Source organism: Thiohalophilus sp. (assembly GCF_034522235.1).
Taxonomy (GTDB): domain Bacteria; phylum Pseudomonadota; class Gammaproteobacteria; order UBA6429; family Thiohalophilaceae; genus Thiohalophilus.
In genome coordinates this window covers 1,479,907-1,710,592 of the sequence record NZ_JAXHLN010000003.1, presented here as the reverse complement: position 1 = coordinate 1,710,592, position 230,686 = coordinate 1,479,907, and the positions used below count along the sequence as shown (strand labels likewise).

The 230,686-nt window shown below is 55.6% G+C and carries 223 protein-coding genes, 6 tRNA genes and 9 pseudogenes (2 of these 238 running past the window's edge); 83 read left to right on the top strand and 155 right to left on the bottom strand.

Annotation, left to right across the window (positions count from 1 at the left end; genetic code table 11):
* The 7 genes and pseudogenes from U5J94_RS11335 to U5J94_RS11305 all read right to left on the bottom strand — a co-directional run.
* Positions 1–144 carry the 5' end (the start) of a hypothetical protein gene (locus U5J94_RS11335; RefSeq protein ID WP_322565741.1) on the bottom strand. The gene continues 576 nt to the left of window position 1, outside the view, so 144 of the gene's 720 nt are visible here — the first part of the coding sequence; the start codon lies at positions 142–144; the stop codon falls past the left edge of the window.
* Complete coding sequence (locus U5J94_RS11330) at positions 128–367, bottom strand: SHOCT domain-containing protein (RefSeq protein ID WP_322565740.1); 240 nt, start codon at positions 365–367, stop codon at positions 128–130. Before U5J94_RS11330 ends, U5J94_RS11335 begins: the two co-directional genes overlap by 17 nt.
* A gap of 15 nt (positions 368–382) precedes the next feature.
* A pseudogene (locus U5J94_RS11325) lies at positions 383–571 on the bottom strand (DsrE family protein); the annotation flags it as partial.
* A gap of 72 nt (positions 572–643) precedes the next feature.
* Complete coding sequence (locus tag U5J94_RS11320) at positions 644–1,804, bottom strand: cysteine desulfurase family protein (RefSeq protein WP_322565739.1); 1,161 nt, start codon at positions 1,802–1,804, stop codon at positions 644–646.
* A 187-nt stretch (positions 1,805–1,991) separates the two neighbouring features.
* Positions 1,992–2,477 (bottom strand): rhodanese-like domain-containing protein, encoded by a 486-nt coding sequence (locus U5J94_RS11315; RefSeq protein ID WP_322565738.1) that lies wholly within the window; start codon positions 2,475–2,477, stop codon positions 1,992–1,994.
* A 58-nt stretch (positions 2,478–2,535) separates the two neighbouring features.
* The gene (locus U5J94_RS11310; protein ID WP_322565737.1) at positions 2,536–3,498 is read right to left on the bottom strand and encodes a VTT domain-containing protein; all 963 of its coding nucleotides are present in this window, start codon (positions 3,496–3,498) and stop codon (positions 2,536–2,538) included.
* Positions 3,488–4,351 carry a sterol desaturase family protein gene (locus U5J94_RS11305; protein WP_322565736.1) on the bottom strand — a complete coding sequence of 288 codons (864 nt, stop codon included), beginning with the start codon at positions 4,349–4,351 and terminating at the stop codon, positions 3,488–3,490. The genes U5J94_RS11310 and U5J94_RS11305 overlap by 11 nt, the downstream gene beginning before the upstream one ends.
* Positions 4,352–4,484: 133 nt before the next feature.
* Here U5J94_RS11305 and U5J94_RS15335 point away from each other — a divergent pair, with 133 nt between their 5' ends.
* Genes U5J94_RS15335 through U5J94_RS11280 form a run of 4 tightly spaced genes read left to right on the top strand, consistent with a single transcriptional unit; the run spans position 4,485 to position 9,114 of the window.
* On the top strand, positions 4,485–5,165 hold the full coding sequence (locus U5J94_RS15335; protein ID WP_416224169.1) for an ArsR/SmtB family transcription factor: 681 nt from the start codon (positions 4,485–4,487) through the stop codon (positions 5,163–5,165).
* 24 nt (positions 5,166–5,189) lie between these two features.
* Positions 5,190–5,780, top strand: a complete 591-nt coding sequence (locus tag U5J94_RS11290; protein WP_322565735.1) for a hypothetical protein — start codon at positions 5,190–5,192, stop codon at positions 5,778–5,780.
* A 6-nt stretch (positions 5,781–5,786) separates the two neighbouring features.
* Entirely contained in the window at positions 5,787–6,305 is a 519-nt protein-coding gene (locus U5J94_RS11285) for a TlpA family protein disulfide reductase (RefSeq protein ID WP_416224223.1), read from the top strand.
* Positions 6,306–6,360: 55 nt separating this feature from the next.
* Entirely contained in the window at positions 6,361–9,114 is a 2,754-nt protein-coding gene (locus U5J94_RS11280) for a cation-transporting P-type ATPase (protein ID WP_322565733.1), read from the top strand.
* 373 nt (positions 9,115–9,487) lie between these two features.
* Here the strand turns inward: U5J94_RS11280 and U5J94_RS11275 are convergent, their stop codons facing one another.
* The 5 genes from U5J94_RS11275 to U5J94_RS11255 form a co-directional block, all read right to left on the bottom strand.
* Positions 9,488–9,769 carry a hypothetical protein gene (locus U5J94_RS11275; RefSeq protein ID WP_322565732.1) on the bottom strand — a complete coding sequence of 94 codons (282 nt, stop codon included), beginning with the start codon at positions 9,767–9,769 and terminating at the stop codon, positions 9,488–9,490.
* 141 nt (positions 9,770–9,910) lie between these two features.
* Complete coding sequence (locus tag U5J94_RS11270) at positions 9,911–11,071, bottom strand: transporter (protein WP_322565731.1); 1,161 nt, start codon at positions 11,069–11,071, stop codon at positions 9,911–9,913.
* A 22-nt stretch (positions 11,072–11,093) separates the two neighbouring features.
* The gene (locus tag U5J94_RS11265; RefSeq protein ID WP_322565730.1) at positions 11,094–11,741 is read right to left on the bottom strand and encodes a C39 family peptidase; all 648 of its coding nucleotides are present in this window, start codon (positions 11,739–11,741) and stop codon (positions 11,094–11,096) included.
* A gap of 595 nt (positions 11,742–12,336) precedes the next feature.
* The gene (locus U5J94_RS11260) at positions 12,337–13,392 is read right to left on the bottom strand and encodes a diguanylate cyclase (protein WP_322565729.1); all 1,056 of its coding nucleotides are present in this window, start codon (positions 13,390–13,392) and stop codon (positions 12,337–12,339) included.
* Positions 13,393–13,488: 96 nt separating this feature from the next.
* Positions 13,489–13,562 (bottom strand) — tRNA-Cys (locus U5J94_RS11255).
* A gap of 506 nt (positions 13,563–14,068) precedes the next feature.
* On the opposite strand from U5J94_RS11255, the gene U5J94_RS11250 reads away from it, so the two are divergent.
* The 6 genes from U5J94_RS11250 to U5J94_RS11225 all read left to right on the top strand — a co-directional run bounded on the left by U5J94_RS11250 (position 14,069) and on the right by U5J94_RS11225 (position 18,082).
* Positions 14,069–14,857, top strand: coding sequence for a hypothetical protein (locus U5J94_RS11250; RefSeq protein ID WP_322565728.1), 789 nt, complete (start codon positions 14,069–14,071; stop codon positions 14,855–14,857).
* A 66-nt stretch (positions 14,858–14,923) separates the two neighbouring features.
* A complete protein-coding gene (locus U5J94_RS11245) occupies positions 14,924–15,226 on the top strand; it encodes a toll/interleukin-1 receptor domain-containing protein (RefSeq protein ID WP_322565727.1) in 303 nt (100 codons plus the stop codon).
* 57 nt (positions 15,227–15,283) lie between these two features.
* Positions 15,284–16,821, top strand: a protein-coding gene (locus tag U5J94_RS11240) for an IS3 family transposase (RefSeq protein WP_322565135.1) whose coding sequence is annotated in 2 segments (ribosomal slippage) — positions 15,284–15,746 and positions 15,746–16,821 — 1,539 coding nt in all. Because the reading frame shifts where the segments join, the coding sequence is not laid out codon by codon here.
* A gap of 157 nt (positions 16,822–16,978) precedes the next feature.
* A complete protein-coding gene (locus U5J94_RS11235; RefSeq protein ID WP_322565726.1) occupies positions 16,979–17,353 on the top strand; it encodes a hypothetical protein in 375 nt (124 codons plus the stop codon).
* Positions 17,354–17,363: 10 nt separating this feature from the next.
* Positions 17,364–17,705 (top strand): hypothetical protein, encoded by a 342-nt coding sequence (locus tag U5J94_RS11230; RefSeq protein ID WP_322565725.1) that lies wholly within the window; start codon positions 17,364–17,366, stop codon positions 17,703–17,705.
* 8 nt (positions 17,706–17,713) lie between these two features.
* A complete protein-coding gene (locus U5J94_RS11225) occupies positions 17,714–18,082 on the top strand; it encodes a hypothetical protein (protein WP_322565724.1) in 369 nt (122 codons plus the stop codon).
* Between the two features lie 189 nt (positions 18,083–18,271).
* Here U5J94_RS11225 and U5J94_RS11220 read toward each other — a convergent pair.
* The 5 genes from U5J94_RS11220 to uvrY all read right to left on the bottom strand — a co-directional run bounded on the left by U5J94_RS11220 (position 18,272) and on the right by uvrY (position 22,509).
* Positions 18,272–18,347, bottom strand: a tRNA-Gly gene (locus U5J94_RS11220).
* 44 nt (positions 18,348–18,391) lie between these two features.
* Positions 18,392–18,961 carry a CDP-diacylglycerol--glycerol-3-phosphate 3-phosphatidyltransferase gene (gene pgsA / locus U5J94_RS11215; RefSeq protein WP_416224222.1) on the bottom strand — a complete coding sequence of 190 codons (570 nt, stop codon included), beginning with the start codon at positions 18,959–18,961 and terminating at the stop codon, positions 18,392–18,394.
* Positions 18,962–18,970: 9 nt separating this feature from the next.
* Positions 18,971–20,824, bottom strand: a complete 1,854-nt coding sequence (uvrC, locus tag U5J94_RS11210) for an excinuclease ABC subunit UvrC (RefSeq protein WP_322565722.1) — start codon at positions 20,822–20,824, stop codon at positions 18,971–18,973.
* Positions 20,825–21,146: 322 nt separating this feature from the next.
* Entirely contained in the window at positions 21,147–21,794 is a 648-nt protein-coding gene (locus U5J94_RS11205) for a uracil-DNA glycosylase (protein WP_322565721.1), read from the bottom strand.
* Between the two features lie 64 nt (positions 21,795–21,858).
* Entirely contained in the window at positions 21,859–22,509 is a 651-nt protein-coding gene (gene uvrY / locus U5J94_RS11200; RefSeq protein WP_322565720.1) for a UvrY/SirA/GacA family response regulator transcription factor, read from the bottom strand.
* A gap of 431 nt (positions 22,510–22,940) precedes the next feature.
* Between uvrY and U5J94_RS11195 the strand changes: the two genes are divergently transcribed.
* Positions 22,941–23,222: a hypothetical protein gene (locus U5J94_RS11195; protein WP_322565719.1), complete on the top strand. Its 282-nt coding sequence runs from the start codon at positions 22,941–22,943 to the stop codon at positions 23,220–23,222.
* Between the two features lie 187 nt (positions 23,223–23,409).
* Here U5J94_RS11195 and U5J94_RS11190 read toward each other — a convergent pair whose 3' ends face one another.
* Positions 23,410–23,619 carry a helix-turn-helix domain-containing protein gene (locus tag U5J94_RS11190; protein WP_322565718.1) on the bottom strand — a complete coding sequence of 70 codons (210 nt, stop codon included), beginning with the start codon at positions 23,617–23,619 and terminating at the stop codon, positions 23,410–23,412.
* 274 nt (positions 23,620–23,893) lie between these two features.
* Positions 23,894–23,981: transfer RNA gene (locus U5J94_RS11185), tRNA-Ser, on the bottom strand.
* Positions 23,982–24,433: 452 nt separating this feature from the next.
* On the opposite strand from U5J94_RS11185, the gene U5J94_RS11180 reads away from it, so the two are divergent.
* Positions 24,434–25,093 carry a Bax inhibitor-1/YccA family protein gene (locus tag U5J94_RS11180; RefSeq protein WP_322565717.1) on the top strand — a complete coding sequence of 220 codons (660 nt, stop codon included), beginning with the start codon at positions 24,434–24,436 and terminating at the stop codon, positions 25,091–25,093.
* 115 nt (positions 25,094–25,208) lie between these two features.
* On the top strand, positions 25,209–25,394 hold the full coding sequence (locus U5J94_RS11175) for a hypothetical protein (RefSeq protein WP_310694132.1): 186 nt from the start codon (positions 25,209–25,211) through the stop codon (positions 25,392–25,394).
* Between the two features lie 8 nt (positions 25,395–25,402).
* On the opposite strand, the gene serS is transcribed toward U5J94_RS11175, so the two are convergent.
* The 7 genes from serS to ald all read right to left on the bottom strand — a co-directional run bounded on the left by serS (position 25,403) and on the right by ald (position 33,032).
* Entirely contained in the window at positions 25,403–26,677 is a 1,275-nt protein-coding gene (serS, locus tag U5J94_RS11170) for a serine--tRNA ligase (protein ID WP_322565716.1), read from the bottom strand.
* Positions 26,678–26,690: 13 nt separating this feature from the next.
* On the bottom strand, positions 26,691–26,999 hold the full coding sequence (locus U5J94_RS11165; RefSeq protein ID WP_322565715.1) for a DUF190 domain-containing protein: 309 nt from the start codon (positions 26,997–26,999) through the stop codon (positions 26,691–26,693).
* Positions 26,996–27,370 carry a fluoride efflux transporter CrcB gene (gene crcB / locus U5J94_RS11160; protein ID WP_322565714.1) on the bottom strand — a complete coding sequence of 125 codons (375 nt, stop codon included), beginning with the start codon at positions 27,368–27,370 and terminating at the stop codon, positions 26,996–26,998. The genes U5J94_RS11165 and crcB overlap by 4 nt, the downstream gene beginning before the upstream one ends.
* Before the next feature lie 63 nt (positions 27,371–27,433).
* Positions 27,434–28,801: a replication-associated recombination protein A gene (locus U5J94_RS11155; RefSeq protein WP_322565713.1), complete on the bottom strand. Its 1,368-nt coding sequence runs from the start codon at positions 28,799–28,801 to the stop codon at positions 27,434–27,436.
* 69 nt (positions 28,802–28,870) lie between these two features.
* Complete coding sequence (gene lolA, locus U5J94_RS11150) at positions 28,871–29,482, bottom strand: outer membrane lipoprotein chaperone LolA (RefSeq protein WP_322565712.1); 612 nt, start codon at positions 29,480–29,482, stop codon at positions 28,871–28,873.
* Between the two features lie 118 nt (positions 29,483–29,600).
* On the bottom strand, positions 29,601–31,910 hold the full coding sequence (locus U5J94_RS11145; protein WP_322565711.1) for a DNA translocase FtsK: 2,310 nt from the start codon (positions 31,908–31,910) through the stop codon (positions 29,601–29,603).
* A 69-nt stretch (positions 31,911–31,979) separates the two neighbouring features.
* A complete protein-coding gene (gene ald, locus U5J94_RS11140; RefSeq protein ID WP_322565710.1) occupies positions 31,980–33,032 on the bottom strand; it encodes an alanine dehydrogenase in 1,053 nt (350 codons plus the stop codon).
* Positions 33,033–33,255: 223 nt separating this feature from the next.
* Between ald and trxB the strand changes: the two genes are divergently transcribed.
* The 6 genes from trxB (at position 33,256) to infA (ending at position 37,904) form a co-directional block, all read left to right on the top strand.
* Positions 33,256–34,215: a thioredoxin-disulfide reductase gene (trxB, locus tag U5J94_RS11135; RefSeq protein ID WP_322565709.1), complete on the top strand. Its 960-nt coding sequence runs from the start codon at positions 33,256–33,258 to the stop codon at positions 34,213–34,215.
* Between the two features lie 209 nt (positions 34,216–34,424).
* Entirely contained in the window at positions 34,425–35,573 is a 1,149-nt protein-coding gene (locus U5J94_RS11130) for a GNAT family N-acetyltransferase (RefSeq protein ID WP_322565708.1), read from the top strand.
* An 8-nt stretch (positions 35,574–35,581) separates the two neighbouring features.
* Entirely contained in the window at positions 35,582–36,328 is a 747-nt protein-coding gene (gene aat / locus U5J94_RS11125; RefSeq protein WP_322565707.1) for a leucyl/phenylalanyl-tRNA--protein transferase, read from the top strand.
* A gap of 15 nt (positions 36,329–36,343) precedes the next feature.
* Positions 36,344–37,081: an arginyltransferase gene (locus U5J94_RS11120; protein WP_322565706.1), complete on the top strand. Its 738-nt coding sequence runs from the start codon at positions 36,344–36,346 to the stop codon at positions 37,079–37,081.
* 232 nt (positions 37,082–37,313) lie between these two features.
* Positions 37,314–37,550 (top strand): hypothetical protein, encoded by a 237-nt coding sequence (locus U5J94_RS11115; RefSeq protein ID WP_322565705.1) that lies wholly within the window; start codon positions 37,314–37,316, stop codon positions 37,548–37,550.
* A 135-nt stretch (positions 37,551–37,685) separates the two neighbouring features.
* Complete coding sequence (gene infA, locus U5J94_RS11110; RefSeq protein ID WP_322565704.1) at positions 37,686–37,904, top strand: translation initiation factor IF-1; 219 nt, start codon at positions 37,686–37,688, stop codon at positions 37,902–37,904.
* Positions 37,905–38,063: 159 nt separating this feature from the next.
* Here infA and clpA read toward each other — a convergent pair whose 3' ends face one another.
* Together clpA and clpS are read right to left on the bottom strand one after the other, a co-directional pair.
* Positions 38,064–40,322, bottom strand: a complete 2,259-nt coding sequence (clpA, locus tag U5J94_RS11105; RefSeq protein WP_322565703.1) for an ATP-dependent Clp protease ATP-binding subunit ClpA — start codon at positions 40,320–40,322, stop codon at positions 38,064–38,066.
* A gap of 14 nt (positions 40,323–40,336) precedes the next feature.
* Positions 40,337–40,675, bottom strand: a complete 339-nt coding sequence (gene clpS, locus U5J94_RS11100; protein ID WP_322565702.1) for an ATP-dependent Clp protease adapter ClpS — start codon at positions 40,673–40,675, stop codon at positions 40,337–40,339.
* 196 nt (positions 40,676–40,871) lie between these two features.
* On the opposite strand from clpS, the gene cspD reads away from it, so the two are divergent.
* On the top strand, positions 40,872–41,090 hold the full coding sequence (gene cspD / locus U5J94_RS11095; RefSeq protein WP_322565701.1) for a cold shock domain-containing protein CspD: 219 nt from the start codon (positions 40,872–40,874) through the stop codon (positions 41,088–41,090).
* An 81-nt stretch (positions 41,091–41,171) separates the two neighbouring features.
* Here cspD and icd read toward each other — a convergent pair whose 3' ends face one another.
* Together icd and U5J94_RS11085 are read right to left on the bottom strand one after the other, a co-directional pair.
* Positions 41,172–42,431 (bottom strand): NADP-dependent isocitrate dehydrogenase, encoded by a 1,260-nt coding sequence (gene icd / locus U5J94_RS11090; RefSeq protein WP_322565700.1) that lies wholly within the window; start codon positions 42,429–42,431, stop codon positions 41,172–41,174.
* 240 nt (positions 42,432–42,671) lie between these two features.
* Complete coding sequence (locus U5J94_RS11085; protein WP_322566489.1) at positions 42,672–43,355, bottom strand: EAL domain-containing protein; 684 nt, start codon at positions 43,353–43,355, stop codon at positions 42,672–42,674.
* A 68-nt stretch (positions 43,356–43,423) separates the two neighbouring features.
* Between U5J94_RS11085 and U5J94_RS11080 the strand changes: the two genes are divergently transcribed.
* The gene (locus tag U5J94_RS11080) at positions 43,424–44,632 is read left to right on the top strand and encodes an IS256 family transposase (protein ID WP_322563898.1); all 1,209 of its coding nucleotides are present in this window, start codon (positions 43,424–43,426) and stop codon (positions 44,630–44,632) included.
* A 176-nt stretch (positions 44,633–44,808) separates the two neighbouring features.
* Here U5J94_RS11080 and U5J94_RS11075 read toward each other — a convergent pair.
* A pseudogene (locus tag U5J94_RS11075) lies at positions 44,809–45,684 on the bottom strand (diguanylate cyclase domain-containing protein); the annotation flags it as partial.
* Positions 45,685–46,999: 1,315 nt separating this feature from the next.
* Between U5J94_RS11075 and U5J94_RS11070 the strand changes: the two are divergent.
* The 19 genes from U5J94_RS11070 to U5J94_RS10980 all read left to right on the top strand — a co-directional run bounded on the left by U5J94_RS11070 (position 47,000) and on the right by U5J94_RS10980 (position 66,417).
* A complete protein-coding gene (locus U5J94_RS11070; protein ID WP_322565699.1) occupies positions 47,000–47,662 on the top strand; it encodes a pseudouridine synthase in 663 nt (220 codons plus the stop codon).
* Positions 47,565–48,011, top strand: a complete 447-nt coding sequence (locus U5J94_RS11065) for an NUDIX hydrolase (protein WP_322565698.1) — start codon at positions 47,565–47,567, stop codon at positions 48,009–48,011. The genes U5J94_RS11070 and U5J94_RS11065 overlap by 98 nt, the downstream gene beginning before the upstream one ends.
* A 220-nt stretch (positions 48,012–48,231) precedes the next feature.
* The gene (gene mnmA, locus U5J94_RS11060) at positions 48,232–49,329 is read left to right on the top strand and encodes a tRNA 2-thiouridine(34) synthase MnmA (protein ID WP_322565697.1); all 1,098 of its coding nucleotides are present in this window, start codon (positions 48,232–48,234) and stop codon (positions 49,327–49,329) included.
* Complete coding sequence (gene hflD / locus U5J94_RS11055) at positions 49,326–49,943, top strand: high frequency lysogenization protein HflD (RefSeq protein WP_322565696.1); 618 nt, start codon at positions 49,326–49,328, stop codon at positions 49,941–49,943. Before mnmA ends, hflD begins: the two co-directional genes overlap by 4 nt.
* A 567-nt stretch (positions 49,944–50,510) precedes the next feature.
* Positions 50,511–53,171 (top strand): aconitate hydratase AcnA, encoded by a 2,661-nt coding sequence (acnA, locus tag U5J94_RS11050; protein ID WP_322565695.1) that lies wholly within the window; start codon positions 50,511–50,513, stop codon positions 53,169–53,171.
* Between the two features lie 122 nt (positions 53,172–53,293).
* Complete coding sequence (locus U5J94_RS11045; RefSeq protein WP_322565694.1) at positions 53,294–53,521, top strand: hypothetical protein; 228 nt, start codon at positions 53,294–53,296, stop codon at positions 53,519–53,521.
* A gap of 274 nt (positions 53,522–53,795) precedes the next feature.
* Positions 53,796–55,163, top strand: coding sequence for an adenylosuccinate lyase (purB, locus tag U5J94_RS11040; protein WP_322565693.1), 1,368 nt, complete (start codon positions 53,796–53,798; stop codon positions 55,161–55,163).
* A 5-nt stretch (positions 55,164–55,168) separates the two neighbouring features.
* The gene (locus U5J94_RS11035) at positions 55,169–56,338 is read left to right on the top strand and encodes a cupin domain-containing protein (RefSeq protein WP_322565692.1); all 1,170 of its coding nucleotides are present in this window, start codon (positions 55,169–55,171) and stop codon (positions 56,336–56,338) included.
* Complete coding sequence (locus U5J94_RS11030) at positions 56,325–56,768, top strand: GNAT family N-acetyltransferase (RefSeq protein WP_322565691.1); 444 nt, start codon at positions 56,325–56,327, stop codon at positions 56,766–56,768. Before U5J94_RS11035 ends, U5J94_RS11030 begins: the two co-directional genes overlap by 14 nt.
* A 10-nt stretch (positions 56,769–56,778) precedes the next feature.
* Positions 56,779–57,309: a hypothetical protein gene (locus U5J94_RS11025; protein WP_322565690.1), complete on the top strand. Its 531-nt coding sequence runs from the start codon at positions 56,779–56,781 to the stop codon at positions 57,307–57,309.
* Between the two features lie 52 nt (positions 57,310–57,361).
* Positions 57,362–58,234 (top strand): secretin N-terminal domain-containing protein, encoded by an 873-nt coding sequence (locus U5J94_RS11020; RefSeq protein ID WP_322565689.1) that lies wholly within the window; start codon positions 57,362–57,364, stop codon positions 58,232–58,234.
* A gap of 16 nt (positions 58,235–58,250) precedes the next feature.
* Positions 58,251–60,113 (top strand): M61 family metallopeptidase, encoded by a 1,863-nt coding sequence (locus U5J94_RS11015; protein WP_322565688.1) that lies wholly within the window; start codon positions 58,251–58,253, stop codon positions 60,111–60,113.
* Positions 60,114–60,196: 83 nt separating this feature from the next.
* Positions 60,197–60,574 carry a hypothetical protein gene (locus tag U5J94_RS11010; protein WP_322565687.1) on the top strand — a complete coding sequence of 126 codons (378 nt, stop codon included), beginning with the start codon at positions 60,197–60,199 and terminating at the stop codon, positions 60,572–60,574.
* 103 nt (positions 60,575–60,677) lie between these two features.
* A complete protein-coding gene (locus U5J94_RS11005) occupies positions 60,678–63,488 on the top strand; it encodes a monovalent cation/H+ antiporter subunit A (protein ID WP_322565686.1) in 2,811 nt (936 codons plus the stop codon).
* A complete protein-coding gene (locus tag U5J94_RS11000; RefSeq protein ID WP_322565685.1) occupies positions 63,488–63,814 on the top strand; it encodes a Na+/H+ antiporter subunit C in 327 nt (108 codons plus the stop codon). The genes U5J94_RS11005 and U5J94_RS11000 overlap by 1 nt, the downstream gene beginning before the upstream one ends.
* A complete protein-coding gene (locus U5J94_RS10995; protein WP_322565684.1) occupies positions 63,811–65,331 on the top strand; it encodes a monovalent cation/H+ antiporter subunit D in 1,521 nt (506 codons plus the stop codon). The genes U5J94_RS11000 and U5J94_RS10995 overlap by 4 nt, the downstream gene beginning before the upstream one ends.
* Positions 65,328–65,819 (top strand): Na+/H+ antiporter subunit E, encoded by a 492-nt coding sequence (locus U5J94_RS10990; RefSeq protein ID WP_322565683.1) that lies wholly within the window; start codon positions 65,328–65,330, stop codon positions 65,817–65,819. The genes U5J94_RS10995 and U5J94_RS10990 overlap by 4 nt, the downstream gene beginning before the upstream one ends.
* On the top strand, positions 65,816–66,085 hold the full coding sequence (locus U5J94_RS10985; protein WP_322565682.1) for a K+/H+ antiporter subunit F: 270 nt from the start codon (positions 65,816–65,818) through the stop codon (positions 66,083–66,085). The genes U5J94_RS10990 and U5J94_RS10985 overlap by 4 nt, the downstream gene beginning before the upstream one ends.
* A 5-nt stretch (positions 66,086–66,090) precedes the next feature.
* On the top strand, positions 66,091–66,417 hold the full coding sequence (locus U5J94_RS10980; protein WP_322565681.1) for a Na+/H+ antiporter subunit G: 327 nt from the start codon (positions 66,091–66,093) through the stop codon (positions 66,415–66,417).
* An 87-nt stretch (positions 66,418–66,504) separates the two neighbouring features.
* On the opposite strand, the gene egtD is transcribed toward U5J94_RS10980, so the two are convergent.
* From egtD to U5J94_RS10935, 9 genes are all read right to left on the bottom strand, one after another.
* A complete protein-coding gene (gene egtD / locus U5J94_RS10975; protein ID WP_322565680.1) occupies positions 66,505–67,476 on the bottom strand; it encodes an L-histidine N(alpha)-methyltransferase in 972 nt (323 codons plus the stop codon).
* Positions 67,476–68,756, bottom strand: coding sequence for an ergothioneine biosynthesis protein EgtB (egtB, locus tag U5J94_RS10970; RefSeq protein WP_322565679.1), 1,281 nt, complete (start codon positions 68,754–68,756; stop codon positions 67,476–67,478). Before egtB ends, egtD begins: the two co-directional genes overlap by 1 nt.
* Positions 68,757–68,843: 87 nt before the next feature.
* Positions 68,844–69,095 carry a glutaredoxin 3 gene (gene grxC, locus U5J94_RS10965; RefSeq protein WP_322565678.1) on the bottom strand — a complete coding sequence of 84 codons (252 nt, stop codon included), beginning with the start codon at positions 69,093–69,095 and terminating at the stop codon, positions 68,844–68,846.
* 11 nt (positions 69,096–69,106) lie between these two features.
* On the bottom strand, positions 69,107–69,709 hold the full coding sequence (locus tag U5J94_RS10960; protein WP_322565677.1) for a hypothetical protein: 603 nt from the start codon (positions 69,707–69,709) through the stop codon (positions 69,107–69,109).
* On the bottom strand, positions 69,675–70,802 hold the full coding sequence (locus tag U5J94_RS10955; RefSeq protein WP_322565676.1) for a hypothetical protein: 1,128 nt from the start codon (positions 70,800–70,802) through the stop codon (positions 69,675–69,677). The genes U5J94_RS10960 and U5J94_RS10955 overlap by 35 nt, the downstream gene beginning before the upstream one ends.
* A gap of 12 nt (positions 70,803–70,814) precedes the next feature.
* A complete protein-coding gene (locus tag U5J94_RS10950; protein WP_322565675.1) occupies positions 70,815–72,170 on the bottom strand; it encodes a DUF2201 family putative metallopeptidase in 1,356 nt (451 codons plus the stop codon).
* 23 nt (positions 72,171–72,193) lie between these two features.
* Positions 72,194–73,237 carry an AAA family ATPase gene (locus U5J94_RS10945; protein ID WP_322565674.1) on the bottom strand — a complete coding sequence of 348 codons (1,044 nt, stop codon included), beginning with the start codon at positions 73,235–73,237 and terminating at the stop codon, positions 72,194–72,196.
* 243 nt (positions 73,238–73,480) lie between these two features.
* Positions 73,481–73,915: a tetratricopeptide repeat protein gene (locus U5J94_RS10940; RefSeq protein WP_322565673.1), complete on the bottom strand. Its 435-nt coding sequence runs from the start codon at positions 73,913–73,915 to the stop codon at positions 73,481–73,483.
* 131 nt (positions 73,916–74,046) lie between these two features.
* Positions 74,047–74,229, bottom strand: a complete 183-nt coding sequence (locus tag U5J94_RS10935; protein WP_322565672.1) for a hypothetical protein — start codon at positions 74,227–74,229, stop codon at positions 74,047–74,049.
* A 107-nt stretch (positions 74,230–74,336) separates the two neighbouring features.
* Between U5J94_RS10935 and U5J94_RS10930 the strand changes: the two genes are divergently transcribed.
* A complete protein-coding gene (locus U5J94_RS10930; RefSeq protein ID WP_134081998.1) occupies positions 74,337–74,531 on the top strand; it encodes an Alvin_2107 family globule sulfur oxidation protein in 195 nt (64 codons plus the stop codon).
* A gap of 226 nt (positions 74,532–74,757) precedes the next feature.
* On the opposite strand, the gene U5J94_RS10925 is transcribed toward U5J94_RS10930, so the two are convergent.
* Positions 74,758–75,309, bottom strand: a complete 552-nt coding sequence (locus U5J94_RS10925) for a hypothetical protein (protein ID WP_322565671.1) — start codon at positions 75,307–75,309, stop codon at positions 74,758–74,760.
* 238 nt (positions 75,310–75,547) lie between these two features.
* On the opposite strand from U5J94_RS10925, the gene U5J94_RS10920 reads away from it, so the two are divergent.
* The 3 genes from U5J94_RS10920 to U5J94_RS10910 all read left to right on the top strand — a co-directional run bounded on the left by U5J94_RS10920 (position 75,548) and on the right by U5J94_RS10910 (position 77,828).
* Positions 75,548–76,579: an Sfum_1244 family protein gene (locus tag U5J94_RS10920; protein ID WP_322565670.1), complete on the top strand. Its 1,032-nt coding sequence runs from the start codon at positions 75,548–75,550 to the stop codon at positions 76,577–76,579.
* 143 nt (positions 76,580–76,722) lie between these two features.
* Positions 76,723–77,331 carry a 2OG-Fe(II) oxygenase gene (locus tag U5J94_RS10915; RefSeq protein WP_322565669.1) on the top strand — a complete coding sequence of 203 codons (609 nt, stop codon included), beginning with the start codon at positions 76,723–76,725 and terminating at the stop codon, positions 77,329–77,331.
* 14 nt (positions 77,332–77,345) lie between these two features.
* Positions 77,346–77,828 carry a GNAT family N-acetyltransferase gene (locus U5J94_RS10910; protein ID WP_322565668.1) on the top strand — a complete coding sequence of 161 codons (483 nt, stop codon included), beginning with the start codon at positions 77,346–77,348 and terminating at the stop codon, positions 77,826–77,828.
* A gap of 97 nt (positions 77,829–77,925) precedes the next feature.
* On the opposite strand, the gene U5J94_RS10905 is transcribed toward U5J94_RS10910, so the two are convergent.
* From U5J94_RS10905 to U5J94_RS10895, 3 genes are all read right to left on the bottom strand, one after another.
* Entirely contained in the window at positions 77,926–79,068 is a 1,143-nt protein-coding gene (locus U5J94_RS10905) for an ABC transporter substrate-binding protein (RefSeq protein ID WP_322565667.1), read from the bottom strand.
* Positions 79,069–79,073: 5 nt separating this feature from the next.
* The gene (locus U5J94_RS10900) at positions 79,074–80,354 is read right to left on the bottom strand and encodes a hypothetical protein (protein WP_322565666.1); all 1,281 of its coding nucleotides are present in this window, start codon (positions 80,352–80,354) and stop codon (positions 79,074–79,076) included.
* A 236-nt stretch (positions 80,355–80,590) separates the two neighbouring features.
* Entirely contained in the window at positions 80,591–80,908 is a 318-nt protein-coding gene (locus U5J94_RS10895; protein ID WP_322565665.1) for a hypothetical protein, read from the bottom strand.
* Between the two features lie 84 nt (positions 80,909–80,992).
* On the opposite strand from U5J94_RS10895, the gene U5J94_RS10890 reads away from it, so the two are divergent.
* Complete coding sequence (locus U5J94_RS10890; RefSeq protein WP_416224168.1) at positions 80,993–81,667, top strand: Fe2+-dependent dioxygenase; 675 nt, start codon at positions 80,993–80,995, stop codon at positions 81,665–81,667.
* Between the two features lie 261 nt (positions 81,668–81,928).
* Here U5J94_RS10890 and U5J94_RS10885 read toward each other — a convergent pair whose 3' ends face one another.
* The 5 genes from U5J94_RS10885 to U5J94_RS10865 form a co-directional block, all read right to left on the bottom strand.
* Positions 81,929–82,138 (bottom strand): hypothetical protein, encoded by a 210-nt coding sequence (locus U5J94_RS10885; RefSeq protein WP_322565663.1) that lies wholly within the window; start codon positions 82,136–82,138, stop codon positions 81,929–81,931.
* A gap of 110 nt (positions 82,139–82,248) precedes the next feature.
* The gene (locus U5J94_RS10880) at positions 82,249–82,590 is read right to left on the bottom strand and encodes a TusE/DsrC/DsvC family sulfur relay protein (protein ID WP_322565662.1); all 342 of its coding nucleotides are present in this window, start codon (positions 82,588–82,590) and stop codon (positions 82,249–82,251) included.
* Between the two features lie 146 nt (positions 82,591–82,736).
* A complete protein-coding gene (gene cas6, locus U5J94_RS10875) occupies positions 82,737–83,414 on the bottom strand; it encodes a type I-MYXAN CRISPR-associated protein Cas6/Cmx6 (RefSeq protein WP_322565661.1) in 678 nt (225 codons plus the stop codon).
* A gap of 22 nt (positions 83,415–83,436) precedes the next feature.
* The gene (locus U5J94_RS10870) at positions 83,437–83,625 is read right to left on the bottom strand and encodes a hypothetical protein (RefSeq protein ID WP_322565660.1); all 189 of its coding nucleotides are present in this window, start codon (positions 83,623–83,625) and stop codon (positions 83,437–83,439) included.
* A 151-nt stretch (positions 83,626–83,776) separates the two neighbouring features.
* Positions 83,777–84,685: a TauD/TfdA family dioxygenase gene (locus U5J94_RS10865; RefSeq protein ID WP_322565659.1), complete on the bottom strand. Its 909-nt coding sequence runs from the start codon at positions 84,683–84,685 to the stop codon at positions 83,777–83,779.
* Between the two features lie 502 nt (positions 84,686–85,187).
* On the opposite strand from U5J94_RS10865, the gene dsrA reads away from it, so the two are divergent.
* The 17 genes from dsrA (at position 85,188) to U5J94_RS10780 (ending at position 101,125) form a co-directional block, all read left to right on the top strand.
* The gene (dsrA, locus tag U5J94_RS10860) at positions 85,188–86,447 is read left to right on the top strand and encodes a dissimilatory-type sulfite reductase subunit alpha (RefSeq protein WP_322565658.1); all 1,260 of its coding nucleotides are present in this window, start codon (positions 85,188–85,190) and stop codon (positions 86,445–86,447) included.
* 50 nt (positions 86,448–86,497) lie between these two features.
* Positions 86,498–87,574, top strand: coding sequence for a dissimilatory-type sulfite reductase subunit beta (gene dsrB / locus U5J94_RS10855; protein ID WP_416224221.1), 1,077 nt, complete (start codon positions 86,498–86,500; stop codon positions 87,572–87,574).
* Positions 87,575–87,594: 20 nt separating this feature from the next.
* Positions 87,595–87,987, top strand: a complete 393-nt coding sequence (gene tusD, locus U5J94_RS10850) for a sulfurtransferase complex subunit TusD (protein WP_322565656.1) — start codon at positions 87,595–87,597, stop codon at positions 87,985–87,987.
* 13 nt (positions 87,988–88,000) lie between these two features.
* Positions 88,001–88,408 (top strand): sulfurtransferase complex subunit TusC, encoded by a 408-nt coding sequence (tusC, locus tag U5J94_RS10845; protein WP_322565655.1) that lies wholly within the window; start codon positions 88,001–88,003, stop codon positions 88,406–88,408.
* 18 nt (positions 88,409–88,426) lie between these two features.
* The gene (gene tusB, locus U5J94_RS10840) at positions 88,427–88,735 is read left to right on the top strand and encodes a sulfurtransferase complex subunit TusB (protein ID WP_322565654.1); all 309 of its coding nucleotides are present in this window, start codon (positions 88,427–88,429) and stop codon (positions 88,733–88,735) included.
* Positions 88,736–88,777: 42 nt separating this feature from the next.
* On the top strand, positions 88,778–89,113 hold the full coding sequence (locus U5J94_RS10835) for a TusE/DsrC/DsvC family sulfur relay protein (RefSeq protein WP_322565653.1): 336 nt from the start codon (positions 88,778–88,780) through the stop codon (positions 89,111–89,113).
* Positions 89,114–89,215: 102 nt separating this feature from the next.
* Positions 89,216–89,944: a respiratory nitrate reductase subunit gamma gene (locus U5J94_RS10830; RefSeq protein ID WP_322565652.1), complete on the top strand. Its 729-nt coding sequence runs from the start codon at positions 89,216–89,218 to the stop codon at positions 89,942–89,944.
* A 32-nt stretch (positions 89,945–89,976) separates the two neighbouring features.
* Complete coding sequence (dsrK, locus tag U5J94_RS10825; RefSeq protein ID WP_322565651.1) at positions 89,977–91,503, top strand: sulfate reduction electron transfer complex DsrMKJOP subunit DsrK; 1,527 nt, start codon at positions 89,977–89,979, stop codon at positions 91,501–91,503.
* A gap of 49 nt (positions 91,504–91,552) precedes the next feature.
* Positions 91,553–93,502, top strand: coding sequence for an NAD(P)-binding protein (locus U5J94_RS10820; protein ID WP_322565650.1), 1,950 nt, complete (start codon positions 91,553–91,555; stop codon positions 93,500–93,502).
* 25 nt (positions 93,503–93,527) lie between these two features.
* Entirely contained in the window at positions 93,528–94,031 is a 504-nt protein-coding gene (locus tag U5J94_RS10815; RefSeq protein ID WP_322565649.1) for a hypothetical protein, read from the top strand.
* Positions 94,031–94,792 carry a sulfate reduction electron transfer complex DsrMKJOP subunit DsrO gene (gene dsrO, locus U5J94_RS10810; protein ID WP_322565648.1) on the top strand — a complete coding sequence of 254 codons (762 nt, stop codon included), beginning with the start codon at positions 94,031–94,033 and terminating at the stop codon, positions 94,790–94,792. Before U5J94_RS10815 ends, dsrO begins: the two co-directional genes overlap by 1 nt.
* A 30-nt stretch (positions 94,793–94,822) precedes the next feature.
* Entirely contained in the window at positions 94,823–96,034 is a 1,212-nt protein-coding gene (gene nrfD, locus U5J94_RS10805; RefSeq protein WP_322565647.1) for an NrfD/PsrC family molybdoenzyme membrane anchor subunit, read from the top strand.
* A 217-nt stretch (positions 96,035–96,251) separates the two neighbouring features.
* A complete protein-coding gene (locus U5J94_RS10800; protein WP_322565646.1) occupies positions 96,252–97,649 on the top strand; it encodes a cobyrinate a,c-diamide synthase in 1,398 nt (465 codons plus the stop codon).
* Positions 97,650–97,722: 73 nt separating this feature from the next.
* Positions 97,723–98,061 carry an iron-sulfur cluster assembly accessory protein gene (locus U5J94_RS10795; protein ID WP_322565645.1) on the top strand — a complete coding sequence of 113 codons (339 nt, stop codon included), beginning with the start codon at positions 97,723–97,725 and terminating at the stop codon, positions 98,059–98,061.
* An 83-nt stretch (positions 98,062–98,144) separates the two neighbouring features.
* Positions 98,145–99,788, top strand: a complete 1,644-nt coding sequence (locus U5J94_RS10790; protein ID WP_322565644.1) for a histidine kinase — start codon at positions 98,145–98,147, stop codon at positions 99,786–99,788.
* A 2-nt stretch (positions 99,789–99,790) separates the two neighbouring features.
* Complete coding sequence (locus U5J94_RS10785; protein ID WP_322565643.1) at positions 99,791–100,456, top strand: response regulator transcription factor; 666 nt, start codon at positions 99,791–99,793, stop codon at positions 100,454–100,456.
* A gap of 204 nt (positions 100,457–100,660) precedes the next feature.
* Positions 100,661–101,125 carry a rhodanese-like domain-containing protein gene (locus tag U5J94_RS10780; protein WP_322565642.1) on the top strand — a complete coding sequence of 155 codons (465 nt, stop codon included), beginning with the start codon at positions 100,661–100,663 and terminating at the stop codon, positions 101,123–101,125.
* A gap of 241 nt (positions 101,126–101,366) precedes the next feature.
* On the opposite strand, the gene U5J94_RS10775 is transcribed toward U5J94_RS10780, so the two are convergent.
* Positions 101,367–101,726 carry a S24 family peptidase gene (locus U5J94_RS10775; protein WP_322565641.1) on the bottom strand — a complete coding sequence of 120 codons (360 nt, stop codon included), beginning with the start codon at positions 101,724–101,726 and terminating at the stop codon, positions 101,367–101,369.
* An 89-nt stretch (positions 101,727–101,815) separates the two neighbouring features.
* A complete protein-coding gene (locus tag U5J94_RS10770; protein ID WP_322565640.1) occupies positions 101,816–103,636 on the bottom strand; it encodes an ABC transporter ATP-binding protein/permease in 1,821 nt (606 codons plus the stop codon).
* A 278-nt stretch (positions 103,637–103,914) separates the two neighbouring features.
* On the opposite strand from U5J94_RS10770, the gene U5J94_RS10765 reads away from it, so the two are divergent.
* Together U5J94_RS10765 and U5J94_RS10760 are read left to right on the top strand one after the other, a co-directional pair.
* Complete coding sequence (locus U5J94_RS10765) at positions 103,915–104,940, top strand: hypothetical protein (protein ID WP_322565639.1); 1,026 nt, start codon at positions 103,915–103,917, stop codon at positions 104,938–104,940.
* Positions 104,937–107,345, top strand: a complete 2,409-nt coding sequence (locus U5J94_RS10760) for an EAL domain-containing protein (protein WP_322565638.1) — start codon at positions 104,937–104,939, stop codon at positions 107,343–107,345. The genes U5J94_RS10765 and U5J94_RS10760 overlap by 4 nt, the downstream gene beginning before the upstream one ends.
* 154 nt (positions 107,346–107,499) lie before the next feature.
* On the opposite strand, the gene cysG is transcribed toward U5J94_RS10760, so the two are convergent.
* Positions 107,500–108,903, bottom strand: coding sequence for a siroheme synthase CysG (cysG, locus tag U5J94_RS10755; RefSeq protein ID WP_322565637.1), 1,404 nt, complete (start codon positions 108,901–108,903; stop codon positions 107,500–107,502).
* A gap of 108 nt (positions 108,904–109,011) precedes the next feature.
* Between cysG and cysC the strand changes: the two genes are divergently transcribed.
* A complete protein-coding gene (cysC, locus tag U5J94_RS10750) occupies positions 109,012–109,614 on the top strand; it encodes an adenylyl-sulfate kinase (RefSeq protein WP_322565636.1) in 603 nt (200 codons plus the stop codon).
* A 598-nt stretch (positions 109,615–110,212) separates the two neighbouring features.
* On the opposite strand, the gene U5J94_RS10745 is transcribed toward cysC, so the two are convergent.
* The 12 genes from U5J94_RS10745 to U5J94_RS10690 all read right to left on the bottom strand — a co-directional run bounded on the left by U5J94_RS10745 (position 110,213) and on the right by U5J94_RS10690 (position 123,662).
* Positions 110,213–110,289 (bottom strand) — tRNA-Pro (locus tag U5J94_RS10745).
* A gap of 493 nt (positions 110,290–110,782) precedes the next feature.
* Positions 110,783–111,148, bottom strand: coding sequence for a MerR family transcriptional regulator (locus tag U5J94_RS10740; RefSeq protein ID WP_322565635.1), 366 nt, complete (start codon positions 111,146–111,148; stop codon positions 110,783–110,785).
* A complete protein-coding gene (gene ihfA, locus U5J94_RS10735) occupies positions 111,126–111,431 on the bottom strand; it encodes an integration host factor subunit alpha (protein WP_322566488.1) in 306 nt (101 codons plus the stop codon). The genes U5J94_RS10740 and ihfA overlap by 23 nt, the downstream gene beginning before the upstream one ends.
* Positions 111,432–111,433: 2 nt before the next feature.
* Positions 111,434–113,857 (bottom strand): phenylalanine--tRNA ligase subunit beta, encoded by a 2,424-nt coding sequence (pheT, locus tag U5J94_RS10730; RefSeq protein WP_322565634.1) that lies wholly within the window; start codon positions 113,855–113,857, stop codon positions 111,434–111,436.
* A gap of 470 nt (positions 113,858–114,327) precedes the next feature.
* Positions 114,328–115,350 carry a phenylalanine--tRNA ligase subunit alpha gene (gene pheS, locus U5J94_RS10725; protein WP_322565633.1) on the bottom strand — a complete coding sequence of 341 codons (1,023 nt, stop codon included), beginning with the start codon at positions 115,348–115,350 and terminating at the stop codon, positions 114,328–114,330.
* 707 nt (positions 115,351–116,057) lie between these two features.
* Positions 116,058–116,417, bottom strand: coding sequence for a 50S ribosomal protein L20 (gene rplT, locus U5J94_RS10720; protein ID WP_322565632.1), 360 nt, complete (start codon positions 116,415–116,417; stop codon positions 116,058–116,060).
* Between the two features lie 15 nt (positions 116,418–116,432).
* Entirely contained in the window at positions 116,433–116,630 is a 198-nt protein-coding gene (gene rpmI, locus U5J94_RS10715; RefSeq protein WP_322565631.1) for a 50S ribosomal protein L35, read from the bottom strand.
* A 54-nt stretch (positions 116,631–116,684) separates the two neighbouring features.
* On the bottom strand, positions 116,685–117,200 hold the full coding sequence (gene infC / locus U5J94_RS10710; protein WP_322566487.1) for a translation initiation factor IF-3: 516 nt from the start codon (positions 117,198–117,200) through the stop codon (positions 116,685–116,687).
* A 203-nt stretch (positions 117,201–117,403) separates the two neighbouring features.
* Complete coding sequence (gene thrS / locus U5J94_RS10705; protein ID WP_322565630.1) at positions 117,404–119,329, bottom strand: threonine--tRNA ligase; 1,926 nt, start codon at positions 119,327–119,329, stop codon at positions 117,404–117,406.
* A gap of 358 nt (positions 119,330–119,687) precedes the next feature.
* Positions 119,688–119,764, bottom strand: a tRNA-Val gene (locus U5J94_RS10700).
* A 133-nt stretch (positions 119,765–119,897) separates the two neighbouring features.
* A complete protein-coding gene (locus tag U5J94_RS10695) occupies positions 119,898–121,127 on the bottom strand; it encodes an IS256 family transposase (RefSeq protein WP_322563789.1) in 1,230 nt (409 codons plus the stop codon).
* Positions 121,128–121,679: 552 nt separating this feature from the next.
* Complete coding sequence (locus U5J94_RS10690) at positions 121,680–123,662, bottom strand: nucleoside-diphosphate sugar epimerase/dehydratase (RefSeq protein WP_322565629.1); 1,983 nt, start codon at positions 123,660–123,662, stop codon at positions 121,680–121,682.
* 613 nt (positions 123,663–124,275) lie between these two features.
* On the opposite strand from U5J94_RS10690, the gene U5J94_RS10685 reads away from it, so the two are divergent.
* Both U5J94_RS10685 and U5J94_RS10680 read left to right on the top strand, forming a co-directional pair.
* The gene (locus tag U5J94_RS10685) at positions 124,276–124,518 is read left to right on the top strand and encodes a type II toxin-antitoxin system Phd/YefM family antitoxin (protein ID WP_416224220.1); all 243 of its coding nucleotides are present in this window, start codon (positions 124,276–124,278) and stop codon (positions 124,516–124,518) included.
* Positions 124,518–124,646 (top strand): annotated as a pseudogene (locus U5J94_RS10680) (VapC toxin family PIN domain ribonuclease); the annotation flags it as partial. The gene U5J94_RS10685 and the pseudogene U5J94_RS10680, both read left to right, overlap by 1 nt.
* A 35-nt stretch (positions 124,647–124,681) precedes the next feature.
* Here U5J94_RS10680 and U5J94_RS10675 read toward each other — a convergent pair.
* A protein-coding gene (locus U5J94_RS10675) for an IS3 family transposase (RefSeq protein WP_322565135.1) occupies positions 124,682–126,219 on the bottom strand; the annotation gives its coding sequence in 2 pieces (ribosomal slippage) (positions 124,682–125,757 and positions 125,757–126,219; 1,539 coding nt in all).
* Between the two features lie 74 nt (positions 126,220–126,293).
* On the opposite strand from U5J94_RS10675, the gene U5J94_RS10670 reads away from it, so the two are divergent.
* A complete protein-coding gene (locus tag U5J94_RS10670; RefSeq protein ID WP_322565626.1) occupies positions 126,294–126,548 on the top strand; it encodes a PIN domain-containing protein in 255 nt (84 codons plus the stop codon).
* A 460-nt stretch (positions 126,549–127,008) separates the two neighbouring features.
* Here the strand turns inward: U5J94_RS10670 and U5J94_RS10665 are convergent, their stop codons facing one another.
* From U5J94_RS10665 to U5J94_RS10630, 8 genes are all read right to left on the bottom strand, one after another.
* The gene (locus tag U5J94_RS10665) at positions 127,009–127,527 is read right to left on the bottom strand and encodes a GNAT family N-acetyltransferase (protein WP_322565625.1); all 519 of its coding nucleotides are present in this window, start codon (positions 127,525–127,527) and stop codon (positions 127,009–127,011) included.
* The gene (locus tag U5J94_RS10660) at positions 127,524–127,802 is read right to left on the bottom strand and encodes a DUF1778 domain-containing protein (RefSeq protein ID WP_322565624.1); all 279 of its coding nucleotides are present in this window, start codon (positions 127,800–127,802) and stop codon (positions 127,524–127,526) included. Before U5J94_RS10660 ends, U5J94_RS10665 begins: the two co-directional genes overlap by 4 nt.
* 665 nt (positions 127,803–128,467) lie before the next feature.
* The gene (locus tag U5J94_RS10655; RefSeq protein ID WP_322565623.1) at positions 128,468–128,902 is read right to left on the bottom strand and encodes a type II toxin-antitoxin system VapC family toxin; all 435 of its coding nucleotides are present in this window, start codon (positions 128,900–128,902) and stop codon (positions 128,468–128,470) included.
* Positions 128,899–129,144: a type II toxin-antitoxin system prevent-host-death family antitoxin gene (locus tag U5J94_RS10650; protein ID WP_322565622.1), complete on the bottom strand. Its 246-nt coding sequence runs from the start codon at positions 129,142–129,144 to the stop codon at positions 128,899–128,901. The genes U5J94_RS10655 and U5J94_RS10650 overlap by 4 nt, the downstream gene beginning before the upstream one ends.
* A gap of 621 nt (positions 129,145–129,765) precedes the next feature.
* Positions 129,766–130,188, bottom strand: a complete 423-nt coding sequence (locus tag U5J94_RS10645) for a type II toxin-antitoxin system VapC family toxin (RefSeq protein ID WP_322565621.1) — start codon at positions 130,186–130,188, stop codon at positions 129,766–129,768.
* Entirely contained in the window at positions 130,188–130,424 is a 237-nt protein-coding gene (locus U5J94_RS10640) for a type II toxin-antitoxin system prevent-host-death family antitoxin (RefSeq protein ID WP_322565620.1), read from the bottom strand. Before U5J94_RS10640 ends, U5J94_RS10645 begins: the two co-directional genes overlap by 1 nt.
* 457 nt (positions 130,425–130,881) lie before the next feature.
* Complete coding sequence (locus tag U5J94_RS10635) at positions 130,882–131,268, bottom strand: type II toxin-antitoxin system VapC family toxin (protein WP_322565619.1); 387 nt, start codon at positions 131,266–131,268, stop codon at positions 130,882–130,884.
* A complete protein-coding gene (locus tag U5J94_RS10630; protein WP_322565618.1) occupies positions 131,268–131,516 on the bottom strand; it encodes a ribbon-helix-helix domain-containing protein in 249 nt (82 codons plus the stop codon). The genes U5J94_RS10635 and U5J94_RS10630 overlap by 1 nt, the downstream gene beginning before the upstream one ends.
* Positions 131,517–131,741: 225 nt before the next feature.
* Here U5J94_RS10630 and U5J94_RS10625 point away from each other — a divergent pair, with 225 nt between their 5' ends.
* The 3 genes from U5J94_RS10625 (at position 131,742) to U5J94_RS10615 (ending at position 133,930) form a co-directional block, all read left to right on the top strand.
* On the top strand, positions 131,742–131,927 hold the full coding sequence (locus U5J94_RS10625; protein ID WP_322565617.1) for a hypothetical protein: 186 nt from the start codon (positions 131,742–131,744) through the stop codon (positions 131,925–131,927).
* Positions 131,928–131,943: 16 nt separating this feature from the next.
* Positions 131,944–132,381, top strand: coding sequence for a winged helix-turn-helix transcriptional regulator (locus U5J94_RS10620; RefSeq protein WP_322565616.1), 438 nt, complete (start codon positions 131,944–131,946; stop codon positions 132,379–132,381).
* Positions 132,382–132,700: 319 nt separating this feature from the next.
* Positions 132,701–133,930 (top strand): IS256 family transposase, encoded by a 1,230-nt coding sequence (locus tag U5J94_RS10615; protein ID WP_322564286.1) that lies wholly within the window; start codon positions 132,701–132,703, stop codon positions 133,928–133,930.
* Between the two features lie 228 nt (positions 133,931–134,158).
* On the opposite strand, the pseudogene U5J94_RS15330 reads toward U5J94_RS10615, so the two are convergent.
* The 58 genes and pseudogenes from U5J94_RS15330 to uvrB form a co-directional block, all read right to left on the bottom strand.
* Positions 134,159–134,245 (bottom strand): annotated as a pseudogene (locus U5J94_RS15330) (type II toxin-antitoxin system RelE/ParE family toxin); the annotation flags it as partial.
* Positions 134,238–134,534: a type II toxin-antitoxin system RelB/DinJ family antitoxin gene (locus U5J94_RS10610; RefSeq protein ID WP_416224084.1), complete on the bottom strand. Its 297-nt coding sequence runs from the start codon at positions 134,532–134,534 to the stop codon at positions 134,238–134,240. The gene U5J94_RS10610 and the pseudogene U5J94_RS15330, both read right to left, overlap by 8 nt.
* A gap of 307 nt (positions 134,535–134,841) precedes the next feature.
* Complete coding sequence (locus tag U5J94_RS10605) at positions 134,842–135,369, bottom strand: DNA-binding protein (protein WP_322565615.1); 528 nt, start codon at positions 135,367–135,369, stop codon at positions 134,842–134,844.
* A gap of 298 nt (positions 135,370–135,667) precedes the next feature.
* Positions 135,668–135,898: pseudogene (locus U5J94_RS15325) on the bottom strand (hypothetical protein); the annotation flags it as partial.
* 580 nt (positions 135,899–136,478) lie between these two features.
* Positions 136,479–136,793, bottom strand: coding sequence for a transcriptional regulator (locus U5J94_RS10600; RefSeq protein ID WP_322565614.1), 315 nt, complete (start codon positions 136,791–136,793; stop codon positions 136,479–136,481).
* On the bottom strand, positions 136,777–137,121 hold the full coding sequence (locus U5J94_RS10595) for a type II toxin-antitoxin system RelE/ParE family toxin (protein ID WP_322565613.1): 345 nt from the start codon (positions 137,119–137,121) through the stop codon (positions 136,777–136,779). The genes U5J94_RS10600 and U5J94_RS10595 overlap by 17 nt, the downstream gene beginning before the upstream one ends.
* A 441-nt stretch (positions 137,122–137,562) precedes the next feature.
* Entirely contained in the window at positions 137,563–137,826 is a 264-nt protein-coding gene (locus tag U5J94_RS10590; RefSeq protein WP_322565612.1) for a Txe/YoeB family addiction module toxin, read from the bottom strand.
* Positions 137,823–138,065, bottom strand: a complete 243-nt coding sequence (locus U5J94_RS10585) for a type II toxin-antitoxin system Phd/YefM family antitoxin (protein WP_322565611.1) — start codon at positions 138,063–138,065, stop codon at positions 137,823–137,825. Before U5J94_RS10585 ends, U5J94_RS10590 begins: the two co-directional genes overlap by 4 nt.
* Positions 138,066–138,727: 662 nt before the next feature.
* Positions 138,728–138,814, bottom strand: a pseudogene (locus U5J94_RS15320) (type II toxin-antitoxin system RelE/ParE family toxin); the annotation flags it as partial.
* A complete protein-coding gene (locus U5J94_RS10580; protein ID WP_416224084.1) occupies positions 138,807–139,103 on the bottom strand; it encodes a type II toxin-antitoxin system RelB/DinJ family antitoxin in 297 nt (98 codons plus the stop codon). The pseudogene U5J94_RS15320 and the gene U5J94_RS10580, both read right to left, overlap by 8 nt.
* 307 nt (positions 139,104–139,410) lie before the next feature.
* Positions 139,411–139,938, bottom strand: coding sequence for a DNA-binding protein (locus tag U5J94_RS10575; RefSeq protein WP_322565609.1), 528 nt, complete (start codon positions 139,936–139,938; stop codon positions 139,411–139,413).
* 298 nt (positions 139,939–140,236) lie between these two features.
* Positions 140,237–140,467, bottom strand: a pseudogene (locus tag U5J94_RS15315) (hypothetical protein); the annotation flags it as partial.
* Positions 140,468–141,081: 614 nt separating this feature from the next.
* Positions 141,082–141,633: a sugar transferase gene (locus tag U5J94_RS10570; RefSeq protein WP_416224219.1), complete on the bottom strand. Its 552-nt coding sequence runs from the start codon at positions 141,631–141,633 to the stop codon at positions 141,082–141,084.
* A 245-nt stretch (positions 141,634–141,878) separates the two neighbouring features.
* Entirely contained in the window at positions 141,879–142,826 is a 948-nt protein-coding gene (locus U5J94_RS10565) for an SDR family oxidoreductase (RefSeq protein ID WP_322565607.1), read from the bottom strand.
* A 6-nt stretch (positions 142,827–142,832) separates the two neighbouring features.
* A complete protein-coding gene (locus U5J94_RS10560) occupies positions 142,833–143,585 on the bottom strand; it encodes a glycosyltransferase family 2 protein (RefSeq protein ID WP_322565606.1) in 753 nt (250 codons plus the stop codon).
* Positions 143,586–143,593: 8 nt separating this feature from the next.
* On the bottom strand, positions 143,594–144,727 hold the full coding sequence (locus U5J94_RS10555) for a glycosyltransferase family 4 protein (protein WP_322565605.1): 1,134 nt from the start codon (positions 144,725–144,727) through the stop codon (positions 143,594–143,596).
* A 2-nt stretch (positions 144,728–144,729) separates the two neighbouring features.
* Positions 144,730–145,323, bottom strand: a complete 594-nt coding sequence (locus U5J94_RS10550) for a sulfotransferase domain-containing protein (RefSeq protein WP_322565604.1) — start codon at positions 145,321–145,323, stop codon at positions 144,730–144,732.
* Positions 145,324–145,592: 269 nt separating this feature from the next.
* Positions 145,593–146,510 (bottom strand): polysaccharide deacetylase family protein, encoded by a 918-nt coding sequence (locus tag U5J94_RS10545; RefSeq protein WP_322565603.1) that lies wholly within the window; start codon positions 146,508–146,510, stop codon positions 145,593–145,595.
* Positions 146,503–147,429 (bottom strand): sulfotransferase, encoded by a 927-nt coding sequence (locus U5J94_RS10540; RefSeq protein ID WP_322565602.1) that lies wholly within the window; start codon positions 147,427–147,429, stop codon positions 146,503–146,505. The genes U5J94_RS10545 and U5J94_RS10540 overlap by 8 nt, the downstream gene beginning before the upstream one ends.
* Positions 147,430–147,461: 32 nt before the next feature.
* Positions 147,462–148,586, bottom strand: coding sequence for a glycosyltransferase family 4 protein (locus tag U5J94_RS10535; protein WP_322565601.1), 1,125 nt, complete (start codon positions 148,584–148,586; stop codon positions 147,462–147,464).
* A 70-nt stretch (positions 148,587–148,656) separates the two neighbouring features.
* Complete coding sequence (locus U5J94_RS10530; protein WP_322565600.1) at positions 148,657–149,901, bottom strand: hypothetical protein; 1,245 nt, start codon at positions 149,899–149,901, stop codon at positions 148,657–148,659.
* Between the two features lie 65 nt (positions 149,902–149,966).
* Positions 149,967–151,096, bottom strand: a protein-coding gene (locus U5J94_RS10525; protein ID WP_322565599.1) for an IS3 family transposase whose coding sequence is annotated in 2 segments (ribosomal slippage) — positions 149,967–150,844 and positions 150,844–151,096 — 1,131 coding nt in all. Because the reading frame shifts where the segments join, the coding sequence is not laid out codon by codon here.
* Positions 151,097–151,239: 143 nt separating this feature from the next.
* Entirely contained in the window at positions 151,240–152,208 is a 969-nt protein-coding gene (locus tag U5J94_RS10520) for a glycosyltransferase family 2 protein (RefSeq protein WP_322565598.1), read from the bottom strand.
* Positions 152,209–152,297: 89 nt separating this feature from the next.
* A complete protein-coding gene (locus tag U5J94_RS10515) occupies positions 152,298–152,924 on the bottom strand; it encodes a methyltransferase domain-containing protein (RefSeq protein ID WP_322566486.1) in 627 nt (208 codons plus the stop codon).
* A 60-nt stretch (positions 152,925–152,984) separates the two neighbouring features.
* Positions 152,985–154,127 (bottom strand): dTDP-4-amino-4,6-dideoxygalactose transaminase, encoded by a 1,143-nt coding sequence (gene rffA / locus U5J94_RS10510; protein ID WP_322565597.1) that lies wholly within the window; start codon positions 154,125–154,127, stop codon positions 152,985–152,987.
* A gap of 2 nt (positions 154,128–154,129) precedes the next feature.
* On the bottom strand, positions 154,130–155,323 hold the full coding sequence (locus tag U5J94_RS10505; RefSeq protein ID WP_322565596.1) for an ATP-grasp domain-containing protein: 1,194 nt from the start codon (positions 155,321–155,323) through the stop codon (positions 154,130–154,132).
* Positions 155,320–156,408, bottom strand: a complete 1,089-nt coding sequence (locus U5J94_RS10500; protein ID WP_322565595.1) for an FkbM family methyltransferase — start codon at positions 156,406–156,408, stop codon at positions 155,320–155,322. The genes U5J94_RS10505 and U5J94_RS10500 overlap by 4 nt, the downstream gene beginning before the upstream one ends.
* Positions 156,409–156,410: 2 nt before the next feature.
* Complete coding sequence (locus U5J94_RS10495; protein WP_322565594.1) at positions 156,411–157,547, bottom strand: Gfo/Idh/MocA family oxidoreductase; 1,137 nt, start codon at positions 157,545–157,547, stop codon at positions 156,411–156,413.
* Positions 157,528–158,628 carry a TDP-N-acetylfucosamine:lipid II N-acetylfucosaminyltransferase gene (locus U5J94_RS10490; protein ID WP_322565593.1) on the bottom strand — a complete coding sequence of 367 codons (1,101 nt, stop codon included), beginning with the start codon at positions 158,626–158,628 and terminating at the stop codon, positions 157,528–157,530. The genes U5J94_RS10495 and U5J94_RS10490 overlap by 20 nt, the downstream gene beginning before the upstream one ends.
* Before the next feature lies 1 nt (position 158,629).
* Entirely contained in the window at positions 158,630–159,502 is an 873-nt protein-coding gene (rfbA, locus tag U5J94_RS10485) for a glucose-1-phosphate thymidylyltransferase RfbA (RefSeq protein WP_322566485.1), read from the bottom strand.
* Positions 159,499–160,596, bottom strand: a complete 1,098-nt coding sequence (rfbB, locus tag U5J94_RS10480) for a dTDP-glucose 4,6-dehydratase (protein ID WP_322565592.1) — start codon at positions 160,594–160,596, stop codon at positions 159,499–159,501. The genes rfbA and rfbB overlap by 4 nt, the downstream gene beginning before the upstream one ends.
* 18 nt (positions 160,597–160,614) lie before the next feature.
* Positions 160,615–162,426 (bottom strand): ABC transporter ATP-binding protein, encoded by a 1,812-nt coding sequence (locus U5J94_RS10475; protein ID WP_416224218.1) that lies wholly within the window; start codon positions 162,424–162,426, stop codon positions 160,615–160,617.
* Complete coding sequence (locus U5J94_RS10470; RefSeq protein ID WP_322565590.1) at positions 162,420–163,547, bottom strand: SDR family NAD(P)-dependent oxidoreductase; 1,128 nt, start codon at positions 163,545–163,547, stop codon at positions 162,420–162,422. Before U5J94_RS10470 ends, U5J94_RS10475 begins: the two co-directional genes overlap by 7 nt.
* Positions 163,548–163,603: 56 nt before the next feature.
* Positions 163,604–164,575: an NAD-dependent epimerase/dehydratase family protein gene (locus tag U5J94_RS10465; protein ID WP_322565589.1), complete on the bottom strand. Its 972-nt coding sequence runs from the start codon at positions 164,573–164,575 to the stop codon at positions 163,604–163,606.
* Entirely contained in the window at positions 164,572–165,762 is a 1,191-nt protein-coding gene (locus U5J94_RS10460) for an NAD-dependent epimerase/dehydratase family protein (RefSeq protein ID WP_322565588.1), read from the bottom strand. The genes U5J94_RS10465 and U5J94_RS10460 overlap by 4 nt, the downstream gene beginning before the upstream one ends.
* Positions 165,763–165,799: 37 nt before the next feature.
* Positions 165,800–166,987, bottom strand: a complete 1,188-nt coding sequence (gene gmd / locus U5J94_RS10455; RefSeq protein ID WP_322565587.1) for a GDP-mannose 4,6-dehydratase — start codon at positions 166,985–166,987, stop codon at positions 165,800–165,802.
* Positions 166,984–167,241 (bottom strand): four helix bundle protein, encoded by a 258-nt coding sequence (locus U5J94_RS10450; protein WP_322566484.1) that lies wholly within the window; start codon positions 167,239–167,241, stop codon positions 166,984–166,986. The genes gmd and U5J94_RS10450 overlap by 4 nt, the downstream gene beginning before the upstream one ends.
* Before the next feature lie 597 nt (positions 167,242–167,838).
* Entirely contained in the window at positions 167,839–168,240 is a 402-nt protein-coding gene (locus U5J94_RS10445; protein ID WP_322565586.1) for a GxxExxY protein, read from the bottom strand.
* Positions 168,237–169,220, bottom strand: coding sequence for a GDP-L-fucose synthase (gene fcl / locus U5J94_RS10440; protein WP_322565585.1), 984 nt, complete (start codon positions 169,218–169,220; stop codon positions 168,237–168,239). The genes U5J94_RS10445 and fcl overlap by 4 nt, the downstream gene beginning before the upstream one ends.
* Positions 169,221–169,233: 13 nt before the next feature.
* Positions 169,234–170,670 (bottom strand): mannose-1-phosphate guanylyltransferase/mannose-6-phosphate isomerase, encoded by a 1,437-nt coding sequence (locus U5J94_RS10435; protein WP_322565584.1) that lies wholly within the window; start codon positions 170,668–170,670, stop codon positions 169,234–169,236.
* Between the two features lie 315 nt (positions 170,671–170,985).
* Entirely contained in the window at positions 170,986–171,951 is a 966-nt protein-coding gene (locus U5J94_RS10430; RefSeq protein ID WP_416224167.1) for a UDP-glucuronic acid decarboxylase family protein, read from the bottom strand.
* An 85-nt stretch (positions 171,952–172,036) separates the two neighbouring features.
* Positions 172,037–172,396, bottom strand: coding sequence for a four helix bundle protein (locus tag U5J94_RS10425; RefSeq protein ID WP_322565582.1), 360 nt, complete (start codon positions 172,394–172,396; stop codon positions 172,037–172,039).
* Between the two features lie 132 nt (positions 172,397–172,528).
* Positions 172,529–172,813 (bottom strand): annotated as a pseudogene (locus tag U5J94_RS15310) (UDP binding domain-containing protein); the annotation flags it as partial.
* Positions 172,814–172,945: 132 nt separating this feature from the next.
* A pseudogene (locus tag U5J94_RS10420) lies at positions 172,946–173,839 on the bottom strand (nucleotide sugar dehydrogenase); the annotation flags it as partial.
* A 47-nt stretch (positions 173,840–173,886) separates the two neighbouring features.
* Positions 173,887–174,234, bottom strand: a complete 348-nt coding sequence (locus U5J94_RS10415) for a four helix bundle protein (protein WP_322565580.1) — start codon at positions 174,232–174,234, stop codon at positions 173,887–173,889.
* Positions 174,235–174,416: 182 nt separating this feature from the next.
* The gene (locus U5J94_RS10410) at positions 174,417–176,636 is read right to left on the bottom strand and encodes a polysaccharide biosynthesis tyrosine autokinase (protein WP_322565579.1); all 2,220 of its coding nucleotides are present in this window, start codon (positions 176,634–176,636) and stop codon (positions 174,417–174,419) included.
* A 20-nt stretch (positions 176,637–176,656) separates the two neighbouring features.
* Positions 176,657–177,751: a polysaccharide export protein gene (locus U5J94_RS10405; protein ID WP_322565578.1), complete on the bottom strand. Its 1,095-nt coding sequence runs from the start codon at positions 177,749–177,751 to the stop codon at positions 176,657–176,659.
* 6 nt (positions 177,752–177,757) lie between these two features.
* Positions 177,758–178,189 (bottom strand): low molecular weight protein-tyrosine-phosphatase, encoded by a 432-nt coding sequence (locus U5J94_RS10400; RefSeq protein WP_322565577.1) that lies wholly within the window; start codon positions 178,187–178,189, stop codon positions 177,758–177,760.
* Between the two features lie 68 nt (positions 178,190–178,257).
* Positions 178,258–179,730: a capsule assembly Wzi family protein gene (locus U5J94_RS10395; protein ID WP_322565576.1), complete on the bottom strand. Its 1,473-nt coding sequence runs from the start codon at positions 179,728–179,730 to the stop codon at positions 178,258–178,260.
* A gap of 168 nt (positions 179,731–179,898) precedes the next feature.
* Positions 179,899–180,570 carry a hypothetical protein gene (locus tag U5J94_RS10390; protein ID WP_322565575.1) on the bottom strand — a complete coding sequence of 224 codons (672 nt, stop codon included), beginning with the start codon at positions 180,568–180,570 and terminating at the stop codon, positions 179,899–179,901.
* A 366-nt stretch (positions 180,571–180,936) separates the two neighbouring features.
* Entirely contained in the window at positions 180,937–181,437 is a 501-nt protein-coding gene (gene rfaH, locus U5J94_RS10385) for a transcription/translation regulatory transformer protein RfaH (RefSeq protein ID WP_322565574.1), read from the bottom strand.
* Between the two features lie 3 nt (positions 181,438–181,440).
* Positions 181,441–181,788 carry a MarR family EPS-associated transcriptional regulator gene (locus U5J94_RS10380; RefSeq protein ID WP_322565573.1) on the bottom strand — a complete coding sequence of 116 codons (348 nt, stop codon included), beginning with the start codon at positions 181,786–181,788 and terminating at the stop codon, positions 181,441–181,443.
* 1,437 nt (positions 181,789–183,225) lie between these two features.
* Positions 183,226–183,492 carry a type II toxin-antitoxin system RelE/ParE family toxin gene (locus U5J94_RS10375; protein WP_322565572.1) on the bottom strand — a complete coding sequence of 89 codons (267 nt, stop codon included), beginning with the start codon at positions 183,490–183,492 and terminating at the stop codon, positions 183,226–183,228.
* On the bottom strand, positions 183,476–183,703 hold the full coding sequence (locus tag U5J94_RS10370; protein WP_322565571.1) for a DUF6290 family protein: 228 nt from the start codon (positions 183,701–183,703) through the stop codon (positions 183,476–183,478). The genes U5J94_RS10375 and U5J94_RS10370 overlap by 17 nt, the downstream gene beginning before the upstream one ends.
* Positions 183,704–183,792: 89 nt before the next feature.
* A complete protein-coding gene (locus U5J94_RS10365; protein ID WP_322565570.1) occupies positions 183,793–184,077 on the bottom strand; it encodes a hypothetical protein in 285 nt (94 codons plus the stop codon).
* A gap of 1,625 nt (positions 184,078–185,702) precedes the next feature.
* On the bottom strand, positions 185,703–186,152 hold the full coding sequence (locus tag U5J94_RS10360; protein ID WP_322565569.1) for a type II toxin-antitoxin system VapC family toxin: 450 nt from the start codon (positions 186,150–186,152) through the stop codon (positions 185,703–185,705).
* Positions 186,149–186,412, bottom strand: a complete 264-nt coding sequence (locus U5J94_RS10355; protein WP_322565568.1) for a type II toxin-antitoxin system prevent-host-death family antitoxin — start codon at positions 186,410–186,412, stop codon at positions 186,149–186,151. Before U5J94_RS10355 ends, U5J94_RS10360 begins: the two co-directional genes overlap by 4 nt.
* 915 nt (positions 186,413–187,327) lie before the next feature.
* A complete protein-coding gene (gene uvrB / locus U5J94_RS10350; RefSeq protein ID WP_416224166.1) occupies positions 187,328–189,409 on the bottom strand; it encodes an excinuclease ABC subunit UvrB in 2,082 nt (693 codons plus the stop codon).
* Between the two features lie 74 nt (positions 189,410–189,483).
* Here uvrB and U5J94_RS10345 point away from each other — a divergent pair, with 74 nt between their 5' ends.
* Both U5J94_RS10345 and U5J94_RS10340 read left to right on the top strand, forming a co-directional pair.
* Positions 189,484–190,668 (top strand): pyridoxal phosphate-dependent aminotransferase, encoded by a 1,185-nt coding sequence (locus tag U5J94_RS10345; RefSeq protein WP_416224217.1) that lies wholly within the window; start codon positions 189,484–189,486, stop codon positions 190,666–190,668.
* A 2,123-nt stretch (positions 190,669–192,791) separates the two neighbouring features.
* Positions 192,792–193,391 carry a GspH/FimT family pseudopilin gene (locus tag U5J94_RS10340; protein ID WP_322565566.1) on the top strand — a complete coding sequence of 200 codons (600 nt, stop codon included), beginning with the start codon at positions 192,792–192,794 and terminating at the stop codon, positions 193,389–193,391.
* Between the two features lie 549 nt (positions 193,392–193,940).
* On the opposite strand, the gene U5J94_RS10335 is transcribed toward U5J94_RS10340, so the two are convergent.
* From U5J94_RS10335 to mtnA, 18 genes are all read right to left on the bottom strand, one after another.
* Positions 193,941–194,016: transfer RNA gene (locus U5J94_RS10335), tRNA-Asn, on the bottom strand.
* Positions 194,017–194,148: 132 nt separating this feature from the next.
* Entirely contained in the window at positions 194,149–194,613 is a 465-nt protein-coding gene (locus U5J94_RS10330; RefSeq protein WP_322565565.1) for an REP-associated tyrosine transposase, read from the bottom strand.
* Positions 194,614–195,064: 451 nt separating this feature from the next.
* Positions 195,065–195,949, bottom strand: coding sequence for a UTP--glucose-1-phosphate uridylyltransferase GalU (gene galU, locus U5J94_RS10325; protein WP_322565564.1), 885 nt, complete (start codon positions 195,947–195,949; stop codon positions 195,065–195,067).
* A gap of 310 nt (positions 195,950–196,259) precedes the next feature.
* Positions 196,260–196,553 (bottom strand): ComEA family DNA-binding protein, encoded by a 294-nt coding sequence (locus tag U5J94_RS10320; RefSeq protein ID WP_322565563.1) that lies wholly within the window; start codon positions 196,551–196,553, stop codon positions 196,260–196,262.
* A gap of 213 nt (positions 196,554–196,766) precedes the next feature.
* The gene (gene pyrF, locus U5J94_RS10315) at positions 196,767–197,486 is read right to left on the bottom strand and encodes an orotidine-5'-phosphate decarboxylase (RefSeq protein ID WP_322565562.1); all 720 of its coding nucleotides are present in this window, start codon (positions 197,484–197,486) and stop codon (positions 196,767–196,769) included.
* Position 197,487: 1 nt separating this feature from the next.
* Positions 197,488–198,657 (bottom strand): lipopolysaccharide assembly protein LapB, encoded by a 1,170-nt coding sequence (gene lapB / locus U5J94_RS10310; RefSeq protein WP_322565561.1) that lies wholly within the window; start codon positions 198,655–198,657, stop codon positions 197,488–197,490.
* The gene (locus tag U5J94_RS10305) at positions 198,657–198,950 is read right to left on the bottom strand and encodes a LapA family protein (protein ID WP_322565560.1); all 294 of its coding nucleotides are present in this window, start codon (positions 198,948–198,950) and stop codon (positions 198,657–198,659) included. The genes lapB and U5J94_RS10305 overlap by 1 nt, the downstream gene beginning before the upstream one ends.
* A gap of 365 nt (positions 198,951–199,315) precedes the next feature.
* A complete protein-coding gene (locus tag U5J94_RS10300) occupies positions 199,316–199,624 on the bottom strand; it encodes an integration host factor subunit beta (RefSeq protein WP_134081809.1) in 309 nt (102 codons plus the stop codon).
* 44 nt (positions 199,625–199,668) lie between these two features.
* The gene (rpsA, locus tag U5J94_RS10295) at positions 199,669–201,342 is read right to left on the bottom strand and encodes a 30S ribosomal protein S1 (protein WP_322565559.1); all 1,674 of its coding nucleotides are present in this window, start codon (positions 201,340–201,342) and stop codon (positions 199,669–199,671) included.
* Positions 201,343–201,445: 103 nt separating this feature from the next.
* The gene (gene cmk / locus U5J94_RS10290) at positions 201,446–202,138 is read right to left on the bottom strand and encodes a (d)CMP kinase (RefSeq protein WP_322565558.1); all 693 of its coding nucleotides are present in this window, start codon (positions 202,136–202,138) and stop codon (positions 201,446–201,448) included.
* Positions 202,135–203,463, bottom strand: a complete 1,329-nt coding sequence (aroA, locus tag U5J94_RS10285; protein WP_322565557.1) for a 3-phosphoshikimate 1-carboxyvinyltransferase — start codon at positions 203,461–203,463, stop codon at positions 202,135–202,137. The genes cmk and aroA overlap by 4 nt, the downstream gene beginning before the upstream one ends.
* Positions 203,464–203,486: 23 nt before the next feature.
* Positions 203,487–204,359, bottom strand: a complete 873-nt coding sequence (locus U5J94_RS10280) for a prephenate dehydrogenase (protein ID WP_322565556.1) — start codon at positions 204,357–204,359, stop codon at positions 203,487–203,489.
* Positions 204,356–205,492, bottom strand: coding sequence for a histidinol-phosphate transaminase (gene hisC / locus U5J94_RS10275; RefSeq protein WP_322565555.1), 1,137 nt, complete (start codon positions 205,490–205,492; stop codon positions 204,356–204,358). The genes U5J94_RS10280 and hisC overlap by 4 nt, the downstream gene beginning before the upstream one ends.
* Before the next feature lie 974 nt (positions 205,493–206,466).
* On the bottom strand, positions 206,467–207,543 hold the full coding sequence (gene pheA / locus U5J94_RS10270; RefSeq protein ID WP_322565554.1) for a prephenate dehydratase: 1,077 nt from the start codon (positions 207,541–207,543) through the stop codon (positions 206,467–206,469).
* A 16-nt stretch (positions 207,544–207,559) separates the two neighbouring features.
* Positions 207,560–208,726: a phosphoglycerate dehydrogenase gene (locus U5J94_RS10265; protein ID WP_322565553.1), complete on the bottom strand. Its 1,167-nt coding sequence runs from the start codon at positions 208,724–208,726 to the stop codon at positions 207,560–207,562.
* Between the two features lie 224 nt (positions 208,727–208,950).
* Complete coding sequence (gene serC, locus U5J94_RS10260) at positions 208,951–210,033, bottom strand: 3-phosphoserine/phosphohydroxythreonine transaminase (RefSeq protein ID WP_322565552.1); 1,083 nt, start codon at positions 210,031–210,033, stop codon at positions 208,951–208,953.
* Positions 210,034–210,200: 167 nt separating this feature from the next.
* A complete protein-coding gene (gene gyrA, locus U5J94_RS10255; RefSeq protein WP_322565551.1) occupies positions 210,201–212,753 on the bottom strand; it encodes a DNA gyrase subunit A in 2,553 nt (850 codons plus the stop codon).
* A gap of 185 nt (positions 212,754–212,938) precedes the next feature.
* On the bottom strand, positions 212,939–213,988 hold the full coding sequence (gene mtnA / locus U5J94_RS10250; RefSeq protein ID WP_322565550.1) for an S-methyl-5-thioribose-1-phosphate isomerase: 1,050 nt from the start codon (positions 213,986–213,988) through the stop codon (positions 212,939–212,941).
* A gap of 303 nt (positions 213,989–214,291) precedes the next feature.
* Between mtnA and U5J94_RS10245 the strand changes: the two genes are divergently transcribed.
* The 5 genes from U5J94_RS10245 to rmuC all read left to right on the top strand — a co-directional run bounded on the left by U5J94_RS10245 (position 214,292) and on the right by rmuC (position 219,297).
* A complete protein-coding gene (locus U5J94_RS10245; RefSeq protein WP_322565549.1) occupies positions 214,292–215,608 on the top strand; it encodes a TRZ/ATZ family hydrolase in 1,317 nt (438 codons plus the stop codon).
* Positions 215,609–215,805: 197 nt separating this feature from the next.
* Positions 215,806–216,522, top strand: a complete 717-nt coding sequence (ubiG, locus tag U5J94_RS10240; RefSeq protein ID WP_322565548.1) for a bifunctional 2-polyprenyl-6-hydroxyphenol methylase/3-demethylubiquinol 3-O-methyltransferase UbiG — start codon at positions 215,806–215,808, stop codon at positions 216,520–216,522.
* 263 nt (positions 216,523–216,785) lie between these two features.
* A complete protein-coding gene (locus U5J94_RS10235) occupies positions 216,786–217,142 on the top strand; it encodes a four helix bundle protein (protein ID WP_322565547.1) in 357 nt (118 codons plus the stop codon).
* Between the two features lie 38 nt (positions 217,143–217,180).
* Positions 217,181–217,942, top strand: coding sequence for an HAD-IA family hydrolase (locus U5J94_RS10230; RefSeq protein ID WP_322565546.1), 762 nt, complete (start codon positions 217,181–217,183; stop codon positions 217,940–217,942).
* 86 nt (positions 217,943–218,028) lie between these two features.
* Entirely contained in the window at positions 218,029–219,297 is a 1,269-nt protein-coding gene (gene rmuC / locus U5J94_RS10225) for a DNA recombination protein RmuC (RefSeq protein ID WP_322565545.1), read from the top strand.
* Here rmuC and U5J94_RS10220 read toward each other — a convergent pair.
* Entirely contained in the window at positions 219,294–219,518 is a 225-nt protein-coding gene (locus U5J94_RS10220) for a hypothetical protein (protein ID WP_322565544.1), read from the bottom strand. The two genes, rmuC and U5J94_RS10220, sit on opposite strands and share 4 nt — an antisense overlap.
* A 49-nt stretch (positions 219,519–219,567) precedes the next feature.
* Here U5J94_RS10220 and hpnC point away from each other — a divergent pair, with 49 nt between their 5' ends.
* The 4 genes from hpnC to U5J94_RS10200 are packed head-to-tail and all read left to right on the top strand — an operon-like array spanning position 219,568 to position 223,459.
* Positions 219,568–220,467: a squalene synthase HpnC gene (gene hpnC, locus U5J94_RS10215; protein ID WP_322565543.1), complete on the top strand. Its 900-nt coding sequence runs from the start codon at positions 219,568–219,570 to the stop codon at positions 220,465–220,467.
* 15 nt (positions 220,468–220,482) lie between these two features.
* Positions 220,483–221,355 (top strand): presqualene diphosphate synthase HpnD, encoded by an 873-nt coding sequence (hpnD, locus tag U5J94_RS10210; RefSeq protein ID WP_322565542.1) that lies wholly within the window; start codon positions 220,483–220,485, stop codon positions 221,353–221,355.
* Positions 221,355–222,695 (top strand): hydroxysqualene dehydroxylase HpnE, encoded by a 1,341-nt coding sequence (hpnE, locus tag U5J94_RS10205; RefSeq protein ID WP_322565541.1) that lies wholly within the window; start codon positions 221,355–221,357, stop codon positions 222,693–222,695. Before hpnD ends, hpnE begins: the two co-directional genes overlap by 1 nt.
* Positions 222,692–223,459 (top strand): YciK family oxidoreductase, encoded by a 768-nt coding sequence (locus tag U5J94_RS10200; RefSeq protein WP_322565540.1) that lies wholly within the window; start codon positions 222,692–222,694, stop codon positions 223,457–223,459. The genes hpnE and U5J94_RS10200 overlap by 4 nt, the downstream gene beginning before the upstream one ends.
* A 129-nt stretch (positions 223,460–223,588) precedes the next feature.
* Here U5J94_RS10200 and U5J94_RS10195 read toward each other — a convergent pair whose 3' ends face one another.
* A complete protein-coding gene (locus U5J94_RS10195) occupies positions 223,589–224,632 on the bottom strand; it encodes a thioredoxin family protein (protein ID WP_322565539.1) in 1,044 nt (347 codons plus the stop codon).
* Between the two features lie 378 nt (positions 224,633–225,010).
* Between U5J94_RS10195 and U5J94_RS10190 the strand changes: the two genes are divergently transcribed.
* The gene (locus tag U5J94_RS10190) at positions 225,011–225,439 is read left to right on the top strand and encodes a hypothetical protein (protein ID WP_322565538.1); all 429 of its coding nucleotides are present in this window, start codon (positions 225,011–225,013) and stop codon (positions 225,437–225,439) included.
* 652 nt (positions 225,440–226,091) lie between these two features.
* Here U5J94_RS10190 and U5J94_RS10185 read toward each other — a convergent pair.
* The 4 genes from U5J94_RS10185 to rluB form a co-directional block, all read right to left on the bottom strand.
* Entirely contained in the window at positions 226,092–226,913 is an 822-nt protein-coding gene (locus U5J94_RS10185; protein WP_322565537.1) for a CsgG/HfaB family protein, read from the bottom strand.
* 573 nt (positions 226,914–227,486) lie between these two features.
* Entirely contained in the window at positions 227,487–229,085 is a 1,599-nt protein-coding gene (locus U5J94_RS10180; protein WP_322565536.1) for a hypothetical protein, read from the bottom strand.
* Positions 229,086–229,568: 483 nt separating this feature from the next.
* Positions 229,569–230,432, bottom strand: a complete 864-nt coding sequence (locus U5J94_RS10175; RefSeq protein WP_322565535.1) for an AraC family transcriptional regulator — start codon at positions 230,430–230,432, stop codon at positions 229,569–229,571.
* Between the two features lie 63 nt (positions 230,433–230,495).
* Positions 230,496–230,686: the 3' end of a 23S rRNA pseudouridine(2605) synthase RluB gene (rluB, locus tag U5J94_RS10170; protein ID WP_322565534.1), read on the bottom strand. 631 nt of this gene lie beyond the right edge of the window; the window shows 191 of its 822 coding nt (coding positions 632–822); the start codon falls outside the window, past its right edge; its stop codon occupies positions 230,496–230,498.

Genomic DNA, 230,686 nt, shown 5'->3' with positions numbered 1-230,686 from the left:
TTCGGCATTGATCTCGCCGCGATAGATCAGGACATCGGTTTCAGCAACGGACAGCGTCGATAACAGCAGCATGGCAATCGGTACCACGCGTATCGCTCCCCTGACGCGCCGTTTCCCGGCACCGGCGTTACGATTCCAGATCATGCTTTTTCTGCTCGAATTCCTCGCGATCAATTTCGCCCCGGGCATAGCGTTCTTCCAGTATCTGCCGGGCGGTTTTCCTCGGCGATGTCGGGTTGCCATTTGAGCCCATCAACCATTTCAAAATGGCGACAATACCCAGAATGACCAGCGCCCAGAACAGGATCATGAACAGCCAGCCAAACCCCGGTCCCCAGCCACCGAAATTTCCCATTTCACCCATCATAATCCTCCCCTCTGATCAGAATGTCATGGCATGATCGCTCTCTTTGACCCACGTGGCCAGGGATTTCATGGAGCCTTTTTCGATCCCGGGCAACAGTTCGCTTTCGGCGATGCCGCAATCGTCGACCGCCATGCCGCAGGCCCGCACCGCCAGGCCGCATTCGATCAGCTCGCCCAGGAGTTCTTCCAGGTTAACCGCGTCGTCGGGGACGCTCTTCCTGTACCCGGATGACGATGTTGTCTTTGAAGCCGAAGGCGTTAAACCGCTTCGGTGAGTTTATCTGGAACCTGTTCTGCCGGCGGACAGGCAAGCTTGCCAGGCGTCGATCAGCGCCGTTGCCGCCGAATCGATCTCGGCGTCAGGGGTGGGCCGGCCGACCGACAGGCGAACCGCCCCCACTGCCCGTTGCACATCGATGCCCATGGCCCCGAGCACCCCGCTGACTTCATCGCTGTCGGCATGGCAGGCCGAGCCGGTCGAGGCGGCGATGCGGTCGGATGCCTTCTCCAATAGTGATTTGCCCTCCACACCCGGAAAGGAGACATTCAGGGTATTGGGCAGGCGTTGGTCAGGATGACCGTTGAGTGTCAGATCGGGGATGGCGTCAAGCAGGGCGTGGTGCAAGCGATTCCGTTTGTTACGAAGTGCCGTGGCATCGTGGTCGAGTTGCGCCCGGGCCAGCTGCGCGGCCACACCCAACCCGGCGATATAGGGCACGTTCTCGGTGCCGGTGCGCTGTCCCCGCTCCTGGGCGGCGCCGAACAGGATCGGATTCGGGTGGATCCCTTCTTTTATATAGAGTGCACCGATGCCCTTGGGGGCATAGAACTTGTGACCCGCCAGGGTCAGCAGATCGGCGCCCAGCGCATTCACCTCGACCGGGATCTTGCCCGCCGACTGGGCGGCGTCCACGTGCAGCGGGATACCATGCTGGCGGGTGATGGCGGCGATGGCTTCGATAGGCTGAATCGTGCCGACTTCATTGTTGGCGTGCATGATGGACACCAGCACGGTATCCGGGCGAATCGCCTGCTCGAGATCGCCCGGATCGACCCGGCCGAATTCATCGACCGGCAGCACGGTCAGTTCCCAGCCCTGTTGTTGCAAATAGTTAAACGGCTGCAACACGGAGGGGTGTTCCACCGCCGAGGTGATCAGATGACGCCCCTGTGCCTGGCGCGCACAGGCCGTGCCCAGGATGGCCAGGTTATTGGCTTCCGAAGCGCTGGCGGTAAAGACGATTTCAGAGGTTTGTGCCTGGATGAGATCGGCGACCTGTTGTCGCCCGCGCTCGATCACCGCCCTGGCCTGTTGACCGTATACATGCGAGGAGGAAGGATTGCCGAAGGTCTCTTGCAGTACTTCGGCAATCGTCGCCTGCACCTGCGGGTCGACCGGGGTGGTGGCGTTGTAATCGAGATAAACAGGTCGGGTCATAGCAGCTGATTACATTGTATAAATAATTGTTCCAAATTCATGCACATTTTAAATACTTGCTAAAATTGTAGGTCACGCTGGCGTTAGCCTGCGTGACACCCTTACCGATATGGAGAATGTCAGGTAGCGCTGCGCGCAACCTGACCGACGCCTCTGCGCACCTTTCAGGAACAGATATTTATAATACTCAGTGCCCCGCCGCTTCCGTGGCTTGCTGATGCGCGTCAAAGCCCCCTTTTGCCTTCCAGCCTTCAAAGCCGTCCTGCAACACCTTGACGTTCTCCATGCCAAGCAGACGCAGGGCAAAAACGGACTGTGCCGAGAGCGAGCCGGAATTGCAGTAGATGAGCACGGTCCTGTCAGCGGGTAATTCCGCGCGGCGCGCGACAATCTCGCGCCATTCGATATTGACGGCCCCGGGAATGTGATCCTGGGCGTATTGTGTGGCATCACGCGCATCGATGACCAGGATGTTTTGCCACTCCTGTTTCGGGATCTGTTCCGGCCAGAGCAGACTGCTGCTATAGGTGGTAAACGCCAGATACTCTTCTATGGCATCGGCGACCGGATCTGACTCTGTTGACATGGCGGTTCGGCTGGTCATCAGCGCCGTCAGCAACAGCAGAATAAACAGTCCCGTTGTCAGGAACGATCTGGCGAGAGTCATTTTCATGTTTTCTCCTGAATTATAGTCAAAGGTTTTAGTCAAACTTCACGATGCCATCGCCGGTTCATGCGACCGGATAGCCTTTCTCATTCCAGTCGGTCATCCCGCCCTTGATAATGTGCACGTCGGCAAAGCCCTGTCGGGCCAGCAGTTGCGCGGCTTTGGCGGAACGTTTATCGGTACGGCAGACGGTGACCACCGACCGCTCCTGATACTCGGCCAGCTCATCCAGCCGATTGGGGAGCTCTTCCAGCGGCACATTGCGCGCGCCGGGGATATGCTGTTGCTCGCCGTTGAAATCTTCTTCGCTGCGCACATCCAGCACCAGTACATCGGCCTGTTGATCGAGTTGTTGCTTGAGCTGATCCACCGTTTGCGAGGGCCCCTGGCGCAGGCGACCGATCCAGCGCGGCAAAAACGCCACCAGCACCAGCAGCCCGATGGCCAGCAGGATCTTCTGAATCAGCCCTTCCCCGCCGGCGATCGCCTCGCGCCCGGCGTAACCCAGGTAGGTGTAGGCCACCGCGCCGGGAAACATGCAGATAAACGAAGCAATGATGTAATGGGCCAGGTTGATGCGCGTGAGACCCAGCGCATAATTGAGCAGGTTGAACGGAAACAACGGCACCAGACGCACGAAGGCGACAAAACGCCAGCCTTCCTTCTCGACCCCTTGCTTGAGCTGTTTCAGGCGCCCGCCGGTTTTACGTTCCACCCAGTCGGCGGCCAGGTAGCGGGCGATCAAAAACGCCAGCGTCGCGCCCAGGGTGGCGCCAATGAGGTTGAACAGGGTGCCCCAGACCGGGCCGAACAGCGCGCCGCCCGCCAGGGTCAGGACCGAGCCGGGTAAAAACAGTACGGCCGCCGCCGCGTAGATCAGGATAAACAGGATCGGGCCGGCCGCGCCGGCGCCGTCGAGCCAGGCCTCCAGCGCCGCGGCGTCGAACTGGTCCCGGTAGCTGATGGCAATGCCGATCGCAATAACGAGGATGGCAAACAGACCCAGACGAATCAGTTTAGTTTTCATTGCCATCACCCCACTGCCGACGGTTGATCGCGTAATCGCTGATCTTGCCCTTGAACGGCAGAATTAACATCCCGTTGAGCCAGCTCACCTGCTGCGGCTCGCGGTATTTGCGAATACCGATGGTCATGCCGTCGTGACCGCCGCGGGGTTGATCGCGATAGGTGCCGAACAGCCGATCCCACCACGGCAGGTTGAAACCGAAGTTGCTGTTGGCCTCGTCATCTTCCACCGAGTGATGGACCCGGTGCATGTCGGGGGTGACCACGAACCAGCGCAGCACCCGATCCAGTTTCAGCGGCAGACGGATATTGCCATGGTTGAACATGGCGGTGGCGTTGAGCAGTACCTCGAAGATGATCACCGCGATCACCGGCGGGCCGAGCACAACGATGGCGGCGAACTTGATCAGCATGGAGAGAATGATCTCCAGCGGATGAAAACGCGCGCCGGTGGTGACATCAAAGTCGAGATCGGCATGGTGCATGCGGTGCAAACGCCAGAACAGCGGTACGGCATGGACCATGACATGCTGCAGCCAGACCACGAAATCGAGCACGATCACCGAGACGACCACCGCCAGCCAGTACGGCACCTCGATATAGTTGAAACCCCCCCAGCCCTGCTCGCCGGCAAAAAATGCCATGCCGACCGCGGCGGCCGGAAACAGCAGGCGCAGGACGATGGTGTTGAGCACCACGATCCCCAGGTTGCTGCCCCAGCGCACCGCCTTGGAAGCGGTCAGGGCGCGACGTGGCGCGAGCAATTCCCACAAACCGATCAGGGCGAGGATGCCGAAAAAGAAACCCAGCCGGATCAGGGGCTCGTTTCCCAGTATGAGTTCGTCGATATTCATGACCGCGATTCTCCATTGCCGTTAACGGCGTTTGATTATTCTGGTTATTGCCTGCCATAAATGGCATGCTATACTGACAAATACAACTTATCAAGTGATTACTTGAATATTAGATTATTCAGCGTGGTGATGCATGTCAAGCGGCAATTTCAAGCACGATCTCTTCGCCCAGTTCGCCCGGGTCGGCAAGGCGCTGGGTAACGGTAATCGCCTGGAAATCCTGGAATATCTGGCCCAGGGCGAGCGCAGCGTCGAGGCCCTGGCCAACGTCGCCGGGCTGACCGTGGCCAACACCTCCCAGCATCTGCAGCACCTGCGCCAGGCGGGTCTGGTGACCACCCGCAAGGAAGGCCTCAAGGTCTATTATCGGCTGAGCAGCAACGATGTACTGGATTTGATCGATGCCCTGCGGCGGGTGGCGGAGCATCACGTGGCCGAAGTGGAACGGCTGATCAACAGTTACCTGACCGTGAAAGACGATCTTGAGCCGATTCCCCGCGACGAGCTGCTGGCCCGGGCCCGTGACGGCCACGTCACGGTCATCGACGTGCGCCCGCCCGAGGAATACGCCGCCGGCCACCTGCCCGGCGCGGTCAACATTCCCCTCGGCGAGCTGGAACAGCGACTGGCCGAACTGGGGGAAAACCGGGATCAGGAGATCGTCGCCTACTGCCGCGGGCCGCATTGCGTGCTCGCCTTCGATGCGGTCGCCCGCCTGCGCGAGAAGGGCCTCAATGCGCGACGTCTCGAAGACGGTTACCCTGAGTGGAAAACCGCCGGCCTGCCGGTGGAAGAACAAAACCAGACAAAATAGACCCGGGAGAGATTCATGTGGTCAATGCAACAACTTACGCCAGTATGCCTGATTGCCTTTTATTTTAGTGTAACGCCACTGCAGGCTGAACTGAGCCGCGGCGAGGATCCCGACACCGGCCTGCGCCACTGGCACTGGCAGGAGGCGGGCATCTCCTTCAAACTGACCCAGCGTCTGCCGGATCAGACCCGCGCCTTTTTTGACGCGCGCGGCTTTGACAAGGAGAGTCGTGAGCGCATTGCGCTGTCCTGTGTGTTTCAAAGTGAATTTCGCAACACGGCAAGCAATGACCAGCCGCCGGTTGAATACGATCTGACCGACTGGCGAATCTATACCGACGAGGGAACCCGATCGTTAATGGTGCGCGAAACCTGGAAAACGATCTGGCAGGAATACGATCTCCCCGAACCGGCAAAAATTGCCTTTGAATGGGCCCTGTTGCCGACCTATCAGGTTTATGAGGCAGATGATTATAACTGGGGCATGACCGCCTACGGGCTGCCGCCCGGCACACAATTCGATCTGGAATTCAGCTGGTCGCGTGGCGACCAACAGTATACCCGACGCATCGAGGGCATCGAATGCGCGCCCGATATCCACCCTGAACCGGAGTGATTGATTATCATGTTGTTAACCCGACCTTTTACCGCCCTGTTTGCGCTGAGCCTGTTGTTCACCACGGCCGTTCAGGCTGCCGAACAACTCCACCTGATAAACGATCCGAAGCCCGCACCGACATTCAGCCTGAAAGACATGGACGGCAACACCCACACGCTCGAGGATTACAAGGGACAGGTTGTCGTAGTGAATTTCTGGGCCACCTGGTGCCCGCCCTGCCGCGAGGAAATGCCCTCGATGGAACGGGCCTGGGAACAACTACAGGAACACGATATCGCCATGCTGGCGATCAACGTCGGCGAGGATGTCGATTCCATCTTTACTTTTACCGCCGATTATCCTGTAAGTTTTCCGTTGTTGATGGATCAGGATTCTGCCGTGATCAATGAGTGGCCGGTACGGGGCCTGCCCACCACTTTTGTGGTCGACAAACAGGGGCGAATTGTGTCCCGCGTCATCGGCGGACGAGAATGGGATGCGCCTGAACTGATCGATATACTGATCGAACTGCAAAACCGCTAAATACACGACAATTATGCAGTATCTCTCTATTCTGTAACAAATCAAGGTAGCGGCGATGGCAAAACACGATACCGACCCGCAACGCCACAACACTGGATCAGCCACGCCGAACTACCACGCCCTGGCCAGTCAGGAAGTCTTTGAACGTCTCGCCAGTACCGAGGAGGGACTGGACGAGGCCGACGCCCAACAACGACGTGAACAGTATGGGCTGAACCAGTTGCAGACCCAGCAGGCCGAACCGGCCTGGCGGCGATTGCTCCGTCAGTTCAATAATGTATTGATCTATGTGCTGCTCGGTGCCGGTGTCATTACCCTGCTGCTGGGGCACTGGATCGATAGCGGCGTCATCTTTGGCGTAGTCGTCATCAACGCCCTGATCGGCTTTGTTCAGGAAGGCAAGGCGCAAAAGGCACTGGCCGCCATCCAGCAGTTATTGACCCGCCAGGCCCGGGTCCGCCGTGAAGGACAGATTAAAACAGTCGATGCAACCCGGCTGGTACCCGGTGATGTGGTCCTGTTGCAGTCGGGAGACAAGGTACCGGCCGATCTGCGGCTGTTCAAATCCCGCCAACTGCGGATCGACGAGTCACTGCTGACCGGTGAATCGATGGCGTCGGAGAAAAGCCGAGAACCTGACGATCCAAAAACTTTGCTGGCCGATCGCGCTGCCATGGCCTATTCCGGCACCCTGGTCACCTACGGCCAGGGCCTGGGTGTGGTGGTGGCGATTGGTAACGAGACCGAGGTGGGCCGAATCAGCGATATGCTGCAGTCGGTGGAAACACTGACCACGCCATTGCTGCAAAAAATTGCCGAGTTCTCCCGCTGGTTGACCGGGGGCATTCTGGTCATCGCCTCCGCCACCTTTGCCTTTGGTGTGTTAATCAAGGATTACACTGCTGGCGAAATGTTCCTTGCCGCGGTCGGACTGGCCGTTGCCGCCATCCCAGAAGGGCTGCCGGCCATTATGAGTATCACCCTGGCCATCGGGGTACAGCGCATGGCACGGCGCAACGCGATCATTCGCCGCCTGCCGGCGGTCGAGACCCTCGGCTCGGTGACCGTGATCTGTTCCGACAAGACCGGCACCCTCACCCAGAATGTCATGATTGCCCGTCACGTGGTGACGGCGGACCGGCAATATGCGATCAGCGGGGACGGCTATGATCCTCACGGCGAATTTTCTCATAATGAAAAATCCATCGAGGTCGACACCGATCCGGTACTGCAGGAACTGAGTCGTGCCGCCCTGCTCTGTAACGATGCCAGAGTTGAAAACGTCGACGAACAGTGGCAGCTCAATGGCGATCCGACCGAGGGGGCCCTGGTAGCGCTGGGCATGAAGGCCGGACTCGAGCCGGTGCATCAGAGCGAAGAATGGCCCCGGGATGATGCCATCCCGTTTGAATCCGAACATCGTTTTATGGCGACGCTGCATCACGATCATACCGGGCACGGCTTTATCTATGTCAAGGGCGCGCCGGAACAGATCCTGTCCATGAGCTCGCATCAACGTACCGATGGCGAGACCACCCCGTTGAATATCCAATACTGGCATGAACAGATGCAGCAACTGGCCGAAGACGGTCAGCGTGTGCTGGCGATCGCCTTTAACACCACCGGCAGTGACCATCGCGAGCTGAACTTCAACGATGTGGAAGCCGGTCTGACCCTGCTGGGCATGGTCGGGATCATGGACCCGCCGCGCGATGAAGCGATCGAATCGATTCGGCAATGTCATGCGGCCGGGATCCGGATCAAGATGATCACCGGCGATCATGCCACAACGGCACTGGCCATCGCCCGTAACATGGGCATTGTCGCCGACGACAGCCAGGCACTGACCGGGGCCGACCTGGATGACAATGATGACGCTGCGCTGCGCCAAATCGTGCGCGACACCGATGTGTTTGCCCGGGTCAACCCGGAACAGAAGTTAAGACTGGTCGAAGCGCTGCAGGCACAGAACAATGTCGTGGCCATGACCGGCGACGGGGTCAATGACGCCCCGGCATTGAAACGGGCCGATGTGGGCGTGGCAATGGGCAAAAAAGGCACCGAAGTGGCCCGTGAAGCAGCGGAGATGGTGCTGGCCGACGATAACTTTGCCTCCATCGCCCGGGCCATCGAGGAAGGCCGGATTGTTTATGACAATCTGAAAAAGTCGATCATGTTCATTCTGCCCACCAACGGCGGCGAGGCGCTGACCCTGGTCGGGGCCATATTGCTGGGGATGATGCTGCCCATCACGCCGGTACAGATCCTCTGGATCAACATGGTCACCGCCGTCACCCTGGCGCTCTCCCTCGCCTTCGAGCCGGCCGAGGGTCAGGTAATGGCCCGATCACCGCGCGATCCCAGGGAACCGGTTTTTACGCCCTTTTTGATCTGGCGAATAGCGTTTGTCTCGTTAATTCTGGCGGCCGGCACGTTCGGCCTGTTCTTCTGGGAGCGCGGCCAGGGTACCGGCATTGACGAGGCACGCACCATGGCGGTGAATGTGCTGGTGCTGTTTGAAATGTTTTATCTGTTGAATTCCCGCTTCTTGATCGAAAACTCGCTGACCTGGCGGGTCTTGATGAACAACCGCTATGTGCTTTACGCCATCGGCTTGCTGATTCTGCTGCAGCTTGCCTTTACGTACTGGGGGCCACTGCAGCTGTTGTTCAACACCACGGCACTGACGCTGGCTGACTGGCTGCGCATCATCCTGATCGCCGCGTCCGTGTTCTTCATCGTGGAACTGGAAAAGTGGGTTATCAGACACTGGCTGGATCGGGCGATTGGCGGCAAGCCGGTACGCTGAATGGAACCTTTTGAAGGAACGAAGTCGGTAATCGCATAATCGTGTTCCTTGCGATCATCTCTCGTTTTGGCATTCGCGGCGCAGCCGCTCCTACAGTGGAAAGAGGTATTGCGATTAATGGTGCCCGGGGCCGGAATCGACAAATCCGTCCGGATGACGTACATGGATGTACTAATGTCGCGGGAGACAGGATGTCGGAAGCGACACGGATTTGGCCGCACTTCAGTGCGCCCGAAGGGGGCGTACCAGGGACGGCACGCCGCAGCCGGCACGGCCCGCGCATGAAACGGCGGGTTGCGAAACGCGATCTGGCGTTTTCAGACGTTTTACAACCGTCAGTGAAAACGGGACAGAACCCTTCAGGAATTTATTTTTAGAACGCTTTTTTCGCCTTAAGAAACGCTTTTTTCGCCTTAAGAATAACCGAGGACACGTTATCGCCCGGCATTACCATCTCGACCCCAGTGACCTGCAAAGGCCCCTTACCCGAGGAGAATGAATCCGGGAAATTGATCGCAATCTGGTCCGGTGCCGTGCCCAGGTCGTTACCCGCAACGATCCTGTCCATCTGGTTGTCATCTAACTGCATGGGTTCTTCTGCCATCGCCGCAGGTACCATAAGCAAGAACGCAAATGCGCCAACTATAGTCTTCATAAATCGTCTCCGTTTTTTGATGGATGGTTCGTAAACCTACATGCATTTTCGCCACGTGTCTAACAATGCCGCTAATATAATAGTTTTATTATATACCAATATTCACCATTTACTAACCGAAACTCCGTTATGCGTTTTCGCTCAAAACGCATCGAACTGGATCGGTACCGAGAAGGTTACGCTGAAATCGTCGCTGTCTTCGGTTAGCCCGATGCCGGTGGATACATTGAACAGCACGCCCGGAGCCAGCAGCGTTGAAGCCCCGAGGTTCAACCGCCCCAACACGCTGTCGCTGCCCTCGCGCTCTTGGCCATCAATCTCGAATTCTTCCTGGTAACCACCGGATACACCAAGGCTCACAGAGGTTTCAGGACTTAGTGCTACCACACCTGACAGGCTGGTCGTGTAGCTGGCCCCGGGCTGAACGTCGTTATTCTCAAAGACGTGCTGGTAGCTAAGCCCGGTAACGAACGCGATAGGGTCCTGACGCTTCACCGCGGTGAGCGAGCCACGAACTTCGTCATACCCGCCGCCGAGCGAAACACCATTCTCGGCGTCATCGCCGCTCGCCGTGTCCCAGGTTATCCGGCCAATGAGGTCCGGCTGCCACAACCCTTCACGCAGGAGTGTCTTGGCGACGCCGATGCGAAAATCCCCGACTGCTGACGCACTGTCGCTGCTTGTAGCAACGGGCGAAAACCCGACCGAAGTGACTTGCTCGACAGATCGCCAACGGTACGGCACACCGAATTCCAATTGGCTGTCGAACGGCAAGCCCAGCCGTATGGCTAGATCGACGGTCAGGCTGTCTGAGTTTCGTTCGAGTCGAACAGCAGCGGTGTTACCCCCGACGGTCGCCAGAGACGGTGTGTTATCGGTATCGCGGGTATAGGTCAGGCTCGGTTCCACTTCCATGCGCCCTGCGCGCAACAGAAGGGCACCCTCACTGGTTAGCGAGCGTTCAAGGGCGCGTTCGGCTTCCCCTTCCTCTACCACCACCTTGCCGGGGGCCGAACTGCTGGTAGTCTGCTCTGCCTCGGTGTCAGGTTTCGGCTGGCTGTTAGCTTCCTGCTGCGACTCTGATGCCTGCTCGGCACGCTTAATGGTTTCGCGCGTACCGTCTACGCCAACCCGGCGTTCCAGCCGCTCTACGCGTTCCAGCAACTCCATGATCACCTTGTCGCGCTGTTCGAGCTTCTGCTGCAACTGCTCTACGGTTGGTTCCTGTTGAGCCTGCGCGGTGTCGGTGCTGAGTGCGAGAACGGCTGCCACCGCTGTGGTGGCGGTCAGAGTGCGCGTCATCCGTAGCCCCCGGTGATGAACGTTAGCGAACGATGGTAAAGTCAGTGGCATAAACAGCCAACCTGTTCGGCGGCGCCGGGTCCCCGTCCTTCGTCACAATGAAACCGACCTGTCCGAGTTCAGGGTAGTCGATCCATGCCTCGATGAACTTCTCCCGGGAGACCGAGAGATTCCCGAAGGCCGGGTCCGCCACGAGAACGGTTTGTTGGGTCGCACCGCGAAACACAACGAAGTGCGGATAGCCCCGCAGGTCAACCGGGACGATGATCGGAGCGCGTTCGAGCAAGTCTGTATACGTTAACTGGCCCAGGCCGATTCCCTGGTAACCCAAGCCGTCGACAAACTGCTTCATATCGAACAACGAGAACCCCTGCCGGAGCCGCACGAGCCGTGGGTTCTCGATGTATTCTTCCCGGTCGATGAGGCCCAGCGCCACGGACCGCTCCGTCACCGGCTCGCTGTGTTGGTAGCGCAGCACCGTGGCCAGCGCCGCAGCACCACAACTCAGGTCCCACTGTTGCAGGATGACGTGTTGCGTCCGTGCCTCGTACAGCGAGCGGACCGGCTCCGTTGCAGCTAGTGGCTTTGTAAGCAACAAAACGGAAGCGACCAGAAAAGCTAAAGTTTTTCTTGAGCCCAGCACGCGCCTGCGGCGACCGGAAAAAGCCATTTCTTTAATGCGTCCCTAAAGTGTTAATCCGTTTCAACAGATTGAGCTATCGTCTAGCGACTTCTATAAATGGTGCCCGGGGCCGGAATCGAACCGGCACGGTCGCAATGACCGAGGGATTTTCATACCACTACAGCTTTAACTGCGGCATTGTTTAAATGCATTCGTGGTCTGGACTTTATCTTTACCCTATTCTACTCGTAGAACGTAGGCAGGAGCCGTCAAGTCTCTACACTTTCCCGAGATAGTGACGAGTGACGAGGTACGAGTGACGAGGGAATTTCCGAACGTTCGGTACTCGTAACTCGATACTGTTTAATCGGGCTTAGCTCGGGATTGCCACCACCTGCACGTGCTGAGGTTCCCCCGAATTTGACTCCATTCACGCCGGCCGTTTCCGAGCCGGATGCTCAATTATTTAAGTCCCTTGCGTCTACCAATTTCGCCACCCGGGCTACGGTGTGACTACAGGTATTTTACACAAATATCAGTCGGTTTGAATATATAATCGATGCCAGGGCAAAACTCTTCCATCCATGCTGAATATATCTTGTTGATTATGAAGAGATTCCCGATCTACGACAGACGCCCGCTTCTATCGGGAGGCGATACGGTTACGTCCGCTCCGCTTGGCGTCATACAGCGCTTCATCGGCGCGATGGAAGAATGAATCTTCAGTGTCATCCTCACGCAGCGTGGTAACGCCCGCGCTGAGCGTGACCCGAATCGGCTGGTCAATATCGACCTCGATCAGCATGTGGGCAACAGTCGAGCGGACGCGCTCCATGATAATCGTTGCACCTGCCAAATCAGTATTGTTCAAAATTATCATGAATTCTTCGCCGCCATAGCGCCCCACTAAATCGTCACCGCGCAGTAGCGCCTGAATTTTTCCAGCTATCTCTTTTAATACCTTGTCACCTACCAGGTGCCCGTAAGTATCATTGATGCTTTTAAAATGATCCAGATCCACCATAGCCAGACCCAATCCGGTCTTTTGCGTCCGGGCTTGCCGCATAGCCCCGGAGAAAATTTCCATTATGTGGTTACGCGTATGGACGCCGGTCAATTCATCTGTGGCGACTTGATCGCGCAGCTGGGCGCCTTCTTTGCGAAGGGTGTTGAGAGAAACCTGCATCTCCTCGATACGCTCGACGTGATAGGCGTGAACAGCAAGCGACATGTCCAATGCGGTTATGCGCCGGGCAAACGACGCAATCTCACGACGGCTTGCGCCGAGATGTTCAGCGGCCGGAATTTTATCGATAATGATCCCAAGTAGTTTGGTATAAGCGCCTTGATATAACGTTGTCGACAGACCAACCTGCTTATGAATAACGCCAACGCGTATCCGGTCTTCAAAGTAACCGGGTGTATCAAAATCAACCCCAAGCGTATCTAGATAACTGCGTTGAGACTCCTTCAGTCGCGCGACCAGGGCGTCATCCTTGAGGTAAGGCCGAAAACTGTCATGCGACAGCATGAAATCGTAAAATTCATCCACAATGCGATCGACATTCGGCTGAATGACATTGCGCTGCAGAATGTCGGCAAGCTTTTTATCTTCAACCGCTAATTCGAATAATTCGAGACAGGACTTGCGCGCATCATAGCTCAGACTGAACGACGAGATATTAATCTGTTTGCTCATATTCAATGAACAGGCCGTTGTGTTAGACGTTGTAAATTTGGCAATGCGCGGGGGATGTGGCCGGGACAATACCGGGAAATTGGCGGGAAATAAAGATGGAGGCCGGGCCCGGAGTCGAACCGAGGTACACGGATTTGCAATCCGCTGCATAGCCACTCTGCCACCCGGCCATATTCGTTATTTTACCGGACTCTGCCCGGGGTTTACACAAAAAAACCTCGGGAGCGGCCGAGGTTTTCAGGGAATCTGGAGCGGGAAACGAGACTCGAACTCGCGACCCCAACCTTGGCAAGAATGACGCCAATGGCCTCCAAACCCCTGATTATAAAGGAAAAGTCCATTTTCCCCTGTGTGCGAAATCAGTCATTAGTGACTTGTTCTGGACACTTCTGTATAAATGCCCGTCTCCAGAAGGCGCGCAATATACCAGAATGATTCAGGGAATGCATATCAGAAATTTGGGTGGTTAATTTTTGTGCGCCAGATTGTTCTTGATTCATTTCTGTCTGTGACTGATCGCCAGGTGCTTTGAGAGACAACTCATATTTACTGGAAACCCTTCCATTTTGAGCTTGATTGATCCAAAGTGTAGTAATACACATCTTGAGTGGGTATTAGGGAAATTCCGTATTATTTTTATGAATTTTACTTCTTGCAGAAACCAAGGATGAAGCAAATGTCATCTGCCCAATCTTCAAATGACGGAACTATTTGGTTTGGCATTTTTATTGGAATAATACTTACTCTTATCACAATAATAATTATAGCTACCATCAGTGCAGAAGATCCGGCTGCTGCTGAATGGTCAGTTGTTAAATGGGTAAATGATAATCATCCAATTTTTCAAACAATAGGCTCACTAGCAATTGCAGGTAGCGCAATAGTTGCATTTTTCTTATATCGCCTCAATCAAGCCAGACATTCACATGAAGATAAATACAAAGCTTCTGAAACCTTTTTAAAAGAATCTATAAGAATTCTTGAAAGATCTTATGAGATTTTCACAGATAATGGAAAGCATATTTTTCCGCCAAGAAATGACAGATTATTATGGCTTACGACAGCCCGGATGATACTCCGATTCGACAGATTAAAATCCAGAATAACTGAGAATGAACACAAAGAGATAATTGACGAACATGAAGAATACTGGAGATTCCAATTTTATAAATTGATGGATTTTAACAATAGCAACTTCACCAAAGCATATTTTTGTCCTAGCGGAAATCAATATGACGCTGACACTATAGCAATAAATTCGATAGCGATTATTTTCAGTTTTGCCAAATGGAAAGAAGGAAACGAAGACCCTCTTCGAGCAGTAGATGATAAAATGCTATTCGCAAAGGGGGCGATTCCAATCGATCAATTCGGCGTATTAGATTTTCTGGAAGGTTACAGTGAGTATTGGGGAGAAGTCCAAGTCATGAAAGAGGAAGTATTAGCTAAACAAGAAGGAAAATAGTCAAATTAAATGCATGATAGTTGATATAAAACACAATCTGTAACGCAAAACCCGAGTTTAATATAAATGGACATATTTATAAGTCACATATCTAGTGAAGCGCCCTTGGCAAAGATTTTGAAAGAATGGATTGAATCTACGTTTAGTGGTGGTGTGCGCGTTTTTGTAAGCAGTGACTCTGATGACATCCCTGCCGGGAGCAAATGGCTGGATAAAATTAGCCAAGCACTTTCAGAGAGTAAAATTCTTATTCTACTCTGTAGCTCCGCATCAGTTATAAAACCATGGATAAATTTTGAAGCAGGTGCAGGATGGGCAAAGAATGTCCCGATCATGCCGGTTTGTCATTCGCCCCCTGTGTCAGGATAGTTGTCGCCTCTTCTGAATCAGAAAGTAACCAAGACAGGGGGTGGAAAGCGACGAGAAATGCCCCGTTATTCAGAAGAACGCAAGGCTGCCGTGATGTGCATGCTGTTGCCCCCGCAAAACCGAAGTGTAGCCGATGTGGCTCGAGAGGAAGGGATCAGCGAAATGACCCTGTATAATTGGCGAAAACAAGCCAGAGAACAGGGGGTCCCGGTGCCGGGAAACGGAAAACAAAGCGACGACTGGTCGGGTGAAGCGAAGCTGGCGGTGGTGGTGGAGACCGCCGGCCTGAGTGAAGCGGAGCTGAGTGAGTATTGCCGTGGTAAGGGGTTATACCCCGAGCAGGTGAAGGCCTGGCGCACGGCCTGTGAGACCGGAGCGGACCAGGCGGCCAGTCGGCGACAGGCTGAGAAGGCCCAGGCCCGCGAGGATAAAAAGCGTATCAAGGAGCTGGAGCGGGAACTGCGGCGCAAGGACAAGGCGCTGGCAGAGACCGCCGCGCTGCTGGCCCTGCGAAAAAAGTTGAACGCCCTCTGGGGGGACGACGAGGAAGGATGACCTCGCTCCCGGAGCGGCGCAAACTGGTGGGTTATATTGAGGAGGCGGTGAGCGCTGGAGCCCGCAAGGCGCGGGCCTGCAAGGAAATCGGCATCACTGTACGCACTCTGCAGCGATGGACCCAGGGTGGGGAAGTTCATGCCGACCGACGGCCTGATGCTATCAGGCCCGAGCCGGCGAACAAGCTCACGCCCGAGGAGCGCGAGCGTATCCTGACCGTGTGCAATGAACCCGAGTTTGCGTCACTGCCGCCGAGCCAGATCGTGCCGAAGCTGGCGGACCGGGGTGAATATATCGCCTGTGAGTCGAGCTTCTACCGGGTACTGCATGCGGCGGGCCAGCGGCATCACCGGGGCCGGGCCCAGGCGCCGAAGAAAACGAAGGCGCCGACCACGCATGTGGCCGACGGGCCGAACCAGGTGTGGTCGTGGGACATCAGCTGGATGCCCAGCCGGGTGCGTGGACTGTTTTGGTACCTGTACCTCATTGAGGACATCTACAGCCGCAAAATCGTCGGCTGGGAAGTCCACGAGCGAGAGGCCGGCGAGTTGGCCGCACCGCTGGTGCAGCGCAGCGTGCTGGCCGAGCGGTGCTTTCGCCAACCGCTGGTCTTGCATGCGGACAACGGCAGCCCGATGAAATCGCAGACGCTGCGGATCAAGCTGGCGGATCTGGGCATATCGCCGTCATACAGTCGGCCGCGAGTGAGCAACGACAATGCGTTTTCCGAGTCGCTGTTTCGGACACTGAAGTATTGTCCGGCCTGGCCATCGCAGGGATTTGCCACGCTGGAAGAGGCTCGTGACTGGATGCTGAAATTTGTCGACTGGTACAACAACCGCCACTGCCACAGTGCGCTGAAATTTGTGACGCCGGCGCAGCGGCATCGAGGCGACGACCGGGATATCCTGAAACAGCGTGATCGGATCTACGAGCAGGCCAAGGTGCGGAACCCGCAGCGATGGTCCGGCAGAACGAGAAACTGGGTAGCGGTAGGACCGACGGCCCTCAACCCTGAGCGGGTGCAGCAAGCGGCTTAAGAACGGAAAAGGCGACAACTATCTTGAAAAACACCGTTCGGGTCAATCAAAAAGTAAACTTCCCCCTCCTCTTTCCTCTCTCCAGGCAATTGATATAAATGATGAAGATTTTGCTGACAAATTTTTTGGCGGATTAGCGAAACATTTGAATATTTCGATGCTGCCCAGAATTGATAAAGCGTCATTTATCGCAGAAGTTAAGTCAGCAACACAAGAGGCTAGCGAGCTTAAAGCTAATGACGCTTCAGTAATCGAAGTTTCTCGTATACCTTCAGAAAGAACTTCGATCAACGACCTTACTGCGGAAGAGAAAGGAATCCTTTCTGTTTTGTCTATAAATATCAACAATATACTTCCTACAAACCGGTTAGCAGATTTAGCAAGGCTTTCTGAAGTAAAAACTGAATATTTCGCACGTTCATTAACAAAAAAAGGATTATTGAATGACTATCTTGTTTCTAGTGGGCCAAGGCGATATGGGTTGTCAGATTTGGGAAAAGATTTCATTGTAGAAAATAACCTAGCTGAATAATGATATCTCCATGTTATTTAAAAAAAATAATTACCTCACAATTAAGCAATATTTAAAAGAAAGATTTGAAGGCCCAAATAGACCTTCATCTCGTTCTGTAAGGCGCTGGATTCAATATGGGTATTTGCCCGGCAAGATAATAAAGGGGCGATACTATGTTGATGTAGAGGCTGAAAAAGAACTGATTATTACTGGAAATCCTGAGATCGATAGTCTGATATGGAAAATGTCAGTTAATCAGGAGTTATTGGGAAAGCATCAGGAATTCACCCAGATGTATCAGAATCGCATACCAATGTATCTGAGAGCACCACCCCTGCTAAAAAATATCCAATTTTATAGTCACCAGTGAGTAATCACATGGCTTCTTATGGAAAGTATAAGAATCAGCTCCAATTGAATCAGTTGATGTCTGTGATGGATTACCGTCACTATCGCTTCAAAGGGCCACACAAGCCCTCTGAGCGTTCTATTCGGCGCTGGATTGAGGCAGGTGCCCTGCCTGGCAAAAAGATCGGAGCCCGCTATTTTGTCGATATCACGGCTGAGGAAGAGATATTTAGTCTGGCTACCACAAAGCTTGACGAAGAGTCCTGGATTAGCGCGGACAGAGATACTTTGATGCAACGATGTTATGATTATGTCGAGAAGTATCTGAATCGCACACCTCGATATATATCGATTCCCCCACTATCAAGTTATAAAAACTGCGCATTAGTTAGTCACTAATGAATTAACAGTAGACCACAACCCGGCGTAGGTTGTTTAGTAAAGTTTGCTGACACGCAGCTTATTGTTTTAAAAGGACAATGCGGACGTTACGGACAAAGTAGCAAAATTCTGGATTAATTTTTCACAAAAAAAAACGGCAGATATTTCTATCTGCCGCTTATAAGTATTTGATTATACTAGAAAATCTGGAGCGGGAAACGAGACTCGAACTCGCGACCCCAACCTTGGCAAGGTTGTGCTCTACCAACTGAGCTATTCCCGCTTGAGAGAGGCGTATTTTAGCGATACGGCGCGTGCTGTCAAGGCTTAGGCCGGTCGATCCCGGTCGCTGGTCAGGCTGGGCCAGGCGGCATGCAAATAGAGGAACATGGACCAGAGGGTCAGCCCCGCCGAGGTGTAGAGCAGCAGGTAGCCGATCAACATGGTCGGGAAACGGCCAATCGGCTCCTCGAACAGCAAAAAACAGACCGCCAGCATCTGCGCGGCCGTCTTGAACTTGCCGATGATGGAGACCGCCACCCTGGTCTGCGCGCCGATGTTGGCCATCCATTCGCGCAGTGCCGAAATGGTGATTTCCCGGCCGATGATCACGGCGGCCGGGATGGCCAGCAGGAAACCGGGATGTTTGCTGACCAGCAGCACCAGGGCGACGCCCACCAGTAGTTTGTCGGCCACGGGATCGAGAAAGGCGCCAAAATGCGACTCCTGATTCCATTTGCGCGCCAGATAGCCGTCGAACCAGTCGGTGATGCTGGCCAGAACGTAGACTGCGGTGAGCAGGTAGTTGCTGATGCCAAACACCGGCACATAGAACAGCACGATAAAGAAAGGAATAATTCCAATCCGCAACAGGGTCAGTTTGGTCGGCAGGTTCATCGGCATGGCTCAGTATCCGTCTTGATGAAATGTATCATAGATCTGTTGCGCCAGTTTGCGGCTGATGCCGTTGACCGCGGCCAGATCCTCGACGCCGGCGCGGGCGATCTCCTGCAGACCACCGAAACGGTGCAGCAGATTTTGCCGGCGCCGGGGCCCGAGACCGGGGATCTGCTCCAGGGTCGACGTGTTGCGGGACTTCTGACGGCGTTGCCGGTGTCCGGTAATGGCAAAACGGTGGGCCTCGTCGCGGATCTGCTGAATCAGGTGCAGGGCCCTGGAATCGGCCGGCAATATAGTTTCTTCCCCGCCGTCTGACAAGTAAAGGGTTTCCAGTCCCGGCTTGCGGCCCGGCCCCTTGGCAATCCCGATCAGCCGCACCCCGGGAACCTGAAGCTCCTCCAGCACGTTGCGAGCCGTCTGGACCTGCCCCTTGCCGCCGTCGATAAACAGAATGTCCGGCAGCTTGCCCTCCCCCTCGCGCAGCCGCTTGTAGCGCCGCGTCAAAGCCTGTTCCATGGCGGCGTAATCGTCGCCCGGGGTAATGCCTTCGATGTTGAAACGCCGATAATCGGATTTGAGCGGCCCGTTGATGTCGAACACCACGCAGGAGGCGACTGTCGCCTCGCCCATGGTATGGCTGATATCAAAACACTCCAGTCGCTGCGGCAGCTCATCCAGTTGCAGCACTTCCTGCAGGGTTTCAAAACGCTGCAGCTGGGTGGCCTGGCTGTTGAGACGCTGACCCAGCGCCTGGCGGGCATTTTGCGCCGCCATATCCCGCCAGCGAGCCCGGGTGCCGCGCAGCTTGTGGCTGATAGCGACCCGCCGACCGGCCGCCTCGCCCAGCGTGGTCTCGATCAGGGTTTGCTCCACCGGGGGATGGCTGACAATGAGCTCGGCCGGGATGTCATCCTGGCGAGAGAGATAATGCTGGGTCAGGAAGTGGCTGATCAGCTCGCTTTGTGGCTGTTCCGAGGCGAGCCCCTCCAGATGTTTGGGGAAGTAGCTGCGATTGCCCAGATTACGCCCCTGGCGAATGGTGAAAATCTGCACACAGCCCAGCCCACCCTCGACGGCGGCGGCGATCACATCCAGGTTGCCGCCGCTGTCGCTGTCCATGTACTGCTTGTCCTGGATATGCCGCAGGCTGGCGATTTGATCCCGATAGCGGGCCGCCGCCTCGTAATCCAGCGCCCCGGCCGCCTCGGCCATGCGCCCGGCCAGGGCGTCGATCACCGCACTGCTCTTGCCCTCCAAAAATAAAATGGCGTGCCGCACATCCTCGGCATAATCGGCCTCGCTGATCAGGCCCACACAGGGCGCGGTACAGCGTTTGATCTGATACTGCAGGCAGGGGCGTGAGCGGTTGTTATAAAAGGAGTCGCGGCACTGGCGCACCGGAAACAGCTTTTGCAACAGACTCAGGGTCTCGCGTACCGACGGCGCGCTGGGATACGGCCCGAAGTAGCGTCCCTTGCCCCGTTTGGCGCCGCGATGAAAGGTCAGCCGTGGATACGGATGCTCGGTGGAGAGATAAATATAGGGATAACTCTTGTCATCCCGAAACAGGACATTGTAGCGCGGGCGCAGTGACTTGATCTGGGTGTTCTCCAGGATCAGCGCTTCGCTCTCGTTATGGGTGACCGTGACTTCGATAGCAGCGATCTGCGCGACCATCACCCGGGTCTTGGGGCTGTCCAGATTAGTGCGAAAATAGCTGGCGACCCGTTTTTTCAGATCCACCGCCTTGCCGACATAGATCACCGTCCCGTTAGCGTCGAGCATGCGATACACGCCCGGCCTGTTGGGCAGGCCCTTGATAAAGGCTTTGGCGTCAAAATCGGGAGTATTACCGCTCATGAAACTATTTTAACCACAGAGGCCTGGAATAAGAACAGATTGCACCACAGAGGTCACGAAGAAATTAATGGGTTATACCCCCGGGACACAGAAATATAGGGTGCGTCCCACGCACCGTTTTCGTTTATGTTCGGGGTAATGGTGCGTAGAACGCACCCTACACGGCTGGGGATAGAACAAAAATAAAATTTTCCTTTGCGTCCTCTGTGACCTCTCGGCAACTGCTCCCTGCGTTGCTCTCGACAATTGCTCCTGCATTGTTCTACCTTCGCCCATCCATGGGTTCGTACCTCCTGCATCCATGCAGTCGTGCGGTGAAAATTCAATCTGTCAGTTTGTCGATTAGCCGAAACACGTCATGGAACATCTTTTCGGTCAGCCGGCCGGTCTGGGTGTTGTAGCGGCTGCAGTGATAGGAGTCGACCAGCCAGCGCCCGTCGGGCAGCTGATAATGAGCCGCATGGCCGAACTTGTACTGGGACTGTTTCAGATCCTGCGCCTTGAGCACGGCCTTGTGAGCGATGCCGCCCAGCGCCAGAATCACACTGTTGCGCGGCAGATTAGCCAGCTCCTGACGCAGATAGCCGTTGCAGGTATTCATCTCTTCGGTGGTCGGCTTGTTCTCCGGCGGCAGACATTTGACCGCGTTGGTGATCCGGCATTGCTTGAGTTTGAAGCCGTCCCCCAGTGCGATCGAATCGGGCCGGTTACTATAACCAAACTGATACAGGGTCTGGTACAGCAGGATACCGGCAAAATCACCGGTAAACGGGCGCCCGGTGGCGTTGGCGCCGTGCAATCCGGGGGCCAGTCCGACGATCAGCAGGCGCGGCCGCTTGCTGCCGAACGGGGCAACCGGACGTGCATGATAGTCGGGATAGTCGCGACGGACCTGTTGCAGAAACCCCTTCAGACGCGGGCACTGACAACAGTCGGGATCGAATTCGGCCGGGGCCTGGTTACTGGACATGCTTTTAATAATACGGACAAAATAGCGGTGAAAAAATGATTATAACGGATTCCGGCAGGACAGGTTACTGGATCTGGCTGTTTTCAATCACGCCGTGCAGCATCGCCAGACGCGCCAGTTCAATATCGCTGTGAACGCCCAGCTTGGTATAAAGACGCTGGCGATAGGTGCTGATGGTTTTGGGACTGAGGCAGAGCTGGTCGGAAATCGCGCTGATCTTCTGCCCCTCCATTAACATCATCAACACCTGCAGCTCCCGCTCTGACAGGCTGTCAAAGGGCGAGACATTCTCATGCTCGGGAAACTGGGACAACGCCAGCTGCTGAGCGATCTCGGGGGTGATATAGCGACGTCCCGCCAGGGTCTCACGAATCGCATGACTGATTTCGTCCACCCTGGCACCCTTGGTCAGATAACCGACCGCCCCGGCCTTGAGCAGACGCTGGGCAAACAAGTCATCCTGATGCATGGTGACAACGATAATGCGCAGCTCGGGATTATCGCCAAGCATCTTGCGTGTCGCTTCAAGACCGCCGATACCGGGCATATTGATATCCATCAGGACCACATCCGGATTGAGTTCCGCAACCATTTTGATCGCTTCTTCCCCGGTCGTGGCTTCACCCAGAATTTCAAAGTCCGCCACATCCTCCAGCAACCGGCGGACACCGGTACGCACCAGATCGTGGTCATCCACCAAGAGGATTTTAGTCATGAAACTCGTCTCCCACCCTGAAAACAGCGGTATTATTATTATGCAAAGAAATGTAACTCAAACATTGTAAGATTTGTAGTTCTTTTGCGGGCGTCATCGGACTCACGCTGAGCCGCTTTAATAGACATATTTATTAAATGGTTAATAAACCCATATACGCTACTGTCTTATCAACAGTGTCACTGACTATCGACTGCGTCTGCAGCTGAAGAAGCCTTTGAATGTGATTCTTCCAGTAGAGAGATACCGCCACCCTCCACTCGAAGTCAGGATTTTTTATAACATAGACAAATTGCCCGGCCTCTGCCATAGCTAATCAGGTCACTCACTAACCTGAAGGGTGATTGGGCAAAATCAATGCCAACAAACAAAGAGAGCGCTATAGTACTAACAAGCTGATACAAGCATGACAACCATCAGGAGTTACAGCCATGAATCAACAAACCGATTTTGACAAAGCACTCAAAGACCCGACGCTGGTCTATCACAGCCCGCGCGAGGTCCTGGTTGATCAGCAGTTGAATGACGAACAGCGTGCGCAGATTCTCAAGCGCTGGGAACAGGATGCCCGCGAACTCGATGTGGCGCAGGAAGAAGGGATGACTGGCGGTGAGAACAGCCTGCTGGATGAAATACTCGATGCGATGGAGATGCTGGGTGTCGATTTAACATCAGCCGAAGCACCGACCAAACAGGGTGGCCCGATCGAATAACCTGCTATTTATCCTCCCCCGTCGTAGCGGATAACCGATTCTTGTGTCTGACCTGACCTGTCACATTACCCATGAATGTTAGAATCCGGACGTAATTGTCGGCACATTCGGCGTGCTAATCGGCTCCCTTGCTCATCGATACATGAATAGCAGGCACTACCTTTTCAGTTTTTACCGAAGGCATAACTTACTTCTGAGCCAGTTTCTCCAGGGCTTCGAGATCACAGGTAAACAGGGATTCGTTATTATTTTTAATCGGATCAAGAACCGATTCGCGTTTAAGTTCGGCGATCACACGACTGACACTTTCGGCTGTAACACCAAGAATATCCGCCATCTCGTCGGTCGTCAGCAACTCGACCACGTCGGGCGCCGTCGCTACCGCTCCGGCGACCAAATTTGCTGTCCTGCAAATTTGTCGAACCGCGGGGTTCTCATCATGGCCTCCCCCACCTCAAATAAAAAAACGGGCCACAAGGGCCCGTTTTTTTATTTGGCGGAGAGGGAGGGATTACTCGGCGCCTCCCTGCGCCTCGCCCCTACGGGGCCAGCGGCGCGATGCGCCGCTGTTCAAATTCGCTCCCGGCGAATTTGTCGAACCGAAGGGTTCTCATCAAAACCTCCCCCGTCCCCAAATAAAAAAACGGGCCACAAGGGCCCGTTTTTTTATTTGGCGGAGAGGGAGGGATTCGAACCCCCGGACCGTCGCCGGTCAACGGTTTTCAAGACCGCCGCTTTCGACCACTCAGCCACCTCTCCAAAACTCAATATTTGATCTATAAAAACGTTTATTACCAGTCCCTTTATCGTGCGGTGGTCTCAAGCGGCGGTTCCCGCCACTCTACTCCGGGCATCCCTGCCCTCCGCCCTTCGGGCCATCGCGCGATGCGCGATGTTCCAATTCGAGTCGCTCCCGGCATCCTGCCTCCCGCGACATTAGTACATCCCTGTACGTCATCCGGGCGAATTGGTCGACCACTCAGCCACCTCTCCAGAAACAGTGACGAGGGACGAGTAACGAGGTACGAGGTTTTTACTCGGCCCTCCGGCCCTCGTCCCTTTATTTGAGGTGGCGAAGAATACCGTATGGCGGGCGAAGTTTCCAGAGGGGTGCGGGCTTGAAATCAAATCGATATGGCTTGATATCGGGAACTAATCAGGTATGCTGTAGTCCATTAGTCAGGTTAAATTTGAATAAGGATGGGATAAACATGTACCAAGAACGCACTGCTACCCGGCCGATTGGGTCGGCGATAGAGACCAACAAGGTATTGCGTAACACCTACGCACTGCTGTCCATGACCTTGATCTTCAGTGCCCTGATGGCTGCTATCAGTGTGGTCTCGCAGGTGTCTTATGGTATGGGGCTGATCGCGACGATTGCCGGGATCGTGATGCTCTGGTTCGTCCTGCCCCGCACCGCCAACTCGGCCACCGGGATTCCGGTGATTTTTGCCATCACGGGGCTGCTGGGCTTCGGTCTGGGACCAATCGTGGGCTATTATCTGGCCGCCAATCCGACGATTGTCATGACCGCGCTGGGCGGTACCGCCGTGATCTTCCTGGGGCTGTCCGCTTACGCCCTGACCACGCGCAAGGATTTCAGCTTCCTGGCGGGCTTCCTGTTCGTGGGCTTTTTCGTGGTACTGGCCGCGGCACTGGCAAATATCTTCCTGGAAATTCCGGCGCTGTTTCTGGCCGTGAACGCCGCTATCGTCCTGATCATGAGCGGTTTCATCCTGTTCCAGACCTCCTCCATCATCCATGGCGGGGAGACCAACTACATCATGGCCACGGCCGGGATTTTCCTGTCCCTGCTGAACATGTTCCAGGCGCTGCTGCATCTGTTGGGTGCGTTCGGCAACGAATAAGCGCCGCGCACGGCGAACGTCAAAAGCCCCGAAATATCGGGGCTTTTTTTGGCCTGAGACAAGCTTCGAGCGGTGGAAAAATGACCGTTCCAGGCGGATCTAAAGGAGGCTTCAAATGGGTTGGGAAAAAATCGCCACGGCGGTGCTGCTCGGCGCCATGCTGATTTTCATCTTTCCGCGCATGCGCCATGCGCTCAACAACGCCCCCAAGGGCTCCGCCGAGGACTGGAAAGGCTTCCTGTTCCCCATCGCCCTGGTCGTGGGCTTCGTGGTGCTGCTGATCCTGCTGGTGAAAGGTTAAATCATCGCCTATCCCAGACGCTGCAGCCCGCCCATGTAGGGCTGCAGTGCCGCGGGGATGGCAACCCGCCCGCCCTCGTCCTGGTAATTTTCCAGAATCGCCACCAGGGTGCGCCCGACTGCCAGGCCGGAGCCGTTGAGCGTGTGCACCAGCTCGGGCTTGTTCGTCCCGGGGTTGCGCCAGCGGGCCTTGAGCCGGCGGGCCTGGAAATCCTCGAAGTTGCTGCAGGAGGAGATCTCCCGGTATTTACCCTGCCCCGGCAGCCAGACCTCCAGATCGTAAGTCCGCGTCGCGGAAAAGCCGATATCCCCGGTACACAGATCAACGACCCGGTATGGCAGTTCCAGCTTTTGCAACACCGCCTCGGCATGGCCGGTGAGCTCTTCATGGGCCGCCAGCGAATCGGCCGGGCGCACGACCTGCACCAGCTCCACCTTCTCGAACTGGTGCTGGCGAATCATGCCCCGGGTGTCCTTGCCGTAGGAGCCGGCCTCGCTGCGAAAACAGGGGGTATGCGCCACGTATTTGCGCGGCATATCTTCGTCCTCGACAATCACATCGCGCACGATGTTGGTCACCGGTACCTCGGCGGTGGGAATCAGGTAAAAATCCTGCTCGTGCTGGAGCTTGAACAGATCTTCCTCGAATTTGGGTAACTGGCCGGTCCCGCGCAAACTCTCCGCGTTGACGATATACGGCACGTAGGTTTCGGTATAGCCGTGTTCGGTGGTATGCAGATCGAGCATGAACTGGATCAACGCCCGGTGCAGCCGGGCGATGCCGCCGCTCATGACGGCAAAGCGGGAACCGGTCAGCCTGGCGGCGGTATCAAAATCGAGGCCGCCAATCTGCTCGCCCAGATCCACGTGGTCCCGAGCTTCAAAATCGAGTTCGCGCGGCTGGCCCCAGCGGCGGATTTCCACGTTGTCGTTCTCATCCCGGCCATCGGGGACATCGGCCTGCGGAATGTTCGGGATGCCGAGCAGGATCGCGTCCAGTTGCTGCTGGACCTCCTGCAGTTGCGTCTCGGCCGCCTTGAGCCTGTCACCCAGATCGGCCACGGCTTCCAGAATCGGGGCGGCGTCCTCGCCTTTGGCCTTGGCCTGGCCGATGGCTTTGGATTGGGTATTGCGTTCGGCCTGCAGCTCCTGAGTCTTTACCTGGAGCTGCTTGCGCTGCTCTTCCAGCGACTCGATGGTGTCGGTCTCCAGTTGATAACCGCGGCGTGCCAGTTGCGCGGCACACCCCTGCAAGTCGTTACGTAACCGTTTGGGGTCCAGCATAAAAACCTTCTGTTTATTGGATATTCACCCGGGCATCCCAGGTGACGATATGGCCGGGTTTGATAAATTCATTCAGGTGCGCCACGATCGCATCGACCTTGTCGGGGGTATCGAAGAACTCCACCACAACGGGCAGGTTAAGCGACAAGTCAAGCAGCCCCGAATGGTGTATTTCGCCCGATTCGCCAAATCCGGAGATCCCGCGAAACACGGTCACGCCGCTGGCCTTTTCCCAGTCGTGCAGGCGCCGCATCAGGGTATCAAGCTGGGCCTCGCCTTCGGTCAGATAGATCCGGACCATGGTCACTTGCCGGTGATTCATAATTGACGTCCTCCCAACATACCCACCCAGGCGGCCAACAGACAGAGCGTAACACTTAACAGAATATTCATCCCCGCCTTAACCAGTGCGCCACTTTCGATCAGGTTCAGTGTTTCCAGGGAAAAAGTCGAAAACGTGGTAAACGCGCCGAGCAAGCCGATCAGCAACAAGGCACGCCATTCCGGCCCCAGACTGGCCCGCTCCAGCAAGACAATATAAAGGAAGCCCATCAACAGGGACCCCAGCACATTGACGCTCAGGGTGCCGTAGGGAAACTCCCGTCCCAACAGCTGATGGACGCTGCCGGAGAGCGTAAACCGCAGCACCGAACCGACGGCACCGCCCACGGCAATGGCCAGAATCTGCAACACCGATGCGTCTCCGGAATCAAAAAGAGCATGATAATCAAAATCCGACGGCCCGGCAAAAAGCGCTCAATCCGAACCACGATTTTTTTTATCCAGCTCGCGCAAATGAGCCAGTTTTTCGGCGATCTTGATCTCCAGTCCGCGATCCACCGGATAATAATAGCGTCGCTCGCCAAAGCTCTCGGGAAAATAGGTCTCGCCGGCGGCATAGGCTTCGGGTTCATCATGGGCGTAACGGTATTCACGGCCGTATCCCAGCTCTTTCATCAGCCGGGTCGGGGCGTTACGCAGATGAATGGGGACTTCATCCGAACCGGCCTGCTGGACATCCGCCCGGGCCTGGTTGAAGGCACTATAGACGGCATTGCTCTTGGGCGCACAGGCCATATAGATTACCGCCTGGGCGATGGTCAGCTCCCCTTCCGGACTGCCGAGCCGCTCCTGAACATCCCAGGCGTGCAGCGCGATCGTCAGCGCCCGCGGATCCGCGTTGCCGATATCCTCGCTCGCCATGCGCACCACCCGCCGGGCGATATACAGCGGATCGCAACCCCCGTCGATCATGCGTACGAACCAGTACAGCGCGGCATCCGGGGAAGAACCGCGCACCGATTTATGCAACGCGGAGATTTGATCGTAAAACGCCTCGCCCTGCTTGTCGAAACGGCGCAGGCCGCTGCCCAGCACTTCAGCCAGGGTCTGCTCCGTAATCCGGGCGCTGCCATCGACTTCCTCGGCCAGCTCGGTCGCTATCTCCAGTAAATTGAGCGCGCGCCGGGCATCGCCATCGGCGGCCTCGGCCAGTCGCTGGAGCAGTTCGGGCGCAATCTCCAGCTGTAACTGCGCCAGCCCGCGTTGCGGATCACCCAGTGCCCGTTGAATCACCTGCAGAATATCTTCACTGTCCAGTGCCTTGAGCACATAGACCCGGGCCCGGGATAACAGGGCATTGTTCAGTTCGAAAGAGGGATTTTCGGTAGTCGCACCGATGAACGTCACCGTGCCGTTTTCCACATAGGGTAAAAACGCATCCTGCTGGGATTTGTTAAACCGGTGCACCTCATCGACAAACAGAACACTGGGCCGGTTCTGTTGTTGCTGTACCTCCTGGGCCCGGGTAATAGCGGCACGAATCTCCTTGACGCCGGAGAGTACGGCCGAGATGCTGAGAAACTCGGCATCGCAATAACGGGCGATCATTCGCGCCAGCGTGGTTTTGCCGGTACCGGGCGGTCCCCAGAAGATCATCGAATGCAGCTTGCCCGATTCGATCGCCTGACGCAGCGGTTTGTTTTGTGCCAGTAAATGGCCCTGCCCGGCGATCTCGTCCAGTGACTGCGGGCGCATGCGATCCGCCAGCGGCCGCCAGGCCAGTTCGGCCTCCGCGTCCGTCGGCTTTGCTTCAGTACCAAACATGTCGGGGGTGTCAGGCATGATGAATCAGGTTCGTTGCCATCTTGATAAGTGGTTAAGCCATTATTACCCTGCAATAGCGCAATAAAACTACTGTTCGATGACATCCACGCCGGGCGGCGGCGTGAAACGGAATGTCTCGGCTGTAAAGGATGGATTGCGGCGGATATCGTCGAATTCCAGCCGGGTGATACGGCCGAAGCCGTCTTTCAGTTCCATGATCCGGATCTGTTCGCTATCAAAACCCAGCTGGACTTCCTCAAACTGGTTCTCGCTGCTTTTCGGTGTCAGACGGAACCAGGTCAGGTTGTCATCACTCTTATATTGCGCCACACGGTACTGGCGTTGCAGGTTCTGCGGGTTGCTTAAAATCATTGCCGGCGTATCGCGCAACAGGTTTTTTTGCTGTTTAACGATAATCTGTTCCAGATCGGTATCATACGACCAGAGCTTTTTTCCGTCGGCAATATAGAGCTGTTCATAGGGCTCACGATATTGCAGATAGAAGCGATCCGGGCGCTGGATTTTAATCACCCCGCTGCTCTCCTCCTCCAGTTCCTGCTCGGCATTGAACAGGCGTTGCACAAAGCGGGCCTCGAAACTGTCGAGGTTACTGAAATAGTCCTCGATGGACGGCGCCGCCTGTGCTGCTGGCAACAACAGCAGGCTTGCAGTCAGCATGATGATAATCCGGTTCAGCATATTTGACTCTCTTGTGGTGTAAGGTGAGATCGCGAGGGCGTCAGGTGGTGAGCTCGCGAACTCTGTTCAATGAATCTTTGGCGCTCTGACGCTCTCGCCCTCTCACGCCCTTTCGCGCTCACTCCTTGGGCGGTGGTGGTGCCAGCACCTCGCGGTTGCCGTTGGATTCCAGCGGCCCGACCACACCGGCCAGTTCCATGGCTTCCACCAGGCGCGCGGCCCGGTTGTAGCCGATACGCAGGCGGCGTTGTACACCGGAGATGGAAGCCCGGCGGGTTTCGGTGACGATCTGGACCGCCTCATCATAGAGCGGGTCGGCTTCGGCATCATCACCGCCGTTGCCGTTGGCACCGCCGCCGGTGTCGGCCGGACCGCTGAGGACTTCCTCAAGATACTGGGGCTGGCCGCTTTTCTTCAGATTGTCGACCACGTTGTGTACTTCGTGATCGTCGACGAAGGCACCGTGAATGCGCACGGGCAAGCCGGCGCCCGGCGGCAGGTACAACATGTCGCCATGACCCAGCAATTGTTCGGCACCCATCTGATCGAGAATGGTGCGTGAATCGATGCGCGAGGAGACCTGAAAGGCAATCCGCGTCGGAATGTTGGATTTGATCAAGCCGGTCAACACATCGACCGAAGGCCGCTGGGTCGCCAGGATCAGGTGAATGCCCGAAGCGCGGGCTTTTTGTGCCAGGCGGGCGATCAGCTCTTCGACTTTCTTGCCGACCACCATCATCATGTCGGCCAGCTCGTCCACCACCACCACGATATACGGCATGGGTTGCAGTTCCTGAGCCGGCAGTTCCGAATCGGCCGGATGCAGCGGATCGAGGAGCGGCTGTTTGGCCTCCTGTGCTTCACGCACCTTGCGATTGAAGCCGGCGATGTTGCGTACCTTGAGCGCGGACATCAAGCGATAACGTTGATCCATTTCCGCCACACACCAGCGCAGCGCGTTGGCGGCATCTTTCATATCGGTGACCACCGGGGCCAGCAGATGGGGAATGCCGTCGTAGACCGATAGCTCCAGCATTTTCGGATCGATCAGAATCAGCCGCACATCCCTGGGGCTGGCGTTGTACAGCAGGCTCAGGATCATGGCGTTCAGGGCCACCGACTTGCCGGCGCCGGTGGTCCCGGCCACCAGCAGATGCGGCATGCGGGCCAGATCCGCGACCGTGGGATTGCCGCTGATATCCTTGCCCAGTGCCAGGGTCAGCGGTGATTTGGCGTCGGCGAATTCGGGGGCCTTGAGGGTGTCACTCAGGCGCACCACTTCGCGCTGCTGGTTGGGGATCTCCAGCCCGACCGTGGTCTTGCCCGGAATCACCTCCACTACCCGCACGCTGACCGCTGACAGGGAGCGGGCCAGGTCCTTGGCCAGATTGGTGATCTGGTTGACCTTGACCCCGGCCGCCGGCTGCAGCTCAAAACGGGTGATCACCGGGCCGGGATGGACTGCCACCACTTCGCCCTCGATGCCGAAATCCTGCAACTTGAGCTCCACCTGGCGGCCCATCGCCTGCAGGGCCTCTTCGGAAATCGCGTTACGATCGCCGGGTTTGACGTCATCCAGCAGCGACAGCGGCGGCAACGCCCCTTCCTGATCGCCGGTAAACAACGGCACCTGGCGCTCGCGCTCCACACGCTTGCTGGGCACGGCGGGTTTCTCCTCCCGCTGGATCACCGGGGGCGTGCGTTTGGCCTCTTTGACTTTCTGTTTTTCGACCTTGGAGACATACTGCTGCGCATGCTGTTTGCGCGCGCGGTATTGCTGGATCCGCGCCAGCAGGCGGGTGACCGCGCCGCGCACACTGTGCAACGCCCGCAGGGTCAGGGCGCCGATGCTGTCCATCAACCACAGCCAGGAGAGATGGGTAAACAGCGTCACTCCGCTCAGAAACAGCGCCAGCAACAGCAGCGTGGCGCCCAGAAAGCTGAAGGCGGCGGCCATATTGACCGCGACATATTCGCCCAGGATGCCGCCACTGTTGGCCGGCAGGGAGGTCAGGCCGCCGACATCATGCAACGCCGCCAGGCCGCAACCGGACAGCAGAGTCAGCAGGAAGCCCCCCACCCGCATACCCAGGCCCCGGATATCGAACGGCTGGAGATTGCGCCGATCCCGGTACAGGCGCCAGCCGGCATAGGCGACCATGAACGGGAACAGATAGGCGAGATAGCCGAACAGGCTTAAAAAGACATCGGCCAGCCAGGCGCCAGCCGGTCCGCCGAGGTTGGCAATACGCGGATGCACGCCACCGCTGTGAGACCAGCCCGGATCGGCGGGGTGGTAACTCGCCAGCGCCAGCAGAAAGTAGAGCGCGGTAAAGCCGAAGACGTACAGCGCGCCCTCTTTCAGCGCGCGCTGCAGATGACCGGCCAGCGGCGGACTCTCGGAGGCTGTTTTCTTGGCCTGGGGCAAAGTTTATCTTCTTTATGAAAAAGGTATTATAAGTTACTAAATTAAAAGGATAAACGCAATACCGGAATGCTATTGCAAGGCAGCCAGAACCACCTTCCCGGCCTGGACATTGAGCCCGGCGGCCAGCGCCGGCTGGGCTTCCCAGCCGGGCTCGGCCAGTCGCAGGATATAGGGAAGCAGCGGCGCAGACAACGCTTGCGCGGCCGTTCTGGGAACGGCGCCCGGCATGTTGGTCACCCCGTAGTGGACGACCTCTTCCCAGAGGAAAGTCGGGGCATCATAGCTGGTGGGCCGGGTCGTCTCGATGCAGCCGCCCTGGTCCACCGAAATGTCGATGATCACGCTGCCTTTGGGCATGCGCCGGACGGTCTCGGCCGACACCAGATGCGGCGCCCTCGCCCCGGGAATCAGCACCGCCCCGATGAGCAGATCCGCGCTCTGCACGGCCGCCTCGATGGCACTGGCAAAGGCGTGGCGCCCGCTGACATTGGGGCCGATGAGCCGGGCCTGCTGCAGCTTGTCCCGATTGCGGTCGAACACGGTGACTTGCGCGCCCATGCCGGCCGCCATGCGCGCCGCACTGGTGCCGGCCACACCGGCGCCCAGAATCACCACATGACCGCGCTCGGTGGTCGGCACGCCGCCCAGCAGCACACCCCGGCCGCCGTGATGCTGATACAGCAAGTTGCTGCCGGTCTGACTGGCAATGCGCCCGGCGATATCGCTCATCGGCGCCAGCAGCGGCAGCGTCGGTCCCTCGCTGACCGTCTCAAAGGCGACCGCAGTCAGGCCGATCTCCTGCAGGCTTCGGGTCAATTCCGGTTCGGCCGCCAGGTGGAGGTAGGAAAACAGCAGATGATCGGGGCGCAACAGCGCCAGTTCCGCCGGCTGGGGCTCCTTGACCTTGACGATCATTTGCGCGGCGGCATACAGCTCACTGGCGGTGTCGATGATTTGGGCGCCGGCCTGCCGGTATTCTTCGTCGGTATAACCGCTGCTGAGGCCCGCATTGTGTTCAATAAAGACGGTATGCCGGTGGCGAACAAGTTCGGCCACAGCGTCCGGTATGAGTGCGACCCGCCCTTCCCGGGCTTTGATTTCACGGGGTATACCGATCTTCATGTTGCGCCTTTACCCTCCTGCTGGCATTCCGTAGACTAAGCGGGGTTCCGAAAAACCGCACATCACATCATCGCGCTCTTCGCGGGGCAGCGTCCATGATGGGCCTTCTGGAACAATGATTCTGTGCTATTGCACCTTTCGACAGGCTGAACCTGTACCGGTTTCGATTGTCTGTTTCAGGAAATCGAACAACAAATCCAATTTTGCCTCCGGAGTCTAACACATGAGTGAAACCAAACACTGTCGCCTGCTTATTCTGGGATCCGGTCCCGCCGGTTATACCGCCGCCGTTTATGCCGCGCGCGCCAATCTCAATCCCGTGCTGATCACCGGCCTGGAACAGGGTGGCCAATTGATGACCACGACCGAAGTGGATAACTGGCCTGGCGACGTCGAAGGTTTGCAGGGCCCCGGGTTAATGGACCGCATGAAGCAGCATGCCGAACGTTTCGACACGGAGATCGTGTTTGATCATATCAATAAAGTTGACCTGAAACAGAAGCCCTATACGCTCACCGGCGACAGCGCTGTTTATACCTGCGACGCACTGATCATCGCCACCGGCGCCTCGGCGATGTATCTGGGTATCCCCTCGGAAGAGACCTTCCGCGGCAAGGGGGTCTCCGCCTGCGCGACCTGCGACGGTTTTTTCTATCGCGGTCAGAAAGTAGCTGTGGTCGGTGGCGGCAACACCGCCGTGGAAGAGGCGCTGTTTTTATCCAACATTGCCGAGCATGTGACCGTGATTCATCGCCGTGACAAATTCCGTTCGGAAAAGATCCTCTCCGACAAGCTGATGGAAAAGGCCAAAAACGGCAACGTCAGTATCGAATGGAACCACGAACTGGACGAAGTGCTGGGCGACAACTCCGGCGTCACCGGCCTGCGACTGAAAAGCGCCGAGGATGGCAACACGAAAGAAATTGACGTCATGGGTGTATTCATTGCCATCGGCCACAAACCCAACACCGACATTTTCGAAGGTCAGCTCGATATGGAAGGCGGTTACATCAGCGTGAAAAGCGGCACCCAAGGCGATGCCACCGCCACCAGCGTCCCGGGTGTGTTCGCCGCCGGCGATGTCAGCGATCATATCTACCGCCAGGCCGTCACCTCCGCCGGCACCGGCTGCATGGCCGCGCTCGACGCCGAACGCCACCTCGACAAAGAGGAAAACGCATAGCGATTTCATAGCAGGTACTCTGGGAATAAACGCGGAGGACGCGGAGTCGCAGAGTCGCAGAGTATTATTAATTTAAACAAATCATCGTTGTCTGTTGACATCGTTGAGCTGCGTATTTTGCAGGATCTGTTTTGAACAGATTTAAACAAAATGTTTCTCTGCGTCTTTGCGCCTCCGCGTCCTCTGCGTTAATTTAATCACCTGGAAAAATGAATGCTATGACAACCCGGATACTGGAAAGTCTTGCCGAGGTTTCCGCCGATCACTGGAACGCCCTCTCTGACGGGCGTTTTCCATTTGTGCGGTATGAATTTCTGCGTGCGCTGGAAAAGCATAATGCCGTTGGTGAGTTGTACGGCTGGTATCCGCAATATGTCCTGATCGAGGAAGACGGTATCCCGGTGGCCGCCGCGCCGATGTACATCAAGGATAATTCCTACGGCGAGTTTGTGTTTGACTGGGCCTGGGCCGATGCCTGGCATCGGGCCGGGCTGCGTTATTACCCCAAGCTGGTGGTCGCGATCCCCTACACCCCGGCGACCGGCCCGCGCCTGCTGGTGCGTGCGGATAGGGACTTTGCAACTTACGCATTGCAGTTAGTCGACGCGGCAACCGCACATGCACAACAGAGCGGCATGTCGTCCCTGCACTGGCTGTTTACCGATGAACGGGATACACGGTTGTTTCAGGCCGACCCGCGCTATTTGATGCGCCTGGGTTGTCAGTTTCACTGGCAGAATGATGGCTATCGGGATTTTGACGATTATCTGTCGCACTTTACCCAGCAAAAGCGCAAGAAAATCCGCCGTGAGCGACGGATGGTCCAGGAACAGGGAGTCGAGATCGAAATCCGTCACGGCGACGAGATGGAGGAACAGCACTGGGACATCTATCACCGCTTTTATCGATCCACGTTCGAACGTAAAAGCGGCATCCCCACCCTCTCCCGCGAATTCTTTATGGAAATCGGTGAAACCATGCCAAACAACATGGTTGTGGTGATGGCCAAACATCAGGGCGAGTATGTGGCGGCGGCGTTTAATATCCGCGGCGACGATACCCTGTATGGCCGACACTGGGGCTGCAACCGGGAATTCCACAGCCTGCATTTCGAAGCCTGTTATTACCAGGGCCTCGACTACTGCATCGACCACGGGCTGCAATGGTTCGAGCCCGGCGCCCAGGGCGAACACAAGATCAGTCGCGGTTTTTTGCCAACCCCGACCTGGTCGGCACACTGGATTGCACACGAGGGGTTCCGCGAAGGGCTGATTCGCTATCTTGATCATGAGCGCGAAGCCGTGGAAGATTATATCGACGAGTTGCAGGATCATTCGCCCTTTAAACAAGCCGGTTAATTGCAACCATGAGCGCTCCCTACTGGTTACCGCCTCACCAGCCTGCCTGGTTTCCCGATGTGGAACTGGCGTTGCGCGATCCGGACGGCCTGCTGGCGATCGGTGGGGATCTTTCCATTACGCGCCTGCTGGCTGCCTACCGTCACGGGATCTTTCCCTGGTACAGTGACGCGCAACCGATCCTCTGGTGGTCGCCCGATCCACGCTCGGTACTGTTTCCCGAACAACTGAAAATCTCCCGCAGTTTGCGCAAGCGACTGAAAAAAGGGGATTATCAGATCACCTTTGATAACGCCTTCGCCGAGGTAATACGACATTGTGCCGAACCGCGTGAGGATGGCTTCGGGACCTGGATCACCGATGAAATGCAGCAGGCTTATCAACGCCTGCATCAAGCCGGTCACGCCCATTCGGTCGAAGCCTGGTATCAGAACAAACTGGTCGGCGGACTGTACGGTGTCGCCCTGGGCAAGGTCTTCTTTGGCGAATCGATGTTTGCCCGCATGACCGATGCATCCAAGGTGGCCTTTGTCACCCTGGCGGCACATCTGCGTCAGTGGGGTTTTCAATTGATCGACTGTCAGGTAGAGACCGCACACCTGAACAGCCTGGGCGCCATAACGATTCCTCGCCAGGAATTCACCCGTTATTTAAACAACTATTGTGAGCTTGTCGTGGCCGAACACTGGACAACCGATTTACAATGGATCAGGCTGTTACAAGAGACAGGTCGTATCGAGTTCCGGAACCGATAAAGCGTGTAAATTCTGATGAATGATCGCCAGACAATCCACCCATTACTGGACAAGCTGCAGTTTTTTGCCAGCCCGGAACATCCCTGCAGTTATCTTGAGAATCGCACGGCCACCTCGATCTTCGTCGACCCCTCCCTGCTGTTGACGCCGCAGCACTATTCGGCACTGGCCACCATCGGCTTTCGCCGCAGCGGCAATTACATCTATCGCCCGCATTGCCGAAATTGCCGGGCCTGTGTTCCGGTACGGATCCCGGTCGAACAATTTCAACCGACGCGCAGCCAACGGCGTACCCGCAGGGCCAACGAGGACTTGCACAGGGTGATACGCCCTGTTGAATTTATCGATGAGCACTACGCGTTGTACCGCCGTTATATGCAGCATCGCCACCCCGGTGGCGGTATGGACGAGGATGATCCCGACACCTATATGCGGGTGCTCGACTCCTACTGGGCCAATACCGAACTGCTGGAACTTCGTCATCAACAACAATTGCTGGCCGTCGCGGTGACCGATCGACTCGCGGACGGCCTGTCAGCGGTGTATACCTTTTTCGATCCCGACGCCGCGCAACGCGGGCTGGGAACGCAGGCCATCCTGCAGCAGATCGAACTGGCTCACGAACGTCAACTGTCCTATCTCTATCTCGGTTACTGGATTCGGGAATCGGAAAAAATGAATTACAAACGCCGTTTTCAGCCCCTGGAGGGGTACGACGGCCGACAATGGGTTCAGCTGGAAAAGGCAGGTTAACGCCGTATTGGGCAACGGCGTCTTTGCAAATAAAAACTCCCTGAACGTTCAGTATAACCGCTCTCACAGCGCCGAATCAGAATTGTGACATTCGTTCACAATTGGTTTTTCATCGAATTAAAGCACTTGGCGTGGCGGGACGATATAATAAACAAGGCCATCCGAACTCCCGTGTCATCGGGTTGTCTTAATAGACAGGCACATTTGGGGTTCCCAACACAGGAGGTGCCTTATGCTGAGCTTCATCTATCGCCTCGCTAACCAGTTCGAGCTTGAGCAGGGCTTTCGGCCCAATGTGTTATCGATGAACCACCAGCACTTTGACCGCTTAAAAGCGGATCTCGCGGCCATTCCCGATCTGGATCGGATTACCCGGCTACTGGGAATGGAGATCGTTCTGGATGACCAACTGGTTCACCCCCACGTCTACTGGAGCACGGTAGACTGGCGATGCGCCGTAGCGGTCTGAGTCGCCCCTCACCACTGTCCCCTCTCCTCGGCCTTGAAACGGCCGGATCCGTCGCTATATACGTATTTACTTTGAAAATTGGCCCCGAATCAGGCATCATTCGCGCTGTTTCGGGAGAGTGAGAATATTTGCTGAATGGCTAAAGAAGAACATATTGAAATGGAAGGCACGGTGGTTGAAACCCTGCCTAACACCACATTTCGGGTTGAACTCGAAAATGGTCATATTGTGACCGCGCATATCTCCGGCAAAATGCGCAAGCACTATATTCGCATCCTGACCGGCGACAAGGTCACCGTCCAGCTGACCCCCTACGATCTCAGCAAGGGCCGCATCACCTTCCGCAATCGCTAGGCCAGGCCTCCGGCCTGGCAGGTTCCAGGGGCTAGTTTCTAGAAAAACAAAACCCTCTGGAATATTGTTCCCCAGGACCTGGCCTCTGGTACGGACGGTGCGTAGAACGCACCCTATCCGGATTGAACAACCTCGTCCCTCGTAACTCGTCCCTCGGCACTAGCTGGTGGCCAGTTCGTCCTTGCCTTCCATCTCGAAGCTCAGTTCGTCGTTGTCGACGCTGATCCGGATATGCCCGCCGTGGGCCAGCTTGCCGAACAGCAGCTCCTCGGCCAGCGGTTTTTTGATATTTTCCTGAATCAGCCGTGCCATCGGCCGGGCACCCATGGTCGGATCGTAGCCGCGCATGGCCAGCCAGGTACGGGCCTCGGCATCCACTTCCAGGCTGACGCCCTTCTCTTCCAGCTGGGCCTCGAATTCGAACATGAACTTGTCGACCACCTGGCTGATGATGTCCGGGCTCAGTTGCTTGAACTGGATGACCGCATCCAGCCGGTTGCGGAATTCCGGCGTGAAGGTCTTCTTGATCGCTTCCATGGCATCGCTGGAGTGATCCTGCCGGGTGAAGCCGATGGAGCTGCGCGACAGGTTCTCGGCGCCGGCATTGGTGGTCATGACAATGATGACGTTGCGAAAATCGGCCTTGCGCCCGTTGTTGTCGGTCAGGGTACCGTGATCCATCACCTGCAACAGCAGGTTGAAGACATCGGGATGGGCCTTTTCGATCTCATCGAGCAGCAATACCGCATGCGGATGCTTGTTGATCTCCTCGGTCAGCAGCCCGCCCTGGTCGTAACCCACATAGCCCGGCGGTGCGCCGATCAGCCGTGAGACGGTGTGCCGTTCCATGTACTCGGACATGTCGAAGCGAATCAGCTCGATCCCCATGATCCGCGCCAGCTGCTTGGTCACCTCGGTCTTGCCGACACCGGTGGGCCCGGCGAACAGGAAGGAGCCGATGGGGCGGCTCTCGTTGCCCAGCCCGGCCCGGGAGAGCTTGATGGCCGCGGAGAGACTGTCGACCGCCTCTTCCTGACCGTAGATGACCAGCTTGAGATCCCGTTCCATGTTGCGCAGGGTCTCCATATCGCTGGAGGAGACGGTCTTGGGGGGGATCCGGGCAATCTTGGCCACGATCGCTTCGATCTCTTTCACACCGATGGTTTTCTTGCGCTTGGACGGGGCCTGCATGCGCTGATTGGCCCCCGCTTCGTCGATCACATCGATCGCCTTGTCCGGCAGGTGCCGATCATTGATATAGCGCTCCGACAGCTCCGCGGCCAGGCGCAGTGCCTGATGGGTATAGCGCACGCTGTGGTGTTCCTCGAAACGGGACTTGAGCCCTTCAAGTATCTGCACGCACTCTTCCACCGTCGGCTCGGGCACATCGATCTTCTGGAAGCGGCGCGAGAGCGCCCGGTCCTTCTCGAAGATGCCACGATATTCCTGGTAAGTGGTGGAGCCGATGCACTTGAGCTCACCGGAGGCCAGCACCGGCTTGATCAGGTTGGAGGCATCCATGGCCCCGCCCGAAGCCGCACCGGCGCCGATGATAGTATGGATCTCATCCACGAACAGCACCGCGCCCTCCTGCTTGTGCAGTTGAGCGAGCACGGCCTTGAGCCGCTTTTCGAAATCGCCGCGGTATTTGGTGCCGGCCAGCAGGGTGCCCAGATCCAGCGAATAGATGACGCTGTCGCGGAGGATTTCCGGGACCTCGCCGTCGACGATCTTCTTGGCCAGTCCCTCGGCCAGGGCGGTCTTGCCCACGCCGGCTTCGCCGACGAACAGCGGGTTGTTCTTGCGCCGGCGGCACAATACCTGGATGGTGCGTTCCAGCTCATTCTTGCGGCCGATCAGCGGATCGATCCGACCCTGTCGGGCCAGCTCGTTGAGATTGGCGGTAAACTGCTTGAGCGGATTGCTGGCGTCTTCGCCACCCTCCTCGTCGCCGAGGTTTTCCGGGTCCACCTGCTCTTCGTCCTGCACCTTGCTGATGCCGTGAGAGAGGTAATTCACCACCTCCAGGCGATTGACGTCCTGCTTTTTCAGAAAGTAGACAGCCTGGGACTCCTGCTCGCTGAAGATGGCCACCAGGACGTTGGCCCCGCTGACCTCCTGCTTGCCGGAAGACTGCACATGAAACACCGCCCGTTGCAGTACGCGCTGAAAGCCGAGGGTTGGCTGGGTCTCGCGGTCGTCATGGGGCGGCAACAGCGGCATGGTCTCGTCGAGGAATTTACTCAGGTCCTTGCGCAAGGCCTCGACATTGGCACCGCAGGCTTTGAGGACCTCGATGGCAGAGGGATTGTCCAGCAGCGCCAGGAGCAGATGCTCCACGGTCATAAATTCGTGGTGCTGCTCCCGCGCCTGTTTGAAAGCTTCATTCAGGGTTTTTTCCAGGTCCTTGTTCAACATGACGACCTCCTCGCCTACTGCTCATCGGCATCCGGCTCCAGGGTACAGAGTAACGGATGTTCATTCTGCCTCGAATACTCGTTGACCTGTGCCACCTTGGTTTCGGCAACATCGCGGGGATAAATGCCGCAGATGCCTTTGCCCTTGGTATGGACGTTCAACATGATATGGGTCGCCTTTTCACGATCCATGCCAAAAAATGCCTGCAATACATGCACGACAAACTCCATAGGAGTGTAATCGTCATTTATCAGCAAAACTTTATACATTGGCGGGCGCTTGACCTTGGGTTTCGCCTCGTCAAGGACCAGCCCCTCATCCTGGTTGTCTCGGGTATGCTCTTGATCACTCATAGGCCGATTTTAGCCGATACGCGAGGAAGATGCCCATCCCCCATTTTTGTGGACTCTGACGGATGAAATTCAACTGAATTTGACTATAGTCAGGGGATAAAGTTGCACCCGGGCCGGCCCCGGGGCACTGCAATTCCATGGCAACAAAAGGGGTAACCGGGTTTGCCCCGTCGATGGACAAGGAGGCTGAAAGATTATGTCGACAGGTACAGTAAAATGGTTCAGTAATGCCAAGGGTTACGGGTTTATCGCCCCGGAAAACGGCGGAGACGATATTTTTGCTCATTTTTCCGCCATCAGCATGGACGGCTACAAGACCCTGAAAAAGGGCCAGCAGGTTGAATTCGAGTATCAGCAGGGCCCCAAAGGGATGCATGCGACCACCATCACCCCCCAGGACACCGGAACCCACTGATCGGTCCGGCGACAAATCCACGCACCAACCAGTAACCGCTCTTAAAGAGCGGTTACTTTTTGTCCAACATCATCCCGGGTATTAATCCATTTGCGCGATCAGCGCATCGCCAAAGGCGGAACAACTGAGCAGGGTTGCGCCCTGCATCAGGCGCTCAAAGTCATAGGTGACGGTTTTGTTGGCAATCGCGCGAGACATCCCCTGCACCACCCGATCGGCCGCCTCTGTCCAGCCCAGATGGCGCAGCATCATCTCCGCGGAGAGAATCAAGGAGCCGGGATTGACCTTGTCCTGGCCGGCGTACTTGGGTGCCGTGCCGTGGGTCGCCTCGAACAGCGCAACCGTATCGGACAGGTTCGCCCCCGGTGCGATGCCGATCCCGCCGACCTGGGCCGCCAGCGCATCGGAGACGTAATCGCCGTTGAGGTTGAGCGTGGCCACCACATCGTAATCTTCCGGGCGCAGCAGGATCTGCTGCAAAAAGGCGTCCGCAATGACATCCTTGATCACGATCTCTGTCCCCGTATTGGGGTTTTTGAAGCTGCACCACGGTCCGCCGTCGATCTCCCCGGCACCGAACTCCCGTTGCGCCAGATCGTAACCCCACTGCTTGAAGGCCCCCTCGGTGAACTTCATGATATTGCCCTTGTGCACCAGGGTCACCGAAGGCCGATCGTTGTCGATGGCGTACTGGATGGCCTTGCGCACCAGTCGTTCGGTGCCTTCGCGGGACACCGGCTTGACCCCGATTCCCGAACTATCGGGGAAGCGGATCTTGTTGACCCCCATCTCCTGCTGCAGAAACTGGATGACTTTTTTCACTTCCGGCGTACCCGCCTGCCATTCGATCCCGGCATAGATATCTTCGGAGTTCTCGCGGAAAATGACCATGTCAGTCTTTTCCGGCTCGCGCAGCGGGCTGGGGGTGCCGTCATAGTAACGGACCGGGCGCAGGCAGACATAGAGATCGAGATCCTGACGCAGCGCCACGTTCAAAGAACGAATGCCGCCGCCGATCGGGGTGGTCAGGGGGCCCTTGATGGCCACACTGAATTCGCGAATCGCCGCCAATGTCTCGTCGGGCAACCAGACATCTTCACCATAAAGGCGGGTGGATTTTTCCCCGGCATAGATTTCCATCCAGTGCAGCCGGCGCTTGCCGCCATAGGCCTTTGCCACCGCGGCGTCGATCACCTTCTTCATTACCGGGCTGATATCAACCCCGATGCCGTCACCCTCGATATAGGGGATAATCGGGTTATCGGGCACGTTGAGTGAGTTATCCGGGTTGACCGCAATTGCCCGGCCGTCCGTGGGGACGACGATCTTGTCGTAAGCCATACCTCTACCCTGTCATCGCAAATGAAAGCCGGATTATATCAGGATCAACAGCCTGGAAAGAATGCCCGTCAACGACAAACTTGCACGGGAAGGTGCTAAACAGAGGTTCCGACCACCCGAACATTGTCAACCTTACGAGGTGTTCTGTGCCTGCCAGGACATACAATGAATATACCCCTGTGGTCGAACGTTCCGGAGGGCGCAGGGTAGCCGCACCTCCTGCTATTCGGATCGTTTGATTCAGGAGGAGGAGACAGTACGCCGCACCAGCTCAATACGGCGAGCTTCGAAAGCGGGGATCGCCGGACGGCCGATATAATAACCCTGCAGGTAATCCACTCCCATCAACTCCAGTACGTGCCTACACGCCTCGTTTTCCACAAATTCGGCCACAGTCAGCTTACCCATGGCCTGGGCCACGTCGTTCATCGACTTGACAATGGCTCGATTCAATTCATTGCTATCGATATCACAAACAAATGAGCCGTCGATTTTCACGTAGTCGACCGGTAGATCTTTAAGATAAGCAAATGAGGAGTAACCGACGCCAAAGTCATCCAGCGCAGTGCGGCAGCCCAGCTTACGCAACTTCGCCATAAACGAGGCGGTCAGCTCCAGGTCCGCCATGGCAACGGTTTCCGTAATTTCGAATATCATACGGGTAGGATCAATCCCGGTCTGAGCGATTTTATCGGTAATACAGTTAATCATCTCCTCATTATCAAACGAGGCTGCAGACAGATTGATCGCCAGCTTCATTTTGTCGCTTTCATCACTGGCGAGAAAATCAATAGCATGGTTAACTACCCAACGGTCGATCTCCGGCATCATGCTGAAGCGCTCTGCCGGCGGAATAAAGCCACTGGGCATAATGAATTTATCATTATCATCCAACATGCGCAGCAATACCTCCCAACGGCTGATCTCATGGGTACTGGTAGTGTTCAGAATTCTGTGTCATTCCATTAAACTGTCTATAAAAGGTATGACACATGAAAAAACAAATCAACTTCGACATGGATGCGGCGCTCAAGGCGTTGCGTGAAGGCCAGGACCTCAGTGGCAAGGACGGGGTCCTCACCCCGCTGATCAAGCAGCTCACCGAAGCGGCCATGCAAGCCGAGCTGGAGACGCATCTGGACGCCCAAGAGACGCCCAATCGCAAAAATGGCAGCACCTCAAAAACCATGAAAAGCGCCGCCGGGCCATTTGAGTTGGACACCCCTCGCGACCGGGCCGGGACCTTTGAGCCGCAGCTGGTCAAAAAGCACCAGACACATCTGACCGATGAGCTCGAACGCAAGGTCATTGCGTTGTTTGCTCTGGGTATGAGCTATCAGGACATCCGCGACCACATTGGTGACATGTACGGCATCGCGCTGTCCAATGGCACCCTCAATGCCGTCACCGACAAGCTCCTGCCCGAGCTGGCCGCCTGGCGGGAACGGGACCTGGAGGCCATCTATCCGATTGTCTGGCTCGACGCCATCCATTACAAAATCAAGGAGAACGGCCGGTATGTTAGCAAGGCCATCTACACCATCCTGGGCCTGAACATCGACGGCAAAAAAGAGCTGCTGGGCCTGTATCTGTCGGACACCGAAGGCGCCCACCACTGGCTGAGCGTGCTCACCGATCTGCATAACCGGGGTGTCAAGGACATTCTGATCGCCTGCGTGGACGGCCTCAAGGGCTTTCCCGAGGCCATCGAAAGCCTCTACCCCGATACCGAGATCCAGCACTGCATCATTCACCAGATCCGAAACTCGCTAAAGTACGTCGGCTCGAAAAATCACAAAGCCTTCATGGCCGATCTCAAAACCGTCTATAAAGCCGCCACCCTCAATGCCGCCGAGACAGCCCTGGATGAACTGGAAGCCAAATGGGGTGACAAGTACCCCATGGTGATCCAGTCCTGGCGCAGTAAATGGCCTACGCTATCGGCCTATTTCAAATATCCGGACTACGTGCGCACCGCCATTTACACCACCAATGCCGTCGAAGCCGTGCATCGTCAGTTCCGCAAGCTGACCAAAACCAAGGGCGGGTTCGCCAATGAAAACAGCTTACTCAAATTACTCTATGCCGGTATACTCAAGGCGTCCGAGCGCTGGACGCACCCGGTGAAAAACTGGAACCTGACCCTCTCGCAACTGGCGATCCATTTTGAGGGCAGGCTGGAAAAACATATTGAGCTATAAGTGCTTCGGTGACACAGAGTTTTGAACACCCTCTGGGTACTGGCATGCATAATAGGCTGCAGAACAAATATAAACCGATTATTACGCACCGCATCCTTGATACGTCTCACCCAGCCCATATCATCTGAGATGTTCTCCAGATTCTGTTTGTCGGTATCACTGTAAAGGTGCACCCTGTTACGCCCCGCCCTTTTGGCGGCATTACAGGAGAGATCAGCCCGAGCCAGAAACTCATCTTTGCTGACACCTTGCTCTACCATTGCTACACCAATGGAACATCCGACATCGGCCATTCTGCCTTCAAAGGAAAAGTGATGATTTTGTAATTTATCGCGGAATGCTTCGGCAGCGTTCAGTACATCTTCATGAGTTACATCATAGAGCAAGACCGCAAATTCATCACCGCCTATACGCGCCACCAGGTCCGTGTCACGACTGCGCCGTTTCAGCATACCGGAGACTTCGATCAACAGTTTGTCACCCGCCATATGCCCCATGGTGTCATTGACATATTTGAAATTATCCATGTCAATGTAAAGCAGTGCTACATCACAATGCTGCCCGCGCGATGCGCGGTGCACCACACGTTCCAGCTCCTGCAGGAAGAAGTAGCGGTTTGCCAACCCGGTCAGCGAATCATGTTCGGCCAGATGGCGCAAATTGCTGATCATGGTCATACGCTCACTAACATCATCGACCAGGGCGGTATAAAGCCGCCGTCCGCCAACGGTCATCTCACTTATTTTGAGCGACATCGGGAAGGCGGAACCATCACGGTGCAACCCGACAGTGTCGATCTCGGTATCGGTCTTTCGAATTTTCCCCTGACACAAGTCAGCAATAAATGAATCCTGACGAGTTTGTATCTCGGCGGGGAACAACTGATTAATATTCCCTCTCAGTATCTCGTCTGCACGGTAACCAAACAGTTCTTCAGCAGCTGTGTTAAACGCTTCGATAGCGCCGTTCTCATCCATACTGATAATGCCCTCGGCGGCACTGCCCAGTATCGATTCCAGCCGGGTCTGTCGAGAGTGCACCTGCTCCTGCATATTATGGAATGCTTCGACCAACAAACGGGTTTCCTTTATGTTGGCATTCATGATGGGATAAAACGATTCGCCATTGGCCTCTGCATTCATCGCGTCCGCCACAACCAGAACAGGGCGGCGTATTAGTCGCTCAAAAGCCATATAACCCAGCACCATCACGCCCAGCAGCACAGCACCGGAAAGCAGGATTAGCACATTAATATCGCCTGCAACATCGCGAGTTTGCGTTATGACATTTGTGGAATGCTGTTTGATAGTCTCGTTGATTTGATTTATGAGGTTGCTCAACACCTGAAATTCAGGCTGCAGATTTTCCTGCAAAAACAAATGATCAATCCGCCATTCGTCCGACATCAGTATTGGTCTTATTTCATCAAATCGTTTTTCATATCGCCTCTGTATTTTTATCATTTGCTCAACCGACAGACTTGTTTCAAACGGCAGAACACCCTGTCTGTCAAGGCGATTTAACCTGGAGAATAAAATGTTGACTTGTTCGACAAACAACTCGCGATCAACAAGCGTCGTTTCCATGGCTGTCCTCGGCGTATCAAACATTCCGCTGCGCGATAGCGCAAACATTCTGAATATGCTTATTTGCTGAATCCAGGCGTAACGCAAATCCGCCAGTATACCGAGAATCGTCTCTTTCTGATTTAATTCCTCCGAATCCTCTATTTCATGTATCGCGTTGTTAAGAGCAGTAATAAAACTGCGATTTAATGGCAGTAATTCGTCATTCAAGGGTCCTGCGGAGGGGAACCGTAAACGCGGATCCTCCAGAACCATATTGTAATAATCAATATAACGCTTGATCTTTTGAAAGTGTTGTTTGGCATCGGCCGCTAAAGCCGCGAATGAATCAGGCTCATCTTTGGATTCCTCCCGCCATGAACTGTATCGGCTTGATGTAGAAAAAAAACTATCAATCTGACTATCAACCACCTCGATCTGCCCGAGCAGTTTCTGTTTAACCTGATTATCTTGACTATAGGATATTACAGTTCTTTGATAGACAAGCTGCTTCAGAGTTTGTAACTGGTTGCGTAATTCGTTGACACGCTGTTCCAGTTCTCGCGTTTCGGCAATCGTCTGTATCGCTTCGTTAGCAGTTTGATCTACAAGGGTATGACTGTAATAAACAACGCCTCCCAGCGCGGCCAGAATAACGAGCGCCATGGCGAAAAATCGTTTTTGCAGGGAGGGTTGCGACATACTGATTCAGGTTACACTTTATCGGGAACGGGTTGCTTGTCGGCATTTATACTTTATTATTGAGCTGTTTTGTTAATACATTTTTTTCATAGGGCTATTCATGCTAATCGTTTTTAACAAACCCTTCAATGTATTGTGCCAGTTCCGGAGCGAACAGGATGTCCCGGGACTGGCCAGGTACATCAGTATTCCGGCGATTTACCCCGCCGGGCGGTTGGACAAGGACAGTGAAGGTCTGTTACTGCTGACCGACGACGGCAAACTGCAGAACCGCATCAGCGCTCCGGCCTTCAAGCTGCCCAAAATCTACTGGGTCCAGGTCGAGGGTAAGCCAGACAGCGCGGCACTGAAAGCACTGCGTCACGGGGTCAGGCTCAAAGAGGGCCCCAGTGCTCCGGCCGAGGTCTCGATCATCCCGGAACCGGCTGTCTGGCCGCGCCAGCCCCCGATCCGTCACCGTCTGAATGTGCCGGACAGCTGGCTCTCCCTGACTCTGCGCGAAGGCCGCAACCGGCAAGTGCGGCGCATGACCGCCGCCGTCGGCTACCCTACCCTGCGCCTGATCCGGTATGCTATCGGCCCCTGGACACTCGCCGGGATCGAACCCGGACAGTGGCAAGAGATAGAACAACCCTGGCCCACCCTGCAACAGTATTGCGAGTCCCATGACATTTCAGCCCCACCTGACCGTCGCCGCGGTGATCGAACAAAACGGCCGCTTTCTCATGGTCGAGGAAGACGTCGAGGGCCGGATCGTCCTTAACCAGCCGGCCGGCCATGTGGAGGCCGGGGAAAGCTTTGTCGATGCCGTCATCCGCGAGACCCTGGAAGAGACGGCGCATTACTTCGCGCCGCAGGCCGTCACCGGGATCTATCGCTGGACGCACCCGGATAACGATATCACCTTTGTGCGCCATGCCTTCTGCGGTAGCGTCGGCGAAGCGGTTACAGACCGGGAACTGGACGATGGTATCCTGCGCGCGCTCTGGCTCAGCCCGGACGAATTGCTGTCGCAAGCGAATAAACTGCGCAGCCCACTGGTGATGCAAAGCATCGAGGATTACCTGCAGGGACAGCGGTTCGCTCTCGAGCTGTATCGTGACATCGAATAGCGGTCCATTTTGTAAACACTCCGGGATATAACGCGGAGATCGCAGAGGCGTTTATGCCCGTCGTTTGGGTGCAGAGGCGCGGAGAAAAATTGATCATCTCAGAATATTCACCTCTACGGTTACCGCTGTCACTGATCAATATCAAGCATTATCTTTCAGTATATTCAGTGACTTCGGCGTTTCGGTGGTTTTATAAAACAACCAGCAAGTCATCAAAATTATGGCAGCAATGAATATCATCGTAGGCATGTCCGGCGGGGTCGACTCGTCGGTGGCGGCGCTGTTGTTAAAACAGCAGGGCCATGCCGTGCGCGGGGTATTCATGAAAAACTGGGAAGGCGACGATGTCGATGATCACTGCGCCGCGGAAGACGATCTCAAGGACGCACAGCAAGTATGCGAGGCACTGGGCATCCCATTGCAGGGCGTCAATTTCGCGGATCAATACTGGGATCGGGTATTCAGTTATTTTCTGCAGGAGTACGGTGCCGGGCGCACCCCCAATCCTGACATTCTCTGCAACCGGGAGATCAAGTTCCGGGCCTTTCTGGATTATGCCCTGGCGCAGGGCGCCGAACGCATTGCCACCGGTCATTACGCCCGGATCCGCGAACAGGATGGCCATTATTACCTGTTGCGCGGCAAGGATCACAACAAGGATCAGAGTTACTTTTTATATACCCTGAATCAGGAGCAGCTCAGCCGAAGCCTGTTTCCCGTGGGCGAACTGGACAAGCCGCAAGTCCGCCGCCTGGCCGAACAGCAAAAGCTGGTCACCTTCGATAAGAAAGACAGCACCGGCATCTGTTTTATCGGCGAACGGAATTTTCGGGCCTTTCTCAAACACTACCTGCCCGCCCAGCCCGGCGAGATCCACACGCCTCCGGGGGAGCGACTCGGCCGCCACGAGGGATTGATGTATTACACCCTGGGCCAGCGCCAGGGGCTGGGCATCGGCGGGGTCAAGGGGTACCCGGATGCCACCTGGTATGTGGCCGACAAGGATCTGAACAATAATGTGTTGATCGTCGTCAACGGCCACGATCATCCCCTGCTCTACAGTCAACAGCTGACCGCCACCGATCTGCACTGGGTCGCCGGCAGTGCACCACCCATACCGCTGCAATGCACCGCCCGGACCCGCTATCGCCAGCAGGACACGGCCTGTACCATTACCCGTTTGCACGACGGCGTCTGTGAAGTCACCTTTGCGGATCCCCAGTGGGCCATCACCCCCGGTCAGTCTGTCGTGTTCTATCAGAACGAGGTCTGCCTCGGTGGCGGCATTATTCAGGATTATCAGCGGAGTCAGGCATGAACCGGACAGAAGAACAAACCCTGGCGTTGGCTGCGGTATTTCAAACGGCCCAGCTGGTGCATAACATCGCCAGCAGCGGCCGCTACGACGACGATGACCTGCAGGTTTGTTTGCAAGGGATCCTCAATACCCATCCCGACTCGGTCACCGATGTCTTTGGTCCACCCGCGGTGCTGCGTACCGGCTTGCAGACCCTGATCAATCAGCTGGGAACCAGCGCGCAAAACCGCAAGGTCGAAATTGCCCGCTATGTCATCGCGCTGCTGCACCTGCAACGTAAACTGGACAAAAACCCCGCCATGCTGGGGCAAATCGCCGAGGGAATCGAACGGGCCCGCGCACAAACCGAGCACTACGCCCTGACCCACACCAACGTCCTGGCCAACCTGTCCGGCATCTACAGCGACACCATCAGTACACTCACGCCGAAGATCATGGTCAACGGCGAACAGCAATACCTCTCCAATCCCGACAATGTCAGCCGTATCCGCGCCCTGCTCCTGGCCGGCCTCCGCGCCGCGGTACTCTGGCGCCAGCTCGGCGGCCGCCGCTGGCAGATCCTGTTCAAACGCAAACGCATCGTCGATACGGCCCAGCAGTTGCTTGCCCAATAGTTAGGCTCTGGAAGTTAACGCGGAGGACGCGGAGTCGCAGAGGCGCGGAGAATAAAAAGCAATTTTGAATGTTGAATATTGAATTCGATACAGAATCTTAATTCAAAATTTAAAATTCAACATTAAAAATTATATCTCCGCGCCTTTGCACCCAAACAACGGGCATAATCGCCTCTGCGAACTCCGCGCTTTGTTTCCCGTCCCCAAAAAGCCTGACAGGAATGTTACGTGAAGATGACAGGTCCTGTTTAAACGTAAACGCCCGATCGATACCGCCCGGCAGCTGCCTTGCCAGTAGATAGTTTCTGAAAATTAACGCAGAGAGCGCGGAGTCGCAGAGGCGCGGAGAATAAAAAGCAATTTTGAATGTTGAATTCGATACAGAATCTTAATTCAACATTCAACATCCAACATTATATCTCTGCGTCTCCGCGTCTCTGCGAACTCCGCGTTTTATTTCCCGGCCCCAAAAAGAGCCGCGTTTGTTTCAGCCCCCGCCGCTTTGGCGTATAATTGCGGGAATAATTCACCGGCAAAATCATCGCTTTCTCCGAAGGAGCCTGTTACATGAGCAACAGTTTCAACGCCCGCGCCACGTTGTCCGTGAATGGCCAGGATCACGAAATCTACCGGCTGGATGCGATCGAGGGTGCCGACCGCCTGCCCTATTCCCTGAAGATTTTGCTGGAAAACCTGTTGCGCCATGAGGACGGCAAGGTGGTCAGCGCCGATGATATCCGGGCGATGGCCAGCTGGGATCCGCAGGCCGAGCCGTGCCAGGAAATCGCCTACACCCCGGCGCGGGTACTGATGCAGGATTTCACCGGCGTACCGGCGGTGGTCGACCTGGCGGCCATGCGCGATGCCATGCAGAAGCTGGGCGGCGATCCCGAGCGCATCAATCCGCTGCAGCCGGCGGAACTGGTCATCGACCACTCGGTGCAGATCGACAGCTTCGGCAACAAGGATTCGCTGCGCCTCAATGCCGAGCTGGAATACAGCCGCAACCAGGAGCGGTACAGCTTTCTCAAGTGGGGTCAGAAGGCTTTCTCCAACTTCAAGGTGGTGCCGCCGGACACCGGCATTGTGCATCAGGTCAACCTCGAATACCTGGCCCGGGGGGTGTTTGCCAAGGAGAACAACGGCGTGCTCCAGGCCTATCCCGATACTCTGGTCGGCACCGACTCGCATACCACCATGATCAATGGCCTGGGCGTGCTGGGCTGGGGCGTGGGCGGCATCGAGGCCGAAGCGGCCATGCTCGGCCAGCCGGTCTCCATGCTGATCCCCCAGGTGGTCGGCTTTCGGCTCACCGGTGCCCTGCCCGAAGGCGCCACCGCCACCGATCTGGTGCTGACCGTGGTCGAGATGCTGCGCCAGCACGGCGTGGTGGGCAAGTTTGTGGAGTTCTTCGGTGACGGGCTGGCGCATCTGTCCCTGGCCGATCGCGCCACCATCGCCAACATGGCGCCCGAGTACGGCGCCACCTGCGGTATTTTCCCCATCGATGCCGAGACTCTGAAGTACCTGCGTCTCACCGGACGCGAACCACAGCAGATCGATCTGGTGGAAACCTATACCCGCGAACAGGGGCTGTTCCACGAACCCGGCCAGCCCGAGGCCGTCTACAGCAGCGTGGTCGAACTCGACATGACCACGGTTGTCCCCAGCCTGGCCGGCCCCAAGCGACCGCAGGATCGGGTGGCGCTCTCTGACAGCAAGCGCGAATTCGCAACTGCCCTCAAGGCGCTCAAGGACGAACGTAAAATCAACAGCAAGCCGGTTACCGCGCACCTCGATGGCGAGGAAGTTACCCTGCAGGATGGCAACGTGGTCATCGCCTCGATCACCTCCTGCACCAATACCTCCAACCCCTCGGTAATGATTGCCGCCGGTCTGGTGGCGCGCAAGGCACATGAACGCGGCCTCAAGGTCAAACCCTGGGTCAAGACCTCCCTGGCGCCCGGTTCGCGGGTGGTCACCGAGTACCTGCAGCAGGCCGCGCTGATGGACGATCTCGAATCGCTCGGCTTTCACGTGGTCGGCTACGGCTGCACCACCTGCATCGGCAACTCGGGCCCCCTGCCCGAGCCGGTCTCCAAAGCCATTGTCGAAGGCGATCTGTCGGTCTGTTCCGTGCTCTCCGGCAACCGCAACTTCGAGGGCCGGGTACACGCCGAGGTGCGCATGAACTATCTGGCCTCCCCGCCGCTGGTCGTGATCTACGCCCTGGCCGGGCGCATGGACATCGACGTGTATCACGAACCGCTGGGCCAGGACGCCGACGGCAATGATGTCTTCCTCAAAGATGTCTGGCCGACCCAGCAGGAGATCCAGGAATTGATCCTCAACAGCGTCAACAGCGAGGAATTCGCCAGCTCCTACAAGGATGTCTACAACGGCGAGGAGGCCTGGCGCGGTCTCAGCTCGCCCGAAGGCCAGCTGTTCGACTGGCAGGCCGATTCCACCTATATCCAGAACCCGCCCTACTTCGAGGGCATGACCCGCGAACTGACACCCGTCAGCGATATCCGCGGCGCACGCCTGCTGGCCCTGCTGGGTGATTCGGTCACCACTGACCACATCTCCCCGGCCGGGGCGATCAAGGCCGACAGCCCCGCCGGTCAGTACCTGCAGGCCCACGGCGTGGCCCCGAAAGACTTCAACTCGCTGGGCTCGCGGCGCGGCAACCACGAGGTGATGATGCGCGGCACCTTCGCCAACCTTCGCCTGCGCAATCTGCTGGCACCCGGTACCGAAGGCGGCGTCACCCGTCATCTGCCCGACGGCGAGACCCTGAGCATCTATGATGCCGCGATGAAGTACCACGACGAGCAGGTGCCGCTGGTTGTCATCGCCGGCAAGGAGTACGGCTCCGGCTCCTCCCGCGACTGGGCCGCCAAGGGGCCGCGCCTGCTCGGGGTGCGCGCGGTCATCGCCGAAAGCTACGAGCGCATCCACCGCTCCAACCTGGTCGGCATGGGGATCCTGCCGCTGCAGTTTAATCCCGGCGATAGCGCCAGCTCCCTTGGCCTAGGCGGTGAGGAGCAGTTCGACATCACCGGCCTGCAGGACGGTACCGCCAAGCAGGTCACTGTGACGGCGACCGCGCCCGACGGCAAGGTCATCACTTTCACCGCCCGGCTACGCATCGACACGCCGCAGGAGATCGAGTACTACCGTCACGGCGGTATCCTGCATTACGTGCTGCGACAGCTTGCTGCCTGACCCCCTGAAGTCCCACTGCGTCACTAATCGCACGATGAAGCGAGCCGCCCGGTTGAAACCGGGCGGCTTCATGACCATGTAGGGACTATAGCAACAGGACATCTTGCCATCAGGGCAAGTGCATGTCGCAAATCGTTAATCAGGAGGTCAGTGTCGTGCAAAAACCGTTATACGGACCGAAAATCGGGAGTCATCTGGGCAAGCCGATCTACCAGTCCATCGAGCACAACGGCTATCGTTACGAATACGATCGCCTCGCGTGGTGTAATGAAGAAGGTTGTCCCCTGGATCAGCTGGCGGCCAATGAAATATTGTTCAAACCGGGCTTGATATACCGCCAGGCGGGTTAAGAGAATTCGCCCCCTCGCCCTGCAGGCACACTATACGACCCTGTAGGAGCCGAGCCCTCTCGGCGATTCAGCCTCGACGATCGCACTACTCTCAACCTATCGGCCAGAGGGCTGGCCTCCTACAGCCTGTCGATTGCATGGCCCAGGCCACCCTCTCGTCCTGCGGTTTCACCTTGTCCCTGCAGTCGTGTGGTGAATGATATTGGACAGCGGACAGTTCCCACTAAATTGTGTAAAATAGCGGGTCTGTTTCAAGAGCCTGACAGGAACCCGAATGGAGCTGACCAGCCTGACCGCCGTTTCCCCGATCGACGGCCGATATTCCAGTAAAACCCGTGATTTACAGCCGATTTTCAGCGAATACGGGCTGATCCGTCAGCGTGTCCTGGTGGAGGTGCGCTGGTTGCAGCAACTGGCCACCAGCGAGTCACTCCCCGAGGTTCCGCCCTTCTCCGGGCATGCCCGCAAGATCCTCGACGCCATCGTTGATGACTTTACGGTGGACGATGCACAACGGGTCAAGAACATCGAAAAAACCACCAATCATGACGTCAAGGCGGTGGAATATTTTCTCAAAGAGAAGATTGCCGGCAATGCCGAGCTGGAAGCGGTCAGCGAGTTCATTCACTTTGCCTGCACCTCGGAAGATATTAACAACCTGTCCTACGCGTTGATGCTGCGCGAAGCACGCAACCAGGTGCTGCTGCCGCAACTGGATGAACTGATCGACACCTGCCGCGAGCTGGCCCACCGCTTTGCCGCTATCCCGATGCTCTCGCATACCCATGGCCAGCCGGCCTCGCCGACCACCGTCGGCAAGGAGCTGGCCAATTTCGTCGCCCGCTTCAAGCGCCAGCGTCAGCAGATCGCCGCGGTGCCGATGCTGGGCAAGATCAACGGCGCGGTGGGCAACTACAATGCCCATCAGGCCGCCTACCCCGAAGTCGACTGGCCGGCCTTCGCCGAGGCGTTTGTCACCTCGCTGGGACTGGCGTGGAATCCCTACACCATCCAGATCGAACCGCACGACTACATCGCCGAGTTTTTCGATGCCGTCGCGCGCTTTAATACCGTGTTACTGGATATGGATCGCGATATCTGGGCGTATATCTCCCTGGGCTTTTTCAAACAGAAGACCGTCGCCGGCGAAGTGGGCTCGTCCACCATGCCCCACAAGGTCAATCCTATCGACTTTGAAAACTCCGAAGGCAATCTGGGCATTGCCAATGCCCTGTTCGATCACCTGGCCGCCAAGTTGCCGGTCTCACGGCTGCAGCGGGATCTGACCGACTCCACTGTACTGCGCAACCTGGGCGTCGGCATCGCACATTCCCTGATTGCCTATCAATCGAGCTTGCGCGGCCTGAGCAAGCTGGAAGTCAACGAGGCCCGCCTGCAACAGGTCCTGGATGACAACTGGGAAGTGCTGGGTGAGGCGATTCAGACTGTGATGCGCCGTTACGGCATCGAAAAGCCCTATGAGAAACTCAAGGAGCTGACCCGCGGCCAGCGCATCACCCCCGAGGGGATGCGCGAGTTCATCCAGCGCCTGGAGATCCCCGAGCATGCCAAACAACCCCTGCTCGAGATGACCCCGGCAAGCTATATTGGCAACGCAACCGAACAGGCCCGCGGCGTCTGATCCCGATGGCCGCACGCACTCCGCCAGGCCAACTCTCCACTGCCGATTTTTTACAGAACTACTGGCAACAACGCCCCTTGCTGATTCGCCAGGCTTTTCCGAACTTTGTCCCGCCCCTGAGCGCCGACGAACTGGCCGGACTGGCCTGTGAAACCGACATTGAATCGCGACTGGTGCTGGAAAAAGGCGGCCCCACCCCCTGGCATCTGGAAAACGGGCCGTTCAGCCCGCAACGTTTTACCGAGCTTTCCAAAAGCCACTGGACCCTGCTGGTGCAGGACGTCGACAAGTACATTCCCGGCGTGGCCGAATTGATGCAGCAGTTCCGGTTTATTCCCGACTGGCGCATGGATGACATCATGATCAGTTATGCCGCCGATCAGGGGTCGGTGGGGCCACATGTCGACAATTACGATGTCTTTTTGCTGCAGGCCAGCGGTACCCGGCGCTGGCGGATCAACACACAGCCGATCGGAGCAGACAATTTCATTCCCGACACCGCGTTGCATATCCTGAAACAGTTCGAGACGGAACAGGAGTGGTTGCTCGAGCCCGGTGACATGTTGTATCTGCCGCCCGGCGTGGCGCATCATGGTATTGCCGAGGGTGAGTGCATGACCCTGTCGGTCGGCTTTCGCGCCCCTTCTTATACCCAGTTGCTCGGCAGCTTTGCCGATGACTATGTCGAACATCAGCAAAGCCAACAGTTTTATACCGATCCCGGTCGTGCCCTGCCCGATCACCCCGCGCACCTGGATGGCGAATCATTGCGCGAATTGCGCGATATCCTGCGTCTGCGGTTTTTATCCGATGCTCAACTCAATGAGTGGCTGGGCCGCCTGCTCACCGAGGCCAAACAGGCCGATGCCGTTTTGCCGCTGGAAACACCCCTTGGCCGGGAATCGGTTGAACATACGCTGGCGCAACAGTCGGTACTGGTACGCAATCCCTGGGCCCGGCTGATCTACACTGACCACGGACAACAACTCACCCTGTTTGCCGCCGGTCACAGTCTGACTGTCGCGCGGGAATTATTTGAACCACTGCGCTGGCTATGTGACTTTGACATTTACGATCTGTCGACGGTATCTCAATGGCGAAAAGATGCCGCATTTATTGACTTGCTAACCAAACTGATCAATCTCGGCGTGGTGCTGATCGATGAGCCGGACTGATTTTACGCTGAAGCAGGTCACCTTCCGCGAGGCACGCCCGGCCATCGAATCGATCCGCCGCCAGGTCTTTATCCAGGAACAGCAGGTTCCCGAAGCGCTGGAATGGGACGGGCTGGATGACAGCGCCATACATCTGCTGGTCAACGATAGCGACGGCACCCCGCTGGCCACGGCCCGCCTGCTGCCAAACGGCCACATCGGCCGCATGGCGGTGCTGTCACAGTCGCGGGGTCAGGGCGTGGGTGCAGCAATGCTCAGGCGTCTGCTGGAGATGGCCCGGGCACAGCAACTGTCCCGGGTGTTTCTGAATGCCCAGGTCAGTGCCGTGGGGTTTTATGCCAAGGCCGGTTTTCAGGTTGAAGGTGAAACCTTCATGGACGCGGGGATCCCGCACAAAAGAATGGTTCTGGAATTGGCCCGGATCGGCTAGAATTTTCAGCATGGCGCACATTGACGACACTCCCGCACTGACCCGTGCCGACATCGGCGAACAGACTGGCGAGCTGATCGTCAACGACAGTCAGGATAATTATCAGACCCTGCTCAACATGCTCGACAAGGGACGGCGCAGCCTGGCTGTGTACAGCCGTTATCTTGACGGTAAACTCTACGATCAGCAGGAATTCAGTATTGCGCTGCGCCGTCTGGCGACCCGCCATCCCCAGTCACAGGTTCGCATTCTGATTCGCGACATCGAACCGCTGGTCAGGCACGGACATCGGCTGATCGAACTGGCCCGACACCTGAGCAGTTCGATGGAAATCCGGCTGATCCACAAGGATTACACGGATAATAACGAGACCTTTTTTATCGTGGATGAGCGGGCTGTACTGCATCGCAAGCAGAGCGATCGTTACGAAGGCATTGCCAACTACAACGATCCCAGGCTGGCCCACTATCTGTTACAGCACTTCAATGAAGTCTGGGAACACAGTCAGGTGCCGACCGATGCCCGGCGGCTCTATTTGTAAAATCATCTCACCGCAGAGGCGCAGAGAACGCAAAGTGAATAATGTTTTATATGTGATAAACAGATTTGCGCTGATTCCAGCGTTGTTGCTGGGCCTGTTTGTCAGTCAACCGGTATTTCCTGACACGATGGAACTTGAAGTGATCGATCTGCGCCATCGCACCGCTGAGGAAGTGGTTCCCATGCTCAAGCCGTTTGTCGCCAAGGGTGGCAGTATTACCGGCACCGACTACAAGCTGATCATCCGCTCTACCCCGCAAAACCTTGAAGAAATTCGTCAACTGCTGGGCAAGGTGGACACCGCGCTGCGGGAATTGACCGTGTACGTCTCCACCGATTATGAGGCCATCGAGGCCGAGCAGTCGATCGCGGCCCGGGGCCGGATCGGTAACGATGCTATCGGGGTGCGCAGTGAAGTGCCGCATCAGGGTGAAGAGACAATCGTCATCGAAGGCGGCCGGCAAATAGAGGGCGGTGCCCGCGGAGGCGTGGGGATGTCCAGCACCCGAACCCGCTCGGAGGAGCCGTCCGCGCAGACCATCCGGGTTCAGGAGGGGCAATGGGCCACTATCCGTACCGGTCAGGCCATGCCGATCCGCGAACAGATCACTAACCCCGATGGCACCGTCACCCACACGACCCGTTATCAAAACGTCACCAGCGGTTTCCAGATCCGACCCCAACTCAACGGCGAGCAGGTGCAATTGTTTATTCGACCGCAGCGGGCCTCCGTGAACAACGCCGGCGAGGGACGAATCAATGTCAGCGGACTGGAGACGACCGTGAATACCCGTCTCGGCGAATGGGTGGAACTGGGCGGCACAGTCGAAAGCAGGCAAAGCCGCCAGCGCGGTCTAACCCACTCCACCCGGCGTGAAAGCGAACAGCACCATCGCATTTTTGTTAAAATCGAACACCAGCCGTAATAATCCCGAGGATATTGTGAGTCAGAATTACCCTGTCGCGTATTCCATTTTTCCGGTCTCACCGGAAGCCCATCTGTTTCGCGTTCGCTGCTGTATCGAACAACCGGATCCGGACGGCCAGCGCCTGAGTATGCCGAACTGGATTCCCGGCAGTTACATGATCCGTGACTTTGCCAAAAACATTATCTGGCTCAACGCGACCGATCGAGAACATAATCCGGTGACGGTGGAAAAGCGGGACAAGGCAAGCTGGCAGGTATTGCCTTGTGATGGGCCCTTATATATAGAATACGAGGTCTATGCCTGGGATCTGTCGGTGCGCGGCGCGCATCTGGATACCGGCCACGGCTATTTCAATGGCACCAGTGTGTTTGTCTCCGTCGACGGCCAGAGCGATCAACCCTGCCGGGTCGATATTGCCCCGCCGGCCGGCGCCGCCTATGAAAACTGGCGGGTCGCCACCACGCTGCCGCGCCTGGATGCCGGGCTGTACCGCTTCGGCAGCTATCTGGCCCGGGACTATGAAGAATTGATCGATCACCCGGTGGAGATGGGCGAGTTCGATCTGGCCTCGTTCGAAGTCGCCGATACGCCGCACGACATTGCCATCACCGGCAAACATCGCGCCGATCTGCCGCGTCTGTGCCGGGACCTGGAAAAGATCTGCACCACCCATGTTGCAATGTATGGCGAACTGCCGAAGATGGAGCGTTATCTGTTTCTGGTGATGGTGGTCGGCGAGGGCTACGGCGGGCTGGAGCATCGCAGTTCCACCAGTCTGCTGTGCAGTCGCAACGATCTGCCGCTGCCGGATCAGGAAGCGATCAACGACAACTATCGCAATTTCCTCGGCCTGTGCAGTCACGAATATTTTCATTTGTGGAACATCAAGCGCATCAAGCCGGCGGCCTTCATGCCCTACGATCTGAGCCGCGAAACCCCGACCCGGCAGTTATGGGCCTTCGAAGGCATCACTTCCTATTACGATGATCTGGCACTGGTGCGCAGCGGTCTGATCGAACCGCAAAGTTATCTCCAGCTGCTGGGCCAGACCGCCACCCGCGTGTGGCGCGGCGCGGGACGTTTCAAGCAGAGTGTCGCCGACAGCAGTTTCGATGCCTGGAGCAAGTTTTACAAACAGGATGAAAGCGCCCCGAATAATATCGTCAGTTATTACGCCAAAGGCGCGTTGATTGCCCTGGCACTGGATCTGACCCTGCGCCGGGTAACGGATCAACAGCAGTCACTGGATGATCTGATGCGTCGACTCTGGCAGGCGTACGGCAAAGCAGGGATCGGCGTGCCCGAAGGCGGGATCGAACAGCTGGCGGCGGATATTGCCGGACGGGATCTGAGCGATTTTTTCACCCGCTATGTCTACGGCACCGAGGATCCGCCGTTGCAAGACCTGTTCGCCGATCCGGGTATCGATTTTCAACTACGCCCCGCCCGCAATGCCGATGACAAGGGCGGTGAGCCGGCGGTTGATGAAATCGCCAACCGACCACAACCCTGGCTTGGCGCACGGGTCGTCGTCGACAACACCGGTGCCCGACTCAGCCATGTGTTTGACAACGGACCGGCGCAAAAAGCCGGTCTCTCCGCCGGCGATGTCATCATTGCCTGGGACGGCATCAAGGTCGACAAAAATAACCTGGAATCCCGGCTGGCGAATTATCCGCTTGATACACCAACCACAATTCACGTTTTTCGGCGGGATGAACTGTTCGAAACCCGTATCCGCCTGGAACCGGCGCCGGCCGATACGGTCTATTTAACCGGGCAGGCGGATGCCACCCCGGCACAATCTTCCGCCCGTGCAAACTGGCTGCAACTTGCGGATGAAGAGGCTTCGGCAAAACAGGCTGTCAATCAATAAAGCACGTAACTCATTGAACAGCTTGTTCGCCATTATTCTGACAACCGGCATAACAACAACTTTATAAAAAACAACTTAAACTTATGGAACCGACCTACGACCCCTATCAGGATCCCCTCGACAATCTGGTCAAACTGACCCACATTGTCTATCTGCTGCAGGCACTGATCTTTGTCACCGGTCCGCTGACTTATGCGATTGCGGTGATCGTCAATTACGTCAAACTGGATGATGTGCGCGGCACCTGGCTCGAATCCCACTTTCGCTGGCAAATCCGCACCTTCTGGTACAGCCTGATCGGCTTCATTATCGGCGCCATCACTTACTTCATTGTGATCGGCTGGCTGATCCTGCTCGCGACTTTTTTCTGGGTGGTCTATCGCATTGTCAAAGGCTGGTTGTATCTGTATGAAAAACGACCAATGAACGCCCCGGCAATACCGCCCCATGCAGGCACCTGAGAGACGCTTGTGGTATTGTGCGTTTCGTTGCGCCACAACAAACCTGACAGTTATGTTCAGCGGGTTAAAAACCCGTTGTCTGTAGAAGGATAAAACGCGACCCATGAGTCTGCTGGGACTGGTATTCACAATCTTTGTCGGCAGCATGCTGGCTGCGCTGGTCTCCCGCTTGGGGCGACTGCATGCGGCGTGGCTCTCCGGCGTGGTAGTCATTGTCGCGCTGATCCAGTTGCTGTTTTTGATGATGCCGGTCCTTGACGGCGAGACCACCATCGAACGCTGGAGCTGGATCCCGACGGCAGGTCTGGACCTGGTCTTTCGACTCGACGGTCTGGGACTGCTGTTTGCCCTGCTGATTCTGGGTATCGGTCTGCTGATCGTCCTCTATGCCCGCTATTACCTCTCCGAGCAGGATTGCATGGGACGCTTTTACGCCTATTTGTTGCTGTTTATGGGCGCCATGCTGGGCATCGTCCTGTCGGAAAACATTATCCAGCTTTTGATCTTCTGGGAAATGACCAGTCTGTCGTCATTTTTATTGATCAGCTACTGGCAGGATCGCAGTGAGGCCCGCAACGGTGCCCGCATGGCCCTGGCCATCACCGGCGCCGGGGGACTGGCGATGTTCGGGGGCTTTGTGCTGCTGGGTGAGATGGTGGGCAGTTATGAGCTGTCTGTGATCCTTAATGCCGGGGAGCTGATTCGCAATCACCCTCAATATCTGACGGTATTGATCCTGATTCTGCTCGGCGCCTTTACCAAGTCCGCCCAGTTCCCGTTTCACTTCTGGTTACCCAATGCGATGGCGGCGCCCACCCCGGTCTCCGCCTATCTGCACTCGGCCACCATGGTCAAGGCCGGGGTCTTTTTGCTGGCGCGGTTTTTTCCTGCCCTGTCGAACACGCCGGAGTGGTCCTGGCTGGTGGGTGGCGCCGGCCTGATTACGCTGCTGGTCGGTGCCATCGTCGCCCTGTTCAAACACGACCTCAAGGGACTGCTGGCCTACTCCACCATCAGCCACCTGGGCCTGATCACGTTATTGTTCGGCATCGGCACCCCGCTGGCGGCGGTGGCCGGGGTATTCCATATCATCAATCACGCCATCTTCAAGGCCTCGTTGTTCATGGCCGCCGGGATCATCGATCACGAAAGTGGCTCGCGCGACATGCGCCAACTCAACGGTCTGTGGAAATACATGCCCCATACCGCGCTGCTGGCGATGGTGGCCGCCGGGGCGATGGCCGGAGTGCCGCTGCTCAACGGTTTTCTCTCCAAGGAGATGTTTTTCGCCGAAGCGGTCAGTGCCACCACCTATCTGCAACTGGGCTGGATATTGCCGGCGCTGGTGACGCTGTCGGGGGTCTTCGCATTCGCCTATTCCATTCGCTTTATTCATGATGTGTTTTTCAACGGCGAGCCGATCGGTTTACCCAAAACACCGCACGAACCGCCGCGCTGGATGAAAGTGCCGGTGGAGATGCTGGTAGCGTTGTGCCTGCTGGTGGGTATCCTGCCGACCCTGACCGTCGAACCCCTGTTGCGCATTGCCGCCGGGGGTGTCCTGCAAGCGCCACTGCCGCACTTTGATCTGGCCATCTGGCACGGTTTCAGTCCGGCACTGTTGATGAGCATCATCGCCCTGCTCGGCGGGCTGCTGGTATACACCCTGCGCTATCCCCTGTTTCGTCTGTATGATCGTTTCGAGCCCTATGTTCAGGCCAGCAAGGTGTTCGACGCCCTGCTGCGCGCCCTCAATGCCCTGGCAGCCGGCATTACCCGGCACACCGACATCGGCTCCCTGCAACGCATGCTGGCCTGGTTTGTGTTCAGCGCCCTGGTCCTGGGGATCAGCGGTTTTCTGGCCGGCGACGGTATCCTGCGCGGCCCGCGCAGTACGCTGCCGCTCGATGGTGTGAGTCTGGTCGCCGCCGTGGGAATCATCGCCGCCGGGCTGGGAACCGTGCTGCTGCATCGTCGACGGCTGTTAAGCCTGATCGTGATGGGTGCGGTGGGGCTGATCGTGGCGCTGATTTTCGTTAAATTCTCCGCGCCGGATCTGGCCCTGACCCAGCTGTCGGTGGAGGTGGTCACCATCGTCCTGCTGCTGCTGGCCCTCTATTACCTGCCCCAGCAGCAGGTGCCGGAATCCGGGCTGTGGCGCCGCGCTCGTGATCTGCTGCTGGCGCTGGCCGCCGGCGGCGGGGCAGGCCTGCTGAGCTGGGCGGTATTGACCCGGCCCTTTAGCAGTATCTCCGATTACTTTCTCGACAACAGCGTCAGCGGTGGCGGCGGCACCAACGTGGTCAACGTCATCCTGGTCGACTTCCGCGGCTTCGATACGCTCGGCGAGATTACCGTGCTGGCGCTGGCGGCACTGGGGATCTACGCCATGCTGGAACACCTGGCGCTGAGCGGCCCCACGGTCGACCGCCGTGGCCGTCCGTGGAATCGCGACATCCATCCCACCATCATGGCCTCCCTGACCCGGATATTGCTGCCCATGGCCTTGCTGGTCTCGCTGTTTATTCTGCTGCGCGGTCACAATCTGCCCGGTGGCGGCTTTATCGCCGGGCTGGTAACCGCCGTGGCGCTGATTACCCAGTATCTGGCCAACGGCGTACGCTGGACCCGGGCACGCCTGCCCGCCAACATGCACCCGGTGATCGGGATTGGCCTGTTACTGGCCACCCTCACCGGGCTGGGCAGCGGGTGGTTCGGTTATCCGTTTTTGACCTCCACCTTCAGTCATGTGCACTGGCCGATCGTCGGTGAGTTTGAACTGGCCACGGCCATGCTGTTCGATCTGGGGGTCTATTTGACCGTGGTGGGTGCCACGCTGCTGATTCTGATCTTTATCGGCATGTTGCACAGCGACGATAGCACGGAACAGAAACCGCCCGGAGAGCTAGCCTGATGGAAGCGCTGTTATCGTTCATCATCGGTGTGTTGACCGCCTGCGGCGTCTATCTGATGTTGCGCGGACGCAGCTTCCCGATGGTCCTGGGACTGACCCTGCTCTCCTATGCGGTCAATGTCTTTCTGTTCGCCATGGGCCGGCTGACCATTGGTCAACCGCCGATCATTCGCGAGGGTATCAGCCAGTATACCGATCCCCTGCCCCAGGCACTGGTGCTCACCGCCATTGTGATCAGTTTCGGCATGACCGCCTTTGCCATCGTGCTGGCCCTCAAGGCGCGCGCGGAACTGGGTAATGACCACGTGGACGGGCGCGACGCATGACGGCCCATCTGGTTATCGCCCCGATCCTGTTGCCGCTGTTAAGCGGCATCCTGTTGCTCCTGCTACGCCGCATGACGGTCCGCTGGCAACGGGGCCTCAGTCTGCTGGCCCTGCTGGCCCAGGTCGTCATTGCCGTTCGCCTGTTACAGCGCGTGCTCGACGGGCCGCTGCAAGTCTATGCACTGGGTAACTGGCAGGCTCCCTTCGGTATCGTCCTGGTCGCCGATCCGCTCGCCGCCTGGATGGTAGTCATTACCACCCTGCTGGCCCTGTTCGCCCTGCTATATGCCTGCCAGGGGGCGGATCGAGCCGGACGGCATTTTCATGTGCTGTTCCAGCTACAGCTGTTCGGTTTGCAGGGCGCCTTTTTGACCGGGGATCTGTTCAACCTGTTCGTCTTTTTCGAGATCCTGCTGCTCGCCTCCTACGGCCTCTTGCTGCACGGCAGCGGCCCCCAACGGACCCGCGCCGGACTCCACTTTGTGGTGATCAATCTGGCCGGCTCCACGCTGTTCCTGTTTGCTGTCGGCACCCTGTATGGCGTCTTCGGTACCCTCAACATGGCCGATCTGGCCGTGCGGATCAGTCAGGTCACGCCCGAACAGATCGGGCTGGTGCGTCTGGCCGGGCTGCTGCTGTTCGGCGTGTTCGCGCTCAAGGCAGCACTGGTGCCGCTGCACCTGTGGTTGCCGGCGGCCTACTCGGCCGCCACCGCGCCGGTGGCGGCCCTGTTTGTGATCATGACCAAGGTCGGCGCCTACGGGATTTTACGCCTGGATACCCTGCTCTACGGCCAGGGGGCCGCGGCAGACCTGCTCGATGCCTGGCTGTTGCCGCTGGCCCTGACGACCCTGGTACTGGGGACCCTGGGGGTGATGGCCAGCACTGCCCTGCGCCGGCAGATCGCCTGGCTGGTGGTCATCTCGGTCGGCTCCCTGCTCACCGCCTTTGCCCTGGGCGGTGTCGACGGGATTGCCGCCGGACTCTATTATCTGCCGCATACCTGCTTTGCCGGTGGCGCCTTCTTCCTGCTGGCCGACAGCATCGCCCGGCGCCGCGTGGACGCCGGGGATCAGTTTGTCCCCAATGTGGTCCTGGCGGATCGCCGGTTGCTTGGCGGGCTGTTTTTTATTCTCGCCCTTCTGGTGGCCGGGCTGCCGCCGCTGTCGGGCTTTGTGGGTAAATTTCTAATCCTGCGCGCGGCGCTGGACAGCCCCGCCATCGCCTGGGTACTGGCAATTGTCCTCGGTGGCGGCCTGCTGACGATCGTCGCTCTGGCGCGCTCGGGCAGCGTGCTCTTCTATCGCTCGGTGGTCAGTGACAAGCCTGCTGACAAGACGCAGCAAATCGCCTGGCGTTTAGGAGCAGAGCTGCTTCCGGTCGGCGGCCTGTTGCTGTTGTGTCTCGCCCTGGTGATCGGCGCCGGGCCGGTGGACAGCATGACCCGCACCATCGCCGAACAACTGCTGCAGCCGGACATCTATATTCGCGCGGTACTGGGAGGAAGCGGCTCATGAGACAACATCTGCTACCCCATCCCGTGCTGACCCTGGCGCTGACAGTGATCTGGCTGTTGCTGGTCAACAGCTTTGCCCCCGGCCAGCTGCTGCTGGGATTGCTGTTCGGCTGGGCGATCCCGCTGTTTACCCGCCACTTCTGGCCGGAGAAGGTGCGCATTGCCCGGCCGCTGGTGCTGCTCAGATTCCTTGTCATCGTCCTGTTCGATATCATCGTGGCCAACCTGATCGTGGCGGCGCTGATTCTCGGCCGGCCGAAGAAACTGCGCCCCGTCTTTATCGAGCTGCCGCTGGATCTGCGCAATGAACTGGCCATCAGCATGCTGGCCAACACCATTACCCTGACACCGGGCACCGTGTCGGCACAACTTGCCGAAGATCACAGCCACCTGCTGGTCCACGCCCTGCATGAAACCGACAGCGAGGCGCTGGTGAAGAAGATCAAACAGCGTTATGAAGCGCCGTTGAAGGAGGTATTCGAACCATGATCGAGATCGTCATCCCCATCGCCTTTACCCTGGTGACGCTGGCCGTGGTACTCAATTTCTGGCGACTGTTGTTCGGGCCGGATGCCCCGGATCGGATTCTGGCGCTGGATACCCTGTATGTGAACACCATTGCCTTGCTGGTGCTGTTCGGTATTTACTCTGCCAGCAACATCTACTTCGAAGCGGCGCTGCTGATCGCCCTGATGGGCTTTGTCGGCACGGTGGCGCTGAGTAAATACCTGTTGCGCGGCGACATTATCGAGTAACCCTTATGGCCGAATACATTATCTCAGGATTGATTCTGATTGGCGCGGTGTTCACCTTCATCGGCTCACTGGGTCTGGTACGCCTGAAAGACTTCTACACCCGCCTGCACGGGCCCACCAAGGCCACCACCCTGGGGGTCGGCAGCCTGTTGTTCGCCTCGTCCATATACTTCAGCCGCGGCGACGAACTCAGCCTGCACGAGATACTGGTCACCCTGTTCCTGTTCATCACCGCCCCGGTCAGCGCCCACCTGCTCGCCAAAGCCGCCCTGCACCTGCAACTGCGCTCCCTCGCCAAACCGCCCGAAGAGGGTAACAAACAGACAAAATAAAAGATTTACCGCAGAGACGCGACAATATAATTTTGAATGTTGAATTTTAAATTTTGAATTACTGATTTGCATTTAATTCAAAATTATTCAGTCTCCAACGTCAAAATAGTGCAGACTGAATAAATTGTCGGGATCGGTCCAGACCTGGCGGCTGGTGAAGCCGGCGCGCCCCGCCAGCTCGACAAACTCTTCGACGGTATATTTGTAGGAGCTTTCGGTGTGAATCGACTCACCCTTGTCGAAGTGGAATCGCTGTTCGCCGATTTTCAGCGTCTGTGCCTGCTGGCTGACCAGATGCATTTCTACTCTGCCCTGATGTTCATTATAAAAAGCATGATGCCTGAACAAAGCCGGATCGAGTTCAGCATCGAGTTCCCGTTGTATGCGGTGCAATAAATTCAGATTAAATGCCGCGGTCACACCATCGCTGTCGTTATAGGCGGCATTGAGGATCGACGGATCTTTTTTCAGATCCACACCAATCAACAAACTCCCTTGATCACCGGCCACGCCATGCAGGTTGCGCAAGAATTCTTCCGCCTGCCCGGGATCGAAGTTGCCGATACTGGAACCCGGAAAGAAAATCAATCGTCGGCGGTTGGCTGGACACCAGGGCAAATTCAATGGCACGGTGAAGTCAACACAGGCGGCATGCACCGCCAGCCAGGGATAGTCATTCGCCACCTGCTCGGCGGCCTGAAAGAGAAAATCCCCGGAAATATCCATCGGTAGATAGGCAGCGGGTTGCAATTTATCCAGCAGTAACCTGACCTTCTCGCTGTTACCGCTGCCCGGTTCAATCAACAGACACTGCTTGCCGATCAGATCGGCAATCTCGGCGGCATGGGTTCGCAGCAACTGTTGTTCGGTGCGGGTCGGATAATACTCTTCGGTTCGGCAAATGGCATCGAACAGTTCCGAGCCCCGTTCGTCATAAAAGAATTTTGGCGGAATTTGTCGTGGTTGATGTTGCAACCCGCTCAGCACTTCACCGAAAAAATCGGCCATAAGCGGATGTTCATCATAAAATTGAATACGCGTTTTCGGCAGGCCCGACATCAGATATCCTCCGCCAGGCGAAATCCGCTGAACTGCCATTGATCGGCGGGATAGAAAAAGTTGCGATAGGTGCGGCGGATATGATCGGCCGGCGTGACGCAGGAGCCGCCTTTGAGCACATACTGGCCACACATAAACTTGCCGTTGTATTCACCCAGCGCGCCCTCGGCTGGTTGGTATTTGGGATAAGGCCCGTAGGCGCTTTGCGTCCATTCCCAGACGTCGCCGTATATCTGGCTCAGGCCTGTTGCGGTCGTGTCCGGGGCGAGCGGTTGCAGATAACCGCTGCTGCGCAGATTGCCTTCAATGGGCCGGTTTTCCGCCGCGGTCTCCCACTCCGCCTCGGTCGGCAGGCGCTTGCCGGCCCAGCCGGCATAGGCGTCGGCTTCAAAGTAATTGACATGCGCCACCGGTGCGTGGGGATCGATCGGCTGCATGCCGCCCAGGGTATAGTGCCACCACACACCGTCGCGGTTCTCCCAGTACAGCGGGGCATGAAATTGTCCGGCCTTGATCGCGGCCCAGCCGTCGGCCAGCCATAGCTCGGGGCGCAGATAACCGCCGTCCTCGATGAAGTCGATGTACTCGCCGTTGGTGATCGGGCGCGAGGCAATCCGAAACGGCGGCTGCCAGATATCGTGCCGGGGCCGCTCGTTATCAAACGCGAAACCGTCCTGTTCGGCACCGAGTTTTTTCAGCCCGCCGGTAAAGCGGATGAACTCGAGCGGTTGTGCCATACCCTGTGGCAGCTCACATTCCCGGTAGGCGGGTCGCAGGGGGTTCATGCCGAGGATATGTTTGATATCGGTCAGCAACAGCTCCTGATGTTGCTGTTCGTGATGCAGACCGGTGACCAGACGTTCCTGGATTTGTGCGTCGGCTTCGGCGCGGCCCGAATCGATCAGCTGCAGCATCGCCGCGTCGACATGCGCGCGATAGGCGTAGATCTCATCGACGGTCGGACGCGATAACAGGCCGCGCTGCGGACGGGGATGATAGACGCTGACCTGTTCGTAATAGGAGTTGAACAGGCGCACGTAATCGGGATGAAACTCCGGGTAATCGTCAACAAACGGCTTGAGCACAAAGGTCTCGAAAAACCAGCTGAGGTGCGCCAGATGCCATTTGGGCGGGCTGACGTCGGGCATGGTCTGCACGCCGTAATCCTCGATCATCAACGGCTCGCAAATCAGCTCACTGGCCTTGCGAACCCGTTGATAAGCCGAGCGCAATTCCTGGCTGTGCGTTTGCGACGCGGCGGATTCCATTGAGGCGGCCATATAAATCCCCTGTTATCACTATCTGTTTATCCATAAAAGGTTCTGGATAAACATTACCATCGAATCATGCCAAACGACAGTTCAGGATCAAACACGAGAACCGGATTGTAACAACTTTAATAATTTACCGTTTTTATCCAGTTTGCGCAGTTCGTCATACCCGCCGATATGGCGATCGCCGATAAATATCTGCGGTACCGTCTCCCGTTTGCTGCGTTTGAGCATCTCGCGTAACTTGCCTTTGGCCAGGTCCACGCGGATCTTCTCAAAACGAATCTTGCGTTTGCGCAACAGTTGTTCGGCGCGCTGACAATAGGGACAGGCTTTAGTGCAGTACATTTGAACCCGAATCATGCGTGCGTATCGTCCCCCTCCGGTGGCAGATAACGAATGTTGGTAATATCGATCGCCTCGAAGTGTTCATGCAGCCAGCGCCAGGTCATGCGCTCGGCCATCTTGATCGCGGTCTCGGGGGTATCCCGATGGCGGATCGACGTGGCGATCAGGGTCAGCTTGACCTGATCCGGGGTGAAATGCTCGCCCAGTCGCAACAGGGCATTGTTCTGACCGGGGCGCACGGTGGGCATGGTATAGGCCAGTGCCTGAATGGACTCAAACCGGATAGTGGAAAACACCGGCCGCAGACGGGTCTTGATCTCTTCGCGCACCAGGCCGGTGACCAGCCAGGTCATGCTCTCCAGTGCATTGAGCAGATCCGGGTCCACACCGCCGTGCTCGAGAAAATAATCCAGTGCCGGGTAATATCCCAGCTTATGCTGCCGGGCGTAGCGCGCCACCTCGCGCGCCAGCTCCTCGCCGACCACCGCCGGGTTGGCGACCATGTGCTGTTCCAGCTCCTCCAGGGGAACCTTGACCACCAGCGAAAGCGCTACGCGGGAGAACGTCAGTCCCATCGGTTCAGGACTGACCCAGAAGACGGCCGGCATGTTCAAAAAATGGGCTGCTGACCGGTTCGATCTTGCGCCGCATGACCGATCCCACCGAATCGGTCACGGCAAAGATGGGGTTAATCACCGGCACCCCCATTTGCGCCAGCACCAGCGCCGACTCGGCCAGATCCCGGCTCCGGGGGAGCTGTTCGATCACCTCACGGGCCGGCGCCGGCAGCTGTTGCGGATCGGCGCAACAGCGACGGGCGGTCTCCAGAATCGTCGCCACCTCGCGACACGGCGCGCAGCCGGGATGCAGTTCGGCAAAGTAATCTTCAATCGCCTCCAGCAGGGCCACCACCACGTCCTGGTTGGCCGGCTTTTTCATCACCTGGGTGGCGGTCTTGAGAAAGGCCTGGCCAGGCGCATCCAGTGTGCGCCGCAGTTGCCGCGCCGCCGGATTGCCCTGCTCGATCAGGGCATCGAGCGCCGGTTGCAGCGTCTCGAATTCTGGATGCGGCGTCGCCGGCTCGGGCAGTGCATCCGGCAGCGTCTTGAGAAACCCGACCAGATAGGCGTTCTTGCGCTGCCCCTTGCTCCACAGATCGGCCCGGGTCGCCTCGTCGATCAGTCCCGGCTGCAGCACCAGGCGCACCGACTCGACGATGTCGCGGGGCTCTTCCTCGAAGGGCAGAAATTCGAGCAGGAAATCGGCCAGCACCGGCCCCATCTCGCCCTGCACCACCGCCTCGCGGCGCAGCATGCAGCGGGCATTTTCCGAACTGGGCATGGCCCACCAGGCGCGCCGGGCCAGATCGTCGGTCAGCCCTTCGGCATGGACCACGGCCACCACCGCCTCAGACTCGCCCAGTTGCAGCAGCTTGGCCAGGCTCTTGTCCTTGGTCTGACCCATCCGGGTCCAGCGGCGCAGGAACACCGGGTAGCCGCCCGGCGACCCCAGCACCTGAGTGGAGATGAGCTCCTTGACCTGCTTGAGATATTGCTCGTCCCGGCAATTGGGATTGAGCGAGACCGTCGCCTCACCCTTGTCCGACAGGCCGTAGACAATCATTTTCGATTCATCGATGCGGATCGCCTGCAGCTCCTGATTCAACAGCACATTCAGGCGCAGCGCGTCTTCGTTGGAGAGTTCCATGAGCCTATTGTATCAGTTCAGCTGGATACGCTGGCCCCAGGGCACCGGCGCCTTGCCCTTGACCAGCCAGAGCACCGGAAAGTCCGGTTCGTATTTGGGAAACGCGCCCTGGGCATCGGTGAAATAGATCAGTAGTTCCGGGTAGCGATCCTGACGCCGGGCCCACTCGAACACCGGCACAAACGAGGTCCCGCCCCCACCGGTGATCGACACCGGTTTGCTGAACTCATCCCACGGCTCATAGACCCAGGGGCCCTCCTCGGCCAGCTCGGAGTCACAGGCCACCAGCGTGATGCGCGCACGCATCTGCCCCTTGATGGCATCGATCTCCGAGATGAACGCCTGTATCTCGCCATCGGAGACAGAGCCGCTGGTGTCGATCGCCACCACGATATCCACCTGCTGACTGCGCAGGCTCGGATACACCGCCGGATCGCCGCGCCGGGGATTGGGGCGGGTATAGCTGTAATCGTCGCGCGCCACCGAGCTCATGTAGCGCGCCAGCAGCGAGCGCCAGGGCAGCTCCGGCTGCAGCAGAAAATCCACCAGCCGCGCCATATCGTCGCCCAGCTTGCCGGCCTGCATGGCCGACTGGGCCGCACCGGCCAGGCGCTGTTTCCATTGCACGTTCAGCGCCTCTTTCTCGCTGTGCGACAGCGGCGGGGGCTGCGGCGCCCCCTGATCCTCGGTTTCCTCGAGCTCGGGGCTCTGGCCTTCGCCCTCGGCGGGATCTTTGTCCTGTGACTGCCCCCCGCCGGACTGTTCATTGTCCGCCGATTGATCGCCGCCACTGCCCCGGTTTTGCGGCGGGTCCTGCTCCGGTTCGTCGTTCTGCCGGTCGCCGGGCGTGTCTTTGGGCGGTGGTGTCTCGGTCGGTGGTTCCCTGTCGCCCTGCGGATTCTCGCCCTCGCTGTCCGATTCGTCGTAGACGTGCTGATCCTGCGGCGTCTCGTTCTCGAAATCGTCCAGCATGGGATAGATCTCTTCGGCGGTCATGCCGTCGAACATCGGCTGGTACAGGGCGTTGGGCGGCGGCGTCAGGCCGTCCTTGATCAGTAACGGGTTAATCGCGAAATCGCAGGCCAGATCCCAGCGATGGCGCACCCGGTGTTGACGGCGGACGAAATGGGACAGGGCACAGTGCAACGCCTCATGGGCGAGCACAAACTGGGTCTGGGCCAGACTCAGATCGTTGATGTATTCGGCGTTGTAGTAGAACTTGCGCGCATCGGTGGCGGTGGTCTTGCACCAGCCCGGGTCGCCCTTGACCATCGGCAGGCGCAACACCAACGCACCCAGAAATGGTTTGTCGATAATCAGTTTGGTGCGCGCGGCGGCCAGCTTGGTTTCCAGATCCTGCTCGCTCATAACCTTCGACGACCCGTCCCGGTTCAGTTGTAGAGCATGACGTCGGCCACGGCATTCGACCATTTGGTAAACTGCGGCACGTTAAAAATAGCCTGTCCAATGGCCCGGTGCATATCGGAGACCAGCATCACGCCCATCTCCTTCTGTGGGAAGGCGTTGGCAAATTCGATGATGTTGCCGTGCACCTGCATGGAATCCTCGCTGTCCCGCGCCTTGATGGCACGACCGACCAGGGACGCCGCCACCGCGTACTGCAGATCGATCTCTTTGGGCGCCGACACCGGCTCGCCACGCACGATGGCATCGATATCCGGCAGTTGATCCAGATTGTTGATAAAGGCATTCAACTCGATACCGGCCGCCGGCCCCACACAGGCCTGCAGAGTACCGAGACGAATATCATGCTGATGTTCAAATTTGTGCAGCGCGCGGCTGGCAAACTCCCAGGAACGCGGCGAGGGAAACGCCATGGGATTGTGCGCCGGATCGAATTCAAACAACAGTTCGGGACGAAACCGCACAAAGGCGATGATGCGCTCGTCGACCCCGTGTTGATAGGCCCAGGCCACCCAGTCGTCCAGGTTGACCTCGAACTCGAAATGCGAGAAGCGGTTGGCCAGCGGTGCCGGCATGGTATAGGTCACACCCCGATCGCCCTGGCGGTTGCCGGCGGCGAAAATGGCCCAGCCGTCGGGAATCTCGTACTCGCCCAGACGCCGATCCAGGATCAGCTGATAGGCCGCCGCCGAGACACTCGGCGTGGCCGAGGTGATCTCATCCAGAAACAGGATGCCTTCGGGGCCGTGGCGTTGCGCATCCGGCAGAATCGCCGGCACCGCCCACTCCACCAGCTCCGCCTTGCGAAACGGAATCCCGCGCAGATCACTGGGCTCCATCTGCGACAGACGAATATCGATCAGCGGCACCTGATGCCGCTCGGCGATATCGCCAATGATCTGCGACTTGCCCACCCCGGGCGGCCCCCAGATCATCACCGGCGTATGCTGGCCCTCGCGGGCACTGAGAAATTCCTTGTCGAGTACGGATACCAAATGGGCTGGACGCATAAACTAAATTTCCACTTTTTCAAATTAACTGTAAATAACGCAAAGGGTCGCTCTCGTCATCCATGACTCCCGCGACAGAGCCTGCCCCATGAGCGTAGCGAGTGTTTTGGGTACTAGTACATCCCTGTACGTCGCGCGGAGGCGCAGAGAACGAAAAAGAATGTTGAATTTTGAATGTTAAATTTTGAATTGATGCTGAATAACCCAATTTAAAATTCAACATTCATCATTCAACATTGATCTTCAAAAGCCGGCCTTGGCATACCATTTCCGGGCTTCTTCGGCGTCCTGCGGGACGCCCTTGCCCTCTTCGTACATCATCGCCAGGGTGGTCATGGAGCCGGCCAGGCCCTGTTCGGCGGCCTTGCGGAACCATTCCACAGCCCGGGTTTCGTCCTTGTCAACGCACTCGCCTTCAAGATACATGAAACCCATGCCGTGCTGGGCCAGGGCGTGGCCCTGGTCGGCGGCGGCGCGCATCCATTTGAGCGCCTGTTCGTCGCTACGCACCACGCCCAGGCCGTTCTGGTACATGATCGCCACCCGGTGCTGGGCTTCCGGATCGCCTTTTTCGGCGAACGGCATCAACATGGGCATGGCGCGCGAAAAATGCTTGGCCTCGAAGGCGGACATGGCGCTGGAAAATTCCACTTCTTCAGTGCTGCTTTGTTCTGACATAATCGGGCTCCCGCTGCGGGTTTATCGCTTGAACGCGCTAGTATATCCTGATTTACTTAACCTAGTCACGGACTCGGTTATTATTCCCTTTGAATACGATGGCCTCCCTCTATCGGGATATACGTGATAATTCAGGGTTTTTGTACACTACTGTCACGCCGGGGTTTGTCCGGGGGCAGCTGCCAGTCCGTGCCGCTGACCGGGCGAGAAACCACGGCGGAAAAACAGGATTTACGCGCCAGACTCTGGTATATTTCGCGGCCATTGTACGGCCCACCCGGCGGGTTGGCGCTGTGCGGCAACAGAAATGCCACTGACTGAATTTCGGTCCGGCCCGACGCTTGATGCGCCGTGGGCGGAAACCTGCTGATACTAATACTAATGACCTTGCGATAATCTGCTGAACATAGAGGAGACTCTCATGAACCAAGACTACTACGACGCTGTGACCAAGATGGAAAAAGAAGGTGTTGATCCTGAATACATCCAGGGTTGGCAAGGTGGCTTTCTGAACAACCCCGGGCGGGAAGAACAGCGTGTCACCGAGGCCTACAGCGCCGGCTACGAAGACGGCAAGGCCAAGAACACCGACAACTTCGCCAAGTGGAAAAAATAAACCACTGACCGCGGCAAGTTGAACAAAAAAGCGGGCTACGGCCCGCTTTTTTGTGCCCGGCTTTTCATAACTATTCAACGCAAAGGGGAAGGTATAATTTTGAATGGTTAATGTTGAATTTTAAATTGCGGAATTCCGGATAATTCAAAATTCAACATTCAGAATTCAACATTGTTAGTTATCTCCTCTGCGGTAAAACGCTTTAAATACAAGCCATAACTACTTGTTATGTAAATAGATTCGGCATCGCCCGGCGCAGCTGTTGGACGATCTCCGGGGCCTCGGCGTCGATGATCTGCTGGCCGATCCACTCCTTGTCCTTGTCATTGAGTACGTCCTTGACGAACTCCCCGAAGATCCGTTTCATCCCGAAACTCGGGCCGTTTTCGGCTGACCAGTCGCATTCGGCATACTCGGCCATGCGGTGGTTGACCAGTTCGATGAACGCCTGGCGGTAATCGCCCCCGCCCATCACATCGCGCATATTGTCCTCATAATGCTTGGCGCACTTGCCCACCAGCTCGGTCATGAAGGCCTGGCGCTCGTTTGCGTCGAACTGCTCGTAGGTCATGCGATCGGCCAGATGAACGCTGAAGGCGAGGTATTCGGCGATGATTTCCATGCGGTGCTTGAGACTGTTGGTCTCGAAATCGGCCTTCTCCAGGTTCAGGACGCCGTTCATAGCGATTTTCCAGAGGTTGTAGGCCAGTGCGCCGGCGATCTGATCAAAACTGTGGCTGACCTCCTTGTTATGCCAGCGGGTCTTTAAACGTACCATTTTAGCCTCACATATCAATTATCAGGGCGCGGCATGCGCGCCAGGGTGCGCGGTCCCGGACAGGAGGCGCGAATACACATTAAAAAACGTTGCTAATATGTTGATTATTAAGGGGTAGAACCTGAATGCTCAACATGCTAACCTGTAATCCAGAGTATTTTACTAAGTTACTTACCGGAAAAACAAGATTATACTCCGGTTTGGGCAGCGAGGAATAATGATACCGATGAGTCGCGAGATGCAAAATCTGCAAGAGACTGTACAGCGCAACTGCCACATCGCCGATGCCAGTCATGCCGGTGATTACACCCTCTGTATCTATCTGATGAAAATGCGCGAATTCTTCCGCTGGGAGGCCGGAGAAGGTTTCTCGGCCTCCCTCGATAACCGCCAGGTCGGGCGCTGGCTGCGCGAGCGCGAGGCGCTCTGGGAGAGCCTGGAGACCGAGGAATTTGCTCCCATGCGCATCGACGACAATGAATACAATCCGTTTGACTCCGGCGCCATCAACACGGCCCTGCGTGACGACGGACTGGTCTACAGCGGTGGCCTGGGCATCAACAACAAGCCCCACTTTTTTCTCGCCCGGCTCAAGCGTCATGATGCGTATAACGGCTATACCCTGTATGTCGCCGACAAGGAGCTGGCCCGGGATCTGACCTCCCCGCCCGCCATGGCCCAGGGCAACAATATCTACATCCGCCGGGAATCCGTCAAACGCATGCTCTGGGAAAAGCTCGAAAGCTGGAACTGGAACCAGCCCGACAACGCCATGGGCAAGGCGCTGGGCTATTACGACTTCAAAGGCAACGTCGACCAGGCGCTGGAGGCGATGACGGATAACGAGCTGGAGACCATCCTGCTGCATGAAATCGGCGAGATCCGCGCCGGCGAACGCCTCGGCAAAAAATGGGAAGAGTTGCTAATCACCCTGCCTTACACCAAAGCCGAGCTGATGCTGCGCGCGGTGCGCGACCACCTGGCCGACGCCATTACCACCCTGCCTGCTCTGCTGGAGAAGGAGAGCGAACCGTCGTTGCATTTTTATTTCGGCAACCTGACCCACATGCGCAAGCACCTGTCGCCATCGCTGATGGACGCCTACCGTCACTGGCAGGAGACCGGCAATCGTGCCCGGCTGGATGAACTGGCCGATCGCAACGAGGCACACTGGTCGCAGCTGACCGAGGAAATCCTCAAAATCGAGCCCGATCCCGAACGCCAGTACGTGGCAGCCATCCAGGATCTGATCGAAAAAAACCGACTCTGAAAAGATAATTTTGAATGTTGAATTTTGAATGTTGAATGGTGGACACGCATTCAATTCAAAATTTAAAATTTAAAATTCAACATTTACATAACATTGCGCCTCTGCGTTATGATCCTGAACCCTAACTTGCCACAGGTTTTAGCATGTCCAGTCAGACCGAGTTCACCCCGCCGCCGCTGAAGACGATTCGCGAGTTGCAGCCCAACAGCTTTATTTTCGAACAGCCCGATGCCCTGTCGGCCGAACTGTGTCGGGATATGATCGAACGCTTCGAACAGCATACCGAGGAGCAATACCCGGGCCGTATTGGCCAGACGGTGGATGAGAACAGCGGGGTAAAAAAAACCACCGATCTGGTGGTCAGCGGCAAGGAACACTGGAAGGATGTGGATCAGGCACTGTTCCAGTCACTCAAGACCGCCCTGCTGGAGTTTCGCGAGACTTTCCCTTATTTCAAGGGGCCGTTCAAGGATATCGGTTACGGCCTGCAACGCTACCAGCCCGGCGAGTATTATCACTGGCACATCGACGGCGGCAGCCACGACTTCGCCATGCGCCAGCTGGTCGCGCTGTGGTACCTGAACGACGTCAGCCACGGCGGCGAAACCGAATTTTTGTATCAGAACATCAAGGTCAAACCGCAGACCGGTAAACTGGTTCTGTTTCCGCCCTTCTGGACTCACGAGCACCGCGCCTGCGTGCTCGAACAGGGCGTCAAGTATATCGCCACCACCTGGGTGGTATTCGCCTGACAGCAACGCCGCCCATGCAGATTGTCACGCCGCAAACCCCGGCGCAGTTCGAGGCCTGTTACGATCTGCGCTGGCGGATCCTGCGTGCTCCCTGGCAACAGCCACATGGCAGTGAACGCGATGCGCTCGAATCTGAGGCGACTCATCGCATGATCGTCAATGACGCGGGACAGGTTATCGCGGTCGGCCGTCTGCATCGGCTCGATAACAACAATGGACAGCTGCGCTATATGGCGGTTGACCCTGACTACCGCGGACAGGGACTGGGCGAACAGATCCTGTTGGCACTGGAAAATGCCGCTATGGAACAGGGACTGAGGCGGTTGCTGCTACACGCACGCGAACCGGTAGTAGGTTTTTATCAACAACACGGTTATCAATTGCTGGGCCGGAGTCATACCCTGTTCGGCGAGATCGTCCATTACGAAATGTCTAAAACTCTCGGGCCGTCGTATAAAGATTCACCACCAAGACACGAAGACACGAAGAGTTCTTGATAAAATTTCAGCTTTTATCCTTCGTGTCCTGGTATCTTCGTGGTTACCGGATTTTGATCTTCCTCGTCCCTCGTTACTCGTCCCTCGGCCCTGTTAGTTAATGTGGGAGCGCCCGCGGTACCCGCACCGGCCGTTCCAGCCACTCTTCGAAGCGGACATTGATTTGATCGAAATGCTCGGCCCACCAGGCCGCGTTGATCTGTAACGCATTGGCAAAGTTTTCCGGTTCGGTCGGCAGATGGGGCCGCAGGGCGCTCTCGACTCGCTCAACTGCGGAGTGGCGTACCGGTCCGTACGGGATATGTCGGGCCTGTTCCGCCAGCTGTTCACTGCTGGTGGCGAAACGGATAAATTTCTCGGCCTGCTCCCGGTTGCGGCTGTGGCGTGGTATCCCCAGCAGGTCATAGCTCCAGATCTGATGGTCCCAGATAATTCGCAGTCCCGGACTGCGCTGGGCCATGGCATCGTAAACCCGTCCGTTATAAGCAGTGGTCATTACCACCCGCCCGGCTTCCAGCAGTCGCGGTGCCTGGGCGCCGCTGTTCCACCAGACAATATTCGGCTTCAATCGATCCAGTACGCTGAACGCCCGTTGCAACCCGTCGTCAGTCTCCAGTACTGAATAGACCTGGTCCGCGGGGACACCGTCGCTGATCAGCGCCCACTCCAGGTTGGCCTTGGGCGTGCGGCGCATGCCGCGGGGGCCGGGAAACCGTACCGTATCAAAGAAATCCTGCAGACTCTCCGGCGCCGCGCCGTCCTTGAACTGCTGCCGGTCATAAGCGATAACGGTCGACCAGACCACCGTACCCACGGCGCATTTTTGAATGGCCTCGGGCAAAAAATCCTCCTGCAGCGATTTACCGTCGGGACTCTTTTTCAACAGTGCCGGATCGAGCGGCTGCAGCAATCCCTCCTCGCAGCCGCGAATGGCGTCGGCCGGTTCCAGATCGATCACATCCCATTTGACATTGAGTGAGCTGACCTGATTACGGATATCATCCAGCCCGCCGTGATAATCGAGCACATTGACCCGCGTATTGAAGCGCCGCTCAAAGGGATAAACGAAAGCCAGCATCTGGCTGCGCGTATACGCCCCGCCCCAGCTGACGAAGGTCAACGGATCCGGGTAGGTCGTACTTTGCGCCTGCAGTGTTCCGCTGCCCGGAATCAGCAGACACAGCAGCGTTACCGTGCGCAGCAGGGAACGGACAAAAGCACTTCTGTGTAATGGAACCATGTGCATTACCAGTAAATACCAAAGTTGATGTTAAAACGGGTTTCCCAATCCTGACTACCGCCGTCGGCCAGCGAACCGTCACCCAGGTAGATCATATTCTTCCCGCGGATAATATCCACATATGTGTAGGTCGGTCCGGCGTTGATGAGACAGCCGGTGGTATTGATATAGGAATTATCAAAGCCGCTAATCTGCTTGTCCAGCATACTGAAATCATTGTAGCAAGTCAGTAGCTGGATGCCCGGCCAGTTGACCGGCAGATTATAGGCAACATTGGCGACATAGAGGTTACCGCGTGAGGCGATCTCGTAACTATCCAAAAACGCGCCGACGGTAACCGTATCATCAGAGATACCGGTGGGATTCTCCGGATTGTAGGCATAACGCGCCAGTTGCAGTTGAAAGTTCCAGCGGCCGCAGTGTGTATCCAGATGACCGGCCGCGGCCCAGTGATCGCCGTCTTCGGCGGTGTCGGCGTTATACAACTGTCCACCCTGGGCGGACAGCCCGACTTCGTGAGCACAGCTACTGTCCCGATTGAAGGTATAGGCCACCCGCGCATTGACGGTGTTGGTTTCCTGATTAGCGGTCGCGCCGGTTGTCACCGGATCATAGGAATAGCGCGCCAGATCGCCGGCATTACCCAGCTCCTCGTTCTTGAAAAAGGCCAGCTGTGTATCCCAGCCGCCCTGGCGGGTTTGATATTTGATACCCGAGTCATAATCATCGGCCAGTCCCAGATAATAGGGTACGCCGAACCAGAAGTTGTGCGCGCCATAGGGCAGCAGACCGAAGGGAACCCGGGTGATGCCGCCCTGTATCTCACTGTTATCACTTAATTGATAGCCGACATAGCCGTGATGAATGGTGTTCATGTAGCGATAAAAGCGATACTCGGCGGACAGAAACAGTTTGCCGAACTGACCGTCCGCGTTGAGGCGGAACAGATCCAGACCGGTGTCCCCATAGCGGTTTTTCAGATCATCACTATGGTCACTGGTAAAATAGTTAAAGCGCAGCGCGCCACCCAGTTTTACCGGCGCCTCATTATCCTTCTCCGCACCGGTCTGGGCCGCCTGCTTATCGGCGATACTCCCCTCTTGCTGCGTTGACAACTGTCGCTCGAGAATCTCGATCCGCTGTTTGAGGGAATTGTCCTGCGCACCGGTCTCGCCCGCAACCGGGCCCGGGCAGATCGATAAACAGACAAGAAGAGCGAACAGCGTGCCTGGAGGCCGATGAATCGCGGTCGGTTGGCGGGAAGCGGAATTCAAAGACTGACTCATGCAGATGATCGTTTATCGTTGTTACCTGGCTGAGTGAGATATCCTGTTGACTATAGGATCACTGCGGCGGGAACGCCAGAAAAATTCAACACTTTCCCCGGCGCATCAAAATACGAATTGTTCAATCGGTATATCATAGAAAAACACTATCAACACAGAGGTTATCCAGGGCGGGCCGATGAGTGAATAGCGTTTGTGCTGCTGCCGCCCGACAGGCGGCGGCCGGCGGCGAGGGATTACATGAAATGGGTTTCGGTCATTTCACCGTTGGTGTCGATCACCACGGTTTCGACCTGCGGCGCCTTGCTGAGAATATAGGCGGCCATCATTTGCGCCATATTGCGATTGTCCGTCTCCAGCGCGGTCAACAGCTTGTCCGCGGCGATCTGACAACGTTGCTCCGGATCCGGATTATCCAGCCAGTCCCGGCCCATCTGCCAGCCGTTATCCATGTCGGCATCCATCTTGTCAAACACCGGCCTGGCTTCGTTGAGCATGTTCTCCGGCACTTCCAGCGGAATACTTTGTCCATCCGCCATGATATTCAGTATCATCACTTAACTCCTTTCGATCAGCCACATGGTCTGACATGAATTTGGTATTATTGTAACGAATCACTGCCACAGAGACACCACGTAATGCTTGTGACAATACCCGATGTACTGGATCAACAGCGGCTCGACTATATCCGTTCGGTACTGGAAAACGCTCGTTTCGTCGATGGTAAACTCTCCGCCGGCATGGCGGCCGAACGGGTTAAACAGAACGAGGAGCTGGCCGCTGACGCCGAACAACTGGAACAGCTGAACAATCTGGTGATGGGCAATCTGGTCAAGCATCCGTTGTACCAGTCCGTCACCCTGCCGGCCAAAATTGCTGCGCCCTATTACGCGCGCTATCAACCGGGTATGGCCTATGGCGATCATGTGGACGATGCCATCATGGGTCCCGCCCAGGGCCGCTATCGTTCGGATGTCTCCAGCACGGTGTTTCTCAACAGCCCGGACGAATACGACGGCGGCGAACTGGTGATCCGCACCAGCTTCGGCAGTCAGTCGATCAAACTCCCGGCCGGGCATGCGGTCATCTATCCCTCTTCGAGCCTGCACCACGTCAGCGAGGTGACCCGTGGCAGCCGCCTGGTGGCCGTCAGCTGGGCCCAGAGCATGATCCGGGACCCCGCACAGCGAGAATTGCTGTTCGGCCTCAACCAGGCCCGCGAGAGCCTGCTGCAGCAACGTCCCGACGACGACGAAACCCGACAGGTGGATATCGCCTATTCAAACCTGTTTCGCATGTGGGCCGAGATCTGAGCAATCGATAGAACAGTGATAAAAACGCGGAGGAAGATAACAATGTTGAGTTCTGAATGCTGAATTTTGAATTATTTGGAATGCCACACCGTAATTCAAAATTCATAATTCAACATTCAAAATTATATCTTTGCGTCTCCGCGCCTCTGCGACCTCCGCGTTAATTATATATTGAGTCCGAAAAGAGGAAATTTGCTATAATTTACATGAAAAACGGGGCGCAAGGCCCCGTTTTTTATTAGCTATTTCGCGTTAAGGCGATTAGCTGAAGGCCTTGGAACCCACGGTCTTGTGGGCCTCTTCCAGCACGTCCATCGCCAGGTCACGGTACTGCTGACGATAGCCTTCCAGCATGTGACCGGACTCCGGTGCGTAGTAGTCCCTGGGATCCACGCCGTGGGTCTGTTCGTATTCGATGAATTGCTTCTGCATTTCGATCAGCTTGGCGATCTTTTCTGCTTTTGAGCTCATAGCGGTTACCTCGCTCTCTATTTATATAAATAGTATCTGAATTCGTGATTGTGGGTCAATTTAGCAGGCCGGGCCCGCCCCGCCTATATCACTTTTGGTCTATGCCGGAATTAATACCCGCCCTTGCGACGGCTTTCCGGCAGCCCGGCGACCTTGCCGCCTTGCTTGGAAGGCATTTTGGGGAACAGGGAGAAGGTGTCCTTCTGACCGATCTTGGTACCCCATTTCTCGCCCATGGCCTTGAGAATGGTGCGCTCATTGGGCTGGGTCCCGGCATTGTTGATGTACTCATCACGCAGGTAGTTAATGATATCCCAATGTTTGTCGGTCAGCTCACCCAGCCCTTCCTCATTGGCGATGACCTGGGCCAGCTCCTCGTTCCACTCGTTGTGGTCCAGCAGGTAGCCGTTTTCGTTGGTCTCAATGGTCTTGCCGTTCAGTTCGTAACCCATTTTTACTTGTCCCCTGTAATATCAAGTCAGTATCAATAAACCGTATCGAAAATTATAATTGCCGAATATTAAAGGGCGCTTATTAAACCAAAAAAAGGCCGCAGGGTGAATACTTTTCGTGAATTTTCGGCCATATTGGCTGCGAATCAGACCGCCTTGATACCCTTCTGCGGCACAAACAGGCCACAACCCAGCTTGCGATGGGACCCCAGCCCGGTTTCCTGCAGACGCACCGAATCTTCCGGCTTGAGATCGGCCAGCATCAGCCCGCGGGTGTGCAGCGGACCGTCGGGCGTGCGGATATCGCGCTCGATACTGGCCATCATTTTCTTGACCTGAACGTCCAGCTCACGCAGCTCCTCGGCGACCCGGGCCAGAAAGGCCTCCTCGCTCAGTCCCGGTTCGGTGGCCACATTGCGGGCAAACAGGGTCGGCAAATCACTTAACGGACGGGTTTTGGCCTCGCCCACCGTCAGGCTGTAGCCATCATCGATCTCCAGTGTACTGCCGGATAACTGCATGGCATCCTCGACCCGCTCGCGCGGCACCCGCAGGGTCATTTTCTGACGCCGGGAAAGATAGATCGGCGCATCGGGATCCGCCGGCCGTTGCCAGCCGTTACCGCTTTCCGCGCCGTAAATCGGGTGGACACCGACCCGCTCCTCTTCATACAGCCAGGGCAGCGCGTCATGCAGGGCCTGCGACAGGGAATAGGCGTGCTCGGCCGGCAGGCAGGGGCAGTCCTGCACAGCAAAGACCACATCCAGCACATTCTCCGGGATGGCAAATTGTTCCTGTTCGTCGTTCTCTTCAGTCCAGAACACGTGACAACACCTCGCGTCTCATTCAGGTTCGGGCGGTAAATACCGCTTCCAGGCGTTCTTCCCAGTTTTCCGGGGTATCGTGGAACGGCGGCTTCACATCCATCCGAAAAAACATTTCCCCTTCCTGGGCCTTTTCCACGATCACTTTTTCCAGTTGTTCAAAATTTTCCAGATCGTGGTTCTGCAGTAACACTTCACTTAACCAGAGCATAATCCAATCCTGTTGTCGCCATTTATTAATATCCGATACATCAGTTAACCACCGAAAAAACCGAAGTCACCGAACTCACTGAATGAGTGAATGCGATAGATCACTTCGGTGATTTCAGTGCATTCAGTGTGCTCAGTGGTTGCCTTGTCATTTACGTCTCACTTATCCGATCATAATACCGGGCCCGGTACAGCAGCCGCGGCTGCGCCGGGTCGTCGTCGAAACCGCTGCGGCTGTGCAGCACGTTGTTACACACGATGCCTTCGCCCGGTGCCAGCCGATGCCGGAAGATGTATTCCGAATCGCTGGCCAGAAACTCACGCAGGCAGGCCACGGCCTCCCGGGTCAGGGTATCGGTTTTCCATTCGATATTGCGCTGACGATGGGTATAGCGCATATGCAGACTCCCAGTGCGGTCATCGACGGAAAAGACCGGCCCGCTGCGGGCGCCGCGAATTTCCACCCCCTGCTCTACATTGGGCGGAATGGTCATCGCATCCGCCGCCATCAGGGCCGAGATATAGGCGGGATCGGTATCTCTCAAGTGGATATAGGCGATTTCATGATCCAGCAGGGCGTTCTCCCCGCCGCTGGCCGCCGGACGCACGCAGTGCAGCAGCATGGTCCGAATCATTTGATCACCCTTATTATAGTATCCGTCCGTGTGCCAGCTCAGCGGCAGATTACTGTAGGGAATATAGCCCTGCTGACGCCCCTCGGGGATCACCTGCAAGGCGGTAATGCTGTCCTCGTCGGCACACAGATTGCCATCCAGGTGCTCGAGCCCCAGCTGCCGGCCCAGACGACGGATCGGTTCGCGCCCCGCCTGCGCCGGATCGATCGCGTAGATCGCCATATTGCAGCGACGAACCCGATCGCGCAGGGCCGCCAGCTCGTCTTCGCTGAGCTGTCGGGGATCGGCTACCGGCACCCGCAGCTGGGCCGCGATGGTCGGATAGCCCGCCAGTCGCCGCTCCCGCCATTGCCGATAGGCTCGCGCATTGTCGAGATCAAAAGCGGCGACACCCGCGTTTTTTATTGGTGCATTAATGATTTGCATTCTGCCTGTTCATCAGTAGAATACGCCCACATTTTACGAGGCGTCCCGACTGTTTTACTCGGGTATGTAAACATATCGCCGGCATGACAACGGCCACCTTAATAATATAGGCCAGGATGAATCCAAAGCGGATTCTGTAAACCGGCGACTCGCCTGACAAGCGGTCGATTACCGGGGCTTGATTAGAGCATACCGCGACCGCTGGACGAATACCCAGCTGGTAATACAGCCCCGGAGTCAATGTCGTCGGCAGCTGGAAACACGAAACAGGGCGACAATTGTACATAGACGGGCTGACAGCCCCTAGATGTAGTATCGGTGGATATACCCCATAAGGGATAACCCGGGGGGGCCAATTCACCCCATCAGTATGATACTCGTCACAAATGTTGCGGCATAGACTTCGCAGTAACTTTAAAAGATGTGTTAATCCCACGGCTTGGTGGGGTTTGAAGGTAAAACGTACAACGGCTTATTTGGGTAACCCCTTAAGGAGAACACCATGGCTGCAAAGAAAATGTATGACACTCCGATGCTGGATGAGCTGGAGAAAGGCCCCTGGCCCAGCTTTATTTCCGGCTTTAAGCGTCTGCGCGACGATCATCCCGACGAACGAATCAATGAAATGGCCAGCTCCCTGCTGGGACAGCTGGAGCACTCTTACGAAACCCGCAAGGGTTACTGGAAAGGCGGTACCGTTTCTGTATTCGGTTATGGCGGCGGCATCATCCCGCGCTTCTCCGAAGTTGGCGACGCATTCCCCGCTTCCCGCGAATTCCATACCCTGCGCGTTCAGCCGCCGGCAGGTAACTACTACACCACAGACATGCTGAACCAGCTCGGCGACAGCTGGGAAAAACACGGTTCAGGCCTGGTCACCTTCCACGGTCAGACCGGCAACATCATGTTCATCGGTACCACCACTAAGGGTACCCAGCACTTCTTCGACGAAATCAACGAATACGGCTGGGACCTCGGCGGTGCCGGTCCGTGCGTACGTACCGCCATGTCCTGTGTCGGTTCAGCCCGTTGCGAACAGTCCTGTGCCAACGAACACGGTATTCAGCGCTGGCTGGTCAACAACTTCACCGACGACGTGCATCGTCCGGCCCTGCCCTACAAGTTCAAGTTCAAGGTCTCGGGCTGCCCGAACGACTGCGTTAACGCCATCGAGCGTGCCGACTTCGCTGTTATCGGTACCTGGCGCGACGACATGAAAGTCGATCAGGAAGAAGTCAAGAACTTCGTCAAAGCTAAAGGCCGTGAATATGTGATCGACAACGTGGTAACCCGTTGCCCGACCCAGGCGCTGAGCCTGAAAGACGACGACACGCTGGAAGTGGACAACCACAACTGCGTACGTTGCATGCACTGCCTGAACGTCATGAACAAGGCACTGTCTCCCGGCGACGACCGCGGTATCACCCTGCTGATCGGCGGTAAGCGTACCCTGAAGATCGGTGACCTGATGGGTACCGTTATCGTTCCGTTCATGAAGATGGAAAGCGAAGAAGACTACGAACGTCTGGTCGAAATCGCCGAGGAAACCATCGACTTCTTTGCCGAGAACGCCCTGGAACATGAGCGTACCGGTGAAATGATCGAGCGTATCGGCCTGGTCAACTTCCTTGAAGGAGTTGGTATCGAGGTCGATCCGCACATGGTCAACAACCCGCGTCAGTCTTCTTATGTTCGTACTGACGGCTGGGACGAAGAAGCCGAGAAATGGTTTGCCCGCAAGACTGAAGAAGCAGCAGGCTAAACCAGTAAGGTTGACAGATTAAGCAAGATTAACTCAATCAGGAGAGAATGATGGCATACGAAGACATGCGTCAACCTATTGAATCTGGTTGCCCCGACGGCTTCCAGTACATGCATCCGGTAATGCGCAAAAACTTCGGCCTGTGGAAGTTCCACGAACACCCGCGCCCGGGTGTTCTGCGCCACGTCGCCCATAGTGGTGATGAAATCTGGACCGTCAAGGCCGGTACCCAGCGTATTCTGGACGTCTACTCACTGCGCAAGCTGACTGAAATCGGCGAAAAGTATGGTGACGGCTACGTGCGTTTCACCATCCGCAGTAACATCGAATACATGGTATCCGATGAATCCAAAGTTGACCCGTTGATCACCGCACTGACCGATGCCGGCTTCATCGTTGGTGGCACCGGTAACTCGGTAGCGATGATGTCGCATACCCAGGGCTGGTTGCACTGCGACATCCCGGGTACCGACGCCTCTGGCGTGGTCAAGGCGATGATGGATGAGCTGGTCGATGAGTTCCAGAACTGCAACATGCCCAACCGGGTGCATATGACTACGTCCTGCTGCCAGATCAACTGTGGCGGTCAAGGTGATATCGCGATCAACGTTCAGCACACCAAGCCGCCGCGCATCAACCACGACCTGGTTGCCAATGTATGCGAACGTCCCTCGGTTGTGGCCCGTTGCCCGGTTGCCGCGATTCGTCCGGCGATGGTTAACGGCAAGGCTTCTCTTGAAGTCGATGAGAAGAAGTGCATCTGCTGTGGTGCCTGCTTCCCGCCCTGCCCGCCGATGCAGATCAATGATCCGGAACACACCAAGCTGGCTATCTGGGTGGGTGGTAACCACTCCAACGCCCGTAGCAAGCCGACCTTCCAGAAACTGGTTGCCTCCGGTATTCCGAACAATCCGCCGCGTTGGCCTGAAGCAACTGCCATCGTCAAGCGCATTCTCAAGGAATACAAGGAAGGCGCGAAAGACTGGGAGCGTGTCAACGACTGGATCGAGCGTATCGGTTGGCCCCGTTTCTTTGAAGTGACCGGTCTGCCGTTCACCAAGTATCACATCGATAACTGGCGTGGTGCCCGCAGCAGTCTGAACGCTTCAACCCACATCCGCTTCTAAACAAAGGGGACGTTAATCAGATGAAGTATGTTATTCAGGTTAACGAAGGCCCTTACAATCATGAAGCTTCCACATCGGCCCTGAACTTTGTCAGGGCCGCGCTGGATGCGGGTCATGAGGTCTTTCGTGTATTTTTCTATCATGATGGCGTAAATAACGGTACACGCTACACCACTCCACCGCAGGATGATCTGAACATCGTGAAGACCTGGTCTGAACTGGCCAGCAAACACGAACTGGATCTGGTGGTTTGTGTCGCAGCCGCTCAACGCCGCGGTATTGTTGATGAAGGCGAACAGAGTCGAAACGGTAAGGACGGCAATAACATTGCTCCCGGTTTTCGTATCTCTGGTCTGGGGCAGCTGATTGAAGGCTGTGTTCAGGCGGATCGTCTCATGGTATTTGGTGACTGATTAGGGGTGCCTTATGTCTGATATTAAGAATTTTTTATATCTGAACCGCCGGGCGCCCTACGGTACGGTCTATGCCTGGGAATCCCTGGAAGTCGTACTGATCGGTGCCGCATTTGAACAGGACGTCTCTCTGGCATTTGTTGATGATGGTGTTTACCAGATCATGAAAGGCCAGGACACATCCGGGCTCGGCATTAAGAACTTCTCGCCGACCTACTCTGCTCTGGGCGACTATGATGTTCAGAAGATTTATGTTGAAAAAGAGTCGCTCGACGCGCGCGGTCTGACCGTCGAGGATCTCCTCGATCTGAAATATGAAGACGAAGATGACGACTGGGCGGAAAAAGATTCCATCAAGGTGGTCTCTGCCGAGGAACTCGCCAAACTGATGGATGAGTCCGACGTCGTATTGAGCTTCTAAGTATAGGGTGAGAAAACAATGCCGATTTTACACACTGTAAATAAATCGCCTTTTGAGCGTAATTCCCTCGATAGCGCCATTAGTCACGCTCTCAAAGGCAGCTCCGTCATGCTGTATGAAGACGGGGTTTATGGTGCGATGAAGGGCGCAGCGTCTGCTGACAAAGTATCAGGTGCCATGAAAGATGTCTCTTTCTATGTTCTGGGTCCTGATCTGAAAGCCCGAGGCATCGACGAAAGCAAGCTGATCGACGGCGTCAAGGTTGTCGACTACAGCGGTTTCGTTCAGCTGACTGTCGATAACGACAAAGTCAGCGCATGGACTTAATGAGTAAATCCACACACAGAGTATCTTAATAGGAGATAAACGATGGGTACTATCAACGTAGGTGGCAAAGAGCTGGAAGTCGACGAAGAAGGTTATTTGTCAAACCTGTCTGACTGGACTCCGGAAGTTGCCGAATATATGGCAAAAGACGAAGGCCAGGATCTGAATGAAAACCATTGGGAAGTCATCAACTTCCTGCGTGAATACTATGAAGAGTATCAGATCGCACCGGCTGTTCGTGTACTGACCAAGGCTATCGGCAAGAAACTGGGCAAGGAAAAAGGTAACAGCAAGTACCTGTACGAACTGTTCCCCTATGGCCCCGGCAAGCAGGCATGTAAATATGCCGGTCTGCCCAAGCCGACAGGTTGCGTCTAGGCTCTGGCGCTACGGAATCCGAGGGGAGCTTTACTCCCCTCTATTCTATATCACTGATGTAAATCGATAATTACAACGAGATAACGTAGAGGGAACAGTAGCATGTCGGCGCTGCCCGTGACTTACGCAATACTATTTTATGCGGCAACCCTGCTGCTGGTTGTTGGTTTGGTGCGCAAGATTGTCTTGTATGCGCGCACACCGGCACCATTAAAGATTCCCACGACACCGGCTCCCGTGAGTCGTTCCGGTGTTGTATTACGAATGGTACACGAAGTTGTACTGTTCACCAGTCTGTTCAAGGCAACCAAGTGGACCTGGCTGTTTGGCTGGTTGTTTCATTTTGGTCTGTTGCTGGTTTTGTTGCGCCATCTGCGTTACTTCCAGGCAGAAACCTGGTTCTGGGTTGATTTGATTCAACCGTTTGGCAAATATGCCTCATACGCCATGGTCATCGGCCTGCTCGGCCTGTTTGCCCGGCGCATTTTCGTGGATCGCGTACGTTACATTTCCGCGCCATCCGACTATCTGATGCTGTTGCTGCTGATTGCAATTGGCGCCAGCGGCATGCTTATGACCTTTGTCACCCATACTGACATTGTCATGGTTAAAGGCTTTTTCCTTGGCCTGCTACGTTTCAGCATTGAACCGCTGCCGAGTGATCTTTTATTGCTCACTCATCTGACACTGGTTGCCCTGCTGATGATCATCTTCCCGATCAGCAAACTGTTGCACGCCCCGGGTGTGTTCTTCAGCCCGAGCCGCAACCAGGTCGACAATCCGCGGGAAAAACGCCATCTCGCGCCGTGGGCTGCTGAACTCGAAAAGTAAATACACAGGAAAGTCGCTAGAGGATTACTGACGTGGCAGACTTCGAAACACCAGAACTGCGTGAATACCCGATTATCCCCAAGCTTAAAGAAGGGGTAATGGCACACAGCAAGCCGTATGTGGCCAAGGTACAGTTCCAGGAAGCCCTGGGCTTTCCCGGCGAGCTGGTGGATAACTGGGAAGAAAAAGCACTGGAAAAGCTTGATGATCTGAGAGGACGTTACCGTTCCCTTCAGGTCTATCTGGACTCCTGCGTCAAATGCGGCGCCTGCACCGACAAGTGCCACTATTATCTGGGCACCAGCGATCCGAAGAACATGCCGGTGGCGCGTCAGGATCTGTTACGCCAGGTCTATCGCCGCTATCGCACCTTTGCCGGAAAGTACTTCCCCAGGCTGGTTGGCGCGAAGGACCTGACCAGGGATGTCCTCGACGACTGGTACAGCTATTTCCATCAATGCTCCCAGTGCCGGCGTTGTTCGGTATTCTGCCCCTACGGCATCGATACCGCCGAAATCTCCATGGCCGCCCGTGAAATCATGGATACCATCGGCGTGGGTCAGAAGTACTGCAACGAAATCATCGGCAAGGCCGCCACCATCGGTAACAACCTGGGTCTGCCCGAACCGGCCCTGGCCGATACCCTGGAAGGCCTCGAAGAAGAAGTCGAGGAAGATACCGGGGTACCGGTCAAGTTCCCGCTGGATCAAAAAGGCTCGGAAATCCTGCTGGTCACTCCCTCCGCCGACTTTTTCGCCGAGCCCCATGTGGACGGTCTGATCGGTTATGCCAAGGTCTTCCATGAAGCCGGTGTGAGCTGGACCATGAGTTCCTACGCTTCCGAGGCCGCCAACTTCGGCATGTTCATCGGCAGCTACGAAAACATGCGCAGTCTGTCCCTGCGCATCCGCAAAGCCGCCGAGGATCTGGGCGTCAAACGCATCGTATTCGGTGAATGCGGCCATGCCTGGCGTGTCGCCTACAGCTTCCTGAATACACTGGCCGGACCCTTCGACTTCCTGGATCCCAACTATCCGGTGCCGCAGCACATCTGCGAATTCACCTACGACCTGATTCAGAAGGACAAGCTGAAATTCGACAAGTCCGAGAACGACCACATGACCCTCACCTTCCACGATTCCTGTAACGTGGCACGCGCTTCACGTATGGGTGACAAAGCCGGGGGTCAGTTCGATATCCCCCGCGCGATCATTCGGGCGGCATGTAACAACTTTGTCGACATGCCCGCCGACGCCATCGGCGAAGCCACGTTTTGCTGTGGTGGTGGCGGCGGCCTGTTGACCGACGATCTTATGGAACTCCGCGTCAAGGGTGCCCAACCGCGTATGGAAGCATACAAACGCGTTGTGGAAGACAATGGCGTAACCAACGTGGCGGCAATCTGCGCGATTTGCAAAAGCCAGTTTACCAAGGTCCTACCCTACTACGGGTTCGGTATGACTGACATTGTCAGTGTTCATCAGCTCGTCAGCGAGGCACTCGTTCTCAGCGATGCGCCGAGTGACGATAATGACAGTGACACTGAAGCAGAAGCTTAAATTTTTTACGATTTGACGGTAATAACCGACATCGCATAGGAGAACAGGCATGGCGACTTCCCAAGACGATATGAACACCAAGCTAACCTTCCGTCTATTCAAGGACGGTGAAACTACTGAGGACTGGGCTTCCTGGTCGGACAAGATCTTCAACGAAGATACTTCAAACAAATGCCCGACTTACGTGCACCGTACCCCGCCCTGCCAGGGTAGCTGTCCCTCAGGTGAGGACATTCGTGGCTGGCTGGATATTGCTCGCGGTATCGAACAACCGCCCGAAGGTATGGACTGGCAGGAATATGCGTTCCGTCGTTTGACTGATGCCAACCCGTTCCCTTCCGTCATGGGCCGTGTTTGTCCCGCCCCGTGCCAGGACGGTTGCAACCGTAACCAGGTTGAAGATTACGTGGGTATCAACTCCGTCGAGCACTTCATTGGCGACACCGGCCTGTCCAACAAATACAAGTTCGAAGTCGGCAAGGACAACGGCAAGAAAGTCGCCATTGTCGGCGGCGGACCCGCCGGCCTGGCCGCGGCTTTCCAGCTGCGCCGCAAGGGCTATGGCGCCACCGTTTTCGAGAACCACGCCACGCTCGGCGGGATGATGAAATACGGTATCCCCGGTTATCGTACGCCGCGTGACGTACTGGACGGTGAAATCGACCGCATCATCGACATGGGTGTCGAAGTCAAACTCAACACCTGGGTTGGCAAGGATGTGACTGTCGAACAGCTGGAAAAAGACTACGACGCCATTCTCTGGGCCGTGGGTACCTGGACCGGCCGCAAGCTGCCGATCCCCGGTGCCGACAGTGCGCAGAATGTGCTGACCGGTGTCGACTTCCTGGAAGCCTTTAACGACGGTCGTCTGCAACTGGTTTCTGAAAAAGTCGTGGTAGTCGGTGGCGGTGATACCTCCATCGACGTGGCCTCCGTTGCCCGTCGTCTGGGTCACATCACTGAAATTAACGAAAATGACCGTCCGGAAAACATTGTTCTGGGCCATACGGCGCACGATGTCGCCTCTTCCGCCACCCGTCAGGGCGCGCAGGTTATGCTGCTGTCCCGTTCACCGGTCAAGGACATGGCTGCCGCCGAGCACGAAGTCAACGATGCCCTGCGTGAAGGTGTCGATATTGTCGACCGTGTTAACCCGATGGAAGTGATTCTCGATGACAAGGGCCGTGCCAAGGCACTGCGGGTACAAAAAATGGAAGATGACGGCAAGACCCCGATCGAAGGCTCCGAGTACGACATCGAACTGGATTTGCTGGTCTCCGCGATCGGCCAGGGCGGCAAGCTGGAAGGCTTTGAAGATCTGGGTAACGATCGTGGCTTCATCGATGCCGATCAGCACTACCAGGTACCAAACAAACCGGGACACTTTGTCGCCGGCGATATCGTGCGTCCGCATCTGCTGACCACCGCCATCGGTCAGGCCTCCATCGCGGTAGAAAGCATTGATCACTATCTGAAAGCGGAAAACCTGGGCAAGCGTCCGAAGGTCGACAAGCACCACTTCAACCTGCTGAGCAAGCTGCGTGAAGCCGGCCTGGAACCCGAAGATTATACTCATGAATCTGAATGGGGCACCGCCGGCGCGGAATGGGCCGTGCATAACTATGAAGATCGTTCGGCGCATGAAATCATTCCGGCGGATGAACTGTTCCTGGGCCACTTTAAATACACGCCGCGCCTCAAGCGTCAGGAAGATGTCCCGTCAGCCGGCGATGTACTGGGCCACTTCCAGGAACGTATGAAAGGTCTCAGTGATGAGCAGGCCCGTGAAGAAGCCGATCGCTGCATGAGCTGTGGCATGTGCTTCGAATGCGATAACTGTGTCATCTACTGCCCGCAGGATGCCGTCTATCGTGTGCCGAAGGACCAACATACCATGGGCCGTTATGTTGCCACCGATTACTCACGTTGTATCGGGTGCCACATCTGCGCCGATGTTTGCCCGACCGGCTACATCGACATGGCAATGGGCAATGGGTGAATAACAACGAGCAGGAGTAGTTACGGTGTCACTACGACAGTTGATACAAACAACAATAATGGCAGGGCTTATTGCCCTGCCCTTTACTGTGCTGGCAGGTGATACACCTTCACCTGAAATTCCCAAAGCCAAAGAGAAGGCGACAGAGGCATATGGTTGCGTTGCGCCGGTCGAGTACATGCGTAAAAACCATATGGATGAACTGATGCACAAGCGCGACGATACCTTGCGTGAAGGCATTCGGACCGACAAGTTCAGCCTGGCGGAATGTATCAACTGCCATGTCACTCCCGAAGAAGACGGCCAATTTGCCAGCTTCGGTGAAGACGAGCATTTTTGCAGCAGTTGCCACAATTATGCCTCGGTCAGTGTCGACTGCTTCAGCTGCCACCGGGATACGCCTGAAGATACCGATTATCGGCATACCTTCAATAGCGGTAATAATCCCCACCACGGCAAGATGGCTCTGAAAGGGAAAAAACTCTCCGTCGAAACCTTGCAGGTATTGACTGAAGGAGACCAACAATAATGACTGACAAGACATACAACGCGGACCTGTCGCGCCGGCACTTTTTCGGTAAAGCCGCCGCTGCAGCCGGTATGGCGGTCGCCCCCGGGGTTTTCCTGCGCCAGGTGCATGCCCGCCCGGCGGATCAGGCCGCTACCAGCGAACAGCGCTGGGGTATCCTGATCGATACCGACAAGTGTGCCAAAGGTTGTGACAGCTGTGTCACCGCCTGCATGGATGAAAACGGCTGGGGTCGGGCTGATGCCAGTGAAGACAAGTCCGGTCCGCACCAGAAAGCCCAGTGGATTCGCAAGGTCACCATCAAGGACAAGCAGACCGGTCACGTCCAGTCTCTGCCTCTGATGTGCCAGCATTGCGAAAACCCGCCCTGTGTCGATGTCTGCCCCACCGGCGCATCGATGAAACGGGCCGACGGCATCGTACTGGTCGACAAGCACATCTGTATCGGCTGCCGCTATTGCATGATGGCCTGCCCCTACAAGGCCCGCTCTTTTGTCCACGAAGATCTGGAAGATCAGAAGGTCGTGGCGCCCCGCGGCAAAGGGACTGTCGAATCCTGCACCATGTGTGTACACCGGGTCGACGAGAACGGCACGCCCGCCTGTGTCGAGGCCTGCAATGCCGACAATCACAACGCCATGTACTTTGGCGATCTGAAGGATCCGAACAGCGAAATCTCCCGTCAGCTCAAGCAATACGGTGGTAAGGAATTACGCGCCGATCTGGGGCTGAACACCGGCGTTCGCTACCGGGGTCTATAACAAAATCTACAAAGCAGGTTGTCAGTCGAAATGAAAAACGTACAGTTCATGGAAATTGAAGGCCGGAGCTTCGGCTATCTTGCCCTCCTCGGCATCCTCGGCGCCATCATTCTGGTCGCACTGGGTGCCTGGTATGTCATGGAACATCATGGCCATTATGTTACCGGGATGAACAACGCCGTTGTCTGGGGCACACCGCATATCTTCGCGATCTTTCTGATCGTCGCCGCCTCCGGCGCGCTCAACGTCGCGTCAATCTCATCCGTATTTAATAAAACGGCTTACAAACCACTGGCCAGACTCTCCGGACTGCTGGCCATTGCCCTGCTCGCCGGCGGCCTGATGATTCTGGTGCTCGATCTGGGTCGCCCCGATCGATTGATCATCGCCATGACCTACTACAATTTCAAATCGATCTTTGCCTGGAATATCATTCTGTATAACGGTTTCTTTGTTATCGTCGCCGTTTACCTGTGGATGATGATGCAGCAGAGCATGAATAAATACAGCAAGCCGGTCGGTGTTGCCGCCTTCCTCTGGCGCCTGATTCTTACCACCGGTACCGGCTCCATCTTCGGCTTCCTGGTTGCCCGCCAGGGCTACGATGCCGCCATCATGGCGCCGCTGTTCATTGCCATGTCCTTCTCTTTTGGTCTGGCGATTTTCCTGCTGGTCCTGATGGCCGCCTATAAATGGACCGGCCGGCCGCTGGGCGATGCCCTCTTCCGGCGTCTGAAAAACCTGCTGGGTGTGTTTGTGGCCGGTGTGCTCTACTTTGTCCTGGCCTACCATCTGACCAATCTGTATGCGACCGAGCATCACGGCATTGAAGCCTTCATTCTGCGCGATGGCGGCATTTACCCCCAGCTGTTCTGGATTGGCCAGATTGTGATCGGCTCCCTGTTGCCGCTGCTCCTGTTCTACCATCCGAGCACAGGCAAAAACCGGACGCTGGTTGGACTGGGCGCCCTGCTGGTCATCATCGGCGGCTTCATCCAGCTGTATGTCCTGATTATCGGCGGTCAGGCCTATCCGCTGGAAATCTTCCCCGGTAAGGAAGTGATCGAAAGCAGCTTCTTTGATGGTCAGGTGGCACACTATGCCCCGAGCATCTGGGAGGTTCTGCTGGGACTGGGCGGTATGGCCGTGGCCCTGATCATGGTCGCCCTGGCGGTCAAGATCCTGCGATTCATGCCCACCAGCCTGGCCGATGAGGATGTCGATCCTCATCATTCTGCCTGATTGATTTTTAACCCAGCATCACCATATAAGGGGGACCCGGTTTCGACTGTGTCCCCTTTTTTAATCGGACGCCAAAAAGCATTTACCGCAGAGAACGAAATGTAATGTTGAACAGTTAATGGTTAATGGTTAATGGTTAATGTTGGATTAAATACGAACCTGTAATTCAAAATTCAACATTCAACATTATTATGTTAATAATTCAGTCTCTCACATCATGAACCGCTTGCTCATTTCCGCTGCCCATAAGTCTTCCGGCAAGACCACCTTGTCGATCGGACTGTGCGCGGCGTTTCGGCAGCGGGGACTCGATGTCCGGCCGTTCAAAAAAGGGCCGGACTATATCGATCCCATGTGGCTGGGTCAGGCGGCCGGGCACCCCTGTCATAATCTCGATTTTTACACCATGTCCCGGGACGAGATTCTGCAGACCCTGCAACAACAGGCCGGAGCGAGCGATCTGGCGCTGATCGAAGCCAACAAGGGTCTGTATGACGGACTGGATATCGAAGGCAGCAACAGTAATGCCGCACTGGCCCGATTGACCGAAACACCTGTCATTCTGGTCATTGACGTGCAGGGGATGACCCGGGGGATCGCCCCGCTGATCCTCGGTTATCAGGCGTTTGATCCCCAGGTCAATATTGCCGGGGTGATTCTCAACCAGATCCGCGGCAGCCGCCACGAAGCCAAACTGCGCGCCGTCATCGAGCACTATACCCATCTGCCCGTGGTCGGTGCCGTCTATCACGATACACGCCTGGCCATTACCGAGCGCCATCTCGGGCTGATCCCCAGCAATGAAAACACCGAGGCCACCGGGAAAATCGAAGCCATCGGCCAGCTGATTGCCCAGCAGGTGGATCTGGACCGGCTCCAGACCCTGGCCCGCCAGGCGCCGGCCCTGCCCGCCAGCGAACTACCGACGGCCCCGGCGCCGGTCCGGCCGCCGGATATCCGTCTCGGTATCGCCCGGGATGAGGCTTTCGGCTTTTACTATCCCGGTGATCTCGAGGCGCTGCAGCAAGCCGGCGCCGAACTGGTCCCCATCGACACCCTGCACGATCGCCAGTTGCCGGCGATCGATGGGCTGTTCATCGGCGGCGGTTTCCCCGAATCCCGTCTGACGGAACTGGCGGCCAATCAGCCCCTGCGTGAGGCCATTCACAGCGCGATTGAAGGCGGCTTGCCTGCTTATGCCGAGTGTGGCGGCCTGATGTATCTGTGTCGTCAGATCCGCTGGCAGGGCGAGACAGCGCCCATGGTCGGCGTCATTCCCGCGGATGTGGTCATGCATAGCCGCCCCCAGGGCCGCGGTTACGTGCGTCTGCGCGAGACCGACGAGAGCCCCTGGGCGACTGCCGCGCCCGCCGATCCGCAGGCGGAATTCCCCGCCCATGAGTTTCACTATTCCGCGCTCGAAAATCTGGCCCAGCCCCAGCGCTTCGCCTACCGGGTGCTGCGCGGCACCGGCATTGATGGCGAGCACGACGGATTGATCCACAAAAACCTGCTGGCCTGCTACGCTCACCAGCGCGATACAGCGCGCCACCACTGGGCCCGACGCTTTATCGACTTTGTCCGGCGCACCCGCGAGAACGGAATTGATGTATAATTGACTAAATGACTGGGATATTAACCATCCAGTCAGCGAACCTCTGTCAGGCAATCGAAACGAAGGAGTCCTTATGATTACGGTGACGCCCAAAGCCGCGGAACAAATCAAGCAATCGGCCAAGCAGAACCAGATGGAAGGCATGCCCATCCGTATCGCCGCCAAACGCGATGACGCCGGATCGATCCAGTACGCCATGGGCTTTGCCGATCAGCAGGATGAGAATGACATCAGCTACACCTCCGAAGGCGTCTCGGTGATGGTGCCGCCGGACAGCGTCGCTCTGTTGCAGGGCGCTACACTGGATTTCGTGGAGCTGGAGTCGGGGGAATTCAATTTTATTTTCCTCAATCCCAACGATCCCGAGTACGTCCCGCCCAAAGCGGACAGTGACAGCTCGCATTACTTTTAATTCAATGAGTCAAGGTGTCTTCCAGATGTGTCCAGTCATCCTGAATATCGCCTTGCCATCGGGGTCTGCCGTATACTATGTCGATGAACAAGCCACACACCGTAGCCAGTCGTTCTGAGCCGGCCGGCGACACGGAGAACGCCGCCACCGACCCGCTGACGCCGTACGAGGGCATCTGGCGAAGCCGCCTGTGTGGCGCCATTTTCGGGATCGGCGCGGTTCTCATCATACTCGGCATCGCCAGCGCCTGGCTGCTGTACGTCAACCATGCCGGCTCAACCCTGGTGGCCATTACCCTGGCCCTGCTCGTCGGCGGTCTGGCGCTTATCGCGCTGCTCATCATTGTAGTGCAGCGCACCCTGCTCAGGCCCCTGACCCAGTTACGCCGCTGGACTGCGGAACTGCGTCAGGGCAATCTGGCCGCCCGTCTGCCGGAAGAAGTTCCCAACGAATTCAAGGGACTGTTCGGTGACTTCAACACGCTGGCCAACGAGCTCGAAGTATTGTCGCTGGATATGCAAAGCCAGGTCCGCAAACAGACCAAGCATATCGAGCGCAAGACCCATTCGCTCGAGATCATCTATGATGTCGCGGCCAGTATTAATATCTCGCGGGATCTCGATGATCTGTTGACCCGTTTTTTGCACACCCTGAAAGATGTGGTCAATGCCCGTGCCGCGGTCGTGCGCCTGGTGGACAACAATAATCAGATGCGCCTGGTCTCCAGCATCGGGCTGGACGAGGATCTGGTCAAACGCGAACAACTGATCCCCTCGGAGCAATGTCTGTGTGGCAGCGCCTTCACCGAGGGCAAGGTCATGTTCCAGAGCGACTTGCAAAAATGCGACAAGATCATCGGCCGCAGTTTTTTTGATAGCGAAGACATCGGCATGATCGTCGTCCCGCTGCAATATCGGGACAAGACCCTCGGCGTCTACAACCTGTTCGTCAGCCAGGAGGATTTCGCCGAACCCGAGGATATCGAGGATCTGCTCACCAGCATCGGCCGGCATCTGGGGATGGCGATCGATAAGGCACGCTCCGAGGACGAGGCGCAACGTCTGTCGATCATGGAAGAGCGCACCCGGCTCGCCCATGAGCTGCACGACTCGCTGGCCCAGACCCTGGCCAGTCTGCGTTTCCAGATCCGCGTCCTGGATGAAACCATCCGCCAGGGTGAAGAACCCTCCATCTGGTACGAGCTGGAGAAAATCGAAAACAATATCGACGAGGCCTATGCCGAATTGCGCGAGCTGATCACCCACTTCCGGGCACCGATCGACAAGCGTGGTCTGGTACCGGCAGTCGAACATCTGGTGGATCGTTTCCGCAACCAGAGCGAGATTTCCATCTACCTGCAAAAGGAATGGAATGTGCTCTATCTGCCGGCCAGTGTCGAAGTTCAGGCATTACGTATTATCCAGGAAGCCCTCAACAATATCCGCAAACACAGCCAGGCGCATGCCGTTCGTGTTATTATGCGCAGCGATGTCAACGGCGACTGCCGTATCCTGATCGAAGATGATGGCGTCGGCATGAATATCCTGCCGTCCTCCGATCGCACCTCCGGCGATCATCTCGGTCTGAGCATTATGGATGAGCGGGCCAAACGCATCGGCGGCACCGTCCGCATCGAAAGCGAACCCAACGAAGGCACCCGGGTTCTGCTGCGCTTCCGTTATCCCGAAGTTCAGACCGTCGAAGTACCGCTACAACTACAGGGTTGATTATGAGTCTGCGCGTTCTGTTAATTGATGATCACACCCTGTTCCGTGTGGGTCTCGAAGGTTTGCTGGCCAGTCGGGGCATCGAAATCGTCGCCTCGGTCGGTTCCGGCCAGGACTGCCTGCGACTGGTCGAGGAACTCAAACCCGATGTGGTCCTGCTGGATATGCGCATGCCGGGCATCGATGGCCTCAGTGTACTGAAATTATTACGCCAGAATGACGAAAATCTGCCGGTTGTTATGCTCACCACCAGCAGCGACGAAGGCGATCTGCTCGAATCCCTGCGTGAAGGCGCGCAGGGTTATCTGCTCAAGGACATGGAACCCGATGATCTGGTTCTGGCCCTGCGCGACATCGTCAACAACGGCAAGACCGTCGTCGCCCCGGACCTCGCCCCGATTCTGGCCAAGGCGGTCCAGGGCAGCCACAGCGACGACGAGAACGCCAACGCCAGTCCGTTTGACGAACTGACCCCGCGGGAGACCGAAATCCTCGGCCTGCTGGCCGAAGGCCAGAGCAACAAAGCCATCGCCCGCAACCTGGGGATCTCCGACGGCACCGTCAAACTCCACGTCAAAGCCATCCTGCGCAAACTGGATGTCCACTCCCGGGTCGAGGCCGCGGTCATGGCCGTCGAATACGGCCTGTCTCGCGCCAGCCCCGAATAACTGTATCGCTCGTCAATAACCGCGTGTTTATTCGGGACCGGCAGATTGACCACCGATGACACCGAAAACACTGAAAATCGAATGTGAGGGACAGGCTGGACTCGATTTTTATGCAGTTTATTACTCAGTGTATTCGGTGTGTTCGGTGATTCCGTTATTCTATCGATAACAAATGACATTTAATTTATTGGGCAGGCTGTAACGATGAGAAAATTTACCGAACTGGTCGCCGAGAGCGCCAAACATGTGGATGAACTCTTCCCCTGGGACCTGGAAGAACAGCTTCAGGAAAACCCCGATATCCTGATCGTGGATGTGCGGGAACCCTACGAATACGACGCCATGCATATCCCGGGCTCGATCAACGTCCCGCGCGGCATTCTGGAGACGGCCTGTGAATACGATTACGAAGATACCGTGCCCGAGCTGGTCGAAGCCCGGGATCGGGAGGTCGTGGTCGTCTGCCGCTCCGGCAACCGCAGCATCTTCGCCGCCGAAGTCATGCAAAAACTCGGCTACAAAAACGTCACCTCTTTAAAAACCGGCCTGCGCGGCTGGAGCGACTACGAACAGCCCTTCTACGACAACAGCGGAAACGAAGTGGACGAAGACACCGTCATCGACTTCTTCACCCCCAAACTCCGCCCGGAACAAATGAGCAAGAAATAACCTCTTTTTAGAATCCGATTAAAAACGCGGAGTTCGCAGAGGCGCGGAGACGCAGAGGAATAAAATTATTGTTATCCGCAAAGTCACAAGATTACGAAGAAGATATTGCTGTATAACTTGTGGTATTGGGACAGATGGGCATTTAACTTTTGGTCACACAAATAACTCAGTGACGAGATAAAATGATTTTCTCCGCGCCTCTGCGTCTCCGCGCCCTCTGCGTTTATTCCCAGTAACCCGGCTAGTCTTCGTAGCGCTTGCGGTCCTTGCGGCGGCCGTGGGGGCCGGACTGCTGGACGACCACGCCCTGGATGGCTCTGAGTTCGATCGGGCGTTTCTCGTGCATATACGCTTCATTGAGCGGCTGCAGATAGTACTGTTCATTTTCCAGAACCAGCTGGCGAAAAATATAGCCGTTTTCGATCAGAGCGATGACGTAGCTGCCATGACGGGCATGGCCGGTTGGATCGACCACGATGATACAACGGCGCCGGAACTCCGGCTCCATGCTGTCATCGATCACCTGCAGGGCAAACGGCTCCGCACCGCCGCAGCTTGACTCGGCGGCGGACTCGATTGCGCTTTTCAACTCTTGTTGCATGGCCTCACCTCATACGTTCTTCGGACAGATTATAGCGCGAATCAGGCCCTGACACAGCCGCTGCAAATCCCCTGTCAGGCTGGCGGTTATCAGACCTTCGGTTCCGACTGGAGCGTCTCGCGATGGTGCTCTTTCTGCTGCAGAGCCCACATGTGGCTGTACAGGCCGTCGCGCGCCAGCAGGCTGGCATGGGTCCCGCGCTCGCGGATTTGCCCCTCCTCCATCACCAGAATCTCATCCGCATCGACGATGGTCGAGAGGCGGTGTGCCACCACCAGTGTCGTGTGCTGCTCGGCGACTTCCCGCAGCGCCTTGAGGATCGCCTGCTCGGACTGGCTGTCCAGGGACGAGGTGGCCTCGTCAAAGACCAGAATCACCGGATTTTTCAGGATCACCCGGGCGATCGCCACCCGCTGCTTCTCACCACCGGAGAGCTTCAACCCGCGCTCGCCCACCACCGTGTCATAACCCTGCGGCAGATTGACGATAAAATCGTGAATATGCGCATGCCGTGCCGCCTGCTCCACCTCGTCGCGGCTGGCACCGGGGCGGGCGTACTGGATATTGTAGAAAATGCTTTCGTTAAACAGCACCGTATCCTGGGGCACGATGCCGATGGCGGCACGCAGGCTCTCCTGGGTCACATGGCGGATATCCTGGTCATCGATCAGGATTCGCCCGTCGGTCACATCGTAAAACCGGAACAGCAGTCGGGCCAGCGTCGACTTGCCGGCCCCGGACGGCCCGACGACCGCGACCTTGCGCCCCGGCTGAATGGCAAACGTAATATCCTTGAGAATCGGACGATCTTCGTTATATGCAAAACTGATATTGTCAAAATCGACCTTGCCCCGGGTGACCTGCAACGGCCGGGCATCCGGCGCGTCCTGAATCTCCTCTTCGCGATGCAGCAGCTTCAGTACCAGATCCATGTCCGCCAGTGTGTATTTGAGCATTCGGTAAATTATCCCCAAAAAACTCAATGGCATGAACATCTGCAACATGAGGGTATTGACCAACACCAGATCGCCCAGCGTCATCTCGCCATTGACCACGCCGTGACCGGCATAAATCATGATCATGGTCAGGCCGGCGGCGATGATCGCGCCCTGACCGAAATTGAGTAACGACATGGAAGTCTGGCTCTTGACCGCCGCATGCTCCCATTCGTCAAGGGTGTCGTGATAACGCTGCAGCTCGAACCGTTCGTTATTAAAGTACTTGACTGTTTCATAGTTCAGCAGGCTGTCGACCGCCTGCCCGTTGGCTTGCGAGTCCATGGCATTCATTCGATGCCGAAAACTCATGCGCCACTCACTGACCAGCAAGGTATAGGCGACATACACCCCGACCGTCAAAAAGGTGACAATCGTAAACTTGATGTCATACTGACCCAGCAGAATGACAGCCACCATCAGAAATTCGGCCAGCGTCGGCAGGATATTGAAGACCATGTAGTTCATGATCGAGCTGACACTCTGGGCGCCCCGCTCAAGGTCGCGGGTAATATTGCCGGTGCGACGCTCCAGATGAAAGCGCAGGGACAACCGGTGCAGGTGCCGCAAGACCTGCAGGGATAACTTGCGCATTGCGCCATAACGCACCCGGGCGAACACGGCATCACGCATTTCATTAAAGAACGAGCTGCCCAGACGTAATGCACCGTAGGCCAGAAGCAGCACAATCGGCACCGCCACGGCCTGCGCCTGCCCTTGTGAGGTATCGAGGGTATCGACAATCTCCTTGAGCAGGACCGGAATTCCCACTGTCGCCACTTTGGCCAGTACCAGGCTGATCAGCGCCGCCAGTACCCGGCCCCGGTAATCCCACAAATACGGCAACATGTGGCGCAGATTGCGCAGATCCTGGCGGTTCTTGTGCGGTGCATCGGTGTACCGGGGAATACTCATAAAATTATTACTGCCAAACCAAAAAATGAAATATTATCATATCTTTAGGGGGGCTTTATAAGAGAAAGACAGGTTTTCCGGCGAATCGATATTATCCGCCTTATATCCTGACAGAAGCTCAGGAATTATATAAAGTAAACCGGAGCCGGCAGCCGGTTCAGTAACCGGGGATAAGCAGTCGATTTTAATAACTAACATGACACTTGCACGCGACACACAGCTCCCTGCTGACTTTTGGCCGCCCGGCCTCCTTGCCCGGATTGCAGGACAATTCCTTAATGTCGCGAAAAAACGAATTGACGGTATTATTGGAACAGATAATGCCTGAGCGCACATCCTTTTATGTAACGAATCTGTTCAGGTCTCGCTGCCTGCAGTGGCCTGGCCGTCTCATAATACTCGCGATACTGTTTCTGTTTACAGCAGGTACCCTTCCCGCACAAAACAACGGCAAGATTGTTTTGTTTTTGAGCGGTGAAAATGATGCCTACAAGATTTTCAGGAAGCGGATCGAACAACTCAGCCTGGCTAACCCGGAATCACGAAACCGCCCGCTATTTTTCAATATCAATCATTTAGACCACGAAAAGCTCCAGCAAATCACTCGCGATGCCAGTCTTGTTGTCACGGCAGGGAAAAAAAGCAGCATAGCGCTTTCCCGCATTAACAGCCCTGTCCCGCATATCGCCACGTTATTGACCCGCGAAGACTACGCATCGAGCCTCAGCTTGCGCGCGGACAAAACAACCGATTATTGCGGAGTCGTCATTGATCAGCCGCTTGATAGAATCATCAGCATCATCAACCGGGAACTACCGGATATCAAGCGGGTCGGTATTATCGAAGCCGCAAACGACAACACCCCGTGGTCAGGCAATACTGACTCATCAAGTTCCGAAATCGAAGTTATCCGTGAAAAACTGGATGGCGACCTACACGCCACGATCAAACTGCTGGCGAAAAAAGAAACAGACGCCATCGTCGCGTTACACAACAAGGCAGTATATAACCGCGGGACGGCAAGAAATATCCTTATATCAAGCTACCATTTCAATATTCCTGTAATCGGATATTCCAGCGCCTTTGTCAAGGCGGGCGCTCTCATCGGCATTTATTCCAAACCGGAGTCGCTTGCCGACGAGACATACAATTACATAAAAGATCCAAAAATGTGCAAAAACGGAAAAGTCATACACCCCGGGACCTACACGATCGAGGTCAACCCCCAGGTAGCCAAATCACTTGGCATAAACATTTTAACGGATGACCTGGAAAAAACAGTCAGTAAAGGGTCAAGACCATGAATAGTCTTAAGTTTAAAATCCTTGCAATTGTAATCTTTCCCCTGTTGATCGTTGCTTTGATACTAACAGCTTCACACATAAGCAATCGTATGAGTGATGCTGAATACAGGCTCACAAGCAAGGTCAAAACCATGACAAGAATTCTTGCCAACTCCCTTGAATATGGCATCATCTCCGGAAATGATGCCTACACAAAATCATTGCTTTCTGACTTTGCAGAAAGCAACGAAATAATCAGGGCCAACCTATACAATAATGAAGGCAAAACCATCGGCTCCATAACAGATGAAAAATATGACGCCACACTCGACAGCGATAAACTCTACATTGAGACCGGAATATTTCGCTCAACAGAGTCAATAGACGATTTTTCTTCTGAAGATATTGATTATAAAAATGAAGTAGGCACTCTTCGTGTAACTGTATCTACGCAGGAACTGGAAAAAGAAAAAAATGCAATAATCTTCGAAGGGATTATTATAACACTCCTTCTCGTCCTGATCACTCTCATCGTCACGCTCGCTTTTATCAAGCGCATAACAAGACCATTCATGAAAATATTAAACGGCATCGATATTATTCGTAAAGGAAACGTTGGATACCAGCTTGAATCCTCGACCATAAAAGAACTTGACTCACTTACCAGAAATATTAACGCCATGTCGACCTCCCTGAAGGCGGCGCAGGATGAGCTTGTCAACAAAAGCGATAACGCACTCTATGTCGAACGAAGCAAGGCACTGGTAACGCTGGAATCGATTGGCGAAGGAGTGATTACCACGGATACCGCATCAAATATCACCTACATGAACCCGGCCGCCGAGATACTGACGGGCACCCGCTTTGAAAATATGCAAAACCAGAGTATCCATAAGGCATTAAGAATACGCTATGCAAACTCCGACGCCATCACTGAATACCCTGTAGAAAAGGTTGTTCAGGACAAAAATAACCTGAGCCACGATCCGCATTTAACCCTCGTCAAAGCGGATAACACTGAGCTGGTAATCAAGGATACAGCAAGCCCGATCATGGACCGAACAGGAAACGTGATCGGGATTGCTCTGATATTTCATGACTTCTCTAACGTCAAGCATATGTCCGATAAACTCGCCTATCAGGCATCTCACGACGATCTGACTGATCTGTACAACAGGCGGGAGTTTGAACGTCAGCTGAAGGATGCGCTCAAGGATGCCTGCGATCGCGATACAGAACATACTCTATGCTATATCGATCTTGATCAATTTAAAATCATAAATGACACATGTGGTCATCTTGCCGGTGACATTCTGCTCAAACAAATCAGCCATCAAATCAAGAACCGGATTCGTCGACATGATCTTCTCGCCCGTCTTGGCGGCGACGAATTTGGCATTATTTTTTACGACACGCCCGTCAGTGAAGCAAAATCCCTGGCCGAGCAAATCAAAGGCGCTGTCGCGGACTTTAAATATATATGGCATGATAGCTCATTCGATATCGGCATAAGTATCGGACTCGCGCCTATCAACGCGAGCATAAACTCGCACTCCGAGCTTCTTATGCTTGCTGATTCCGCATGCTATATAGCCAAAGATAAGGGCAGAAACGCCATTCACGCCTACTCCCCCAGCGACAAAGACTTCATTCCTCGCAACACAGAACTTCAGTGGTACAACAAAATAACTGATGCACTTGACGCTGATGACTTTTTTCTTTTTTGCCAGGAAATACAGCCTTCAAGCCCGCCCGAAGGCGAAAAATCCGGACACTACGAGATCCTTTTGAGATTGCGGTCCGAAGACAAAACAGTCCTCGCCGAGGAATTTATTCCGGCCGCGGAACGCTATCTGTTGATGCCCCGTATCGATCGCTGGGTTGTGGATACTTTCTTATCCTGCTTTGAGGACAAGGCCATCGATAACTTTGGCGGTAACCACTACAACATTAATCTGTCCGGACAGTCTTTGTGTGACGACGAATTCCTTGATTACACCATACAGCGGCTGCAGGGGAGGTACGTCAACCCGGCGGTGCTTACCTTTGAAATCACCGAAACCGCCGCAATCTCCAACCTTGATAAAGCCTTACACTTTATCAATACCCTGAAAAAACTGGGATGCCGATTTGCACTCGATGACTTTGGAACCGGCGTCAGCTCGTTTCAATACCTGCATGATCTTCCCATTGACTATATTAAAATCGACGGAAAGTTTGTCCGCAACGTCGACAACAACGATATCAACCACTCTATCGTCAACGCAATCACGGACATTGGTCATGAGCTGGGGCTTGAAATCATCGCTGAATACGTGGAAGACGAAACAATCCGCGAAAAGCTGAAAAACTGCAATATCGACTATATTCAGGGCTTCGCCGTCGGAAAACCGTTTCCATTAGACAAAGTAGGCAGTAGGCAGTAGGCAGTAGGCAGTAGGCAGAAAAATTCTAAATGCTGAATGTTTAATTTTTAATTACAGGCGTGGCTGCGCCACACTAAAATTCAACATTTAAAATTCAACATTCAAAATTAACCATCCTGCTTTTGATTTCCGACTGTTAACTGACGACTGCCAACTATTTCTTATTTTCATGCCCCGTCGGGTCGAACCACTTCAGCTTGTCGTGTAAAGCAACCACCTCGCCGACGATGATCAGCGTGGGCGGCTTGATGTCGTTGTTTTGCACCAGATCCGGCAGCGTCGCCAGGGTGCCGAGGTGGACCTTCTGTTCCTGGCTGGTGCCCTTCTCTACCAGCGCGGCCGGAGTTCTGTCCGCCAGACCATGCGCGACCAGATTCTCGCAAATCCCCCGGACACCGTGCAGGCCCATGTAAAACACCAGGGTCTGACCCGGCTGCGCCAGGGCGGGCCAGTTCAGATTGATGCTGCCGTCCTTGAGATGGCCGGTGACGAAGGTGCAGGACTGGACATAATCCCGATGCGTTAACGGGATACCGGCATAAGCGGCACAGCCGGCGGCGGCGGTAATACCCGGCACCACCTGGAAGCTGACGCCCTCTTTCATCAGGGTTTCGATCTCCTCACCCCCGCGACCGAAGATAAACGGATCACCGCCTTTGAGGCGCAGGACTTTCTTGCCTTCCTTGGCCAGTCGCGCCAGCAGAGTATTGATATCCTCCTGCTGGATCGTGTGCTTGTTGCGCTCCTTGCCGGCATAGATAAATTCCGCATCGCGGCGCACCATATCCAGAATACCCTGCGACACCAGCCGGTCGTAAACCACCACGTCGGCCTGTTGCATCAACCGCAGCGCCTTGAAGGTCAGCAGATCCGGATCGCCCGGTCCCGCACCGACCAGATAGACTTCACCTTCCAGAGAAGGTGCCTGCCCCGAGACAACCGCCTGTTCAAGCAGGGCTTCGGCTTCGCGCTCCTTACCGGCCAACAGCCGATCGGCGACCGGCCCTTCCAGAATCGCTTCCCAGAAACGGCGAATCTCGGTGATGGAACCGAAGCGTTGTTTGACCTTCTCCCGATAACGTTCCAACAGCGAGGCCAGATGCCCGTAGGCAGGAGGGATGACCGTTTCCAGTCGGGAACGCAGCAAACGGGCCAGTACCGGCGAGGCACCGCCGGTGGAAATGGCAATCTGCACCGGCGAACGATCGATAATCGAGGGCATGGTGAAACTGCACAGTTCCGGGGCATCCACCACGTTGACCGGAATATTCTTTCGTTTGGCCAGTTCCGAAACCCGTCGGTTGACCGCTTCATTATCGGTTGCCGCAATGACAATATAGGGTTGATCGATGTCCGCATCGGCAAAGTCACGGGCAATGTGTTCGAGATCACCGGCCTGCTGGCGTTCCACCAGTTCGTGGCACAATGCGGGCGCGACCACCGTGACCCGCGCACCGGCGCGCAACAGTAAAAAAACCTTGCGTGCGGCAATCCCGCCACCGCCCACCACCAGACAGGGCTTGTCCCTGATATCGAGAAAAATCGGTAAAAATTTCATGCTGGAAAATTCCGGAATAACCCGTTGAAATAGCAGGATATTTTACTATATATTAGTAGTGCGCGCATTATTTTAATTTCATGGCCTCGCCAAACCACGGGAAACCGCATGACTGCACCAAACAACAACGTCGTCTGGCACGCCGCCAGCGTCGATCGCGAACAGCGCGAAAGCCTGCATCACCATAAAAGCGTGGTGCTATGGTTCACCGGACTGTCTGCCTCGGGCAAATCCACCCTCGCCCACGCCGTGGAAAAAGAGCTCTACGCCCGGGGCTGTCACAGCTTCGTGCTCGATGGCGACAACGTCCGCCACGGCCTGTGCAGCGATCTCAGTTTCTCGCTCGAGGATCGGCACGAGAATATCCGCCGCATCGCCAATGTGGCCAAACTGTTCATCGAGGCCGGGGTCATCGTCCTCACCGCCTTCATTTCCCCCCTGCGCCAGGATCGGGAAATCGCCCGCAATCTCATGCCCCACGGCGATTTTCTGGAAATCTATTGCGATGCGCCGGTGGAAGTGTGCGAAAAACGCGATCCCAAAGGACTCTACCAGAAAGCCCGCGAAGGCAAGATCGCCGAATTCACCGGCATCAGCTCACCCTACGAAGCCCCGCTCAAACCCGAACTGCACCTCAACACTGGCGAACAACCCCTGGAGGAATCAGTCAATGCCGTGATCGAGATGCTGCTTGAACGGGGGATCATCTGAAAAGCAATGATGAATGTTGAATTTTGAATGTTGAATTGAAATTCAGCAGCTGTAGGAGCGGCTGCGCCGCGATTTAAAAGATAGTTAGCAGTTGGCAGTTGGCAGAATATAAAAGTGCTGAGTGCTGAGTGCTGAGTTCTTGGAACTTACGAACTTAGAACTTAGAACTATTTGTTGTAGGAGGGGCTTGACGTACATGGATGTACTAATGTCGCGGTAGGCATGGTGCCCCGACCCGGGACGGGTGGGGTACTCATGATGAACGCTGAAAGCGTTCTATGAGACAGGCCGTGAGCGACGCAGCCGCGACCCTTCGAAGCCCAGGCAAGTCGCCGCTACAAGCGTCTCCCACAAGGCCCTTCGGGCAGGGATAAGTGCTGAAGAGAAAGTTGGCAGCCGCGATTTAAAAACAGGGTAGGTGCGTTCTATGCACCTTTTCGACCTCAATTTAAAAGGCTAATGGTGCGTGAGACGCACCCTACCCGACGGTATTCCCCAAAGATTGGTTTCCAGTTCAACGAAGCAATCGGCAGAGAGACCGCACCCTGTCAAAATAAGGGGCCAGGACCTGGTAACTAGGACCTGGTAACTGAGAAGTTGGTCGGGACGGCAGGATTTGAACCTGCGACCCTCTGCACCCCATGCAGATGCGCTACCAGGCTGCGCTACGCCCCGACGGTTTCGAACCGCGTGAATCATACAACACATCAAACCCAGGGCCAAGGGACGAGTGACGAGGGACGAGGAAAAACAATTCCAAATGCCGCTCCCGGCGTCCTCCGGACGCAGTAACGAGTTACGAGGGACGAGGGACGAGGGACGAGGGACGAGGGACGAGGAAAAACACCCTATCCCGTAAGCTGGGATCGCCTTCGGCGCGATGGGTTGTGCGGGTGGAAAGGTCTGTCGCGGTCGCAGCCCGCTCCTACAAGTCAGAAGACCGGGCGATGCGGGCTTTCCTCGTCACTCGTCCCTTGGCCCTGGATGTTCTGTAGGAGCGCCTTCGGCGCGATGGATTGTGCCGGGGGAAAGGTCTGTCGCGGTCGCAGCCCGCTCCTACAATCAGAAGACCAGGACGATGCGGGGCTTCCTCGTCCCTCGTAACTCGTCCCTCGGCCCTCGGCCCTGTATTTTCTGTAGGAGCGCCCCACGGGCGCGATTGGTGGGGCTACGACCGCGTCAGAATCGAGGCGATTTCCTCGAGTTCCATGCGCATCTGGCGCAGGGTTTCCTTGTCGGCCTTGCCGGTTTTTTTCGGCTGGTTGTTGCTTTCGGTCAGTTGCAACCGCGCGCCGCCAATGGTGTAGCCCTGTTCGTACAGGAGGCTGCGGATCTCGCGGATCATAATCACGTCCTGGCGCTGGTAGTAGCGGCGGTTGCCGCGGCGCTTGACCGGTTTGAGCTGGGGGAATTCCTGCTCCCAGTAGCGCAGCACGTGGGGTTTGACGGCGCACAGCTCGCTCACCTCACCGATAGTGAAGTAGCGCTTGCCGGGAATCGGGGGAAGTTCGTTATTGTTGGTGGGTTCCAGCATATGCTTCGACTCTGGCCTTCAGTTTTTGTCCGGGTCGGAAAGTCACGACTCGCCGTGCGGTTATCGGGATCTCTTCCCCGGTCTTGGGGTTGCGTCCGGGCCGCTGTTTCTTGTCACGCAAATCGAAATTGCCGAAGCCGGAGAGCTTGACCTGCTGGCCATTTTCCAGGGCGTTGCGAACCTCCTCGAAAAACATCTCCACAATTTCCTTGGCTTCCCGCTTGTTCAGCCCCAGCTCTTCGAACAAACGCTCGGCCATCACCGCTTTTGTCAGCGCCATAATTGTTATTCTCTAAGTGTAGCCCCAAGTTCGCGATTCAGCGCCGTCAGAATGGTGCTGATCTCGCTCTCGACATCTGTGTCCTTAAGAGTGCGTGAAAGATCCTGCAAGGTCAAGCCCAGGGCCAGACTTTTTCTTCCAGAATCAATACCTTCGCCCACATAGACATCAAACAACTCGATGTTTGTCAGCCGTTTCGAGCCCGCTTTTTCGATGCAATCCTTGACTTTCTGCGCGGATATGACCTCATCCAGCACGATCGCAATATCCCGACGAATAGATGGGTATTTCGACAGCGGCACGAAAGCCGGCAGTCGGCGTTCGACCAGCGCGGCCTGCGTAATCTCGAACAGATAGACCCGTTGCGATAATCCCAGGCTTTGCTGCAGCGCCGGATGCAGGGCCCCCAGACGGCCTACCGGCCTGCCCTCACGCAAAATCACGGCCGCCTGGCCGGGATGCAGGGCCGGGTGGCGCTCGTCGGCGTCAAAGCGGAATTGTTCGGCGTTCCCTGTCTGTGCCAGCAACTGCTCAACGTGTCCCTTGCAATCGTAAAAATCGGCCTGGCGGCTGGTGCTGCCCCACTGCGGCGGCAGCAGCGGCCCGGATACCAAACCTGCGAGTACCGGTTCCTGTTTTAATTCAGTATCTTGGAAAATAAACCTGAGACCCTGCTCGAACAATAATACCCGATCCTGCTGGCGATTCAAGTTATATAACGCGGTTTGCAGCAATCCCGGCCACAGTGAGGTGCGCATCGCCGCCATGTCAGCCGAGATCGGATTGGCCAGCTGCAGGGTCTCGGCCTGCGGATCGAGCTGCTGCTGCAGCTTCGGATCCACAAAACTGTAAGTGATCGCCTCCTGGTAGCCCAGATCCACCAGCAGCCGCTTGTAATGCGCCGCCGGCCGACGGGTTTCCGAACGCGGTCCCATCCGCAGGCTCACCTGCGGCCGACTGGCCGGCAGATTGTCATACCCGTAAATCCGCCCCAACTCCTCGATCAGATCCACTTCGAGGTTGATATCAAACCGGAAGGACGGCGGCGTCACCTCCCACACAAGGTGTTCCTCGTCCCTCGTCCCTCGTCCCTCGTCCCTGTCCGGATTCATTCCAAGCCGTTGCAAAATGTCTTCCACCGAATCCACGGGAATGTCCGCTCCAAGAACACGAGCAATCCGGACACGACGCAACCTCACCGGCGCCCTGACGGGCAATTGATCGGCCTGCTGGGCATGCACCACCGGCCCCGCCTCGCCGCCACAAATGGCCTGCAACAGCGCCGTGGCACGTTCCAGTGCCGGGACCTGCAGTTGGGGATCCACCCCGCGTTCAAAACGATGCGAGGAGTCGGTATGCAGGCCGTAACCCCGGGCCTTGCCGGCAATGGCCTGCGGTGCGAAGTACGCGCTTTCCAGGAAAATATCGATCGTCCCCGCGCCCACGGCGGACTCGGCGCCACCCATGATACCGGCCAGCGCCACCGGCGCCTTGTCATCGGCGATCACCAGCGTCCCGGCATCCAGTTCGAGGGTCTGCTCGTCCAGCAGGGTCAGGGATTCGCCGGCGCTGGCGTAGCGGACCTGGATGCCGCCCTGCAGCCTGCCCAGATCGAAGGCGTGCATCGGCTGGCCCAGCTCCAGCAACACGTAGTTGGTCACATCCACCACCGGGCCCAGGCTGCGCAGGCCACTGCGCCGCAGGCGCTCGGCCAGCCACAGCGGCGTCCTGGCGGCGGGATCAATCCCCCGCAACACCCGCCCGGCGTATTGCGGACAGGCCCCGGGCGCTTCCAGCGCGACGCTGAGCGTGTCCTTGATCTGCACATCAAGGATCTGCGCGTCGCGACCGCCGATATCCGGCCCATGGACCGATAACTTGTTCAGCACGCCCACTTCCCGGGCAATCCCCGCCACGCTCAGGCAGTCGCCCCGGTTGGGGGTCAGCCCCAGCTCGATGGTCACATCATCCAGATCCAGATAATCACGGATCGACTCGCCCACCGGCGCATCGGCGGGCAGTTCCATCAACCCTTCGGCACTGTCCGCCAGCCCCAGCTCCTTCTCGGAACAAAGCATGCCCTGCGACGGCACGCCGCGCAGTTTGGATTTTTTGATCTTCAGATCGCCGGGCAGCGTCGTCCCCACCAGCGCCGTCGGTGCCTTCAGTCCCTCGCGCACATTGGCCGCGCCACAAACGATCTGCAGCGGCGCATCGGCACCCACATTCACCGTCGCCACGCGCAGCTTGTCCGCATCAGGATGCGGTTCCAGCCCGATCACCTCACCGACCACCACCTGGTCGAATTGACCTGCCACCGGCTCGATCGCATCCACCTCCAGCCCGGCCATCGTCAACTGATGCGCCAACGCCCCGGTGTCAATCTCGGGATTAACCCACTCGCGTAACCATTTTTCACTGAATTTCATTTGTCTTTATCCGTAGGGTGCGTCCCACGCACCATTAACCTTCAATCCAGGATCGAAACGGTACGTAGAACGCACCCTGCCTGCTGAATCTCATTTTTCAACATCTGTTATTCAACGCGGAGTTCGCAGAGGCGCAGAGCCGCGGAGGTTTATTTTTACCTACAAAACTATGCGTTAAATTGAAAATCAATTTCGTCGATAAACCCGATCCTGACAATTTATACACAGATGATTTGTTTTCCTCTGCGACTCCGCGCCTCTGCGTCCTCCGCGTTTATTCCCAGAGAACTCGCTATTCACTCACCAGGTCGGTGCGTAGCACGCACCCTACCCTGTTTTAAATCGCGGCGCAGCCGCTCCTACAACTGCCAACTTCGAATCAAAATAAGAGGCGCTACAGCGCCACAACAATTCAAAATTAAAAATTCAACATTCACCATTAATTAAAGACTGCAAACTGCCAACTTTGTTTAATTAAATTGCTTCAAAAACCGCAGGTCGTTTTCGAAGAACAGGCGCAGGTCGTTGACGCCATAGCGCAACATCGCCAGCCGTTCGACGCCCATGCCGAAGGCGAAGCCGGTCCAGGTTTCGTTGTCGATCTCGACATGCTCGAACACGTTGGGATGGACCATGCCGCAACCCAGCACTTCCAGCCAGCCGGTGTGGCTGCAGACCCGGCAGCCTTCGCCACTGCACATCACGCACTCGATATCCGCCTCGGCGGAGGGCTCGGTAAACGGGAAATAGGAGGGGCGAAAGCGCACGGCGAGATCGTCGCGTTCGAAAAAGCGGTGCAGAAAGTCGTTCAGAATCGCCTTGAGATCGGTAAAGGTGACGTTCTCGTCGACCATCAATCCCTCCACCTGGTGGAACATCGGCGTGTGGGTCAGATCCGAATCGCAGCGATAGACCCGCCCCGGCGCGATCACGCGCAACGGCGGTTTGTTCTGTTGCATGACGCGGATCTGCACCGGTGAGGTATGCGTGCGCAACAACCGACCGTCCTCGAAATAAAACGTATCGTGCATGGCCCGCGCCGGATGGGATTCGGGGATGTTCAGCGCCTCGAAGTTATGAAAGTCATCCTCGACCTCCGGCCCCTCGGCCACGTCAAAACCCAGTTGCGCGAACAGCGCCTCGATGCGCTGCAGGGTCAACGTCACCGGATGCAGGCCGCCGGTCTGCTGACCGCGCCCCGGCAGGGTGACATCGATGGTCTCCTTCGCCAGCTTCTCGTTCAGCGCCGCGTTTTGCAATACCTCCCGCCGCGCCTCGATCGCCTGCTGGATCCGCTGCTTGGCCTGATTGATCGCCTGTCCCGCCTTCGGCTTCTCCTCCGGCGACAGCTTGCCCAGCGACTTCATCTGCTCGGTGATCAGCCCCTTCTTGCCCAGATACCGCACCCGCACCTGGTCCAGCGCCTGCAGATCGCCAGCGGTATTAATCCCCTGCTCGGCGTCTTTGATAAGTTGTTCGAGTTGTTCCTGCATCAGCTTTTTTATCTATTATGTAGGGTGCGTCCCACGCACCATTAATCTTTAATCCAAGACCTGTCGCGGTCAAAGCCCGCTCCTACAATCCGCAAACTATGTTGCCTCGTCACTCGTCCCGGCCCGAAGGGCGAGTAGGAGCGCCCCGCGGGCGCGAAGGCGGTGCCAGACCCTGTCGCGGTCAAAGCCCGCTCCTACATCAGCACGCACTCTACCCTGTTTTTAAATCGCGGCGCAGCCGCTCCTACAGCTGCCGACTTTCAATTCAAAATTCAAAATTCAAAATTCAACATTGCAGTGCCAGACCCTGTCGCGGTCAAAGCCCGCTCCTACAATCCGCAAACCGTATTACCTCGTCACTCGGCCCTCGTTCCGGCCCGAAGGGCTGGTAGGAGCGCCCCGCGGGCGCGAAGGCGGTGCCAGACCCTGTCGCGGTCAACGCCCGCTCCTACATCAGCACGCACTCTACCCTGTTTTTAAATCGCGGCGCAGCCGCTCCTACATCTGCTGACTTTCAATTCAACATTCAACATTCAAAATTCAAAATTCAAAATTCAACATTCAACATTGCAGTCCCGCTGCCAACTTTCTTTTCTGAAACAAAAAAGGGAAGACCAGCCAGACCGGGCTTGTCTTCCCTTTTTTGAATTCGGGCTTCGCCGCTCCTGGACATCCCTGTCCTCGCGGCGTTAGCACATCCATGTGCGTCAGTTCGACAAGTTGGCCTTGGCTTGTTCTGCCAGCGCCGCGAAGGCGCTCTTGTCAAACACGGCCAGATCCGCCAGCAGCTTGCGATCGATTTCGATCTCGGCTTTTTTCAGGCCGTTGATGAACCGGCTGTAGGACAGGCCGTGTTCACGGGCACCGGCGTTGATACGCGCGATCCACAGCGCACGGAACTGGCGCTTGCGCTGCTTGCGGCCGATATAGGCATACTGGCCGGCCTTGGTGACGGCCTGTTCGGCGACACGAAAGACGTTTTTACGGCGTCCACGATAGCCCTTGGCCTGGTCGACAACTTTTTTGTGCCGCGCATGGGCGGTCACACCACGTTTTACTCTTGGCATTATCCTTACCTCTCGTTAGCTATAGGGCATCAGGCGACGAATCATCGTCACGTCAGCGTCGGCGATCTGCTCGATCGTGCGCAGATGACGCTTGCGCTTGGTGCTCTTCTTGGTAAGGATATGGTTCTTGTGCGACTGGGCGCGCTTGAACCCGCCTGAGGCAGTACGTTTAAAACGTTTCGCTGCCCCGCGATTGGTTTTCATCTTGGGCATTTTTCAATACTCCGCATTCGATTGTTAAATAACCGACCTGTCCAAATGAACAGATCATTTCTTTTTCGGGGCAATCACCATCACCATCTGCCGGCCTTCCATCCTGGGAAATTGCTCGACAGAGGCTATCTCGGCAAGATCGTTCTCGACACGTTCGAGAAGTTGCCTGCCCAGCTCCTGGTGGGCCATTTCACGACCGCGAAACCGCAGCGTGACCTTGGCCTTATCCCCCTGACTCAGGAAACGTATCAGGTTGCGTAGTTTGACCTGATAATCCCCTTCTTCCGTCCCGGGACGGAATTTCACTTCCTTGATCTGAATCTGTTTCTGTTTCTTCTTGGCCGCATGGCGCTTCTTGTTCTCTTCGAACTTGTACTTGCCGTAATCCATGATGCGACAAACCGGCGGATCGGCGTCGGGCGAGACCTCCACCAGATCCATTTCAAGTTCTTCGGCCTTTTTGAGAGCGTCTTCCAGCGACATCACGCCGGCCTGTTCACCCTCTGAATCAATAACCCGCAACTCGGGCGCGGTAATGTCGTCATTGATTCGTGTTTTTTTCGTTGCGATACTTTATTCCTCCATTAAATCACAGGTACGAGGGACGAGTTACGAGTAACGAGTAACGAGGATATTCTATCACCCCTCCCTGACCCTCCCCTTGAAGGGGAGGGAATGATCTTGGCAAACTTCCAAGATCTGTTCCCCCTCCCTCAGGGAGGGGGTCAGGGGGAGGGAGTATAAAAGCCTCGTCCCTCGTAACTCGTCCCCGGCTACTGTTCTAAAAGAATACGGCCGCGGCTCGCGATTTCCTGCTCGAGGTGCCCGATGAATTCATCGAGGGGCAGACTGCCCAGATCCTCGCCGGTTCGCGTGCGCACGGCCACAGTAGAATTTTCAACTTCCCGATCGCCGATCACCAGCAGATAGGGAATGCGCTGTAGCGTATGTTCCCGGATTTTAAAGCCGATCTTCTCATTTCTCAAGTCAGCTTTTGCCCGCAAGCCCCTTGAACGCAAGGTTTTTTCGATCTTTTTGACTGTTTCGGCCTGTTTGTCGGTAATTCCCATCACCACCACCTGCTCGGGGGCCAGCCAGAGCGGAAACGCGCCGGCGTATTCCTCGATCAGAATCCCGATAAAGCGCTCCAGCGAGCCGAGGATCGCCCGGTGCAGCATCACCGGGGTGTGGCGGTCGCCGTCCTCGCCCACGTACTCGGCACCCAGGCGCCCCGGCATGGAAAAGTCCACCTGGATAGTCCCACACTGCCAGACCCGGCCCAGGCAGTCCTTGAGCGAGAATTCGATCTTGGGCCCGTAGAAGGCCCCCTCGCCCGGCTGCAGATCCCAGTCCAGCCCCTTGTCGTTCAGGGCCCGCTCCAGGGCGTGCTCGGCCTTATCCCACACCGCGTCGGAACCGACGCGCTGCTCGGGCCGGGTAGAGAGCTTGATGATGACCTCTTCAAAACCGAAATCGCGGTACACCTCGAACAGCAGATCGATAAAGCTCGACACTTCGGGCTGGATCTGGTCCTCGGTACAAAAGATATGCGCGTCGTCCTGGGTGAAAGCGCGCACCCGCATCAGTCCGTGCAGCGTGCCGGAAGGCTCATTGCGGTGGCAGGAGCCGAACTCGCCCATACGCAGCGGCAGGTCCCGGTAGCTCTTCAGCCCCTGGTTGAAGATCTGCACATGGCACGGGCAATTCATCGGCTTGACCGCGTAGTGGCGATCTTCCGAGTGGGTGGTGAACATCATGTCGTGGAACTTGTCCCAGTGACCCGACTTCTCCCACAGGGAACGGTCCACCACCTGCGGGGTGCGGACCTCTTCATAATCGTGCTCGCGCAGTTTGGCGCGGATGTACTGCTCGACTTGTTGATAAAGTGTCCAGCCCTTGTCGTGCCAGAACACCATCCCGGGCGCCTCTTCCTGGGTGTGGAACAGGTCCTGCTGGCGGCCCAGCTTGCGGTGGTCGCGCTTTTCGGCCTCTTCCAGGCGGTGCAGATAGCCCTTGAGCTGTTTCTTGTCGGGCCAGGCAGTACCATAGACCCGCTGCAGCATCTCGTTGTTGGAGTCGCCGCGCCAGTAGGCCCCGGCCAGCTTCATCAGCTTGAAGGCCCTGAGTTTACCCGTGGAGGGCACGTGCGGGCCGCGGCACAGGTCGATAAAGTCGCCCTGGCGATAGAGGGAAAGTTCCTCGCCTCTGGGGATGTCCTCGATGATTTTGGCCTTGTATTCCTCGCCCATCCGGCGGAAGAACTCGACCGCCTCCTCACGCTGCATCACCGTGCGCTCGACCGGGAGGTCCTGCTTGGCCAGCTCGGCCATTTTCTGCTCGATCTTTTCCAGATCCGACTCGGAGAAGCCGTTTTCGTAGGCAAAATCGTAATAGAAGCCGTCCTCGATCACCGGCCCGATGGTCACCTGGGCGTCCGGGAACAGCTGTTTCACGGCCTGGGCCAGCAGATGGGCGGTGGAGTGGCGAATGACCTCGAGGCCCTCCGCGTCGCGCTCGGTGACGATGGCCAGCTCGGCATCGTGATCGATCTTGTAGGAGGTGTCCACCAGCTTCCCGTCGACCTTGCCCGCCAGGGCGGCCTTGGCCAGACCGGCGCCGATATCGGCGGCCACGTCGGCAACGGTAACAGGATTGGCATAATCGCGCTGACTGCCGTCAGGCAGGGCAATAGAAGGCATGTCGTGCTCCTCATCTCTTCAGTGGCGACCCGTACCAGGGGCCGCTTGGTGCATGTCACGCCGGCCCCCACAATGGGCCGGCGCCGAATTCCCGCCGCAGCCTCCACGAGGGGCTGACGACAAGAGGATCCAAGTTGGCAGATGGCAGTTCACAGTCGGCAGCAAATTAACTGCCAACTGCGACTGCATACTGCCAACTTTATCGAATTTGGTAGTCGCGAGTGGATTACTCCGGGCATCCCTGCCCTCCGCCCTTCGGGCCAGCGTCGCTACGCTCCGCTGTTCAAATTCGCTCCCGGCGAATTTGTCGAACTCCGTTCTCGTCCACTCGCACATCCAGTTGTACAAGTGCAAAAATTGGTAGTCGCGAGTGGATTCGAACCACCGACCCCCACCATGTCAAGGTGGTGCTCTAACCAACTGAGCTACGCGACTGGAGAGGCGGGAAAGATACAGAAAAGAACAAGTTATGGCAAGTACCAAAGCCGTTCGGACAGGATGTAGGAGCGCCTGCGGCGCGATATTCCGTGCGGACCGAGACTGTAAATAATTCTGTGTAACTGCCCGCTTAGAACTGCTCCGGCATTCTGTCCGGGAATTCAATCATAAAGCGATTGAGCGCGTTCTTCCAATGGTGAATGGGCATGGTCCATTTTTTCGATGCCGCCTGGATGGCCAGGTAGACGACCTTGAGGGCGGATTCATCGTTAGGGAAAACCTTGCGATTTTTGACCGCCTTGCGGATCACGCTGTTCAGTGATTCGATGGCGTTGGTCGTGTAGATCACCCGACGGATGTCATCCGGATAGTCGAACAGGGTAATCAGGTTGGGCCAGTGTCGCCGCCAGCTGGCACTGATCGACGGGAACTGATCATCCCAGCGAGCCGCAAAGGCGTCGAGCTCCTGCTCGGCTTCGGCCACCGTCAGGGAGGTGTAGATCTTTTTCAAATCCGCGGCGACCGCCTTGCGCTGTTTCCAGGCCACGAACTTCAGCGAGTTGCGCACCATGTGGACGATACACAGCTGGATTTTTGTTTTGGGGTAGACGGTATTGATCGCCTCGGGGAAGCCGGTCAGACCGTCCACGGCGGCGATAAAGATATCCCGGACACCCCGCTGCTGGAGTTCGGTCAACACGGACAACCAGAACTTAGCCCCCTCGTTCTCATTGAGCCAGAGCCCCAGCAGTTCTTTCTGGCCGTCCAGGTTGATACCCAGCGCCAGATAGATGGCCTTGTTGCTGACCCGCTTGTCCTGGCGGATCTTGATGTGGATGCAGTCCAGATAGACGATGGGATAGATCTCGTCCAGCGGTCGGCACTGCCACTGCTGCACTTCCTCAATCACCTGCGCGGTGACCTGGGAGATGAGCGTAGGGGAAACCTCGACGCCGTAGAGCTCTAGTAGCATGGCAACGATATCGCGGGTACTCATGCCCCGACTGTAGAGCGCCAGGATTTTATCGTTGAACATCGGCAGACGCGTCTGCCCCTTGGGAATAATGAGCGGCTCAAACTCGCCGTTACGGTCTCGAGGCACATCGAGGGTCAGTGCGCCCTGTTCGCCTTTGAGGGTTTTGGCGCTATACCCGTTACGGCTGTTGCCGGTGTTGTGGCCGGCTGTGGCGTGCTTGGGATAGCCGAGATGGTCAGTCATCTCGCCTTCGAGCATGGCCTCAAAGGCTTTTTGCTGAAGCTGCTGGGTCAATGCGGCAAGCTGTTCTGGCGTTTTGACTGCCTTGACCAGTTCTTCAAGCTGCGGGTCGAGATCGGTTTTGGTTTTTGTTCTTCTGCTCATGTGTCTTCTCCTTTATTATCAAGGGTATGGGACTTTGAGCAGTTACACAATTTAATTTACAGTCTCTGCGGACCGGCAAGACCTGTCGCGGTCAAAGCCCGCTCCTACACAGACCTGCGATCGGAAATGGAAATAAAAAAAGCGCCAAAGGCGCCGCATCAATTCAACATTCAAAATCCAAAATTGTACTGACGACTGCTTGTAGGAGCGCCCTGCGGGCGCGAAGGCGGTGCCAGGTTCCATCGCGGTCAAAGCCCGCTCCCACAAGAGATAGTTCTTAGTTCTTAGTTCTTAGTTCTTAGTTCTTAGTTCTTAGTTCTTAGTTCTTAGTTCTTAGTTCTTAGTTCTTAGTTCTTAGTTCTTAGTTCTTAGTCCTCAGTTATGTTAGTCAAAACCAAAAAAAGCACCAAAGGCGCCTCATCAATTCAACATTCAAAATTCAACATTGACTGCCAACTGCCAACTGCAAACTGCCGACTTTCTCTTCAATAGCGGCGACTTGCCTGGGTTCGAGAGGTCGCGGCTGCAAGCCGCTCCTACAACTGCCAACTTTTACATTGGTAACTTTTTCACATTCTCCGCCGTCATCCCCACGGCGTTCTTGTAGACGATGTCTTCAATCCCGCACTGCGGATTGAAGCCTGCAATGGCTTCCAGTAACACGTCACGAATGGCGTGCTGGTCGTGGCTGTGGGCCGCCCGCTCCAGCCTGGCGAGGTACTGCTCCATGGTGGCCCAGTCGAGGGTGTCTTCTTCGGCACGCATGATGGCCGGGTGACCGGTCTCGCTGACGTTCTCGCCGATCAGCAGTTCTTCATAGAGCTTCTCGCCGGGGCGCAGGCCGGTAATCTGAATTTCGATATCGCCGTCGGGATTGGTCTCATCTTTCACTTCCAGCCCGCTCAGGCGAATCATCTGCCGGGCCAGTTCCAGAATCCTGACCGGCTCGCCCATATCCAGCACAAATACCTCGCCGCCCCGGCCCATCGCCCCGGCCTGGATCACCAGCTCGGCCGCTTCGGGGATGGTCATGAAGTAGCGAATAATCCGCTCGTCGGTCACCGTCACCGGCCCGCCGTTTTGAATCTGACGCCGGAACAGCGGAATCACCGATCCGGAGGAATCGAGCACATTGCCGAAGCGCACCATGCTGAAACAGGTTCTGTTGTCCGCGCGTTTGCTCAGCGCCTGCAGGATCAGCTCGGCAAAGCGCTTGGTGGCGCCCATGGTATTGGTCGGGCGCACGGCCTTGTCGGTGGAGATCAGCACAAAGGATTCCACCCCGGTATTGATCGCCGCCCGCGCCGCCACGAGGGTGCCGAAGATGTTGTTGCGAATCGCCGCGACGGGGTTCATCTCCACCATCGGCACATGCTTGTAGGCCGCCGCGTGATAGATCGTCTGCACCCCGAAAGCCGTGCACAACCGCTCCAGCCGTTCCTGGTCCAGCACCGTGCCCAACATGGGCAACACCTGACGTTGGGGGACGGGCAGATCCGGCGCCCCCTGATAAAACGCTGAATGAATCAACTCATGATCGATGTTGTAGAGGGCATATTCATTATGCTCATACAACAATAACTGACGCGGCCCGTACTTGAGGATCTGCCGGCACAGCTCCGAGCCGATGGAGCCCCCGGCACCGGTGACCATCACCACCTTGTCGCGCACATTGGCCTCAATCAGATCCGGACGCGGCACCACATTATCCCGGCCCAGCAGATCGTCGATCTCCACCTCCTTGATGTCCTCGACCCTGATCCGCCCGTCGGCCAGCTCGGAAAGCCCCGGCAGGGTTTTGACATGGACGGTGTACGGCTCCAGCTGTCGGATAATCGCCTTGCGCCGGCTGCGCGGCGCCGAGGGCATGGCCAGCAGCACTTCGCGCACCCGCCGTTTATTGATCAATTTTGCCAGTTCGGGGAAGTCAAACACCGGCAGGCCGTTGATCTGTTGCCCCTGCAAGGCCGGATTATCGTCAATATAGGCCAGCGGCCGGTACTGCTGGCTGAAGCTCAGTGCGGTGGCCAGCTGAATCCCCGACGCTCCGGCCCCGTAGATCACCACGTTACGCCGATCCGGCTCCGGCTGATCGAACGCGGTCTGCATGCGCAAAAACCACCAGCGGGCCACCATCCGGCTGCCGCCGATCAGCAGAATCGCCACCAGCCAGTTGATCAGCGTGACCGAACGCGGGATCCCCGGCACCCCGCTTAAAAACGCCAGCGCCGCCCAGCACACCGCATACAGCGTCACCGCCTGCACCACCACCCAGATCGCCTTGAGGCCGATATAACGGACAATCGCCCGATACAGACCGAAATAGACAAACGTCGGAATCGCCACCAGCGGTGCCGCCCCGATCAGGATCAGCACCGGCAGCTCGGGCACATACAGCGTCCCCAGGCGCAGCGAAAACGCCGCCCACAACCCCACCACCAGCAGCAGTGCATCCGACGTCACCATCACCGCCTGCTTGTGCAAGCGGGACAACCCGTCCAGCCAACTTGTGATGCCCTTCACGCTTTTTCTCATACTGAGATTATAGCCATTATTCATCCATTAGCCTATCAGGGAAAACCCTCACCTCCATTGAGCAGCCCGGCTACCATCATATTAGCCCAAAGCCTCATCTTAATGTCGGCTCGAAAAACAAAAATTTGACCGGCCACCCTCGTCTACCCTCGTCACTCGTACCTCGCTCCTCGCCCCTGCCCGAAGGGCTTCGCGGGAGCCGACCCGTCGGCGACTTGCCTGAATTCGAGAAGTCGCGGCTGCAAGCCGCTCCTACATAGACCTGCTACCGGAAGCGCAAATAAAAACAGCGCCAAAGCGCCGCATCAATTCAACATTCACCATTCAAAATTCAACATTGCCGCAGGCGCCCCATCAATTCAAAATTCAACATTCAAAATTCAACATTCAAAATTCAAAATTCAAAATTCAAAATTCAACATTACCGCAGGCGCCCCATAAATTCAAAATTCACCATTCAAAATTCAAAATTCAAAATTGCACTGCCAACTGCCAACTGCCAACTGCCAACTGCCGACTGCCAACTTTGTTTTATTGCCAACTTTCTCTTACGCTCTTGACTCCCGGCCAACCAGAGTTACAATAAAAAGTGAAACTTATGAGAGGCTCGCTGATGGAAGCCACCACCCGGGATCTGCGTCTGCATACCGCCGAAGTCCTCGCCGCCATTGAGCGCGGTGAGCAGGTGATCATTACCTACCACGGCAAACGCCGCGCCGTACTCACGCGCTGGCAGGAGGCGGACACCAGGCGGCACAGGCACCAGACCAATCCGGCATTTGGCCTCTGGGCCGATAAAACCGACAGTGTCGACAACGAAATTCGTCAACTCAGACAACGCCGGGATTTGCCGTGATCCTGGTGGACACGGATGTCCTGATCTGGAACCTGCGCGGCAACCGCAAAGCCGCCGATCTGCTCGATACCCACCCCGGCTTTTCCCTGTCCGCCGTCAGCTACATGGAACTGGTCCAGGGCGTGCGCGGTGTTTTTCAAGATAGTTGTCGCCTTTTCCGTTCTTAAGCCGCTTGCTGCACCCGCTCAGGGTTGAGGGCCGTCGGTCCTACCGCTACCCAGTTTCTCGTTCTGCCGGACCATCGCTGCGGGTTCCGCACCTTGGCCTGCTCGTAGATCCGATCACGCTGTTTCAGGATATCCCGGTCGTCGCCTCGATGCCGCTGCGCCGGCGTCACAAATTTCAGCGCACTGTGGCAGTGGCGGTTGTTGTACCAGTCGACAAATTTCAGCATCCAGTCACGAGCCTCTTCCAGCGTGGCAAATCCCTGCGATGGCCAGGCCGGACAATACTTCAGTGTCCGAAACAGCGACTCGGAAAACGCATTGTCGTTGCTCACTCGCGGCCGACTGTATGACGGCGATATGCCCAGATCCGCCAGCTTGATCCGCAGCGTCTGCGATTTCATCGGGCTGCCGTTGTCCGCATGCAAGACCAGCGGTTGGCGAAAGCACCGCTCGGCCAGCACGCTGCGCTGCACCAGCGGTGCGGCCAACTCGCCGGCCTCTCGCTCGTGGACTTCCCAGCCGACGATTTTGCGGCTGTAGATGTCCTCAATGAGGTACAGGTACCAAAACAGTCCACGCACCCGGCTGGGCATCCAGCTGATGTCCCACGACCACACCTGGTTCGGCCCGTCGGCCACATGCGTGGTCGGCGCCTTCGTTTTCTTCGGCGCCTGGGCCCGGCCCCGGTGATGCCGCTGGCCCGCCGCATGCAGTACCCGGTAGAAGCTCGACTCACAGGCGATATATTCACCCCGGTCCGCCAGCTTCGGCACGATCTGGCTCGGCGGCAGTGACGCAAACTCGGGTTCATTGCACACGGTCAGGATACGCTCGCGCTCCTCGGGCGTGAGCTTGTTCGCCGGCTCGGGCCTGATAGCATCAGGCCGTCGGTCGGCATGAACTTCCCCACCCTGGGTCCATCGCTGCAGAGTGCGTACAGTGATGCCGATTTCCTTGCAGGCCCGCGCCTTGCGGGCTCCAGCGCTCACCGCCTCCTCAATATAACCCACCAGTTTGCGCCGCTCCGGGAGCGAGGTCATCCTTCCTCGTCGTCCCCCCAGAGGGCGTTCAACTTTTTTCGCAGGGCCAGCAGCGCGGCGGTCTCTGCCAGCGCCTTGTCCTTGCGCCGCAGTTCCCGCTCCAGCTCCTTGATACGCTTTTTATCCTCGCGGGCCTGGGCCTTCTCAGCCTGTCGCCGACTGGCCGCCTGGTCCGCTCCGGTCTCACAGGCCGTGCGCCAGGCCTTCACCTGCTCGGGGTATAACCCCTTACCACGGCAATACTCACTCAGCTCCGCTTCACTCAGGCCGGCGGTCTCCACCACCACCGCCAGCTTCGCTTCACCCGACCAGTCGTCGCTTTGTTTTCCGTTTCCCGGCACCGGGACCCCCTGTTCTCTGGCTTGTTTTCGCCAATTATACAGGGTCATTTCGCTGATCCCTTCCTCTCGAGCCACATCGGCTACACTTCGGTTTTGCGGGGGCAACAGCATGCACATCACGGCAGCCTTGCGTTCTTCTGAATAACGGGGCATTTCTCGTCGCTTTCCACCCCCTGTCTTGGTTACTTTCTGATTCAGAAGAGGCGACAACTATCCTGACACAGGGGGTGCGCAACAAACAGGAATTGCGCCTCATCAAACAGGCCCTCACATTCTGGGATGCCGGCATCATCCATATCGACGAAGGCATCTCCAACCGCGCCACATTTTTAATCGAACAACACGCCCTGGCCAATTCCATGCAACTCGCCGACGCCCTCATCGCCGCCACCGCGCTTGAACAGGGAATCCCCCTCCTGACCGCCAACGACAAACACTACCGCCCCATCGACAACCTGGAACTCACCATCTTCCGTCACTGACGCCACCCGACAGCTTTTGATTCTGCCTGCTGAGAACTGCATACTGCCAACTTGTTTCCCTCAGCACTCAGCACTCAGCACTCAGCACTCAGCACTCAGCACTCAGTAATTCTGCCAACTGCAATCTGCCGACTGCCAACTTTCTTTCCTACCTGCTACCGCAAGCGCAAATAAAAAAAGCGCCGCAGGCGCCCCATCAATTCAAAATCCACCATTCAAAATTCAACATTGCCGCAGGCGCCGCATCAATTCAACATTCACCATTCAAAATTCAACATTACCGCAGGCGCCCCATCAATTCAAAATCCATCATTCAAAATTCAACATTGCCGCAGGCGCCGCATCAATTCAACATTCACCATTCAAAATTCAACATTACCGCAGGCGCCCCATCAATTCAAAATCCATCATTCAAAATTCAACATTGCCGCAGGCGCCGCATCAATTCAACATTCACCATTCAAAATTCAACATTACCAGGAAGCAGTACCTTGAGATCTTTAATCATAATAAACAAATGATAAGGATCGGTCGGACTGGGTTCGAAGTCCCAGGAAGCGTACCACTGTCGTGCTGCATCATCCTTGGCATGCACCAACAGGCAACGAATGCCGGCGATATCGGCAGCCTGTGCGGTGCGCAACAATGCATCTTTGAGCAGAGCCCTGCCCAACCCCTTGCGCTGATGATCCTGATCCACGGCAAGACGCGCCAGGATCATGACCGGCACGGGGTGTCGTGCCAATCCCTTCGTGACCCGGGCAGGCGCCTCTTGCGGGTCAACGCTCCCCACCGCCAGGCTATAAAAACCCACCACATCACTACCGTGGCAGCAGACATAGGTTCGCGCGCTGTTGGCTTTTTGGTTTAGAAGGGCGTAGCGCTGCAGAAACTGATTAAGCGCCGGCTGTCCACAATCGAACAGCTCGAGCCGGTCCGCCGTCGAGAGTTTGCGGACCGGCTCATAGCCTGTACTCAATCCAGCACTCCGGGCTCATCGAGCAACTTCTTCAAGCGCGGGCGGGCCTGAACGGGGCGATCCAGCGCCTCCTGGAATGCCTGCCAGCGGGCCTCGTCGAGCACAAAATGACGGCGATCCGCCAGCGTCTGGTTGGCCGCCGTCACGCCCGCGTCCAGCAGGAATTCGCTGACACTCTTGTGACTGGCACACGCCGCCTCCTGCAGCAGTTGCTTGACGGAGCTACTGGTCCGGACATCAATGCGGGTGGTTTTTGAACGATTCAAAGTACTCATGGCGACCTCGAGATTCGGCGAATAGCTTCCAGTATAACGTCCGGACATTGTCCTGACAAGGGCGTCTGTGGGAGGCGATTGACGCACATGGATGTGCTAACACCCAAAACACTCGCCTTGCTCGCGGGGTGGGCTCTGTCGCGGAAGGGTGCCCTGACCCATCGGAGATGGGTAGGGTTGCCCTGACGCTGGAAGCGTAGGGTACTCGCAATGAACCCGGAGGGTTCTGCGAGACAACATGATGAAACCTGTAAGGGTTCTATGAGACATGACCTGAGCAACGCGAAGTAATGCTGAATGAAACCCGAAGGGGTTCTACAGCGAGCCGTGAGCGACCCATCGGCGACCCTGCCTGGATTCGAGATATCGCGGCTGCAAGCCGCTCCTACACTGCTATCTGTGAACTGCGACTGCCAGCTTCGAACCTAAAATACCGCCCAAAGGGCACATCAATTCAAAATTCACCATTCAAAATTCAACATTGCCGCAGGCGCCCCATCAATTCAAAATTCAACATTCAAAATTCAACATTGCCGCAGGCGCCCCATCAATTCAAAATCCACCATTCAAAATTCAAAATTAACTGAAGACTGCCAACTTTTTACTCAGCACTCAGAACTTAGAACTTAGAACCATATCAAACAGGCGAAGTACGGCGAGGCTCATCAACAGATTCCGATGACCGGGATTTCGGTGACTTGTCTGAAGTCACGATCATGCACGACCAGAGCCGCAGAATTGGTATAGATTGCGGTTGCAACCTGGATGGCATCGGGGAGTTTAAGACCATAACGGATCCGGATTCGTGCTGCCGTAAAGGCAAGGGAGGCATTCATTTCCTGAACCTGCCAATGGCTGCTCGAACTCAGGCTCTGATAATATCGATCCGCAAGAATTTCATCCCCGTTGCGCAGCGGCCCGGCCAACAACTCCGCCAGCGTCACCACCGAGACAACCCCCCGGAGGCGCCCTGCCTCAATCTCCTCAAACAAGGGCAGATACGTCTCAAGAAAAGTCGTGTTGTCTTCCAGCAAATAAATCAGGGGCGCTGTATCAATGGTGACCCATGACCCCTCTGCCAGATCGGAGAGATCGATCATTCCCACTCGCTTCGATAGGCTTCCACCGTTTTCGTTGCAGACTCGCCCCACAATCCAGCACCAGAACCACGCAAGGCGAACAGACCGCCATGCCCTGACGGCTCAAGGCATTGTTCCAGGGACACCAGGGCTGCATAGGGCACACCTCGCTTGAGGATGATTGTCCCCTCACCGGCACGAGCCTGTTCCAATAACTCAGGCAACCGCCTGCGCGCCGTTTCAGAACCGATCCTGCGCATCATTAGACCCCCAGATATGTACTGTACGTACAGTACATAAAGCCTACCCGAAAGTCAACGCACCATCCCCAAACAATCGGCCAGAGGGCTGGCCTCCTACATCCAACAAACCGGCCCTCATCGTCTTTCCTCGTCACTCGTCCCTCGTCCCGGCCCGAAGGGCTTGTGGGAGGCGACTCCGTCGGCGACTGACCTGTCAGAATCGCACCATCCCCACCAATCAGCCACAGGGCTGGCCACCTAACCCCCAAGCCATCATCGTCTTTCCTCGTCACTCGTCACTCGTCCCTCGTCCCTCGTAACTCGCCCCTGCCCAATGGGCCTGTGGTAGCCGAGCCTCTCGGCGCTCTACCTGGATTCAATAGGTCGCGGCTGCAAGCCGCTCCTACATAGACCTGCTACCAGAAGCCCCAAACAAAAAAAGCGCCAAAGGCGCCCCATCAATTCAAAATTCAACATTGCCGAAGGCGCCCCATCAATTCAAAATTCAAAATTCAAAATTCAAAATTCAACATTGCCGCAGGCGCCCCATCAATTCAAAATTCAAAATTCAACATTGCCGCAGGCGCCGCATCAATTCACCATTCAAAATTCAAAATTATACTGATAACTGCCAACTTTGTTTTAAGGTTGCCGGACATGCAATCCCAAATATTCCGCCGCTCTGAACAGCGCATCATCCAGCGTCACCAGGGTCGCTTCATTGCCCGCGGCACAGGCAAGGTGCAATGCATCCAACGTTCTTAAAGTCGTCTTTCGGGCTAATAACCAGTGATTCGCGCGATCAAACTGCGACACAGTGAGGGCCTTGATCATAAACCGCCCCTCGTCACAATCTTCAAAAAAGGCCGCCTCGATACGATTGGCCTGGGCCTCGCTCAACTCCCTGGTTCGCACCCAGCGGGCCAGCGCCGAAGCGACCTCCAGCTTCGTCAGCCGGCTGATCAGCACCGGCGATTGTTGCGCACTGAACAGGGCCTGCACCTGTTCGCTGGCCGGCTCCTGGCGGTAATAAGGCAACAGCGCGGAGGTATCAATATAGAGCATCAATAGCGTTCCTGATCCCGCAGCTCACGCACCGCCTCAGCCGCTGTCGTCTCCATTGGCGGCAAGGTTTCACGCAACTGTCGCCTGTCGGGGAAGCTGACGCTTTTCGCCACCATACCCACCAGGCGCGCAGCAGGTACCCCCCGGCGCAGGATGATAATCTCCTCGCCGGCCGCCACCTCATCCAGTAGCTGCGCAAACCGCTCCCGCGCATCCCGCACATTCACCGTGGTCATAACCGCCTCCTTTTTATGTACACATAAAGTGTACACAAAGATCTCCGCCATGACCAGCCCACCAGGGCTCCAAAACAAAAAAAGCGCCAAAGGCGCCCCATCAATTCAAAATTCACCATTCAAAATTCACAATTGCACTAACGACTGCCGACTGCCAACTTCGAACCTCAAACAGCGCCCAAAGGGCACATCAATTCAAAATTCACCATTCAAAATTCAACATTGCCGCAGGCGCCCCATAAATTCAAAATCCACCATTCAAAATTCAACATTGCCAAAGACTAACAATCGGCCACAGGGCTAATCTCCTACATCCAACAAACCGACCATCATCGTCTTTCCTCGTCACTCGTCCCTCGTAACTCGCCCCTCGTAACTCGCCCCTGCCCGAAGGGCTTTGTAGGAGCCGAGGCCTCCTCGGCGATTCACCCTCAACGATCGCATCCTCCCCATACTGCTAACCCTTTCGGTAAGGGACCAGGAGATTATCCAGCATCGGAAAATGTTTCTCGTTCAGCGTCACCAGCCGACTCGCCGACGCACTGGCACAGGCCGCAATGAGTGCGTCCATCAATCCCGTGCCATGACTCTTTCCATAGTCACGGCGCCATAGTCCCGCCTGTTTGGCCAGATCACCGGTCACCGGAACCACGTCAAACGTGTCGACAAACCGGTCCAGTACCTTGTGCTCTCTTCCAGCGCGCACCCCTACATATAATTCCGCGACAGTCGCGGACGATATACGTAACTCCGCGGTCGCGGACTGCAAAAAATCAACAGCGTCGACCTGGCCGCGCAGGTAATCGATCAGGACATCCGTATCCAGCAGCCAGCTTTCCGCCATCAGCCTTCACCGGGTTCAATGCGGTCGGCTTCCGCACGCAAGGCCATAAAATCAGGCCTGTTTGCCGCATCAGCCCATAACCCCGCCGCTTCACGAAGCACAGCGCCCCGATCCTCGCTTTGCAACATCTCAATAAAATGATCCACCGCCGCCCGAATCAACTCGCTCTGACTGCGGCCCGTACGCCCCGCCAGTACACGCAGCGCCTTCTGTTCATCATCAGTGAGATACACCTGTGTCCGGTTCATAAGAACCTCCCGATCAATAACATACACCTATAATGTATACATCATCCACATATGTCAACTATACTTTAAAAACCCCGATGATTCTCCTAAAACAGCGCCCAAAGGGCCCCTCAATTCACCATTCAAAATTCAACATTGCACTGCCAACTGCCCACTTTCCCTCGCGCCCGGCTTGCAATTCGTACATATTTGTACGAGACTTACCCCATGAAGGGACACGAGTTTGTGAAACGAGTCAAACGACTCGGCCAGCAAACAGGCAGGGAAGTTCGCTATGAACCCCATTGCAAAGGCAGCCATGGGCGCCTGTACTACGGCGGGCGTTTTACCACCCTCAAGGATCGCAAAAAGGAGATCGGCAAAGGATTGCGCAGAGCAATGTGCGCGCAGCTCGGCATCGATCCCGATTAACTTCAGGAGTTTGACTATGCGCTACGTTTACCCGGTAACCCTGGAACAGGATGAAGATGGACGCTTTGTGGCGACGGCCACCGATGTACCCGAAGCCATCACCGACGGAGCAACAGCCGAAGAAGCGCTGCGTGAAATGAGTGACGCACTCGGCACGGCCCTGGCCGCTTATTCACTGGCAGGTCGAGATATCCCGCGACCATCGGATACGGTCAAAAATGCCTGTTCCGTGCCTGTCGCACCGCTGGTCGCCGCCAAGCTCGCGCTGCGCTCCGCCATGCAGGAACAAGGGATTACGAATGTTGAGCTGGCCAGGCGGCTGGACATCTCCGAGGGGGCGGTCCGCCGCCTGGTTGATCCGGACCATGCCTCGCGCCTCGATGGTGTCGTCGATGCGCTGGCTGTCCTCGGGCATAGCCTGATCGTTGAGGATCAAAAACAAGACGCGGCATAACATTTCGCACTGTGCGAACAACATAAAAATACGTCATCGCCCCTGCCCGAAGGACTTTGTAGGAGGCGATTGACGCACATGGATGTGCTAACACCCAAAACACTCGCCTTGCTCGCGGGGTGGGCTCTGTCGCGGAAGGCATGGATGACCTGAGCAACGCGAAGTAATGCTGAATGAAACCCGAAGGGGTTCTACAGTGAGCCGTGAGCGACCCATCGGCGACCCTGCCTGGATTCGAGAGGTCGCGGCTGCAGAGACTGTAAATTAAATTGTGTAACTGCTCAAAGTCCCATACCCTTGATAATAAAGGAAAAGACACATGAGCAGAAGAACAAAAACCAAAACCGATATCGACCCGCAGCTTGAAGCCCTGGTGAACAGTATCAAAACACCGGAGGAACTCGAGGACCTCACCCGCTTGCTGCGCCAAAAAACCTTTGAAGCTATGCTCGAAGGCGAGATGGATGACCACCTTGGCTATCCCAAGCATGACAAAGCCGGTCAGCATAGCGGCAACAGCCGTAACGGTTACAGCAGTAAAACCTTGAAGGGCGAGCTTGGCGAGCTGCCAATTGCCATTCCCCGGGACCGCAACGGGGAATTTGAGCCGCTCATTATCTCCAAAAACCAGACCCGGCTACCGATTTTCAACGACAAGATCATCATGCTCTACAGCAAGGGCATGAGCACGCGGGACATAGCTTCCACCTTGTTGGAACTGTACGGCGTTGAGGTCTCTCCTACGCTGATTTCACGGGTCACCGAGCAGGTGCTGGAACAGGTCCAGCAATGGCAATCCCGACCCCTGGATGAGGTCTATCCCATCGTCTATCTCGACTGCATCCGGGTGAAGATCCGTCAGGACAAACGCGTCATCAACAAAGCCATTTACCTGGCGCTGGGCATCAACCTGGACGGCCAGAAAGAACTGCTGGGGCTGTGGCTCGCGGAAAACGAGGGTGCCAAGTTCTGGCTGTCCGTGCTCACCGAACTGCAACAACGGGGCCTGAAGGACATTTTCATCGCCTCGGTGGATGGGCTGACAGGCTTCCCGGAAGCCATTAACACCGTTTACCCGAAGACCCAGATCCAGCTATGCATCGTGCATATGGTGCGCAACTCGCTCAAATTCGTCTCCTGGAAAGAACGCAAGACCGTTGCCGCTGACCTGAAAAAGATCTACGCCTCCCTCACTGTCGAGGAGGCCGAGCGAGAGCTGGCCGCCTTTGCCGAGCGCTGGGATGAGAAGTTTCCGTCCATCAGCACGGCCTGGCGCAAACACTGGCCGAATCTCATCACCCTGTTTAACTACCCGGATGATATTCGTAAAGTAATTTACACCACCAACGCTATCGAATCCCTCAATAGCGTTATCCGTAAGGCCGTCAACAACCGTAAGGTCTTTCCGAATGACGACGCGGCACTCAAGGTCGTCTATCTGGCCATGCAGGCGGCCTCCAAGAAATGGACCATGCCCATTCATCATTGGAAGGACGCCTTGAATCGTTTTATGATTGAGTTTCCGGATAGAATGCCGGAGCAGTTCTAACCGGGCAGTTACACAGAATTATTTACAGTCTCCGGCTGCAAGCCCCTCCTACAAATAAAAAAAGCGCCAAAGGCGCCACATCAATTCAAAATCCACCATTCAAAATTCAACATTGACGCAGGCAGCCCCTCCTACACTGCTATCTGTGAACTGCGACTGCCAGCTTCGAACCTAAAATACCGCCCAAAGGGCACATCAATTCAAAATTCACCATTCAAAATTCAACATTGCCGCATCCGGATTATCGTCAGAGATGTAATCTACTATCGACAGAAGGTCTGCGCGAGCCAATTCCAGCCATTCCAATTCAGGCACGGCGCCGTTTCCGGTCAATCAACGCTTGCGCCTCATCCATCACCTGTTTATGCGATACAGCAGGTCGCGTGTCCGCCAGGGCCTCTTTCACCTTGTCGCGGAACCAGGCGTCGTAAGTTTCCGGATCGGCTGTTAGTCCAACGGGCAACCCGCCCTCTTTGCTTATGCGAGTCAGCAGAATGCGGACAGCATCTGATACTGTCAGGCCGAAGCTTGCAAGTTTTTCCGCCGCATCAGCCTTCAGTTCGTCGTCGACCCGAACGTGCAACATTGAAGTGTGAGCCATGATCAGGTTCTCCAGTTGTCATTCACAGCTAATTATGTATCTCAATTGCGATACAGTCAAGGTGTCAGCCTTCATTACAAATGAACCCCCAACAAACCGGCCATCATCGTCTTTCCTCGTCCCTCGTAACTCGCCCCTGCCCGAAGGGCTTTGTAGGAGGCGCCCCGTCGGCGACGACCTGCCTGAATTCGAGATATCGCGGCTGCAAGCCGCTCCTACACTGCCAACTGATGACTGCGACAGCCAACTTTCCCCTCAGCACTTTTATATTCTGCCAACTTTCCCTGCCTGTCCCATTAACAATTCTCTATCACGCAATCAGCGTCAGCAGCTCGTCGTGCACACTCGCATCCACATCATCCAACTCCCTGACGATATTCAATTCCATCGTCACCCTGGCCAGCTCTATCAGCGAATCATCCACAGCATAATGACCGTTCTCCCCCAGCCACTGCAGGATCTTGGCCAAATGCCAAATCGATGGTCGGCCCTCATGCACAGGAGGAGGAAAGGCAGTGCCTGCGCCAAGCATAATCTTGCGCATATTCTGGCGAGAAAAACCGAGAATTTCCGCAACATCGGTCAGCCCGACAAGATCCGGCGCGGCCTCGACAAGCCTGGCTCCGGGGATAACCCGCTTTATATCTTTGATAGCGCTCTGTACTGCCTCCATTGCGGTCACTGCATCGCGCATAAAATTGAGGGCGATACGCCCCTGCTGGCCAATACCGATGAGAGCATCATCGCACCCGTTTGCAATCAACGCTTCCACATAGTCCTCAGGCCTGATACCCACATCAGGGAGGCTGAATTTAAGCGTGAAATCATATTCATTCATTACGTGGCCCCTCACTGTCACTGCGGTATCGCATGCAATTATCGACAACGCGGCGGAGCTGTTTGGCATGCGCGGATGGATTCCTGGGGGTACTAGTGTACTGCTTCACTCTTGGAGGCACTTTCAGCGAACCGCTGGCCGGTTAGCTGCAAGGCGCGTTCTCGCAGGAATGGCAGGGTCCTTTCAAGAGAGCGCAACGCCGCAGATGGCCGGCCAGCGGCTCGCCCGAAGGGAGCCCCCCGAAAGCGCCATGACCGCGTTGCGGCGCTTGACAAGGACCGGGCCATTGCCTGCGCACCGCGCCTTGTCCTGGCACTTTCGGGGGGCTCTGAATGTACCGCCAAGAGTGAAGCAGTACACTAACTATCGAGACGATGCAAAACTCTCCACATCGGCACTCCTGATCGTTGTAAGGGCAATATAACTTTCCCCAGGCATGGCCACCGCCAACCTCGATACGCCACCCGCACGTCTCGGCATACTGAAGCGCCAGCTCCACCTCCTTTTTAGAGTGTCTGATCCTTGCCATAACGATCCTTCACTTTGGCTAACACTAGCCGCCTCGCCAGAGGTTGTCAAGTGACAACTGTGCAAGACTGGAGACTGCCCCCTCCCTCGGCGACACACTTGTCAGGATCGCACCATCGCCAATCCATCAGCCAGAGAGCTGGCCTCCTACATTACAAATGACCCAACAAACCAGCCATCATCGTCTTTCCTCGTAACTCGTAACTCCCCCTGCCCAAAGGGCTTTGTAGGAGGCGATTGACGCACATGGATGTGCTACCCCGGCTCTGTTCCCGACAGAGCCGGGATACACACCATCCCTGGCGATAATGTCGCGGGAGGCAGGACGCCGTGAGCGACCCATCGGCGACCCTGCCTGAATTCGAGATATCGCGGCTGCAAGCCGCTCCTACACTGCCATCTGTGAACTGCGACTGCCAGCTTCGAACCTAAAATACCGCCCAAAGGGCACATCAATTCAAAATTCACCATTCAAAATTCAACATTGCCGCAGGCGCCCCATCAATTCAAAATTAAAAATTCAACATTCACAATTGCACTAACGACTGCCAACTGCAATCTGCCGACTGCCAACTTTCTTTTTATACAGCCCTGACAACAAAAGTCAGCCCCTCATTAGCTTCCAGAACACGAAGTACAGTTGTTAAATTGGAAAGCGTCGGGTTGCCTTTCGCACCAAACATCCGGTGCAGGCTTTTCGCACTGATGCCTGTTTCATCGGCCAGGGTCTCAAAACCAAGCGTCGCATTAATATAATCCCGCAGCAGCGCGCGTGCTGTAGCCGCCTCGCCGGTAACAATCGCCTCTGCAGCTTCCGTCAACATGGCAACCCTGAATTCCACATCCGTTTGCGCACGTTCTCGAACTGTCTCGGAAAATTCACGTGTTAGTGCCATTGGTTGTTCCTCCAATACGACGCTGCCGGTACGCCATCCAGTATCGCTTTGCCTGCTCGATGTCCCGATGCTGGCCCTGCTTCGTACCGCCACCCGGCAAAACAATCAGTCGGTCACCTTCACGGCCAAAGTAAACCCGATATCCCGGACCAAAATGGATCCGCCGCTCAAACACCCCGGCGCCAACGCTTTTCACCTCGGACAAGTTACCCGCCTCGAGTCGAGCCAACACCGTGGTCACTTTTGCCGCCGCCCTGGCATCCAGGCCTTTGAACCAGCGAGCAAAAACCGACCTGCCGGCCTCATCCAGATATTCCCTTATCTCCAACGCGACCTCCTCCCTCGATCACGATAGTAATATATACGTTACCATAAAAAATTTCCACAAAAAAAGCGCCAAAGGCGCCCCATCAATTCAAAATTAAAAATTCAACATTCACAATTGCACTAACAACTGCCGATTTCCTTACGTAGGAGCGGCTCCGCCGCGATATCCCGTGCGGACCGGCAAGACCTGTCGCGCCAGAGGCGCTCCTACACCGGCCCCGCGACCAGAAGCCCCAAACAAAAAAAGCGCCAAAGGCGCCGCATCAATTCAAAATTCAAAATTCAACATTGCCGCAGGCGCCCCATCAATTCAAAATTCACCATTCAAAATTCACAATTGTACTGCCAACTGCCAACTGCCAACTGCCATCTGCAAACTGCCGACTTAGAACTTAGAACTTAGAACTTAGAACTCAGAACTTAGAACTCAGAACTCAGCACTTTATTCATAGTGGCTCCAGAGCCGCAGGACCTTGACCACTCGCTCTTCTTCCAGAACCTGATACACAAGACGGTGTTGGATGTTGATTCGGCGTGAATAGGCGCCGGACAGATCGCCGATCAGCTTTTCATAGGGCGGAGGATTTTGGAAAGGATTGTTCTCCAGAACAGCGAGCAGCGCCTGGGCCTTGTTCTTCAGCCCCGAAGCGGCAAGCTTCCTGGCATCTTTTTGCGCTTGTTGGGTATAGACCAGCGTCCAGCTCACCAATCCAGTTCCCTGGCACATTCATCGACAGGCTCTTCCATGCCTGACTTGATTGACTCGCGCATTCCCGGCACGGCCAACAAATGCAGGGTTTCCGTAATGGCGTTCCAGTCTTCTTCCGAGATCAGGACCGCATTGGCCCGCTTGCCGGTGATCACGGCGGGCTGGTGCGATTCAGCCACCTCATCAATCAGGCTGTAAAGTTTGGCCCGGGCCTCAGTGGCAGTAATATTGCTCATAGCGTATACCTCCACCACAAAACGTACGCTATAACGTTCGTTTTGTCAATACAGCCAACCTGCCTCCCTTGCCCGAGGGGCCTTGTGGGAGGCGACTGACGTACAGGGACGTACTAACACCCAAAACACTCGCGTTGCTCGCGGGGTGGGCTCTGTCGCGGGAGGCATGGTGCCCCGACCCGGGATGGGTGGGGTTGCCCTGACGCTGGAAGCGTAGGGTACTCGCAATGAACCAGGGGGTTCTACGAGACAACATGATAAACGCTGAAAGCGTTCTATGAGACATGACCTGAGCAACGCGAAGTAATGCTGAATGAAACCCGAAGGGGTTCTACAGTGAGCCGTGAGCGACGCGTCGGCGACCTGCCTGAATGATTCGAGAGGTCGCGGCTGCAAGCCGCTCCTACACTGCTATCTGTGAACTGCGACTGTCAGCTTCGAACCTAAAATAGAGCCCAAAGGGCACATCAATTCAAAATTCACCATTCAAAATTCAACATTGCCGCAGGCGCCCCACCAATTCAAAATTGTACTGCCGACTGCCAACTGAAGACTGCCAACTTTGTTTTATTGCCATCTGCAAACTGCGACTGCCAGCTTCGAACCTAAAATACCGCCCAAAGGGCACATCAATTCAAAATCCACCATTCAAAATTCAACATTGCCGCATCCGGATTATCGTCAGAGATGTAATCTACTATCGACAGAAGGTCTGCGCGAGCCAATTCCAGCCATTCCAATTCAGGCACGGCGCCGTTTCCGGTCAATCAACGCTTGCGCCTCATCCATCACCTGTTTATGCGACACAGCAGGTCGCGTGTCCGCCAGGGCCTCTTTCACCTTGTCGCGGAACCAGGCGTCGTAAGTTTCCGGATCGGCTGTCAGTCCAACGGGCAACCCGCCCTCTTTGCTTATGCGAGTCAGCAGAATGCGGACAGCATCTGATACTGTCAGGCCGAAGCTTGCGAGCTTTTCCGCCGCATCAGCCTTCAGTTCGTCGTCGACCCGAACGTGCAACATTGAAGTGTGAGCCATGATCAGGTTCTCCAGTTGTCATTCACAGCTAATTATGTATCTCAATTGCGACACAGTCAAGGTGTCAGCCTTCATTACAAATGAACCCCCAACAAACCGGCCATCATCCTCTTTCCTCGTCCCTCGTAACTCGCCCCTGCCCGAAGGGCTTTGTAGGAGGCGCCCCGTCGGCGACGACCTGCCTGAATTCGAGATATCGCGGCTGCAAGCCGCTCCTACACTGCCAACTGATGACTGCGACAGCCAACTTTCCCCTCAGCACTTTTATATTCTGCCAACTTTCCCTGCCTGTCCCATTAACAATTCTCTATCACGCAATCAGCGTCAGCAGCTCGTCGTGCACACTCGCATCCACATCATCCAACTCCCTGACGATATTCAATTCCATCGCCACCCTGGCCAGCTCTATCAGCGAATCATCCACAGCATAATGACCGTTATCCCCCAGCCACTGCAGGATCTTGGCCAAATGCCAAATCGATGGCCGGCCCTCGTGCACAGGAGGAGGAAAGGCAGTGCCTGCGCCAAGCATAATCTTGCGCATATTCTGGCGAGAAAAACCGAGAATTTCCGCAACATCGGTCAGCCCGACAAGATCCGGCGCGGCCTCGACAAGCCTGGCTCCGGGGATAACCCGCTTTATATCTTTGATAGCGCTCTGTACTGCCTCCATTGCGGTCACTGCATCGCGCATAAAATTGAGGGCGATACGCCCCTGCTGGCCAATACCGATGAGAGCATCATCGCACCCGTTTGCAATCAACGCTTCCACATAGTCCTCAGGCCTGATACCCACATCAGGGAGGCTGAATTTAAGCGTGAAATCATATTCATTCATTACGTGGCCCCTCACTGTCACTGCGGTATCGCATGCAATTATCGACAACGCGGCGGAGCTGTTTGGCATGCGCGGATGGATTCCTGGGGGTACTAGTGTACTGCTTCACTCTTGGAGGCACTTTCAGCGAACCGCTGGCCGGTTAGCTGCAAGGCGCGTTCTCGCAGGAATGGCAGGGTCCTTTCAAGAGAGCGCAACGCCGCAGATGGCCGGCCAGCGGCTCGCCCGAAGGGAGCCCCCCGAAAGCGCCATGACCGCGTTGCGGCGCTTGACAAGGACCGGGCCATTGCCTGCGCACCGCGCCTTGTCCTGGCACTTTCGGGGGGCTCTGAATGTACCGCCAAGAGTGAAGCAGTACACTAACTATCGAGACGATGCAAAACTCTCCACATCGGCACTCCTGATCGTTGTAAGGGCAATATAACTTTCCCCAGGCATGGCCACCGCCAACCTCGATACGCCACCCGCACGTCTCGGCATACTGAAGCGCCAGCTCCACCTCCTTTTTAGAGTGTCTGATCCTTGCCATAACGATCCTTCACTTTGGCTAACACTAGCCGCCTCGCCAGAGGTTGTCAAGTGACAACTGTGCAAGACTGGAGACTGCCCCCTCCCTCGGCGACACACTTGTCAGGATCGCACCATCGCCAATCCATCAGCCAGAGAGCTGGCCTCCTACATTACAAATGACCCAACAAACCAGCCATCATCGTCTTTCCTCGTAACTCGTAACTCCCCCTGCCCAAAGGGCTTTGTAGGAGGCGATTGACGCACATGGATGTGCTACCCCGGCTCTGTTCCCGACAGAGCCGGGATACACACCATCCCTGGCGATAATGTCGCGGGAGGCAGGACGCCGTGAGCGACCCATCGGCGACCCTGCCTGAATTCGAGATATCGCGGCTGCAAGCCGCTCCTACACTGCCATCTGTGAACTGCGACTGCCAGCTTCGAACCTAAAATACCGCCCAAAGGGCACATCAATTCAAAATTCACCATTCAAAATTCAACATTGCCGCAGGCGCCCCATCAATTCAAAATTCACCATTCAAAATTCAACATTGCCGCAGGCGCCCCATCAATTCAAAATTCACCATTCAAAATTCAAAATTGCACTGCCAACTGCCATCTGCAAACTGCCAACTATCCCTTAATCCTATCCCCCGTCCCCTTCCCCGTCACGGTCAAAAAGATATACCAAAAATAATCCCGCACCCCCAACGACGCGATCATTTTCGCATCCGTCTCGGCCAGCAACGCCGGTGTCGACATATCAATATCATTGACCTGCGCCAGCCCGGTAATCCCCGGCCGCACCTTATAGACGCCTCGTTTTTCACGCTCTTCAATCAACTCCGTTTGATTAAACAAACACGGCCGCGGTCCCACCAGGCTCATCTCCCCCTTCAAGACATTCCACAACTGCGGCAACTCATCCAGCTTGGTGCGGCGCAAAAACCGCCCGAACCCCGTCACCGCCGACGCATCCGCCAGGTGAGAGGCCACCGACACCGTCTCCGGCCGCATCGTCCGAAACTTCACCAGCACAAACGGCCTTTTAAACCGCCCCACCCGCTCCTGGCGAAACAACGGCGAACCCGTATCGAACAGGCCAATCACCCACAACACCAGCAACACCGGCATCCCGACGATCAGCCCCAGCAGAGAAAACAACACATCAAAAACCCGAATCAACAATCCAATCTCCAAACCATGTGGGAGGCGACTGACGTACCTGGATGTACTAATGTCGCGGAAGGCATGGATGCCGTAAGCGACCCGTCGGCGACTTTCTGAATCAAGAAGTCGAGGCTGCAAGCAGCTCCTACAACTGCCATCTGCAAACTGCGACTGCCAGCTTCGAACCTAAAATAGCGCCCAAAGGGCTCATCAATTCAAAATTCATCATTCAAAATTCAACATTGCCACAGGCAGTCCTTCTACAACAAAGGCCCAACCGCCCTTTTCAAACCTTCATCGACAGAGATGGGCGGCTCCCACCCCAACACCTCCCTGGCCTTGGAAATATCCACCCGCAGCGACCCAAGAAGCCGGCGGGCCAGATCGCGTTTACCAAGCGCCGCTGCAGAGATCGCCAGCAGGCGGGGCGGGATCGGCACCAGCCGCGCCGGTTTGCCCATCACCACCGCCGTGCGGCGCAGCAATTCGGTAGTCGACAAATCTTCCCCATCACTGACCAGAAACACCTCATTTGCCGCCGCAGGATGATCAATACAGGTCACGATGAAATCCACCAGATTATCCAATCCCACATACGAACGCAGATTGTGGGTAGAACCTAATGGCAACGGTACGCCACGGGCCACCCACTCAAGGAGTTTGCCGAAATTGCCAGGCGCCCCGGGACCGTATACCAGCGGCGGACGGATGATAACAATCTCCATCCCGGTTTTCGTGGAAAGCTGTTGCAATGCCTCTTCGGCTTCAAGCTTGGATTGCGCATAGGGCTCAACGGGACCGGGGCTATCAGCCTCGGTAAAGGGCTTGATGTTTGAGTTTCCGTTAACCCCGATCGAACTGAGAAAAACAAAGCGCTTGACCCCGGCGGCGGCTGCCTGGCGTGCCAGATTCAATGTCCCATCAATGTTAACTCTGCGTAATTCCGACAATGAGTTATTACCATTATCATTAATGACATGTGCACGAGCCGCCAAATGTATAACAATGTCCATACCGCTGAGAGCGGAGGACCAGTCCGATTTCAGTGCTATATCAGCAACGTGCGCCAGTTTGACCGAGGAGGGGAAATCTACCCTATTATTATTGCGAACAACTGCGACAAGAGAATGACTGTTTTGCTCGAGAATTTTTCCGGCAAGAGCTTTTCCAATAAACCCGGTTGCACCTGTTAGTAGAATAGAAGACATGGACTTCTATCTTTTTAAGTAGCTGGCTAATTTAAATGGAATTTTCAGCATCACCAGGAAAATATTGGTATAAATGCCATTCTTCCTGCAAGCCCGGACGATCTCCATATTTTGGTGAATTCGCCACCAGAAGCCGGTACTACTGATACCGCCCTCACTCATTTTAACCATTATTCGTGGATTTCTTGCGTAACTGACGCCACTCATAATTATTCTCGCCATCATCTCAAAATCCGCAGCAACCCTGTAATTGAGCTTATAAAGACCCAGTTTTCTGAATACTTCGGGTCTCACATATAAAGTAGGATGCGGAAAAATAAGACCAAATCGTATCTGCCAGGGCGAAAAGTTTTTAGATGAATAATATCTTGTCACCTGGTTTACATTATTTCTGTCGACGTAAACCAGATCACCAAAGACCGCATCGATATCAGGCCGTGAGGATAAAAAATCGGCCAGTTCAGAAATTGTTTCCTGAGAAAAGAGAATATCGTCGGAATTTAATAGCCCGACAAAGTCACCGGATGCGGCACGGATTCCTTTGTTCATGGCGTCGTAAATACCCTGATCCGGCTCGGAAATCAGCACTGAGACACTGTCATCATATTCCTTTACAATTTCCAGCGTACCATCAGTTGAGCCACCATCAATAATAATGTATTCGATATCCGGATAATTCTGGGAGCGGACTGATTCGATTGTATCGCGGATGGTTGATGCGCTGTTAAAACAGACCGTGATAATACTGACCGTTAACATCAAATAAATTACCGCATCGCCTGATACGCAGCAACATGCCGTTCGGCGCATTGTGCAATATCGAGCTTATGAACAGCAACATCACGCGCACGTTGACCGAATTCACGACACTTCTCCAAGTTCGTGGCAAATTGCGTCAACCTGTCCGCCAGGGCTTGTGAATTCCCGACCTCGATGATAAAACCGTTGTGGTCATCATGGATATACAACGACACATCGCCTACGTCCGTAGAAACGACAGGTTTACCCATAGCCATGGCTTCCCAAACCGCTATTGGTGAGGATTCGGCACGGGAGCTGCACACATAAGCATTAAATCGTTGCAAAAGGGGTCGCACATCCGAACGGCTGCCAACAAACTCGATATTATCCACCGACAACTCTTTGCACAGTCGCTGCAGCGAAGCATAATATCCTTGCTGATTTTTATATACTGGCCCGACAACTACAAAGTGGACCTCGTCGATTTGCTTATTCAGAATGGCAGCAGCATGGATAAAGGTTTCAAGCCCCTTGATAGGGTTAATATTGGCCACGGTTCCGATAATGAATTTCCCGGCCAATTTATCGAGCAGGTCTTCATCGCCGACATAGCTTCCTTTCGGATCGAATCGCGACGTGTCCACCGGTGCTGGAATAACAAACTCGGGCTTATTGGCCTTCATTAGCGGGAGATAATAGGCTCTGGAACGTTCTGAGGCGAAAATGAAGCCGTCAGCCAGAGGGCTGATCAGGGAGAAGAGATGCCGAATGAATCCCGGCATAGCTGTATCATTCAAATGCCATACGACTTTTATACCCGCAAGCCTACCTGCGATAACACCTTTATACTGCCAGCTTCCGCCACTTGCGTGAATCAAATCAAATTTTTCCCGTCGAAAATAAAAGGCAAGACAAACAATCTCGACAAAGGAAAAAATTATATATTGAAAAGCCACTCGCCACTCCTTGGTGATCCGACTAATCAGAAAGGTTTTGTAGGGGACATCATATTCAATGCACCGTTTCCTGAATGCATCCGAGTTTTTAGATGGCATAATCACAGTGGTTTCTACGACTCCTTTTAATGATGCTGCAATCATAGAAATCCTTACCTGCGGCCCACCCAGCTTGCCCTCCTCGATAATGTTAGCAACGCGCATACTTACACAAACCTAAACGGCAGTTTGTTTTTGACCTCACCAACCTTCACCCACGCATCATCATCTTCATACCCAAGACGAATTAATGCATCGCCTGCGTAAGCGTGAAACCGCTCACGAGCTTCGCAAGTAAAATAGTTCTTCCAGTCACCGACAACGCCTTTTCTCATGAAAGAGTGTGAATTCTCTTCTCCAGGTTTGCGCCCAGCTTTTTTTTCGAACGAGTGGCAGCACACGATTTTTTTACACTGATCAGCATCCAAAGAGATACCCGAAAGACTATTAATAATTCTCTGTAACTCACGAGCTGGATGTGAGCGAAGATCTTCATAAAATACGTGCGTGCAGTGTTCGCAACCCACCCATCTGTTTGCAAAATCAACCCATGAGAATCGCGGATGATGTTTTGTTTCATAGATATATTCCATGAATTGAACGAGGTTTGCAGAGATATTTTCATAATCTTGAAACCCAAGATCAGCTCGACAAGAATCCACAAGAACGGAGTTACCTTTTTCATTTTTAAAAAGCGAATGAAAATATTGTGAGATTAATATGTCACGACCATCTCTCCATACAACCAGTACATTATCCATATTCCAAGAATGCATCATATGCCCATGAAGAATACTAGACCGAAGAATTGGTAGCCTGTTCCGTGGAAAAGGAATATTAAGTGCATCGCTGAGCATATCACCTACCCAGCTACCTCCAGACTTTGGATATTCATTTACGATATATAATGGTAAATATGAACTGCATGTATGGGCGAGAAGATAACGTAAAGCTCCATTTGTTTTGTGCCAGAAAACATTATTCCTCTGTTGAAACATACTGTATTTACCCTAGCGATTTGCAGGTTAACTCACGACTTACTCATCGTTGTAATATCTAGAAGCCCACGATCACGTAATGATACGGCTTCTCGTAGAACGACAAGAAGGCCATCCAGCAAGCGAGGTGTTTCAGCAAGATTATAAGGATGCAACCAGAAATGTGTATCTCCATTTCCTAGCGCAGTTCGTAATAATGCCCGTTTTGCCTGCCTTAATATTAATAAACGACGTATACTTGAAGACTTCCCAACTCCCCAGTTAAAGAACAAAGTAGCTGCATGGGAAATGACTCCTGGTACACACTCTTTCTCATAAACAGGCGGAGGTTCTTTAAGAATTTGTTGAGCAAAACGCGTAAATCGGTTTTTAACTGTTGAGTTCGAAGAATCATGAGGTACACGTGCGACTTTAAAGCCTGCACTGGCAGCAGCAGCATAAGAAGGAACAATATTCTGTGGAAAGACAAGCGAAACCGGCCTAACCCCTGAATAACTTTCCAAAATATCAATACTTTTATTAAGATCTTCTGACTGTGATCTCACATCATAACCATGATAGTCGAAACGAGTATGCGAGAAAGTATGTGAGGCTATTTCATGTGCCACACTACTGGATAAGAGCGCATCAAACAAATCACGCCCGTCCTGAGTCTTCGACTCTGATTCAACTAAAAAACGACATATTCTTTCCTGTACACTTTCAGGAAGATGACTGAAATCACCGGGCTCAGGTGAAGATACCATTGCGCCAACTGTTGCCCATACAGCCGGGAACTCTAGAGCATCTAACTCAACGAGAAATTGTTTTAGTATAGGTCGAAGCCTTTTGTATACTCCATTCTTTTCACGAGTCAAATATCGTCCGCTTTCTATACCACCCCAACCACATTCAAAATCTAAGCTGAGAATAACCCGAGAATTGACATTATAGTTAACAGCATCATCCATTCTTAGCCTTCCAATCAGACAAGTATCCATAATATTGCAATTTATCGCGCATAATATCTGTTATTTCGTTTATTTCAGTACTACTTAACCGAGCATAACTTTCAGGGTTCATATTTTTAATTTTGAAAGTATTTGATTCAATTTCAAGCACACCGTCCTTAAAGGACATTTTTGGTCTATTTAACCCTAAAAACGAAAACAATTTTTCTAGTGTTTGTATAGGATACATCACAAGCTCTTCGTATGATATACTGTACACGTTATGCAAATTAACAATTTGCTCATCAATTTTTTCATTAATTGCGACCCATTGTTCTGCTGCGAGTGATACTGGATATTTAGTGGATCCAAGTTCAGTACTAGCTGGTCCAGATGGTGCCGCTTTGCGGCGAATGCCCTCTGAAACGCAGTAACCATTTCGTACAATAGTAATAAAATATGGCGAATCAAACGCCTCTTCGAGCCATTCCAAACGAACAGAGTGCTCAATTGATTTCTCTAAAAATATTTCCCTCCCATTTTTCCACATAGGGGACCAGTCACTAATTATCCTGTTTGTTCGCTTTTGCATGTCTGATCGAGGCATTTTCCAGTCCTTTCTGTTTTTCAACAACATCCTTTGCCACCCACCGGACTGTAGATCAGGGAATTGTTCTGTGAATTTTACACCTTCACGTTCAAGGGTTGCTATTGAAGGGTGACTCCCAAGCATTTCACGCAAAAGGGTAGTTCCTGAATTATAACAACCAACCACAAAAGCCCATCTACGCGGATAACGCACAGGAACAATAAAATGTATAGTTCTACGGAATATGGAAAGCATATAAAGTCGACTGATAAGATCGTGTCTCAGCGCTCGTAATATACGGCCTTCATTTCGATTGCAAAATCGTTCCCATTTTACCAATAATTTTTTCATCTTGATTTTTCACCTTGCCTTTAAGTGAATATTTAATTGATTTTTGATCGATCAGTATTCATTACCTTATCAAACAGTTTTAGATAACTATTTTTTTGCTCTTCCCATTTCATATCATTGGGTAAGACATCTATAACCAAGCGATCAGAAACTATTAATTCAGCGAACTCATTGTCGCTGCAGGCAATATTGGTGACATAGTTTGGTATTTCCCCCACAGGTGAAGCAATGACTGGAATACCAGAAGCTATCGCCTCCAGAATAACATTTGGGAGCGCATCACGACGAGTCGGATGAATTAAAACATCAGCTGCACGGAAGTAATCTATAACCTTATCATGCGAGACATTACCAGGTAATACGATACATGAGTCATTCATTGCTTGGAGGCAATGTAATTTTGGCCCTTCGCCAAGCACACAAAACTGATATACATCACTATTTTTTTCCACCAGCTTAATAATATTGACAAGTCTATCAACCCCCTTCCCCCAAGTTAAACTACCTATAAAGAGAACTGTTTTTTTATATGGATCAAGTTTGAGCCTTTTTCTTGCTGACATCTTCTCGGCATGGTCAACGTAACTAAACGAATGCACATCAAATGGTTGCGGTCTAACATAAATTTTTTTACTAGATATACCTATTTTCTCAATAACATTACTTAGTATGGTCCCAACCGGTACAATCATAGTAGCTTTTGAGTAAATAAGTCTTCCAAAAAGCAATTCATGGACTAATTTCTTTCGAATTCGCAGATATAAACTATTATAAAGCTTCCTCTCCGTAAAAGGGTCTCCGGTCATTCTAAGAAGTACAGGGACGCCCCTAAGACGTCCACAAGCTATAACTGCAACACCAAGTGGAAATGGGTGTGACACATTCATAATAACATCAGGATTTGCCTCACGCAGACCTGTCCTAGCTGCAAAAAAAGCTGACATAATGCCATAAGGATCAAAGATGGGAGTAGCTGAACGATGTACTATGTAATAATCACGAAGGACACCTATGTCTTCTCCATGACCGACAACGAGATGTAACTGGACTTTAGCATGTAGTAATTTCCCAAAATTCAGAAGAACAGTCTTTTGATTATTTTTTAGGGCACGTCCTGCAACCAGGCATATATTTTTTTTTTCAGTTGTTATATTCAAAATTACGGAATCTCAGAGTATTAAATATAATCAGGAAGAATTGGTAGATTAAATCTTTTCGATTCACAGTTTACGGATTGACAAGATTATACTTTTTACCAGTTGCTATTGGTGTTCTCAAATATCGCAGAAGTATCACTATTTGGCTAAGAAAAGCCCAGTAAGTAATAGATTCATAACCGCGAAATAAGTTTAATTCAACTTGGACAGCCAAGAAACCAGAAAAAGCGATTATGGCAATAGTCCGACGCATGGAGGATAATCTTAATATACATTTAACTAGCCAATATGCAATGGATAAATTGAGAAGAATAAATAAAACTAGAGCAGGATAACCTAACTCGACCAATATTGCTATATATGCATTATGAATCACACGTTGTAGTTTGCTGGCATCGGCACCCAACAAATTTAGGTCTTTGATAATACTCAACCCTTCAAGATAGGTCGTCAAACGTATATCAACACTACTCTTTCTTATATTAACTACGGCCTCAATAAGATTACCTATTAACCCACTAAAAATTAATACTATAAATATAGCAAAAGACATGGTAATAGCAATAGCAAAAAGAGGAAATCTCTCTCCAGATAAAACGACATTCCTTGTAAAGATTTTAAAAAAGGAAAAGACCAATATAAATATGATCGCAGCGACCCATGTACTTCGGGAGAACGTGATAACTACGCCATAAATTATAAGAAAAGCTATGGCTATAGTAAGTATCTTTTTTGCTTTAGAGTTAGCTAGAAAAAAAAGCAGAAACGTTGACATCAAACCAGTAATTAGCCAAATACCATAAGCACCTCTAGATGATATTAGCCCTGTAAAACCTTTATAATTCGATTCACGGAAAGTCGCGATCCTCTCGAAATCAAAAAGTGGAATTATATCGAATTGATGACCTACTGCCACAGTTACCATGATGACAACACCCCATAATACTGGCCAAAGAAAAGCATTAAGTGCTAAAGGACGATAAATAATCAGGGCATATAAAAATGAAAACGACCAAAACAAGAATTGAATTATATTCAGAATTTCTTCATGAGCTATTTTTGAAAGAGAATAAAATATTGTAAATAACAAAAAAAGTAGCAGTGTTGTCAAGTGTTTACGCCAGAACGTTACTTCCTGGTAATTGAAAACCAAAAAAATACTAATAATAAATACAAGGAGAGATACGATCTCATAAACTGATACGCCAAATATTAATGTAAAAGACTGCAGTGGCACAGAAAACAATAACAGAGCTATAGACAGTTTTCTAAGATTTTCTTCAGTATTTTTATTATTAATACTTACATTGCTCATATTTTGGTTTTTCATCAAAGAAGTGGTCGCCAAAAACTGGACAGCACGATAAGTGCTGCCTCGGGTTATGCCGCCATCCTGCTGTCGGCGTCCTGGTAATAAACACTGTCCGGCGTTTGCCTGTCAAGCGACTGATGTCGACGCCGGGTATTGTAGAACATGAAGTACTTACCTAACGATTCCCGAGCATCGCCGATGCTGTCATAGGCCCGCAGGTAGACCTCCTCGTACTTGACACTGCGCCATAGCCGCTCCACAAGGACGTTATCGACCCAGCGGCCCTTGCCGTCCATGCTGATTTGTATCTCATGCTGTTTGAGCACACCGGTAAAGTCCTCGCTCGTAAACTGACAGCCCTGATCGGTGTTGAAGATCGCTGGTTTTCCGTGGGTCTCGATCGCGTCGTTCAACGCCTCAACACAGAAGCTGGCATCCAGTGTGTTGGATACCCGCCAGGACAGCACCCGCCGTGAGTACCAGTCCATGATAACCACCAGATACACGAACCCCCGGGCCATCGGAATATAGGTGATATCGGTTGCCCAGACCTGGTTCGGGCGGCCGATCTCCAGACCCCGCAATAGGTACGGATAGACCTTGTGCGCCGGGTTGGCCTGACTCAGATGGCGTTTGGGGTACAGCGCCACCAGGCCCATGGTGCGCATCAGGCGCTGGACCCGCTTGCGATTGACCGAGTAGCCCTCGTCCTCCAGCCAGTCCCGGATGCGCCTGCTGCCATAGTAGGGATGCTCCAGGTGACAGCGGTCAATTAGCCTCATCAGCTCGAGTTCCTCGTCAGTGACTGGCTTCGGTACGTGATAGAACGACGAACGTGGCAGTGCCAGAAGCTCGCATTGACGGCTTACCGGCAACGGATCCGTCCGCTCTACCATTTCTTTCCTTTGGGCCCGTGAATCCGTTCGAGCCCGCGTTCTAAAAAAACGTTCTCCATCGTCAGTTGACCAATCTTGGCGCGCAGCGCCTGGACCGTCTCCTCCGATTCCTCGGCCTTCTTGGCCCCCTTACCGAACACGTCGGGTGCCCCGTTCAGCAAATGCTTCTTCCAGTCGGTGATCTGGTTGGCATGGACATCAAACTTCTTGACCATCTCCGCCATCGTCAGATCCCCCTGGACCGCGGCCAGAGCGACTTTGGATTTAAATTCGGGTGAATGCGTACGTCTTTTTCTCTTCATTGCGTTTCTCCAGAGCCTGTCGCTCATCATGGAGGAAAACACTTATCTCCGTCCAGTCACTATCCAATAGGTGGGGTCCACCTCTGACGAACAGAAGATGCACAGAAAAATTCAGCTGTATAATCGCCCGATAACTTAAAGATCTACACTTTAAATTCCCAGTATTTTATTGCCCTCCAGACACTAAAAACCAGTTTTCGCGGCATAACAATCAATATACTAACAAATAACGAAAATAGTGGATCTCTTTTCCAGTACAAGTTTTTTATAATCATCAAACTAGAGAAATATCTTGTCGGGCTTCTTTTCCATACTTTGAATAACCAGTAGTTAAGATATTTTGCCAAAAGTATTTTTTCTTTACGCTTCAAATCTCTCGAAAATTCATTATAAACATCATGCCCCATAAGACTGATACTGGTTGGCGCGACTTTTACAACCTGACCAGGTATGTCTTTATAGTAATTTTCGCCGAGGTGATTGCTCCATGCCATTTGTTTGTAATGACACATAAGTTTAAGCCACGCATATAAATCACCACCACGTTTTACATTCATATTATCAGGAAATAATCTTGTAACTACAGTTTTATCATTTTTTATACAGGCAGTACCTGTCCTTACAGGCCGTTTATTATCAAGACAGGATGACAAATATTCAGAAAGTGAAATTAGGTGTGGGCCTTTATGCTCGTTACATGCCCAATACGCATTGGGTTGAATATTATGTCCATTTATAACTCTGCTTCCAGCTGCCATAAATCTGGCATCGGGAAACATGCATGATAGTTTGTACATGGATTCAAGGTGATCAGGATCCCATTTGTCATCAGCATCCAGAAATGCAATCCAGATTCCACGCGAATGAGTAATTCCTAGATTACGAGCAGCATATCCACCGGGGCCAGGTGTGTCTCGATTAAAAACTCTTATTCTTGGGTCGTCAAATGAACGTACCACATCCATGCTGTTATCATTGGAGGCATCGTTGACAATAATAATTTCAAAATTATCAAACGTTTGATTAATAACAGATTGTATGCTGCGCGACACATATTTTTCCTTGTTGTAAACTGGTATTACAACGGAGAAAAATGGCGAATTCAGGTTCATGTGTACATGTATCCTATTACTGTGACGAATGACGGACGATTAGCAAACGTAACAATAAGAAACCAAACAAAAGCGTTTAACAGATAAGGTCATGTTGGTTTCTTTGATAAAACGTAATATCCTTGTGATTCTAGACTCCAGTTCCTGTCTATTTTATCAAGTAGTGGAGCAATATATTGGTCAATTTGCCAAAACGGCCACAAAACACCGTACATAACTCGACGTAACCATTTTGGTCCTCGGATAAAACAACGCTTTGTAAAATAGTTAAACTTCATTACAGATGTTGTGAAATACCCGGTTTGAGGATAGATTGCAATATCCGTAAAACCTGATTTTTCTAAAAGATACCGCAGTCCATATGGCGTATAACGAAAGAAATCATATGGCGCTTCATGAATCTGCCACTGCCACGGGACTTGAATAATTATATTTCCGCCAGGCTTAAGGATTCGATAAGCTTCATTAAGCATAGTCTGAGGTTCGCATAGATGCTCGAGTACCGAAAGTGAGACAATAGTATCAGCCACATTTGGTTCAATCGGCAGTGGCTCATTTAAATTGGCTGAGACATCAGTATTAGTATTATGATAACTACTCGACCAATCAACTCCTACATATTTATCTGCGTATTGTAGAAAAAAATCTTTATAAGGAGTTTCGCCACAACCTAAATCATATAGTACGCCACGATAGAGATGAGAATGTTTTTCCAGAAACCGATCACCTATATTATAAACAAGCCAATTATATGCCTACGATTACTGTGATTTTTGCTAATCATATTTACCATCAAAATATTTGAAAATAGTATCACTCACATAAAATACATGAGCGTCTGTCATTCCATACCAAACGGGCAACCGCAAAATACGCTCACTTTCCTTTGTCGTGAATTTGTCTTGACCATGAAATTCACCATATTCCAATCCTGCAGGCGAAGAGTGCAGCGGCACATAATGGAATGTTGAAACAATTTCATGCTTTTTTAGATATTTCATTAGTTCTGTACGTATTTCCAGATTACTTACCTTTATATAAAACATATGGGCATTGTGCTGACAATAACCAGGTACTACAGGCAATTCGATCAAGCCAGAATTCCGATAATTCATAAGTTTTTCATAGTACGCATTCCAAATCGACAGACGATTTTGATTAATTTCATCAGCTTTTTCCAATTGGCCCCAAAGATATGCCGCCTGCAACTCACCAGGAAGATAGCTACTGCCAATATCAACCCAGGTATATTTATCCACCTCACCCCGAAAAAACTGGCTACGGTTCGTGCCTTTCTCGCGGATAATCTCGGCGCGCTCCACAAAACGTTCGTCATTAATGATCAACAACCCACCTTCACCACCACTAGTGTAGTTTTTGGTTTCGTGAAAGCTGTAAGCCGCCAAATGACCAATCGAGCCGAGCGGTTTTCCTTTATAGGTGCTCATCATACCTTGTGCGGCATCTTCTACTACATATAAACCATGTCGACCGGCGATTGCCATAATCACATCCATCTCACAGCCTACACCAGCATAGTGCACCGGAATGATAGCTTTAGTTTTGGGGGTAATAGCAGCCTCAATTAAGGATTCGTCTATATTCATCGTATCAGGACGAATATCGACAAATACAACCTTCGCGCCGCGCAAAACAAAGGGATTGGCGGTACTGACAAAGGTGTAGCTGGGCATAACCACTTCATCGCCCGGCTGGATGTCCAGCAAAATCGCCGCCATCTCCAATGCAGCCGTGCAAGATGGTGTTAATAAGGCTTTTTTACATCCTAATTTTTTTTCAAACCAAGCCTGACACTTTTTCCCAAAATACCCATCGCCAGACATTTTACTGCTTTTCATTGCCTGAACAACATATAGTTCTTCATTCCCAGTCAATTTGGACTTATTAAACTTGATCATATCTATTTTTCAGACATTTTCTTAACACGAACCGCGAGTAGTTTCTGGAGTTGCGGAATCACATGACACATTACAGCTTTTTCTTTGTGTTGAATAAACACAATGCCTGCTTTGTATGTATCGGGATCATGTACCTCATCACCTCGCTTCCCCCATATCAGTCTATCGATAATCTCCGACTCAATTACCGGTTCAAAGTCAAAACCCTCAACTACTCCGTAGTCGTAAGTCATCAAACAGTGGCGAGTTACATTCTTCTTAACAGGAAACTGTCTTACTTCTGGTATACCTAGTCCACAAGATGACCGTACAATCCATTCTGCATACGGTGCACCTGTGGCATAGCGTACAAGCTCAGGATATAGATCTCCAGGGGAGCGACGACATATTTCAATTATAATAGGCTCCCCGGATTCGGTAAGAATAAATTGCACATGAAAAATTCCATCCACCAAACACAGTTCATTGGCAATCTTCTGACTATATTCAACCAGTTCTTGTACAGCGGTCTCGGGGCATGACGTCGGCGCTGATGCTCCGGACACAAGATAAGGGCTCAGATGATAGTGTTCGTTATCGGTAAAATGGAAAACTACTCTTCTATCACGCAACATTGCAGTGAAGCCATGGCGTGTACCAGTAATGAATTCCTCAACCACGATTCGCTTAGCCTTGGAAGCGGCAAGAGCTGCTTCAGCAGCCACTATCACCTCAGAGGTGTTATCAACACGCCGGATACCCTTACCACCGGTCATATCTACGGGCTTAACTATGAGCGGGAAACAAAGGTGCTTAATAGCCAGCTCGACCTCTTTAATGCTACGGCAGCTTATTGCACGGGGACTCGGGATGTTATAACTATCTGCAAAGGCTCTCCACTCATCTTTGTGATGTATTACTCGCGACGTCTCTAAGCTATCATGACCAGGTAGTCCCATCTCGGCAGCGGCGTAAGCACAGGATAGTGCAGAAAAATCGTTGCAGCAGGCACATAGGGCATCTACATCAAGCGTCCGAGCCAAGGCCAACACTGATCCATGATCCGAATAGTCACAAGGCGCGTAGTCATCTGATTCTGTGTGCCCTAAATCTTCCGGGCGATTGCCACTTGTGGTGACATGAAAGCCAAGTTTCTTGGCAGCCCGAATCAAGGGAAGGTCAGCATAACTGCCACCAGCAATAAGTAGCTTTTTCATCGGCGAGGCATAAAGAACATGACTGTTTCCGTAACACCCTCGGTGTAGTGTCGCAGGTATAAATCATAATCATCACGTATCCCGAGCACCAGCTCAGGGATAGTCCAGAGATCATCTGCTTTGTGGTAGACACTTACCGCTAGGCGCGGATGGTATTGATGAATGCTCACAGCTGCCCCTCGTAGTGCCGGTATTTCGCCTCCCTCGATATCCATCTTGAGAAAAGTGAAGGGTTCCTTGATCACGTCATCGATACGCTCCACCTGTATCTCTATATTCCCATTGGTATTCGCTACGGAGGATGACCCATCAGATTGGAAACGTAGTACCGAAGGGGTATCAGACGCACCATAGGGATGATAGACAATGCGTTCATGGGTTTCCAACCGCCGCTTCACCTTAGTCATATTATCGGGTTCCGGTTCAAATACGTGCACGCGATCATAATCAGGGCAATGGCGGATAAATTCAGAGCTGGTGTAGCCGTCATAACATCCTACATCAACAAATGATTCACCGCTCTGTGAGAGCTGGAGGAACTCCTCGAAATATTGCCACTTCTGCCTTTCGGTGAAGCCGACCATATACTCCAGATTGCGAGAAAGGCGAAAGCGAACTAAGGCCTGGAAGGTTTCCCGAGAAGCATCATCACTAAGCCGTTCATAGATACCAGCGTATTTCTCACGATGTCTAGTAATGTCGGCCACCACGCCCCGCATGAATGTCACTTCACTGAGGTCAAGCCTTGAATAGCGCTGGAAGGCGTAGTAATCAATGTTGGCGATCCCTTCTTCATCAAGGCGCTGTTTCACGGTCAGAGGTAGAATACCTACCACACACGAGACCACTAACGCATTACTAGGCAAGTCTGCAAAAGCCACTATCGGTTTACCAAGAAATTCACGCTCATCGGTAAACTCATCAATGAAGCCATCCACTTCCAGTTGACGAGCGGTGTCAACAGCATAAGTGTTGCGCCCGAATAGGTAGCGTGGGCGATTTCCCTGCATAAATTCTTCAGTCATAGTACGACTGATATCATCGGTTGCAACTTGACTTTCCAATATCGCCTCGTCAAGCCACATAATCAGCTCTCCTTCTGTTCGAGTGAGACCCAACGACGCTCATGTGCAGAAATCGCCATGGATTCCAGCATACGGAGGCCCTCAAGGGCATGATGAACGGAATAGACCGAATGTTCACCTTCCAGAGAGATACCAGTCAAGTGTGCAGCGATGTCGGCATAGATATTAGCGAACGCCTCAAGAAACCCGGCCGGGTGACCTGCCTTGAAGCGATTGTAACGAGGCAACTGTGCCTGCTCGACATCAACACAGGCACGATCCACACGAGATGTGTGACCGTAATTATCGTGCATAGTCAGACACTCGGGTTCCATCTGGTACCACTCCGCTGCGCCCTGATCACCGAAGACCCTGATTCGCAAGCCATTGCGGTATCCCAAAGCCGTCTTGCTATACCACATATTGCACTCGATACCGTTTGTATAACGGACCAAGGCACTAATGTTATCAATAACATGATGGTACGATCCAAGATTGGCCTGATTTGCCACAAGCTCCTGAGGGTGTTCCCTAGTAAGAAAATGGACAATATGGTGAAGATGTACTCCCAGGTCGAGTGAAATGGTAGGAATCGAACCGTCCTCGAGGCGCCATTTCTGGGGTATCACCGGTTGTCCGTCACGGTTGAGCCGGGCAAAACCTTCCTGTGGCATCTCAATATGTACCTGCTCGATGCGTCCCAGAACACCCCGAGTTATCATCGAGCGCAACTCACGCAGCATCGGATAACCCGAATAGTTATAAGTCACGTAAAGTCGCCCATTATGTGCCTCAAGTGCACATTTGATCTCTTCCACTTCTTTGCTGGAAGCAGCCAGTGCCTTTTCACTAATCACTGCAAGCCCACTCTCTAAGGCAGCGATCACAACGGAGGTATGAGCAGGAGTAGGAGTCAATACTACAACAGCATCAAGATGTTCGCATTCTGACGCCAGCAATTTCTCCCAGGAGGAATACACTCGATTATCAGAGACATGATGGTGCTCTGCGGTGCGCCGGTTAACATCCGGATCTGTGCTGAAACAGCCAGCAACAACCCGAAAAAAGCCATCCATCTGGGAAGCAATAAAGTGCGCTCCACCTACAGCGGAATTAATTCCTCCCCCAACAAAACCAACTTCAAGAATTTCTTTTTTCATCACAATGGTCCAGGTTCCTAGGAACATGATCAAAAACACGACGAGTGTCATCAACTACACGCTCCAATGAGAATAGACTTTTTATCTTATGGTAGTTATGCAGTGCCACAGCCTCGTGAATAGGCTTCAACGTGAAATTATCAATATCGTACACAACCACATCAATCGAATTAAAATACTCCCATAACGTTGAGCATCTTGAGATATAAACTTTCTTGCCTTTCCCTAGGAGTTGTATCAGATTGCCAAATCCTTGTTGACGATCATGATTAAAAACCACAACATCGATTGAATCGAGTAATCTTGTATACTCGTCATATGGCATAAATTTAAAGATTGGAAAAAAGTCATTCCCGAACAACTCTTTTCCACACTCACAAACTTCATCAGCATACGAGGGATCACCATACGACAAAGGAGCTATTATTTTTATGTTACCTTGCAGGCTATCACTCCCTGCCTCATTAGCTATTCTTTTAAATGCCTGACAATGCCTATTAGATGGCGTGGCAGAATTACCAACCAATATAACTTCGCAGGTACTTGTGGAGCCGCATAAGTCACCTGTAAATACATTACTAGGATAAAAAACCGCATCGAGCACATCGCCTCTAAACCCATACCACAATTTTGCATTACCGGCATCTTTCTCATTCCCTGTTATTATATAGCCCATTTTTTTAATAACAGGTCGCCTGAAGAACTCCTGTTTTTTCAATCTTCGATCATTTTCAATCTTATGATATCTATACAGATCACCACCCCAAATTACCCAATAGCATTTTTTCAGTAACCACGGCATTGTCCATAGTAATTGGATGACACGAATATCAAACAGCCCATGGAGAATAATCTTATCTGCAAAGTGCATTTTTACAACCATAGTCAGATAATGCTGAATAATTTTATGCTTACCCTTCCCCATGGTTTGAATGTTTTCATATGACTGCAGTTGATCATGCGCCATACCACGTCTAAGCATAAAATCATGATCATTGAATTCAAAATGCTCTCGCACCATTTCTATGAATGGCGGAATAAACTTATCTGTACTACCAATATGAAGCACCTTCTTACTCATACTATTCATTCGATAAATCTTTTAAGTATTCGCCATAGCTATTTTTAGCAATCTCCTCTGCAATTTTAAATAGCTGCTCACTACTCATCCAGCCATTACGCCATGCGATCTCTTCCAGACAGGCGATTTTATAACCCTGGCGTTTCTCGATAGTTTCCACAAACTGTGCCGCCTCCAGAAGGCTCTCGTGAGTACCTGTATCGAGCCATGCAAAACCGCGGCCAAGCAGTTCTACACTGAGATCACCACGTTCGAGATAGGCGCGGTTTACACAAGTTATCTCGAGCTCTCCTCTGTCAGAGGGTTTGACCTGTTTGGCAATTTCTACAACATCATTGTCGTAGAAGTAGAGGCCGGTTACTGCGTGGTGTGATTTTGGTTTACTCGGTTTTTCCTCGATGGAAAGAGCGCGCTTGTCAGTATCGAATTCCACTACACCGAAACGCTCTGGATCCTTGACCTGATAGCCGAAGACAGTAGCCCCTTTGGCCCTTGCCGCTGCCTGCTGGAGTTTTGGCGTAAAACCCTGACCGTAGAAGATGTTATCACCCAGCACGAGGCAGACATTACTGTCGCCAATAAACTCTTCACCGATAATGAAAGCCTGAGCCAGTCCATCTGGACTGGGTTGTTCGGCGTAGGTGATACTTATCCCAAACCGACTTCCGTTGCCCAGGACGCGTTGGAAGGCTGCATGATCCTCCGGAGTAGTTATGATAAGAACTTCCTGAATTCCTGCCAGCATCAAAACAGACAGGGGATAATAGATCATAGGCTTGTCGTATATGGGCAACAGTTGCTTGGAGGTTCCCAGGGTAATGGGATGAAGACGTGTGCCACTACCCCCGGCTAGAATAATCCCCTTCCAGCTCATTTTTTCGTTGCCTTTGATTCTGTCGTATTTGTCTCGCGATTTGTATAATTCTGTCTCATCCATTCGCAGTATTCTCCTGATCGTACTCTTTCAACCCAGGCAGGATTATTCAAGTACCACTGCACGGTCTTTTGCAAGCCGCTATCGAAGCTCTCTTTTGGTTGCCAGCCGAGTTCAGTGGCAATACGTGTATCGTCGATAGCATAACGGAGATCGTGGCCGGGGCGGTCGGATATAAACTGAATAAGCCGTTCATAGGGGCCGGCTGAGTCGGGTACAGTGCGATCCAGAATTGCGCAAATAGCGTGGACCACTTCCAGATTCGTATGCTCGCAACGGCCTCCTATGTTGTAGGTCCGGCCCAGCTGCCCAGTAGCCAATACATTTCGCAAGGCGTAGGCATGATCATCGACATATAGCCAGTCGCGGATGTTCTCTCCCTTACCATAAATAGGCAGTGGTTTACCTTCCAGTGCATTCAGAATCATCAACGGAATCAGTTTCTCCGGAAACTGATAAGGCCCGTAGTTGTTGGAGCAATTGGTAATAACCACTGGTAATCCGTAGGTACGATGCCAGGCTCGAACAAGATGATCACTCGCGGCTTTGCTGGCCGAGTAAGGCGAGCTTGGCGCGTATGGGGTCTCTTCAGTGAAAGCTGGATCGTTCGGTCCAAGATCGCCATAGACTTCATCCGTGGAGACATGATGAAAACGAAAGCCTTCCCTGTCCTTACCTTCCAGCTCGCTCCAGTAGCCACGAGCCACCTCAAGGAGGTTATGAGTGCCGGTAATGTTGGTCTCGACAAATGCCGCCGGTCCTTCGATGGAGCGGTCAACATGGGACTCGGCTGCCAGGTGCATGATCGCGTCAGGTCGGTATTCACGGAATAAGTTTTCCACGGCACCACGGTTACGAATATCCACCTGTACGAATTGATGGCGGGGGTGGTAACGTGCTTCGGCCAGAGAATCGAGATTACCGGCATAAGTCAGGGCATCGACATTTACGACTGTGGCCTCTGTCTCTGCGATGTATTGCCGCACTACCGCTGACCCAATAAATCCCGCACCACCTGTTATTAACAACTTCATTTATTTGAAACTTTACTTTTAATTAACATTCTGTCCAGCCATAGATCGAAAGGCAATGTTATTATTAATAAGCTCATCATATTCACCTTTCGCAATAATTATTCCTTTGTCTAACAGAAATATCTGCTCACATTCTCGGACTGTAGTAAGTCGATGAGCGATAATAATAATGGTCTTTTTATGGTGCAGTGCCTCAATAGATTCCATGACAGCTTGCTCAGTCAATGTATCCAGCGCACTTGTCGCCTCATCAAATACCAGAACATGCGGATCATGGTAAAGTGCTCTGGCAATACCAATGCGTTGACGTTGCCCACCTGAAAGACGGACTCCACGCTCACCAACTAAAGTATCGTAGCCATCAGGCATCTCTTGCATGATAAAGTCATGAACTTGCGCCATACGCGCACAGCGCTCAACTTGATCATAATCAATTTGTTGCGTCGGCACACCAAGAGCTATATTTTTGCTAACTGAGTCATCAATTAAAAAAATATCCTGCGGAACATAGCCCAATGTTCGCTGCCATGCTCGCAATTCATCATCTGTTACAGGCTTATTGTCGACAACAATACTGCCTTGAGTGGGGCGAAGCAAACCTAGCAGAACATCCACCAACGTTGTTTTCCCTGCGCCAGTACTACCGACCAGCCCTACAGATGTCCCGACATTAATTTGCAAGTTAATAGACTTCAGTGCTTCTTCCTTTGAACCTGGATAACTATAGTGAATATCCTGCAAGGAAATAGCTCTCTGCGGATTAAACGGTCTGGGGTCATGAACATTGATTTCTGCAAGCGCACTTCGCTGGTATAAATCATTGTAGATATTATTTAGAGAAGCCGAACCAAATCGTAACTTGGCAAATCCGATATAAATCTTTTGGGCGGCAGGTTTCATCCTTAGTCCCGCAAATGCGTAAAGGCCTAACATTGGCAAAATTTCTCCAATTCCATCCCCTGTTACGCCACCGCTACTACTGAGTAACACAAGGGTCAAGATGATTATTCCGCCAAAAGCCACTGCTTCAACCAGAAAATTGGGCACCTGTGAAAGAGTTTGATTGGTAGCCTGGTGTCTGGCAAAACGACTGGAAGGACTGCGAAAACGGGAACTATATGCTTGTTCACGACCAAGGAGTTTAATGTCTTTAATTCCTCCCAATGCTTCACCGGCTGCGGTGAAGCGCTCTTTATTTGCTCGCACGAGATCACTGCCAATATGCCCGAGTATCCCACGCACCCCCGCATATATTATTATATAAAGCCCCCCTATCACAGTAATTACGATAGCAGCAATCTTTGGCTCAACAATTACCAGGAGGGTAATCATAGAACCTAAAATTATAGCATAAGCAAACATGTCCATACTTGGACGGAAAACATTATGGATCAGTTGATCTATTTCAGAAAGGATCGTTTTTGCCATATCGCTACTATGACGATTTAGAAAAAAAGCATAGGGCTGTCTTAAATATGTTTCCAACAACCTGTGGCTGATGCTATGACGGCGCATTTCGATAAATCTGTTCATTGCATAAAGGGTCAATGCTTTAAATATCGCGGACGTTAGTATCAGCCCGAATGCAAATAAACCTAATGCCAGAAGAAAGTCATCAACAGATGTAAAGCCTAATGTATTGTAGGCTGAGGCGAGAATAGCATTACTGTGTACCACTTCCGGATTACCTACAACGCTTAAAAACGGCATCACCGAGGCCACACCGGCCACTTCCAGTGCAGCCATAATTGTCACCATGGCGACAATCAGAATGCCGCGACGCTTTTCCTGGCGATCCAGCAAAGAGAGTATTTTGCGTACCATCATGATTCGGTTTTTGCTTCCTTATCCCCCGGCCAGTACCTCCGGGCTGTATCCTCTTCCGGTTTTTCAAGGAGCCGATTCTCCTCGAGAAATCCGGAGACTTCTTCAGGTGACATACAAGTTTCCACTGCTGAGATATAAGGATTGGTTACGGCTTCGGAAATGATATTTTCATAGTCATAAGCAATATCCTGGTAGATCCCGCGAAACGCGGGCAATACGGCAAAGTAATTTGTCAGTTCGACCGAGCGGCGGGTCTCTTCATCGCTCATCAACTCTTCATAGAGTTTTTCACCGGGCTTGGCACCAATCACCGTGACATCAATGTCCTTGTCTTCGTGACCATAGTGCGGTGCAAGGATCCGGATCATGGCCGTGGCCATGTCCTCGATGCGTACCACCGGCATCTTGGTAATAAAGACTTCACCGCCCCGCGCCAGTTCGGCGGAATCAATCACCAGCCGCACGGCCTCTTCGATACTCATCACGAAGCGGGTCATTTCCCGATCGGTCAGCGTTATGGGTCCACCTTTGGCGATCTGATTATGAAAAATGGGAATGACCGAACCGTTTGAGCCGAGAACATTACCGAACCGGGTCGAGGCGAAGATCGGCCCGTCGCCACGCTTGTGACTGTTGGCCGCGGTCATCAGCCGCTCGCCCATCAGTTTCGAGGTCCCCATGACGTTGGTCGGATTGACCGCCTTGTCGGAGCTGGTGAAGATAACCCGTTCGACCTGATTCTCGGTCGCTGCAGCGATGACATTCTGCACGCCCTGGATATTGGTCTGCACCGCCTGCTCGGGAGAACGCTCACAGAGAATGACATGTTTCAGTGCCGCCGCATGGAACACAATATCGACGCCACGCATACGCCGGCAGAGCTCATCCCGGTCGCGAATATCGGCAACAAAAAATCTGGCCCGGGCATCATCGAGATACTCCTGGTCCAGGAAGAAGAGCTGGCTCTCGTTGTTATCTATCCCGATAACTTCATCCGGCGCATAGTGCTTGTCAGTCAATAGTTGTCGGACCAGTTCGGAACCTACGGTGCCGCAGGCGCCGGTGACGAGGATGCGCTTTCCCTGGAGTAAGGAGTAAGGCGTTTTTAGTGAGGAGTTTGGCATTTTGTTTTAGTCAGTAGTTAGGAGTTAGGAGTGAGTAGTCAGGAGTGGGATGCTGCTTACTCCAGAAAATAATCTACGGTTTTGATCAGGCCGTTTTTTAGTTCGGTGTTTGGTTGCCAGCCGAGTCGGGCTCGGGCTTTGGTGGTGTCGGAGTAATTGCGTTTGACGTCGCCGACGCGGGTTTCGGCGTTGACGACCTTGATGTTTGATACACCCCGTGACTCCATGACGCCGACGAGTTGTTCGGCCATTTCACCCACTGTAGTTTCGCGGCTGGTGGCGATCTGGAAGGTCTCGCCGCCGATATCCTTGACTGTTGCCGCGAGCATGGCTGCCTCGATCAGATCATCAATGTAAATAAAATCGCGGGTCTGGCTGCCGTCACCGAAAATCTCCAGGACTTCCCCGTTCAGCGCTCGACGGATGAACTTGGCGACCACGCTGTTTTTGTGTACCGAGCCGGGACCATAGACATTGCCGAAACGCAGTGCCACCGTGTCGATGCCGAAGCTCTTGCTGTAGGCAGAGCAGTAGCCCTCGCCCGCCAGCTTGCTGGCACCGTAGGGGGAGACCGGATGTGGCGGTAGTTCCTCGTGAATAGGCGGCTCGACCTCGCCCGCCGGGGCGCCGCTGGAGGCAAAGACGAAACGGTCTACCTTGTTCTTTCTGGCGGCCTCCAGGTAGTTAAAGGTGCCGATGACGTTGGCATAGCAGTCAGAGCGCGGGTCTTCCACTGAAGGCCCGACACCGGTATTCGCCGCAAGGTGAACAATCACGTCTGCCCCGCTGGTTACGTCAAGCGCCAGCTCTTCATCGAGAATATCGCCCACCACCAGTTCAACACCCGAAGGGTTGTCACCAAGACGGTCGGCTGCGACCTCGTGAAAGCTGCTAACACCGGCAAGGTCATCCCGCGTGCCGGTAGTCAGATTATCAATCACACGTATGTTGTGACCACCTTCTGCCTGCAAGCGTTTGATCAGACTGGTGCCGATAAAGCCGCACCCTCCGGTTATCAACCAGTTCAACCCCATTTTACCCCCTTGAAAATCACATCTTTTCTTATATTGCCCAGATAAGCTTCTACCACTTCGAACAGCCGATCCATCACCTCTTCAGTCAGGTAATGGGGCTTGACGCCGATATCCTGCAATCCCTGATATGTGGGATTATAGTAATGCTCTTCCGCTTCTTTGCGCGGGTTCGGAATACTTTTTATTTCCACATTGTGCCCGCGCTTGTCCCCGGCCCGCTTGACCATGTCTGCAAGCTGATTGACGCTGAAGGTCTCCATGATCTGGTTGAATATCCGCAGCTCGCCCTTCTGGGCCGGATTTTGTTCCGAGACATGAACGCACTGCAGGGTATCCTTGATATTGAGATAGCCCCGGGTCTGCCCTCCACCGCCATACACTGTCAGCGGGTAACCGACCACGGCCTGGGTGACGAAGCGGTTGACGATGGTGCCGAAAATCTCGTCATAGTTGAAAATGGTCTTGAGTCGATCGTCGATGGCGGATTCTTCGGTCTCAATACCGTACACCGGCCCCTGCATCAGATCGGTCACTTTCAGATCCCACATGCGCACCCCGAACCACATCAGGTCGGTGTCCATTACCTTGGTCGTGTGGTACAGACTGCCGGCCTGGCGGGGGTACAGGAAAGTGTCCTTGCGCCCCTTGTGCTCCACTTCCAGCCAGCCCTCTTCAATATCGATATTGGGCGTGCCATATTCACCCATGGTGCCGAGCTTGATCAGGTGTGTGTCGCGGGCATAATCACGGATGGCCCATAGCAGGTTGTTGGTGACACGCAGGTTGTTGACCAGGGTAATATCGGCATGCTGATAGTCCATCAGCGAATACGGGGCGGAAGGCTGTTCGGCATAGTGGACAACAGTTTCGGGGATGCCGGTAAACTCTTCATTGACCGCCCACTGGTATTTAACCCTTCCGTCGAACAGGCTGCGCATCGCCTCGGGTTGGGCGAGATCGGCAATAACAACCTTGATTTCCCTGCCGGTCTGCTCGTGCCAGATCTTTGCCCGCTCAATCAGGGTCGGCACCGGGTAGAGCATGCCGGTATCGAGTTCGGTACAGGCATTGCGACGGAAATAGTTATCGACTACGGTAACCTGGTAGCCCAGGTTGGAAAAATACATCGCGGTCGGCCACCCCAGGTAACCATCACCGCCGAGAATCAGTACATGTGACATCTTTATCATTTATCCCTTGGCTTATTGGGCTAGGAGATTATTCGTGATAGTTCAATGAGCGATATCCGTGTTTCTCGACCAGCTCGTCCCGCTCGGCACTTTTGAGGTCTTCGCGCACCATTTCAGCGACCAGTTCCTCAAAGGCGATCTTCGGTGTCCAGCCCAGTTTTTCTTTAGCGTTACTCGGATCACCCAGCAGGGTTTCGACTTCGGTGGGGCGGAAGTAACGCGGATCTACGCGCACTATCGTGCGCTCCGCTCCGCGAGTTCTGAGTTCTGAGTTCTGAGTGCTGAGTATTCCTACTTCATCGACGCCCTGCCCTTCCCAGCGGATCTCCATACCAAGTTCCTTCGCGGCAGCGTTGACGAAGTCGCGGACGCTGTATTGACGGCCGGTGGCGATGACGAAATCCTCCGGCTCTTCCTGTTGCAGCATCAGCCATTGCATTTCCACGTAGTCTTTTGCGTGACCCCAGTCGCGTTTGGCGTCGAGGTTGCCCAGGTAGAGGCAGTCCTGCAGGCCGAGTTTGATTCTGGCCAGTGCCCGGGTGATCTTGCGGGTGACGAAGGTTTCTCCACGAATCGGTGATTCATGATTAAACAGAATGCCGTTGCAGGCATACATACCATAGGCCTCGCGATAGTTAACGGTAATCCAGTAGGCATAGAGCTTGGCCACGGCATACGGACTACGCGGGTAGAACGGGGTGGTTTCCTTCTGCGGGATTTCCTGTACCTTGCCGAACAGTTCACTGGTCGAGGCCTGGTAAAATTTTGTTTTCTTTTCCATCCCCAGGATCCGGATGGCCTCCAGAACGCGCAACGTCCCCAGCGCGTCGGAATTGGCGGTGTACTCTGGCTCTTCGAAACTGACCGCCACATGCGATTGAGCGGCCAGATTATAGATTTCATCCGGCTGGGTCTGCTGGATAATCCGTATCAGACTGGAAGAGTCCGTCATATCACCATGATGCAGATAGAACTGCCGGGAGTGGGCAGTGGGGGATTGGGATTGCTCTTTTTCGATTTCGTGATAGTCCCGATAGAGGTGATCGATCCGGTCGGTATTGAACAGACTCGTGCGGCGTTTGATACCGTGGACGATGTAGCCCTTGTCCAGCAGAAACTCCGCCAAGTAGGCGCCGTCCTGGCCGGTTATACCGGTGATCAGCGCAACGCGCCGGGATTCGGAAGTGGTTAATGGGGAATCGGTAGTAGAATTCATGATTTGTTCCATTTTTTATAGAGGCCGGTCAGAAGACGGCCCAGTCGGTTCAGGTTTTTATTAATCTCTTCAGATTCGGTGTAATAACCCAGCATTTTTGCAATCTGGATCTGCGTGTTCAGCTCAGCCAGTGACCCACGTGCGATACTGATAAAATGAGCGTATTCCTTCTGGCCGCTGCGAGCCGCGCCTTCTGATTTTACATTCTCTTTTTGCCACGAAAGGCACGAATATTCACGAAAAAATAGATAAATATGATTTGGTCAGGTTTGTGTGACTATCATCTGCATATGATTCGTGCATGTTCGTGTTATTCGTGGCATTTTCATGAAACAAATCGTTTTATTGTTGCTCTTGGAAAGCTTCCGAAATTTTACATTCTCTTTTTGCCACGAAAGGCACGAATATTCACAAAAAAATAGATAAATATGATTTGGTCAGGTTTGTGTGACTATCATCTGCATATGATTCGTGCATGTTCGTGTTATTCGTGGCATTTTCATGAAACAAATCGTTTTATTGTTGCTCTTGGAAAGCTTCCGAAATTTTACATTCTCTTTTTCCACGAAAGGCACGAATATTCACGAAAAATAGATACATATTATTTAACCAGGTTTGTGTGACTATCATCTGTATGGATTCGTGCATGTTCGTGTTATTCGTGGCATTTTCATGAAACAAATCGTTTTATTGTTGCTCTTGGATAGCTTCCGAAATTTTACATTCTCTTTTTCCACGAAAGGCACGAATATTCACGAAAAATAGATACATATTATTTAACCAGGTTTGTGTGACTATCATCTGTATGGATTCGTGCATGTTCGTGCATGTTCGTGTTATTCGTGGCATTTTTATGAAACAAATCGTTTTATTGTTGCTCTTGGATAGCTTCCGAAATTAACAAGCAATCCAAGATTGAGTCCTGTTGCCTTAAGGTAGTTGAGGATTTGAGCCTGGTGCTCATTGTTGATCTGTCTGACAGATTTGATTTCTACGATAATTTTGTCATAACAAACAAGATCGGGTTTATAGGTCTGATTTAATTTTCTTCCCTTATAGCTAACAGCGAGTTCTTTTTGGGCGGTAAAGGGAATTTTTCTACTACCTAGCTCGTATTCCAGGCACTCCTGGTAAACGGCCTCAAGAAACCCCGGGCCGATTTCATTATATACTTCAAAAATCGCACCCTGTATTTGATACGACTCTTCCTTAAAAAGAATCTTTTCGTGATTTTCGTGCAATTCGTGGCTCAAGCTTGTTGTCTGACATAATCGTCATACGTCTGCATGAGACCCTCTTTCAGCCCGATCGTCGCCTGCCATCCCAGTGCATTGAGTCGGCTGCTGTCGATGAGTTTGCGGGGGGTGCCGTCGGGTTTGTTGGTGTCGAATTCGATTTTACCGGTATAGCCAACCACTTGCGCGATGGTCTCGGCCAGTTCGCGGATGGTGACGTCATCACCCCAGCCGACATTGATGTGGCTCTGCATCGGTTCGGTGTGTTGCTCGTAACTCGCCTTGTCGAGGTTCATAACGTGCACGCAGGCCGCGGCCATGTCATCGACGTGCAGAAACTCGCGCCGGGGGGTGCCGGTCCCCCAGACGGTAACAACCGGATCCTGATTCTCCCTGGCTTCATGGAAGCGCCGGATCAGCGCGGGGATGACGTGGCTGTTTTCGGGATGATAGTTGTCGCCGGGGCCGTAGAGGTTAGTCGGCATCACACTGCGGTAATCGGTGCCATGGCTTTCGCCGTATTGCCGGTTATAGCTCTCGCAGAGCTTGATGCCGGTGATTTTGGCAATGGCATAGGGTTCGTTGGTCGACTCCAGCGGGCCGGTAAGTAACGCGCTCTCCGCCATGGGCTGTTCGACGAGCCTGGGATAGATACAGCTGGAGCCCAGAAAGAGGAGTTTTTTGACGCCGTGACGGAACGCCGCCTCGATCACATTGGCTTCGATCATCAGATTCAGATAGATGAAATCGGCCGGATAGGTGTTGTTGGCATGGATACCGCCAACTTTTGCGGCCGCCAGATAGACCTGGTCCGGTTTTTCGACGGCGAAGAACTCCCTGACTGCCTGCTGGTCGGTCAGGTCCAGCTGGTCGTGCGTCCGGGTGATGATCTCGGGAGTGGGCAGTCGGGAATGGGTATTGGGGGCCAGGAGCCGGCGGATAATCGCCGAACCCACCATCCCCCGGTGCCCGGCGACATAGATTTTTTGAGCTGTCATCGGGTCGGTCATATTAACGATCGTAGTTGTCCTCGAAGCGTTCGATATCGTCTTCGTCCAGGTATTCCCCGACCTGTACTTCGATCAGTTCGAGGGGGATTTTGCCCCGGTTTTCCAGCCGGTGTTTGGTACCGATGGGGATATAGGTGCTTTCGTTTTTGGTGATGGTCAGTAATTCGTCGCCGCGCGTGACCGTGGCGGTGCCCGATACCACCACCCAATGCTCGGAACGATGCTGATGCCGCTGCAGGCTGAGGCTGGCGCCGGGCTCCACGGTGATTCGTTTCATCTTGAAGCCGTCATGATCCTCCAGCACTGTAAAACTGCCCCAGGGACGATGCACGGTACGATGATAAAGATGCTCCTGGGCGTTTTCCTGTTTGAGATCATCCACAATCTCGCGTACCCGCTGACTCTGGCCGCGACGGGTAATCAGGACCGCATCGGCAGTCTCGATGACGCAGAGATCCGCCACACCGATCGCCGCCACCAGCCGCTGGTTACTGTGAATCAGGGAGTTGTTACAATCTTTAGCAATTACACGTCCCTGCAGGGCATTGCCCGAAGCATCCCGGTCGGCGACTTCATGCACGGCATCCCAGCTGCCCACATCGGACCAGCCGAGATTACAGGGGATCAGCGCCACATTGCTGCTCTTCTCCAGCACCCCGTAGTCGATACTGATAGCGGGCATATCAGCAAAATGATTATCAATTACCGCCTGCAGGGTATCTGACTCTTGCCAGTCGTTGCGGATTCTGGTCAAAACAACGTCAACTTCCGGCAGGTGATCGGTGATCTCCTTCAGGATCGTGGAGGTGTTCCAGACGAACATCCCCGAATTCCAATAATAGTTTTCGGCTTGCAGGTAGTCGTTGGCCGTTTCCTGATCCGGCTTTTCGGTAAACTCGACTACATCGAGCGTTGACAATTCGGGGCTGCCAATTGTCTGGTTATTTTCCGGTGCCTTTACCTTTATATAGCCGAAGCCAGTGTCAGCCCGGGTCGGTTCAATACCAAAGGTGACCAGTTTTCCACACTCTGCCGCCTCTATGGCCTGTAGCAAGGCTTGCTGGAACGCCTCGGGCTGCTTGATGATATGGTCGGCCGGTAATACGACCATAACAGGATCATTCTCTTCCGCCTGATCCTGCAACCAGGCCGCCGCCAGCGCAATTGCCGGGGCGGTATTGCGACCGACCGGCTCGAGCAGGGTCTGATAAGGGCGCAGACTGTTATAGGCTTCTCCTTTGGCGTGTTCGGCACCGGTGACAATCACCACGTCTTTGGGCTCGATCAGAGGTGCCAGTCGATCCACCGTCGATTCCAATAGCGTCTTGTCACCCTGAAGACGAAGGAACTGCTTGGGTAATTGCAGGCGAGACAGCGGCCAGAGACGGGTACCGCTGCCGCCGGCGAGGATGATGGCTTTGATTGATCGTTTATTCATAAAATAAAATGTTGTTGGCAGTTGGCAGAACAAAAACAGTTCTTAGTTCTTAGTTCTTAGTGCCAAGCCTGAATTCCGGCCCCAGCTTAGAGCACGCCGGGGCAGGCTTTGGACCGGAATTACGGTTGTTTGTGCCGGATATTAAAAAATAGTTCTAAGTTCTGAGTTCTGAGTTCGAAGAGAAAGTTAGCAGCGGGCAGAACAAAAACAGTTCTTAGTTCTTAGTTCTTAGTTCGAAGTTACAGTTAAAAGTGGGCAGCGTGTGTGAATTATAAATTCTGACCGCATACCTCACTCCTCACCACAGCATCCCGTTTATTGCTTTATGCCGGCTTTCACCAGGTTTTCGAAGTACGGAATGGTTTTTTTCAGGCCTTCTTCCAGTAATGTTTTCGGTTCCCAGTCCAGTGTTTTTTTGGCCAGGCTGATGTCCGGCTGGCGTTGTTTGGGATCGTCGTCCGGCAGCGGGCGTTTTTCGATTTTTGATCTGGAGTGGGTCATCTCGATGACTTGTTCCGCCAGCTCCAGGATGGTGAATTCGTTCGGGTTGCCCAGGTTGATCGGACCGGTGACCTCGGCCGGCGAGGCCATCAGGCGGACGAAGGCCTCGATCAGGTCGTCCACGTAGCAAAAGGAGCGGGATTGCTGGCCGTCGCCGTAGATGGTGATGGGCTGATCGGTCAGGGCCTGCATGATGAAGTTGGAAACCACCCGCCCGTCATTGGGATGCATGTTGGGGCCATAGGTGTTGAAAATCCGCCCCACCTTGATATCGAGGTTGTGCTGACGGTAGTAGTCAAAAAACAGGGTTTCGGCGCAACGCTTGCCCTCGTCGTAGCACGAGCGGCTGCCGATCGGGTTGACATGTCCCCAGTAGGACTCGGTTTGCGGGTGCTGCTCCGGATCGCCGTAGACCTCGCTGGTGGAGGCCTGGAATATCCGGGCCTTGGTGCGCTTTGCCAGCCCCAGCATGTTGATCGCGCCGTGCACGCTGGTCTTGGTGGTCTGCACCGGATCGAACTGGTAGTGGATGGGTGACGCGGGACAGGCCAGGTTATAGATTTCGTCCACTTCCACATAGAGCGGAAAGGTCACGTCATGGCGCATCACCTCGAAGAACGGGTTCTCCATCAGATGCTGGATGTTGTCCTTGGTGCCGGTGTAGAAATTGTCCAGGCAGATGACATCATCGCCCTCTTTTAAAAGGCGTTCGCAGAGATGGGAACCTAAGAACCCCGCACCGCCGGTAACTAGCACCCTTTTTCTATTTCGGATTTTCAACTTACGTCACTCCAGTTTTATAAGAAGTAGTATTGACGTGGAATTTTGAATTTTGAATTTTGAATTTTGAATTGACCAGGCAAAGTTACTTCTCTCGTGTAGTTTTCACTATACTTGTCAGAATTCTTGTCAATTCAAAGACATCACTCAGCAATGAATTTATGTATTTGTCGTTTTTAGCCAAATAGCCTGTAGCTACCAGTAGCTCTATCCAGTATTTGCTTTCTCTGGCCTCTTTACTGGCTATCGTCATTTTACTGATGAAGTCATTTCTGCTCTGACCCGCCTGCGCTTCATTAACATTAGCTCCAATTGAAGTACCACTTCGCAACAATTGTTTAGACAGGACGTACTCTTTTTTCTCTTTCACAAGAAATTGATGCAGTTTGACTATGCGTATTGCAAACTCAAACGACTTATTCAGAACGGCATTTTCCCTTGCCATTACAACCTCCAATGTTTGTTTAATTTTGAGTTTTGAATTTTGAATTGAAGGAATCAAAATACAGCGCGGCGTAGCCGAACTACAATTCAACATTCAAAATTCAAAATTCAAAATTCAACATTGCCTTTTTTTCTAGTCGCTGTTGAACAAATCCCGCGTATACACCTTGTCCTGGACGTCTTTCAGATTATCCGACAGCCGGTTGGCGACGATGACGTCGCTGGTTTGTTTGAATTCGTTCAGGTCGCGGATGACCTTCGAGTTATAAAAAGTGTCTTCTTCCAGTACCGGTTCGTAGACGACGACTTCGATGCCTTTGGCCTTGATGCGCTTCATCACACCCTGGATGGCGGAGGTGCGGAAGTTGTCGGAGCCGTTTTTCATGACCAGGCGGTAGATGCCGACGGTTTTGCGTTTATTGATCCCCTCACCCTGACCCTCTCCCGCAAGCCCTTCGGGCAGGGGCGAGGTACGAGTGGCGAGTGACGAGGGTCTATTACTCCCCTCACCCTGGCCCTCTCCCTGAGGGAGAGGGGATACATTGTTTAATTTTCGAATAATCGCCTCGGCGATGAAGTCCTTGCGGGTGGTGTTGGCGTCGACGATGGCCTGCATGATGTTGCCGGGAACATCCTGGTAGTTGGCCAGCAGCTGTTTGGTGTCCTTGGGCAGGCAGTAGCCGCCGTAGCCGAAGGACGGGTTGTTGTAGTGGTTGCCGATGCGGGGATCGAGGCCCACGCCGTCGATGATGTGGCGCGTGTCCAGGCCGTGGGTTTCGGCGTAGGTGTCCAGTTCGTTGAAAAACGCCACCCGCATGGCCAGGTAGGTATTGGCGAACAGTTTGACCGCCTCGGCCTCGGTGCTGTTCATGAACAGCACGGAGATATCCTCTTTCAGCGCGCCCTGCTTGAGCAGGTTGGCGAAGGTCTCGGCCCGCTCCGACTGCTCGCCGACGATGATGCGCGAGGGATATAAGTTATCGTGTAACGCCTTGCCCTCTCTCAGGAATTCGGGGGAAAATATAATTTTGAATTTTGAATGTTGAATTTTGAATTGTTCTGTGACGCTTCGTGTGTAGCCGACCGGGACGGTGGATTTTATGACCATCGTGGCTTTGGGGTTGATGGCCAGGATGTCTTCTATGACCGATTCGACGGTTTTGGTGTTGAAGTAGTTGGTTACCGGATCGTAGTCGGTCGGGGTGGCGATGATGACGAAGTCGGCGTTTTCGTAGGCGTCATTTTTGTCCAGGGTGGCGCGCAGGTTGAGGTCTTTGTGTTGCAGGTACTCCTCGATCTCGGTGTCGATGATCGGGGAGTGCCGGGCGTTGATCTGTTTGACTTTTTCCGGGTCGATATCCAGGGCGACAACTTCGTTGTGTTGCGCGAGCAGGATGGCGTTGGAGAGCCCGACGTAGCCGGTGCCGGCGATGGCAATCTTCATAAATGATAGTTCTCAGTTGGCAGTTGGCAGTTGGCAGTTGGCAGTCATCAATTAACTGCTTTTATTGATTTGATCAGGCCGACTAGCATGGCGCTTAGTTCTTTTGTTTCTTTAATCCACTTTGTGCCGATATCTTTTGAGATATAGCTGATATCCATGCCGATGTAGATCTGGGTTCGTAGTTCAGCGGCGGAGCCTTTGGCGATGCTTAGAAATCTCATTTTTTCTTTATCGGTTGCGCGTTCTATCCCTTCTGCGATGTTCGATGGTACTGACAAGCTTGAGCGGGTTATCTGATCCTTGAAACTATAATCTTTTAGTTCGCGCATGTTTGTGTAGATATCCGAACTTAGTCTTGCGGCGCGTTTCCAGACGTCCAGGTCTTCGAAAGCCATTTTAACCTCCATGTTTTAGATAAAGTCATCAGTTGGCAGTTTTCAGTTTGCAGCTTCTGGTGTGTGGGACGCCCCTTGTTTAGATAAAGTCATCAGTTGGCAGTTTTCAGTTTGCAGATATTTTCAGTCGCGCCGAAGGCGCTCCGGCAACTGCCGACTGCTAACTGCCGACTGCCAACTTTTTATTTATACTCATACTGATAGTGATAGGCATACTTGCTTGCACTTCCATAGCCGCCGGCACGAACGGGGAGATCATTAAACACAAAGCCCTGTACTTTGATCCCGTTCTGGTGCAGCCGTTTTATCGTCTGTTCAATCTCGCGCAGGGGGTGGACGCCGGACCGCAGGAGTACGAAGTTGATGCCTGCCAGGCGGGCGATGATCGTTGCATCGGTTACTGCAAGTACCGGCGGGGTGTCGATAATGACAAAGTCGTATTCGCTGGACAGGCTTTTGAGTGTTTTACCCAGACGCTCGTTAAGCAACAACTCCGACGGGTTGGGCGGGACGATACCGGCGGGCAGGAAGTCCAGGTTTTCCTGCATCGTCTTGTGAACCGCTTGTTCCAGTGCCACCTCGCCGCTGATCACGCCTGACAGCCCCTCATTACGCTCTATGCCGAAATAGTCATGCAGGTGGCCTTTGCGCAGATCGGCGTCGACCAGCAGGGTCCGTTTGCCTGCCGCGGCCAGCACATACGCCAGATTGGCGCAGATAAACGACTTGCCCAGACCGGGACTCGGGCCGGTCATAGCCATGATATTGTTGCCGGCGTCCATCAGCGCGAACTGGAGGCTGGTGCGCAAGCTGCGCAGGCTTTCGACCACCGGATCGTCGGGCTCGTTGGCCGCCAGCAGCCAGGCGCGGCGTTTGCCCTTTCTGGCCACGCGTTTGGCCTCCCGCGCCTGCTTGACGCTGTGGGGTACCGCGGCGTAGACCGGAATACCCAGTTGCTGTTCGATCAGGTCGGGATCCTCGACCCCGCGGTTGAGAAAGCGGATCACAAAGACGGTGAACATGCCCAGCATGACGCCCAGCACCAGACTCAGTACGACAATCAATGACTTTTTCGGTTTGATCGGTTCGATGGGCACAATGGCCGGATCGATGATGCGTACATTGCCGATGGTGCCGGCTTTGATGACGCGCATCTCCTGGGCCTTGTTAAGCAGTAACAGATAGAGCTCGTTGGCGACCTTCACATCCCGGGTCAGGCGTACCGACTGCTGTACCTCTTCGGGCATCTGCTTGATCTCGCGGTTCAGGGCGTCACGCTCGGCCACCAGCTGCTCGCGCTTTTCCTGCAGGGTGATCAGGGCGGGATGGTTCGCGGTGAACTTCTGCTTGAGCTCGGAGCGTTTGAGCTCCAGCTCCTGCAGGGCTTTTTCCACATTCGCCATACGCTCAAGCACGCCCTGGGTCTCGAGGGTCAGATCGACACTGCCGAGGTTGGAGCGATACTCGTTGAGGCGCGTTTCGGCGGCGTTGAGATCGGCCTTGAGTTGCGGAAGCTGTTCGTTGAGAAACGCCAGGGTCTTTTCCGCCTCGGCGGAGCGGCGCTCGACGTTCTGACGCAGGTACGTACTGGCGACCCCGTCCAGGGTCTCGGCCAGGCGTTGCGGATCCGCGCCTTCCAGGGTCAGGCGCAGGATGCCGGATTTCTGGCCCTGCTCGCTGATGGTCAGATTGCTCTGCAGCCGGCGGATCGCTTGTTGCCGCGGTTGTTTGCTGAGGATGAAGCGGGTGCCCGGGCGGGCCGTCAGCTCGGCGACGAACAACTCGATGCCGTTGCCGGTGGCCCGCTGATCAACCTGCCCGCGCAACAGGGGCTCCTCCTCGGGGCCGAGAAGCCGGTAACGGCCGGCTTCGCCGGCAATCAGCGTCAACGGCCGGCCCTGATAGTCGGCGGAGAGGTCCAGCCGCTGGACCTGGATGGACTCCCCGCCCCAGGCGTAGCCGTCCAGCCCCAGAAACGCCCCGGCCGGTCCCTCACCGCCATAGCGGCGGGCCAGTGTCTCGCCGATGAGCGGGAAATAGTCCGGCCGGGCGTGGATGTCGAGCTTCTGGTTGTCCACGGTCTGCCCCAGGATCTTGCGGGAACGGATGATCTCGATTTCCGCCCCGGCCGGGGTCTCGCCGGCGAACATCCCGGAGAGCTGATCCAGACCGCCGATGCTGCTTTCTTTCTGCTCGATTTGCAGCAGGGCGTCGCTCTGGTAGATCGGCGTTGCCGTCAGGGCATAAATCACGCCGAGGATCACACAGGCCGCCGTGATTGCCGCGATGAGCCACTTTGCATCGACCAGGACGGCGACAAGCTGGCCGAGATCGATCTCGTCATCATTAATATTCGGGCCTTGCGGGAGGCGCAGCTCGTCCTGTTTTAACGGTTCATGCATTATTGTAGTAACGCGGCGCTTTAATCGTTGATCAGTCTGTCGGTTTGCCACAGCGTCTGGACCGTGGGCAGGATCTGGCTCATCAGGCGGTTCCAGCGCGATATCCCGGCGATGGAGACGTAAATTACATCGCGTGGCTGGAGTTCGAACATGGTGGCCAGTAACAGGGCATCGGGTGACTCGGCGTTAAGCTGGTAGACGCGCGGTTTTTCCAGATTGCCGCGGATAACATAAATCCGGCTGGGATCAGCAGAAGACTGGTTCAGGCCCTCGACGCCGCTGATCGCCTCGGCCAAGGTCATCCGGCTGTTGCGCATCAGCTGGGCGGACTGCTTGTTGACCTCACCCAGTACGAAGACCTTGTTGTCAAAGTGATCGGGCACGTAGACCTGATCGCCGTCGCGCAGGTATAGCGGCTGACGTTGATCGCCGCGGTACAGCTCCAGCAGATCGACTCGTTGCGAACGTTCGCCGCGGGACAATACCACGTTGCGCAGATCGGCAATCTCGCTGGCGCCGCCGGAGCGATTAATCGCCTCCAGCAGGGTCAACGGTGTGTCGGTGATGGGCAGCACGGAGGGCTGGTTCACCTCGCCGGTGACAAAAGCCCGTTTGCTGCGAAACGCCGCCACCCGCACGCCCACCTGCGGGTTCTGAATATAGTGGGTCAGCTTCGACTGCAGTAGCGAACGGATCTCGTCCAGTGTCTTGCCCGCCACCGCCAGCTCGCCGGCGTAGGGATAGAAGATCGTGCCTTTTGTACTGACCAGATGCCCGGCCTGTTCCGGATCGCGAAACTCGCCGGCGGGGATGGTCAGCTCCGGATGCTCCCAGACGGTGATGTTCAGCACGTCGCCAGGGCCGACATGATACTCGAACTCACCCTGCTGCTCGACGTTCGCTACTGCGCCCTGCCGGCGCCCGGACTCCGCGCGGGCGCTGGCCTGTTTGCGTACCAGCGTGGGGGTGATCGGGATCAACTCGGGCTCTATGGCCGGTTCAGTGACGGTGTCTTTGCTCTGCAGATCGCTGTCGTCCATGTACATGCCCGGCGCAGCGGCACAGCCACTGAGCAACAGGACAAGGCTGAACAGGACAATGAGTTTCCTAGTCATTATTATTCACAGTCTTGTTGTCCATTCCGTGACGCCCCTGACGATCGCGTCATAAGCCCGTTTAAATTGTTCGTCAGACTGGCGATAAGGATCATCGATTTCAAACTCGCCCCAGCGCCCCAGCAGGTGAATCTTGCCACGGGCCGTCGGATCCAGTCCGGCTACCTCGGTGCGCTGCCAGTCTTCCATGACCAGGACCAGATCAGCCCCACGCACCATGTCCGGCGTTATCTGCCGGGCCCGGTGCCCGGAGGCATCGAGTCCGTGCGCCTCGAGCACCGCCTGGGCCTGGGGTTCGATGCCATGGCCTGCCAGCGCTCCCAGGCCCGCCGATGAGATGCTCACATTGCGCTCCGCCAGCGTCTGTTTTAGCAGGGCCTCGGCCATGGGACTGCGGCAGACGTTGCCGACGCAGACGACCAGAATCCGGTTAAACACGCTGCCGGCTCCGGCGATCCCGGCCTGTCATGAATTGCGGCACAGTGCCCGGCTCTCTGGCATCAGGGTCAAAACCGCCGGTGCCAGTGCATCATCGCCTGGATTTCGTCATTGGCAATACCGGTTTGTCGATCTTTGACGTCGATATAGGCGAGCCCCAGATTCAGATCGCCGCGCCAGAGCGGCTGGCGGCGGCTGACCTGCAGATCCGTGTAATCCATGGCGTTGGCGGAGACGGCGTTTTGCCCCTCGTTATCGCGGTTAATTTTGCCGTTATTGACGACAAATTGCCAGCTTATCGCGTTGTGCCCGTACAGGCTGTAACGGATGCTGGTCATTGCGCTGTCGCTATCGATCGTGTGCCCGAGGGAGCGGCTGTAAAACCGGTAGCCGTCCGCGTAGACGCTGCCGTGATTGTAGGCGACATTCCAGTCGTGATTGCTGCCCCGGTAGGCACTGGTGTCGGAATATTCGACCACCAGGCGATAATCGTAATGCCCGAGACTGCCCCAGGTTTCGGCGCCGAATTGATACATGTTGGCGGTCGGGTAAATGCCGGCCTGATCCTCGCCGATTCGCTGCATGTAGACGACCAGCGGCAGGGTCTTGCCGGGCTTCCAGCGCAGATCCCAGCCCGCTAACTGATTGCCCGGCTGGTTTTCCGGTGTGACGCCATTTTCACCTGCATTATCGTTTCCCAGTAGCATGTCGAGGAAGCTGTCGACATCTTCGGGACGCCCTTCCCCGCCCCATTGCGCGGTGCGAGACAGCCCCACCTCCAGGCTGTCGAAAGGCTTGAAGTTGATTCTCAGCCCCAGCAGTTTGGCCTGCGGGACATGCCGATCGGATTCCAGCTGGCCGGTAAAGAATTTCAGTTGCCACGGTCCCAGCCAGCTGAGCCAGGGGCTCTCGAAGGGCGTGGCACTCATGCGTTGCAGGCTCAGCGCCGGTACCGGCCGGGCGTTGCTGGATAATATAAGGCTGCCTTCATAGCCCGGACCCCACCAGCGGTCCAGGGTGCTGACACTGTATGACCAGCCTCCCAGGACCACTCCGGCATAGGAGCCATCGGCGCGATAGTCTTTGCCATCTTCCGGATCATCGACGTAGGTGGCGTTGAGTTTAAAAGCCGCTGTCTCGCCCATCCACTCAACACCGACGCCGGCTTCGGCCTCCTCGCGAGGCGCGCTGGCGAAGTTTCTCAGCTCGGGGACGGTGTCATCACGGGTCTTTGCGGCGAACCGGCCGGAGAGTTGTAATCTTCCCTGTGTGCTTTGCCGGCGATAGCGCTTTTTTATCCGCAACAACGCATTTTTGACCACCGCGGGCGTATCGGACTTCACGGTGGCGGTGCGGATGTCGTCCGCCACGCTGTTCCAGCTGATTGGCCAGGTGGTAACGGGCGCGCTGATAATCCCGTGGTCGGCCAATACAGTCATATCATGGCGCAAGTGCATGTCACCGACCTCGATAAACGGCGAGGCAACGGCACTGTGGGCGGTTGTATAAATAACCGCCAGCAGGACGCGATAAAGCTGCATGTTGAATTTTGAGTTTTTAATTTTGATTTAAACAATATTTAAAGTTGGCAGATGGCAGTCATCAGTTTGCAGCGCATGCAGTCGCGGCGGAGCCGCTCGACATACTGCCAACTTTTATCTATCGCGCCGGAGGCGCTCCTACAACTGCAAACTGTCAACTTTGTTTTCTTACATCTCTTTGCCCGCAGCCGGGGTTCTTGCCCTGGCGATCAATTTGGCCAGGAAGGCAGCGACCATGCCGAGTATCAGCCCGGACACAATGGACAGGGTGATGATCAGCGCGGATCGGGGTTTGATTGGCGTCTCCGTTGTGGTCGGTTCACCCAGCACCCGGGTCCGGACAGTTTGCGGCTCACCGAGCGCCTGTTCCAGTTCGGCCAGTTTGTCTTCCAGTTCCGGGATCGCGCGGGTCACGTTGCCCTTTTCAATCATCAGGACGGCGGCCTGAACCGGTTGCTCACTCCGCAGCCGACTGACCTGGATATCCAGTTCATTCAGTTGTTGCCGGTAATCGGCCAGACGAATACCGAGTGCATCACGGCGTTGTCGCAGTGGCGTTTGCATCGCATGAAAGCGGCTGCGGTGCTCCTCCAGCAGCTTGTCGACGATGGTATTGATATCTTCCCGGGCGGTTTCCCTGTCATCTGCTGTCACGATCAAGGTGAGCACATTCTGCGCCTCACCGCTGCCGTGTTCAACGGCAGTCAGCGCCGGGTGTTCAGCCGACAGGCGCTGGCCCAATACAGCAACCTCTTCCACCGGCCCGACCGAACCCACCTGCCCGATCTTGACCACCGCCCGGCTTTCGTAGACGGGTTTTGCCAGCAGTACATAAATCACCGCTGCAAGAACCACGAGGGTGAAGACAGCGAGGGCGGATTTTAAAGCGTAGTTAGTATAAAACAAAGTTGGCAGTTAGCAGTTGGCAGTTAGCAGTTGGCAGTTGGCAGTTGGCAGTTGGCAGTTGGCAGTCTTCAGTTTGCAGCAAATTCAGAAGCTAAAAAAATAGTGCTGAGTGCTGAGTTCTGAGTTCTGAGTGAAAGACAACTGGCAGAACATTCGGTTATCGCGGCGGAGCCGCTCCTACAGAACAGGTCCCAGGACCTAGTAGCTGGCCCCTGCCCGAAGGGCCTGTGGGAGGTGGTTCCATCGGCGACGGGAGTACCCCTTCTCCCGAATCGCGGCTGCGAGCCGCTCCTACAACTTTTATATCACCGGGACGACGTCGTGGGTTTCGACGGTGACGCGGTTCTGGCGGCCGAGCATGTCGAGCAGGACGATGACGCGTTCGGTGCCGCAGGCTTTTTCGAAGATGCCGTTGAGGCCGGCGAAGGCGCCTTCGACCACCTGGACCTTGTCGCCCGGTTGCCAGACCGGTTGATCGCCCGGCTCGCCCAGCAGGACCTGTTCCTGCCGGTGGATGGTGTCGATGGCCTGCTGGGGAATGGTCGCCGGCTGGTTGCCGAAGCGCACCATGTTCAGGACCCCCAGGGTGGAGCGGATGGGGCCGAAATCATCGATGCCCATGGCCAGTTGCACGAACAGGTAACGGGGAAACAGCGGCTCGATAATTTTCTGCCAGCGCTGGCGGCGGCGTTTGGCCTGGGCCATTTTGGGACAGTAGGCGGTATACCCCTGGCGCAGCAGATTTTCGATGGCCTGGTTTTCTTTTTTGGGCTTGGTCTGGACCACGTACCAGTGATGCATCGGTTATCCCTCCCCTTCTTCGAGCGGCTTGAGGGCGGCGGCCTCTTCGCGCAGCTCCTCGAGCTCGTCGACCAGTTGTTCGTATTCTTCCTGCTTGCGCTTTAAAAAGCGCAGGGTCACCCGCGCCTTCTCTTCCAGCCCCCTGGGGGTCAAAAGATAAGCATAGTGCATTTTACGCGGGTTCTGGCGGAAATTGCCCGCCTTGACCCAGCCTTTGTCGATCAGCGCCTTGAGGCAGTAATTGGTCTTGCCCAGGCTGATGCCCAGCTCGCTCGCCAGCTCACGCTGATTTATGCCGGGGTTTTGTTCCAGCAGCTTGAGGAGCTTGTAGCGGGTTTCGTCGGTTAACATTAAATCGAAGTTGGCAGTAAAGGGCAATTTTAAGTGATGAATTTTGGATGTTGAATTCTATTCGGCCAGGGAGCGGCTGGCCTCCTATATCCCGTGGTTTCGATCAAAAACAGCGCCCAATGGGCACATCAATTCAAAATTCAGCATTAAAAATTCAACATTACCGTTAGAGTTGTAGGCCGGACAAAGCACCCTTCGGGCATAAACTCCGCGGTGTCCGGCATCTATCCGCCAGATACCGCTTCGCTCTATCAGCCTACCCGGGCATTCGGGCACGCTACCGCCCTGCCGTGCAGGGTACAGCATAAATAAAATCAACAACTTGGCTCAAATTCCGCGATGCGGCAGCGCCTCTAAAGGCTGCATGCCCTGACTCATCGCGGGTCTACTGGCCTTTAGCGGCCAGTATGTTCAAGACTTGAACGCAAGTCTAGGCAAATGTTGCAGGAGTGTAAAGTGTTGTTTTTTATATCTAAGTTGGCAGTCGGCAGCCCTGGCCTTCGGCCGGGACGAGTGACGAGTTACGAGGGAGGAGGAAAATCTACACCGGGTTTGGCCTGGTCGGTAGGAGCGGGCTTTGACCGCGAACACGGCATCGACGCGGCAATCGCGCCCGCGGGGCGCTCCTACACAGGTCCTTCAGGCGCTGGCGCGTCTGAAGGACAGGGACGAGGTACGAGTGACGAGGGACGAGGAAAATCTACACCGGGTTGGCCTGGTCGGTAGGAGCGGGCTTTGACCGCGATGGGCGTGTCTGTTCCCGTGATCTCTCGCGCCGGAGGCGTTCCTACAAGCTCTGAATATCGAGTTATAAGGTCTTTCCTCGTACCTCGTCACTCGTACCTCGACACTGCGTCCGGAGGACGCCGGGAGCGGGCTTTGACCGCGATCCCGGCATCGGCGTGGCAATCGCGCCCGCGGGGCGCTCCTACACAGGTCCTTCAGGCGCTGGCGCGTCTGAAGGACAGGGACGAGGGACGAGTGACGAGGGACGAGGAAAATCTACACCGGGTTGGCCTGGTCGGTAGGAGCGGGCTTTGACCGCGATGGGCGTGTCTGTTCCCGTGATCTCTCGCGCCAGAGGCGTTCCTACAAGCTCTGAATATCGAGTTATAAGGTCTTTCCTCGTACCTCGTCACTCGTACCTCGACACTGCGTCCGGAGGACGCCGGGAGCGGGCTTTGACCGCGATCCCGGCATCGGCCGTGGCAATCGCGCCCGCGGGGCGCTCCTACACAGGTCCTTCAGGCGCTGGTGCGTCTGAAGGACAGGGACGAGGGACGAGGGACGAGGAAGGAACAATCCAGCCCACCCGATTTATAGGAGCGGCTGCGCCGCGATGGGCCTTGCCGGGCGGCACGATCTGTCGCCCCGAAGTCATTCTCACAGGTGTTCTTCTACAACTGCCGACTGCCAGCTGTAAACTGCTGACTTTCTTTACCGGTATATTTCTTTGCGATGTCCGATCCGGACAACCAGAACAACGAGCGAGTTGTCCTGTATTTCACATATAATTCGGTAATCGCCGACCCGGTAACGCCATAACTCACTATGGTGGCCTTTGAGGGGTTTGCCGATCTGGCGCGGATCAGCCAGTTGGGCAATGCGGTTCTCGAGGTAGTCCCGCAGTCGCTGGCGAACCCTGGGATTGAGTTTCTTGACTGATTTTTGAACTGACCGGGCGTACTTAATCCGCCAGGTCACGCCAGAATTCCTCGCCGTCTACAATCTGCTCTTCGCCACGACGCAGCCGTTCCAGCACCTGTTCGGCCTGATAGATATCTTCCAGATCCTCCAGATGCTCCTCGATCGCCTCGCGAATATAATAAGAGACCGGGCGTCCCGTCCGTTTCGCGAGGGCGACCAGACGCTCGTTCAGTTCATCCGGTAACCTGACTGCAGTCTGCTTGCTCATGATAATCCCAGAAATCATGTGGTTGACATGTATACCATACTAGCAGGCAAATCAGGCATCGTAAATCGTAAGAATAGTGCCGAGACGCATCAGTACTGAGTGAAAAATGGTTTGCAGTTGACAGTCGTCAGTTTGCAGCAAATTAAAAAGCTGGTGCCGGGTGAAAACAAAGTTAGCAGTTGCCAAAATTCTAAATCGAGCCCACGCCCCGTCAACCAGCCAATTAATGACTTACGATTAACGACTGCAAACTGCCATCTGATGACTGCCAGCTTTTTTCTCTGCCAAAAAAATGCCCGCCGGGCGTCCTTGCCGGGCGGGACTTTGGGTGTGACATCCCTGTCACGAACAACTTCCTTGTTGGGAATAAACATACCTCAACCCTGCAAGATTGCCTGTAGGCTGTTTCCTGGATTGGTGTGGGATTTGGCTGAAAGATTTGTAGGGCAAGACCTACAAGAGCGAAGTAGGCAGTCGGCAGTTGGCAGTTGGCAGTTGGCAGCCCAGCCGGGACGAGGGACGAGGAGATAACCCCAATCCGCCAGATTTGTAGGAGCGGGCTTTGACCGCGATGGGCCTTACAAGAGCAAAGTTGGCAGTTCGCAGCCGCAGTTGGCAGTATAAAGTGCGGCGAAGCAGGTCCTTCAGGCGCTGACGCGCCTGAAGGACAGGGCCGAGGTACAAGGGCCGAGGAACGAGGAAGGAACAATCCAGCCCACCCGATTTGTAGGAGCGGGCTTTGACCGCGATGGGCGTATCTGTTCCCGTGATCTCTCGCGCCAGAGGCGCTCCTACAATATCTGATATCGAGTTATGAGGTCTTTCCTCGTACCTCGTCACTCGCCCCTCGACACTGCGTCCGGAGGATGCCGGGAGCGGGCTTTGACCGCGATCCCGGCACCGGCCGGCAATCGCGCCCGCGGGGCGCTCCTACAGGTCCTTCAGGCGCTGGCGCGTCTGAAGGACAGGGGACGAGGGACGAGGAAAATCCACGCCGTGTTGGCCTGGTCGGTAGGAGCGGGCTTTGACCGCGATGGGTGGGTCTGTTCCCGTGATCTCTCGCGCCAGAGGCGCTCCTACAATATCTGATATCGAGTTATGAGGTCTTTCCTCGTACCTCGTCACTCGCCCCTCGACACTGCGTCCGGAGGATGCCGGGAGCGGGCTTTGACCGCGATCCCGGCACCGGCCGGCAATCGCGCCCGCGGGGCGCTCCTACAGGTCCTTCAGGCGCTGGCGCGTCTGAAGGACAGGGACGAGGAACGAGTGACGAGGGACGAGGAAAATCTACACCGGGTTGGCCTGGTCGGTAGGAGCGGGCTTTGACCGCGATCCCGGCACCGGCCGGCAATCGCGCCCGCGGGGCGCTCCTACAGGTCCTTCAGGCGCTGGCGCGTCTGAAGGACAGGGGACGAGGGACGAGGAAAATCCACGCCGTGTTGGCCTGGTCGGTAGGAGCGGGCTTTGACCGCGATGGGTGGGTCTGTTCCCGTGATCTCTCGCGCCAGAGGCGCTCCTACAATATCTGATATCGAGTTATGAGGTCTTTCCTCGTACCTCGTCACTCGCCCCTCGACACTGCGTCCGGAGGATGCCGGGAGCGGGCTTTGACCGCGATCCCGGCACCGGCCGGCAATCGCGCCCGCGGGGCGCTCCTACACAGGTCCTTCAGGCGCTGGTGCGTCTGAAGGACAGGGACGAGGAACGAGTTACGAGGAAGGAACAATCCAGCCCACCCGATTTGTAGGAGCGACTACGCCGCGATGGGCCTTGCCGGGCGGCACGATCGGTCGCCGATGGAATCGCCTCCCACAAAGCCAGGACCTGTTTTACTATTGTGGGAGGGGCTTTCAGCCGCGACACTCTAATCGGGCGGCACGGGTCGTCGGTCGCGCCGGAGGCGCTCCTACAATATCTGAATGTCGAGTTATAAGGTGCTTTGCTCGTACCTCGTCACTCGTACCTCGACACTGCGTCCGGAGGACGCCGGGAGGCGCTCCTACAACTGCTCGCTGCCAGCTGCAAACTGCCAACTTTTCATAGCGAGCAGTTTTGCGGCCTGATTCAGTCGCCGATCGAAGCAGGCGAATGTGACCGGTAAATCGGTTTGTGTCATGGCTTCGTGGGCGCTGGCCAACTGGACGGCATCGTAACCCCGAAGGGCAAAAGCCTCGGCATACTCCCCCGCTTTTTCCACCACAGCCTGGGTGACTTCCATGACAAGATAATGGCCCCATTCATCGGCCAGCCGATGCCGCGCCCGATCGAGGGCGGCAGCATCACCGGGCACTTCCCGCGCGCGCCGGGCCAGCGCGGCATGATATTCGGCCCAGGCAATGCGACTGACGGCTACCGCCCTGGCCTGATCAAGTAATGCTTTTAGCGTCTCGCTGTGCGGCTCGACAACATAGAGCTTGACCAGCGCGGAGGTATCGCAATAAAGAATCAACCGCGATCTTCCATGACCATGGATGAAAGGGGTGTGCCGGTATCGGCAAGCCGGATGGCCGAGCCGGCCGGCTTGCGGCCATCCCACCTGGCGGCGCCGGAAGCCAACAGGCGGGGGATACCTTTTGCCTCTTTGTCTGCCGCCGCCATGACCCGGGCGATCACCTTACGGTGGGAGGTGATTTCCAGGGTCTCGCCCGCCCGGACCCTGGCCAGGTAGCGGGAAAGATGAGCTTTGAATTCGCGAATAGAGACGCTCATTGTGGTCACAATTTGTGGCTGTTACGCTTATTGTAGTCATTTTTGTTCAATAAGCAACCCGTGTTCGGGAGCTCAAAACGAAAATAAGTTAGCAGTTAGCAGACTTCAGTTTGCAGTTGGTAGCTCCGGGCCTTCGGCCGGGGAACAAGGCAGGAACAACCCAACCCACCCGATTTGCAGGAGCAGCTGCGCCGCGATGGGCCTTACAAGAGCAAAGTTGGCAGCCCTGGCCTTCGGCCGGGACGAGTGACGAGTTACGAGGGACGAGGAAAATCTACACCGGATTATCCAGGTCGGTAGGAGCGGGCTTTGACCGCGATGGACGTGTCTGTTCCCGTGATCTCTCGCGCCAGAGGCGTTCCTACAAGCTCTGAATATCGAGTTATAAGGTCTTTCCTCGTACCTCGACACTGCGTCCGGAGGACGCCGGGAGCGGGCTTTGACCGCGATCCCGGCACTGGCCGGCAATCGCGCCCGCGGGGCGCTCCTACAGGTCCTTCAGGCGCTGGCGCGTCTGAAGGACAGGGGACGAGGGACGAGGAAAATCCACGCCGTGTTGGCCTGGTCGGTAGGAGCGGGCTTTGACCGCGATGGGTGGGTCTGTTCCCGTGATCTCTCGCGCCAGAGGCGCTCCTACAATATCTGATATCGAGTTATGAGGTCTTTCCTCGTACCTCGTCACTCGCCCCTCGACACTGCGTCCGGAGGATGCCGGGAGCGGGCTTTGACCGCGATCCCGGCACCGGCCGGCAATCGCGCCCGCGGGGCGCTCCTACAACAAACAGTCCTAAGTTCTAAGTCCTAAGAACTAAGAACTAAGAACTAAGAACTAAGAACTAAGAACTAAGAACTAAGAACTAAGAACTAAGAACTAAGAACTAAGAACTAAGAACTAAAGAATTCTGCCAACTTTCTTTATCCCACCGCTTTGGCCTTGCGGCCTTTGCCCTTGCCACCCTGGCGGCGTTCTTTGCGCTGGCCGGAGTCGTCGGGCAGGCCCATCTGGGCGTTCTGGATGTGGTGGATCTGGTCGCGCAGGCGGGCGGCGTCTTCGAATTCGAGGTTCTGGGCGTGCTGGAACATTTGCTGTTCCAGGCGCTGGAGCTCTTTGGCCAGTTCCTTCGGTGACAGGCTGGCGTACTGGATCTCTTCCTCGGCCACCCGGGCGTATTTGCGCGCGGAGGCGGCGGCGGGGCCGTAGGCGCCTTCCATGATGTCGGCGACGGCTTTTTGAATGGTGGTCGGGGTGATGCCGTGTTCTTCGTTGAAGGCGATCTGTTTGTTGCGGCGGCGTTCGGTCTCGTCCATGGCGCGTTGCATGGAGCCGGTGATTTTATCGGCGTAGAGGATCGCCTTGCCGTGGCTGTTACGCGCGGCGCGGCCGATGGTCTGGATCAGGGAGCGCTCGGAGCGCAGGAAGCCTTCCTTGTCGGCATCCAGAATGGCCACCAGTGACACCTCGGGAATGTCCAGTCCCTCGCGCAGCAGGTTGATGCCGACCAGCACGTCGAAGTTGCCCAGGCGCAGATCGCGGATGATCTCGATGCGCTCGACGGTGTCGATGTCCGAGTGCATGTAGCGCACCCGCGTGCCGTGCTCCTGCAGGTAGTCGGTCAGGTCCTCGGCCATGCGTTTGGTCAATGTCGTCACCAGCACCCGCTCGCCAACATCGGCACGCAGCTTGACCTCGGAGAGCAGATCGTCGACCTGGGTCGTGGCCGGGCGGATCTCGATCTCGGGATCGACCAGGCCGGTGGGGCGCACCACCTGCTCCAGCACCGCGCCGGAGTGATCCAGCTCGTACTGCGCCGGGGTGGCGGAGACGTAGATGGTCTGCGGCTGCAGGCGCTCGAACTCTTCGAACTTGAGCGGCCGGTTATCCATCGCCGAGGGCAGACGGAAGCCGTAGTTGACCAGGTTCTCCTTGCGCGAGCGATCGCCCTTGTACATGGCGCCGATCTGGGGAATGGTCACGTGCGACTCGTCCACCACCAGCAGCGCTTCCTCGGGCAGGTAGTCGATGAAGGTCGGCGGCGGCTCGCCGGGGTTGCGGCCCGACAGGTAGCGCGAGTAGTTCTCGATACCGGAGCAGTAGCCCAGCTCCTGCATCATCTCGATGTCGAAGCGGGTGCGCTCTTCCAGGCGCTGGGCCTCGACCAGTTTGTCGTTGCTGCGCAGGTGCTCCAGGCGCTCTTTGAGCTCCTCGCGGATCAGTTCGATGGCCTTGACGATGGTCTCGCGCGGGGTGACGTAGTGGGTCTTGGGGTAAATCGTGGTGCGCGGGACCTTGCGCAGCACCTCGCCGGTGAGCGGATCGAAATAGCTCAGATTTTCGATCTCGTCGTCGAACAGCTCCACCCGCACCGCATCGCGATCCGAGTCGGCCGGAAAGATATCGATCACCTCACCGCGTACCCGGTAGGTACCGCGCTGCAGCTCCACGTCGTTGCGGCTGTACTGCAGCTCGGTCAGGCGCTTGAGGAGATCGCGCTGATCGATCCGATCGCCGCGCACCAGGTGCAGCAGCATTTTCAGGTAGGCGTCGGGATCGCCCAGGCCGTAGATGGCCGAGACGGTGGCGACGATGACCACGTCCTTGCGCTCCAGCAATGCCTTGGTGGCGGAGAGGCGCATCTGCTCGATGTGCTCGTTGATCGAGGCGTCCTTCTCGATAAAGGTGTCCGAGGACGGCACATAGGCCTCTGGCTGGTAATAATCGTAATAGGAGACGAAATACTCCACCGCGTTGTCGGGGAAGAAGTCTTTCATCTCGCCGTAGAGCTGGGCGGCCAGGGTCTTGTTATGCGCCAGAATCAGAGTCGGACGCTGGATGTCCTGGATGACATTAGCGATGGAAAATGTTTTCCCTGATCCGGTGACGCCCAGCAGGGTCATCCCCGCCTCGCCGGCGCGAATGCCGTCGATCAGGCCCCGGATCGCCGCCGGCTGGTCGCCGGCGGGGTCGAACTGGGATTTGAGTTGAAATTTTTTGCTCATGCGATTCAGTCAGGACAACGTTTCCAGTATATTACACGCCTTTGTCAAACAACGCTGTCGATGAGGCCGCTACATTGGATATCAAGCTCTCCGCCCGGGTACAACGCATCAAGCCCTCCCCCACCCTCGCGGTCACCACGCTGGCCAACGAACTGAAGGCCCAGGGCAAGGACATTATCGGGCTGGGTGCCGGGGAGCCCGATTTTGACACGCCCGATCATATCAAGGAGGCGGCGATCCAGGCGATCCGGGACGGTTTTACCAAGTACACCGCGGTCGACGGCACGCCCGGGCTCAAGCAGGCGATCATCACCAAGTTTATCCGCGACAACCGGCTCGATTATGTGCCGGACCAGGTGCTGGTCTCCTGCGGCGGCAAGCAGAGCTTCTACAACCTGGCCCAGGCGCTGCTCGATAGCGGCGACGAGGTGCTGATCCCGGCGCCCTACTGGGTCTCGTATCCCGATATCGTGCTGCTGGCCGACGGCAAGCCGGTGATTATGGACACCACACTCGAACAGGGGTTCAAGATCACCCCCGGGCAGCTGGAGGCGGCCATCAACCACAATACCCGCCTGCTGGTGCTCAACAGCCCCTCCAACCCGACCGGCATGGCCTATACGCAGGCCGAGCTGGAGGCGCTGGGCGCGGTGCTGCGCACCCATCCGCAAGTGCTGATCGCCACCGACGACATGTACGAGCACATCCTCTGGCGCGAGGAGCCGTTCTGCAACATCGTCAACGCCTGTCCGGACCTGTACGAGCGGACCATTGTGCTCAACGGCGTCTCCAAGGCCTATTCGATGACCGGCTGGCGCATCGGTTACGCGGCCGGGCCGGAGCCGATCATCAAGGCGATGAAAAAAATCCAGTCCCAGAGCACCTCCAACCCCACCTCCATCTCCCAGGTCGCCGCCCAGGCCGCGCTGGACGGGGACCAGAGCTGCATCGCCGAGATGTGCCAGGCCTTCAAGACCCGCCACGACTACCTGGTCGACGAACTCAACCAGATCGAAGGCATCAGCTGCCTGCCGGGCCAGGGCACCTTCTACGCCTTCCCCGACATGGCCGGCCTGATCGAGCGGATCGAGGGCATCAACGACGACATCGGCCTGGCCGAATTCCTGCTCGACAAGGCCGGCGTCGCCATGGTCCCCGGCTCCGCCTTCGGCAGCCCCGGCAACATGCGGCTCTCCTTTGCGACCAGCCTGGATAACCTGCAGGAGGCGGTGAAGAGGATAAAACAAGTTAGCAGTTAGCAGATGGCAGTTGTAGGAGCGCCCCGCGGGCGCGATTGCCGTGCCGGTATCGGGGTCGCGGCCAAACCCCGCTCCCGGCGTCCTCCGGACGCAGTGTCGAGGTACGAGTAACGAGTGACGAGGAGCAAAATACCTTATTTCCAAACACTCAGAAATTGCGACCGTGCCGCACGATTTAGAGTGTCGCGGCTGAAAATCCCTCCCACAACGGCAACACAGGCCCCGGGTTTGTGGGAGGCGATTTCATCGGCGACCGATCGTGCCGCCTGGCAAGGCCCATCGCGGCGCAGCCGCTCCTACAAATCGGGTGGGCTGGATTGTTCCTTCCTCGTTCCTCGGCCCTCGTACCTCGGCCCTGTCCTTCAGGCGCGTCAGCGCCTGAAGGACCTGTAGGAGCGCCCCGCGGGCGCGATTGCCGTGCCGGGATCGCGGTCAAAGCCCGCTCCCGGCGTCCTCCGGACGCAGTGTCGAGGTACGAGTGACGAGGTACGAGGAAAGCATCTTATAACCCGGCATTCAGAGCTTGTAGGAGCGCCTCCGGCGCGAGAGATCACGGGAACAGACACGCCCATCGCGGTCAAAGCCCGCTCCTACCGACCAGGTAAACCCGGTGTAGATTTTCCTCGTCCCTCGTAACTCGTCCCTCGTCCCGGCCGAAGGCCATAGCTGCCAACTGCCGACTGCAAACTGCCAACTTCGCTCTTGCAAGGCCCATCGCGGCGCAGCCGCTCCTACAAATCGGGTGGGCTGGATTGTTCCTTCCTCGTTCCTCGGCCCTCGTACCTCGGCCCTGTCCTTCAGGCGCGTCAGCGCCTGAAGGACCTGTAGGAGCGCCCCGCGGGCGCGATTGCCGTGCCGGGATCGCGGTCAAAGCCCGCTCCCGGCGTCCTCCGGACGCAGTGTCGAGGTACGAGTGACGAGGTACGAGGAAAGCATCTTATAACCCGGCATTCAGAGCTTGTAGGAGCGCCTCCGGCGCGAGAGATCACGGGAACAGACACGCCCATCGCGGTCAAAGCCCGCTCCTACCGACCAGGTAAACCCGGTGTAGATTTTCCTCGTCCCTCGTAACTCGTCCCTCGTCCCGGCCGAAGGCCATAGCTGCCAACTGCCGACTGCAAACTGCCAACTTCGCTCTTGCAAGGCCCATCGCGGCGCAGCCGCTCCTACAAATCGGGTGGGCTGGATTGTTCCTTCCTCGTTCCTCGGCCCTCGTACCTCGGCCCTGTCCTTCAGGCGCGTCAGCGCCTGAAGGACCTGTAGGAGCGCCCCGCGGGCGCGATTGCCGTGCCGGGATCGCGGTCAAAGCCCGCTCCCGGCGTCCTCCGGACGCAGTGTCGAGGTACGAGTGACGAGGTACGAGGAAAGCATCTTATAACCCGGCATTCAGAGCTTGTAGGAGCGCCTCCGGCGCGAGAGATCACGGGAACAGACACGCCCATCGCGGTCAAAGCCCGCTCCTACCGACCAGGTAAACCCGGTGTAGATTTTCCTCGTCCCTCGTAACTCGTCCCTCGTCCCTCGTCCCGGCCGAAGGCCATAGCTGCCAACTGCCGACTGCAAACTGCCAACTTCGCTCTTGCAAGGCCCATCGCGGCGTAGTCGCTCCTACAAATCGGGTGGGCTGGATTGTTCCTTCCTCGTTCCTCGTTCCTCGGCCCTGTCCTTCAGGCGCCCAGCGCCTGAAGGACCTGTAGGAGCGCCCCGCGGGCGCGATTGCCGTGCCGGGGTCGCGGTCAAAGCCCGCTCCCGGCGTCCTCCGGACGCAGTGTCGAGGGACGAGTGACGAGGTACGAGGAAAGCATCTTATAACTCGACATTCAGAGATTGTAGGAGCGCCTCCGGCGCGAGAGATCACGGGAACAGACACGCCCATCGCGGTCAAAGCCCGCTCCTACCGACCAGGGCCAACACGGTGTAGATTTTCCTCGTCCCTCGTCCCGGCCGAAGGCCAGGGCTGCCAACTGCGACTGCAAACTACCAACTTCTCTTTTGTAATCCTTGTCCTACAAAAATTTCAGCCAATTCCTACACAAACTGACTGTATTGTCCTACAGGCCCGGCCTTCCCCTTCGCGGGGCAGTGGCGTACCTTGATTGATAACAAGGACGTGGGGGGTTGACATGGATGTCATACACACCAAGTCCCGTTGCCGCACGGATCGCGGTGGCGGGCATTCAAATTCTTTTGTAACGTCTCGTGGGTTCACGCTGCTGGAGCTGATTGTCGTCATTGCGGTGGCGTCAATTTTACTCGGTCTCGGCGTACCATCACTGGGGCCGTTTCTCTCCTCGGAACGCGGGGTGACCCGGATGAACAACCTGGCGGCGAGCCTGGCGCTCACCCGTTCCGAAGCGATCAAACGCAATCAGCATGTTGTACTCTGCAAAAGCCCGGGTGGAGAATACTGCCAGCGCAAGGGGGCCAGCTGGCACGATGGGTGGATTGTTTTCGTCGACCGGGATCACGATCGCCGGCGCGGCGACGATGAGCCGATTATCCAGCACCAGGGCAGTGGTAACGTCGACCAGACGCTCACCTACGCCGCCTTCGGTTCCCGGCATTACATCACCTACCGGCCCAGCGGCATGACCCGCACCAACGGCACCTTCACCCTCTGTGACCCACGTTACCCCGATAATGCCCGCGCCCTGATCCTGATGAAAACCGGTCGCGTGCGCAGCAGTCGGGTCAAGGCCAATGGGGAGCCGCTGGAGTGCTGAAGGGAAAGTTGGCAGACTGAGCGAAGTTGGCAGTTGGCAGTTAGCAGTTAGCAGTTAGCAGTTAGCAGTTAGCAGTTAGCAGTTAGCAGTTAGCAGAGTATAGCCGGCCGTTAGAGTGTCCGCGTCATGCCGGCGCAGAGCCTGCCCCGGCATGCTCTAAGCCCGGACAGGCATCCCAGGTTCCAAACCGGGGCACACCTCTGGATTCCGGCTCAAGGCCGGAATGACGGCGTGATTTTCAGTGCTGCTATGGCAGAAATTTTAATTCAGGGTCTTTTGCTGTCAACTGCCAGCTGATGACCGCCAACTTCGCTTTTCTGCCAACTGAAGGCTGCCTACTTCGCTCTCGTAGAACGGAAATCGTCACATAGGCTTCGCCAATGTGACCTACGGCTACCCTCCCCTCTTAACGACTTACGACTGGCAACTGCTGAAGTCTGCCAACTTTTTCCAGGACCTGGCAGCTAGCACCTGGAACCAGTCAGCGATGCCATTTCAGCTGGATTACAGCAGGACATCAATATCAGGAAAACTGGAAGGGTTAGGAAATGGCTCCCCGGGACGGGCTCGAACCGCCGACCCAGTGATTAACAGTCACTTGCTCTACCAACTGAGCTACCGGGGAACAGGCCGCGTATCTTACTGACCCACCCCCGGTGGGTCAAGTCCGGTTGCCGGGCTAACTGCCTAAATTTCCGGCAATTTCAGGCCCTTCGGGCAGGGTCTGTGGGAGGCGATTCCATCGGCGACAACCCGGTCACAACCAGGCCGCATCCCATAGCGGATAATCGCCGATATCACTCACAAGTCCAGCTCTTAAGGGATTGGCAACAATGTATCTGGCCATTGCCTTCATATCTTCATCCCGCCGCAGGGCCCGATCATGAAACCCGTCCTGCCACAGACGAGCCTGTCGATTCAAATATCGATTCACTCGGCAGGTCGAGTTTCTTTTCACGCCACCGACTACCTGAACAAGGCTGAAACCGGGAAGTAGTCGAAACAGCCAATGGAAATGATCCGGCATTACGACATAACACAACGTTTCCGCGCTGCGCTGATAATCTCGCATGATCTGAACCACCCTTCTGCCAGCCCATATATCCGCAAAAACCGGCATGCGATTCCAGGTTACGGCCGTAATCAGATAAACCTGAAAGGGAGATGAGTAACGTCCTTTCCTGAGGTTCCTCGAATGAGGCGTTTTTTGCTTACCATCCATGGCAATTCCTTGTTTGTGTGTTGAGGTTACAAGCCTTTCCACAAGCCGGGACTGGTGGGAGGCGATTCCATCAGCGACCGGCCGTGCCCTCTCTCCCGGGTCGCGGCTGTAAGCCCTCCTACAATCCCTCTCCTGTGGGAGGCGATTCCATCGGCGACCGGCCGTGCCCCTGCTCCCGAGTCGCGGCTGCAAGCCCCTCCTACAAATTCAGGTGCTAGGTGCTAGGTGCTAGCAACTAGAACCTCGCCCCTTTTTTTGTGGGAGGCGATTCCATCGGCGACCGGTCGTGCCCCTGCTCCCGAGTCGCGGCTGCAAGCCCCTCCTACAAATTCAGGTGCTAGGTGCTAGCAACTAGAACCTCGCCCCTTTTTTTGTGGGAGGCGATTCCATCGGCGACCGGTCGTGCCCTCTCTCCCGGGTCGCGGCTACAAGCCCCTCCTACAAATCAGCTCTATGAGCTGATTTGCGCAACGTAGTCGAGCAGGTAGGCGCGGAAGTCGTCCTTGAGTTCGGGGTGTTTGAGGGCGTATTCGACGGTGGCCTGCAGATAGCCGAGTTTGCTGCCGCAATCGTAACGCTTGCCTTTGAAGGCATAGGCGAGGACCTGTTCGTCCTTTAGCAGCTCGGCGATGGCGTCGGTCAGCTGGATTTCGCCGCCGGCGCCTTTTGGCGTCTTTTCCAGCAGTTCGAAAATGTGCGGGGTCAGGATATAACGCCCGACCACGGCCAGGTTGGAGGGGGCCTTGTCGGGCGCGGGTTTTTCGACAATTTCCTCGACGCGGGAGAAGCGATCTTCCAGCGCGCTGGATTTGATCACGCCGTATTTGAAGGTCTCCTCAACAGGAACCTCTTCCACACCCAGGATGCTGCTGCCGTAACGGCTGTACTGTTCCACCATCTGTTGCAGACAGGTTTTGTCGCCGCCGTCGATGAGATCGTCGGCCAGAATCACGGCGAAGGGATCGTTGCCCACTACCGGCCGGGCACACAATACGGCATGGCCCAGGCCGAGTGCTTCGGCCTGACGCAGGTAAATGCAGCTGACATGGTCCGGGACGATGTTGCGGACGATTTCGAGCAGCTTGGTTTTGCCCTTCTCTTCCAGTTCATTTTCCAGCTCGTAAGCTTTATCAAAATGATCGGGAATCGCCTGTTTGCTGCGCCCGTTGATAAAGATCATCTGCTCACAGCCGGCGGAGATCGCCTCTTCGACCGCGTACTGCACCAGCGGCTTGTCAACCACCGGCAACATCTCCTTGGGACTGGCTTTGGTCGCCGGCAGAAAACGGGTACCGAGACCGGCAACGGGAAAAACGGCTTTTTTGATGGGTTTCATTCGTACTCTATACCTTGGATTTATCCAGTGTGTACGATAGCAAAGACGCCATCACTCGGGCAACTATACAATAAAGCGAAGTTGGCGGCCTTCAGTTGGCAGTTGGCAGTTGGCAGCGGAATTTTGAATTATGAATGTTGAATTCACAGCCCATCATCCGGACCGATGGCAGCAGTGCAGGTCAGGTTGCGCATCGCGCTACCTGACAATCAACTGCCAGCTGCGAACTGCAAACTTTTTTATAATAAAAAAAGCGCAACCGGATGGTTGCGCTTTTGGTGTCAGGAGGACAGGTTATAAACGTCAAGGTTTACTTTTTGTGACCGAGTTTGGCCTGTTTGGAGGCCAGCTTGAGATCGGCTTCGTTCCTGGCGAGGATGCCCGGTCCGATGCCCTGGACCTCCATCAGATCCTCGACCTTTTTGAACGGGCCGTGTTGCTTGCGGTATTCGACGATCGCTGCCGCTTTCTTTTGCCCAACGCCATTGATATTGGCAGCCAATTCAGCGGCGTTGGCCGTATTGATGTTCACCGGCCCGGCAAAGGCGACACCGGCGAACAACATGCTCAGGGTAAAGATCAGGGTTTGGATCAGTTTTTTCATGATGAGACTCCTTTCTCTTGTATTGGATGTCGTCCTGACGGGAATAAGTATTGCCACAACGGCGGCCGGAATCAAGCCGCGGCGTGTCAGAATTTTCGGAAAGATGTGTAGGAAAAAGACTACAAAGCAATTTTGAATGTTGAATTTTAAATGTTTAATTTTGGTGTGGCATAGCCACGCTGGAATTTAACATTCAAAATTAAAAATTCATCATTAATCACTTTTTCTGCCAACTGCCAACTGAAGACTATGTTCTATCTCTTCCAGCGCCTGCATGGGATCGTCGGCCCGGGTGATGGGTCGGCCGATGACGAGGTGGGTGCTGCCGGCGGTCATGGCGTCGGCCGGGGTCATGATACGGGTCTGATCGCCGCTGGCGCTGCCGGCGGGCCGGATGCCGGGGGTGACCAGCTGAAAACCGGCGGGGAGTTGCCGACGCAGGCTGCTGAGTTCCTGCGGGGAGCAGACCACGCCATCCAGGCCGCTTTGTGCGGCCAGCGCGGCCAGTTTTTCGACATTATCGCCGGGCTCGCCGGACAACCCGATTTCATGCAGATCGTCGGCTCCCATGCTGGTCAAAATGGTTACACCGATTAATAAAGGTTTGTTGGCGGAACGGGCAACCGCCTCGCGGGCGGCCTGCATCATTTTCGACCCGCCCAGGGTGTGCACGTTGATCATCCACACGCCCAGTTCTGCCGCGGCGGCGCAGGCCCGGGCGACGGTATTGGGAATATCGTGGAATTTGAGATCCAGAAATACCTCAAAATCGCGCCGGACCAGTTCGCGGACCAGCTGCGGTCCCTCGGCGGTGAACAGTTCCTTGCCGACTTTCAGACGGCAGCGTTCGGGCGAGACCTTGTCGACAAACGCCAGTGCCTCGCGCGCATTGGCGTAATCGAGTGCCACAATCACCGGTGATGTACACGTCACCTTACTCTCCTTCTACCCCGTGAATCGGTCTGATGGTATTCCAGTGTTTGCAACTGGGACATTGCCAGTGCAGGGATTTGCCGCTGAAGCCGCAGTGCTGGCAGATGTACACCGATTTGTTGGTGAGGATCTGATCGGTGACTTCCTTGAGTACATTGAGTTTATCCCGCACGGATTCGCTGGCCTGGCCCATATTGAGTTCAATCAGACGATCCATGCCGCGCACCGACGGGCGCTGTTTGAGAAAGCCGGTAATAAATTCCGTCGCCGCCTGTTCACCGTCACGCTCCTCGATCAAATCCGCCAGCATCAGCATGCAGGAAATCCCCGCATATTTATCCAGCAGGGATTTAAAATAGTCGATGGCCTCATCTTTACGTTGCAGCGCCTTGTAACACTCGAACATCGGCTGGATGACTTCAGGCAGATACTCGGGATCCTGCTGCTCGATACGCTGATAGGCTTTGAGCGCGGCTTTGTAATTCCCGGCGCTGCGTTCGATATCGCCCTCCATGATGCTGGCACGGACACACTGGCGATCCTCGCTCATGGCGCGGCGTAACAGTTTCAGTGCCCGGGAAGGTTCACCCTGGCGCAGGGCCTGCTCGGCCTGTTCGCAGTAGAAGTGGGCCACCATGTACGCCAGATTGAGTCCGGCGGTCTGCTCCAATCGTTGTGCGGCCTTGACTGCATCGCCCCAGTCCTTCTCCTGCTGATAAATTTCCACCAGATGTCGCAGGGCCGCTTCGGAATGGGGGGCGCTGTCGACCAGTTCGCCGAACAGGGATTCGGCGCGATCCAGCAAACCGGCACGCATGTAATCCTGGCCCAGTTCGAACAGTGCCAGGGCGCGCTGGGATTTATTGAGGGTCGGGCGGGCGATCAGGTTTTGATGAATGCGAATGGCACGATCGACTTCACCGCGACGGCGAAACAGGCTGCCCAGGGCCAGATGGGTTTCCACGGTTTCACTGTTGACATCCAGCATCTGGATAAAGAGGTCAATGGCCTTGTCCTGCTGTTCATTGAGGATGTAATTCAGGCCCTTGATATAGTCACTCGGCAGCTCCATGCCACTATCGTCATAGCGCGCGATCCGGCCACGCCGTCCCAGCCACCAGCCGGACAGCGCTGCCACCGGCAGCAATAAAAAGAGGATCTCAATACCCATCAATGATCGTCGCGCAACGGAATCGAACGCAGATTGTTGATTTCTTTTTCGGACATGTCCACCGCCTTGCGCAGACGGGCGATCTCCCGTTTGTGGCGCAGAATTACACCGGCACTGGCCAGCACGCCCAGGATCGCCCCGATAATCATGGCCACCAGCATGGACAACGAGAGGGGAATGGAGAGCGTGTCAAAATAGTAATTGAAAGCCACCGGTTCGGCATTGAGCACGGCAAATACCAGCCCGGTGATTACCAGCAGCACAATGACGGCAATGTAGATTATTTTCAGCATCACGTATCCTCAATCTTCCCGATTCTTTGACAGGCACCAGCCCGTAGCCCAGCATGCAGGCCCGATATAGCGTAGTGGCTGTACCCCTTTTCCCGAATCGCGGCTGCGAGCCGCTCCTACAAATCCAGACCGGGTATGCCCCTTCTCCCGAATCGCGGCTGCAAGCCGCTCCTACAAATCCAGCGGGTAGGCCCGATATAGCGTAGCGGTATCGGGCAACTTCTCCCGAATCGCGGCTGCAAGCCGCTCCTACAAATCCAGCTACTAGATACTAGCAACTAGAAACTAGCGCCTAGATACTAAAAAAGGCGGCAGGAGCCACGCTCATGCCGCCTTTGGTGTTATAGCCAACACGGAATAACAGTTCAACCGGGCTGGATTTCAACCCGTTCCATGCTCTCGTTGACCCGCTCGCGCAGCTCCTTGCCGGGCTTGAAGTGCGGGACATATTTGGCTGCCAGTTCGACCGAATCCCCGGTTTTGGGATTGCGGCCGATACGCGGCGGCCGGTAATGCAACGAGAAGCTGCCAAAGCCACGGATTTCAATCCTTTCGCCATTCGCCAGTGTGGTCCCCATGTGATCCAACATGGTTTTCACGGCCAACTCAACATCCTTATAAGCTAATTGACTTTGTTTCTGCGAGAGAATCTCAATCAACTCTGATTTTGTCATAATCCGTCCTTCAGGCCAGGCTGACAGCCCTCCCGGTTGTGGCGTTATTCGTTATTGTCCATCTTTTCCTTGAGCAGATCACCCAGGGTGGTGGTGGCACCGCTGCTACTGCCGCTGTAATCTTTCATAGCCTCTTTTTCGGCATCTGAATCGATGGCTTTAATCGACAGCGAGATTTGACGGTTCTTGCGATCCACGCCGGTGAACTTGGTTTCCACGGTTTCGCCTTCCTTGAGAACGCTACGGGCGTCTTCAACGCGGTCCTGGGAAATTTCCGAGGCGCGCAGGTAACCTTCGATGCCGTCACCCAGATCGATCACCGCACCCTTGGGATCCACTTCGCCGATGGTGCCCTTGACCACACTGCCCTTGGCATTTTCGGCCAGGAAGTTGGAGAAGGGATCCTTGTCGAGCTGTTTGATACCCAGGGAGATGCGTTCGCGCTCCGGATCCACGGAGAGAACCACCGCTTCGATTTCATCGCCCTTCTTGTAGTTGCGCACGGCATCTTCGCCCGGCACGTTCCAGGAGATGTCGGACAGATGGACCAGACCGTCGATACCGCCGTCCAGGCCGATAAAGATACCGAAATCGGTAATGGACTTGATGGTACCGCTGACCTTGTCGTTCTTGTTGTGCATGGCGGCAAAGGCTTCCCAGGGATTTTCCTGGCACTGTTTCATGCCCAGGGAAATACGCCGGCGCTCTTCGTCGATATCCAGCACCATGACTTCGACTTCGTCACCCAGCTGCACGACCTTGCTCGGGTGGATGTTCTTGTTGGTCCAGTCCATTTCGGAGACATGCACCAGGCCTTCGACGCCCTCTTCGAGTTCAACGAAGCAGCCGTAGTCGGCGATGTTGGTGATCTTGCCGAACAGGCGGGTCCCTTCGGGATAACGGCGTGAAATGTCCACCCACGGATCGTCGCCCATCTGTTTCAGGCCCAGGGAAACGCGCATGCGTTCGCGATCGAACTTGAGAACCTTGACTTCGATCTCATCGCCGACCTGGACGATTTCGCTCGGGTGCTTGACCCGCTTCCAGGCCATGTCGGTGATGTGCAACAGGCCGTCAACACCGCCCAGATCGACGAATGCGCCGTAATCGGTCAGGTTCTTGACCACGCCCTTGACCATGGCGCCTTCCTGCATGTTTTCCAGAATGGCATCGCGTTCGGCGCCGCCTTCTTCCTCGACCACGGCACGACGGGAGACCACCACGTTGTTACGACGCTGATCCAGCTTGATAACCTTGAATTCGAGATCCTTGCCTTCGAGATAGCTGGTGTCGCGCACCGGGCGCACATCGACCAGCGAACCGGGCAGGAAAGCGCGGATGTGATCCAGTTCGACGGTAAACCCGCCTTTGACCTTGTCGGTGATCATACCGGTCACAGTCTCGCCGGCTTCATGAGCGGCTTCGAGTTTCGTCCAGGTTTCGGCGCGTTTGGCTTTCTCGCGCGACAGACGGGTTTCACCAAAACCGTCTTCCACGCTGTCCAGGGCCACTTCGACGTTGTCGCCGATGTTGACCTCGAGTTCACCGTCTTCACCGGCAAACTGGGAAAGGGGGATGACACCTTCGGATTTGAGTCCGGCATTGACCACCACGAAATCGTCACTAATATCGACGACGGTGCCGGTAATGATTGCGCCGGGGCGCATCTGGGTCTTGTTTAGACTTTCTTCAAATAACTCTGCAAAGCTCTCGCTCATGTTGGATTTAACCTCAGGTCACCGCGTGACCTTGTATCGTGCAGTCGAGACTGCGGGGTTGATTAAACACACAGGCGGCACCCGACGGGTCCGCCCACTTTGATTACCGACCGTTGACGCCAAACCGTTCTCGACACCGGTCCAGCACCTGCCCGACCACCTCATCAATGCCCAGTGCGGAGGTGTCCAGCACCAGGGCATCGGCGGCCGGTTTCAGTGGCGAGGACTGGCGTTCGGTATCACGCGCATCACGCTCGGCGATCTCCCGGAGGAGGCCGGCAACACTAGCACTTATTCCCTTTTCTTTCAACTGTTTATAACGCCGTTCGGCGCGCACTTCGGCGCTGGCGGTGAGGTAGATCTTGAGCCCGGCGTCGGGGAACACGGTGGTGCCCATGTCCCGCCCGTCGGCCACCAGGCCGGGAGGCTGGCGAAAGTCGCGCTGGCGCTGCAGCAGGGCCTCGCGCACCGCCCCCAGCGCGGCCACTTTGGAGGCGTCGTTGCCGCACTGTTCGGTGCGGATGGCGTCGCCGACCGCCTCGCCGTCCAGTTTGGCCAGCACCTCGCCGCTGTCCGGCTGCACCTCGAAGGCAACATCCATTTGGGAAGCATAGTCCGCCAGGGCCGCCTCGTCTTCCATGGGAATCCCCCGCCGGGCGGCGCCCAGGGCGACCAGGCGATACAGCGCCCCGCTGTCGAGCAGATGCCAGCCCAGGGTGCGCGCCACCCGGCTGGCGATGGTGCCCTTGCCCGAACCGCTGGGCCCGTCCAGGGTCAGTACCGGTACCTCGCTCATGCCCCGCCCTCCTGGCTGATGGCCAGACCGGCGCCGGCGGCCAGCTCGACAAAGCCGGGGAATGAAGTGGCCACGTTGGCGCAATCGCGAATCGTAATCGGCCCGCCGGCGCGCAGCGCCGCCATGGCAAAGGCCATGGCGATGCGGTGATCGCCGTGACTGTCGACGCTGCCGGTGCCCAGCGTGCCGCCGCAAAGACGCATACCGTCTTCGGTCGGCTCGGCGTCGATCCCCAGCGCCTGCAGGCCGTCGGCCATCACCTGGATGCGATCGCTCTCCTTGACCCGTAATTCGCGGGCCCCGGTCAGCACCGTTTCGCCCTCGGCGCAGGCGGCGGCGATAAACAGGGCCGGAAACTCGTCGATGGCCAGCGGCACCTGCACCTCGGGGATCGGGATCCCTTTTAACGGAGCACTGCGCACCCGGATGTCGGCCACCGGCTCGCCGCCGACGCGCTGTTCATTGTGCAGGCTGATGTCCGCGCCCATCTGCTGCAAAATCGTGATCACCCCGAGCCGGGTGGGGTTGATCCCCACGTGCTCGAGGGTGATATCCGAGTCCGGGGCGATGCTGGCGCCGACCATAAAAAAGGCTGCCGAGGAGATGTCCGCCGGCACGTCGATATCCCGGGCAACCAGATTGCCGCCGCCGGCGAGGCAGGCGGTCGCCCCCGCGTGCCGGACCGGATAGCCGAAGCCTTCCAGCATGCGTTCGGTGTGATCCCGGGTCGGTGCCGGCTCGCTGATGCAGGTTTCGCCGTCGGCGTACAGCCCGGCCAGCAGCAAACAGGATTTGACCTGGGCGCTGGCCACCGGCATGGCGTAGTGAATGCCCCGCAACGGTTGCCCGCCGTGGATTGTCAACGGCGGGGTCCCGGCCTCGCTGGTGTCGATGCGCGCGCCCATCTCCCCCAGCGGATCGGTGACCCGTTTCATCGGCCGTTTGCTCAGCGAGGCATCGCCGCTCAGCGTGCTGTCGAAGGCCTGGGCCGCCAGCAGGCCGGCCAGCAGGCGCATGGAGGTGCCGGAATTGCCCAGATCCAGCGGCGCGGCCGGCGGCTTGAGACCGTGCAGTCCCACGCCCCGAATCACGACCTCTCCGTCATCGGGCCCGTCGATCTCGACCCCCATGGCGCGAAAGGCGTTGAGCGTGGCCAGATTATCGGCCCCCGACAGAAAACCGCTGACCCGGGTGGTGCCGTCCGCCAGGGCGCCGAGCATGATGCTGCGGTGGGAGATCGACTTGTCGCCGGGCACGCGAAATTGGCCGCTCAGTTTGCCGCCCGGCGCGACGGTAAACCGTACCGGTGAATCACTCTGGGTCATGGAAATGAGCTCGCAATCCTGAATTATTTGTTACAAAACGCATCCCGCGCCTGTTTGGCACGTTCAAAAGTCTGTTTAATGGTGTCGCTGTCCGCCTGCTCGATGGCCCGGGTAAGCTGTTCCAGATCGCTGATAAAGCGCTGCAAGGCCTTGACCAGGGGCTCACGGTTGGCCGCGCAGATGTCATGCCACATTTGCGGATCACTGGAGGCGATGCGGGTGAAGTCGCGAAAACCGCCGGCAGCATAATCGAAGATCTCCCGGCTGTCATCCTGACGCGCGAGACTGTCGACCAGCGTGTAGGCCAGCACATGGGGCAGATGGCTGGTCGCCGCCAGCACCGCGTCGTGATGGGCCACGTCCATGGTCATCACCTGTGCGCCACAGGCCTCCCAGAGCTGACCCACGGTGGTCACCGCCGCCGGATCGGTGGCCGGGTCGGGGGTAAGGATCACCCGGCGTTGATCGAACAGCTCGGCGAACGAAGCCTCCACCCCGCTCTGCTCGGTGCCGGCGATGGGATGGCCGGGCACAAAGCGCGCCGGCAGACCGTTGAAAATCTGCCCGGCGTCGGCGATCACGCTGCCCTTGGCGCTGCCGACATCAGTAATAACCGTGTTCGGGGACAGGCTCGGGGCAATCTGTTCGAGCACCGTGCGCATCGCGCCCAGCGGCACGGCCAGCACCACTACGTCCGCCCCGGCACAGGCTCTGGCCAGATCGGTCTCGATGCGATCGACCACCCCCAGCTTGCGTGCAATTTCCAGCTGCTCGGCATTGCGCCCGGCGCCGACGAGGGTGGTCACGGCATTGGCCCGGCGCAGCGCGCGTGCCAATGAGCCGCCGATGAGGCCGACGCCGATGACGGTCAGTTGATTGATCGCGGGTTTGCTCATCCGCCTGCCTGCAGAATCTCGCCCAGGGCCGCGATACAGCGCTGGTTCTCTTTCTCGCTGCCGATCGAAATGCGCAGATGTTCCGGCAGCTCGTAATTGGCGACCGGGCGCACGATGATCCCCCGGCGCAATAACTGTTCGTTGATCTCCGCGGCCGGTCCGACCCGCACGGTGACAAAATTGCCCGCCGAGGGAATGTAATCGAGTCCCAGCCGATCGAAGGCCTGATAGTACTGTTGCAATCCCCGGGCATTGAGCGCGACGCCACGTTGCAGATGGGCGCTATCGGTCAGGGCCGCGCTCGCCGCCGCCAGCGCCAGATGGTTCACATTAAACGGCTGACGCACCCGGTTAAGATAATCGGCCACCTCGGGATGGGAGACAGCATAGCCGATCCTCAGCCCGGCCAGGCCGTAGGCCTTGGAGAAGGTACGGGTCACGATCAGGTTGGAAAACTTCGACAGCCATTGCAGGCCATCGGGATATTGCGCCAGTCCCATCACCGGATCGGAAGCATATTCAAAATAGGCCTCGTCCAGTACCACCAGCACATGCGGCGGAATCTGTTCTAAAAAATCCTGTAATGCCTGTTTCGAAAGCCAGGTGCCGGTCGGGTTATTCGGGTTGGCGATAAAAATCAGTCGCGTGCGCCCGGTAATCGCCTCGCGCATCGCATCGAGATCATGCCCCCGGGCTCTGGCCGGCGTCACCACCGCTCTGGCACCGATAGCGCGGGTTACCAGCGGATAGACGGCAAAGGCGTGTTGCGAAAAAATAACTTCATTGTCCGGCGTCACAAAAGCCCGGGCGATCAGTTCCAGCACATCGTTGGAACCGTTGCCCAGCGTAATCTGCCCCGGTTCGAGATCGAAACGCTTGCACAAGGCCTGCTTGAGAACAAAACCGTTACCGTCCGGATAGCGACTCAGCTCGCCAAGGCGCCCGTAGATCGCTTTTAACACATCCGGCGACGGCCCCAGCGGATTTTCATTGGAGGCCAGCTTGATAACGTCATCCAGACCGTATTCGCGCTCCAGCTCCTCGATCGGCTTGCCCGGCTGATACGGCGTCAGCTGACGGACACCCGGGGCAGCCAGCTCGGAAATATCGACTTTTTCTGCTAATCGTGTCATAGGGTTTTAACTCAAAAAATCTCTGCATTGTTTGGCTGCCCAGGTGCCAGATACTAGGTACTAGGCCCGAAGGGTCTTGTGGGAGGCGATTGAAGCACATGGAAGTGCAAACACCCAAAACACTCGCCTTGCTCGCGGGGTGGGCTCTGTCGCGCTAGGCATGGATGCCGTAAGCGACCCATCGGCGACGGTCGTGCCCCTGCTCCCGAGTCGCGGCTGCAAGCCCCTCCTACAAACCTCGCTCTGGTAGGAGGCGATTCCATCGGCGACGATCGTGCCCCTGCTCCCGAGTCGCGGCTGTAAGCCCCTCCTACAAACCTCGCTCTGGTAGGAGGCGATTCCATCGGCGACGGCCGTGCCCCTGCTCCCCAGTCGCGGCTGCAAGCCCCTCCTACAAACCTCGCTCTGGTAGGAGGCGATTCCATCGGCGACGGTCGTGCCCCTGCTCTCGAGTCGCGGCTGCAAGCCCCTCCTACAAACCTCGCTCTGGTAGGAGGCGATTCCATCGGCGACGGCCGTGCCCCTGCTCCCCAGTCGCGGCTGCAAGCCCCTCCTACAAACCTCGCTCTGGTAGGAGGCGATTCCATCGGCGACGGCCGTGCCCCTGCTCTCGAGTCGCGGCTGCAAGCCCCTCCTACAACCCCCTCTTGTGGGAGGCGATTGAAGCACATGGAAGTGCAAACACCCAAAACACTCGCCTTGCTCGCGGGGTGGGCTCTGTCGCGCTAGGCATGGATGCCGTAAGCGACCCATCGGCGACGGCCGTGCCCCTGCTCCCCAGTCGCGGCTGCAAGCCCCTCCTACAAACCTCGCTCTGGTAGGAGGCGACCCATCGGCGACGGTCGTGCCCCTGCTCTCGAGTCGCGGCTGTAAGCCCCTCCTACAACGAACAGTTCTTAGTTCTTAGTTCTTAGTTCTTAGTTCTTAGCACTAAAAAGTCTGCCAACTGCCAACTGCCAACTGCCAACTTTAATTTATAATACCGCCCGCGGATAGGACCCGAGGATCTTGACCATGCTGGCGGTCTGTTCGAGTTCGTCGATGGCCTGTCGGACGTTGTCGCTGTCGATATGGCCTTCGATATCGATAAAGAAGGCGTAATTCCACATGCCCTGATGCGAAGGTCGTGACTCGATGCGCGACATGGAGATGTTATGTTTGGCAAAGGGCGCAAGCATGGTGTACAGGGCACCCGGCCTGTTGCGGGTGTAGACCAGCATCGAGGTCTTGTCGTTGCCACTGAGCGGTGTCTCGCGTTTGCCGACTACCAGGAAGCGGGTGGTGTTCTCCGGATGGTCCTCGATATTTTTCGCCAGATAGCCGAGCGCATAAATATCCGCGGCACTCTCGCCGGCAATGGCCGCTGACTCCGGATCAGTACTGGCCAGGCGGGCCGCTTCGGCGTTGCTGCTGACATCGATCTGCTGCACTTGCGACAGATGCATATCCAGCCATTTGCGGCATTGGGCCAGCGATTGCCGGTGCGAGTAAACCTTGTGAATGTTGCGGATGTCCGGATTTTTACTCAGCAGATGGTGGTGAATGCGTAACTCTACCTCACCGCAGATCGACAATGACGAGCTCATGAATTCGTCGAGCGTATGATTGATGACACCCTCGGTGGAGTTTTCCACCGGCACCACACCATAGGAGGCGTTGCCCGACTCCACTTCGCGAAACACATCGCCGATGGTGCCCAGCGGCAGGGTCTGCACCGAATGACCGAAATGCTTCAGCGCCGCCGCCTGGGTGAAGGTCCCCTCCGGACCGAGAAAGGCGATGTTCATGATCCGCTCCAGGGCCAGGCAGGCGGACATGATCTCGCGGAACAGCCGCGCCATCTCCTCGTTGCTCAACGGGCCCTGGTTGCGTTGCATGACACCGCGCAGCACCTCGGCCTCGCGCTCGGCGCGATAGAAGACCTCCTCCCCTTCCGCCTGCTTGGTGCGCGCCACCTCCTCGGCGAGGCGGGCCCGCTCGGTGATCAATGCCTGGAGCTGTTCGTCCAGTTCATCGATCCGTTGACGCAGGGATTGAAGGTCGTCGCTCAAGTTCCGCTCCCGGGTGTCAGTCGATCAGACGCACTTTTAACACGCCACCGATACCACATAACTGCTCGTACATTGCTTCATCCACATTACCGTCGATGTCGATCAGATTATAGGCGAGGTTGCCGCGTGATTTGTTGATCATGTCAACGATATTCAGATTCTGCTTGGCCAGCGCGCCCGTAATCTGCCCGACCATGTTCGGTTCGTTGCGGTTGACGATCGCGATGCGCTCACCTTCGGTGCGTTCCATATAGACTTCCGGAAAGTTGACCGAATTGCGGATGTTGCCGTGCTCCAGATAATCGCGCACCTGCTCGGCCACCATGATCGCACAGTTCTCTTCCGCCTCGGCGGTGGAGGCACCCAGATGCGGCAGGGTGATGACCCGTTCGTGGTTTTTTAACAGATTACTCGGGAAGTCACAGACATAAGCGTAAACCTTGCCGGCCTTGATCGCGGCACTGACCGCTTCGTCATCGATAATACCGTTACGCGCAAAGTTAAGAATCACCACGCCATCGCGCATCATCTTGAGCCGGTCGGCATTGATCATATTGCGCGTCGCATCGATCAGCGGCACATGGAAGCTGATGAAATCCACTTTGGAGACCAGCTCATCCATGCTGCCGGCTTTTTCCACTTCCGAGGACAACTGCCAGGCGCCTTCCACGGTAATACCCGGATCGAAGCCGACCACGCGCATGCCCAGTTGCAGCGCCATGTTGGCCACGTTGCGGCCGATGGCGCCCAGCCCAACCACGCCGAGCGTCCGTCCGGGCAACTCGAAACCGCCGAAGTTCTTCTTGCCGGCTTCCACCGCCTTGTTAATCTCGGCATCGGAACCTTCCACCGAGCGGGCAAAATCCCAGGCCGGTCCGATATTGCGACACCCCATCAGCATGCCGGCCAGCACCAGCTCTTTTACCGCGTTGGCGTTGGCACCGGGGGCATTAAACACCGCGATACCCTGATCCGACATCTTGTCGACCGGAATGTTGTTCACTCCGGCGCCGGCGCGACCGATCGCCTTGAGGCTGTCGGGTATCTCCATCTCGTGCATCTTCGCCGAACGCACCAGGACCGCATCGGGATGACCGATCTCAGAGGCAATTTCATACTTGTCCCGCGGCAGTCGTTCCAGACCTGCGAGAGAGATATTATTTAACGTCAGAACCTTGTACATAATTATTCACTTTTCTTGCTATCGTAAATTTATCGCGGAGGACGCAGAGCCGCAGAGGCGCGGAGGAACAAAAATTTTTGAATTATTAATGTCAAATGATGAATGAGATGCGTCTTTTCAATTCAAATTCTAAAATTCAACATTAAAAATTGTATTTTTCCTCTGCGTCTCCGCGCCTCCGCGTTCTCTGCGTTATTAATCAGCCAACCATCTAGTAGTGATTATTAGCCATGTCGTTTTTCGAAGTCGGCCATGAACTCGACCAGGGTATCGACGCCGGCTTCGGGCATGGCGTTGTAGATGCTGGCGCGCATGCCGCCGACGGAGCGGTGGCCTTTCAGGCTGGTCATGCCCTGTTTGGCGACCTCTTCCAGGAACGTCTTATCCAGGTCCGGGTTGGCCAGGGTGAACGGTACGTTCATCCACGAGCGGCAATCGGGTCGAACCGGATTGGTGTAAAATTCGGACGTATCGATCGCCTGATACAGTTTATCCGCCTTGCGCTTGTTGATCTCGGCCATGCCTTGCAGACCGCCCTTCTCCTTGAGCCATTCAAAGACCAGGCCGGCCAGATACCAGCCGTAGGTGGGCGGGGTATTGGCCATGGAGTCGGCTTCGGCGTGGACCTGATAGTCGAACATGGCCGGCGTCTTGTCGAGGGGCTGACCGATCAGATCCTTGCGCACGATGACCACGGTCAATCCGGCCGGACCGATGTTCTTCTGCGCGCCGGCGTAGATCACGCCATACTTCGATACATCAATCGGGCGCGACAGGATGGTGGACGACATGTCCGCCACCAGCGGGACATCGCCGGTATCGGGGATATAGTTGAATTCGACACCGCCGATCGTTTCGTTCGGCGTGTAATGCACATAGGCGGCATCGGCACTGACCTGCCACTCGTCCTGTGCCGGGGCGCTGCTGAAGCCGTCGTCCTCGGTGGTCGCCGCGACGTTCACGTCACAGAATTTTTTCGCTTCACTGATCGCTTTTTTCGACCAGGCACCGGTGTTGATGTAATCGGCTTTGGTTTTGTCGCGCAACAGATTCATCGGCACCATGGCAAACTGACTGCTGGCGCCGCCCTGTAAAAACAGAATCTCGTAATTGTCCGGCACCGCCATCAACTCGCGCAGATCCGCGGTGGCTTTTTCGGCGATGGACATGAATTCCTTGCCGCGATGGCTCATTTCCATCACCGACATACCGCTGCCCTGCCAGTCGAGCATCTCCTCGCGAGCGCGCTCCAGAACTTCCTGGGGCAGCATCGCCGGACCGGCGCTGAAATTAAATACACGTGACATACACAACTCCTGTTTTTACCAATTCTTTAGAAATTTTTCACCGCAGAGGCATAATGAGATAATTTTGAATGGTGAATTTTAAATTTTGAATTGCGGATTTGTTTTTAATTCAACATTCAACATTCAACATTCAACATTGCATTTCCGCGCCTCTGCGTTAAATACACTTACTCTTCTTCAAGGGCATCCTCTTCGTCGCTGATTTTGGCGATGCGTTCGATGCCGGAGAGTTTTTCGCCTTCGCCGAGGCTGATCAGTTTCACGCCCTGGGTATTGCGACCCATGATCGAGACTTCGTCGACTTTGGTGCGTACCAGGGTGCCGCGGCTGGTGATGAGCATGATCTCATCTTCTTCGCCCACCAGTTCGGCGCCAATGACCTCGCCGTTACGCTCCGAGGTCTGGATCGACTTGACGCCCTGGCCGCCGCGACCATGGCGCGGATAGTCATCCACGGGCGTACGCTTGCCATAACCGTTTTCGGTGGCGGTGAGGATATGACCTTCGCTGGCGATGATCAGCGAGATGACGTGCTGATCGGATTGCAGCTTCATGCCGCGCACCCCGACCGAGCTGCGGCCCATGGCACGCACGTCCTGCTCGTTGAAGCAGATCGCCTTGCCGGCGGTGCTGAACAGCAGCACATCCTGATCGCCACGGGTCAGTTCCACGCCGATCAGATGATCGTTATCGCGCAGTTCGATGGCGATGATGCCCGAGGCGCGCGGACGGGAGAAATCGGTCAATGGCGTTTTCTTCACGGTGCCGTTGCTGGTGGCAAAGAAGATGAACTGCCCTTCCAGGTATTCGCGAATCGGCAAAATCGCATTGATCCGCTCGCCCTCTTCCAGCGGCAACAGGTTGACGATGGGACGACCGCGCGCGGTGCGCCCGGCCTGCGGCAGTTCGTAGACCTTGAGCCAGTAGACCTTGCCGCGACTGGAGAAACATAAAATGGTGTCATGGGTGCTGGCCACGAACAGCTTGTCGACAAAGTCCTCATCCTTGACCGAAGTGGCCGCCTTGCCCTTGCCGCCACGACGCTGCGAGGTGTAGGCGGTAATCGGCTGGGCCTTGGCGTAGCCTTCATGCGACAGGGTCACGACCACGTCTTCCTCGGTGATCAGATCCTCGATGGTCAGATCTTCCTGACTGGCGATGATCTCGGTACGCCGTTCATCGCCGTATTGATCGCGCATTTCCACCAGTTCGTCGCGGATCACCTGCATCAGCCGCTCGCTGCTGGCCAGAATCGCCAGCAATTCCTCGATCTGTTTGAGCAACTCTTCATATTCGTTGAGGATCTTGTCCTGCTCCAGACCGGTCAGGCGATGCAGGCGCATATCAAGAATTGCCTGGGCCTGGGCATCGGATAACCGGTAGCGGCCGTCGACCAGCCCGAATTCGGGCGCCAGCCCTTCCGGCCGGGAAGCCGCGGCGCCGGTGCGTTCCAGCATCTGGTTGACCACACCGGGCTCCCAGAGGGTCTGCATCAGCTGTTCCTTGGCCTCGGCCGGATTTTTGGCCGCCTTGATCAGGGCGATGATCTGGTCGATGTTGGCCAGGGCAATGGCCAGACCTTCACGCACATGCGCCTTCTCCCGCGCCTTGCGCAGATCGAACACAGTACGCCGGGTGACAACCTCGCGACGATGACGAATGAAGGAGGCCAGAATCTGGTGCAGATTAAGCAGCTGCGGCTGCCCCTCGACCAGCGCCACCATATTGATGCCGAAGACGGTCTGCATCTGGGTGTGCTGATAGAGATTGTTGAGCATCACTTCGGTGACTTCGCCGCGGCGCAGCTCGATGACCACGCGCATGCCTTCCTTGTCCGATTCATCACGCAGTTCGCTGATGCCCTCGATTTTCCGGTCCTTGACCAGCTCGGCGATGCGCTCCAGCAGGCGCGCCTTGTTGACCTGATAAGGCAACTCGGTCACCACAATCCGCTCGCGGCCGTTGGGCATCTCCTCGATCTTGGTTCGTGCCCGCACATAGATCCGGCCGCGGCCGGTGGCATAGGCCTCGGCGATGCCGCGCGCGCCATTGATAATGCCGGCGGTCGGAAAATCCGGCCCGGGAATATAGCCCATCAACTCCTGGACGGTGATGTCCGGGTTGTCGATCATTGCCAGCGTGGCATTGATTACTTCATTGAGATTATGCGGCGGAATGTTGGTCGCCATGCCCACCGCGATCCCGGCGGAACCGTTGACCAGCAGATTGGGGATACGGGCCGGCAGAATCTCCGGCTCGTATTCAGTTTCGTCATAGTTGAGCGTGTAATCGACGGTCTCTTTTTCGATGTCCGCCAGCAGTTCATGGGCGATTCTGGCCATGCGCACTTCGGTGTAACGCATCGCCGCCGGCGCATCGCCGTCCACCGAGCCGAAGTTGCCCTGGCCGTCGACCAGCATGTAGCGCAGCGAGAACGGCTGGGCCATGCGCACGATGGTGTCGTAGACGGCGCTGTCGCCGTGGGGATGGTATTTACCGATGACGTCACCGACCACGCGGGCCGATTTCTTGTAGGGCTTGTTCCAGTCGTTACCCAGCTCGCGCATGGCATACAGCACGCGGCGGTGGACCGGCTTGAGGCCGTCCCGGACATCGGGCAGGGCGCGCCCGACGATGACACTCATGGCATAGTCCAGATAAGACTGCTTCATCTCCTCCTCGATGTTGATCGGGAGGACTTCCTTGGCAAATTCGCTCATGCGTCGCTTTCGGTCAGGTTAAAAATGGCTCGATTGATTTTTGAAGCGTTTCTGAGCGATTACTATACCATAGCAGGGTCACCCACTGCATCTTTGTAAAAGCGCGTGAGAAACCGGGTGTGGCCGTATCGTGCAAAACAGTCTTTCGAAAAGCCTGTTTTTAAAGCTTGGCCAGCGGGGGGAAATCAGCGATGTTGGCCCATGTGCCGGGCCATTTTCTCGGCATTGGGCTGCTCGATGATACCCCGTTCGGTAACGATGGCGTCCACCAGCTCCGCCGGGGTCACATCGAACACCGGATTCCAGGCCGTGGCACCCTCCGCCGCCACCCGCTGCCCGCCACAGGCGAGCAATTCGGCCGGATCCCGCTGTTCAATGGGAATCGCCCCGCCTTCGCTGACGGCCATGTCGATAGTGGAGGTCGGTGCCGCCACCATGAATTTGACCCCGTGCTGGCGCGCCAGCACCGCCAGCGAATAGGTGCCGATCTTGTTGGCCACATCGCCGTTGGCCACGATCCGATCGGAGCCGACGATTACCCACTGCACCTTGCCCTGCTGCATCAGCCAGGCCGCCGCGCCTTCGGCCACCAGGGTCACCGGAATATGATCCTGCAGCAGCTCCCAGGCGGTCAGGCGGGCGCCCTGCAACCAGGGACGGGTCTCATCGGCGTAGACCGTGTCCAGTTTGCCGTCGGCCCGGGCGCTGCGAATCACCCCCAGCGCCGTGCCGTGACCGCCGGTGGCCAGTGCCCCGGCATTGCAGTGGGTCAACACGCTGCTGCCCGGTTCAATCAACGACGCGCCGAACTCGCCCATTTTCAGATTGGCGGCAATGTCCTGTTCATGAATGGTGCGGGCTTCCTGTAACAATACCTCGAACGGATCACCGTCCAATCCGGCCAGTTTGCCCCGCATGCGCGCGATGGCCCAGTGGAGGTTGATGGCCGTGGGCCGGGCGGCTTCCAGTTGCTGCAAATCCGCTTCGATGTTGTCACGCCAGTTTGCCGCTGACTCGGCATAGCGTTGCCGCGCCGCCAGCGCCACGCCGTAAGCGGCGGTGATGCCGATGGCCGGCGCGCCGCGCACCACCATATCCCGAATCGCCTGCGCCACCTCGGCCACGGCACGGCAGTACATATACTGGTGCTGGTGCGGCAGCAGCCGCTGATCCAGCAGGCAGACCGCCTCGTCCTGCCACAGCACCGGTTTGAACGTGTCGTATTGTTCCAGCATAAAAAATTCGGCGTTGCTACGGGTTAACCATTGTAATCCGTCAGGACCCGCCAGGACACAGTGATTTTATTCAGGGGTTTTATTCCGGATTTCAGGGTTCATGAACCGGGAGATTGCACAGAGGGGTATACGATAACACCGACAACACCGAATCCCCCGAAGACACCGAAAAAATCAATTCAGTGTATTCGGTGTCGTCGGTGTTCCCTTTCCCTGAATTGTGAATTCACAACAACTGCCGGATTTTCAGGACAGCCGCAAAAAACTTGCAGCCACGAATCCAATCCCTGTATCTTTCCCGGCATGAAGATTGACACGCTGTTATATGCACGCTGGATTCTGCCGATCGAACCGCAGGGCGTATTACTGGAAAACCACGCCATTGCCATTGATAACGGACGCATCGAAGCCATCCTGCCTGCCGGGGAAGCCGCGCAATGCTATAGCGCGGACACGATCCGCCATCTGGATCAACATATTCTGTTGCCGGGCCTGATCAATCTGCACGGTCACGCCGCCATGACCCTGATGCGCGGCCTGGCCGATGATCTGCCGCTGATGGAGTGGTTACAACAACATATCTGGCCGGCGGAGCAGCAATGGGTCGGCAAGGAGTTTGTTCACGACGGCAGCCTGCTGGCCTGCGCCGAAATGCTGCGCGGCGGCACTACCTGCTTCAACGATATGTACTTTTTCCCCGAGGAGACCGTGCGTGCGGTGGAACAGGCCGGCATGCGCGCCTGCGTCGGGCTGATCATGATCGACTTTCCGACCCCGTATGCACAAAGTCCCGACGAATACCTGAGCAAGGGCATCGCCCTGCACGATCAGCTGCGCAGCCACAGCCTGATCACCACCGCCTTCGCACCGCACGCGCCCTATACGGTCTCCGATGACCCCCTGCAACGTATTCGCACCTACGCCGAAGAGCTGGACATTCCCATTCACATGCATGTGCATGAGACCGCCCACGAGGTCGCGGAGAGTCAGAACCAGGACGGCAAGCGCCCGCTGCAGCGCCTCGACGAGCTGGGTCTGCTCAATCCGCATCTGCTGGCGGTGCACATGACCCAGATAAATCCGGACGAGATCGCGCGCCTGGCCGAAGCCGGCGTGCATGTGGTGCACTGTCCCGAATCCAACCTGAAACTGGCCAGCGGTTTCTGCCCGGTGCACCAGCTGCAACAGGCCGGAATCAACCTGTGCCTGGGGACCGATGGCGCGGCCAGCAACAACGATCTGGACATGTTCAGCGAGATGCACAGCGCCGCGCTGCTGGCCAAGGCCGTGGCCGGTGACGCCAGCGCCCTGCCCGCTGAGGACGTGCTGCGCATGGCCACCCTCAACGGCGCCCGGGCGCTGGGGCTGGAGCAGGAGATCGGCTCGCTGGAGGTCGGTAAATCGGCCGATGTTATTGCCGTCGACCTGGGCACACTGGAGACCCAGCCGGTCTATCACCCGGTGTCGCAACTGGTCTACACCGCCGGCCGCGAACAGGTCACCGACGTCTGGGTCGCCGGCCGCCAGCTGCTCAACCAGCGCGAACTGACCACCATCGACACGCATACCGTTCTGGAGCGGGTATCAGACTGGCAACGGCGTCTTGCCCACCTGGATTAAAATATCTCACCGCAGAGGCGCAGAGAACGCAAAGAAAATCCAATTTATTTTTTTGCTATTCCACATATTTCTATAACAAGACACTTTAACAACACAAAGCAAGCCCTCAAAACTGCGTCAACAAATATACTCTGTGTCCTTTGCGTCTCTGCGCCTCTGCGGTAGAATGATTATCTACCAACGGGACACCTTATTATATGTCATCCACGCACACCAACGTCGATCACCAGGAAATCGCCAAGTTCGAGGATCTCGCCTCGCGCTGGTGGGATCCGCATGGGGAATTCAAACCGCTGCACGAGATCAATCCGCTGCGGCTGGAATATATCGATCGCCGGGTCAAGCTCGAAGGCAAACAGGTGCTGGATGTGGGCTGCGGCGGCGGGATTCTGTCCGAGTCCATGGCACAACGCGGGGCGACGGTCACCGGGATTGATATGGGGGAAGCCCCTTTGAGTGTGGCCCGGCTGCATCAGCATGAATCGGGCGTGGAGGTCGACTATCAACAGATCACCGCCGAAGCTTTGGCCGCGCAACAGCCGGAACAATACGACGTGGTGACCTGTCTGGAGATGCTGGAACACGTACCCGATCCCGCATCGATCGTTCGCGCCTGCGCGCAACTGGTCAAACCCGATGGCCATATGTTTCTGTCCACCATCAACCGCAATCCCAAGTCCTATCTGTTTGCGATCATCGGCGCCGAGTATGTGCTCAAGCTGTTACCCAAAGGCACGCATGATTACGCCAAGTTCATTCAACCGGCGGAACTGGAAAGCTGGGTGCGTGAAGCCGGGCTGGTGACTCGCGAGTTGACCGGCATGAGTTACAATCCGCTGACCAGGACCTATTCCCTGGGTCATGATGTCAGCGTCAATTACCTGTTACACAGTCAGAGGGCGTTAGGGCGTTAGGGCGTTAGGGCGTTAGGGCGTTAGGGCGTTAGGGCGTTAGGGCGTTAGGGCGTTAGGGCGTTAGGGCGTTAGGGCGTTAGGGCGTTAGGGCGTTAGGGCGTTAGGGCGTTAGGGCGTTAGGGCGTTAGGGCGTTAGGGCGTTAGGCAACGATGGTGAGCCGGCTGGACTTCCTGTCAACTACCGGGTGTTCTCATGATTTCCTCATCTCACGCCCTGTCGCTCTAACGATCTCACGATCTCACTTCACAAGGGAGACGCGGACATGGATAAGCCGCATAAACAATTACACGCATGGACTTTATCAACACAGCTGGTTAGTGAAATTTATAGAATCACACAGCATTTTCCGAACATCGAGAGATTCGGATTGAGTCAGCAATTACGACGAGCTGCAGTAAGCATACCTTCAAATATTGCTGAAGGTGCGGCAAGAAACGGCAATAATGAATTTCGCCATTTTGTTGCAATCGCCAGAGGCTCATTAAGTGAACTGGATACACAGCTCGATATTGCTCGTCTGCTGAATTATTGCACAGAATCACAACGAGAGCAGTTGGACGAAATCCTCCAGAGAATTGATAAAATGCTCTATAAACTGCATCAATCCCTGAAGGCGTGAAATCGCGAGATAGTGAGAGCGGAAGTTCGTTAAATCATATGACTAACAAAAGCAAACCAGCCAGGACTGGCCCACGTTCTCACGAAGTATCGAACTCGCGATCTCGCGATCTATCGACCTCGCCACCTGGCGATCTCGCCAGCTCACGCGCCATCCGGACCGTTCTGTTTGATCTGGACGGCACGCTGGCCGACACCGCGCCGGACCTGGCGCATGCGCTCAATGCGGTGCGCCTGAGCCATGATCTGCCCGCCCTGCCCTTCGAGGTGATCCGGCCGGTGGTTTCCCACGGCGGCAAGGCGCTGATCGAGCTGGGCTTTGGTGAATCCGCGCCGCAAGTCGATTTCGAGGCGCTACGCCGGCAACTGCTGCAGATTTATCGTACCAACCTCGCCACCCACACGGTCCTGTTTCCCGGTATGGCCGAGCTGCTCGACAACCTCGAGACCCGCGGCCATAACTGGGGCGTGGTCACCAATAAACCCGGCTGGCTGACCGAGCCCCTGCTGCAAGCGCTGGGCCTTGGCGAACGCGCGGCCTGTATTGTCAGCGGCGATACCCTGCCACAATGCAAACCCGATCCCGCGCCGCTCATTCACGCCTGTGAACAGTGCGGCAGCGAAGCGAATCAATGCCTGTATGTCGGCGATGCCCCGCGGGACATCGAAGCCGGGCGCCGTGCCGGGATGCAGACACTGGTTGCGCTGTTCGGTTATATTGGCGAGGATGAACAACCGGACACCTGGGGCGCCGACGGGCTGGTGGAATCCCCCGAAGCGATTCTGCAATGGCTAAGTTAAGCAATTTTGAATGTTGAATTTTGAATTCTGAATTAAATGCGCTTTCTTCAATTCAACATTCAAAATTCAAAACTCAAAATTGAAATATGAGCCAGGAACTGATTTACGCCGCGATTGCTGTTGGCGCCCTGCTGGTCGGGGCGCTGGGGGTGTATCTGTGGCTGCAGGGACGGATCAATGCGCTGCAGCGGGAGAACAGTCAGCTGAGTACCACGCTGGAACTGGAACGCCAGCACGCCGACGAGAAGATCAAGGCACTTAAAGAGGCCCGGGAACAGCTCGGCGACACCTTTTCAGCGCTCTCCAGTCAGGCGCTCAAGCATAATAACGAAGAGTTCCTGAAGCTGGCGCAACAAAAGCTGGAGAAGTTTCAAAGCGAGGCCAAAGGCGATCTGGCGCAGAAGGAAAAAGCCATCGAGGAACTGGTCAAGCCGATCCGCGAGTCACTGAACAAAACCGAACTGCAGATTCAGAATATCGAAAAAGAGCGCAAGGAAGCCTACGGCGCCCTGCACAAGCATATCGAGACCATGAATCTCACCCAACAGGCGCTGCGCGATCAGACCCATAACCTGGTCCAGGCATTGCGCCGACCGGAAGTGCGGGGTCAGTGGGGCGAGCTGACCCTCAAGCGGCTGGCGGAACTGGCCGGGATGGTCGAGCATTGCGATTTTTATCAGCAGGAAAACGTCAAAACCGATGAAGGTCGCCAGCGCCCGGATATGATCGTGCGCATGCCCGACGGACGCGAAATCGTGGTGGATGTCAAAACCCCGCTGGACGCCTATCTCAGTGCCATCGAAAGCAGTAATGACGAACAGCGCCAGCAGCACATGCAACGCCATGCCAAAAATGTTCGCCAGCGTATCAATGAACTGCACAGCAAGGCGTACTGGAGTCAGTTCAGTCAGTCGCCCGAGTTTGTAGTGCTGTTTATTCCCGGCGATCAGTTTTTGAGCGCGGCGCTGGAAACCGATTATCAGCTGATGGAAGATGCACTGAGCAAGAATGTCATTCTGGCCACGCCGACCAGTTTTGTCGCCCTGTTGCGCGCGGTGGCCTATGGCTGGCGCCAGGAGCAACTGGCCAAGAATGCCGAACACATCAAGAAGATTGGTGAAGAGCTATACCAGCGACTGGCGACCTTCACCGGTCATTTGCACAAGATGGGGCGCAGCCTGGATACGACGGTCAAGCATTTCAACAGTACGGTGGGATCGTTTGACAGCCGCATCCTGCCCAGTGCACAGAAGTTTCGCGAAATGGGCATCAGCTCCAGCAAGGAGATCGAGGCGCAGGAACAGGTCGAAAGCGGCGTTCGCCAGATCGAAACCAACCCCGACGAAGAAACCTAGTCCTTCTCGAGGTTACCCTTGATACCCGAACCGATCTCTCCCATCTTCTTGCCGGCCCGTTCCACGGCATCGCCGGTTGTATCTTTAACCCGCTGTTTGAGCGTCGGCCCATCCAGGGGGTTACTCAATATCGGGTTCCCCTTGCCAATGTTGACGCCGAACCACAGCCCCACGGCCAGACCGATGATAATGCCGAAAATGATCAATTTAAGCTTTTTCATATCCTGATTCCTTCATTCTTATGCTCCTAAGATATCACAGCCGATTGTCATGACAAGCGATAACCTGGCCGGTGCCTACGCCCACTGCGCGGCAATGGCCCGTAACCATTACGAGAATTTTCCCGTCGCCAGCCGGCTGCTGCCGGCGCGTATCCGCCCGGCGGTGATGGTCATTTACGCCTTTGCCCGCACTGCGGATGATTTTGCCGATGAAGGCGATCTGAGCGCCGAACAGCGTCTGGCGAAACTCGATGACTACCAGGCCCGCCTGCAACAGCTGCAGCAGGGCTCGGTATCCGAGGATCCGGTGTTTATCGCCCTGCAGGATGTTATCCATCGGCATCAACTTCCCGTGCAACCTTTTGAGCGCCTGTTGCAGGCCTTTCGCCAGGATGTGGAAAAAACCCGTTATGCCGATTTCGGGGAGGTGATGGACTATTGCCGCTTGTCGGCCAACCCGGTGGGTGAATTGCTGCTGCAGCTCAATCATACAGCCAGTGAGATCAACCTCGGTTATTCCAATGCCATTTGCACCGCCCTGCAATTGATCAATTTTTTGCAGGACATGCATCAGGACTACACGGAAAACAACCGCATCTATCTGCCCGGGGACGAGATGCAGCGTCACGGCGTGAGCGAAGCCCACCTGGCCAACCGCACCACCGATTTTGCCATGCAGGCGCTGATGCGCCAGCAAATCGACCGGGCCCGCCGCCTGCTCGAATCCGGCGCCCCGCTGGGGCTGCGGCTCCGTGGCCGCTTCGCCTTTGAACTGCGGCTGATCATCGCCGGCGGCGCCCGCATACTCAAACATTTGCATGAGGACCCGAACGATGCCTTTGCCCGGCCACGACTGACATACCGCGACGGGTTGGCCATGCTCGTTCAGGCCGCCTTCCCGCGTCCGGGCCGACGCCGCCGGGCAGGCAAACCCGGCTGCGGAATCTGATAAACTGAGCGCATCATGACGCCCGAACAGTATTGCCAGGACAAGACCGCGGCCAGCGGCTCCAGTTTTTATTACAGCTTCCTGTTTTTGCCCCGCCATCGCCGCCGCGCCATCACCGCGTTGTATGCCTTTTGCCGCGAAGTGGATGATGTGGTGGATGCCGACAGCATGCCCGAGATCCGGCGGGTCAAGTTGCAATGGTGGCGCTCGGAAGTCGAGCGTCTCTACAGCGGGCAAGCGCAACATCCGGTCACCCGGGCGCTGCAACCGGCCATCCGCGATTTTGATCTGGCGCAGGAATATTTTATGGAGATCATCGACGGGATGGAGATGGATCTCGAACAGCAGCGCTATGCCACGTTCAGGGAACTGTCGCTGTACTGTTGCCGGGTCGCCAGCGTGGTCGGCCTGTTATCGGCGGAGATTTTCGGTTATCGCGATCGGCGCACGCTCAAATATGCGCGGGATCTCGGCATGGCCTTCCAGCTGACCAACATCCTGCGGGATGTCGGCGAGGATGCCCGACGCGGCCGCATCTATCTGCCACAGGAAGATTTGCAACAGTTCGGCGTCAGCGAGGCGGATCTGCTGCAAGGCCGGGAGAGCCCCGGCTTTTATCAATTGATGGCGTTCGAGGCCCGTCGGGCCCGTGACTACTACCAACGCGCCCATGATCATTTACCGGCGATCGATCGTCCCGCCCAGCGCGCCGGGCTGATTATGAGCGCCATCTATGCAGGCCTGCTCGATGAGCTGGAAAAAGACGGTTTTCATGTGCTGACCCGGCGCCTGAGTCTGACCGCGTTCGCCAAGTTATGGCTGGCCGGGAAAACCGTCTGGCGGGAAAAACGGCGCAGCCGACATCATCCCGGGACGGACATGGATTAATGAAACAGGAATCGGTGATCATCGTCGGGGCCGGCTGGGCCGGACTGGCGGCGGCGGCCCGGCTGGCCGGTCTCGGCCATCGGCCGCTGTTGCTGGAATCGGCCCGCCAGCCGGGCGGGCGGGCGCGCAAGGTCGCCTTCGCCGGTCACGCGGTGGACAACGGCCAGCATCTGTTCATCGGGGCGTACCGCAGCACGCTGGCGCTGCTGCAACAGATCGGTGTGCCCGCCGAATCGGCTTTCGAGCGCCGGCCCCTGCATCTGCAGATCCACAACAGCCGGGGAACGGGACTTGAACTGTGTGCGCCCCGCTTGCCCGCACCGCTGCATCTGCTCTGGGCCTTGCTCCGGGCGCGCGGCCTCACCTTCGCCAGTCGTCGACAGGCCCTCAAATTCGGCTGGCTGTTATGGCGCAACCGGCTGGGTGGACAAACTGATCAATCCCTGCTCGCCCTGTTGCAACAGACTGGCCAGACGCCCGAGTTGATCCACAAATTCTGGAACCCGCTGTGTCTCGCGGTGATGAACACGCCGCTGGCGGAGAGTTCCGCCGAGCTGTTCGTGAATGTCCTGCGCGATGCCTTTTTGCAGCAGCGCGGAGATTCGGATCTGCTCTATGCCAAACATGATCTCGGCACGCTGTTTAACGAACCGGCCATGCAATATATCGAACAGCAGGGCGGTGAAGTCCGTCTGGGTCAACGTGTGACCCGACTGCTGATCGAAGATCAACAAATCAAGGGCGTGGGCACGGCCGCTGGTGAGCTTCACGCCAATCAGGTGATACTCGCCGTGCCGCCTTATGCGCTCAGCGCCCTGAGCCGAACGCAGCCGGCACTGGCGAGTTTGCGGCAACAGTGTGACGCATTTACCTATGAGCCAATCTGTACCGTCTATTTGCACTACCCGCCCACGGTGAAACTGCCGCAACCCATGCTGGGGCTGCTCGGCGGGCTGGGCCAATGGGTTTTCGATCGCGGCGTTTATGATCAGCCGGGTCTGCTGGCGGTGGTGCTGAGCAGCCGGGGCGATCATCTGCAACTGGAAAATCCGCAGCTGATCGTCCGGCTGGCGCAGGAGCTGGCCACCCTGTTTCCCGACTGGCCCGCCCATGAACAGGCGTATGTGCTGCGTGAAAAACGCGCCACCTTTGCCAGCCGGGTCGGGATCAATGCGCAACGTCCCGACCACCGCACCGCAATCCGCGGTTTATGGCTGGCCGGGGATTACACCCGCACCGGGTATCCCGCCACGCTCGAAGGGGCGGTACGAAGCGGGGTACAATGCGCGACCCTGGCCCATCAGGCCCTCCAGAACCCGGAACAAGACACTTCCCCATGACAACAGCACTTTCAGATTATCAACCCGGCCCGGACCTGCTGCAGGATCGGATCATTCTGGTCACCGGTGCCGGCAGCGGTATCGGCGCCGAACTGGCCGCAACGCTCGCGGCGCACGGCGCCACGGTCATCCTGCTGGGACGCACCATTAAAACGCTGGAACAGGTCTACGACCGCATTGTCGACGCCGGTCACCCGGCGCCGGCGATCGTGCCGCTGGATCTGGAAGGGGCCACGCCCGAGCATTATCAACAGCTGGCCGAGACCCTCGAGCAGGAGTTCGGGCGCCTGGATGGCCTGGTCCATAACGCGGCGCAACTCGGCGCACTCACGCCGGTGGAACACTATGATACGACCTTGTGGGCCCGGGTGCTGCAGGTCAATCTGAACGCACCTTTTTTACTGACCCGGGCCCTGTTGCCGCTGCTGAAAAAATCGTCCGCCGCGTCGCTGATCTTCACCTCCGCCAGCGAAATCCAGGGCGGCCGTGCCTACTGGGGCGCCTACAGCGTGAGCAAGGCCGGCGCCGACAACCTGATGCAGATCCTGGCCAGCGAGCTGGAGACCAACACCCCGATCCGGGTCAACAGCCTGATCCCCGGCCCGGTGCAAAGCCAGACCCGGCGCACCGCCTTCCCCGGCGAGGATCCCAACCAGCACGCCCTCATCGAGCGGATCTTGCCGGCCTATCTCTACCTGCTCGGCCCCGACAGCGAAAACGTCAACGGCCAGATCCTGCAGGCACAGCAAGACACCCTTTCTTGAGATTGCGAAATTAAACGCGGAGGACATGTAAGGCAATGTTGAATTTTGAATGCTGAATTTTGAATATGTATCTGTCCGCTATTCAAAACTTAAAATTCAACATTCAACATTCAACATTGCCTTATGAGATTATTCCCAAAGGTCGACGTGTACGCCCTGTGCTTCGAGTTTGTCGGCGCGGGCGGAGATGAAGCGCTGGAAGTTGGGCTGTTCCTTGTAGGCGCCGGAGGCCACGTAGTCCATGACTGACTGCACATGGAAGGCTTTCAAATAGGCCTCGGCACGGAATACCTCCTTGCCGTCGGTATCAAAGAACACCAGCGTCGGGGCGTATTTGATATCCAGCTTCCCGGCCAGCTCTTTGGCCGTGGTGGTCTTGCCGTCGGGCCCGACGACTTTTTCATCGCTCCACATATCCAGCCGGGCCACGTCGAAACGTGCCAGCTGCTCGCGGGTTGCCTCGCGTGGATAGATATCGCCATGCAACTCGTCGCAGGCTCTGCATGCTTTTTGTTCGAACATCAACAGCAAGGGTTTGTCTTTACTGGAGAGCTTTTGCAGATTATAGGGCGGATCCTGCAGGAATTCGGCCTGGTGTAATTTGCCAGTGGCTTTTTCGCCGCCTTTTTCCTTGTAGTATTCACGAAAGCTCAGCTGGTTTTCTTTTTTCTCGCTGATATATTCCAGCGCGGCCATGAACTTATCGGGCGCGTAATAGCCATTGACGCGCAACGCAACCTTGCCGTTTTCATCCATCATCAGCAGTGTCGGGGTAAACATCACCTTGAGGTTCTCGGCGAACTTTTTCTCGGTGAGCATGTTGCCGTTCAGGTCGGTCACTTCCCGATCGCCCCACATGTTAATGGCGATCACATCGAAGTTTTCCCGGGTCATCTCGGCAATATCCTTCTGACCGAAATTGTCCTGCAGCAGCTTCGCGCAATAGGGACAGCCGTCCTGGTAGAAATAGAGCATCACGCGTTTATTATTCGCGGCGGCTTCTTCGATGTCCTCGCGGATATCCAGAAAGGAGACTTTGAACCAGTCCGGTTTTTCGTGATAGCCCGGATTGTTCATTCCCTCGTCCAGCCCCTCGCCCTCGGCGGCCAACGCCGGCTGTCCCATCGACAACAGCAGTGCCGGCAGTATGATCCACAATTTTCTCAGCAACATGCTTTCCCCCTTCAAGTGTCTGTGTGCTGATATAACCGTTTTTTAGACCGCACTGTTGCCCAGCCGTTCCGCAAAAGCAAGTGCCGGCGCGCCGCAACCGCGCCGGTTATCGACGACGCACCGGAACAACTCTTCAAGTTATTGTTTTAATTGATATTTATGGTTTTTGCCTCAAGTCTGTCTGCCCGGGTTGCCAGGGACGCTGTTTGCGCGGTGCCTGACCGGCCGCGTTGGTACAGCCAAAACCCTTCAGGCCCTCGGTCAGCTCCCCGAAGTGTTAAACCCCCCGGAATTTGAACCCGGTCACACTCCGGACCTATGAAGTCGCAAGAGAAGGATTATACTGGGGTTTAACGCCGATCATTTGGAATCAGCAGAATGAACTACCTGCACCAGCTGGAAAAGATTCTTGAAACCCGCTTCAAACTGGCGACGATGGAAACCTATGACACGGATCGGGTCATCGATCTGTTTACCCAGCTGAGCCGCTTCAGTAACAAGGCGTTCTATATGCATCTGCCCGGGGAAGGCATACACCGACTCGGCGCCGCTCACATCACACTCCCCCATACCCGGACGCCGCTGGAGGTCCTGAAACACATCGATACCACGCCGCATTACGGTATCTACATTCTGCGCGACTTCAACGACTCGCTCGAGGACAAGCAAGTGATCGACAAGCTCAAACAGATCGGCGCCGGCGACAAACGCAAGCTGATCATCATGCTGAGTGAATACCTCGACCTGCCCACGGAGCTCAAACCCTATACCCTGCGCTCCAAACACCGCATCAAACAGGCCAGCTAAATAAGTGTTCCGAATATCAGTCCAGAGAGATTGCTTCGTCACGTTGTTCCTCGCAATGACCTCTCTATTTTCGGTCATTGCGAGCGAAGCGAAGCAATCTTTTGAACAACGTAATCGGGTATTCGGAACACTTATTTAGCACCCCACCCCCCGCCCTTCGGGCGAGTAACGAGGGACGAGGGACGAGGGACGAGGGACGAGGTCACTGTTAAATTATTTACCGTGCCTGCCTAATTTATGGGTCGGCGTAGGTGCCCGAAGAGCCCGCCGCCCAGCCAGCCGTTGTCGCCGCCTCTACCGAATCACCACCGCTGACGCTGCTGTGGGATCCCGCTGGCAGTGTTTTGGGTCCCCCCGCTGACGCTACTCTCTCTCGCTCGCGGTGTTGAGATATCCACCGCTGACGCTGCTGGATTGCCCGCTGGCGCTATTAAAACTTCCTCCGCTGACGCTGCTGAAGCTCCCGATGACACTATTGGACTCCCCACCACTGACGCTGCTGGAGTCCCCACTGGCGTTATTATTGGCGCCACCGCTGACGCTGCTGTTGTTTCCGCTGGCGGTGTGGTAACTCCCTCCGCTGACACTGCTGTACTTTCCGCTGTTTGATTCCGTGTCGATCAGCAGTACGACCCCGGGTACATGGCCAGGATCAATTTTCCTGGAAGTAACGGTTCGGCGTACTTTTTACGACGTACTTGGTCGATTCGTAGATGCACTCGCGGATGACTTTTTCCATCGGCGTATTGGAGTAGGACGACAGGGCGCCGCCGCCGAAGGCGCCGCCACCGATCGCGCCCAGGGCGGCACCGAGATTCACGTCTTTTGCCTCGGCGTCGATATTGGTGGCCGCGACCACTTCACCGGTCTTTGAATCGATCAGGCGGATATCCATCGCCATGGCCGATTTATTCATCGCCCCGGAGAGACCGCCGAACACGGCACCGGCCTTGCCCAGCAGGCCGCCGCCACCGCTGGCGGAACCGCCGCTGGTATTCGGCTCCCAGCCGGTGACCGCGGCGACGATCAGAAGGTCCGCGCCGGCGATCTTTCCCCGTTGTGCGGCAGTTGCCGCATCGACCTGACCGGAGGCTCCCAGCTTTTGCTCGGACTGAACTTCTTCAAGCTGGCTGCGCTCCAGTACCCGAAAGCGCTGGCTCTGGACCAGTGCGGTAGTGAGCATGTCTTCCAGTCCGGTCATCACCCCGTGTTCCTGCTCGCTGATGGTGATGCCACTGCCTGTCCCCGGCAGACCGGAGATCTTCACCGATCGGCCACCCTGGTCGACCTTCCATTTGAAATCGGCGACCGCCACACGGGGACGGGGGCCGTTATAGGGACCGAGCTCATCCTGCAGCGTCGTATCGGCTTCTGCCGAAGCGCCGGACTGGGAGCTCGTCAAACCGCTTACGGCGCCGCATCCGCTCAGAACGAGCGCGGCTGTCAGCGACATCAATGTGACGGGAAGTTTCATTACGCAGGTCCTCCGTTATTCTGTTTTGCAGGGGGGCAACATTTTAATTTTTCAGGCACATGGCCCGGGGCAGGCCTTGATCAACGCACTTTCCCCAATCACTTAAGTACCAGGCCATTGTCGAAGATAGCCTGAGCAGGAATGTGCCGTATTGTAAAAATCGGACAACCCGGAAACCCGGGTCATTTTCAGTATCTCATTGAGCTGCAAGCCAATTGACCCGCACAATCCTCGCCAAATCGTTAGGGAAAACCCTGACCAGCCTCAGGTAATCCCGGTATAACCGTTTGGACTACAGGGTCATTTTTTTGCCAACTGTTCAACGCGCAGACGCCACTCGTGATCTTCAGATCAACATAACCGGCGATGCGCCTCTCGAATGAAGTTGCCCCACATAAACGTGACTCCTGGTTGTTCTGATGGTGGAATCCGCCCCGGCATTGCGTACAGCGCGATACCCGGGGTTGTGAGTTATCCCGCTCACAACCTGAAGCGATCCCGCGCCGCTGTGTCGGATTTGCACAATACGCCCGTTGCATACGCAACGGGCCGGCGCCTCCGTGCCAATCCTGCTCAGGGCGACACGCTGAGTTCGAAGCCGATACCGCCCGGCGACGGCCGGAAAGTATCCCGATTAAATCCGCCCAGCCGGTTCTCCACCTTGAGATAGTAAGTGCCGGCCTCGATGCTCACGTCCATGGACTGGTAACATACGTCCGCCTCCCAGGCTTTTTCGATCTTGGTACTGAAGGCGTCTTCATAGAGATCCAGGCGCAGCTCGCCGTCGCCGCACGGATAGCCGCCGGCGCCGATGGTGTAATCGCCCTGCCCTACTTCGAAGCGGTAGTAGCTCTCATCGGACGTGTTGATGAGCTTGCCGACGACCGCGTCGTAGGTGTCACCCACCGGGATCGCGACGGCGCTGCTCGCCAGCGCCTTGCCCTCGGCAACCCGAATCACCGACAGCTTGAAGCGGGCATCGGGGCCGGTGTCGTCATCCTGGCTGACAAGCGGGCGGATGTAATATTCGCGCCCGCCGCCAAGGCGGAAAGTGGTCACATCCTCCACCCCGCACCAACCGTTGGAGTGGTAACTATCGCCCATCTCGGTGGAACTTGTATCTGCATCCTTGTATACGACCCAGGAGCATTGCCCGACATTGGCATCAGTGGCATTCGGATCGCCAAACAATTCCACCGTATAGTGACCCGCCTCGCGGGGAATGAAGGTTACGAATTCACCGCTGTCGTCACGGTCGTTGCCGTAGAACGCCTCGTCCTCGCACACCACGCGCGGCTCATTGAGTCTGGCCGCGGTGCAGGCGTCGAGCAGCCAGCCCATACCGCTGTTATCCCCCTGGGGCGGCTCGCCGCCGTACATGTCTTGCAGCGCGGTACGTGCGTCATCGAGCAGGTTGGCGTTGTTCTCCGCCGCCTGCTGAATCTGTGCAAAGGCGCTCTGGCCGCTGCCATCCACGGAGCCGTCGACCAGCCCGTTATCGGCAAAATCGGCGGCAATGGCATCGATGTCAGTCTGATCCAGACCCGCTGTGAGCAACGCGGCGGAAAACAGCAGCAGATTGGCGCTGTCTTCTTCCAGCGCGGCCTCGCTTTCCAGCAGATTAAGTTCGCGGGGATCGGCGCCGATGCCGGTCAGGGTTTGCAGTTCGTCGTGAGCCTGGGTGACAGCATCGGCGAAGGTCTCGCCGTCGGCCATCAACTGCCGGATACGGGCCGCGGCGAAGTGGGTAAACAGGTTCACATTGGCTTGCAGATCGTCGCCGGTGATGTTGATGGCCGCATCCAGTTCCCGGGAGACGCTGCTGAAGTTGCCGGCGGTCTCGTCAAAATAGGTGCCGGCGAGTTGCAGCAAGGTGGGGCCGCTCCAGTCAACCGCGGCGCTGTCGATACTGTAAGCGCCGCTGTCACCGATCTCGCCGCTGGCCGAATCACCGCCCGGACTGCCGTCAGCATTCAACACGGTCGCAGTGGCCTCGCCACCCGAGCGGAACGGGCCTTTTTGAGCCGCGCCGGTGAAGCCGCTTTGTGTCACCTCGCCACTGTCGGTATCACCTGAACCACTGCTGCCGCCGCACGCGGTCAACGAGACGGACAAGGCGATCAACCCGGCACGCAGCCAGATACTTGCCAATATACTGGGATTCGACGTCATTTTTATTTCCCCCTGGTCTTTCTGCTTAATCTGTAAAACCCTTTGGCCACGGCCCGGGCTGATTTTCTGGAAGTCACATGTTGGTGTGTTGTTTACGACATACCTGTTTGTTTTTCAGATACCATCGAAAAAGTCTTTTTCATTGGCGCGTTTATGCAGGACGACAACAAAACAGACGTCCTTTGACGCCCCTCGACAAGCTGAATTAAGTGTTCCGAATACCGGGGCACCTGGTTCAAAAGATTGCTTCGCTTCGCTCGCAATGACCGAAAATAGCGAGGTCATTGCGAGGAACAACGTGAGGAAGCAATCTCCCTGGATCGGTATTCGGAACACTTATTTCGCAAGTTCACAAAAGCTGCTATGGGAAACTAGCGTGAATGCAAGCCGGGGTATTGTAAAAAACAGACAACCCCGGCAATGCGCTCAAGGGGATTGAGTGCAAGGGGGACAGGCGCGACTTCTATGACGTTAAATAAGGTGTCAGCTGTCGGGTGATCCCACCCGACCGAGGTAGGTTTTCAAAAACGGGTCCGGATGTTGTAAAAAAGCGAGCGGATTGGTTCCGATCAGGCGCTGAAAATCACGGATAAAGTGCGCCTGGTCGTAGTAGCCGCACTGCAGGGCGAGCTGGTGCAATCCCTCGTAACTGCCGGCATGAATTTGGGCCACGACCCCATTGATCTGCACAATCTTGGCGAAATGCTTGGGGGAAACCCCGACTATCTTCATGAAATACCTGTATAACTGTTTGGGGCTCCAGTGACATTTTTGGGCCAGCTCTTCAACGCGCAGATAGCCCCCCTGATTTTCGATCAAGGCAACCGCCTGATCGATGCCGGGGGTTTGTTCGGCGTTGTCGGCAAAATGGGAGAGAAAGTGTTCGAGGGTTTCGAGCCGACTTGTTGTGTCTGTCTTGAGGGAGAGCGCTTCGTTCAATGCCGCGGCATGCTCGGGAACGACCCGGGCAAAATCGGTCATGCAATCGGTGAAGGCGCTGCAGTCTTGCCGAAAAAGACGATAAAAGCCCGTCGGGTAAAATTCGATACCCAACAGACCCACCTTGCCGTCAATTCGCGCGACGGGGACTTCACTTTTGAGCTGACCGCCGACGAACAACGCGGGACACGGCTGGTCGGCGTTATAGGAATATTGCATCTGCATGGGCGCGCCGTAGACATGCGTAATATAGTGCGCGCCCGTGGGCGGAACGGCGATGGTCGTGGATGTCGCCTCGGCGCTGTAACTGTGCAGGATCCGGCGAACAAACGGTCGAAGCGGTGCCGGGGGCGGATAGTCATGGTGTTGAACGGGGGACGGCTCTGGCGTTCGGCTACTGTCGGGCATGGGAACCTGCTTATTATTTTTTTACATCGAGCATTCCATCTACAGTCACCTGCAAACGCGGAGTTACCGGCCTTGCTGGCGGGCGGTTTTTTTCTTTGCCTGTTTTTTGCGGACTGTCTTTTTTCGGGCGCGCGGCGGTTTGGGCAGGGCTTCGTCCATGCCGACCAGCTTCAGGACATTGTTGATATCTTTTTCGCCCAGTTCCTGCCACTTGCCCTGCGGCACACGACGCGGCAGAAACAGGTTGCCGAAGC

Coding starts and splice junctions, on each gene's coding strand:
- U5J94_RS11330 (WP_322565740.1), bottom strand. CDS start 367: ATGATGGGTGAAATGGGAAATTTCGGTGGCTGGGGACCGGGGTTTGGC.
- U5J94_RS11320 (WP_322565739.1), bottom strand. CDS start 1,804: ATGACCCGACCTGTTTATCTCGATTACAACGCCACCACCCCGGTCGAC.
- U5J94_RS11315 (WP_322565738.1), bottom strand. CDS start 2,477: ATGAAAATGACTCTCGCCAGATCGTTCCTGACAACGGGACTGTTTATT.
- U5J94_RS11310 (WP_322565737.1), bottom strand. CDS start 3,498: ATGAAAACTAAACTGATTCGTCTGGGTCTGTTTGCCATCCTCGTTATT.
- U5J94_RS11305 (WP_322565736.1), bottom strand. CDS start 4,351: ATGAATATCGACGAACTCATACTGGGAAACGAGCCCCTGATCCGGCTG.
- U5J94_RS15335 (WP_416224169.1), top strand. CDS start 4,485: ATGTCAAGCGGCAATTTCAAGCACGATCTCTTCGCCCAGTTCGCCCGG.
- U5J94_RS11290 (WP_322565735.1), top strand. CDS start 5,190: ATGCAACAACTTACGCCAGTATGCCTGATTGCCTTTTATTTTAGTGTA.
- U5J94_RS11280 (WP_322565733.1), top strand. CDS start 6,361: ATGGCAAAACACGATACCGACCCGCAACGCCACAACACTGGATCAGCC.
- U5J94_RS11275 (WP_322565732.1), bottom strand. CDS start 9,769: ATGAAGACTATAGTTGGCGCATTTGCGTTCTTGCTTATGGTACCTGCG.
- U5J94_RS11270 (WP_322565731.1), bottom strand. CDS start 11,071: ATGACGCGCACTCTGACCGCCACCACAGCGGTGGCAGCCGTTCTCGCA.
- U5J94_RS11265 (WP_322565730.1), bottom strand. CDS start 11,741: ATGGCTTTTTCCGGTCGCCGCAGGCGCGTGCTGGGCTCAAGAAAAACT.
- U5J94_RS11260 (WP_322565729.1), bottom strand. CDS start 13,392: ATGAGCAAACAGATTAATATCTCGTCGTTCAGTCTGAGCTATGATGCG.
- U5J94_RS11250 (WP_322565728.1), top strand. CDS start 14,069: ATGTCATCTGCCCAATCTTCAAATGACGGAACTATTTGGTTTGGCATT.
- U5J94_RS11245 (WP_322565727.1), top strand. CDS start 14,924: ATGGACATATTTATAAGTCACATATCTAGTGAAGCGCCCTTGGCAAAG.
- U5J94_RS11235 (WP_322565726.1), top strand. CDS start 16,979: ATGCTGCCCAGAATTGATAAAGCGTCATTTATCGCAGAAGTTAAGTCA.
- U5J94_RS11230 (WP_322565725.1), top strand. CDS start 17,364: ATGTTATTTAAAAAAAATAATTACCTCACAATTAAGCAATATTTAAAA.
- U5J94_RS11225 (WP_322565724.1), top strand. CDS start 17,714: ATGGCTTCTTATGGAAAGTATAAGAATCAGCTCCAATTGAATCAGTTG.
- pgsA (WP_416224222.1), bottom strand. CDS start 18,961: ATGAACCTGCCGACCAAACTGACCCTGTTGCGGATTGGAATTATTCCT.
- uvrC (WP_322565722.1), bottom strand. CDS start 20,824: ATGAGCGGTAATACTCCCGATTTTGACGCCAAAGCCTTTATCAAGGGC.
- U5J94_RS11205 (WP_322565721.1), bottom strand. CDS start 21,794: ATGTCCAGTAACCAGGCCCCGGCCGAATTCGATCCCGACTGTTGTCAG.
- uvrY (WP_322565720.1), bottom strand. CDS start 22,509: ATGACTAAAATCCTCTTGGTGGATGACCACGATCTGGTGCGTACCGGT.
- U5J94_RS11195 (WP_322565719.1), top strand. CDS start 22,941: ATGAATCAACAAACCGATTTTGACAAAGCACTCAAAGACCCGACGCTG.
- U5J94_RS11180 (WP_322565717.1), top strand. CDS start 24,434: ATGTACCAAGAACGCACTGCTACCCGGCCGATTGGGTCGGCGATAGAG.
- U5J94_RS11175 (WP_310694132.1), top strand. CDS start 25,209: ATGGGTTGGGAAAAAATCGCCACGGCGGTGCTGCTCGGCGCCATGCTG.
- serS (WP_322565716.1), bottom strand. CDS start 26,677: ATGCTGGACCCCAAACGGTTACGTAACGACTTGCAGGGGTGTGCCGCG.
- U5J94_RS11165 (WP_322565715.1), bottom strand. CDS start 26,999: ATGAATCACCGGCAAGTGACCATGGTCCGGATCTATCTGACCGAAGGC.
- U5J94_RS11155 (WP_322565713.1), bottom strand. CDS start 28,801: ATGCCTGACACCCCCGACATGTTTGGTACTGAAGCAAAGCCGACGGAC.
- lolA (WP_322565712.1), bottom strand. CDS start 29,482: ATGCTGAACCGGATTATCATCATGCTGACTGCAAGCCTGCTGTTGTTG.
- ald (WP_322565710.1), bottom strand. CDS start 33,032: ATGAAGATCGGTATACCCCGTGAAATCAAAGCCCGGGAAGGGCGGGTC.
- trxB (WP_322565709.1), top strand. CDS start 33,256: ATGAGTGAAACCAAACACTGTCGCCTGCTTATTCTGGGATCCGGTCCC.
- U5J94_RS11130 (WP_322565708.1), top strand. CDS start 34,425: ATGAATGCTATGACAACCCGGATACTGGAAAGTCTTGCCGAGGTTTCC.
- aat (WP_322565707.1), top strand. CDS start 35,582: ATGAGCGCTCCCTACTGGTTACCGCCTCACCAGCCTGCCTGGTTTCCC.
- U5J94_RS11120 (WP_322565706.1), top strand. CDS start 36,344: ATGAATGATCGCCAGACAATCCACCCATTACTGGACAAGCTGCAGTTT.
- U5J94_RS11115 (WP_322565705.1), top strand. CDS start 37,314: ATGCTGAGCTTCATCTATCGCCTCGCTAACCAGTTCGAGCTTGAGCAG.
- infA (WP_322565704.1), top strand. CDS start 37,686: ATGGCTAAAGAAGAACATATTGAAATGGAAGGCACGGTGGTTGAAACC.
- clpA (WP_322565703.1), bottom strand. CDS start 40,322: ATGTTGAACAAGGACCTGGAAAAAACCCTGAATGAAGCTTTCAAACAG.
- clpS (WP_322565702.1), bottom strand. CDS start 40,675: ATGAGTGATCAAGAGCATACCCGAGACAACCAGGATGAGGGGCTGGTC.
- cspD (WP_322565701.1), top strand. CDS start 40,872: ATGTCGACAGGTACAGTAAAATGGTTCAGTAATGCCAAGGGTTACGGG.
- icd (WP_322565700.1), bottom strand. CDS start 42,431: ATGGCTTACGACAAGATCGTCGTCCCCACGGACGGCCGGGCAATTGCG.
- U5J94_RS11080 (WP_322563898.1), top strand. CDS start 43,424: ATGAAAAAACAAATCAACTTCGACATGGATGCGGCGCTCAAGGCGTTG.
- U5J94_RS11070 (WP_322565699.1), top strand. CDS start 47,000: ATGCTAATCGTTTTTAACAAACCCTTCAATGTATTGTGCCAGTTCCGG.
- U5J94_RS11065 (WP_322565698.1), top strand. CDS start 47,565: ATGACATTTCAGCCCCACCTGACCGTCGCCGCGGTGATCGAACAAAAC.
- mnmA (WP_322565697.1), top strand. CDS start 48,232: ATGGCAGCAATGAATATCATCGTAGGCATGTCCGGCGGGGTCGACTCG.
- hflD (WP_322565696.1), top strand. CDS start 49,326: ATGAACCGGACAGAAGAACAAACCCTGGCGTTGGCTGCGGTATTTCAA.
- acnA (WP_322565695.1), top strand. CDS start 50,511: ATGAGCAACAGTTTCAACGCCCGCGCCACGTTGTCCGTGAATGGCCAG.
- U5J94_RS11045 (WP_322565694.1), top strand. CDS start 53,294: ATGTCGCAAATCGTTAATCAGGAGGTCAGTGTCGTGCAAAAACCGTTA.
- purB (WP_322565693.1), top strand. CDS start 53,796: ATGGAGCTGACCAGCCTGACCGCCGTTTCCCCGATCGACGGCCGATAT.
- U5J94_RS11035 (WP_322565692.1), top strand. CDS start 55,169: ATGGCCGCACGCACTCCGCCAGGCCAACTCTCCACTGCCGATTTTTTA.
- U5J94_RS11030 (WP_322565691.1), top strand. CDS start 56,325: ATGAGCCGGACTGATTTTACGCTGAAGCAGGTCACCTTCCGCGAGGCA.
- U5J94_RS11025 (WP_322565690.1), top strand. CDS start 56,779: ATGGCGCACATTGACGACACTCCCGCACTGACCCGTGCCGACATCGGC.
- U5J94_RS11010 (WP_322565687.1), top strand. CDS start 60,197: ATGGAACCGACCTACGACCCCTATCAGGATCCCCTCGACAATCTGGTC.
- U5J94_RS11005 (WP_322565686.1), top strand. CDS start 60,678: ATGAGTCTGCTGGGACTGGTATTCACAATCTTTGTCGGCAGCATGCTG.
- U5J94_RS11000 (WP_322565685.1), top strand. CDS start 63,488: ATGGAAGCGCTGTTATCGTTCATCATCGGTGTGTTGACCGCCTGCGGC.
- U5J94_RS10995 (WP_322565684.1), top strand. CDS start 63,811: ATGACGGCCCATCTGGTTATCGCCCCGATCCTGTTGCCGCTGTTAAGC.
- U5J94_RS10990 (WP_322565683.1), top strand. CDS start 65,328: ATGAGACAACATCTGCTACCCCATCCCGTGCTGACCCTGGCGCTGACA.
- U5J94_RS10985 (WP_322565682.1), top strand. CDS start 65,816: ATGATCGAGATCGTCATCCCCATCGCCTTTACCCTGGTGACGCTGGCC.
- U5J94_RS10980 (WP_322565681.1), top strand. CDS start 66,091: ATGGCCGAATACATTATCTCAGGATTGATTCTGATTGGCGCGGTGTTC.
- egtD (WP_322565680.1), bottom strand. CDS start 67,476: ATGTCGGGCCTGCCGAAAACGCGTATTCAATTTTATGATGAACATCCG.
- egtB (WP_322565679.1), bottom strand. CDS start 68,756: ATGGCCGCCTCAATGGAATCCGCCGCGTCGCAAACGCACAGCCAGGAA.
- grxC (WP_322565678.1), bottom strand. CDS start 69,095: ATGTACTGCACTAAAGCCTGTCCCTATTGTCAGCGCGCCGAACAACTG.
- U5J94_RS10955 (WP_322565676.1), bottom strand. CDS start 70,802: ATGGAACTCTCCAACGAAGACGCGCTGCGCCTGAATGTGCTGTTGAAT.
- U5J94_RS10950 (WP_322565675.1), bottom strand. CDS start 72,170: ATGAGCGAGCAGGATCTGGAAACCAAGCTGGCCGCCGCGCGCACCAAA.
- U5J94_RS10945 (WP_322565674.1), bottom strand. CDS start 73,237: ATGCGTCCAGCCCATTTGGTATCCGTACTCGACAAGGAATTTCTCAGT.
- U5J94_RS10940 (WP_322565673.1), bottom strand. CDS start 73,915: ATGTCAGAACAAAGCAGCACTGAAGAAGTGGAATTTTCCAGCGCCATG.
- U5J94_RS10930 (WP_134081998.1), top strand. CDS start 74,337: ATGAACCAAGACTACTACGACGCTGTGACCAAGATGGAAAAAGAAGGT.
- U5J94_RS10925 (WP_322565671.1), bottom strand. CDS start 75,309: ATGGTACGTTTAAAGACCCGCTGGCATAACAAGGAGGTCAGCCACAGT.
- U5J94_RS10920 (WP_322565670.1), top strand. CDS start 75,548: ATGCAAAATCTGCAAGAGACTGTACAGCGCAACTGCCACATCGCCGAT.
- U5J94_RS10915 (WP_322565669.1), top strand. CDS start 76,723: ATGTCCAGTCAGACCGAGTTCACCCCGCCGCCGCTGAAGACGATTCGC.
- U5J94_RS10910 (WP_322565668.1), top strand. CDS start 77,346: ATGCAGATTGTCACGCCGCAAACCCCGGCGCAGTTCGAGGCCTGTTAC.
- U5J94_RS10905 (WP_322565667.1), bottom strand. CDS start 79,068: ATGGTTCCATTACACAGAAGTGCTTTTGTCCGTTCCCTGCTGCGCACG.
- U5J94_RS10900 (WP_322565666.1), bottom strand. CDS start 80,354: ATGAGTCAGTCTTTGAATTCCGCTTCCCGCCAACCGACCGCGATTCAT.
- U5J94_RS10895 (WP_322565665.1), bottom strand. CDS start 80,908: ATGATACTGAATATCATGGCGGATGGACAAAGTATTCCGCTGGAAGTG.
- U5J94_RS10890 (WP_416224168.1), top strand. CDS start 80,993: ATGCTTGTGACAATACCCGATGTACTGGATCAACAGCGGCTCGACTAT.
- U5J94_RS10885 (WP_322565663.1), bottom strand. CDS start 82,138: ATGAGCTCAAAAGCAGAAAAGATCGCCAAGCTGATCGAAATGCAGAAG.
- U5J94_RS10880 (WP_322565662.1), bottom strand. CDS start 82,590: ATGGGTTACGAACTGAACGGCAAGACCATTGAGACCAACGAAAACGGC.
- U5J94_RS10870 (WP_322565660.1), bottom strand. CDS start 83,625: ATGCTCTGGTTAAGTGAAGTGTTACTGCAGAACCACGATCTGGAAAAT.
- U5J94_RS10865 (WP_322565659.1), bottom strand. CDS start 84,685: ATGCAAATCATTAATGCACCAATAAAAAACGCGGGTGTCGCCGCTTTT.
- dsrA (WP_322565658.1), top strand. CDS start 85,188: ATGGCTGCAAAGAAAATGTATGACACTCCGATGCTGGATGAGCTGGAG.
- dsrB (WP_416224221.1), top strand. CDS start 86,498: ATGGCATACGAAGACATGCGTCAACCTATTGAATCTGGTTGCCCCGAC.
- tusD (WP_322565656.1), top strand. CDS start 87,595: ATGAAGTATGTTATTCAGGTTAACGAAGGCCCTTACAATCATGAAGCT.
- tusC (WP_322565655.1), top strand. CDS start 88,001: ATGTCTGATATTAAGAATTTTTTATATCTGAACCGCCGGGCGCCCTAC.
- tusB (WP_322565654.1), top strand. CDS start 88,427: ATGCCGATTTTACACACTGTAAATAAATCGCCTTTTGAGCGTAATTCC.
- U5J94_RS10835 (WP_322565653.1), top strand. CDS start 88,778: ATGGGTACTATCAACGTAGGTGGCAAAGAGCTGGAAGTCGACGAAGAA.
- U5J94_RS10830 (WP_322565652.1), top strand. CDS start 89,216: ATGTCGGCGCTGCCCGTGACTTACGCAATACTATTTTATGCGGCAACC.
- U5J94_RS10820 (WP_322565650.1), top strand. CDS start 91,553: ATGGCGACTTCCCAAGACGATATGAACACCAAGCTAACCTTCCGTCTA.
- dsrO (WP_322565648.1), top strand. CDS start 94,031: ATGACTGACAAGACATACAACGCGGACCTGTCGCGCCGGCACTTTTTC.
- nrfD (WP_322565647.1), top strand. CDS start 94,823: ATGAAAAACGTACAGTTCATGGAAATTGAAGGCCGGAGCTTCGGCTAT.
- U5J94_RS10800 (WP_322565646.1), top strand. CDS start 96,252: ATGAACCGCTTGCTCATTTCCGCTGCCCATAAGTCTTCCGGCAAGACC.
- U5J94_RS10795 (WP_322565645.1), top strand. CDS start 97,723: ATGATTACGGTGACGCCCAAAGCCGCGGAACAAATCAAGCAATCGGCC.
- U5J94_RS10790 (WP_322565644.1), top strand. CDS start 98,145: ATGAACAAGCCACACACCGTAGCCAGTCGTTCTGAGCCGGCCGGCGAC.
- U5J94_RS10785 (WP_322565643.1), top strand. CDS start 99,791: ATGAGTCTGCGCGTTCTGTTAATTGATGATCACACCCTGTTCCGTGTG.
- U5J94_RS10780 (WP_322565642.1), top strand. CDS start 100,661: ATGAGAAAATTTACCGAACTGGTCGCCGAGAGCGCCAAACATGTGGAT.
- U5J94_RS10775 (WP_322565641.1), bottom strand. CDS start 101,726: ATGCAACAAGAGTTGAAAAGCGCAATCGAGTCCGCCGCCGAGTCAAGC.
- U5J94_RS10770 (WP_322565640.1), bottom strand. CDS start 103,636: ATGAGTATTCCCCGGTACACCGATGCACCGCACAAGAACCGCCAGGAT.
- U5J94_RS10765 (WP_322565639.1), top strand. CDS start 103,915: ATGTCGCGAAAAAACGAATTGACGGTATTATTGGAACAGATAATGCCT.
- U5J94_RS10760 (WP_322565638.1), top strand. CDS start 104,937: ATGAATAGTCTTAAGTTTAAAATCCTTGCAATTGTAATCTTTCCCCTG.
- cysG (WP_322565637.1), bottom strand. CDS start 108,903: ATGAAATTTTTACCGATTTTTCTCGATATCAGGGACAAGCCCTGTCTG.
- cysC (WP_322565636.1), top strand. CDS start 109,012: ATGACTGCACCAAACAACAACGTCGTCTGGCACGCCGCCAGCGTCGAT.
- U5J94_RS10740 (WP_322565635.1), bottom strand. CDS start 111,148: ATGCTGGAACCCACCAACAATAACGAACTTCCCCCGATTCCCGGCAAG.
- pheT (WP_322565634.1), bottom strand. CDS start 113,857: ATGAAATTCAGTGAAAAATGGTTACGCGAGTGGGTTAATCCCGAGATT.
- pheS (WP_322565633.1), bottom strand. CDS start 115,350: ATGCAGGAACAACTCGAACAACTTATCAAAGACGCCGAGCAGGGGATT.
- rplT (WP_322565632.1), bottom strand. CDS start 116,417: ATGCCAAGAGTAAAACGTGGTGTGACCGCCCATGCGCGGCACAAAAAA.
- rpmI (WP_322565631.1), bottom strand. CDS start 116,630: ATGCCCAAGATGAAAACCAATCGCGGGGCAGCGAAACGTTTTAAACGT.
- thrS (WP_322565630.1), bottom strand. CDS start 119,329: ATGCCTTCTATTGCCCTGCCTGACGGCAGTCAGCGCGATTATGCCAAT.
- U5J94_RS10695 (WP_322563789.1), bottom strand. CDS start 121,127: ATGAGCAGAAGAACAAAAACCAAAACCGATCTCGACCCGCAGCTTGAA.
- U5J94_RS10690 (WP_322565629.1), bottom strand. CDS start 123,662: ATGAGAAAAAGCGTGAAGGGCATCACAAGTTGGCTGGACGGGTTGTCC.
- U5J94_RS10685 (WP_416224220.1), top strand. CDS start 124,276: ATGGAAGCCACCACCCGGGATCTGCGTCTGCATACCGCCGAAGTCCTC.
- U5J94_RS10660 (WP_322565624.1), bottom strand. CDS start 127,802: ATGAGTACTTTGAATCGTTCAAAAACCACCCGCATTGATGTCCGGACC.
- U5J94_RS10655 (WP_322565623.1), bottom strand. CDS start 128,902: ATGATCGATCTCTCCGATCTGGCAGAGGGGTCATGGGTCACCATTGAT.
- U5J94_RS10650 (WP_322565622.1), bottom strand. CDS start 129,144: ATGATGCGCAGGATCGGTTCTGAAACGGCGCGCAGGCGGTTGCCTGAG.
- U5J94_RS10645 (WP_322565621.1), bottom strand. CDS start 130,188: ATGCTCTATATTGATACCTCCGCGCTGTTGCCTTATTACCGCCAGGAG.
- U5J94_RS10640 (WP_322565620.1), bottom strand. CDS start 130,424: ATGACCACGGTGAATGTGCGGGATGCGCGGGAGCGGTTTGCGCAGCTA.
- U5J94_RS10635 (WP_322565619.1), bottom strand. CDS start 131,268: ATGGCGGAAAGCTGGCTGCTGGATACGGATGTCCTGATCGATTACCTG.
- U5J94_RS10630 (WP_322565618.1), bottom strand. CDS start 131,516: ATGAACCGGACACAGGTGTATCTCACTGATGATGAACAGAAGGCGCTG.
- U5J94_RS10620 (WP_322565616.1), top strand. CDS start 131,944: ATGCGCTACGTTTACCCGGTAACCCTGGAACAGGATGAAGATGGACGC.
- U5J94_RS10615 (WP_322564286.1), top strand. CDS start 132,701: ATGAGCAGAAGAACAAAAACCAAAACCGATATCGACCCGCAGCTTGAA.
- U5J94_RS10605 (WP_322565615.1), bottom strand. CDS start 135,369: ATGAATGAATATGATTTCACGCTTAAATTCAGCCTCCCTGATGTGGGT.
- U5J94_RS10600 (WP_322565614.1), bottom strand. CDS start 136,793: ATGGCACTAACACGTGAATTTTCCGAGACAGTTCGAGAACGTGCGCAA.
- U5J94_RS10585 (WP_322565611.1), bottom strand. CDS start 138,065: ATGAGCAATATTACTGCCACTGAGGCCCGGGCCAAACTTTACAGCCTG.
- U5J94_RS10575 (WP_322565609.1), bottom strand. CDS start 139,938: ATGAATGAATATGATTTCACGCTTAAATTCAGCCTCCCTGATGTGGGT.
- U5J94_RS10565 (WP_322565607.1), bottom strand. CDS start 142,826: ATGTCTTCTATTCTACTAACAGGTGCAACCGGGTTTATTGGAAAAGCT.
- U5J94_RS10560 (WP_322565606.1), bottom strand. CDS start 143,585: ATGTTAACGGTCAGTATTATCACGGTCTGTTTTAACAGCGCATCAACC.
- U5J94_RS10555 (WP_322565605.1), bottom strand. CDS start 144,727: ATGCGCGTTGCTAACATTATCGAGGAGGGCAAGCTGGGTGGGCCGCAG.
- U5J94_RS10550 (WP_322565604.1), bottom strand. CDS start 145,323: ATGGATAATGTACTGGTTGTATGGAGAGATGGTCGTGACATATTAATC.
- U5J94_RS10545 (WP_322565603.1), bottom strand. CDS start 146,510: ATGGATGATGCTGTTAACTATAATGTCAATTCTCGGGTTATTCTCAGC.
- U5J94_RS10540 (WP_322565602.1), bottom strand. CDS start 147,429: ATGAAAAAATTATTGGTAAAATGGGAACGATTTTGCAATCGAAATGAA.
- U5J94_RS10530 (WP_322565600.1), bottom strand. CDS start 149,901: ATGAGCAATGTAAGTATTAATAATAAAAATACTGAAGAAAATCTTAGA.
- U5J94_RS10520 (WP_322565598.1), bottom strand. CDS start 152,208: ATGAACCTGAATTCGCCATTTTTCTCCGTTGTAATACCAGTTTACAAC.
- rffA (WP_322565597.1), bottom strand. CDS start 154,127: ATGATCAAGTTTAATAAGTCCAAATTGACTGGGAATGAAGAACTATAT.
- U5J94_RS10505 (WP_322565596.1), bottom strand. CDS start 155,323: ATGAAAAAGCTACTTATTGCTGGTGGCAGTTATGCTGACCTTCCCTTG.
- U5J94_RS10500 (WP_322565595.1), bottom strand. CDS start 156,408: ATGTGGCTTGACGAGGCGATATTGGAAAGTCAAGTTGCAACCGATGAT.
- U5J94_RS10495 (WP_322565594.1), bottom strand. CDS start 157,547: ATGAAAAAAGAAATTCTTGAAGTTGGTTTTGTTGGGGGAGGAATTAAT.
- U5J94_RS10490 (WP_322565593.1), bottom strand. CDS start 158,628: ATGAGTAAGAAGGTGCTTCATATTGGTAGTACAGATAAGTTTATTCCG.
- rfbA (WP_322566485.1), bottom strand. CDS start 159,502: ATGAGCTGGAAGGGGATTATTCTAGCCGGGGGTAGTGGCACACGTCTT.
- rfbB (WP_322565592.1), bottom strand. CDS start 160,596: ATGAAGTTGTTAATAACAGGTGGTGCGGGATTTATTGGGTCAGCGGTA.
- U5J94_RS10470 (WP_322565590.1), bottom strand. CDS start 163,547: ATGCCAAACTCCTCACTAAAAACGCCTTACTCCTTACTCCAGGGAAAG.
- U5J94_RS10460 (WP_322565588.1), bottom strand. CDS start 165,762: ATGTCACATGTACTGATTCTCGGCGGTGATGGTTACCTGGGGTGGCCG.
- gmd (WP_322565587.1), bottom strand. CDS start 166,987: ATGAATTCTACTACCGATTCCCCATTAACCACTTCCGAATCCCGGCGC.
- fcl (WP_322565585.1), bottom strand. CDS start 169,220: ATGACAGCTCAAAAAATCTATGTCGCCGGGCACCGGGGGATGGTGGGT.
- U5J94_RS10435 (WP_322565584.1), bottom strand. CDS start 170,670: ATGAATAAACGATCAATCAAAGCCATCATCCTCGCCGGCGGCAGCGGT.
- U5J94_RS10425 (WP_322565582.1), bottom strand. CDS start 172,396: ATGGCAAGGGAAAATGCCGTTCTGAATAAGTCGTTTGAGTTTGCAATA.
- U5J94_RS10415 (WP_322565580.1), bottom strand. CDS start 174,234: ATGGCTTTCGAAGACCTGGACGTCTGGAAACGCGCCGCAAGACTAAGT.
- U5J94_RS10410 (WP_322565579.1), bottom strand. CDS start 176,636: ATGCATGAACCGTTAAAACAGGACGAGCTGCGCCTCCCGCAAGGCCCG.
- U5J94_RS10405 (WP_322565578.1), bottom strand. CDS start 177,751: ATGACTAGGAAACTCATTGTCCTGTTCAGCCTTGTCCTGTTGCTCAGT.
- U5J94_RS10395 (WP_322565576.1), bottom strand. CDS start 179,730: ATGCAGCTTTATCGCGTCCTGCTGGCGGTTATTTATACAACCGCCCAC.
- rfaH (WP_322565574.1), bottom strand. CDS start 181,437: ATGCATCACTGGTACGTGGTCCAGACCAAGCCCAAAAAAGAAAACCAG.
- U5J94_RS10380 (WP_322565573.1), bottom strand. CDS start 181,788: ATGTTAACCGACGAAACCCGCTACAAGCTCCTCAAGCTGCTGGAACAA.
- U5J94_RS10370 (WP_322565571.1), bottom strand. CDS start 183,703: ATGAGCAAGCAGACTGCAGTCAGGTTACCGGATGAACTGAACGAGCGT.
- U5J94_RS10365 (WP_322565570.1), bottom strand. CDS start 184,077: ATGTTTATTCCCAACAAGGAAGTTGTTCGTGACAGGGATGTCACACCC.
- U5J94_RS10355 (WP_322565568.1), bottom strand. CDS start 186,412: ATGAGCGTCTCTATTCGCGAATTCAAAGCTCATCTTTCCCGCTACCTG.
- uvrB (WP_416224166.1), bottom strand. CDS start 189,409: ATGAGCAAAAAATTTCAACTCAAATCCCAGTTCGACCCCGCCGGCGAC.
- U5J94_RS10340 (WP_322565566.1), top strand. CDS start 192,792: ATGGATGTCATACACACCAAGTCCCGTTGCCGCACGGATCGCGGTGGC.
- U5J94_RS10330 (WP_322565565.1), bottom strand. CDS start 194,613: ATGGATGGTAAGCAAAAAACGCCTCATTCGAGGAACCTCAGGAAAGGA.
- galU (WP_322565564.1), bottom strand. CDS start 195,949: ATGAAACCCATCAAAAAAGCCGTTTTTCCCGTTGCCGGTCTCGGTACC.
- U5J94_RS10320 (WP_322565563.1), bottom strand. CDS start 196,553: ATGAAAAAACTGATCCAAACCCTGATCTTTACCCTGAGCATGTTGTTC.
- lapB (WP_322565561.1), bottom strand. CDS start 198,657: ATGGGTATTGAGATCCTCTTTTTATTGCTGCCGGTGGCAGCGCTGTCC.
- U5J94_RS10305 (WP_322565560.1), bottom strand. CDS start 198,950: ATGCTGAAAATAATCTACATTGCCGTCATTGTGCTGCTGGTAATCACC.
- U5J94_RS10300 (WP_134081809.1), bottom strand. CDS start 199,624: ATGACAAAATCAGAGTTGATTGAGATTCTCTCGCAGAAACAAAGTCAA.
- rpsA (WP_322565559.1), bottom strand. CDS start 201,342: ATGAGCGAGAGCTTTGCAGAGTTATTTGAAGAAAGTCTAAACAAGACC.
- cmk (WP_322565558.1), bottom strand. CDS start 202,138: ATGAGCGAGGTACCGGTACTGACCCTGGACGGGCCCAGCGGTTCGGGC.
- aroA (WP_322565557.1), bottom strand. CDS start 203,463: ATGACCCAGAGTGATTCACCGGTACGGTTTACCGTCGCGCCGGGCGGC.
- U5J94_RS10280 (WP_322565556.1), bottom strand. CDS start 204,359: ATGAGCAAACCCGCGATCAATCAACTGACCGTCATCGGCGTCGGCCTC.
- hisC (WP_322565555.1), bottom strand. CDS start 205,492: ATGACACGATTAGCAGAAAAAGTCGATATTTCCGAGCTGGCTGCCCCG.
- U5J94_RS10265 (WP_322565553.1), bottom strand. CDS start 208,726: ATGTACAAGGTTCTGACGTTAAATAATATCTCTCTCGCAGGTCTGGAA.
- serC (WP_322565552.1), bottom strand. CDS start 210,033: ATGTCACGTGTATTTAATTTCAGCGCCGGTCCGGCGATGCTGCCCCAG.
- gyrA (WP_322565551.1), bottom strand. CDS start 212,753: ATGAGCGAATTTGCCAAGGAAGTCCTCCCGATCAACATCGAGGAGGAG.
- mtnA (WP_322565550.1), bottom strand. CDS start 213,988: ATGCTGGAACAATACGACACGTTCAAACCGGTGCTGTGGCAGGACGAG.
- U5J94_RS10245 (WP_322565549.1), top strand. CDS start 214,292: ATGAAGATTGACACGCTGTTATATGCACGCTGGATTCTGCCGATCGAA.
- ubiG (WP_322565548.1), top strand. CDS start 215,806: ATGTCATCCACGCACACCAACGTCGATCACCAGGAAATCGCCAAGTTC.
- U5J94_RS10235 (WP_322565547.1), top strand. CDS start 216,786: ATGGATAAGCCGCATAAACAATTACACGCATGGACTTTATCAACACAG.
- U5J94_RS10230 (WP_322565546.1), top strand. CDS start 217,181: ATGACTAACAAAAGCAAACCAGCCAGGACTGGCCCACGTTCTCACGAA.
- rmuC (WP_322565545.1), top strand. CDS start 218,029: ATGAGCCAGGAACTGATTTACGCCGCGATTGCTGTTGGCGCCCTGCTG.
- U5J94_RS10220 (WP_322565544.1), bottom strand. CDS start 219,518: ATGAAAAAGCTTAAATTGATCATTTTCGGCATTATCATCGGTCTGGCC.
- hpnC (WP_322565543.1), top strand. CDS start 219,568: ATGACAAGCGATAACCTGGCCGGTGCCTACGCCCACTGCGCGGCAATG.
- hpnD (WP_322565542.1), top strand. CDS start 220,483: ATGACGCCCGAACAGTATTGCCAGGACAAGACCGCGGCCAGCGGCTCC.
- hpnE (WP_322565541.1), top strand. CDS start 221,355: ATGAAACAGGAATCGGTGATCATCGTCGGGGCCGGCTGGGCCGGACTG.
- U5J94_RS10200 (WP_322565540.1), top strand. CDS start 222,692: ATGACAACAGCACTTTCAGATTATCAACCCGGCCCGGACCTGCTGCAG.
- U5J94_RS10195 (WP_322565539.1), bottom strand. CDS start 224,632: ATGTTGCTGAGAAAATTGTGGATCATACTGCCGGCACTGCTGTTGTCG.
- U5J94_RS10190 (WP_322565538.1), top strand. CDS start 225,011: ATGAACTACCTGCACCAGCTGGAAAAGATTCTTGAAACCCGCTTCAAA.
- U5J94_RS10185 (WP_322565537.1), bottom strand. CDS start 226,913: ATGAAACTTCCCGTCACATTGATGTCGCTGACAGCCGCGCTCGTTCTG.
- U5J94_RS10180 (WP_322565536.1), bottom strand. CDS start 229,085: ATGACGTCGAATCCCAGTATATTGGCAAGTATCTGGCTGCGTGCCGGG.
- U5J94_RS10175 (WP_322565535.1), bottom strand. CDS start 230,432: ATGCCCGACAGTAGCCGAACGCCAGAGCCGTCCCCCGTTCAACACCAT.